This is a genomic window from Ensifer sp. BR816 (assembly GCF_000378985.1).
GTDB lineage: Bacteria > Pseudomonadota > Alphaproteobacteria > Rhizobiales > Rhizobiaceae > Sinorhizobium.
In genome coordinates, this window is sequence record NZ_KB905371.1 from 346,029 (window position 1) to 573,131 (window position 227,103).

Sequence of the window (227,103 nt, forward strand, 5' to 3'; positions counted from 1 at the left end):
CCTGGGAATAGGCGCGTAGCCGGGCTGCGGCCGCACTCATGCCCGGCTGGCTGAGATTGATGTTGCGCGCCGCGGCCCGTGACGTTACGCCCGGGCATCAGAGCATCGAGCGCAACGAGGAGATTTCGATCAAGACCGTTAAACCGCATGGCTGTTAGCATGGGGCGGATCTATGCCAGCCGAGCGCTTGATCGACGGCTTCATTGGAAGAATGTCATTGCCAGAACTCAAACGGAGGGCCGGCAGACCCGCCAACCGGGGCACGCGCCGTCGCTCCTGCCGGCCGCCGGCGTTGGACAACGGGCGAGACGGCATGAGCTTGCCAATGAGCGTCGGCGCTTCGGACAATGAGGCGAGGTGGCTCATAGCTCTGGTCCATTCCGGTCGATTATCGTACCGGCGGGCCAGTCGGAAATCGGCCGTCCAACAGGCAGAACGATGACAAGCGGATCCTCGACGCGCGTGGGCGGCAGGTCGACACGCGCGTGTGGCAGCGTGGATCGTACGCTAATCCCTGACATAACAGTCAACAGACCGTGTCGGCCGAACCTCTCAATGTGTTTCCGCAGCTCGTCCCGGACGGTACCGAAAGCGAAGGGAACTTGAAACTCCTGAAGTGTGGGAAGCATGACATGGATCGAATGAGCAATTCCGAGCCCCTCCAGATCCGGTCGTACCCCATACAAGCCGAGTTCAGCCACCAGCAGATCGACGCCGTCAACCTTGATGAATCGGCGCAGTAAGCCCATGTGGGCAGCTACACCGCCGGAATCGTAGGCGATGGCACGAAGCTCGGGTCTCGCCCCGGCCCAGCTTTGACTGCCTTCGAACGGCTTCGCATTGAAGGACCCGGTCGGTCCGTAGGTCCTTCGAAAGAATTCCGCGAGTTCGACATGGTCGGAGAGTTGCAACTCGTTTTCCCAACACAATTTCCACCGCACGTCAGAGCGCATTCAAAGACCTTTTTTGCTGTTGAATAGAATTCGGAGGTGTCGACCTTACGCCCAAGTTTATTGCTCGCTTCGTCAAGACGCAGTCGGATCACCGCGCAGGCGCCGCCCGTTTAGCCCGCCCTCGTGATCGCCGATAAAATGGCGAATCAGAACCTGCAATAAGCCGAAGCAATAGCTGGCGACTGATCTCACACAGCCGCAACTGGCGATGTTCAGGGAGCCATGGATGACGCTGGGCATGGAAGCAATCAGCGCGTTGCCAGCTATAGCAGCCGCCGAAGATGGATCCACAGCCGGCGCGGGCACCGGCGAGTTCATTGGACAGGAGGTCAACTGCCGCATCCCAATTCAGCGGAACACATCAAGTCCGTGCCGGTCGTCCGGGTCCGGGCCCTTCTCCAGCAACTCTTTGCGTACCATGGTGTGCGCGACGTGCGCGCTTTGACACAGAGCAGCGGAAAAACCTTGGATGGCATCGATCGGATCCGGATCATCGGCATGCGGCAGCTGTCCATCGTCCATTCGTGCCGAAAACGCGCCTCTATGCGAGGTATAGGGGCGTCTGGGCTTATTCGTTTCCGGCAGGCTGCGAAGTCCAGCATGAAAGGATCCTGTTCCGACGCTTAGGCCTGCCTGTGGCCCAGTGTGGCGACGACGGCAAGCGCATTAAGGTCACCACGCCCTTTTAGCGCATACTAAATTGGGCGTATTTCGATGAACCGCCAATCTATATAGAATATCCGCCATGTCGCTGTTCAGGCATGGCCAGGCACGTGACAGCGAATATTGGGTGCTGCGCCCCATCAAGCAGATGTCGGCAGACACGCGATCCGAGACCGGTGTGAACCCAATGACCGCTGGTCGGCCTTAACAATCCTCGTGGAGGTGGAAACCAGTACGCCTGTCTGCTGAAGGTGGTGGTTTGGTCCTGCGTTCCCGAAGCGATGACCGCGTCCCCACATGAGACCTTGAAAGCCATCGCCTCCCCGCGATTGATTTCTCCGGCACATGCCACCAAGCGAATGATCACCTGAATCTAAATGCGGGCGACAATGCCGAACATATGCGTCAGTGACCTCAACCGCACCGCATTCGAAGACTAAACCCCTGGCGTTACCAGGCCTCTTACCCCACGGACGACGTCGCCGCACCACGAGCTCCGCCGAGCCGAGATCAAGACCTGCACAGGCAGGGCTTCATATCCCATGTATCGAGGATTTGGATCGGTGCCATCTAAACAATCAATTTATCAAACCTCGTCAAATGCTATTAGAATAAAATGGAGTGAAGAACAAAGGCAGGAGGTTTGCGTGCTCCCATAGGTACGATGCCGTCCGCCTCCATCGGTTGTTGGTCCAGGATCACTATCTCAGCCACCTAGAAAAAGTCGCCTGAGGGGTGCGTCCGACTCTTGTCGTGATCAACTGCAGCGAGATGCTCGACCGGCGCGGTCCCCACTATTGTGACCATTGGGGTCGGGCAACTGTGCCGATAGCTCCCTGCAATTGTACCGCCGCTCTTTCAGAGCCTCGCCTGACAACTGCAGTTCGGCTCGAGGCCCTTATCAGGATAACTACATGCCGCAAGAAATCTCACTCTCCGATGTCAAGGATCTGATCGGCAAGGAGATCGGCGTCTCCGACTGGATCACCGTGACACAAGAGACCATTGATACCTTCGCGGAGGCGACGGGAGACTTCCAGTTCATTCACACCGACCCAGTACGCGCAGCAACTGAGACCCCGTTCGGCGGCACGATCGCGCATGGTTTCCTGTCTCTCTCGCTGCTCTCGGCGATGAATTACAATTGCCTGCCGAAGATCCGCGAGCTGACGATGGGGATAAATTACGGCTTCGACAAAGTTCGCTTCATGGCGCCGGTCAAGTGCGGCGCACGCGTGCGCGGCCGCTTCACACTGGCCGACGCCCGCTTCTGTGCCGCCAGCATGCTGATGATTATCTATGACGCAACAGTGGAGATTGAGGGGGAAAGAAAGCCCGCCCTGAATGCAATGTGGCAGACATTGATCCAATTCGACGCAAAGCTCATGTCTGAGCAGGCCCGGCGGGCGACTTTCGCCGCCACGCGCAGGCGCACTATTCCGGCCGCTGCACAATAGAGCTTCGGCTTTCCGTACCGGGCAGCGTTTCCGAGGAAGGGAGCGATCCCCGTCCGCATGCACTCGCGAGGATAGCCGAGACTCCTTCTCGGCCCGGACTGGCATTCTTGCATGATCGCTTTGCGCAAGATTGGTCGTGGGCGGGGTCGCAGCTCCTATTTCGGTCTATAGAGCCGGCTTCGCGCGTTCGACAAAGTAGGCGTCGCACAGTTCCCAAAGCGGTCATATCACCGGACGGCATGGATCATGCAATAACTGCCTTGCAATTGTCATACTTAAGGTAAATATGCTGCACTGCACCATAAGCGGTTTGTCCTGCCCCTGAAGCCGTCTCCCTATGGCGCATGATCGAAGGAGTTACCCATGCCAAATTCAGCGAACAATGCAGGTGCGCCTGTCACGAAGCGGGGCCACGTCGACATCGGTGACGCAGCGCGGCGATCTCGCGAAGCGGTTGGATACAGCATCGAGGATCTTGCATTGACCTGCGGACTGACTGGCGCAGAAATCACCGGGATTGAACTAGGTAATGATGTCGACCCGGACAAGCTCAGGCGCATCGCGGCGGCACTTCGAGTGCCAACCTCCACCTTCCTGCTGGACTAACGGAACGGGCGTTACGCTGCCAGCGATACCCGACATCCCCCGTTGCAAATACGCACTTTTGAATCGCGCCAATATCGGCGACTACCAAATGAAATTATAGCCATCGTCCACGGACGTTCTGGCTTTAGCGGCAGCAGGTCGCGTTCAGCCCGGCCTTTTTGTGTACGCTACGTGACCGAACCGGTCCCCTCTGTTGTACTCCTGCCAATAGGGCGTACACTGCTGTCATCAGCGGCCGGTTACACGGGCGCCGCTGGCTGAAAGATCTGCGCTTTCGCCCCAACTAAGCGAGTTGCGCAATGTATTCTGGCAACGATTCCTATAACCCTCCGCTTTCGCCTGACGATCTCGACTTGCTCCAGAGCATCCTCAATGAGGAAATCAGGGTCCGACGCATTCCGATCACAAGCGACCGAGCCGATGAGCTTGCCGGGAAGCTCATCAGGCTGTTTCAGTCGGGAGTGAGACAGCCTGATATCCTTCGTTTAATGATCGGGACCGGGTGAAAGCCTCGCCGCCGAGGATGGCCGTTGACGGCGGGTTGCCTTCGTCAGCAATCGAAGAAAAACTCGCTCGTCCAATCGTTCGGGTGATGACCAGGCCTCACCCTTCGCCGGCTTGACGAGGTCACCTGTACGCCCTGCGCCATCCAGCGGCGTGCGCTTCTGTTTCCGAGCAGAACCACCGTTCGCCATATCTCGTGTTGATGCGAGTTGAATCGTAGAAGCGCTGTCCCGGCACGTGGTAGATCTTCTCCCCAGTTTCGATGCTGATATTTCCCTTGATATCGCAAGACCATCCGGTGACTGAGAGCCCTTGCCAGGAGGAGATGAGGCCCGCAAGAGTGGAGCCACCAGATGCACCCACGGCGAGCGCAGCGATCACCAGTCCAGGCGCTCGAAACAGCAGCGATCGTTGTGCGCGCTTGTGGCGATAGTGCATGCCTTCTCCCCACCTGTCGTTGTGCGGAGAATCTTACTGCAGCGCGTCCGTCGGCAATAGCTGCACAAACGGGTTAGGGCATCCTTTGCCGTCAGCGGCATCAAGCCCGCCGCCGTCAGAGCGTGGAAGTCCGCCCGGATCGTCCCATTCTGATCTCCCGCTTTTGCCGAAGCCGCTTTCTAAAGAGATCTCGGCGAGTCGCGCGCCATGTGCCGTCCGCCGCCTCCCCTTCGCATTCAAATCGATCGGTACGAGATTGAGCTCCGACGCCGACCCAGCGACCCTGGCCGAGGCCGCCGCTGTCGCTGACAGCAATCATCAGGGTCCGCAGCTTCACGCCGAGGCGCAAAAGCAGAAGCTTCCACCGGCTGCACTAAAAGTCGACATTAAGACGCTGGGTTTCGTCGCGCCTACACTCCGTCGAGATCGGCCCGGCGTCAGTCAGATGTGCCGATCTCAATGACAAGGACTTTCAACAACGAGGAACCAAGCAAGCCGTTGGCACTACCAATGCACCTGCAGTATTTCAAAGAGGGCGGCGTTCTTTCGGCCGCCACGGATCAACGTTCATGAAAGGGAGACTGGCGTCATCGCGGGACAGAAACCCTCAGAAGCATGCTGCCGGAGACAAGGGCGATGCCGAGAACCTGCCGCGGGCCAAGTTCATCTCCAAAAAAAGCTGAAGCGAAAACGCTTCCTGCCACCGGCACGAGCAGCGTCAAGTAGGCGGCCCTGCCGACCCCGATGCCGGCGATTGCGTAGTACCAAAGCCAAAACGCGACGGCGCCGTTCAACACACCCGAATAGAGAATAGCTAGCACATCGTTCCAGCTTGGAAGTGGAATTGATCCGTTAGGCACCACCGTGAAGATGAAGAAGAAAGGAAGGTTCAGGACGAAAGACAATATGCATTGCAACGCTACTCTACTGATCCCGGAAATCGAGTGGGATGGCTTTCCTGCCAGGATTGTTGCAAAAGCCCAGGCGCTCGCGTTGATGAGAACCAGCATGGCACCCGCCCCGAAGCTACTGCCACCAATGTACAGCAATACGCCGAAGACCGCTACGACGGGTGCAAGCATTGCGAACGGATGGAGGCGCTTTCCTGACACAATCTCGATCAGGCTCGTAATGGCGGGCATTGTGTACATCAACGTCAGAACAGCCGACGCTGGAAAAAATGCAAGAGCTATCACGTTGACCGTCGACACGACGAACCCGTTGATGACTGCAACGATAAGCGTGTTGTGTCGTTCTGCGATTGACGCCGTTCGAAGCTCCCGCATGCTCTTAGGAAGGAATACAGCTATTGGAAGAAGGCCCGCCAGGAGACTGTAAAAGCGAAAGGGCCAAACACCCAGGTCTTTGATTGCCTCGCGGGAAAGGGAGAACGCTGTGCTCCAAATCAAGACCACGGCTCCCCCGGCCAGCAGGGCCAGCAAGGACCTCATATCAAAGACAGCCCTATTATTCCGCGTCATATCTGACGACTACTGCTATTCGTTTTGCCCTCGGCCGAGCAGTCACCATCGACACAAAATGCGGAATCAAGCGGGCGCTGGTGTCAAAGATCAGCGCCTGAAACTCGGTTGGGACCAAGCACGCTCTAATCGCTTTGCAATCGTCGGTCTGCACCATCGTGAGGCCGCCATGGTTCGGTTCCCACCCCTTCGACAGGTTAAGAACGAGGCCGAAACTCTGGCCCGGATCTGTATGCGTAAATAGAAACTCCCCTTCGTCAAACCGATTGAAGTAGAATCGCCGGATGGCCGTAGCTTGTCTTCCTGTGATCTGCCTCAAGACCTCAAACATGGATATTGACGACAAAAGTTTCTTAACACCCCAAAATATGGGGTTCCGGTTATTGGTTGGGGTGTCTTCCAACCGCTTGAAGGAATAAGAGAATTTCCCAGCATTGTAATCGGCGATCGCCAGTTCGTGAGCAGCAGCTGCCCGGCTATCCTGATAGTAATCCTCTTCGCCATCGCGATTTTTTATGATCGCGGACCAGAAGCGATCCTCGATCCTTTCGACGCCCTGGGCGATCCGAGGCAAGCCGGGCAGGAATTCGGATAGGTCGAAATAAACAAACCCTTCGACGTCAAACGTCTCGCGTAGCGATTCAATCTTGCTCAAAAAGCACCTCTTCACGCGTTGCGTATGTCCTTAGCGACATGTGGAATCGCTTCCCCACGAGGTTGCAGTTGTCGTACCTTGTAATAAGTTTCAGGATCTGGTCGGCAACAAGACCTGCCATTACCGCCAAGGATGGTGCGCTTTGCCACGCGTTGACGCTGCGATTGCCGTTGGCGAACTCATTTTTCAGCCGAGCTTCCTGGAAGCTTCTAACCAGCGCGTCGTCACTATAGAATCGCTCTTGCGAAATGCGCCGCACGTCTTCGAATGAGGGGTGGCTGCCGTCATTGAGATAAATTGGACCAACCGATATGTCGAGCGGGTCACCGCCAAGTTCGATCACCGGAATCTGCCGATCGCGAGCGATCTCGTGGACTATTCTCTCGACGCTGTCCTTGCGATAGTACCCCAAGCTCGCCCAAGCCAGAATTGTAACGGTAACTCCTTTCAGCAGCTCTCCCAAGCGAACACGATCCGGTAGGGCAAATTCGTAGAAAGGTTCGACGCGAACATGCGGATTATGCTTGCTAATGTTTGCCGCCGCGGCATCTACCTTTCGTGCCCCTAGATCAGTGGTGTTGTAGAGAACCTGGCGATTGAGATTGGAAAGTTCGACATCGTCCCCATCCACGATCCGCAATGTGCCGATTCCGGATCGTGCAAGGAGGAGAGAGCACCACGTTCCCCACCCCCCCATTCCCAGCACGAGCACACGGGCCTGCTTTAGTCGCTCTTGATAGGCTGTCGCATTATCCACCCGATCTTCGTCGATGAGTGAGAATTGCAGCATCTGCCTGTCGTAGCGCTCGATCTCCTCCGAGCTCAGCAAACTGGAAAATCGGGAACTGTCTTCAATAAGCCCGAAGCCAGCAAGAGCTGAGACAAAATCGTGCACGTCACCATCCGTGACGTCGTACTGTTCTGCCTTAAGCTGCTTCAGTATCCTCGGCATTGTATGATCGCCGTCTAGTTTCGAAAGCACAACTGCAACCCAAGGCGGAGGAGACTGGATGATCTTTGATTTTCCGGGTATCTCACCGATGCAGATGCTTCCGTCCTCCGCTACGAGAACATGGTGGGAGCGCTTCAATAAAGGTTTCACATACTCCACGAGATTGCCTCGCTCAAAAGGAAGGGCGAAGTCGCGTGTTGACTTCGCCCCCGGATCTACAGCCTAGGCGAGGATAATTTTGCCTTTGCTGTACGTTGCGTCTTCTTCGCTGATAGCAGAGATGCGCTTTTCAAGGTCAGAAAATACAAGTTTTCTCATACTCGTTCCTTTCTTTCTGAAGCGCGCCACAATCGGCGCAACCACCGTCGGTGACCTTGCGAGCACGTCAGGACGTGTTCGCGAGGCGCAGACAATTCTAGATGGAGCGATAGTCCATCGATTGCGCTCGACCATCTTCGGCAGAGCACTTGTGGTCACCAGGTTGCTAGCGCCTCGCTCGAAGGAGACTCAAAAATCGTGCCAGTCACGCCCGCGGGCGTGGCAGTTTTTTTGACCCCGTCGTTCAAAGGCTTGAGGGAAGGTGCTTCGAGGAGGCTCGCCGAAGGAGATTGTCGCGGAGCGGACAAATCCGACACGACGGGTCCTCCTGCTCCAGTCACTACGTTTCGATGTGTTATCGGGGAAAGCCACAGTACGCCAGGTGCCTTCATGAATGATGTCGACCCGGACAGGTCAAGCGTATCGGCGGCGGCAATTCGAGCACTAACCTTCAGATTCTGCGGAATGGCGTCACGCTGCTGGCGATCGTCAACCCGCATGTTGTCCTTGATCTGCGCCGCCTGAGTGGAATGAAGACGGCGTTCTTAAGGCTCATCGCCTGAATGCGGCGATGTCGTTGCCACTGGATTCCTTCGGCGTTGCCCGCGGCCCATGCAGCACATATTGGTCGATTCGCATCGATCGATCCGTATCGTTACGTCACCGTAATTACGTTCCCACGCGATGGACGCAATCATTGCTAGATCAGTGCACCTGAGGATCGGAAACCATATGCTGTGGCGCTGCGGCGTATTGAGAACAGCCTGTAAGTTAAGTCGATGTTGCGGCCCGGCCCCCACCTCACAATCACCGATCTGAGATCATTGGCAGCGACTATGCGCTCAAGCAGGTCATCACGGGCATTGATGCCGAATCCCAGAAGGATTTTGCCTCCTTCGGTAAGAAATGCTTGAGCCTCCGCCAAAAATCTCTCGAGCTGGCCGTAGCCGGGATCAAATGCCCCACGCTCGAGGTCATCGATAAATTCGAATTTTGCTGGAACGAAATTCCAGGGATAGTTCCAAAAAATAATGTCGAACGTCCTTCCAGGAGGAATATTACTGAAGATATCACTTTCGATGACGTCGACATTTTCAATACCGTTTCTTGCGGCATTCTCCAAAGTGTTCGCGACGGCCTGCGGATTGATATCGCAGGCTAGCAACGACAGCGCTCCAGTCTTTGCCAAAAGGAGACCCGGGAGACCGAAACCGCAGCCGATTTCCAAGATCCGCTTTCGAGCAAATGGTGGGAAGTTCTCGCTAAACCAACGCCAACTCTGGAAATCTTCGGGAGGAAAAACGCCTTCTCGAACGATCAGATCCAGCCCGAACTCCCGTATTCGCCGCGGAAAAGTTCTCTGTTGGCTAGTCCTGAGCGTTGCCCTGATATTATCGAGTTCGCTCAAATGTTCCCTCCGAGATGGGGACGCGCTAGCGCTGCTGGCCGCTCAACTGTATCGGGCCCACACGGCAGTTTTCCCAGGCCTTGAGGCATAATATGCGGGTCATGCAGGCCGACTGTTTACGGCACGTCGACGTCCACAGACACGCCGGCGTCGAATGCTGCCCCCGCGCGATAAGTGCAGCGGCTGCGTTCGGCCCCGTCGAGTGTCGCTGGAATACGACGACCTCTGCTTTCGGGGCCGAACGCACCTTATTTGAAGCTCTCGGCTAGCCGATGAAACGCGGCTTCAGGCGGGACTAGAAGTCCATTCCACCACCGGGTGGCATTGCCGGCGGAGCTTCCTTCTTGGGCTTCTCGGCGATCATCGCTTCGGTGGTGACCAGCAGGCCGGCAATTGAGGCCGCACCCTGCAGCGCGGTGCGGACCACCTTGGCGGGGTCGATTACGCCCATGGAGAAGAGATCGCCGAATTCGCCCGTCTGGGCGTTCCAGCCATAGGAGAATTCGGGCTTCTCGCGCAGCTTGCCGACGATGATCGAGCCTTCCGCACCGGCATTCTCGGCGATCTGGCGCGCCGGAGCTTCGATGGCGCGGCGAACGATCTCGATACCAACCCTCTGGTCGTCATTGGCGGTCTGCACGGCATCGAGCGCCTTGACTGCATGCAGCAGTGCCACGCCGCCGCCCGGCAGGATGCCTTCCTCGACTGCCGCGCGCGTTGCATGCAGCGCATCGTCGACGCGGTCCTTCCGTTCCTTGACTTCGACTTCCGTCGAGCCGCCGACGCGGATGACCGCGACGCCGCCGGCGAGCTTGGCAAGGCGCTCCTGCAGCTTCTCGCGATCATAGTCGGACGTCGTCTCTTCGATCTGCGCCTTGATCTGCGCGACGCGGCCATCAATGTCGGCTTTCGCGCCGGCGCCGTTGATGATCGTCGTGTTCTCCTTCTCGATCGAGACCTTCTTCGCACGGCCGAGCATGTCGAGCGTGACGTTCTCCAGCTTGATGCCAAGGTCTTCGGAGATCACGCTCCCGGCCGTCAGGATGGCGATGTCTTCGAGCATGGACTTGCGGCGGTCGCCGAAGCCCGGAGCCTTGACGGCAGCGATTTTCAGGCCGCCACGCAGCTTGTTGACGACGAGCGTAGCAAGCGCTTCGCCTTCGACGTCTTCGGCAATGATGAGAAGCGGCTTACCCGATTGCACGACGGTTTCCAGAACCGGCAGCATGGCCTGCAGGTTGGAGAGCTTCTTTTCGTGGATCAGGATATACGGATCCTCGAACTCCGCCCGCATCTTGTCCTGGTTCGTTACGAAATAGGGTGAGATGTAACCTCGGTCGAACTGCATTCCCTCGACCACCTCGAGCTCTGTCTCCGCGGTCTTGGCTTCCTCGACCGTGATCACACCGTCATTGCCGACCTTCTCCATTGCTTCGGCAAGGTAGCGGCCAATCTCCGCGTCGCCATTTGCCGAGATGGTGCCGACTTGGGCGATTTCCTCATTCTTGGAAACCCCGCGCGCATTGGCCTTCAGCTCGGCGACGAGCGTATCGACGGCAAGGTCGATGCCTCTTTTCAAGTCCATCGGGTTCATGCCGGAGGCAACGGCCTTGGCGCCTTCCCTGACGATCGCTTGCGCGAGCACCGTGGCGGTCGTAGTGCCGTCGCCGGCGATGTCACTCGTTTTCGACGCCACCTCGCGCAGCATTTGCGCGCCCATGTTCTCGAACTTGTCTTCGAGCTCGATCTCCTTCGCGACCGTGACGCCATCCTTGGTGATGCGCGGCGAACCGAAGGACTTGTCGATGACGACGTTGCGGCCCTTGGGACCCAGCGTCACCTTGACCGCATTCGCAAGCGTATCGACGCCGCGCAACATGCGATCACGTGCATCGGAATGGAATTTTACTTCTTTGATAGCCATGGTTCACTCCTTCACTGGCCTCTGATCGGTGGCACGCTCTCAGGCGACCTTTTTATCCGCACTCAAATTTTCGATGACCCCGAGCACGTCAGCCTCCTTCAGGATCAGCAAGTCCTCGTCTTCAATCTTGATTTCCGTGCCCGACCATTTGCCAAAGAGCACCCGATCACCGAGCTTTACGTCAAGCGCGACCAGTTGGCCCTGCTCATTGCGAGCGCCAGGGCCGACGGCGACCACTTCGCCTTCCTGCGGTTTCTCCTTGGCCGTATCGGGAATGATAATGCCGGCTTTGGTCTTCTCTTCGGACGAGACGCGGCGGATAAGAATGCGATCGTGAAGCGGTTGAAACTTCATGCCTACCTCCTGGATAAACGGGTCGATAATCCCCTTCGCCGGACCGATGCAGTCCGGACGGGCCAGGCCGTTTCGGCAACTGGCAGTGGTTGATCTGGTTCCGTTGAAGATTGAATTCAAGAGGAGGCGACCAAGTTTTTAGCACTCTTCGGTGGAGAGTGCTAAAAATGGTCAATCTGCGAGCGCGGCCTGAAGGATGGCGCAAGCTGACATCGACAAGCAAGACCCGCTCGACCGCATCTCAGTTTTATCGCGACAACAACTTGACCAAAGCGTACTGGCCGCGATTTGGGCAAGAGGCATCCTCCGGCATGCGCCGGGGAACCATGTCGAGAGATTTCAAAAACGTGAGGGCAACACCCTCATCATGGAAGCCTGCCGACAAGGAGAGACACTTATTACGAGCAGCCCCTCACCACACCGAGCTATTGAACGACGCAGTCAAAACCAGGGGCGGACAGACGTACGGGGGCACGCGGCGAGACCATAAGGGACGCCTCCTGTAGTAACAGCTCGCGCATCCACAGGCTTGCCGGATCACTATTGTGAAGCGCAGGCCATTGAACGGCCTCGGCGAGTGGGGGGATTGGTAGCGGAAGCTCGACGATCCGCAGAGGAATTGTTTTTGCGAAGTGCTGCGCCAGCCGCAAAGGCATGGTCCCTATACGCTCTGTCCCCGACAGCATGGGCGGAATCATGCTGAAGCCCTGGACGACGACCTCGATACGTCTCTTCAGACCGTGCTCAAGCAGGTACCACTCCTCGATGGTGGGTCTCCGAGTGTTCCCGAACTTGACCGCAACATGCCCCATCGACATGTATCTCTCGAATGTAAATGGCTCTGATAGCTGCTCGTTCGTTCGGCAGCCGACGCACACGAATTTATCCTCAAACAGTGCTGCGTGAGGATGCATCGACATGAACAATTCCGGCATAATCAGAAAATCGATGTCGCCGCGGCGCAGAAGTTCCTCGAAGTCATCGGCAAGAGGCAGACAATCGAAGCTGATGCCGGGAGCTTCCTGCGCCGCACGCGCGACGACCTTTTCAAAAAAGACGAGTGTGACGTAATCGGAAAGCACGATTCTGAAGCGGCGATCCGACTGGGCCGGGTTAAACGGTTCCCAGGAAACAATGGAGAGCTGAATCTGCAGCAGAGCGTCGCGCACCGCGGGGGCGAGCCCTTCCGCACGCGGTGTCGGGATAAATTCGCGGCCGGCCATCGCAAATAGATCATCGCGAAAATAGGTGCGTAACCGCGCGACGGCCGCGCTCATCGCGGGCTGGCTCAGATTGATGCTGCGTGCCGCCGCCGTGAGATTACGCTCGGTCATCAGAGCGTCGAGCACAACCAGAAGATTTAGATCAAGGCCCTTGAACCGCATGTCTTATCTATCCAACCGTGAAATGTATGGCATCCAAACCCATCAGTATTCTTAATTAGTAATACAATTAGTTCAAAATCAAGGCAGGCCCCCGCACACCATTTACGCAACGGTCAGCCGACCGCTCTCGGATGGCCGCTCCTATCGGTTCGCATGCCGTCCTCGCAGCAGGTCCCAACAAGCCGCCCAATGTCCAATGGGCATACTGCACGTCCAGAAGACGTCGCTTGAACTGCCGCTATCGCGCGCCTCGTTCGCTATCTCACGTTGGACGATGCCGCCATGGGGGCCTTCGACGGCATCACTTGAAAATTTTCGCGTACGCAGTGAAGGGTGATGTCGCCCTGAAACAGGGTAACGAGAAAGATCGCGATCCGCGGTTTCAGCCCCCGCACCATGCAGCAACCAAGCAAAAGGGATTTTCTGACTGTTAACACCGGTGATGAAAGGGTGCCTACCTCTGTTAAACTCGGAGGCGCTTTTGGGCGCTTCAGATCGAACCGACCGTCCGCAAAATCACAGAGGCCCCAAAATCGGTCTCGACGGGTATCTCGTCAGGGCGGCCGAAACTCACTGCCACCTGTTGCGGTCGTTTCGAACTGCGGCCCACCAAATGTGCCGGCTTTTTAAGCGCTCCGTCGTTCGAAACAAGCAGTCACTCTGCCATCCCGGCCGCGTGACCAAGCGATTTGTTGACTGCCGGAATGATCTTGTCGCCCCAGAGTTCAATTTGTCCAAGCATCGTCTTCTGGTGGAAATCGCCAAGCTGGGTCTGAATAGCGATCTGAGAAGGTTTCAGCACATTAATTTCCTCCAACAGGCGGTCGATCACCCGGTTCACACTGCCGATCGGCAGATTCTCGCGCATACTCTGAAACGATAGATCCTGTTGCGTCGGGGTTTCCTCAAGCAGATAGCCGTCCTCGCTTTGCTGACGGCGCTGGTGCAGTGCCTCGGATAGCCGGCGCTGGAAGCGGGCGTTGTCGAGATAGCTGTCGATCTCCGCCTCGTCGTCGCTGGCGTAGCAGCAGCGCAGCAGCGATATTTTGGCATCCTTGGCAATCTTCCCCTCGGCGGCCGCCGCTTTCTCGATGCTTTCGCGCAGCGTGCCCAAAGCATCCAAGCCGTTGTGAAATGCCGTGACGAACAAATTGTGTCCATCACGATAGGCCCGGCCCATACTGCGCGCCGACCCGGCCGCGATCCAGATCGGCGGGGTCGGCTTCTGGATGGTGCGCACCGAAATCGCCGTCGGAGGTATCTTCTCATACAGACCGTCGTGCTCGAAGATCTTCTGGTTGAGCCCCTTGAGAAGGATATCCAGGTATTCCGAAAAGACGGTAGGCGCCTCGTCGACATCGACGCCAAAGCGCTCGAACTCGAACTGCTGGTATCCGGAGCCGACGCCGAGCTCAAGACGCCCGTTCGAAACGATATCGGTGAAGCCGATCTCGGAAAGCAGGCGCTGCGGTTGGTAGAGCGGCAGTACGCAGACGGCGGTACCGAGGCGAATCGTGCGCGTCAGGCCGGCACAATGCGCCACCATCATCAATGGCGACGGAACCAGACTGTAATTGTTGAAATGGTGCTCCGCGAACCACGCGGTGTTGAAGCCAGCCTGCTCGGAAAGCGCTGCCTGTTCGATTGAGTTGCGGATTACGCTATCGGCCGATTGATGATAGCCGCGCTGAGCGGCAAGGATGAATGCCGCGAATTCCATGGCGGCTCCTTTCATGCAGTGAGATTGGTCCATTCAGGGATGCTCCACACGCGCGTGGATTTTTCCGTGGCCGCAGTGTCGCCCGCTTTTTAGGGCATCAGACCGTGTTGCGGCATTTCGCTCGCCATTCGCTCCCTTAAAGCTCGGAATTGTTTCAACGCGTTTCGCACCTCGACTTAGGGCATGAACGACAACCATTTGGCGTCCACCACCGGGTGTTCCTGATCAAGGTCGGTTGCGAATCCGGTATTGCCAAAAGAGGTGCAGCCACCGTTCACGCATAGGGTCGAGCCGCTGATGTATGAGGCGTCAGGCGAAGCCAGGAAGAACGCTGCGGCAGCCACGTCTTCGGGCTCTCCCATCCTGCCCGGGATACGCCGGCGGATCACTTTCGCGGCGATGTCGCCGACCTTTGCTGATCCCGCGACGCTGGAGGGGCGAGTGGAGCCAAGGGCGATGGTGGCTGTGCGAATGCCACCGGGCCCGAGTTCGGCCGCCATGCACCTGGTGAGAATCTCGATCCCGGCTTGAGACGCTTCATAGGCGTGACGCGGTGCAGACGGCAGAAAGGCGTCGATCGATCCAACGTTAAGGATCACGCCTCCGGGGCGCATCATCTTGATCGCCTCGCGCGCGCAAGTGAAAGCGCCCGTAAGATTGACATCCAGCACGCGCTCGAGCTGTGCTGTTATTTGCTGGTTCCCTGGGCCAAAAGTGTCGGCCACGCAAGCACCGTTGACGAGGACGTCGAGCCGGCCGAACCGCCCTCGCACCTCTTCGAACAGCCCCACCACCTCGCTCTCGACGGCCACGTCCACGGATTTCGCCATGTGCTCGCCGCCGAGGGAACCAGCGAGCTCCGCCGCTGCAACGCCATCTCTGTCGGCAATTACTACGGTATCGCCGTTTGCGGCAAAGCGGCGAGCGACGGCCGCGCCTATATCGTTCGCCCCGCCCGTGACGAGCACGAGCCGCGCACCGCGCTGCTCGGCGGGACGGGAGAGTTCCGCTGCTGGTATCTCACCCACCGGCGGGTGCGCGTCGCCCGGCTGGTTGAAGGACATCCAACCGCCATCAACGGTCAGGACCGAACCGTTGACGTAGCCCGTCTGCGGGCTAGCCAGAAACCGCACAACCCGGGCGATCTCGTCGGGACGCGCCATGCGCCCGATCGGCACGCGGCGGCGGACCGCCGCGAGGTTCATCTCGCCGGCGCGTTCCAGTCGGTCGACCATGGGCGTGCGCACATAGCCCGGCGCTACTGCCGTCACGCGGATGCCGCGCGGCGCCAACTCGCATGCCAGCGATTTTGTGATCGAGATCAGGCCCGCTTTCGAGGCTGCGTAGGCATTGCGTCTTGGATTGCCAAGCACGCCCGCCAGCGAGGCGACGTTGACGACAACGGCGCCCGGCTGCATACGCCGCGCGGCTTCGCGGGCCATGGCAAAGGGGCCGATCAGGTTTACCGCCAAGGTATGTCGGAAAACGTCGACACTGTTGTCGATGGTCGCAGCCATGATGGGCCCGATAGCCGCGTTATTGATAAGTACCCCGACCCGCGCGAACTGTGCTTCAATCCGGCCACAAAGCTCAACAATATCCTTCTCTCGCGAGACATCGAACTCAAGACCGAGATGCCGGTGGCCGAGACCGCGGGCAAATTCGAGAATACCCCTGCCCGGGAGGTCCACTGCGACGACAGTGTCTCCGTCCTCGGCAAAAGCATTGCCCAGGGCACGACCGATCCCGCCTGCCGCGCCTGTAATGATGACGACGCGTCCCGACTGCTTCATGGGCAGCTCTCCCTGGCCAACGCTAGCGATCTCAGGCCAAGGGACCCGCAGCGGTACAGCAGCATATGGTGGACGCAGTCTCCGCCCCGATAAACATGATGCGTTCCAGCAGCCATTCGCCTCACTTTCGTCCTCGTGATGGAACGCGACGCCGCCCAAGCGCGTAGATCGGGTCGTCTGGATGCGATGCTCCGATCGGCTGGCGGAGACCGAATCGCTTTATCTCTGAGGCCGTTTGCGGGGTCTGCTCCTCGAGCCAATCGTAGACCACCGTCCGCTCGGCGATTCGCCACTCCCCTTCCCTCTTGTCAAACAGGTCGCAGTATCGCCCGCAGAGGAGAACCTGCCGGATCGTCCTGCCGCCGTCCGGTCCGCGTTGGAGCGCCGTGAAGTAGCTCTCGACGGCGGCTTCTGTCGGGCTGATGAACTCGATCAGGACGTTCGTGATCTGATGGATATTGCGCGGTTCGGTCTTGAAGATACCGAGCGCGAACGCGATGAAGCCTTCCGCGGAGCCGGAATAGGCACCGTGATTGTCATGCGCATCGGGCCAGTAGGAGCTTCGCAGCGCCTCCTCGTCCGCCCGGTCTATCCCGCGGCAGTACCGGTAGAGACAGTCGCGGATCGCCTCGCGGTCGAGCAATTCGGCAATTTTTTTTTGGTCCATGGGCCTTGTCACAAATTTTGAGTTCAAAAGAGCGTTTCGACGCATCCAGTTAAGCAGTTACAATTTCGATCAGTTCGCGGTTCAGCCGCACTGGACGCAAAACCCTTGCCGCTTGCGCGTCGACGTCAACAGCTCAGGGCCGGAGAACTTTCGGGACAGCTGGACGAGAACGGCGCCTGGCCAGGCGCGCGCATACGTTGTCCTCCACGGCAACACTCTATTTGAACCCTCCACAGGCTTGATTGAACAATAGCCGAGCAAGCAATGCATCGGCTGTGCAATCGATTTCCAGCGCACGTTCGGGGCAGGAACGAGCGCCTCGTGACGCGAGGAGTTCGTCCCTCTCCGCGACCTCGACGTCACCGGGCAGGATGTAGCCTTCGTCATCGAGTTTGAAGACGTCCGGGGCTAGCGCCCAGCAGCGAGCGTGCCCCTGGCATTTGTCTTTGTGGACGATGATGCGCATGCGGTACCTCCATGGCTTTGGCCTCGGCTATCGTCAGGACCAATCCAGAATCAGATTCTCGATCCCGAACACATGACCGCCGAAGGTGATGGGTGCCGTACCTTCCTTGATACGGAAGTCAGGGATGCGGGACAGCCACTCCTCCAGCCCAATGACGATCTCCCGCCGAGCGAGGTGTGAGCCGAGACAACGATGGGGACCATACGCAAAGGCGGTGTGGCGGTTATCCTCTCGTGCCAAATCGATCGTGTTGGGACATTCGAATTCCGCCGGGTCGCGATTGGCAATCATCGTGGCGCAGGAAATGTAGTCCCCCTTACGGATCGGCGCGCCCTCGAAGTCAATATTTTTCCTAGCCACGCGTATGATCTGTACAGTCGAATAGGCGCGCAGCAATTCTTCAACTGCGGGCACGATCCGATCCGGTTCGCCTCGCAGCAGTGCCTGGTCGTTGGGATTGCGGGCGAGATGGGCCAGGTCAAAACCTATGGCCGTTGCGACCGTGTCGAGCCCAGCGACGAACACAAGCACGCCGATGCCCCGGACTTCCTCATCGGTCAGCCGGCGACCATCGACCTCAGTCTCCACGACGAAGGTCATGACATCGTCGGTCGGTTCTTTGCGACGCATGGCTGCAAGTTCGTCGATAAACGCCACGATTGCCAGGGCCGCCGCCGTTCGTTTGACACTGTCTCCGTGAAGCAGATCCTTTCCCCAGCCGACATACGTGTCAAGCCGCTCATCCGATAGACCCAGAAAGCGAAGGAAGATATTGACCGCAAAGGGAAAAGCGAAATCACTCATAACGTCGCAGCTTGTTCTCGACGCGCAGATCCTGTCGATCAGCGCCATTGCGCGCTGACGGATGGCGGGTTCCAGAGCCATGACCCGCTTGGGCGAAAACAGCGGGTTTAGCAGCGAGCGAAAGACTCCGTGCGCCGGTGGGTCGAGTTCCAGCGGTATCATCGGCCAGTTTTCGCCGAGCGCGGAGGCAAAGATGCTGCGATGGCTGGAAAAGGACTCGCTATCCTGGAGCACTCGGCGCTGGTCCTTGGCGCGCGTGATGACCCAGGTTCCCCGGCTGTCCCGAGTGTTATCGGGAGAGTAAAAGATCGGCGGCCCGCCATGGACGCGAGCGACAGCTGCGTGGGGATCCCCGTTAGGCATGCGTTGCATGCCAGGGGACGTGAACAGACTGAAGTCCCTCACCATTTCGGGCGGGACATGGTCTGGAACCGGTTTAAGGGCCACGTGGTTTCTCCTCAAGATCATGCGCTCATGCGGCTCGATTTATCGCCCCGCGATCATCGATGTTGATTACTGGCGCGGCCCCGTCTTATGCGCATTGAGATTCGGCTTCACGATGTGCCGACCCACGCACCAGCGCGGATGAGATCGGTCGCAAATTTAAGCAGCAGAGTATCTGCGTCCCTGGTCCATGAAGACTGAGCTTACGCGCGCTGAAGTTCAGATGTTGGTCAATCACCCGTGAGCTCCTTTGAGGCACTGCGGACATCCGCCCTCCCAAAGCATCGATGCAAGTTGCATGCCGTTGGCGCCGCGCGACTTGTCCACACCGGCTGCATGCCTTCGGCAACTATTTTGGTCCGGTTTCCGACATAGTTGTTCTGCTTCGGCCACAAGGAGCCTTGCGGGTACATACGCACCGGGAGAACGCATCCAAACGCCGCGATCCGATTATGAAATGCCCTGCCGTCAAACACTTAAACACGTCACCTCCATGCGGGAGGCTTGTTACCTGCTGAACCGCACGAGGTTTCTGGACCGTCGGAGGCTAGAGTTTTTCGGTGATTTTCCTGGAGAAAGGGAAACTCTAACCGAAATCGGTCCAGCTTGGGGCCATGTCAGTTCTAGTTTGAGGCGAAGCGCACGTGGTTACATCCGCTACGTCGATGTGTTCTATCCAAACAATCAATTACTCTAAATGTCCGATAAGGCATATGAACGAGTTTAGTGGTGTGGGGCTGTTTCATAAGGTGGATCGCAATGGAAAACACAATTCGGGGCGGCCAGGGTAGCAACAGTCTCTTTGGCAGCAATGGGGATGATATAATGCTCGATCCGACGGGAGATGACTGGATCGACGGTCGTGCCGGCAGCGACTCCATCTCGGCCGGCGAGGGCAATGACCGGGTCTTCGGTGGCGTGGGCAACGACCACGTCTTTGGCGACGAGGGCAACGACTATCTCTACGGCGACCTTGGCCGCGGCAACCCGCGCATCCCCGCACCGGCCATCCTTGGTGCGGACAACGACAAGCTCTACGGCGGCCCCGGCGACGACTCCCTCTTCGCGGGCGACGGTAGAGACTCTTTGACCGGAGGTGCCGGCCACGACACCTTTGTGTTCCAGTTCCACAACCCGTTCCCCGGGGTTGATCAAAACTACGGGCCAAACGCGGAGGACCACACCACCATTGTGGATTTTGACCCAGTGCAGGATACTTTCGCCTTCGATGCGGTAGGCCTTGGCAGCGATGGTCTTGAAGCGAATTTCGTTAATCACGCCGCGCGTGGCAATCAGGTGGACACCTTCTACAGCGGCCCCGCCGATGGAGCGAACGGCGAGCACGCCGTAGTGATCACTGATCACAGTTTCGCCGATGGCTCGGCCGCAGCCAGGGATATCTCCGGCGAGGCTGCAGGCGATATCATTGCCTATTTCAATAATAGGACCATGACGGCGGACCTGGGTTATGTTACCTCCGAAAACCACGTGGACGACTTCGCGCACCTTGGCAACGTGCAAAGTTTGCTCCACTTGGCTGGCCTGGGCCTGACCGCGTCGGATTTCATGTTCTTCTGATGCGGAAAACATGGATCGGTGATCTGCATAGTGGCAACTCGTCCTTCATTGGGAAAAGCACTTAAACAAAGTGCGCCGCTCCAGCCGCCGAGCCTGACAACACTGCCGTTCTCAGAAAGCGATATCAACGTCAGCGCGTCCACGACGCGCCCTTGCACTGTTTATGCGCGATTGCGAGACAGCTACTCATGGGCAAATGCTCGCCGCGTTGCTCCAACCAGCTGTGGCGCACATTGCGCCCCATCTTCAACGCAGGTGGCCTATAGTGCGCCACTATCGCGCACGAGGTTTGAAACGCTGCGCTTGAACCGCTAGTAGCGGTTTTGCTATAGGTTAGTAGCTAGGATTAAGAGGTCGGCAAAGTCGGAAGCTTTGTCGGCCTTTTCTTGATTACGGATATAGCGTCTGACGACCTGCTCATCGTAGCCAGCCGTTGAGACGAAGTACCCTCGCGCCCAAAAGTGATAGCCCTTGTAGCGCCGTTTGCGCGCATATTTGTTGGCGACGTAAATCGCCGTCTTGCCTTTCAAAAAGCCGACAATATGCGACACCGAATATTTCGGCGGGATCGATATCAGCATGTGCACATGGTCGGGCATCAAGTGCCCTTCCTCGATCCGGCAATCCTTTTGCAGAGCAAGCCTGTGCAAAAGGTCACCCAATTCCCGTCGCACGTCCCCGTAGAGCCTTTTCGTGCGGTATTTACTCGCGAACACCACATGGTATTTGCAGTCCCACATCGCATGCGATTGCCCACGTCCAGGCACGCCAAGTCGCAGCAGCCCACCTGCCCCAGCTCGAGCTGATCAACCCCACCGTATGGGGACCGTATCTCAAACGCATCGACAACGAGGAGCTGGGGGCATGAGCCCTTCCTGTCGGGCGATCCTGCAGGGGATTGCGTCGAGGTCATGCGGACCCCGCCTGCGGCGTCGGTCTACTTCTGTCAATGCCGGATGAAATTTCCCCAATTCAATGAAGCAGTCGGAGGTCAGCACCCCTGTATGGCATACGTGATCAAATGATTTTGCGGCGCGCTTGGCGTTGGCATGGTATGGTCCTTGCTCTTTGTTAGCTAAATCCGATCAAGCAAAGCTACGAACAAAACCATGCCTCCGGCTATTTCGCAGTTCGTTCGAGAAGATGCACGTCTAAGCCCTCATAAAGGACGCAAGGCGATGCTCCTCCGAAGGGAACCCCTTTTGTTTCGGATAGTTGAGAGATCCAGAAAGTGGCCGAGTCAGACCCGATAAACTTACAGGAATTGCGCTCAGCCATCCCCGGCGGCAGGGTCTTGGAGATTACGACTGCCACAGGCTGCATCGTTGGATGTTCTTATTGCCCGCAGGACAAGTTCGTCAGCAGGCAAAAAGCAGTATCTCAAGTGAAGCATCTTGGTCTTGAAGAGTTCAGGCGATGTCTGGGGCGCGTACCGACAGATGTCGACATTAGTTTTGCCGGCTACTCCGAGCCGTGGCTCAATCCTGATTGCACCGAAATGGTCGAGCACGCTTACATGTGCGGCCATGGCATTCGGGTTTTCACGACGCTTGTGGGAATGAACAGGCGCGATCTCCGACGCTTGCAAGCGCTGCGCTTCAGGGTATTTGTTGTTCATGTTTTCGACGACGGCATGTACATGAATGGCCGCCTTGTCAGGGCAAAATATCTCGACTTGATTCGTCAACTGGTCGACTCAGATATTCCCTCAATTCGGTTCCTAGTCCTGGGTGAGGTCCATCCCGACATTGTCGGGATAATTCCTGCCGGAGCGCTATATCGCACGCGGCCGCTGAGTAGCAGAGGTGGAAGCGTCGATCCTAAAATCGTTGAAACGCGACCCCCAGTCGTCGGAGCACTGACATGTGCTGAAGCACGACAGTACCGGAACGTTCTTCTCCCAAACGGCGACGTTACTCTCTGCTGCATGGATTTTGAGCGGCGCCATGTTCTGGGCAATCTCCTGCGCGACGAATACAAAGATCTTTTTGAAGGACCCGTTTTTAGGGAAGTCGTAGATTGCATGAATGGAATGGATGGTTTTTTACTCTGCAGGATATGTGAATTTGCCGAACCAAAAACGTCGGCATGCTCATTCAACGCCGGCGAAACGGCTGATCCGTCATTCCTCGAAAATAGCGGGCAATGACAAGTACAAACCCGACTATCATTCACGATTGGCTCTGATGCCGGCACAGAGGAACGGCCACGACGTTGCCTTCCTCCCGAACGCGCGGGCAAGCTTTTCGAGGCACCGCCATTTATGTGTTCATCGTCTGCGATGGCCGGCTGATCGCCTGCAAGCGGCACGAAAGATCGCCAAAAAGATATCTCAGACTTGAGGCGGTTGAGCGGGGCCTCAATCGAACCGGGCTCATTCTGGCCCGGTAGGCATTCTACTGTGCCACCCGGTGCAAAATTCAAACGGTGACGTCGGCCGATCGTACCGCTGCGGTTGCGGAGTGCCGGGCTCCGCCACTCGTAGGCCGCAGCATCTCTCTCGACCTCCTCACCGCGACAACGCAGATCACCCGAAATGGAAAACGGTATTGAGACCGATGGGATTAGCGTCAGACAAGACTAACTTTTGGACAAGACCACCGATCGCAGATCTTTAGCGAGGTTCGGGAAACTGGGACGATTACGCCCCCGTCACGCAGCACCGTTGGTCGGAAGTTGCAACACTTTTTGGTCACTTCTCCGACATTTTTGTCCTGCTTTGGACACACAAACGTTTGGCGGATAAACGAAATAAAACCAACGCCTCGATCAAAACTTGATTGTCAATTGCGACCAGGCCGGCGGGCAGTCTGCTGAACAACTAGAGCCGATCTATGGTCGGAGGTAGCGTGCGAGCGCTCCTCACCGACGCATGACGGGTCGGATACTTCTTCGATCTCTACAGGAGTTCTGGTCGGCCAAGGCAGTCGAAGGCGAGCGCCTCTTTTGACCAGCTGATTTGGAACTGCTCAGGTCTGACGAGGGTAAGGTCCCCCCTGCTCCACGCAAGACTCCAAGAGTGTGATTCCCAAAGATGGCACGGCCCTTGCGTGACCGACATGTCGGTTGAGGTCGATCAGCGTCACCCGCAGCAGCTATCCGTCAGTTTTTCTTCCAGAGGAGCAATATCGATGACCATTAGAAAGAAGGTTCCGTTCGTCACCTTTCGCACGCGTGTTCGCGACGAGTCTATTGGTGGCCCAAACCCGTACCGGTGGGAAATCAAGACATCCGACGACTATTTCAGCGGCAAGCGCGTCATCCTGTTTGCGCTGCCCGGCGCCTTCACCCCGACCTGCTCCACCTACCAGCTGCCCGATTTCGAGGACCTCTACACCGAATTCCAGAAGGAGCGCATTGACGAAATCTACTGTCTCTCCGTCAACGATGCGTTCGTGATGAACGCCTGGAGCAGAGCGCAGGGGCTGAAAAAGGTGAAGCTCATTCCCGACGGCTCGGGCGAATTCACTCGCAAAATTGGCATGCTGGTCGCAAAGGACAATCTCGGGTTCGGGATGCGCTCCTGGCGCTACGCTGCCATCATCAACAACGGCATAGTGGAGCAGTGGTTCGAGGAGGAAGGCTTCTCCGACAATTGTGAAGCCGATCCCTATGGCGTCTCTTCTCCGCAGAATGTTCTTGAAAGGCTAAAGGCCCTCGCCGCCGCATGACCTAGAAGAGCCCCGAGTCCTACAGCTACCATTACGCACTGCCCGGTGCGCCGCTCGACAGGAGTTTCGCTCTACATGGAGTCCTTTGTAAGCCTTCTTCAGCGTCAGCAGCAATCGCTGGTTATGACGCCGCAACTCATTGCCTCGATTCGCCTGCTGCAATTGGCGCATGCCGAACTGCATCAGTTCGTCGAGCAGGAAGTGGAGAAGAACCCATTCCTCGAGTTGGCGTCAAACAATAGTGCGACTTCAGACGAGCAATCGCCGATCTCGGGGGAAGATCCGAACATTGGCGCGCGCGCAAACGAGGTTGATGGGCCGATTAGGGCCGAGAGCTCGGAACTGCTCAGGCAATGGAAATCAATCCGCGACACAGGGAGTATCGCCGCGGGGGAACGGCCTGCCCTCGAAGAGTTTGCCGCCTCAGCGGAAACTTTGCACGACCATGTCGCTCGTCAGGTCGCCCTCACAGCATTCACCCCGCAGGAGCGGCTGATTGCTGGCGAGCTGACCGATCATCTGGAAGACACGGGGTATATTCATGTAAACCTTTTGGAGCTGGCCCGGAGGCTGGATGCCCGAGAAGTCGATGTGGAGCGGGTTCTCGAAGCCTTGCAGCTCTTTGATCCACCGGGAATATTCGCACGATCCCTCAGCGAATGCCTTGAGATACAGTTGCGCCAGCGAGATCGATTCGACCCGGCGATGGCGGCGTTGGTCGCCAATCTTGAGATGCTCGCGCAACGCGACTTTCAGGCATTGACGCGGCACTGCGGCGTCGATGAAGACGACCTTCTCGACATGTTGCATGAAATACGGACGCTCGATCCCAAGCCTGGAAACCGATACCAATCCGGAGGTCCGGACTATATCATACCCGATGTCTGGGTTATGCCCTCGCCCGCAGGCGGATGGCAAATCGAGCTTAATCCGGACATGCTGCCCAAAGTGCTGATCAATCAGACCTATTTTGCCGAAGTCTCTCGCCTTACCGCCCACAATTCGCAAGATCAGGCATTCCTCAACGAATGCTTCCAAAACGCAAGCTGGCTGGTTCGCAGCCTCGATCAGCGCGCCAAGACCATCCTCAAGGTAGCAACTGAAATCGTGCGCCAGCAGGATGTCTTTCTGGAACATGGCATTGCCCATCTTCGGCCGCTCAATCTCAAGACCGTGGCTGACGCGATTGACATGCACGAGTCGACTGTAAGTCGGGTGACATCGAACAAGTACATGCTCACTCCGCGCGGCGTGTTCGAACTGAAGTATTTTTTCACAGTCGCGATCGCCTCCACCCAAGGCGGCGATGCGCACTCCGCTGAAGCTGTCCGCCATCGCATCAAGGCGATCATCGCCGCAGAATCCACCGATGAAGTGCTTTCCGACGATGAAATCGTCGCCCGGCTCAAGGAAACCGGCATCAGCATAGCCCGCCGCACCGTCACAAAGTATCGTGAGGCACTGAACATCCCCTCCTCCGTTCAACGTCGCCGGGAAAATCGCGTACGGCTTAAATGGCAAAGGCCCGACGAAAGATCCAGTTCGTAATCCCTGGCGAGGCCATTTAGCCGTCCTCCGGACCGAAGCAACTGTTGAAATCGTCGCATTCCCGGCAACTGGACGCAGTACACAGCGAAAAGCCTTCAGCCTCGCAGAGCTTGTGGTAGAGATACTTCTTCCATTTCATGTTGTTTGTGTTGCCCGCCGCCAACGTGGGGAAATGCGTGGCAAGCAAACGGCTGAGTTCGGACCGATCGGAGAGATTGAGTTCCTGCCAGAGATGGCCATCGCGCAAGGCACGCCGGGCGATGATTTTGGCGAAACAGGCGCTCGTGGGGTCGCCCGGCCGGGCATGCGTCAGCAGCAGGCGAAGCAGAAGTTCTTCTTCCACGCCTGGTTCAGGATCGCTCACCTCTTCCAAGGAGAAGCCGTGGATGAGGCTTGTGGGGAAATTGCGGGTCAGGATGTCGAGCAACTCGGCGCGCGAAAGGCCAGTTGCCTCGGTCGCCGTCGCCTCCCCGTCCTCGATCTCCTCGAGTGCACGCGAAAGAACACAGGCAAGGACATGTTCGTCGAAATCCATCTCGAGGTCCATCCGCGGCCATCCGCCAGTGCTTTGCGATTTTGAGTGTCGTTGCCGACTGGGCCGATAGGATATTCGCACTCCACGGGTGATGCCCGTTCCCGAAAAAATGCGAATCTGAGGCAAATCAGACATGGTGATTGTCCTTCCGTTCCGATCGACGGATGTCATATCAGTCGGCTACCGCCGCCTTGTGACAAGGAGCTTCAAAAGTCATGCCAGCTGCGCAGCCAAAACTCTCTGAACTGCTTTGCTACGTTTTTTCAATCGCTTACGTTGGAGTGCAGCAGGAACGGATTGAACAAGGTGTCTCGGAAGCGACAAAACCCGACGGCGCCGCGTCCCCTTGCACCAAATGCAATCGTCTCCAAGGGGATTGTCGGGGCCGTCAGACAGGAGCTTGCCACGCTGTTAGTGTGGCGATCGTGACGATGCCCGAACATGGACGAAAAAGACCGTCGAACAATCCGACACCATCGCACAAACCTGGGCGCTGCTTGGTACAGTCCTTGCAAAATGACACTTGAGGCAGGCGCTCGGGCTCGGTCCGGCTGCTCGCCGCAACAAATCGACATCCAGAAAACCGGGCGCATAGCACATGAGGAGCAGCAGCGGATGACGTGCATTGTCGGTCTTGTCAACAAGGGGTCAGTTCACATCGGCGGCGATAGCGCGAGTGCGTCCGGCCACTCGCTCACCGTCCGGGCTGATCGCAAGGTCTTCCGCAAGCAGGACTTCATCTTCGGTTTTACCAGCTCCTTTCGGATGGGCCAGTTGTTGGCGCACGCCTTCGAGCCGCCAGAAAGGCATGCCAAAACAGATGTCTATGCTTTTATGGTAACCGAGTTTGTGAACGCGCTCCGCCGATGTCTGCAAGATGGCGGCTTCGCACAGCGGCACAACGAAACCGAGCGCGGTGGCACCTTCCTCGTCGGCTATGCCGGACGGCTCTTCAAAATCGACGCTGACTACCAGGTCGGCGAGACGGCCGATCGGTTTGACGCCTGTGGATGCGGCCAACAAATAGCACTCGGCGCGCTTTTCGCCTCGCCCCACTCTCCTCCTCTTGAAAGGCTGGCGATAGCGCTCAACGCGGCTGAGCGTTTTTCCACCGGCGTACGCGGCCCGTTTCACTTCGAGACGCTGGACTCGGCCGAGTGAGAGGTCGATGCCCGAGGCCGACCTTCGCAAGATCTGGCAAGGGTCCAGGAGCCACCGACCGCACCCTGGCTGGCTTCGCTCGCATCCCAGCGGCAAGCCCTGCAGGCCGACGTGTTCTTCGCCACGGGTCAACGAAAACTATTGACCGTGACGCCCCTATTGTCCCATGCGCGACAATGTCGGACGTGGGACATTAACGACTTCGTGCCACCGTGTTGTTTCCACATGATTTTCTCTTTGGCACGGCGGATGCTTTGTTACGCCCGAACGCATCCCGAGTGAAGAGAAGGCATCGCATGATCACGCTCACCGAGAATGCCGTCGCCATCATGAAAGCCGCGCTTTCCCGAGCCGCCGAGCCGATGGAAGGTTTTCGCATCATGGTCCAGACAGGCGGCTGCGCGGGCTTCAAATACCTGATGGGGCTGGAAAGCTTGCCGCGCGAGGGCGACGCGGTCATCGAGGCAGACGGGGTCAAGGTGTTCGTGGATATAGGTTCGCAACGGCAAGTCGATGGCATGACCGTCGACTTCGTCACGGGGGCCGAATCCTCCGGATTTGTCTTCGACAATCCGAACGCGCGGGAGAACTGCGCCTGCGGCAAGTCCTTCGGCTGATCACCTGCCACATTGAGACGAGCCATGTGGGACTATTGCAAAATGGTCGAGGAATATTTCTTCCACGCGATGAATGCCGGCGTTGTTGCCACTGAGGCCGGAACCATCTCCTTCGGCAATACGATCGAACTGATGACAAGAGTCGATCCAGTTGCGGAAGCGATTACTGGCGCGATATCTGAGCCTTTGCGTTGCAGCTCTGCGATCGCCTCCTCGTCGGTGATTGCCGAACGCATCATCGGAACGGCCGCCGACGAAGCGCATCACCTCGTCCATCGGGCGGCGAGATTCATCGACAGTCTATCGCAACAGAGGATGCACCGTTCGGCGATGCGCTTTATTGCGAGGGGCAAATTCCGCGGTGTGGGGCGCGTCCGCGATCGCGAGCGAGGCACCCTCATCTGCGGAGGCCCCAGTGTCCATGAAGGGGTGATCAGAAGAACATCCGTATCAACTGACTCACGGCCAACCAGCAAGACACTTGCGACCCGAAGCCAAGTGGCAGCTGGGTCACGCGCTCCAATGCCGTGGAAGAAAGGGTTTTCGGGGGCGGCCAAGCGCCAATGTACACCGAAAGCCTCACGACGTGAGAGCAGGTCTCTACGCAAAACAAGGGCTGCCGTCGATGCAGCAAATTCGGCTTATCGAAAGGCTGCCGTGGGTGTGCGGTCACCTGAGGGCTGCGGGGGTTGCAACCTTGTCGATGTCCGATGAGCAAGCTCCGTACCCGGCCGCGCGCATCGAGCCCATGTCTGCGCCTATCGAGCCCATGTCTGCGCGCCTCGATCAACATCAAACGCACGCGCGACCAAGCCGCTGTGGGATTGCTTGCGCCTCCGGCTCGCTGGAACCGAGCCATGTCTTGAGCGCGATCAACTTCCCTCATAGCGCAACACACGGGACAATCCGCTTCTGCTTCTCGCGCCACAACGGCGAGGAGGATGTGGACCGAGTGCTGGAAGTGATCCCTGGAATAGTCGAGAAGCTGCGCGATTTCTCCCGTTCCGGAGCTTGTGCCGAAGGCCCCCAGTCGGGTCTGCGCTGAGAGAAGGCGGCTACATGGAACGTCAAATCTTTCTCAACGATACGACCCTGCGCGATGGTGAGAAGGCGCCCGGCGTCGCCTTTACTACGGCAGAAAAGGTGGGGCTCGCCGAGGCCCTCGCTGCAGCTGGCGTCCCAGAGATCGAGATCGGCACGCCAGGCATGGGCGCCGACGAGATGGAGGGAATTTGCGCCGTAGTCGCACTGGGTCTCCCCGTTCGGCTCTTGACCTGGTGCCGGATGGCATCAGAGGATCTCGACATAGCAATTGAAAGCGGGGTGCCCGCCGTCAATCTGTCTCTGCCCGCATCGGACATCCAACTGACCGGCAAGCTCGGCCTCGATCGGGCAGGAGCGCTTGAAGTCGTCGAGACGATGGTTGGGCGCGCAACCGCCCGCGGGCTCTTCGTCGCAGTGGAATGCGAGGATGCTTCGCGGGCCGATCGGGCTCATCTCGCCCGTGTAATCGCCACGGCTGCGCGCGCGGGCGCAAGCCGCGTCAGGCTGGCCGACACGATCGGAGTCCTCGACCCCTTTTCGACATTCGATCTTGTGTCCGAGATGGCGTCACAGTGCCTGATGGATCTGGAATTTCATGGCCGCAACGACTTCGGCCTTGCTACCGCCAACACGCTGGCGGCGATCCGCGCGGGAGCCCGTCATGCCTCCGTGACCGTCGGCGGGCTTGGTGAGCGCGCCGGCAATGCCGCACTGGAAGAGGTTGCTGCTGCGCTGACAGTACTCGAGGGCGCGAACACCGGCGTTGACCCCACAGCATTGCCAGAGCTCGCCGCCCACGTGGCGCGCCTCGCCCGCCGGCCGATACCAGCCATCAAGCCGGTCGTCGGCGCCGCCGTCTTCACAAGCGAATCCGGCACGCATCTCGCAGGGCCGCTGAAGGACGACCCCCGCACCGATCAGGGCCTCGATCCGGCTTTTGTTGGCCGCCGCCACCAGATTGTCATCGGCAAGCATTCCGGCGCCACTGCTATTGCACATGTGCTGAAGGAAAACCGCCGCGAACTCAATCCGGATCTGACCGCCGCGATCATCGCCCGCGTCCGCGACCAGGCGTCCGCGACCAAATCCACCATCACTGAAATTCAACTGGTGAAACTTTACGACAAACTGTGCCGCGAGACGGCAGACCGATTTCCTGGAAACGAATGAGGCTGGCAATGTCGTTTGGTTCGACCCGTCTTCAACAAGTGCGGCGCTACGCGTCGATAAGGCCGTTGCGTGATAAGCGACGGCATGAGCCGAGAAAGCTGTGACCACCGCTTGCCGACCCGGGAGAATGCAATGAGCAAGTGTTCTGACAAGAGTCATCATATCGATGTCAACAATATCCTCGCGCGGCTGAAGAGCCTGTCGGCCGCAGAGGAGTTCTTCGCAGTGCTTCGCGTCTCCTATGACCCGAAAGTGCTCAACGTCTCACGTCTGCACATCATGAAGCGTATGGGCCAATACCTCGCCGAAGAGGACTTCTCCGATCAACCCGACCAGGTAATCGCGGCTCGCGCCCGCGCCATGCTGGAACGGGCCCACGAGGATTTCGCGACCGCCTCCCCGCTCACGCACCGGGTCTTCAAGGTGCTCAAGGACCACGATCCGGACAATCCCGCTACACCGGGCCGCGCCTTCGTCCCGTTATCCTCCGTTCTGAAGCCGTTCGAGACGGAATGAGCGCGTCGCACTTGCGACACGCCAATGTCAAAAAACCGACAATTTCGGTTAGCGCAGTTTCCGTTTGGCCGTCTTTTCAACGCGATAGGGGGAGCGTGGAACGTTGGCACAAATGATGCAAACAGGAAATGAGGTCCCAGCCCGCCATCCAGATAGGAGGGAGCAAGAAGCCGACATGCACATCGTAATTTGTATCAAGCAGGTGCCGGACTCCGCACAGATTCGAGTCCATCCGGTGACGAACACAATCATGCGTCAAGGGGTGCCAACCATCATCAACCCCTATGACCTGTTCGCGCTCGAGGAGGCTCTCAGATTACGCGACTCCCATGGCGGCGAGGTCACCGTGCTCACCATGGGGCCGCCCATGGCAGAGGACGCGTTGCGCAAGGCGCTAACTTACGGCGCCGATCGCGCGGTACTTTTGACCGACCGACATTTTGCCGGCTCCGACACCCTGGCGACCTCATTCGCTCTTTCTCAAGCCGTCGCGAAGATCGGAGAGACCTTCGGGGCGCCTGACATCGTCTTCACGGGCAAGCAGACGATCGACGGCGACACCGCCCAAGTCGGGCCCGGCATCGCCAAGCGCCTCGACCTCCTGCAACTCACCTACGTCGCGAAAATCGTCTCCATTGATCTCGATGCGAGCCAGATCACGGTTGAACGCCGCTCGGAAGGCGGCACGCAGACGCTGATGAGCAGGCTTCCCTGCCTCATCACAATGCTGGAAGGCACCAACGAGATCCGTCGCGGGTCGCTCGGCGACGCGCTTCGCGCCGCGCGCAGCCAGATCGTGACGTGGAGTGCGGCCGACGCCGGCATCGAGGACCTCACCAAATGTGGCCTGCGCGGTTCCCCAACCGTGGTCAAACGCGTCTTTGCCCCAACTGCGCGGGCCGAAAGGGCGGAGCAAATCGACACCAGCGAAAAGACGCCGCGCGATCTTGCCGATGAGTTGATCGCCGGGATCTTCTCGCGCCAGCCGGCGCTGGAAGACGAACTCGCCTTCGTTGGCGACGATTGAGGGCAAGGAGAGCCGATTTTGGACACGAAACGAGAAACCCCTCCTCCAGCCGCTGGCCGCGCCGGCATGAAGAAGGAGCTGCCCGAGCAGTTCAAGGACTACCGTCACGTTTGGGTCTTCATCGAGCTGGAGCGCGGCCAGGTCCATCCCGTCTCCTTTGAGTTGCTCGGCGAAGGCCGCAAGCTCGCTGACAAGCTGGGCGTCGAGCTTGCCGGCGTCGTTCTGGGTCCGCCCGGAGAGGCCACCTGGCATGCCATCGCCGAGGCCTTTGCTTATGGCGCCGATCTTGCCTACATCGTCGCGGCCCCGTTGCTCGAAGACTATCGGAACGAGCCTTTCACCAAAGCAATGACGGATCTGGTCGTTACCTACAAACCGGAGATACTGCTTTTAGGCGCGACGACGCTCGGCCGCGACCTTGCCGGTTCCGTGGCGACGACCTTGTTGACAGGGCTGACCGCCGACTCCACCGAACTCGATGTGGATACCGACGGCTCGCTTGCGGCCACCCGGCCGACTTTCGGCGGCTCCCTGCTCTGCACGATCTACACGCTCAACTGCCGCCCGCAGATGGCGACCGTGCGGCCGAGAGTCATGACCATGCCTCAGCGCATGGACAAGCCGATCGGGCGTGTCATTCACCACGAAGTGCCGATGATCGAGGAAGAGATCGTCACCAAGGCTCTCGGCTTCCTCTCCGACGGCCAGTCGTCAAACGCCAATCTCGCCTATGCCGACGTCGTGGTTGCCGGCGGCCTCGGTCTCGGCGCGGCGGAGAACCTGAAGCTTGTGAAAAATCTCGCGCGGGCGATTGGGGCCGAATATGGCTGTTCGCGCCCGCTTGTGCAGAAGGGCTGGATGCCGGCTGACCGGCAGATCGGCCAAACTGGCAAGACTATCCGGCCGAAGCTCTACATAGCGGCCGGGATCTCGGGCGCCATCCAGCACCGGGTTGGCGTCGGGGGAGCTGACCTTATCGTAGCGATCAACACCGACCCCAACGCGCCGATTTTCGATTTCGCTCACCTCGGCGTCGTGACCGATGCGATCCGGTTCCTGCCGTCATTGACGGAAGTCTTCACCCATCGGCTGTCGCCGCACAGTCGCGACAAGCTTGCGAACTGAGGAACACGGCCATGACCGAGGAAAAATTCGACGCCATCGTTATCGGAGCCGGTATGGCCGGCAACGCAGCCGCTTACACCATGGCAAGCCGCGGACTGAAGGTGCTGCAGCTCGAGCGCGGCGAGTATCCGGGCTCCAAGAATGTTCAGGGCGCCATCCTGTACTCAAATATGCTGGAGAAAATCATCCCGGACTTTCGAGATGATGCGCCTCTCGAGCGGCATCTGGTCGAGCAGCGGTTCTGGATGATGGACGACACCTCCCACGTCGGGATCGAATACCGGTCGGATGACTTCAACGAGTCGAGGCCCAACCGCTATACGGTCATTCGCGCCCAGTTCGACAAGTGGTTTTCCCGCAAAGTGCGCGAGGCGGGAGCGACGGTTCTATGCGAAACGACGGTGACGGAACTCGCCCGCGATACGAATGGACGGGTAATCGGCGTTCGCACCGACCGCACCGGCGACGTGATTCTTGGCGACGTGGTCGTCCTCGCGGAGGGCGTCAATGGGCTGCTCGGCACGCGGGCCGGCTTGCGCGAGACACCTAAACCCGAAACCGTGGCGCTCGCAGTCAAGGAAATGCATTTCCTGCCCGAAGAGGTGATCGACCAGCGGTTCGGCCTTAAAGCCAACGAAGGCTGCGTGATCGAGGCAGCCGGCACCATCTCCCGCAGCATGGCCGGGCTCGCCTTCCTCTATACCAACAAAGAGTCGATCTCGATCGGCATCGGCTGCCTGGTCTCGGATTTTGCCACGACAATGGAGAGTCCTTACGAGCTGCTCGAAAGCTTCAAGAACCATCCATCGGTCCAGCCGCTGATCGCAGGTTCGGAAGTCAAGGAATATGCCGCTCACCTCATTCCGGAAGGTGGCTACAAAGCCATCCCGCAGCTCTTCGGCAATGGCTGGGTGGTTGCCGGCGATGCGGCGCAGTTCAACAATGCCATGCATCGGGAGGGTTCCAATCTCGCCATGACGTCGGGACGACTCGCAGGTGAGGCGATCTCCCGGGTCAAGAAACGCGGGGCTCCAATGACGAAGGAAAACCTCGTCCTCTATAAGTCAATGCTGGACAAATCATTCGTCATCAAGGATCTGCGGAAATACAAGGACATGCCCGCCCTGCTCCACACCAATTCCCGCAATTTCTTCACGACTTATCCGCAGTTGCTGTCGCAGGCTGCACAGAACTTCATGCGGGTCGACAGCACGCCGAAGATCGACAAGGAACGCGCGACCACGGCCGCCTTCATCAAGGCGCGCTCGCGCTGGGGGCTCGTCAGTGACGCAGTCCGCCTGGCATTCGCCTGGCGCTGAAGGAGAAATAAGATGACGATCGCAGTCACAAACTTGCGCGTGGAGGACAAGCTCTACCAAAACCGGTATGTGGTCGATTCAGGACGCCCGCACATCAAAGTGCGACCGCACCAGCAGCCGAGCGCGAATCTGTATGCGCTCACGAGCGTCTGCCCGGCCAAATGTTATGAGTTGAATGACGAGGGCCAAGTGGAGATCACCGCCGACGGTTGCATGGAATGCGGGACGTGCAGAGTCCTTTGCGAGGCAAGTGGTGAGATCGAGTGGAATTACCCGCGGGGTGGCTTCGGTGTCCTCTTCAAGTTCGGATGACGCGCTCGCAGGCACTCTAAAGGCCCTACCGCAAGTATTGAAAAACGGCATTGGATTTTTCAGGTTGTCGAAAGTTTGCACAAAAGGACCTTGGAATACTATGCTTCCAGAGTTCATAAGAAATAGGGTGCTTGGGAGGAGCACCTGACAACCCCTGAGGAGTTCTCATATGCTGCACGGTCGGTTCGACGAAGGAGGGCGGTCTGAATCAGCCATCAAAACCAAGGCGGATGTCTCCGTCAGCGGAATTTACCAGATATCGAAAGTCCTGACCGCCTCCACCCGGCTGGAGATCACGCTTACCAATGTCGTGAACATTCTCTCGTCGATGCTGGAAATGCGGCACGGAGCAATCGTCGTCCTGGGAGATGAAAACGAGCCAGAAATCATAGCAACTGCCGGCATCACACCCTCATCTCAATCCGGCGGTGGCCGAGTTATACCGCAGGCCGTAATAGACGAAATCGTTGCTACCGGTGCACCGGTCGTCATACAGGATGCCAGCAAGTCGGAGCTCTTGCAGGCTGCACTTCGGACGTCTTCGAGCGGCGGCACCATCCCGGATCGCTTTATCGCTGTCCCGGTAAAGGCCGAGCGCAAAATTCTTGGAATACTATCGGTCGTCCGCCTTAGGGGCGACGCCACCAGCCTCCCCTATGACGAAGACGTGAGCTTTCTCACAATGGTCGCCAACCTTGTCGGCCAGACGATCTGGCTCCATCGCACTTTTAGCATGGATGGCCAGCAGCTCCCTGAGGAGCAACGCCGAGGGGAGAAATCTCCCGACGGAGAGAGGAACGACATCGCGGGGCGTCTGCCTGCCAAAATCGATTGGATCGTCGGGGAAAGTCCCGCAGTCAAGCAAGTGCTCGCAACCGTCTCGGCCGTGGCCCCGACCAATACCACCGTACTTCTGCGGGGCGAAAGCGGTACCGGCAAGGAATTCTTCGCGCAGGCCATCCATGAGCTTTCACCTCGCAGGAAGAAGTCATTCGTAAGATTGAACTGCGCCGCCCTGCCTGAAGGCGTTCTTGAATCTGAGCTGTTTGGGCATGAAAAGGGTGCCTTCACCGGAGCTATCTCGCAGCGCGCGGGCCGTTTCGAACTGGCGAATGGCGGAACCCTGTTGCTTGATGAGATTGGCGAGATCTCGCCTGCATTCCAGGCCAAGCTGTTGCGGGTCTTGCAGGAAGGTGAACTGGAGCGGGTTGGCGGCACGAGAACGCTGAGGGTCGACGTCCGGCTCATATGCGCCACCAACAAGGACCTCGAGACGGCCGTCGCCAACGGAGAGTTCAGGGCTGATCTCTATTACCGCATCAATGTGGTGCCAATTGTCTTGCCGCCGCTCAGAGAGCGACCTGGTGACATCGCGCGCCTTGCGAAGGTTTTCCTCAAACGATTCAACAAGGAGAATGGCCGGGAACTCGCCTTCGAGCCGTCGGCGCTTGACGTAGTCTCGCATTGCCGCTTCCCTGGGAACGTCCGTGAGCTTGAAAACTGCGTGCGAAGGACGGCAACACTCGCGCAGTCAAGGACGATCGTTCCATTCGATTTCGCCTGCAAGAACGGCCAGTGCCTCTCTTCGCTTCTTTGGAAAGGAGCCGACGGTTTAAACGGCGGCAATGCCATCGATGCGCTCGCTCGGGGTAACGCGATGCCGGCTGGACCCCCGCTCTCGGCCAGGCCGGCCGGCGCCGCGCAGCGAGAGGTAGCCTCCAAAGCCTGTGATCCGGACGATCCTGCTTGCCCGGCAATGGGTGCACGTCTGACAGAACGCGAACGGCTGATCGACGCGATGGAAAAGTCCGGGTGGGTTCAGGCCAAGGCGGCTCGTATTCTCGGCCTCACGCCCCGTCAGGTCGGTTATGCTATACGTCGGCATGGTATCGAGGTGAAGAAGTTCTAGCCGCTGGTAACGTCAACCGGCAGGCCGAAGGTCCCCTCTCCGCCACGGCTCATTGTTTTTATTGAATTTTTTCCCTCAAAATACCCTTCGTCCTAATATTCACCCTAACTGCGTTCGGGCGAGTGCCCATACGCGCGGCTTGCTACACCCGTATCGAAAAACTCTATTTCGTGTCGCCGGCTATTTCGACCGTAAGGGCGACGCGATCGGGACAAGGAGCCCCATGAAATGAGTCCGGAAGAACTGGCAAAGGCCGTGCGACATGTCCAGCGCCAGCTTCAATCTCCGGCCTCCGAGAACGACGACATTTTCGGGTAGCGGTGCGACAGTCAGTCTTTCTTTCGCCGGTCGCGCCGCAGCAGGACTGCTTGCATCGCCCACCGCCGCGCTTCCGCTGGTCGAGCTAAATGCCTTTGCGATGATTTCTGCATGGTCTCGGCCTTCGCCGCCTCGACCATAGCAAGGAGATCCGCTTCGTCGATGAGAACGGGTCGACCCGGCACATACGGAAGATTGCCGGAAAGTCGCAAGCATTTGATTTTCTCTCGGCTGCAGCGCATGAGCTGGGCCGCTTCTGCTTCCGTTAGCAGCTTCATTTTAATAGTCCAAAGTAGAAAAACAGAATTAACAGCATCATGTGCAATGCATAATATGTCAAATGCAATGTTGTTGGTCGAATGTTGGTCAATGTCAGTCGACTAATTCGCATTTGACATACGTATAGCTAGCGTATTTTTCTGCGATAAAGCTTTTACGTTGGGGCCTGTAATGAAGATTAATTCGTACCTTCTGGCTACGTTTCCTCTCGTCTGTCCAGCGACCCATTGTCAGCACCTGGCATGGCGTCGCGCTTCTGCGTATTCGAGCGCTACAAAGGATATCGCAATAAGACGAAGGTTGAGGTCCTGGCGCGCAAATCAAGCGCGCACAATGCGGCAAGGATAGCCAACGCATTGGGTGTCCAATGGCGCCTGATATTCGACCTCGAGGACGGCCCGTTCGTTATGTTCGAAATGGTGGCCGACCGCGATGTAGCCGGCGAGTTAGCATGTCAGCTGCGCAGAAAACGCTTCGAACGCGCAGAGCTCGCCGAAGAAACGATCGCGCTCGCTATAACCCCCAAGCCTTCAATGCTTCCTCAGCGCCGGCCTTGTCGGCTCTGATACGCAATACCGTTTGCCTGGTTAAGCCCGTGGCGCTCGCAATTTCCGACGCTCCGGCGCCGCCCTCTAGCAGTCTCAGGATCAAGCTTAGTTGCTGGCGCGTATAGGAGGGCTTGCGGCCTTTGTAGACGCGCGGCCGGTCTTTGCTTTTCGCATGTTCGATGCCGGCGCGCTGCGCCTCTTTCGTCGCTTCCGCCTGCGCCTGCGCCATGGCGGCCATGAACGCGATCAAGGCATCGCGAACAGCCATTTGCATTGGGTCTTTGGTCGCACCGTCGAACACCATCCCGTTTATGATGGTGCGGACGATAACGCCGCGGCGCATGAATTCTCGAATGTTGTCTGTCACGTCCTGGTAATGGCGCCCGAGGCGGTCGACCCATCGCACGACGAGCGTGTCGCCGGCGCGCAACATGTCAAAGAGACGCTTTCCTTGCGGTCGATCGGCGAGGGGCACCGTGACGCCCGACACGCCCTCATCTGCCAATGCTTGGTCGATTGTGAAGCCCGCTTGCCGCGCCTGCGTGATTTGATGTTCCACTGTCTGCTCGACCGTGGAAACGCGCGCATAAAGGATGGTTTTTGTCATAGCGCTAGCCTCCTTAATGTACGTATTCAGAAAGGGCGGCGGCGCAACGGGCGCGCAGCGCGCCCCACTCGGTGTGCTGCTGTATCCCGCGCAGCTCTTCGATTGCTAGCCAGGCGGTGCGGCGGTCGTGGGTGTTCATTGCGTGGCGCAGTTCGCTGTGGACTTCGGAGAAGATGCGAAATTCGTTGGCGCGCATTTGAGCAATCATTTGGAAGGTCTCCATATGTACGTTTGGGTTATGTACGTTGATCTATGTCAAGCCCGTACGTGCACCCCTACCCCGGACGATTTTCCTGCTCGCAAGGGCATACCCTTGCGTACGCTTGGCGCTGACCGCATCCCCGCCGCCGGGTGGGTACCCACCCCGTGGGGTACTCCGCGCGCCGATCCGGCGGCTGTGGCGGATGGCTACAGAAAATCTCGCTCCGCTGGAACTTTTGGGGCTACCGCACGGCTTAAGTGCCGTGGTGGCGCGTGGCCGCCAAACGAACCACCTGTGGAATTCCAGCCGATCTGCCCTACTGCCCTTCTCCGTCGTGCGAGATCATGCTGAGTTACGCGTGGGGTAAATTTCTACTTAGAGGGGCATTGCATGAAAATCCGTCTGATTGCGCTGGCGTCCGCGCTGGCCGTGGCTTCCTGCGCAAAGCGTCCGGACGCGATCGTGCCGGTCGACATTCCGATGGCAGCGTACAGCAACCAGAGCTGCGAACGACTGGCGCAAGAACTCCTTAAAGAACAGAACAACCTTGCCAGCCTTTCAAAGCAGCAGAACCAGGCTGCTACGGGCGACGCAATCGGCGTATTCTTGGTCGGCGTGCCCGCGTCCAGCACATTCGGAGGGGACAAAGAAGGCCAGGTCGCCGTGTCGAAGGGCAAGGTCAACGCGATCGAGTCGTCGATCAAGAGCAAGGGCTGCAAGTAGGCGCGTCCGCGCCTTCGGTGTGCGAGTTTCGCGAGGCGAGGAACCACGTTCTCTAGCCGCCGTTCTCCCTATCTGAAGGAGAAAGATCATGACGATCAAGGATACCAACGCGAAGCCCGAGCAGCGAAAGCCGAACGACGTCCACCAGCCCGCGGATCGAAAGAAACATCCGGACGAGCAGTCTATCGCACCGCCGACTGTCCAGCCGCCGGGCGCCAAGGACACGAGCGAGAAGCCAAAGGTAAATCCGGTTACTGGTGGAGCAATGTAGCGACCACGGCCCGCGCGGATCGCCTCCCCACCCAGCCGTTCGGCATGGCGACCTAAATTCCAAGCAGCAGGTATAACATTGTTAATATCGCAAGTCGCAGATAGGGCGTATGCTGCCTCCCATTAGCGGCAATTAACACGGGCGCCGCTGGCTGAGAGATCATCGCGCTTTCGCCCCGGTTGGAGGAGTTAGCGCCATGACGGCCGCTTCCCAGTACATCCCCCCAGATGATGTCGAAATGCTGAGCGTAGTATTCGGGGAATTGCTGCGCGACTGCCATTCACGCCGCGACAGCCCGGAAGCAGAGGATCTCGCCGCCAGGTTGGTCGCAATCTATCAGTCCGGAGTTCGCGATACGATGCTGCTGCGAAAGCTCACCATACCGTTCCTGCGGCAGGGCTAGTTCAGCGATGGCTGTCACGCAATCGACACGATCGACCGTTACACAGATCTCATCTCGCCAATGACCACGGATGTACTGGCAATGGCTGCAGGAAGGTCGGGTTCAGCCCGGCCTTTTTTGTTGCCGCAACGCTTGTACAGGTGGCGACCACTTTAAACGCAGGGCCTCTGCATTCGTTACCGACGGCAGTCGCACAGACGTTGCACAAGCGTTGTACAACCTCTGCGACGAGAGGAAAAGAGAGCGGTGTCCTCGATCCCCAAAGGATGCCGCTCTTTTCGTGCGCAGGTACAACAGCAGCCCGTCGGTACCCCATTTGAGCGACGCCTCTAATTCTTGACTGCAACCAGCGCTGTGCGAACTTTCAAGGCTCGTGGTTGCAGAGCGTAGGGAAAACAATGACCTTCGATGATGACGTTGAGTTGGCCCTTGCTGCCGCGTGCAAAGAACTTGAGATGACGCGAGACAAGCTGATCCGCCTCATCATGCGTGAGTGGTTGGACGGATATGGCTTCCTGCCCCTGCGTGATTTGGACGAGGGTAGCGAGACCGAGGGGAACGCGTAGGCGTCGCCGAGCCTATGGCGACCGCGCCGAGATCAAGCGCCGGCAGAAGTTCCTCGTCGAGGGCATCATGTTCGCTTGACCGCAGAGGGGCGCCGGCAAACGTTGCCCACTCCCTGCTCGCTGTAAGCAGCGCCGCGACAACTACGAAGGCTGGAAGTGGTTGGATATCATCGCGCCGGCGCGCCGATAGTGTCGGCTCAGGAGGGCAGCTGCGAAGAAGGAAGTTCGCGCCAAGGGGTGTTAGCGGAACCCTTGGTTACTTCAGGCACGCGGGGAGCAACGACTTCAAGTCGCTGTCGTCCAACGTTGCGGTTGAGCGAAACGCTCTCGCGCCGCCAATTTGGTTGAAAAGCACCGATTTTAGACTTCTCTCCGTCTCTGCGTCCACCGCGCCACGATGGTGCACCACATCGGCATGGGCGAGACGGTTCTCCAGCGGCGTATCGAGGACACAGCACAGCCGGTCGCCGTCGCTCTCTGCCCATCTCACCGTTTCGGCCTTGAAGTCGACAACTCCCACGATGCCTCCGTACCGAGGATCCTGCGCCACCTGATAGTCGTATAAAATCTTGGCAGAATTGAACAGCTCTTCCGCAGAAGCCCTGTCCAATCGAACAACCGACATACCCTTGAGAAAGGCTCGCCTAAACATGCTGGGCGTTATTGATCCCTTCGGCTTCCGCTTCATATCGATTTCCGAGCGGGAAGCGACAAAATAGCGCAACGGTTCATCATTTGACACATGTCCGTGCCCGGCCTCAGCAGCGGATGCCACTTCACATCCACACTCAGGGTACTGATCTGTCACCTCATTGACAGGTCCTTCACGAGCGGACCAATCGTCAAGAAAGGCTCTTGTCTCTTCAGGGGTAGTAACCACGGCGAGACGTTAGACGGTTGCCCGCATCAGGTCGAATGTCTGAATGACCTCAGTCTGATTCGATGCATTGAAGGAACCACTTTTCAATACTTTAGGTCCCTTCACAATGGAAAAGACAGCCCGATGATCGCCCCCGACTAAATCCACTCCGACAACCACAAAGCCATCGGCATCCAGAAGGTCGAGCGATATTGCTCCATCGGGGCCGACATCTACAACTGGCTCCCCTAGAACCTCAGGCCACACTTGCGCCACGGCAATGGCATCCGCAATTACTGCTTGCGTCGGAGCAACACTATCAGGACCATCCCAGCCAGCGTCTAAGGAAGACAGCCCCACGATGTCGGCAAGAACACCATCATGGAAATCGTGAATCGCCGGTTGTTGCGGCTCTATCGCAATTCCGCCGAACATCTCCCCCACGGGAGAGATCACAATAGTTTCTGCGAACATGACCCCAGCAGTATCGGTCAAGCCGATTTTATGAGCCCAATGAGGTTTCTGGTCGTATGATCTGACCTGGGCAGATCTCTCCCGAAATGCTGCCTGTTGCATTTCCATCGCAATACCGCCGAACATCTCCCCGACTGGAGAAATTACAACAGTTTCTGCGAAGGTGACCCCAGCAGTATCGATCAAGCCAATTTGGGCGCCGCCGTGAAATTTCTGGTCGTATGATCTGGTCTGGCCAGATCTCTCCCGAACCGAGTACTTGGTAGGAGATTCAGTGTCGGCATTCGGCAGAACCGTAGCGGACGCGAGAAGAGCGCCGCTCCACATCAGCCCGACCGTGCCGCCCATAGCTGCTGCTGTTGAACTCATTTGTTACTGCCCTCAATCTTGATGCCAACAGCGTCTCGCAAATCTGGCTTCAGAGCCTCACCGAATAATGCCACTGAACGATCATGCAGGAAATCCAGCTCGGTTCGAATTGCGTCGACACCTAACTCCGTCTCTGCAGGTACCCGCAACTCCACGAGAGTATATATGTTCATAGCCCGCACAACGCCATCGTCCTGCGGGCGGTCGACAGCATCGAAGTTACGATTAATCAACAGCGGCATATCATTTCGCGACTCAAACCAACCGAGATGAGAATGCCAAGAAGCACCGCCGCGAATATTATAGGCAGGCAGTGCTGCATCGAACTGATGAAACAGGTCGCTTGCATCAGCTTCACTGGGCTCCCCATCGAATATGAACTGATCCCAGTACTCAAGTCGCATGCTGCCGACAGACACGATACCCATCGCAGCATCCAGAGGCTTTTCAAAGAGATCCCAGAACCGAGATCTCGTATTCTCCCATCGGCTATATTCACCAGCTAGATATCCGAACACCATATCCCGATAACCAGCCTCCTCCGCGAGGCGTTGGCCATCGTGTCGCTTCAACACCCAACCATTTGCCCTTGGCGGTTCGGGGTAACTAGCCTGAATGTGCGGAGCGATCGTGATCTGCTGAACAGAACTTGCGGCCCTCTCGACCGCGTCGAACCCCAAGTCGAGTGCGATTGAGGTAATGGGCGTTGCAGCGCGCGCTAAAGCCTTGTCGGAGAGCTGGGCATCAAACTGCACTAGCACCCGAACACGATCAATTGCATGCGCTTCATGCAGCGGCTTCCAAGGCATTTGCAGACCCTATTCATCCCCTAGGCGGGGCTTTTCTCACTTTGACAGGCATTTGTCACTAGTTGGTTTAAAAACGCCCTTGTCAAGTAGCTACAACGGCGGAGCATTAGTGCGTCAATCACGAGATATGGCCCCCAAATTCAGCGATTTGGAAGATCTGCGCATCATCCGCCCGCTCCCTATCCCCTTGAATGACGGGTGCCGGAGCTTCCCGTCGTCCGTCCAGGCGAAATACTCGATCTCGGCTACGACCCGCGGCTCGCAAAACACCGCGCCCTTGCGCTTCAGATTGACCGCCGGCGCGTCGGTCGCAATCTCCTCGAGCAGCTTGCGCAATTTGCGTGCAAGCTCTTGGGTCCAGCCGGTTCCGACACCGCCGACATAGACGAGGGCGCCGCCTCTTCTCGCCGCCAGCAGTAGCCGGCCGATCCCGTCAGGCGCGGTCGACGGCTCGAAGCCGACGATCGCGAAGCTGTCGCGGCGCTTGCACTTGATCTTCAGCCACCAAGGATGGCGTCCGGAGCGATAGGGACGCGCGCGATGCTTGGCGATAATGCCTTCGAGACCGTGCGCGCAGGCGATCCGCAGCAGTTCGTCGCCATCCGCTTCGACTTCCTCCGAAAGCCGGATGGCACCTTCGCGGCCGGCGACGATCGTCTCAAGCAACTGCCGGCGTTCACGCTGCGGCAGGCGGCGCAGGTCGCAGCCGTCGAGATAGAGAAGGTCGAAGGCGAAGAGGACGATCTCGCCGGGCTCGTGCGCGGCCGGACGGCGGCCGAGTGCCCGCTGCAGCATGCCGAAGTCGGATCGGCCCTTGTCGTCGAGCACAACCGCCTCGCCGTCGAGAATGGCGGTCCTGAGCCCGAGCTGCGGCGCCTCGGCGGCTATCGACGGAAAGCGGTTCGTCCAGTCATAACCGCCGCGCGTGATGATGCGGATACTGCCCGGCTCGATATGCACAGCGATCCGGTATCCGTCCCATTTCACCTCAAAGGCCCATTCTAGCCCCTTCGGCGGCCGATCGACGAGCATCGCGACGCAAGGATCGACCCGCGCCGGCATAGGGTCTGGTGGAGGCGTATCGGGCGGTTTCTTCGAAGGTGCTTTTGCCATGCACCCATTAACGCACAGGTCAGTCAAGCGGTCGCATTGACTGTTCGGCTGATGGGAACATATTCAGAACGCGATCGGGCGAAACGGCGCGCCATCCACAACATGCGGGATATCAATAACCTCGAACGAGGAGGATCACGCATGCCGGAAAAATTAAAGACGCTTACCGAATTCACCCTGCCGCACATGATCCTGAACTGCTCGCATTGCGGACGCCGCGGCCGCTACAACGTGGCAGGGCTGATCGAGACGCATGGCCCCGATATGCCAATCCGAGATTTCATCGACACGCTCGGCCGCAGCTGCCATCGCTGGACGCACCCGGCGGAACATCAAAGGTGTGGCCTCGGCTGCGATGACCTGGTCTACATGTTCATGCCAAAGCCGGCCGCCGACGGCTATGCCGATCAGATGCAGCGCCAAGTCGTCCCGTGAGCGTTGCAGACGAGTTGCATAAACAAAAAAAGGGCCACCTTCAAAGTGGCCCTACTTTTTGCAAGTCAGCTAAGGAACGTGATAAGGCGAGAGAGCTGTCAAACACCTGTCAACCGCCTGAAAAATTACCCTGCAAACAGCTTCGGGACCCGCTGGACGGTTCGCCTTTTCCCCGCCGCGACAAGTGCCCCGGTCGCTTCCGAGCGACATCGCGGGGTTGGCTCCCCTCCACATTTCTATCGGAGTCGACCCTGATAGGCAGCGCTTCCGTCTCCTCCCCTGCAGGAGCGCTGCCTATCATGCGCTTCTTCACGCGCTTTATGTGTGCGACTGGCTCTTGATGGCCCGCCGCGATCACGACACATCCTACAGAGACCACTCAGTCGCCCCATTCTTATCGAGGGGGAACACCTTCCTGACGCCGGGATCACCTGCCTCGTCGAATTACGCAATGTACCCGATATCGCTCAAAACCGTCTCTGGGCCAACGATGTGCCAGCTTAAAAGTCGATGACCATATTCGGTGCAATTCAAAAATATAGGTGGATTATTCCAAGTAGTTGCCGTCGTCGTCGGATTCACTGCCACGATCTGGATCTTCGACGTACGCCTGGCAGCCCTCGTTGAACGACGAACTGTTTCCACTGCAGTCGCTCTCGTCAGTGACGCTATTTTCTTCGGCCCATTCGTAGCCAGCCTTATGACCGGAACAGTCCTCGGTGCATTCGTAGCCGCCAAACGTTTGCGCGACAGCGGGTAGCGAGGCTGAGGCAAACAGCACTCCGGAAATCACCAATACTCTCATCGTTGCTCCTCTTCGGCATCTCGCACGGTTGTTGGCTACGCGGCCTCTCTTTGAAGAAGATGGTCGCCGATCTGCGCGACGGACAGCATGGGGCGGAAACGAAGTTCCTCTTGGTCTGCCTGTCGCTCGAGTTCGCGAACACTCTCGAAGATCTTATCGACTTGGCGCTGGTTGAGCTGCGGGTCGTTAGCGGGAGGATGCTGCACTAACATCTCATGCTCCCGCCTCAACAGGCGGCCACGTTCATCGTCGCGAGCGACCTTCAGATCCCACATGCGACGCTTTATCCGATCGATCGAAGCAGTGTAGCCACTAGGCGAGAGAACAGCGAAATTCGCCACAAGTTGTGCACCGGCGAAGTCGATATGCACCCCGTGCGCGTTGCCACGGCGACGCCGAGCGTTGGTTAGAATATCGTGACTGAACGCAGCTTTCAGCTGAGGGTTTCGCTCCGCGACATAGCGAAGCAACAGTCCGCCGAGCCTGTCGCTCGCTTGATCAGACGCGAGTGCGTCGAGCTCCATTGGAGGGAGTTCAGTGTAGGCTACCGCCAACTGCGAGTTTTCCTGCTCTGGTGCATATAGTGAAGACATACCGGCCAGCCATGATCTGGCTATGGCCTCGAGCGACTGCCCCTCTGCCTCCTGCGGCGAGCCAAGCATGATGCCTGACGTTGGCATTTGGTATCTGTTTGGCAAGGTTGGGTTGGCAGCGAGATCGGCAGCCAGTTCATCTAAAGAGATCTCAATGGCCAATATCGCGCCCGCCGCCTGACTGCCGTAAAAGCACTCGAGCCTGTTCAGGCGATTAGCGCGTTCCATATGCGATGTGCTTCCGTCGAAAACGATGGCGGCTACGACAAATTGTTCCGGCGATCCGAGCAGCGGTTGGTAGATAACAGGAGTGCGCTTTGCACGCACTAAGCCCTGGTCGGGGTAGGGAAACATTGATTGGGTCAACTTGATCACGCTAGCCTCCCTAGGTGCTGTGCCGTGAGGCGTGGCGCGCTCGCCAAGCGCTCTTGCAAAAACACCAACAACGCTTCGAAGTCATCTGAGCCTAACAAGCGAGGTACATAGCTGTTTTCGCCGGTTGTGCGAAGGTCGACTTGCCTCGCCGCGTCACACACCCGCCCGATAGCGGCTGTCAGTTTATCGACTTCCTCCGAACTCAGAAGGGGTACAGTCAGGGCCGCCAGGCGGTTAATGAAGGCAGCCGATGGATCTAGGTCGGCCTTTCGCCAATTGGGTCCTGAAAAACACTGGCCATGATCGATCATCCAAAAATTACCGCTACCCGAGAGCAGGAGATTGCCGAGATGCCGGTCTACGTTTGCGCTCCATGTGTCGAACTCATAAAGACCTGTTAGGTCCCTCTCGATGAGGCAGTCGACAATTCTTCTTACCACGGCGGCAGTGAAGCTCCCCCGCTTCGCGATTGTCGCCACGGACGGCGCGTCTACATCGCAACTCGCAAACATCACGTTCCCGCCGTCGATTGACGGGGCGTGCACAACATTCATCTGACCCGAGGGCACGAAGGCGAGATAGGCGTCCGGAACCGGCAGTTTCAAAGCCGAGCCTACCGCAGCAATCATCACTTCATTAGCGAGTTCGCGAAGGGGCAAATCCTTGATAATCGCATTCCGGACGCTGTCTCCGCCTACGAACACCTGTCCTCGGTACGTACTATGGAGATTGGCAATACCACTGTCCTTAAACGAGGTAGCGCCAGCAAGCACACGCGCAAACCCGACCGTTCCAACTGACTTATCAATCGATGAACTGTGCGACAGCATCGACCCCCCCCCCTGCATTCATTGGCCTCAATAGATCATGTTTTGCCAAAAAGGCGAGAGGAATTCACGGAGATCGTTATGGTTGCGTCAATTTGCCTGGGAGGTCAGGCTAAACGCGGAGATTATTGCACGGACCTGACCGCTGGATGCCGATGATCTCCCAATCATCAGTACTGCTTCCGCCGCCGGCGTGGGCCGTGGCGACTAGAAGCCTGCAGGCGGACGAGCGCGTGACCGCCGGCATGACATGCGTCGCGAACAGCGTGACGTAAACCGGCGGGCCGTCCACCACGAACACCCTGCCGCTTCCGACTGGGTAGGCATTGACCGGTGTCATGCCGGTCTGCGCAATAAACTGCGTCATCGTGTAGCCATTGAGACGCGCCAGGCGGACATCAAGATCTTGTTCGACGGCCGCCTGATGCTCCGCGTTCGTTTGACAGCCCGCTAAAACGAACGCGACCGTAAGGACGATTGAGAGCGTGCCTGATACTCGCATTCATCACCCTTACGCGAAGGTATCCGGATCAGAGGGTTTGTTGGTCTTCGGCTTTTTCGGTTCACAGTAGTTCGCCCAGGCAAACATCAGTTTACGACGCTTCTCGAGCGCGTCGCTGCGGCGGTAGGCGCGCTCCGTCTCGTCGCCAACCACATGCGCCAAGGCTGCTTCGGCGAGCTCCCGGGGGAAGTTGGTGCATTCTTCGCACCAATCGCGGAAGGATGAGCGGAAACCGTGCACGGTGGCGTCGACCTTCATCCGTCGCAGGATCATGTCCATCGCCATACCCGAGAGGGGTTTATCTTCCTTGTTGCCCGGGAAAACGAACGCGTCTGGTGCAGTGCCGGCGGTAGCCATTTCCTCGAGGATCGCCAATGTGCGAGGCGTGAGCGGCGTTCGATGCTCCCGACTGGCCTTCATTCGCTCGCCTGGTACGGTCCACACCGCGGCTTTGCGATCGACCTCCTTCCATTTCATCCCGTAAGTCTCGCCCGAGCGAGCAGCGGTCTATATCGTGAATTCGCGAGCTCGCGCCGCTGTGGCCGACCGCGAGCGCAGATCCCCTACGAAAGCTGGAACCTCAGCATAGGGCATCGCGGCATGGTGCCCTCGCATCAGCTTTTTACGCTTCGGCAACAGGTTTGCCAGATGACCGCGCCACAGAGCCGGGTTCTCACCGGTGCGATGGCCTTTTGCCTTTGCGGCGTCGAGCACACGTTCAATCCGCCCACGGAGGCGAGAGGCAGTCTCTGATTTCGTCAGCCATATCGGCTTGAGCACCTCCAACACATCCGCGGTCGTGATTTCGTTGACCGGCTTCTTCCGAAGAGGTGCCGCATACTCGGTCAACGTCATGGTCCATTGTGCGATGTGCTTCGCGTTCCGGAACTGCGGCTTCATCGTCTCAACGAACTCGTCGGCCATGTCTCCGAAGGTGGGCACGGCAGTCGGCGCGGCTTTCTTCGCGGCGATCGGATCGATGTTCGCCTGGAGGTTTTTGCGTGCCTCGGCGGCAAGCTCTCGCGCCCGCGCGAGGGGAACTGAAGTGAGCCTGCCTACCCCATTTCTTTCAGAGTGCCGTCCCGGCGATAAAGGAACACCCATCGCTTCGAACCGGGTCTTTCGGTCCCGTTCTTGTCGACAGTGGGTCGATCGACGCCGAGGTACAACCCATCTCCATCACCGTGCCGGCCGGGCTTCGTGATCGATGTCACGGACCTCGCGGTGAGTTTGTTGATCTGCCGTGCCATTTTTGCCCCAACTTTTACCCCAACGATTGACAATCATTCTATGGGATAAGCTGAGACCAGGAAAGACGGCTGATTGGCTAAATAGCTGTCATATATGGATAAAACTGGACGTCGCTAGATGCCATGAGATGGTAGTTTGGCGGACCCCTTCTCCCCCTAAACGCTTGAGACGCGCCGCCTTTTAACCGCCTTGTTGTCCATTGTCGAAAGCCTGACAAAACGATGTCGGGGGGAGCAAATGGAGGGAATCGGACAAAAAACTAACCCATTGAAATAAATACATCTTCTCGTTGGCATGGCTCTTGCTGTTTGAACCGCGACGTTACGCAGCAACGGAGCCTTCAATGTCAGCACCGATGATTTCGCTTGAGAGCCTGACCAGCACGACAACCATGAACCAGCTGCTGGCGACTGCGAAATCCGGTGCTTGCACCTCCTCATCCTGCGGCTCGTCCGCAAAGCCGGACGACTTCGACCCGGCGATTTGGGAGAAGATCAAGGACCATCCCTGCTATTCAGAAGAAGCCCACCACTATTTCGCACGCATGCACGTCGCGGTCGCGCCAGCCTGCAATATCCAGTGCAACTACTGCAATCGAAAATATGATTGCGCCAACGAAAGCCGGCCCGGAGTCGTCTCGGAAAAGCTGACGCCGGACCAGGCGCTCAGAAAGATCGTTGCGGTCGCCAATGAAGTCCCGCAGCTTTCAGTGCTCGGCATCGCCGGACCGGGCGATGCCTGTTATGACTGGAAGAAGACAAAGGCGACATTCGAACGGGTGGCCAGGGAGATCCCCGACATCAAGCTGTGCCTTTCAACCAATGGCCTGGCGCTGCCGGACCATGTGGGCGAGCTTGCTGACATGAATGTCGATCACGTGACGATCACTATCAACATGGTCGATCCGGACGTCGGCGCGAAGATCTACCCTTGGATTTTTCATGACCACCGTCGTTACACCGGGCTTGAAGCTGCCAAGATCCTGCACGACCGGCAGATGTCAGGTCTGGAGATGCTGACGGCACGCGGCATTCTCACGAAGATCAATTCGGTGATGATCCCAGGCATCAACGACGAGCACCTGCTTGAGGTGAACAAATGGGTCAAGGAGCGCGGCGCCTTCCTGCACAACGTAATGCCGCTGATTTCCAACCCGGCGCACGGCACCCATTATGGCCTGACCGGCCAGCGCGGCCCCCAGGCGGACGAACTGAAGGCGCTTCAAGATCGTCTCGATGGGGGCGCCAAGCTGATGCGCCATTGCCGGCAGTGCCGGGCCGATGCAGTCGGCCTTTTGGGCGAGGATCGTGGTCGGGAGTTTACCCTCGACCAGATTCCCGGTGAGGTCAGCTACGACGCCAGCAAGCGCGAGGCCTATCGTGAGGTGGTCGCGCGCGAGCGAGGCGATCACGTGGCTGCCAAGAAGGAGGCGATCGGAATGATCAAAGCGGCGGGCTCCATCGGAACGCTTTCTTTCGCAGTGGCAACGAAGGGCGGCGGCAGAATCAACGAACACTTTGGACATGCCAAGGAATTCCAGGTCTATGAAGCGTCGGCGAGCGGTATCAGCTTCGTCGGGCATCGCAAGGTAGAGCAGTACTGCCGCGGCGGCTGGGGTGAGGAGCATGCGCTCGAAACCGTCATCGCCGCGCTCGAAGGCATAGATATCGTGCTCTGCGCCAAAATCGGAGATTGCCCGAAGGATCAGCTCAGGGAAGCCGGTACTCGAGCGATTGACGATTATGGCTATGACTACATCGAGACGGCCATCAGCGCGCTTTATGCCGAAGAGTCTGGGGCCGAACCACTGACGGCCACTGCTTGAGCCCCGTCAATCCAACAAACCAGGAGCTGAAAATGGCCTTCAGGATCATCGCATCCCAATGCACCCAGTGCGGTGCCTGCGAGTTCGAATGTCCCTCCGGCGCGATCAAGTTCAAGGGCGAGGCCTACGTGATCGATCCGAACAAGTGCACCGAATGCAAGGAGGCTTTCGAGTTGCAGCAATGTGCCTACGTATGCCCAGTGCCAAAGACCTGCGTTCCCGCTCCGGCTTAGTCAGGATATCCCCCGGGGCGCGTTGCGCTCCTTTATCGACATCATGCAGTCCAAAACGGAAAGAACGTTAATGGGCCTATCACGCGAACAGGAGGTCGAGATCCGCAAGCCGCCACTTTTCATGCCGGGTGAGCGGGTCCGTGCTACACGCCACGTAAAGAATGACGGCACCTATCCCGGCAAGACCATCGGCGAAAACCTGGTGCGCAAAGGCGACGAAGGTTATGTGCGCGACATCGGTACCTTTCTCCAGCAGTTCTACATCTATGCCGTCGAGTGGATCGATCGCGGCACCGTTGTCGGCATGCGCTCACGTGAACTGACGAGCATCGAGAAGGCCGCCAACGAAGGGATAGCCAGATGAAAGTAATGATTCGCAGAACCAGCGCCGGCTTGTCGGCCTATGTTCCCAAGAAAGATCTCGAAGAGCCAATCATCAAGGTCGAGAATGAAGATCTGTGGGGCGGGGCTGTAACGCTCAAGAACGGCTGGCGCATCGCTCTGCCTGACATGCCGCGCGATACGCGTCTGCCGATCACCGTCGAGGCCAAGAGGATTTTCGACGAGGACTGATGCTGCAGGTGGTAGGACAAGGGGCAGACAGCATGAATACGATCCTGAGCTCGGACCGTGTCCTGATTGTTCGCAACAGCGACGCCGAAAGGCGGCTTGAGCTGCTGAAGGACGCGCTGGCCGCCGATGGGATCGTTCCCTATCTTGGTCCGGGTCTCCTCCGGCTCAGTTGCGCGGAACCAACTGTTCCGCACACGCCTGAAGCCGTCGCCGCGGCACTTAACATGCGTGCGACAGCTCCTCGCAAGATACGAACCAACATGTGGTCTGTCGCGCAGTTCATAGAGCAACGCCGGCATCGCCGGACGCTTCAAACCTGGATGGCCGAGATATTCGCAGCGCCGGTTGTACCGACCGTGCTCCACGCGTGGCTCGCAACGCTGCCGCTCTCCCTCATCATAGATAGCTGGTACGACGCGACGATGCGCTCGGCCCTTGCGAAAACCGGCCGAACGGACGTGGTTGAGATACAAGGCGTCACGCGGGCGAACCAATTCGGCGACATTTGGACGAAAACCTACGATTTGTCTGGGAAGGAAATCGAACACGGATCAGAGGAAAAGACCGTTCTCTATACGCCTCACGGCAGCGTTCGGCCGGCCGCAAACTTCCTCGTCTCGGATTCCGACTATGTCGAAGTCCTGACCGAGATCGATATCCAGACGCCGATCCCTGAAGTGGTGAAGGACCGGCGCACCAACCGGGGCCTGTTCTTCGTCGGCTGCCGCTTCGACGACCAGATGCTGCGCACCTTCGCCCGCCAGATCATGAAGCGCTCCAACGGCCCACGTTCTGCGGTGATCGATGCGGCAACGCTGACCAAAAACGAACACCGTTTCCTTACAGAAAGCGCAATCACGCTTATCGACATGCCGACCGGCGAAGCCGCTGCTCGGCTTGTCGGATGAGGCAAAAGCAGCAGATGTGGGACAGGATCGTTCAGCCACGGTCGACCCGAACAACTGGTCTCAATCGGAAGATCCGTCGAGCTGTCCACACGTTGGGCAATGTCGCAGACACACTTTCGGCGAGAAACGATTTTATTCGACAGGCTGTTTGTGCGATGATCAGATGGCGACAGGCGAGTAGATTCAGGAACGCTCGAGGCGTCCCTTGGCCCGACGCGTAGAACCCATGCGGGACGCCTCCTGAAATAACACCTCCCGCATCCAGAGGCTTGCCTGATCACTATTATGAAGGGCGGGCCATTGGACGGCTTGGGTGAAGGTCGGAAGGGGCAGCGGAAGTTCGACGATCCGCAACGGTATTGTTTTTGCGAAATGCTTGACCAGCCGCAAGGGCATGGTCGCTATACGCTCGGTGCCTGACAGCATGGGCGGAATCATGCTGAAGCCCTGTACGACGACCTCGACTTGCCTCTTGAAGCCGTGCTCGAGCAGATACCATTCCTCGATAGAAGACGTCCGGCTATCCCCGAACTTGACCGCGACATGCCCCATCGAGATGTATTTCTCGAATGTAAGTCGCTCTGATAGCTGCTTGTTCGAGCGGCAGCCTACGCATACGAGGGTCTCGTCGAACAGTGTCGCTCTAGGATGCGCGCGCGACATGAACAACTCCGGAAAAATCAGGAAATCGGCGTCTCCGCGCCGGAGGCAGTCATCGTGGTTGTCGGCAAGAGGTATCAATTCGAAGCCGACGGAGGGCGCTTCCCGGGCAACACGCTCCACGACCTTTTCAAAAAAAACGAGTGTGGCGTAATCGGAAAGAATGATCCTGAAGCGGCGATCCGATTGGGCTGGGCAAAACGGGTCCCAGGAAATGATCGAGACTTGGATATGCAGCAGAGTTTCGCGGACCGCGGGGGCAAGCCGTTCCGCACGTGCTGTCGGGACCATTTCGCGTCCAACCATCGTAAAGAGGTCGTCGTGGAAATAGGTGCGTAGCCTGCCGACGGCCGCGCTCATGGCCGGCTGACTGAGGTTGATGCTGCGTGCCGCCGCCGTGAGGTTACGCTCGGTCATCAAAGCGTCCAGCGCGACGAGGAGATTGAGATCAAGGCCCTTGAACCGCATGTCTTCATCTATCCGTCGCGAGGTGGCGAGAAGGGTGACGCGGCTTGGCATCGTGCAGTTCGAACCCAGAGACATCAGGCAAAGGCTTGCCTTCATCCCAGCGTATCTGCCGCCGACCAGGAATTCGTTTTAAGCAAAGGAAATGGAGGGCCATGAGCACGACCGAGCTAACTGCATGGAAGAGATGGGCAGACGAGGTTAAAGCCGGCGGCAGGGCGGCTCTGATTTTCGTTGATAGACGCTGCCCATCTGCAAGACGCCGGGCGGAACCGCCGCTCTCATTAAACGGCTCCGCCTGTGGCGGCATATTGAACTAGACCATGCAGGCGACCTCGAAACCTGCGCCAGCGCACGCCGGCCGCGCGCAAACGCGGTTTCGGACGTCCGCGTCCAACGAGAGGGGGAGCAGAGTGGGCTGCGGGAGTCCACTAGTGCTTCAGCCTCCGCCGGCGCCTCCAAGTCCTGGATTGGGCAGGGGGGAAGATCAGCGACACGACAAGCCTGGTGCCGGCAGCGCCTGCAACGAGTCCGAGCGTCACAGCGATAGCGAGAAGAGCATTGTGATTCATTTGTGTGGCGCCTCGCCCGATGTTCTACGTTGAAATTGAACCAGAAGTGCACTTTCAAGACCTCGTCGTTCGGGGCGCCGAAGAACCAGGAATTCGAGCGACACGGCCTGGGCTCACAGGACATCACAGGAAAGTTCCCGCGCCTCAGCATGACGATATGCAACTCGGGGGCTCGACGACGACGACTTTCGAAGGACGTGTAACCTTCTCGCTCTCCTCGCGGTCCGCTACACCGAAGCGATAGGAGAAAGCGCCGCCGCCCGTTCCCGAGGCCAAAGAACAACCGGCGCCGAAGCGCGTCACGATTCGATCGGCTTTCATGGGACCACCCGGCGTGCAGACGTCGTCGGATTTGAGGACCTTCTGGTATTGCGCAATGACAACGGTGAGCTTCGCCATCTTACCCCTGCGGCTTCTCTAAATGAGAGCTGGTTCGCCTCCTCCTACCGGTCACGGCCGGCAGGACCTGATTGGGGACGGAGCGGATTACAATCCGCCGCCATCCAGTGTTGGAATCTTGCGCGACTATAAGGTCTGGTCGCGCAGAGGGGCCTGAGTGCCCGGGCTTCGTCAATGCAGCATTACGCGAGGTGGGTAAAATCGATTGTATGGATGGAATCCATTCGCGCTATGGATGATGAAGACATGCGTTTCCAAGAAAGAGCGGCGAGGACCATCCTTAGCCCGTCATGCCGAACTTCCTGGATTTCGTCAGGAAGCGCAGGCAGGCTCCAGTCCTTCGGACGACCGTCGTCGGGGACGGCTACCATATGGAAAACGCTGCGGGTGCAGAGGCTCGGCCCCGACGGTCGTCTCAGCCGTCATCCCGACCTCGACCGTCAACGATCGATGGCCGGCCCAGATCGGTCTTGCGGTGAACTCGACGATCTCGCCGATACGCCGGCTTCCTGAAATCGACCCTTTCGCAGGAGGCGGTCACGAACGGAACCCGGCCAAAACGGCTTGCAGCAATGAAGGTGACCCGATCCATCAGGGCAAGGCCAGCGCCGCCGAACAGCGTGCCATGATGGTTCGTATCGCCGGCAAAGACGATATTGATGAGCGTAGTGGGAGCCGGCCCGCCGCCCGGCTCTCCCTGGGATGGAAACTCCCGCTTCATGCCCCGGCGATCCTTTGGTCATCATGCGCCAGCGTGCTCCGTAGCTCCCTGGCGGCGGCGACCATGTTCACAAGCGCCGGACGAACCTCCTCCCATTTTCTGGTCTTCAGGCCGCAATCCGGATTGACCCAGAGCTGGTCGTCGGCCAGGCGCTGACGCGCCAGAGACAGGAGGTCCGTCATTTCCTTGACCTCAGGCACGCGCGGTGAGTGAATGTCGTAGACGCCGGGGCCTATCTCGTTCGGGTACTTGTAATTCCGGAAGGCATCCAATAGCTCCATCTTCGACCGTGACGTCTCGATGGAGATTACGTCGGCATCCATCGCGGCGATGGCTCCGATGATGTTGTTGAACTCGGAATAGCACATATGTGTGTGAATCTGGGTGCGGTCCGCGACGCCGCTCGCGCAAAGCCGGAAGCACTCGACCGCCCAGTCGAGGTAGGTCTTCCAGTCCTTGTGCCGGAGCGGCAATCCTTCACGCAACGCCGCTTCGTCGATCTGGATCATACTGGCACCCGCCTTCTCCAGGTCGACCACTTCGTCACGGATTGCCAGGGCGATCTGCCGGCACGTCTCGCTACGCGGGATGTCGTCACGGACGAAGGACCAGTTCAGTATGGTGACGGGACCGGTCAGCATCCCCTTGACGGGCTTGTCGGTGAGGGACTGGGAATATTGCCACCAGCGGACCGTCATCGGATTGGGCCTGGAGACGTCACCGAAGATGATCGGCGGGCGCACATAGCGCGAGCCATAGCTCTGCACCCAGGCGTGCTGGGTGAAGGCGAAGCCGGAAAGCTGCTCCCCGAAATACTGCACCATGTCGTTGCGCTCGAACTCGCCATGGACCAGCACGTCGAGGCCGATCTCCTCCTGCCAGCGAATGGCGGCCTCGGTCTCTTTGCGGAGGAAGGCCTCGTAATCCATGTAGCTCAGCGCGCCCTTGGCATGATCGGAACGGGCCTTGCGGACTTCCGGCGTCTGCGGGAAGGAACCGATGGTCGTCGTCGGAAATGGCGGCAGTCTGATCGCCTCCGACTGGATCGCCCGGCGCTCCGCAAACGCACTCTTGCGCCGCTTCATGGCATCGTTGACCCCAGCGATATGGCCCTGGACCAGCGGATCGTTAACCTTCGGCGAGGAGGCCCGTGCGGCAGTCGTCTTCGACGCAGCGCTAAGTTCCGCCCGAACGGCGTCTTTCCCCTGGGTAAGCCCGCGACCCAGTATTGAAAGCTCATCCAGCTTCTGCGTCGCAAAGGCCAGCCATGACTGTAGGTCAGCATCAAGCCCCGTTTCGAGTTCCAGATCGATCGGAACATGAAGGAGCGAGCAGGATGGGCCGACTTCGATATCGCGGGCGGCGGCAATCGGCTCCAGCCGATCGATGATCGCCGACAAGTCAACTCGCCAGATGTTGCGGCCGTCGATGACGCCGAGCGACAGGACCAGATCTTTGCGGGCGACCTTCAATGCCTCGTCGAGCTGGTCGGGCGCGCGCACCAGATCGACATGAAGACCAGCAACCGGCAGATCGGCAATGGCGGCCAGATTGTCGGCAAGACCACCGAAATAGGTTGCCAGCATTATCTTCAGGTTCGGCACGGTTTTCGCCAGTACCTTGTATGCGACAGAGAAAGCATGGCGCTCGCCCTCGGTCAGGTCGAGAACGGCGACCGGCTCGTCGATCTGCACCCAATCGGCTCTGGCCGCGGAAAGGCGGCGCAGCAATTCCTCATAGATCGGCAGCAACTTCGGTAGCAGGTCGAGCGGTTTGAACGTCGCCGGGCGGGCCTTGGCGAGCTTGAGGAAGGTGACGGGTCCGAGAATAACCGGCCGCGTCGCAATGCCAAGCGCCTTCGCCTCGAAGAAATGATCGACGGGCTTTTGAGACGTCAGGGTAAAGTCCTGACCATCCGAGACTTCCGGCACCATGTAGTGGTAGTTCGTGTCGAACCACTTGGTCATCTCCAGTGCCGGCACACCGTCACCATGACGGGAGTGGCCGCAATTCGCATGGCTGTCACCCTGACTGCCGCGCCCCATCGCGAAATAGGTGTCGAGATCGACCGGCCCGCTCTTCCAGCCATAGGCCCGGGGGATCGCGCCGACCATAACCGCCGTGTCGAGCACATGGTCATAGAATGAAAAATCGTTGGAGGGGATGACATCAGTCCCCTTCTGCTGCTGGAGCCGCCAGTTGTCAGCCCGCAGCCTGGTCGCGACATCGAGCAAAGCGGCCCGATCGGTCTTGCCGGACCAGTAGGATTCGAGCGCGAATTTGAGCTCTCGATGCCTTCCGATTCTGGGAAATCCGAGATTTGCAGTCTTGATGGTCATTTCCTTACCCCGAGGTTATGGGCAAGGCATTGGCTGACGCATCGACGAAGGGCACGGGTATGCCGATCGCAAAGCGGCACACCGGGACACCCCGCCCGTGGACGTTATCTATCGCGGCAGGTCTCCTGACTTGCGGGTCATCACCGCCATCCGTCTTCCCGAGGCGTCTTCCTCAGTGACATCCTGGATGAACGGCTCTCCGCCTACAGTTGCGGGGGCAGTTCCGGCATGGGTGCAGGACGCACCGTCACCGGATTCCCTCTTAGCTCCGGACCAGAGATCCAAAGAACCACGATGCCGCCACAATGGCAGCGCTAGCGAGCTTGGTCAATGACATAAAGGCATGGTTATGTCGTTATGCTATTGTTCTGTCCGTGTCTACGCGGCCGATCTCACGTCGAAGTCAATTCGCCGCGCGAGATCGAGATCAAAGGCGCCGTAGGGGTTGATGTGGGCGTAGATGAGCAGCGTCAGCCCCCGGGTAGTATTCGACGGCCATACGTGTCGCCCAGGTCGGGTCAGTCAGCACGTTCTGCATCATCAGGGTGTTGACGTTCTGCAGCAGGTGCAAAGCCAGGACCGATATTTTCTGGTCTTCGAGCCGGTTCGTCGCGACCTCGCCGCTCTTGCCGAAGAAAATGAAGCCGTTGGCTGTTCGGCCAAATAGGCGACCGGTTCCGCCGCGACATCACCCGCATGTTCGGCGAACCGGCCGGCAAGGCGGACGATCTTCAACTGCGCGGCAAAACCAAGCCGGGTCCGCGGTGGTTTCGATTCGATCAGCGCCAGTTCGTCAAAGTTCAGGCGGCAGACAGGAATCACTGCGGTCAGCATCGGCGTGTCTTCCACGCAGCTCAGTTATCTTCTGTCAGCTCTGCATGGGCCTCGGCGTGCCGGCGCCAGATCATGACTTTCTGACGCTCCTCAGGCGGAGTTGCATCGACGAATCCAGCCTCCTCAGCGGCACGGGCCGAGGCGATGTTCGCTTTCTGCATATGGGCGTAGATTACATCGTAGCGGCTAGCCTGGGCGGCCTTGGCATATGCGACCCGACCGATGTGTCTCCCCTGACTGGATTGATTGAGATAGATCTGGATGGAGGCATGCACCCCGAGCGGCGAAGCGTCGATGAGATTGATGAAAACTCTCCCGCAGCGCTTGCCATCCAGTTCAATCCGCCATGCTTCCCCATCGGAACCGCCCCCGCGGCCCTTGGTCCCACGCGTCCTGACAAGCGCAACCTGCTCGGCAGAAACCGGCTCACGACGGTTGGCTCCCCGGGCGGGTCGCGCAGTGGACCGCAGTCTTTTCGGTTTCGAGCGCGGTTCGCCAGGCCTAACCATCATTCAAGCCCAGCCCGTCCAGGAGACGCCGGTCGGCCTCCTCCCAGAATTCTGCCGGAAAGAAGCCCGGCGAAAACGCTATGACAACATCCTCAATGCGGGAAGCTATGTCGGGAGTGCTCAAGACCCCAGCCAACTCGTCAATGCGCGCCATGATGATGTCACGGGCCGGATCAAGCCGAGCCGCATGGAGCGACCAATCACTATCCCCATCGTACCGATTGTTGAAGTAGTCGAGGTCGATGTGGAGAAGCAAGCGGCGACCTTCGGTGCCTGCGAGCCATTCGTCAAAGCTTGAGGTAAGCAGGTATGTGGACGGTCCGGCGCGCTGCCCCGTCGGGTGTAGCGTGATGGTGGGACGGAAGGCGTGAGCGTCGAGCAGAGTGTCGACCAATAGACCCGGCTCGAACATGTAGGCCTCTGTGGACCGGACTTTGGGGGGCTGACACAAATGTCGAACTTCGCATCGGGGAAAGCGATGCACAAAGGGCGTCATAAAGCTCCCCATGCCGATGGCCCCGCTGGCGATCGCGTGTGCCACGGAAATGGGGTCCGTCAGCGCGAAGGGTTCACTGCTGATGAGGTCGTACCAGCCACCTCTGCCTGCGCGCAGGCGCGGGGAGCCCAGATCGCGGTGATCGTCGACGTGAAGAATGATCGGCGCCACGTCACGGTCGGTTTGACGCAGCATCCATTCGCTCCAGCTGGCGAGCGTCCAGCTGTCATAGAGGCAGCGCAAGAGTTTTCCGCTTCTGCGCCGCGCCTCGAACATGGTTTCATACCGGACGCCGTCACCCCACCATGCGAGCCCGGTGGCAAGCGCAGGATCAACGTGACGCCACGGATCAGCTGGCCAGGCCAGGGTCAGCTCCCATGCGTCGCCGCAATCTGCGGCAGTCGCATCTTTATCGCAAAAATAGTCGCGGAGGGCGGCGTGGCGCTCGGCCGGATCGGACGGGAGAAAGCCGCGTGCGACGCGCATGATCAGGCCGCGACCGGTGCCTGAAGGCTCGCGGCCTCGAGGACGTCAGTCAAGGCCACCCCAAGGGGCGTGAGCTCACACTGGCGCAGTGTAGCAATGCCGAGCTGAAGGTTTCGCTCGGTGTCGCGAAGCTGCTTTGCCGCACGGTCTTTCATTCGAGCAGGCCCATGGGCGAGAATGTGCTGCCATAGGCGTTGCAGCTCGACGAACACGAAAACGGCGTGGAGCAGTCCAGAGGGCGGTCGCAAGTCGGCCCGCCACGGAGACACCACCCGCGGCGCGAAGCGGCTAGCCATAGGGCCGAACCGTTCGAGCAGGTAGAGCTTCTGGTGGCGATGCTCGTGGACCAGTGAGTCCGCGAGGTCAAAGGGATCGATTGGCTCGTCGCCTTGCATAACCGACACGAACAAAGCGCCGGGCACGGAATCATCACTAAAGGAGACGATCTTTTCCGGGTCAGCCGTGGGATCGCGAATAAATTGGACCGCTCTACAGGCGGACAGCATTTCGTCGGCAAGGGCGGGACGCCAGCTCTGGACGATGGCGAAGGCTTCCTCAACGACCTGACGCGCAGCCGCTGCGACATTGTCACGCTCGAAAATAATCTGGTCTCCGAATGGAAGCCGTAGCCAAGCATCGTTTTGTGCAATGTCCCATGTGTTGTCCGTATTGGGGTCATCCCTGCCCACAACGTCTTTTAAATAGTCGATGTCCGCCAGTACCGGCCTGCCGTCAACGTCGTGGATGTGGCGGCCCTGCGTTTGTGCCATGAACGCATGGCTCCAGGCGACCACACCCGGCCGTCGGGCGAGGCGGGCAAAGGCGTCGTCATCAAGCTCAACCAGTTGTTGCGCAATCGCGATAGCGTCAGGACCAGCCTTGTCCAGTTCCGCCAACACCTGCCGCAAGCGTTCGATGTAGGCCTGATCGGCATCCTCTCGCAGTACCGCCATAGCCGCTCCGGCCGTTTCTGCCCGCTCGAACTCGCTCAGGTTAAATGTTGCCGAAAGCCGGTTTGAGAGGTCTTCTTCCTGGGCGGTCAGGTCTTGCACAAGGCGTGCCTGAACGTGAGAGATCAGGGCGAACAGCTCGCCGCAATAAACCGACGGATTGTTGAATCCAGCCACGCTGAAGCGGTGCGGAACCGACCCGCCTCCGCAAATATCGACGACCTGGCAACTGAGACAGCTTTCGCTGAGGCCGCCCTTGGTTAAGAGGGTCCGGTGTCGCTCAATCACAGGCGATGCGGCGGCTGCGGAAATCGCCGTATCTCTAACAGAGCCATGCAAATCCGAGATGCCATCGCCAACGATCTTCAAGACATCCAAATCATGATAGCCGCCGTCGGTTTCGATCGATAGAAGATTGACGTCACCAAAGCCGAAGGCATCGGTTGCCGACGGCAGGCCTGCTGCTACATCGAGGAGGGCTTCGAAAGTCCGAAGCGGGATATGTGGATAACGGTCGAACCAGCAATCGAAAGCTCGAAGGAGCCAGTCTTTGTAGATGTCGGGCTCTGCCTCCCGTCCCGGCGGAGGGCGCACATGATGTGCATCCGGAAGAAGCAAATCGAGTTTCGGCGGATTGATGTCATTGAAGAATGCGAGAAGGTCCTCGGGATCGGACCTGGCATCGATCACCGCGATCACACCGGCAAAAATCTTGGGATGGGCTTCCAGCCGACGATAAGCCTCCATCACCTTCTCGAAACTTGATCGTCCCTTCCGCGTAGTTCGATGCCGGTCGTTGTCTTCCTTGGAGCCGTCGAGGCTCAGAGACACCGAAATGTCGGCCGCCTCGAGAGCCAGCAGGATTTCCTCGGTAAGGAGCAGACCGTTCGTTTGCATCGCGAAGTCCAGTTTCACCTCGGGCCCCACCGCGATGCGGAGTTGTTTGGCAAAACCAGTGATCGTTTCGACACCGGCCAGCAATGGCTCGCCGCCATGAAAGATGACCACGGCCCTTCGCAGGCCTTCACCTCGGGCGTACTCGCCCAGCCGCTCGGCGAACGCCATTTTGGTATCAGGAGACATGGTTTTAGGCATGGATCTCCAGCTCTGATCGGCGTGGTGATACACGTAACAATAGTCGCAATCGAGATTGCAGCGGGAAGCTATTTTGACCAGAAACGACGTTATACGCGCCGTCACGGCACCATCGCTCCGTTACGAGCGATTGTGTCGATGATGCATGCGGTCGTAGCTGGTGATTACTTCGCTGGCCTCGGCATTGGCGAGCACGCGGCTACGAAGCCTTTGGACGGCCGGGTTAAGCGACTGGCTGCGCAGAACGGAGGTTTTCACAGTCTCATCCGCGACTTTTTCTTGCTTCTGAACGACAGGCATTCCCGGCTCCTCAATTAGCAATAGAATTACATTTATATCCTTCGCGGTAAGTTGCAATATCTTTCGAGCACGGTCGCGGTCTAAAATGATCGCCGGTAGAGTGGCAGCTCATATTTTTCTCGGAAGGGCGCAGGTAACCACCAATGCGTGCAATCTCGAAAAGCTCAGAGGGGCTGCAAAGGACTTGAGCCAAGTGACAGGGACGTCGTCTTGTCCGCGGGCGGCATCGCAAAAATCCGGAACCGGGGGCAGCGCTCATCGACGCCGCCGTTTCGACTTTCGGCAGTCCCGGCGTGTCGATCAACAACGCCCGGCCCCTTCAATCGGAAGCCGTTCATCCAACTGACGGAAGCGGGCTGCAACGGCAGGTCGCCGCCAATGATGAGGGACAAAAGGGGCTATCGCGACAGGCTCGATGTGAGCGATCCAGGCGATTGACGCGCCCTCGGCGGCCTTCTCGGCGGCGCACGCCATCAACCGTCTAACTGTCGTTGGAGCGCCATCAACATGCTCTTCCCCATTTGCGAGCACTTCAATATCAACGTCAGGCTCTGGAAAGAGCAAACCTCGCCATTTATTGGATTGGAAGACTTTGCAGGGATGCAAGTTCGTCCCAAAAGGCAAAGGCGATGCGACTATCGCGGACAGCGAAGGCGCCACATCCTCGCCGGCCCGAGGGATCGCGCCATTCGATTACTGCGCTAACACCTATTTCGTATATGATCTGTGGAATGCAGGTCATTCCCGCCACCGCGAAATCCTGCTCGAACATTTTTTGGATTGCAGAGCGACCTTCGACAGAGCGCTGATTTGCCGGAAGGTGCACGGCATCTTCACGATAGAGTTCTGCAACGGCGACCGCGTCACACCTGTTGAAACGTCTAACCCACTCTTCGACCACCTCACGCGGCTTCATCAGGATGTTCCTTTCCGTCGTGGTAGCATCATAGGAGCACGTCTGAAACACGGCGCCTTGACAGGGATAGGAGCACTCGACAACGCCATCGTCAGTCCTTCAAAAAACTCCGCGCGCCCTTGCAAATCACCATGTCGTGAGCATCATAGACATCGAGGATTGCCGCTCCCGCGTAGCGCTCGACGCGTTCCAAGAACTCGCAATGGGGCGTCATTTCTCCTCCATCCGCTGGTCGAGGAACTCCTCGATCTTCAGCGCCAGCGCGACCGGGTCCACTTCGACCGTCTTCAGATGCAGTTCCGGGCTCTCCGGCACCTCATAGGGCGAGGAGACGCCGGTGAAGTTTGCGATCTTGCCGGCCAGCGCCTTCTCATAGAGCCCCTTCGGGTCGCGGCGCGCGCACTCCTCGATCGGCGTGTCGACGAAGATCTCGATGAACTCGCCCTCGTCCATCAATTCGCGCGCCATGCGCCGCTCGTCACGGAACGGCGAGATGAACGAAACGAGCACGATGAGGCCGGCGTCGGCCATCAGCTTGGCGACCTCCGCCACGCGGCGAATGTTCTCGACACGATCCTCCTCGGTGAAGCCGAGATCGCGATTGAGCCCGTGGCGGACATTGTCGCCGTCGAGCAGGTAGGTGTGCTTGCCGCGCGCATGCAGGATGCGATCGAGCGCGTTCCCGATCGTCGATTTGCCGGAGCCCGATAGCCCGGTGAACCAGAGCACGGTAGCGCGCTGGCTCTTCATCGCGCTGCGTGCAGCCTTGTTCACTTCGAACGCTTGCCAGTGGACGTTGTCGGCGCGGCGAAGTGGGAAGTCTATCAGGCCGGCGCCGACGGTGGCGTTCGTCACCCGATCGACGATGATGAAGTTCCCGGTCGCCCGGTTGTCCTTGTAGGCGTCGAAGGCGATCGGCACCTGCGTCGAGATGTTGCAGACGCCCACCTCGTTCATCTGCAAGGATTTCGCCGCTTCACGGGCAAAGCTGTTGACGTTCACCTGATGCTTGAGCGTGGTGACTGTGGCGCTGACGCTGTCCGTCTCGGTCCTGAGGATGTAGCTCCGTCCAGGGAACATCGGGCTCGCATCGAACCAGATGACATGCGCCTGGAACTGGTCGGCCACGAACGGCCGTGCGGCCGGGGCCACCAGCATGTTGCCGCGCGAGGCATCGACCTCATCGGCAAGCACGAGCGTCACCGCCTCGCCCTCCCCCGCCCTTTCGAGGTTCCCGTCATAGGTGACGATCGCCTTGACGGTGGTTCGCTGGCCGGATTTCGCGACGACGACAGGATCGCCGACCGTAACATGGCCGGAAGCGGCCTGGCCGGCATAGCCGCGGAAGTCTGCGTTCGGCCGCAACACCAGTTGAACCGGGAAACGGAACGGTTTCTCCTGGGTGGGAGGATCGACTTGCACCGTCTCCAGATATTCGAGCAGTGCGGGCCCCTTGTACCACGAGGTGTTTGCCGACGCCGAGACGACATTGTCGCCATAGCGCGCCGAGATCGGGATCGGCCGGATGCTGGCAAAGCCAAGTTCCCTGGCGAAGGCGAGATAATCGGCGACGATCTCGTCGAAGACCTGCTGGCGGAAGTCGACAAGGTCGATCTTGTTGACTGCCAGCACCACATGGCGGATGCCGAGCAGCGACGCGATGCAGGAGTGGCGCCGGGTCTGCTGAAGGATGCCCTGGCGGCCGTCGATCAAGATGACGGCCAGGTCGGCCGTCGAAGCGCCCGTCACCATGTTGCGGGTATATTCCTCGTGGCCGGGCGTGTCGGCGACGATGAATTTGCGTTTCGACGTGGCGAAATAGCGGTAGGCGACGTCGATGGTGATGCCCTGTTCGCGCTCGGCTTCAAGACCGTCGAGAAGCAGCGAGAGGTCGATCTCCTCGCCATTGGCCACCCCGACGCGTCCCAGATTGGCCAACTGATCCTCGAAGATCAGCTTCGCGTCGTAGAGCAAACGCCCGATCAGCGTCGATTTGCCGTCGTCGACGGAGCCGCAGGTGATGAACCTGAGGATCGATTTGTTGTCGTGCTCGGCGAGACGTGCCTCGATGTCATGCGGCGGTATGGACAACATCAGAAGTACCCCTCGCGCTTCTTTTTCTCCATTGCTCCGACCTCGTCCGTATCGATCAGGCGGCTCTGCCGCTCCGATGTGCGGACCGTCAGCATTTCCCGCAATATCTCTGGAACCGTGGCAGCCTCGGACTCCACCGCGCCGGTGAGTGGATAGCAGCCGAGCGTGCGGAACCGCACGCGCTTTTCGATAACTTCCTCCTGGGGTTGGATCGGCATGCGGTCGTCGTCGACCATGATGAGCATGCCGTCGCGGTGCACGACCGGCCGCCTGGCCGCGAAATAGAGCGGCACGACCGGAATGCTTTCGCGCAGGATATACTGCCAGATATCGAACTCGGTCCAGTTGGACAGTGGAAAGACCCGCATCGTCTCACCCTGACCGACGCGCGTGTTGTAGGTCTTCCACATCTCGGGGCGCTGCCGCTTCGGGTCCCAGCCGTGCTGTGCGCTGCGGATGGAGAAGATGCGCTCCTTTGCGCGCGACTTCTCCTCGTCGCGCCGCGCTCCGGCGAGTGCCGCGTCGAAGCCGTGCTTCTCCAGCGCCTGCCTGAGCGCCATCGTCTTCATCACGTGCGTGTGCACGTTCGACCCATGCGTGAATGGGCCGATGGCCTGATCGACGCCGTCCTGGTTGATGTGCACGAGAAGATTGAAACCGTGCTTGCGCGCCATCCGGTCGCGGAACGCGATCATTTCCCGGAACTTCCATCTGGTATCCACGTGCAGGAAAGGAAAAGGCGGCTTTGCGGGAAAGAACGCCTTCATCGCCAGATGCAGCAAGACCGAGGAGTCCTTGCCTATCGAATAGAGGACGACCGGCTTCGAAAATGTCGCAGCGACTTCTCGAATGACATGAATGGCTTCAGCTTCAAGCCGCCGAAGATGGGGAAGAGACATATCACTTATCCCTCCCGGACCAATGCGTCATCAAGCTCGAAGAATTTCGCGTACGGTCCGCCTGCGAAGTGATCCCGCAACTCCTCGAAATTTTCTACCGTTTCGTCCAGCGGCCGCTTTTCCAGGCGCTGAAGGGTAGCGCAGCCAGAAAGTTGAAGCGGTGGAACGCCCAGAAAACGCCAAGCCGTTTCCAGGCATGCGGCGGGTTCACGAAGAAGCCGCTCGTACTCGATCTCAAGCAAGCTGGTCGAAGCATAGGCGTGCGCGACTCGAGTATGGAAATCATCAGCGGCCCTGAAGTAGTCCTCGCAGGTGCCGATCGACAATTTTACGCGTGGCGGCGGAGCCGTATCATCCGAACTGAATTTCAGCCATTGGCGGCTTTGCCTTGCCTGCATCAGCGAGCGTAGCGACTCCAAGGTGTTTCCCCGAGACAAAAGAATGACCTTGAGCCCCGGCCAGCGGGCCAGATCGTCGAAAAAGCCTGGACGTTCCTGAAACTGCGGTTCGTTGATCTTGCATCCAACATGCGTAGCCTTCTTGGCGCTCGCTGTAGGGAAACGCAAATAGGCGAGCTCGAGGAGCTCGCGATTGCTGCGCAGCAGGCGATCCTTATCGGGCCAATTCGCATCATACGTGTTGAGCAGCTCACCGTTGCTCCACACCTTCGGATGCTCGTTCAGCAACTCTTCAAGGTAGTGCGTTCCAGTCCTTGGCATTCCAAGAATAGCAAATGGCGCCGGTGCGGTATGGGTCATTGCATGTGTTCCCGACTAAAATAGTTCGTGAAAGTTTGGGTAGCGCCAGTGCAACGAACTCCCCGCCCCGATCGGCGTGTTCGCCGGCCTCAACCCGCGTGACTTGTCAGGCAGTCCTCAAGGACGGTCACCTGACCCAAATCGGAGGAGCGGCTTTTGCACTGGAAGCGAGCCCCGTTTACGGCGACGGCGTTCCATAGCGCTGATAGATCGATTGGATACCATCCAGGATTTCGCGTGACAGGTTGACTTCCAGGCTGGCGATATTGTGCTGCAATTGCTGTACGGAGGTAGCGCCTACCAGGATGGTTGCAACAAATGGCCGGCGTCTGACGAACGACAACGCGCCGTGCACCGGATCGACGCCATGTTCACGGAAGAGCGTCGTATATGCGAGTGCCGCATGCTGCGCCCTCTCGGTGCTGTAGCGGAAGAACCGCCCGAACAAGTCCAGCCGAGAGCCAGTTGGCCGCTCGCCATCAAAGTATTTCCCGGTCAGCATCCCCATCGCGAGCGGCGAGTAGGCAATGAGCCCCACCTGTTCGCGCAAAGCCATCTCGGCGAGACCATACTCGAAATCCAGGTTGAGCAGATTGTATGGATTCTGAGTGCTTATCACACGGGTTAACCCCTGCAATTCCGCATGATAGAGGAAGCGCGCCAGGCCCCAGGGTGTTTCGTTGCAGAGCCCGATGTGACGAACGCGACCGCTTTTGACGAGCGCATCCAACGCCTCCAGCGTCTCCAGGATTGGAACAGTATCCTCGTCGAGCTCGTACTGGTAGTCGAGTGACTGGAAGACGTTGGTGCTACGGTCGGGCCAATGCAGCTGGAAGAGATCGATATAGTCCGTCTTAAGCCTCTGAAGACTGGCGTCCACGGCCTCGAACAGATTGGCGCGAGTATAGCTGACCCGGCCGTCGCGCACATAGGGCAAGTTCGCTTTTCCTGCACGAGCAGACCCGACCGGTTTTGTTGCGAGCACGATGTCCTGCCTGCGGCCGGTCTTGCCTATCCAGCTGCCGATATAACGCTCCGCTAGCCCATGCGTTTCGACGCGGGGTGGCACGGGGTACATCTCTGCGGTATCGACAAAGTTGATCCCGGCATCCAGCGCTGCGTCCATCTGCGCGTGCGCCTCCGCTTCCGTGTTCTGCTCTCCCCAGCTCATGGTGCCCAGGCCGAGCACGCTTATCTTCAGACCGCTGGGGCCCAGTTCGCGAATCTGCATCGCGCTTCTCCTTGTCGTGTCGTGGTGGTGAGTAGCGTCAGGACATCAGACGCCGACGAAACAGTGCCGCCGACACGAAGAACGGTAAAACTGCGTAGATGCAAAGCGCACCGACATGCAGGCCCATGCTATCCGCCTGGCGGCCAAGCATTGCTGGACGTATGAGGTCGATTGCATGTGCCAGTGGCAAGAACTGCGCTACCTGCTGAAAGGCATGGGGCAGCTGGGTGATCGGGAACACCGCGCCGCACAGGAACAGCATTGGTGTGAGGACGAGCGTCTGGTAGAAGATGAAATAGTCGTAACTGGGCGCAAGCGCCGTGACGACCATCGCCAGGCTCGCGAAGGCGAACCCAGTGAGCACGATCACTGGCAGCGCATAAAGGACGGACGGCCACGCCGCATAGCCCAGCATGGTGGCAACGATCATAATTCCCGTACCGGCGAGAAATGCCTTGCTGGCGGCCCATGCCAATTCACCGAGAATAATGTCGCCGAGCGTAAGTTGTGTGTAGAGGATCCCTTCCCAGGTGCGCTGAGCGTTCATTCGCGCGAAAGCCGCGTAAATCGTCTCGAATGTCGCAGAGGTCATCGCGCTTGTCGCGACCATGCCGCCTGCCAGGAACGCAATGTAAGACGTGCCGTCAACGCGACCGACAACAAGTCCGAGGCCAAGACCGAGGCCGAACAGGTAGATCATGGGATCGGCGAGGTTCCCGAGAATTGACGCAAGTGCCACTTTCTTCCAGGCCAGATAATTGCGCTGCCATACCGCGATCCAGTTCCAAGCATTGGCGGGCAGAGCCGCGGCACTTCCGTCACCCATCGTTCACTTCTCCATCTCTCGCCCGGTTAGCCGCAAAAACACATCCTCGAGATTCGGCGGACGCTGCAGAACACGCAAACCCGCGCGCTCGCGCAGCCGCCCCCGCACTTGCTCCGGATCAGGCGCGTAGCAAAAGAGTGTCTCGCCACTCACTTCGATGCGATCGGCATATGGTTTAATCAGCGATTCCAGCTCATGCGGATTGCCGCCATAGATCTCGATGACCTCGCACCCGATCAGTTCATCGATCAGCACGTGAGGACGGCCTTCGGCAATGTTGCGGCCTCTTTCGAGCACGCAAAGCCGATCGCATAACCGCTCGGCCTCTTCCATGAAGTGGGTCGTCAAGATGATCGTCTTGCCGCGCGCCAGCAGGGAACGCAGGCGCTCCCAGATCAGGTGACGCGCGTGCGGATCGAGACCGGTGGTCGGCTCGTCCATGACAAGCAGCTGCGGGTCGTTGATCAACGCACGCGCCAGCGTCAGGCGCCGCTTCATGCCGCCCGAAAGTTCGGAGACGCGCGCATCCACCTTGCTCTCGAGGCGGGCGAACTCGAGAAGCGACGGCATGACCGCTTTGATCTGGCGCGTGCTCATGCCGAAGTAACGCCCGTAGACCAGCAGGTTTTCGCGGACAGTGAACTCAGGATCGAGGTTGTCGAATTGGGGGACCACGCCGATGCCCCTTCGCGCCAAGCGAGCCCGTGCCGGTACCGGCACGCCGAGCACGGTAATCTTCCCCGCATCGGGCGATGTCATACCGAGGACCATACGCGCAATCGTGCTTTTGCCCGCGCCGTTCGGTCCGAGCAGCCCGAAGCATTCTCCCGGCGCAACGCTGAACGACAGCCCGTCGACCACGACCTTGTCACCATATGTCTTGCTCACGCCGGAAAGATCGATTGTTTTCATGGACATGGTCTCATCTTCCCATGAAGGCGCTGTCGACTGGCGTTTGCTCAGTTGCCTGCGTTTTCGTGAACAGCAGGCCATCGCACCATATGTGTTCAACGCGGCCCCACTCGCAGGCTGCAGCTGCATCCGGGAAAAAGCCCCGTCCATGGCAATTGGCACTCGTGTTGCAAAGCAGCGGAATGCCCGTGAGTTTTTCATATTCGACGAGTAGCTCGGCGACCTCATGTTGAGAGTGTCTCGATATCGTCTGCAGTCGCGCAGATCCATCCAGATGGACAACAGCCGGAATTTTGTCCTGCCATTCCATCCGTGTCTGATGATCGAACAGCATGTAGGGATCCGGGGTTCCAGGGCTGAATATATCCGGTGCACGGTCCTCCAGGCATATCGGCGCTACTGGTCGGAAGTGTTCGCGAAATTTGACTTCGTTGAGAAAATCCTTCATTCCCGGCGAAGTCGCGGCTGCGAGAATGCTTCTACCTCCCAGCGATCGAGGTCCAAGCTCGGCGCGCCCGGAAAGGAAAACCACGGGCTTGTTGCCGGCGAGGATGGTGGCAAGTTCCGGCATGCTGCACAGCGTGGCCTTCCATCCCGGCGGCACATGGCCAATTTGCAATGACGGGCCGCTATAGACCGACCATTCCAGCGACACGAAGCCTTGCTGCGCCACCATTGCACAGCAAGCGGCACCGATTGCCGAGCCGCTGTCATTCGGAAAAGGCGGTACCCACACAGCATCGAACAGGCCCGTCTCACGCAGCGCACTGTTCCATTTGATATTGAGGCCGCAACCGCCGGCGATACACAAGTTCTGCGGTCCCGGAAATGAATGGCGCCGCAAGGCATTTGTCACTTCTTGGACAAGGAGACGCTCGAGGAAGAGATGAAACGATGCAAGCACATCTGCGGGTGCCTTGGCCTCCAATCGTAGCACGCTGGCTTCGAAGAAATCATGCACGGCCGCGAGCGAGGACTCGGCGTCATTGATGTTCGCGCGGTAATGACTGGCAAGCTCTGTATCAGCCGCAAAACGCTCCTCATAGAGCTCCTGAAACAGCGTGACGATGTCTTCATCAACCGACCCCAAGGCGATATAGGCCATCAGCTTGCCGGCGACGCCTAGGTCCCAACCTCCCCGGCTCGCCTTCTTATAGGGTCCGAAATAGTGGCCCGCTGCAGCGTAGGCTTGGCCTATCATCGGGAACAGGCATTCGAGGAAACGTGCGCCTTGGCCATCCACAAAATAAAGGCGCGGAAAGATGCAGCCGTCCCATACCAGGCAGAACGCGGGTTGCCCGGTCTTGGCAAAGGGGCTGGTGCAGTATGCGGACGCTACGTGGCCCGTAACATGAGGGTAGCTCTTATAAGGAAAAGCCCGGTCATCGAGAATCAGGCCGGAGCCGTCGCGGCACTCGAGAAGGCCGTCCGCGTGGCGTTCGACATAAGGCGCCCCTGTGAGCGTTAAGGGAGCCACGCCACTGAGGACCTGGAACTGCGAGAAGTCCTCGCCATCCCAGCCGTCGATAACGAATTGGTCGACATCGCTCGGCTTCAGACCGTGTTGCGCCAAAGCGGCGACAATTGCGTCGAGATTATCGATGGTTTGATATCGCGGATTGTTCGCCCGCTTCTCCTGCTCAATGCAGAAGACGAGCCGTCCATCCTCGACAAGCGCGATCGCTCCGTCATGGGTCAGCTTGATACCACAGATGCGCATAATGTCTCCATGTCTAACGTCGACAATTTGAATTCGTCAGGAACCAGAAACCGGATTGCGGAAACGGGCGAGCAGGCAGTCTTCGTTGACCGACTCACCCCGGCACTCAAGCCGCTCTACCTCGATCAAAGTTTCGTTCAGAATGGCGATGACCGTCTCAGCACCAGCGACGTGACCCCATCGCCGGCAATTGGCATCGCGCGCCGATCCGAAAATCAGATGCCCGCCTGGCGCAAGCATCCGCACCAAATTGCGCACAGCCGCCCGCATCTCGGCTATTTCTCCGACGTAGTAGAGCACTTCCGCCACAACGATCAGGTCGAACAGCTCATCAGGCGAGAACTGTTGAACATCGGAGACTATCCAGCTGATGTGCGGCGGGTCTTTCATCCGTCGGCGCGCCCTCGCAATAGCTTGAGGCACAACATCGATCACGGTGAGGCGTTGGCAATGGGGTGCCAGCTGCACCGTGAAGGCGCCGGCAGCGCACCCCACTTCGAGCGCATTTGTGATAGAGCCGTGGGCAAGTGATAGCCGCAGCATTTGCGCGTGACGCTCACGCTCGAACGGATTGGCATCAAGTCCCCATGGATCGTCTGCGGCCAGTTCCCGATCCAGCAATTGATAATTGTCGATCTGTGTCAACTCGTTCACCCTAAGTAGCTCTCACTCTTCGCTGCAAACGCAGTCAGACGTAACTAACCTCGAAGAATCGCGCGCAAGGTTGAGCCTTCGAAGCGGCGCCGCACCTCCCGAGGATTCTGTGGTGTTTATTTTAGTTGTAGGACGTTGAATGGGGGCCTGCTCCCCGTCCTTCTTCGACGGGCTCCCAGCAGAGCCGCGCGACAGCCAGTCGCTATTGCTCAAGGTGCACAAGGCGTAGGCCTTCAACGGCAGCAACAGAAAGATGTTGATGAACGTGTGCAGAGAAAAGCCCAGAAATCGAAGTTGGCGGGCCCGAAACGCGACAACGGTGCAGCGAATCATGGTCATGCCCACGATCATCAGGCCTGTCCACCAAGGCGCGGTGCCAGTCAGGGCGAGCTGTGCAAGCGCCGTTAGTACCGATAGCGCCAAAAGTAGCGGTCCGAGATTCTGACCGACTACGTCCAGCGTCAGAAAGCGATTTAAGCCGGGAAGTAGGCGCAGCCCAAGCAACGTATCCCGAAACGTGCTCCGTGCCCAGCGCAGTTGTTGGCGCAGATACGGCCCTAGTCTGTTCGGAACGACTGTAGCCGCGATGGCGCTTGGCACGTACTCGGTCCGAAAGCCAGCTTTCAGCATGAGAATCGTGAGATGGCGATCCTCACCGAAGTCGCTTGGCTTGCCCCGAAAATATTGTGACTCGTACTGGTCCAGCAACATGACGAGCGCAGAGCGGCGATACATGGCACATGGGCCGCAGCAACACATGACGGCGCCGAAGCGAGCCTGTGCCGCACGCTCCTCGTTGCAAGCCAGCCAGTACTCCATATCGATCAACCTGGTCAGCCAACTGTCGCTTCGATTGCTGGCCGTCAACTGCCCCATGGCGGCGCCGACCGCCGGATCTTGCATCTTCGGTACAAGCTTCGTGATGACGTCGGATGCGAGTATCGTGTCGGAGTCGACGTTCAGTACGAAATCTCCAGCAGAGCGGCGTATTGCGGCGATCTGTGCCTTGCGCTTCCCAACATTGTGGGGAAGCAGAATGATATTGAACCTGGGGTCGCGTGCGAAGGCCTCGTGCACAGGTCGCAAAGCGTCGCGATTACCAGAACCGTCATCGATCACATAGACGCGCATTTCTCCCGCGTATTCCTGATCTGCAATGGAAGCCAGGCACTCAGAAAGCGTGCCGGGATCCTCGTTGAAGCAGGGGACGATGACATCCACGCTCGGCAGCTGGTCGAAGCCGACCGGGCGCTCAGTCGCCGATGAATCGGATGCCGGCTGAGAGTAAACGGCCTGCATGCTTTTATAGGCAGTCGAGAGCAGCGCATAAAGCGAGATGGCGACGGTGCTGGTTGTATCAAGCAAGTTCATGGGATCTCTTTTTCAGTGATCTTGAGGAAGCGAGCGGATTTCAAAACCGCGGCCACGCAAGGCTGGAATGATGCTGGATAGCGCCAGGATGGTCTGCTCCCGCAGACCGCGGCCAGTGCCGGGTTGCAACTCGCTGGGAGGACATCCGTCGTGCAAGAGCACAATTGCACCTGGCCGGACAGAGTCGAGCACTGCTGAGACAATCGCGTCGGTCCCGGGACGGGACCAGTCTCGAGGGTCTACCGACCAGTGGACCCCTCTCAGCTCGGCATTCGCCGACGCCGTCAGCACTTCTTCAGTCCAGATGCCATACGGAGCGCGGATGTGCCGCACCGAGGCGCAAGGGGACGCAGTTTTGATAGCGGTGTTCGCCTCAAGGAGTTCACGCTGGACTTCGCCGGCTCCACATTTCGAAAGGTCCGGATGCGTCATCGTGTGGTTAGCGACTTCGTGCCCTTCTGCAATCATGCGTTGGACGAGGCTTGGCTGGTCGGCCGCGTACTGGCCAATGACGAAGAAGGTTGCCGGCACCCGATGTTCAGCCAGCACATCCAGTATCGCCGGCGTGCAATATGGATGAGGACCGTCGTCGAACGTCAAGTAAACGCTAGGCTGAGCGGTGCCGTCAGCGCACGCACTGTGCACCTCAGATAAGCAATCGAGATGCGTCATAGCTCTGGTCCGTTCCGATCGATTACCGTACCGGGGGGCCAGTCGGAAATCGGCCGTCCAACCGGCAAAACGATGACCAGTGCATCTTCGATGCGCGTGGGCGGCTTGTCGGTACGCGCCTCTGGCAGCGTGGATTGCACGCGAATGCCCGACAATACGGTCACCGGACCATGCTTGGCGAACCTCTCAACATGCCGCTGTAGCGCGTGCCTGACCGTGCCGAAAGCGAAAGGAACGCCAAGCTCCTGCAGTACTGGAAGCATGGCATGAATCGAATGGGCGATTCCCAGTCCCTCAAGGTCCGGCCGCACCCCATACAAGCCTAGTTCAGCCACCAGCTGGTCGACTCCGTCAACCTTGATGAAACGGCGCAGCAAGCCCATGTGGGCAGCAATCCCACCGGAATCGAAGGCGATTGCGCGGAGCTCAGGTCTGGCTCCGGCCCAACTTCGACTACCCTCGAATGGTTTCGCGTTGAACTCGCCGGTCGGCCCATAGGTCTTGTTAAAGAATTCGGCGAGTTCGACATGCTCGGAGAGTTGCAACCCATTTTCCCAGCGTAGACTCCACCGCACCTCAGAGCGCATGCAAAGCCCTCCTTGTTGTTTGCTGTTTTGCGAGAGGCGGCCGATCACGCGATCGAAGCTGCGGACGAATGGTGAATGTCACAGGCTGTCGTCAGCGATCGAAATGACATGTCATTTCAACGCTTGAACCCTTCCTGACACCACGCTCCCGAGCTGATGGGCTGCCTCACCGCTTCCGGTCCCTTCCTGCGCCACTCGTAAATGTGCCGTCGATGACCTTGATTTCTGTCAAATGTTGTTCTTCTAATGCAGTAGGGCGATGAATTCGTAAAATCGATTGTTTGGATGGCATGCATCCACGTTATGGATACATCGGAAAGCTCAAGCTCTAATCTTCTGCGTCGTGCTGAACCTCCGTGGGGGCGGCGCGCAGCAACCAACGAGGCGACCGGCGGTCGCCGCTTCCGTCGCGGCTATCAACGCAAGCAGTGGCGCCGTCGGCGGAAATGGAGCGTTGTTCTCTCTCCAGACATCGCCCCAATTTGCGGGGCCTCAAGCATCCTGCGGTGCATCCGCCATATGGATGCATACCATCCAAATAATCGATTTTACCAATGTTGCGGAAAGCTGCATGGATGAAGGCGCGAATTCTCGTGCAACAATACTCGAACCGCCGCCAATGTTAATTCGACTACTCCAGGACATGCGAGCGCTACACGAAAACAACACCGTAATTTGATGAGGCGAGGCTTTCATTTCGCACACCGGACCTTGACGCGAGATTCTTTGTGATCGTGTGCGTCTACCTGGCCTTGGCTGCCACTAAAGCGAAATGAAGTCTGACCACTAGCTCCTATTGAGCAAGGCAGGCTCGGCAGACGTAGCTAGTCGGCTCAGCGGAATTGAACGAGGAATTTGGGTGAGGGCAATGGCCGATCAGCTGGCAACCGAGATCATCGAAAAGATAAGAGTTCATGCGTACACCGACAAGCAAATTACTATCGGCTCCGAGCTCCGCGATCTTGAAATTCAGTCTCTCGAACTGACCGAGATCATGTTCGATATCGAGGAGTCCTATGGTATCCACATTGAGTTGGATACTTCCGAGGCTTGGAGCAATCTCAAGAACGTCGGTGACCTCGTCGAGGCGACACGCGCTTTGATTGCGGCTAAGAGTTAGTCTTAGTAATGGTCCGTTCCCGTATCGTTATAACCGGCCTCGGCGGCATCTGCGGGATGGGCGTCAACGTGCCCTCCATCTGGGAGGCCATGCGCGCAGGCCGATCGGCGATCCGCGAAATCATGACGGCCCCGCTCCGTCAGTCGAGAATCCGCACAGGGGCAGAGATCAAGCAGTTGCCCGAGGTCGAGTTCGACCGCAAGCGTCTTTCGACGATGGACCGCTACAGCCTATTGGCTGTTCTTGCCGCCGGTGAGGCGCTGCGGCAATCGGGGATCGTCGTGGACAAAACCAACACCGATCGCATCGGCGCGGTTGTCGGCACAGCCATCTTCGGTGCCGAGACGCTTGAGGAGAATTATCGCGGGCTCTTCATCAGCGGGAAATCACACACCAATGTCTTTGCGGTCCCGCGCGCCATGCCTGGCGCGCCGGCCAGTCAGGTCAGCATGGTCCATGGGCTGCGCGGGCCGGTGTTCGGCGTCACGTCGGCCTGCTCTTCGTCAAACCACGCGTTCATATCTGCGATCGATCAGCTGAGGCTCGGCAGGGCTGACGTGATGTTGGCCGGCGGCACCGACGCGCCGCTCGCCTACGGCGTGTTGAAGGCTTGGGAGGCGCTGCGCGCTGTCGCCCGCGAGACTTGCCGGCCGTTCTCGGCCGACCGGAACGGCCTGGTGCTCGGCGAAGGTGCGGCTATGGCGGTCCTCGAGACCTATGAGCACGCCGTCGCACGCGGCGCCCCGATCCTCGCCGAGCTTGCGGGAACGGGAATGTCCGCAGACGCATCCGATATTGTCGCTCCGACCGTCGAAGGCCCGGTCGCCGCATTAAAGGCCTGCCTTGCCGATGCCGGGCTCCTGCCTGAGGACATTGACTATGTCAACGCGCACGGCACAGGCACAAGATACAACGACCGGCTCGAGACCCAGGCAATTCGCCGCGTCTTCGGCAATCACGCCGATATCCTGTCGGTGTCCTCGACCAAGTCGATGCATGCCCACTGCATGGGCGCATCCGGCGCCCTCGAGCTGATTGCCTGTGTCATGGCGCTCCGCGAGGGGATCATCCCGCCGACCGCGAACTATCGGGAGAAGGATCCCGAGTGCGACCTCGACGTGACACCCAACACTGCGCGCGAGCGCAAAGTGCGGGCAGCGATCAGCAATTCTTTCGCCTTCGGCGGCACCAATGCCGTGCTGGCGATTACGCCAGCCTGACCGGTCCGGCGAATCAATTGAACTGAGCCAGAGAAGAAGCTATTTCCAAGCTCACGCAGGCCCAGTCTGACGGAGAGAAAGGCACAGCGGTCCCCGTGAACGCTATGATGGCATGGGCCCGCAAACAGACGCATTGCCCCGAGATCCCAAGACCTTAAGTCGCTGGAGCGGCGTCCTGATGGACCCGGATTGAATGACCGATTCCAAGTCTTTCGAGTTCCGGACGCACCCCATACAATCCTAGCTCCGCCACGAGCAGGTCGACCGCGCCAACTTTGATGAAGCGGCGCAATACGCCCATATGAGCCGCTACACCGTACGAATCATGGGCGATTGCACGAAGCTCAGGCCGAGCCCCAGCCCAACTTCGACTGCCTTCGAATGGCTTGGCGTTGAACTCGCCGGTCGGCCCATATGTCTTTCGAAAGAACTCGGCGAGTTCGACATGGTCGGCGACTTGCAGCTCGTTTTCCCAGCACAGCTTCCACCGAACCTCAGAGCACATGCAACGACCTTCTCCATCTTGTTATTTCTTGAGGCAGGCGACGTGTTTGGAAGCCACGCTCGATTGGTGCGAGTGGAACCGGGTCGCGCAATCCTTCATGGGACCATGTTCAAGAGCTGATAGGCATCCCAACCCCTTTTTGGTCCCTTCTGCCTACTCGCAATTTACCGTCGATGCCCTTGATTTCTTTCATTGATATCCTTCTAATGCAGTAAGCCGATAAATTAGCAAAATCGATTGTTTGGATGGTACGCATCCACACCCTGGATGGATGAAGACATGCGTTTCAAGGGCCTTGATCTCAATCTCCTCGTCGCGCTGGACGCCCTGATGACCGAGCGAAACCTCACGGCGGCGGCACGCCGCATCAACCTCAGCCAGCCGGCGATGAGCGCGGCGGTCGCGCGCTTGCGCACCTATTTCGACGACGAGCTTTTTACGATGAGTGGTCGCGAATTGATCCCGACACCGCGTGCGGAACGGCTCGCCCCCGCCGTGCGCGAGACCCTGCTGCACGTTCAGCTCTCGATCATTTCCTGGGACCCGTTTAACCCGGCCCATTCGGATCGTCGCTTCAAAATCATCCTTTCCGACTACGCCACACTCATCTTTTTCGACAAGATCGTGGAGCGTGCGTCGCGGGAAGCTCCCGCCGTCAGCTTCGAATTTCTGCCTCTTGCCGACGACTATGAGGAACTTCTCCGGCGCGGCGACATCGATCTTTTGATTCTGCCGGAAATGTTCATGTCAAACGCTCATCCTCGAGCGAAATTGTTCGACGAGGTACACGTATGCGTTGGTTGTCGCACGAACGAGCAACTGTCAGAGCCGCTTACATTCGAGAGGTACATGTCGATGGGGCATGTTGCGGTCAAGTTCGGGAATAGCCGAAAGCCCTCCATCGAGGAATGGTATTTGCTCGAACACGGTTTGAAGAGACGTGTCGACGTCGTCGTACAGGGCTTCAACATGATTGCGCCCATGGTATCGGGTACCCAGCGTATAGGGACCATGCCTCTGCGACTGGCGCAGCATTTCGCAAGAACAATTCCCCTTCGGATCGTCGAGATCCCGCTGCCACTTCCCCCATTCACCGAGGCCGTCCAATGGCCTGCCCTTCACAATAGTGATCCGGCCAGCCTCTGGATGCGCGAGATGTTAGTACAGGAGGCGTCTCGCATGCGTTTGCCGCGTGAGCTCACGTGACGTCCCGGCGTTCCTGGGTTCAAGCGTTTAAGCCGCAGCGCGGGTGCCGCCATTGGTAGAGTAAAGCTGGCTTGGCGCTTTTTGTGAAGTGCACCAGCGCAGACGCTCATCGCGGAGACCGAGATCATTCATCCGAGACGAACGTGGTCGAGTTTCGAAGCCAGCAGACCCCATCGTCACCCAACTCGGTCCATAATTTCGGATCGAATGGTTGTTGCGGTGTATAGCGAAGCCTCTAGTGGCAGATTTCCAAACGCGAGTTGACACAGAAGATAGTTGGCCCCTGCCGCTTCCAGCTGAGCGCGGAGAGTTTGTCGCACAGAAGCTGCCGTTCCCGCCACGCACAATTCACTTTCGATCGCCGCATCGAAGGTCAAAGGCAGATTTGGTGGTGTGGGGATCGCATTGAGTTCGTAGAGAAATTTAAAGCTTTCAAGCCATCGGTCGTAAGCGGGCACCGCGAGCGAAAACGCTTCTTTTTCAGAGCGTCCAATTACGACCATGCGGAGCAAACCAAGAAATGGTGCTTGATCGCCCACTTCAATGTCGCGCTCTCGACAGGCGCGGTAGGCGTCAGTTATCTTGCGAACCGAGGAGGAAGGTCCCAAGCACGCGATGTTTGCGCCATTCGCAGCCGCCCAGTTTGCGGACTCGGGCCGGTTTGTGGCGATCCATGTCGGCGGATGCGGGCGCTGATGAGGTCTTAGCGTCAACGGAACGCTGTTCAGCTCGAAATAGTGGCCCTGATAGGACAGCGTGCCGCCTCTCATCGCATTCATAAGTATCTTGCTGGCTTCCGCATAGCGTTCTGGTGCCGCGTCCGCACCGATCCCGAAATAACCCAATTCGGTCGAGAGAGAGCCGCGCCCTATGCCCAGCTCGAGCCTGCCACCGCTCAATTGGTCCAGCATGCAGATCTCTTCAAACGCGCGCAGCGGATGACAAAGACTAAGCAGCATTACCATTGGGCCGAGACGAATCTGCCGGGTGCGCTGTGCGACGCTCGATAGGAACAGATTTGGCGACGGACCTCTCCCATGAGGGGTAAAATGGTGCTCTGCGAGATGATACGCATAGAAACCGAGGCGATCACACGTCTCCGCTAACGTCAGGCGATCCGCGTATTGTCGGGCGATATCGCTGCCGTCCTCGTCCAGGTGATCAAAGATGCCGATGGCGAGGTTAGAAGAAGAGGCGTTTTTCATTCGATTGTCTCCAACTGTGACGCGGAAATTTCGGGCGCGCCAGCCCCAACCGACCGCTGGCATTGATGTGTTTGTGATCCGAGAAATGTCTCTGTTCCTCAATTCGATCTTGGTCCCCTCAGTGCGGCGTCGGAGACGCGCGGCTTTGCAGCGGTGGCGGTCAATGCGCACGGTTCATCCCTCAGAGAGCCTTGCTGAGCAGCACCAGCGAGAGGCGATGCCCATTCTCGGTTCGCGGCTCTACAAGGCGAGGATGTGGGCTTGCCTGGATTTGAAGATCTTGTGGAAGCGGGCCTGCGGCTTAGCAGTCGGAACTCAACGCCCCGGGTCGTGCCGAAGCCGGCCAGAAATGTCTCTGACGGCTGTGAGAAAAGCATCCATTTGGATTTTTGTACCGATGCTGACGCGAATGCAGTCTTCGAGACCATCTTTAGGGAAGACGGCAACGAGTATCTTTCGCTTCTTCAGAGATGCTTGCCACCAAGGTCCGTCTTGCCCTGAAGGCACTTGGGCCAGCAAGAAATTGGCATTGGAAGGTGTCACGGAGAAACCAAGCTGCGACAGCGCCACGCACACTCTCTGTCTTTCCCGCTTGATATGTATGTGGTTCTCTTCATACGCTTCGCGATGGGAAAGGATGCTGATACCAACGGCATGGCCGATCACGTTCATGTTGAAGACGTTCTGAAGATTGCGCAGCCTTCCAACAAGCTCAGGATGACCCAAACCGAAACCAATCCGAATGCCGGCGGCGGCATAGCTTTTCGAAAATGTTCTCAAGATCAGAAGGTTCGAATAGCGATCGAGAAGGCGCAGCGCATTGTCCGGCGCAAAGTCGACATAGGCCTCATCCAGCACGATCAATCGGTCCGATTGGGCCACGAGGCTCTCGATTTCGGCCACCGGAAGAAACATCCCGGTCGGGTTGTTCGGATTGGCTAACAGGATGAACTTGGCATCCTTGGCAGGGCCGAAAAGCAGTTGCTCTGTCGGCAGCAAATAAGCTTCACTCAATGGGATTTCGAGAAATTTAGCGCCCTGCAAAGTGGCGAGCTTGCGGTTGAACGAAAACCCCGGCGCAATCATCGCCACGGCGTCGCCCGGACTAAGGAAAGCCTTGTAGATAAGCCCTAGCAGTTCAGAGGATCCGTTGCCGGCGATCACCTGATCCCTGCAGAGGCCGTACGCTTTGGCGGCTGCTTCCCTCAAGCTGATGTTATCATCCTGCGGGTAGAGATACTGGCGTTCGAGCGCCGCAACGGCGCACTCCATCACGGCCGCCGGCAGCGCAAATGGATTCTCATTCGTGTCGAGTTTGACATAACTAGCATCAGGCACCGGCCAATTGGACGGCAGTGCATTTAACTCACTCGCCTGCTGCGAAAGAGATGAAAGCACGCTCTGCAATTTTGCGTCAGGCATATCTTTCTCCGTTTCAGTCTCCACGTCCGTGGGTTCGCCCTGTGGTTGAGTGTTGAGCGGAGTGGGGCTCAGTTTGGGCGTCCCTCTTTGGAGCGCGGCCAAATCTGCTGCGTCAGATCGCCGTGCCGTAGAAGCACGCTCACGAGATCAGACCGATGGAGGAGGGTCAACGAACTTTCTGAAGCAATGATAGGATTCTATCTTCCAATCTATCATTATGATAGAGTGTTCAAAGCTCGCGGATCTCAGTCGGATATGAAATATTTTCCGGCAAGTAGATGTCGAACGGCAGGGCGATTTGCCCTGAAGGATCTGCAGTTCCGGTTTCGATTACCCGCGCCATCAACGTCGTCAGCTCGCGGCAAAGCCGCCGTATCGGCGTGGCAATCGCCATCGTGATGACGCCATCTGCCAGCGCCGCCCGTGAGTCCGGTGTAATCTCATTGACGATCGCGACAAGATCCCGGCTTTCGCGCCCCTCGCGCAGAGCCGCGATGGCTCCCTCCATAGCGCCACCGGGCACATAAAATCCGACGAGCTCGGGTTCATGGTGAATGAGATCGAGAGTTGCTTCATAGGTGAGCTGCCGTGTCTCGGGGCTCACCAAAGTATCGAGCACCTCGAAGTTCCGCGCATTCTCACGGAAATACGAACGGAAACCGATCTCCCTAAGCTCCTCTCCCTGGGAACGGTGACTCGCAACGAAGACCGCCACTTTGCCCGACCGTTTTGCTGCCTTGGCTACCATCCAGGCAGCCGTCCGCCCGACTTGCCGGTTGTTAAGCCCCACATAGCCCGCGCGTGCGCCCACTGCGAAATCGGAAAGCAGAGAGAAGACCGGGACGCCTTTTACCTTCAAAACTTCGACTGCTTCCGTGATTATCGGTTGGTCCGGAGCGACCATGGCAATCGCATCGCAGCGTTCCCCCATATGTTTGAGTAGCACGACCAGGTCGCCGGGTGCATTCGACGTTGCGAACGCGATGGACGAAATGCCATGAAAAGATGATGCGGCATTCACTGCCGCCTCGACTTCGCGTGCAAGGGCGGCAAAGAAGGGGTGTGCGGGCTTCTTAAGAATGAACCCCAGCCGGTAGTGAGGCAGATTGCGCTGCCTCCGCTGCTCCATGAGACGAGCCGCAGGATAGCCGAGCGCGCGGGCCGCCTCGTACACGCGCCGCGCAGTCTCTTCCCGAACCGGATGGCGGGCGTTCAAAACCCGATCGACCGTCGCAACGCTTACTCCGGATTCGCGTGCGAGATCGCAAATTGTGGGACGCTTGGTCATGGCTCTATCGATAAATCGTCATCGGGAAAGATGCAAAGGCATGATGTATTTTGATGGATATCTATCAACCCATCCACGGCATCGATGGCGATTTCCGATTGCACCGCGGCAGAAAAACCGCCGAGGCAGAGACGCGAGAAATGAAGTAAATCTGTGCAGGCGTGTTTCAATCCCTCGTTGTGCGCTACCTTTCCCCTGAAACGCCATGGCCGGGTCGCGCAACTCCCTTGAGCAAGGCCGGGACGATCGCCTTGTGCAAGGGTATTGCGGCGGCGAGACAGAGTCGCCCGATCGGGTCATCCCGATGACCTGGCCGTCGGCAGGGCCTTCACGAACATCCATCACAACACGAAAATGCAAGTGCCGCGCATCATAGCCGACGACAGTTTCCCGATCGCCGCTGTGGATGATCGGAATGCTGCCAATCAGGTCGGAATGCGTGGGGTGCGGGGCTGCGTTCAGCCCAATGGCAGCTGCCACGCGGTTGCGCCATTCCCAAAAACTCCGCACCCAGCCCATTGCGTTGCGAAGTGCTCGTAGCGCCGCTTCGGGGGCAGTCATTGGCTCGGCGAAGAGGAGAAGCTCGTGACGATCGGCCCAGTCTGCTCCCGGAAGCCAAGGGTTCGGCAGACTGACGGCCACCCTTCGTGGTCTCATGAACGCTTCCTTTCGCCTTTGCTATCGCGTCGCCGGGCGCTTACCGCCTGGATGGTTCATGATCGCGCCGGAAGCAGGCACCAGCTAGGGCGCTGCTTGTCGCAGTCGCGCGCCAATCGTCGCACAGTGCGTCCGACCAAAAAGCCGCAGCGGCTTTAGGACAACGACAAGCATCAAAGCCCAAGGGTCAGGCATAAAGGCGTAACGCTTGAGCACGGCGATGGCGTCGGTAGACAGGCCGCGTGCTCAAATGCAAATCGGTTGGCAGCTCGCGTCCCGGCGTTACGGCAAGGCGAGTAGTCACGCAGGACTTCCCTTCATGGTCCGCTCAGCGGCGCTGCACGATTGTTGCGCCAAAAAGATGATTCGGGTTATCGTCCGCCCAAAATGCGCCGAAGGTCATTTCGGTTGATCAAAGTATTCCAAACTTACAACGGAGAAAAACCGACCGGACCAGAAAAGAAAAACCGCCCCGAAACAAATCCGGAAGCGGTTTGCTAAACATTCAATTTTGCCAAATCCTAAGTAGCAAACCTCACTTCCCCCGTCAACTTAAAAAACACCGTTTCGGTGAATGGGTTTGCTTTGTCTGGTCTCCAACACAGGAGACGAGAGTGCAAGAACCGATGCCACCAAAGCGGTCGATCGGCCGTAGACAGACGCCCACACGTGCCGAATTCCGCCGGCTGGCGCTATCGGCTGAAATCGGGACCGTGACACGCGGACAGCTCGCCGTGCTTGCGCAAAATCTGCCCTGCACGGGGATGGTCAATGCGACCGAAGCGTATCTTTTGACCACACTGATCAACACGGCACCGGCCGAAGCGTTCGACAAAGGCGGCCGACCAATCATCTTCAAGTCGAACCAGCAACTCGCTTTCGAAATCAATCGTTCGGCTGGACGCGTGAGCCGGCTGCTGTCGAGGCTTTTCGATGCCGGGCTGATCACCATGCAGGACAGCGGCAACTACAAGCGATATCCCACCCGAGACGTCGAAGGCGTCATTGTCGACGGTTGCGGGATCGACATGCGAATTCTCATCGTTCGTTACCGCGAGCTTGATGAACTCGTAAGGCAGGCCAGAGTCGAAAAGGCAGCCGCAAATGCCGCGCTGCGGCGGTATCGCGGGACACTGCGCAACCTGCGACGAGCGCTCGCATCCGCCTACTGTCTTGCCCAGCGCACGCGGGCGCGGCTTGAGGTGCGTCTTGAAAAAGTCGCCACGTTGGTCGGCATCGCGACGCGGGCACCAAGCGCCCTATTACTTCGCGCGACCGCGCTTCTTGAGTGGTTTGTCGAGCGGGCTATGCGTCTCCCTCGACGGCCTGAAGTCGCGGTCGCGCGACAAGATTCGGCATGCAGATGTGCCGGAAGCGGCATGCACAAACAGAGTACAAGCCCTGATTCACATGAAGAGAGTAACGATAACCAACGTTCGGCTACCGCTGGACCAATGACCTCAGCCAGGACGGGCGCCGCCCGCGAATGGACTTCTGAAGGAAGCCCAAGGCGACGCAGCCCCGCAGTCAAACAACCACGTCATCCCCGCCAGGAGATGGTTGCACTGCAGGACATATTGCGAGCCATACCAGCACTGAGCACTTACGGTTTAGCGCTGCCCCGAAGTTGGGCCGAACTCGCCCGGATCGCTCCACAAATGTGCCGAATTGCCGGTATTTCGGACGATACGCGGCGCCGCGCCGTCGATCAGATGGGCGAACAACGGGCCGCCGTTGCGATCGCGATTACCCTTCAGAAGTTGGATCGGCAGGAAGTCTCCTCGCCAGACGGCTATCTGCGAGCAATGACTGAGCGGGCGGGCTCCGGCGAACTACACCTTTCCCGTTCGATCTTCGGGCTCGCAGCCCGCTACACCATGGAGCCGCTGCCTTAAGTTCGAAAAGACGTCTTGGCACGGTGAACAGAAGAGCGTTCAAGTGCGCTCTTTCATTGTCGCATGCCCGACAATACCCGACAAACGTCACAACAGTCTTAAGGTATCACCGTACTTCTGAACGACTTTCTCCTTTGGCACGGTAGGTGCAAGGCTATTCCCAGCCGCATCACACGCAGGGAGAAGGGCTTTGTCGCAAATTGATAGGCAACGACACCAGTGCTCCGCGTTTTCACGCGCCGGCGCCATGAGCGCCCCCCTCGCGCAACACCGCCGCTCTTCCTTAAGCGCGACGTGGCGGGCAGGATCGAATACATGCACCGGCAAAGCGGCTCTTTCGTCTGGGTTCGGCAAGGGAGCCCAGGTCGGGCAGTGGCACGCGACAGGCGCCTGGCTCTCCCACCAGGGGAACGTGTTGCCGGAGCGCTGTCGCACGATCCGGACATTGTATGCATCTCTCTAGACGCGGCTGCAGGATCGAACAGGACCGGACCTATACCGATGCGTCTATCGCTGGGGCCTTGGCCGGAATCGACATGGTCGGTCTAAGTGCCGATTTCCACGTCTGCGGAGCAAAAAGCGGCCTGGACGACATCGCTTTCCTCAAGCTTAAGCGCAGCAAACCCCCTATGGCGGAATAGGCCCATTGGCCGAGCAGATGATCGGCTGCGGGCATCGACCACCCAACAGGGCGTCGGGAATACCCTTTCAGCAACGAACTCGGAAAACCGTGCGCAACGATGGAGCCTCAACCGGAGCAGTTCTATCCCGCTTCTTTGGGATGGCGTCCTGGCCCGGTTCCGGATCTTCCACGATCAACCCGCGAGGGGTCCGTGCGCCAAGCTGCGGCCGCTGCCGCTTCGCGTTGCGGTGATCGCGCCCGTAACCGGGCCTTTTGAGGAGCCATCGAGCGGGAATTGGCCCGCTCCGAAGGAGCCTCTCAAATGTCGCACGATCTCTCGCTCGCCCAGTCCTACGCATTCCAGCTCTCCCGCGACCTGATGGTCCCGGTGACCCTCTTCTCCATCGACGGCGAATACGGCGTCCTTCCTTCCGACGAAATCGACGCCGACGACGATCTTGAGATCGTTCTCGAGTACACGCCTTGGCATTGAGCCGGCCACAAAGTCTTCGGCGTGCCGCTTGCGAGCGGTACGCCGCAAGGGAGGCTTCGCCGCTGCCGACCTTGCATGATTCACCAAATTGTCAGCCGCGCCCTTGCGGCCTTTGCTCTTCGCGGCCGCTCAAGCGGCGGACGGATTGAGGTGACGAATTAGAGGCGATCGTTTTCGCGATCGGAAGAGAATGAAGAGACGAGAGATAGAGGCGCTGCGCGACGAGGTTAGCTGCGCAGCGGTGCTGGAACAGGCCGGTTTTGCCATCGACGCCAAGGAAAGCACCCGGCGGGCGGTGAAGTTTCGACGGGGCGGCGAGATCATTATCGTTACGCATGAGGGGCGCGGATGGTTCGACCCGCTCAGCGATGCGAAGGGTGATATCTTCGGGCTCGTCCAGCATCTCGATCACGTCAGTTTCCTCCAGGGCGTCGAAAAGATCGCGGATCTCGTCGGGTTCAAAATCTCCGCGCCCGAGTGGCAGCCTCGGATCCCCAACGACCAATTGGACCTTTCTCTTCGCGACCGTTGGCAGGCGCGACGCCGCCCTTGGCCAGGGTCATCCGCGTGGCGCTACCTGCATGACGAGCGCTGCCTGCCGACGGCTCTCATTCGCACGGCGATCAAACGCAACCTTCTTCGCGAAGGTCCACATGGCAGCATATGGGCCGCCCATACGAACCAGGCCGGCGTCGTGACCGGCTGGGAGGCGCGCGGTCCGCAATATCGGGGATTTGCCTCCGGAGGCGCGAAGATTCTTTACCGCCTGGGATCCCGGCCTGCGGTGCGCCTGGCCGTCACGGAAGCCGCGATCGACGCCATGAGTCTCGCGGCGATCGAGGGATTGCGTGACGGCACACTCTATCTCAGCACCGGTGGCGGCTGGTCGCCGACCACGGCAGCGGCGCTTGGCGAGCTGGCCTCCCGTCCCAACGTCCAACTCGTGGCCGCGACCGACGCCAATCCTCAAGGCGATATGTTCGCCGAGCGGTTGCGCGCGCTTGCCGACGAGACCGGCTGCGACTGGACGCGGCTCCGCCCCCCCGAGGAGGACTGGAACGAGACTTTGAAGGCCGCAACGGAGCAGAGCAAAGAGAGAAGGAAAGGAGAGAGCGGAAAGGAGGAGAATGAGCAGTGCCGCATGCGCGCCGCCCGCGTCAAGGGAGGCTTCGCCCGGCTTAAGCCGGCCCTGGACCCGGCCTGCCGCGACGTCGGCGGGTCGGAAGGGGTCATGAAGGACTGAAGAGGATGGCGAAGTCGAGAGGACTATGCCGCGCTTCGGCCCGAAAACCCGCGCAAGGAGCCGCAGATGACCTCTTCTCCCGCAATTCGCAAGGTGTTTCAGGGCGTCGCAAGCCGCCAGCAGATGTTTCGCATGTTCGATCGCCACGTCCAGCGGCCCGATCGATGGGACGGTGACGCAACGCCGCTCTACGCCGGCGATTGGTTCGAGATCGCCGAGGCCGAGCACGATCACATGTTCGAGATCCTGCCGCCGCTCTGGATCCGCGGCTCGATGTTCGCCATGCGCGAGTTCCTGACCGGCTCGGTGACGAGCGTATTCTTCGCGCTCCGGATCGATGAGGCGATGCGCTATTTCCACGGCTACTGCGATCTTTCAGACAGGGCATTTGTGGAGACCATGCGCATCGCGATCATCGAACGCGAGAGCCGTCCGGTTCGCGCCATGACTCGCGAGGAGCGCCTTGAGCATATCTGGAGCGCGACGACCGACGACTATCGCGCGTATGCCGACCAGCGTTGGCCAGAGGCGACGCAAGGCAAGCGTACGGTTCTCGTTCATGGCGGCGAAGAGGTTAGCTTCCTGAAGCTCTTGGAAGACCTCACCGACGACGAGATCGCCGCCAAGCTGCCGGTGCAGCTACGCCACCTCCCCTCTCCGATTGCCGCATGAGGAGATTGCCATGCTCACCTTCCCCCTTGCATCGGTGCGCGAGGTGATCGCGCGCGGCCGCGCCGATGCAGACACCAATGGCGGTTATCGCAATCCCTATTACGGCTTCAGGCCCGGCAAAGATGAACGGCCGGGTGTCTGGCTGGTCGGAGACAATGGGGTCTACCTTCTATCGAACGGCAAGCTTGCCGACGGTGCAAAAGCCCTCGTCGTCTATGCCGAAGAATGCGATCCCGCCAGCAATGACGACTGGTTCGAGGTCAAGCGCGGGACCTTCGGCGGCGACGACGGTGTCGACTTCATCGATGCCGCACAGCTCGAGGCGATGATGGCGGCGAGCCCCGGCGCCACGCACCTTCGCATCGTCTTCACGTCTGGCACCATGCAGCTGTTCATGGTCGAGCGCGACTAGCGCTCGGCTGTCCTGTTTCACCCCTCCACGTCCCGTCTGCCGTCCTCCACGACAGGACGACGACGCTTGCCCGCTCATAAGGAGTTTTCGATGAGCAATAATGATCCCTTCACCCTCGATATCTTTGCCGGCGGCGCGCTGTCCGCAGGTCTTGGGTTCGGCGTCACCGCGTTCGGCGGTTTTGCTGCCAATGACGACGATCCGGAACCGACGCCGCCTTCCCCCGCTCCGGCGCTTCCTTCGCCGGCGGCCATTCGGACGGCGCCACGCAAGCAGGGCCATCGCGCGAACTACTATCTCGACGATGGCGACCGTGGCCTGGCCGCGACCTGGAAGGAACGGGCGCGCAAGAATGTCGCGGCCATCCTGACCGCCGACGAGATCGAAAAGCAGGATCGGTCCGCAACGCGTGACGAGCAGGCGAGGCTGATCCGCTTCACCGGTTTCGGCAGTTCGGATCTGGCGAACGGCATGTTTCGCCGACCGGGCAAAAGCGACTTCCCAAACGGCTGGGAGGATCTCGCCGGTTCGCTGGAGGCGTCGGTCACGGAGACCGACTATGCGTCGCTTGCGCGCTGCACCCAATATGCCCACTTCACGCCCGAATTCATCGTCCGAGCGATCTGGGCAGGCCTGCAGCGGCTCGGCTGGCGCGGCGGCCGGGTGCTGGAACCGGGGATCGGGACGGGCTTGTTTCCGGCGCTGATGCCGGTCGGGTATCGCGATACCAGCTACGTCACCGGTGTCGAACTCGATCCGGTCACGGCCCGTATTGCCCGTCTGCTGCAGCCACGGGCACGCATCGTCAACGGCGACTTCGCGCGTACCGACCTTTCTGCGATCTACGATCTTGCCATTGGCAATCCGCCCTTCTCCGATCGCACGGTTCGCTCCGACCGGCAATACCGCTCGCTTGGTCTCAGGCTGCATGATTATTTCATCGCGCGGTCAATCGATCTTTTGAAACCCGGTGCGCTCGCCGCCTTCGTCACCAGTGCCGGCACGATGGACAAGGCTGACGGCAAGTGCCGGGAGCACATTGCCACAACTGCTGACCTGGTCGCCGCCATCCGCCTTCCCGAGGGCAGCTTCCGGCGGGAGGCCGGCAGCGACGTTGTCGTCGACATCCTGTTCTTTCGCAAGCGCAAGGCGGGCGAAGCCGAAGGCGATCTTGCCTGGCTTGATCTGGAAGAAGTCCGCCCAGGCACGGCGGAGGAAGGACCGATCCGCGTGAACCGTTGGTTCGCGGATCATCCGGATTTCTTGCTCGGCTCTCATGCTCTCACCACGGGGCCGTTCGGCGAGACCTATACCTGCCTGCCATGCGCCGGCGAAAGCGTGGAGACGGCGCTCGATGCTGCCGTTCAGCGTCTTCCCGAGGGCATCTACGATGGCGAGCCGACCGAAATCAATGTGGATCTTGAGGAGGAGCTGGCGGAAATCGTCGACCTCCAACCCGACAGCACGCGGATCCGTGAAGGCAGCTACTTCGTCGACAACAGGCACGGCCTCATGCAGATGATTGACGGCGCACCGGTCACGGTTCAGGTCCGCAAGGGCCGCGGCGCTGACGGCATTCCGGAAAAGCATGTCCGGATCATCAAAAAACTCGTCCCGATCCGAGACGCGGTGCGCGAGGTGCTGAAAGCCCAAGAAGCAAACCAGCCTTGGCGCCACTGCCAGGTGCGGCTGCGCATTGCCTGGTCGAGTTTCGTGCGCGACTTCGGACCAATCAATCATACGACGGTCTCGATCACCGAGGACGAGGATACCGGTGAGGTTCGCGAGACCCACCGTCGCCTGAACCTTGCTCCCTTCCTCGACGACCCGGATTGCTGGCTGGTGGCCTCGATCGAGGACTACGATCTCGAAACCGATACCGCCAGGCCCGGGCCGATCTTCTCCGAGCGCGTCATCGCGCGCCCTGCCCCGCCAGTGATCACCAGCGCCGCCGATGCGCTCGCCCTCGTGCTTAACGACCGTGGCCATGTCGACCTCGATCATATCGCCGAACTTCTGCATCGCGACACCGATGCGGTTTGCGACGAACTTGGCGACACGATCTTTCGCAATCCCGCCGATGGCTCCTGGCAGACCTCGGACGCTTATCTCTCCGGCGCAGTTCGCACGAAACTCGCCACCGCGGAAGCCGCGGCCGAGCTCGATCCCGCTTATGAGCGCAATGTCCAAGCGCTCCAGGCCGTGCAGCCCGCCGATTTAAGCCCGTCGGACATCACCGCACGGCTTGGCGCGCCATGGATTGCGGCGACCGATATCGTCGCCTTCGTGCACGAGACGATGGGTGCCGAGATCAGAATCCATCACATGCCGGAACTCGGCTCCTGGACCGTCGAGGCGCGACAACTCGGATGGACGGCCGCCGGCACATCCGAATGGGGCACCGACCGCCGGCATGCCGGCGAGCTGCTCGCTGATGCGCTGAACAGCCGCGTGCCCCAGATCTTCGACGTCTTCAAGGATGCAGACGGCGAGCGGCGCATTCTGAACGTCGTCGACACCGAGGCCGCCCGCGACAAGCTGCAGAAAATCAAGACGGCCTTCCAGAACTGGGTCTGGACCGACCCGCACCGCACCGACCGGCTGGCGCGGGTCTATAATGACCGCTTCAACAATATCGCGCCTCGAAAGTTCGATGGCTCTCATTTGAAGCTTCCCGGCGCCTCTGGCGCCTTTGTTCTTTATGGGCACCAGAAACGCGGCATCTGGCGGATCATCTCGTCCGGCTCCACCTATCTCGCTCACGCCGTCGGCGCCGGCAAGACGATGACGATGGCAGCGGCAATCATGGAGCAGCGCCGGCTCGGGCTGATCGCCAAGGCGATGCTGGTCGTTCCCGGTCATTGCCTGGCCCAGGCGGCCCGCGAATTCCTGGCGCTTTATCCGACCGCCCGCATTCTCGTCGCCGACGAGACGAACTTCACCAAGGACAAGCGGGCCCGCTTCCTGTCGCGCGCGGCGACGGCGAGCTGGGATGCGATCATCATCACGCACTCCGCTTTTCGGTTCATCGCCGTGCCATCGGCATTTGAGCAGCAAATGATCCAGGACGAACTCGAACTCTACGAGGATCTTCTCACCAAGGTCGACAGCGAGGATCGCGTCTCGCGCAAACGGCTCGAGCGGCTGAAGGAGGGTTTGAAGGAACGGCTGGAAGCGCTGTCGACCCGCAAGGACGATCTGCTGACGATCTCGGAGATCGGCATCGACCAGATTATCGTCGATGAGGCGCAGGAATTCCGCAAGCTTTCCTTCGCCACCAACATGTCGACCTTGAAAGGCATCGATCCGAACGGCTCGCAGCGTGCCTGGGACCTCTACGTCAAGTCCCGGTTCATCGAGACGAAGAACCCCGGCCGCGCTTTGGTTCTCGCATCCGGCACGCCGATCACCAACACGCTCGGCGAGATGTTTTCGGTGCAACGGCTGCTCGGCCACGCCGAACTGGCCGAGCGCGGCCTGCACGAATTCGACGCCTGGGCCTCGACCTTCGGCGACACCACCACGGAACTGGAGATCCAGCCGTCCGGCAAGTACAAGCCCGTCAGCCACTTTGCCTCCTTCGTCAACGTGCCGGAACTGATCGCGATGTTCCGCAGTTTCGCCGACGTGGTGATGCCCGAGGATCTCCGCGCATACGTCAAGGTGCCTGATATCTCGACCGGCCGCCGGCAGATCCTGACGGCCAAGCCGACGCAGGCCTTCAAGAACTACCAGACGATCCTCGATGCCCGCATCAAGGCGATCGAATTGCGCGAGGGGCCAGCGCAGCCCGGCGACGACATCTTGCTCTCGGTCATTACCGATGGGCGCCATGCGGCCATCGACTTGCGCCTCGTCGATCCGGCCAATGACAACGAGCCGGACAACAAACTCAACCTGCTCGTCCAGAACGCCTATCGCATCTGGCAGGAGACGTCACAAAGCAGGTTTGTGCGACCGGATGGCAAACCCTTCGATCTGCCCGGCGCCGCACAGATGATCTTCTGCGATCTCGGCACGATCAATGTGGAGAAGAAAAGAGGTTTTTCCGCCTACCGCTGGATCAGGGACGAGCTCGTCCGCCTGGGCGTTCCGGCATCCGAAATCGCCTTCATGCAGGACTACAAGAAGACCGAGGCGAAGCAGCGTCTGTTCGCCGACGTTCGCGCCGGCAAGATCCGCCTCCTGGTCGGCTCGTCGGACACGATGGGTACCGGCGTCAATGCCCAACTCCGTCTCAAGGCGCTGCATCACCTCGACGTCCCGTGGTTGCCCTCGCAGATCGAACAGCGCGAGGGCCGGATCGTGCGCCAGGGCAACCAGCATGACGAGGTCGATATCTTTGCCTATGCCACCCAAGGCTCGCTCGACGCCTCGATGTGGCAGAACAACGAACGCAAGGCGCGCTTCATTGCCGCGGCACTCTCTGGCGATACCTCGATCCGCCGGCTGCAAGATCTCGGCGAAGGGGCTGCAAACCAGTTCGCCATGGCAAAGGCGATTGCGAGCGGCGACGAACGGCTGATGCAGAAGGCCGGGCTCGAGGCCGATATTGCTCGTCTCGAAAGGCTGCGCGCTGCCCACGACGACGACCAGTATGCCGTTCGCCGCCAGATCCGCGACGCCGACCGCGACAAGGAGATTTCGATCCGGCGCATCTGCGAGATCGGCAAGGACATCGAGCGCTGTATTCCGACGGCTGGCGATGCTTTCGTGATGACGGTCAAGGGCGACGCTTACGACGAGCGCAAGCTTGCCGGCCGCGCGCTGATGAAGGAAATCCTCACGCTCGTGCAGTTGCAGCAGGAAGGTGAAGTGGCCATCGCGGCGATCGGTGGCTTCGAACTCGTCTATCACGGCGAGCGGTTCGGTAGGGGCGATGGCTATCACTACGCCACCCTGCTTCAGCGTACCGGCGCAACCCAGGAGCTCGATCTCGCCGTCACCGTGACGCCGCTCGGCGCGGTGTCCCGGCTCGAACATGCGCTCGACGGTTTTAACGAGGAACAGGAGCGCTATCGGCATCGCTTGCACGAGGCGGAGCGGCGTCTTGTCTCCTACCGCGCGCGCGAGGGCGGCGTGTTCGCATTCGCGGATGAACTTGCCGACAAGCGCCGGCAGCTTCGGGATGTCGACGAGGCCCTTGCAGCCGCGGTGCGCGAGGAAACGGCAGACGCGTCAGAGGCAGCCTGACGTTACGGCATGGGTCGCTCAGGTTCGCGGCATGGTTTTAGAAGCAGCGCAGCATGCGCATAGCTGCATTGCACAATAAATGTCTTCCGTCTGGTCAAAAAACGTCCATAATGCACACAGTTGATGCATATGGCGGCCTCTCCTCCCAGTGCCGCCGCAGCAGCTGTTCCCCTCTGGAGGTTTATTGACCTTCACACTTCATGGGCCGCGGTTTCCGCTGGCCCATTTCTTTGTTCCGGTCGGGCTCCGTTGCATTTCTCCGGACGCAGCCTCAAGCCTCCGGACGCCAGAAGGCCAACATCCGCTTTGTTTCCCCATTCGTGCGCCGGCGCTGCCACTTGGGATCGCGCGACAGATATTGAAAGGGATCTCTGTCTTCCCGCTCGGCTTCTTCCAGATAAGCCCGCCAGCGGTAATGGTTGTATGTCTGCACCGCATTGATCGCGTAGTGCATCGCAATCTCCCTGTGACCGCGGATCACGATGAAGTTCTCGTCGTTGTCGCGGCTCGCGGCCTTCGAAAAGTTGTGCGATCCCGTGACCACGATGGGATCGTCGCTGAACGGGTCGATCACCAGGACCTTGGAGTGCGTGATGGCATGGCCGATGCTGTTCCTGAACTCGTTCGCGGTTCCTTCGACCGCCCACCGGCCGACGGACATGTCCACGCCCGTGGCCTGGGCGGTATCGAGAAAGAACTGTTCGGGAACCTGCTTCAGCAATTTGAAGTCTTCGAGCCCGTTGCTTGTCAATTGCGTCGCCACCCCGCGAACATAGAGACCCTTCTCGCTCTGCATACGAAGGAGGGTGCGCACCGGTTCGTTGCCCGGCTGGAACATGACGAAGAAAATGCCTTGACGCGCGCCCTTCACGAGTTCGATCAGTTCCTTGATATCGATCTCTCTGCTGAGCTTGGAAAACCAGCTGTCGACCTTGGCTGCACCAAGCGCAATGTCGCGCTTCGGACTGTTATTGGAGTCCAACAGGTCGTCCGTGAAGCCGTTGCCGGCGCCTTTGAGGAGCTCGAACTGCGCCTCGAAACGCTGAGCGAGCTCAACATTCTCGATGAGGATGCCGTTGTTGAGCTGCGTGCAGAGGCCGGTGGGCGTCCAGTTGAAGCTGCCGGTCCATACCTTTGCGGCATGAAACAAGTCTCCCTCCCGCTCGCCGATAACGACGAACTTGTTATGCGCAAGACCGTCCGGCGCCAGCAACCTGTCATGTACGATGCAGCCCGCGCCGTTCAGGCGGGCGCGAGCGTCGGCGTTTTCGTCGTCGCCATCGTGCTTGACGCTCCCGTTCGCAAGAACGATATGCGCGCGATTGCCGATGGCGGCGAGGCCGTCGAGTAGTTCCTCATCGCTGAGTTCGTAGAGGGCTGCGTGAAGCTCGAGTTGAGGGGTATGCTCCACCTCGCTCATCATGGCGAGAACGGTTTCGCGAAGCGTCCCGCCGAGAAAATTGCGAACGCTGCGGTCCACTTCCTCGCTGATAATGACGGCTTTTTCCTTGAGCTCCTGAAGGGTGATCCCCTTCTCCTTCATGTAGCGCGCCATGAACTGGGAGAGGACAAAACCTCTATTGAAATGAACGCTGACGCCGTCGCCGCAATCGGCCGTCAGCCGCAGTGTCGGCGACCAGTCGCTCGCCGGTCCGTCCGTCAATTTTCCATCAGGTCCGACGACCCGCGCAATGACGCGGTAGGATATGACGTCTCCGAGATCGGCGGCATGATCGGTCCAGTCGTAGCGTTGAAACGGCCATATGTCGGACGGGCGCGACCTGTAGCGTTCCCCATGCCGATCGAGTTCGACATCGTCCTCGAACCCGACGCGGTTGGACAGGAATTTCGGCTCCGCATCGCCTCGCTTGCATTGGATTGCAAAGCCCAGGCAACCGGCGATGTCTTCTGGATGTGACCACACCAGGTGTACATCGTCGGCATTCGAAAACACTTTCAATGCGATCGCAGACATCAAACCCTCCCCTTGTTCGATCCAAGCGGATCGCAAGCACCATCGTCACTCAGAATATAGGCAAGGAATAGTTGTGCGCGTGTGACACTTTCGAAGCGGATTGAAAGCGGGAATAAGGAAAGAAGAAGCGGAGAAGGGAAGAACCCGTCGCAGACCGGTCAGCCCGGCGCCGCTGACGCTCAACCGCGCCGCTCGCAATCCCGGCCACTCGTCCTTCGCAGGGCAGTCAGCCCCGCTCGTCCTTCGCGGCAGGGATGCTCGACCGCAGTTGCGCCCGGCCGCCCGCTCCGCGGTTCGGGAGGTGTCTTCGGGAAAGAACGAAGGCAGGAAGGACCGGCAAAGGCCGGGTCCCATATCCCTGAAAGGAGCATCCCAATGCAACTCATGAAAGTCGACCCGCGTGCACTGAAGGATAATCCCGACAACACCCGCCAGTCGAAGTCGACGCCGCAGGCGGACGCCCTGCTGCTGGCAACGATCAAGGCCGTCGGCGTGATCCAGCCGCCCGTCATTTTCCCGGAAGCCGGCGGCAATGGTTACATCATCGAAGCCGGTCACCGCCGCACCCGCATGGCGATCGCCGCCGGCATCGAGGAAATCGACGTGATCGTCGTTGAGGCAGCCAACGACAATGGCGCCATGCGCTCCATGATCGAGAATATCGCCAGGGAACCGCTCAATCCTATCGACCAATGGCGCGGCATAGAACGCCTTGTGGCCCTGGGATGGACCGAAGAAGCGACTGCCGTAGCCCTTGCTCTGCCCGTTCGCCAGATCCGCAAGCTTCGCCTTCTCGCCAACGTGCTGCCAGCGATGCTCGACCACATGGCCAGGGGCGACATGCCGAACGAGAACCAGCTCCGCACCATCGCGGCGGCCCCGCTCGACGAGCAGAAGGAAGTCTGGAAGGCGAACAAGCCGAAGAAGGGCGAGGCAGCGTCCTGGTGGGCGATCGCCAACGGTCTCACCAAGACCCGGATGTACGCCCGGGACGCCAGATTCGGCGACGACCTCCGGCAGGCCTATGGCATCGCATGGGCCGAGGACCTCTTCGCGCCGGCGGATGAGGACAATCGCTACACGACTGATGTCGAAGCCTTCCTGGGCGCCCAGCAGGAATGGATGAGCAGCAACCTTCCGAAGAATGGTGCCATTGTCGAGGTCAACAATTGGGGTCAGCCGCATCTCCCGGCGAAGGCCGAACGCGTCTACGGCAAGCCAGGCAAAGGCGATTGCACGGCTATGTATCTCGACCGCGACGGCAAGATGCAGACCGCCCACTACCGGATGCCCGAGACCAGGAAGGCGAAGGGCAAGGGCGATACGGCCGCGCCTGGTTCTGACGATGCGAACGTCATCGACGTCGCACCGAAGTCACGGCCGGATGTCACGCGGGCAGGTTTCGACATGATCGGTGACTTCCGCACCGACGCCCTGCACGAAGCGCTTGCCCGGGCGCCGATCGACGACGATAGGCTGATGGCGATGCTGGTTCTCGCCTTCGCCGGCCAGAATGTCTCGGTCGACTCCGGCTCGGAAAGGTCGCAGCACCTCTACGGCTGCAGGCGCCTCGCACGTCACGCCGTCCGGCTGATCGGTGAGAGCGGCAAGCTCGTATTCGACATCGATACGCTTCGCGCGGTTGCAAGATTGACGCTGATCGATGCTCTTTCGGCGCGCACCAATCGGAGCGATAGCGGCATCGTCGCCCGCATCGCCGGCGATGCCGTCGGCGCCGACAACTATCTCCCGAACATGGGGACGGAAGAGTTCCTGTCATGCCTGTCGCGGGCGTCGCTGGAAGCGTCGGGCACGCGGGTGAGTGTTCTGCCCCGTACTCGGGTGAAGGACACGCGAGCCGCCCTTGTCGAGCATTTCCAAGAAAAGCGCTTCGTGCATCCAGCGGCGCTGTTTGCTCCCGACGATGCGAAACTGGCCGAGTGGCTCGCCAGGAATATGGAGGAGGTCGGCGACGACGACGAACCCGGTGAAGAGCCGGTCGGCATCACTGAGGATGGCGCGCCAGCTCCGTCGATCGAGGTCGACAGCGAGATCAGCCGTGAGACTAAGGATACGGCCGAGGCCGAAACGGTCGAGCCGGCCCTGCCCGAGGAGCAGGCCGACGCGGACGATGACGACCTCGACACCGCATACGGGATCGCGGCCGAATAGCCATCTTCCTTCCCTTTAGGACCCATTTTCGCCGCCGGCCACCATCGGCGGCGGTTTTGTTTCCAGCAATTGCCAAAATCAAGGAGAGCATGCATGCCCGCATCGCTGATCTATGATCTCGCCCCGATCGGTTCCATCGTCAGCTGGTCCGACGGCACCCCGCGCCCACCGGAACGCTTCAAAAAGAAACTCGCCGCCTGGCAGACCCGCAACAGCCGAGGGCGGCTGATCCGCAGGGAAGGTCCGCGTCAGATCGGCAACTATTCCTCGCCGGAATATTTCACGCTCCATGAGGCGGACTTCGGCGACAGGAATGTCGTCGTCATGCGCGTTCATCGCACTTTCGGACTCGACTCCGACCTGACGTTCAAGGTCATCGAACGTCCGCCGACGGGATCGGTCCGCATCTTCGACCGGGCTGGTCCGTCGCGCGAGCTTGTTCACCTCGCCGAAAACCATGAAGCTGCCGGAGTGTGGCTACAGCTGCACGGCTATCCCGGCGCAGTCCTTGAGCCTGTAACGGCCGACGAAATCGCCGCCCATCACGTCGAAGGGAGGACCGCATGATACGCAACCGTCTCGCATGGAAGCGGCGCGGCACCAGCTCGATCTGATCGACCGGCAGATCATGCGGCGGATGTCGGGCTGTTATTCCGCTGCTCGGCCGCCCTTAGCCGCAGAAGAGGAGCAGGCGCCCCAAGCTTATGCCGCCGAGCACGGCCGGCGATGGAAGAGCGTCCTGAACCATCTCTGGATGGGCGGTCCGCATATGACGATGGTGGATCGTTGCGCCGTCTGCGCAATTCGCACGGTCCGTCCCGGCTGCAGTCCCATCGAAGCCGCATCCCAGGGAACGACCGGATTCCGGGCATCGGCCGCACGTGCCGCGAACCGGAGTTGCCGGTCAGCGCCTGCGGACGAACTCGGTGCGCAAGACCAACCCCTTGATCGCGTCATGCCCGCATTCGATCTCCTCAGGATTGTCGGTAACCGGATCGACCTCAGCCATGCTCTCGGCGTCTGCCAAAACCGTGAGCCCTGTATCTAGCAAGTGCCATAAAATCAAATCGGGCCAGCATCGGCTGAACCCGGTCGGACTGTTGCGTCGGCTGCTGGAGGGCTTCCTATTCGGTGGTTCCTGTGTGTCGAACCAGTTCCTTGCCGGTCTGCCCTTCGGTTTTGCTGCGGTCTGAACCGGCGGCCGTGCGTTTCAAGGCCGCTATCGCGCCGCGGGGCGGCCGGACCGCGCCGTCCTCGGCAAAGCAGGTCCGCGCGCGGCGCGAGGTCGGGATGACCTGCTTTCGCGCATACCTGCTTTGCTCGTCCTGGCGGGCCCGGACCCTGATACGCCCGTCTTCCGCCGGCTCCTTCCGACCGCACCGAAGGGCAGTCCGGCAAGGGCCGGAACCGCTTCGGGGGAAACCATGAAAGGAAGAGCCCATGGCCAAGCCCGCAACCCAATCCCGCCATTCAGCCCGCGTTATGCAGCTTCGAAAGGGGGCCACGATCGATATGGTCCGGCTCACCTGCCCGGACGCCGCCCAGGCGATGGCGATCGCCGAAAGCTTCGGGACGGCGGTGATCGACGGCGCCGGGATCCGTGACCTGCACGAGCGCCTTATCGTCAACACGGCCGACAGTCTTTCCGACGGGCTCGGCGAACGGGCGATGCAGATCCATCTCCAACGTATCGTCGGCGCTTATGTCGGGTCCGCGCACGGGGCGGGCCAGTTCTACTCCCGCGCGGTATCCGAAGCCCGGGACGCCACGGCGAAGGCGGCCAATAATGCCCGCGACGAGGATCTCGACGGTCCGGTCGGTTACGACAGTGCCGCCCAGCGCAAACGCGAATTCGCCGCCGACATGGGCGTTCAGGCCCATGCGCTCTGCATGGCGGCCGAAGGCGCCGTCGCCGCTTACGAGCAAGTTGTCGGCGAGGTCTGGAAGCCGTTCGACCGCCCGGTCGACAACCCCAGCGCAACACTCGACCGCAAGGCGGCCGAAGAGCAGATGGCGGCGCTTGGCTGATCTGCTTCCGGCGGGGCCGCGGCCCCGCCTTTTTTCTACTCCGACCGATTGCTGGCTCCTCCTAGCCAGCCGTTTCGCGTGTCAAGGGAGAGGAAACAAGAAGCGAGCAGTTCAGGCGCCGCCGCGAGCCCTGTCCGGCTTCGGTCCTGCCGGGGCCGGGAATTAAGCCGCAAGGGCTTTGCCCTCCTCCACTCACGTTCCGGCGCTTGTCCAGCGTGCGGCTTCCTCGGTCCCCCGGCCTTCGGATCGCCGTGACGGGCCGCGATTGGCGCGACGTCTTTAAATGGAGGTTTGAAAAATGAGCAGGAAGCAGGAGAGCCAGCGTGCTGACATCTATAGCCGGATCACGGATCGGATCGTCGAGGATCTGGCATGCGGCGTGAAACCCTGGATGAAGCCCTGGCATGAGAGCAATATGCAGGGCCGGATTACCCGCCCGCTCCGGCACAACGGACAGCCCTATTCCGGAATGAACGTCCTTCTGCTTTGGTCGGAAGGCATCGCCCGAGGCTTTGCCTCACCGATGTGGATGACGTTCAAGCAGGCGTTGGAACTGGGCGCGGCGGTCCGCAAGGGCGAGACCGGCTCTATCGTCGTCTTCGCCAGCCGTTTTACCAAGACGGAAACCGACGGCAATGGAAGCGAGGTCGATCGCGAGATCCCGTTCCTGAAGGCGTACACGGTCTTCAATGTTGAGCAAATTGAAGGCCTGCCGGAGCATTATCATCACTGGCAGACACCGGTTTCCGATTCTGTCGCGCGGATCGAGATCGCCGATCGCTTCTTCCGAAACACCGGCGCCATGATTCGCCATGGCGGAAACCAGGCCTTCTTTGCGCCTGCCGCCGATCTCATTCAGATGCCGGTGTTCGAGACCTTCAAGGACGCGGCAAGCTACTATGCGACTTTGAGCCATGAGGCTTGCCATTGGACGGCGCCGGCGCATCGCATTGGTCGCGATCTCAGCCGCTATGCCAAGGACAAGACGGAGCGTGCGCGCGAGGAATTGATCGCCGAGCTCGGCAGTTGTTTCCTGTGTGCCGATCTCGGGATTGCGCCAGAGCTCGAGCCTCGGCCCGATCACGCGTCTTACCTCGCCTCGTGGTTGCGCGTACTTGCCGACGACAAGCGGGCCATCTTCCAGGCCGCGGCGCATGCGCAACGTGCTGTCAGCTTCCTGCACGGTCTTCAGCCCGGTCAAGCCGAGGAGACAGCGGCTGCCTAGCACCAATCAGGGTCGGTCGTTGTCCCCGCCAACGGCCGACAGCTCTTTCGGATCTCTTTCGGTGAGGGCGTCCTGATGAGGCATGAGATCAACCTTCCCCCAGATCGCCGGTCGGTGGGTTTGAGCTTTCGGGACTGCTTGGTTTCGACGATAAACGGCTTGTCTGCCGACGCATGAATCCTCCAGGGGACGAATCGCGAGCACGACGATATCGCGTCAGTTCAAAAGGCAACTGCACGGCGGGAGGGGTGGTCCCTCCGATGTCGACGCCGCGACATGGAGACCAGGCGACGGATTTGCCCCTGCGCTGTACCGGCACGGCGACTTGGCGGGGCTCGCCATCACCATGTTCCTTCGATCCGCTGTGTTAGGCCACTCCCCCGCGGGCTCGATGAGGCATGTCTGATCGGAGTGCGGCTTCGCCTCGATCGTCCTCCCGCAACGGCCATCCAAAACTTTCTTCCCCTGAGCGCTCGGGCGCTCATTCCTCGCGGGACAACAAAGTTTCTTCCGGCCGCCCTCCACTTTGTTTCGGCCCCCTGGGGGTGCGGTCCGATCGCCACCGATCCTTGCGACAGCCATCGAGGCCGCGATGGGCGCGGCCCGAAACAACGAAAGGAACTTGGACATGGCAACCATCGGCACCTTCACCTCCACCGAAAACGGCTTCAGTGGCTCGATCCGCACGCTCGCACTCAACGTCAAGGCCCGCATCGCCCGCATCGAGAACCCCTCCGACAAGGGCCCGCACTTCCGCATCTACGCGGGCAATGTCGAGCTAGGTGCGGCCTGGCAGAAGCGCTCGGCTGAGACCGACCGCGACTACCTCTCGGTCAAGCTGGACGACCCGAGCTTCCCCGCTCCGATCTACGCAACGCTCGCCGAGGTCGAAGGCGAGGAAGGCTACCAGCTGATCTGGTCCCGCCCCAACCGGGATTGATTGAGATGGACGAGGCCCCGCCGCAAGGCGGGGCCAAACAACCGTGTCGAAGCAGCCGAACGCGGGCATCGAACCCGCTTCCGTCGACGACTCACTCAGCCAATCCGGGCGCCGGCATGATCGGCCGCTTGGCGATGATGCCTCCCAGACCGTGCGTGCAGGCAACACGGTAGAACTCCGTCCCTTCAGCCTGCACCCCTTCCGCTAGGCGAATTGCGCCGTCGCGGCCGTCGACGATCGGCTCCAGCAGCCGCCGGCGTGCTCGCAACGGAAACCGGCGAAGGTCGCGGCCGTTAAGATAGAGCAGATCGAAAGCGAAAAAGACGATAGCGCCAGCCTCGTAGGCTGCCGACCGCTTCCCGCGCTGCAGCCGCATTGCCACAAAGGTACCACTTCGAGCTTGAAGCACACTGGGAGCTCTTGTCACTCTAATTGGAGTCAGATGTTCGAAGCGCAGTTCGGCAGTCGCCGAAGAGGCAGTGCCAATGAGCGACGAAACCGGCGCCGCAGTCTTGCCGCGTCGGGACGACCTCCTCTACGTCCTCTACTACAAGCATCCGGGGCGCCTGACATGGGGCTCATGCGGCTTCGCGATCGGCAAAGCTTCTCCGAATTCGCGTTGACGCCGAGTGGTTGCAAGCGATAGATCGGCCATGGGATGGTGGGCGCAACAATGACCGAAGAACAGCGCGAAGCTGCCGACAGCCTTTACGAGGCAATGCGGATTTTCAACGATGCCGTTCGCAATGCGGCTTATCGTGGCTTGCACGTCGAACTGCAGATAGTCGAGATGCGTATGAGCGAGGGTCCAACACCAGTTCCGCAGGTGAGTGCTGCTGCACGTCTCTAAGCCACGCCGCAGGCGAGACCTCTTCTTTTTCTGCCTGCTGTCTTAGCCATCGGCATCGCCCCACTCTCCCCTGTGTTTGCCAACGAGCCGGTGATTGGCCACGCAACCATCATCGACGGCGATAAAGGCGAGCGCATCCGTCTGCATGGCGTCGACGCACCGGAGAACTGGAACGCTGCGAGGATGGCGACGGCGGCATCTACCGCTACGGCAAAGAGGCGGCATTCGCACTCGAAAAATTCCTGGCAGCTTGCCGCCCTACCGTGCTGCGAGTTCCTCGAGCGCGGCCGCAACGACCGTTTCGTCGGCGTGTGCTTCCGCGCCGACGGCCGCGAGGTCAGCCGATGGTTCGTCGAGAACGCCAACGCGGTGGATTCGGAAAGGCACAGAAAGGGTGCCTATGTTGGCGCACAGGAAGGCGCGCGGTCGCAGCGTCAGTATCTGGCGCAGCAAGTTCCAGTTGCCTTGCCAAGCGCGAGCCGAGCATTCAACCGACGCGATGCCCGAACGTTTGCATCGCAACGCGCCATCGTCCCGCACGGGTGGATGCCGCGGAGAACCCCAGGGCGATCCTCAAGGAGAAGAAGCTGACGGAACTGCAGCAGCCCGCCGTGGGCGAGAGCTGCGGCGGATATTCGATATCGAGGTGGTAGGCGGCTGAACTCCTGGAAATACGGTCGCGACCCCTGGGTCGGGGCCGCGGGTTCACTTCTTTCTGCCGTCCCATTCTACGGCTACTCAGCCCGCGTCAAGGACGAGCGTGGGCCCCCGGTTTTATCTCCGCTCCGGGTCTCTGGGCTCCGACAAAACCGGCACCCCACTCGCCGGATCTGCCGGTCGCGTTCCGCGATCCCTGACACGCGCTTCGTGCGCACGTGGCCCCTTTGACGTCATCAAAAGGGGACGATCAACATGACCACTATCGATCAAATCAACGAATTACGCGCCGAGCTTCGGAGCTGCTATTTCACCAAGGAAGAACGGGCCGCGGCCGAAGCCGAAATGGCGGCCCTGATTGCACAGGCGCAAGCTGAGGCCGAGCAGTTCGTGCGTGACATCCAAGCTTTCGCCGCTGACCTCGAATGAGTCGGCGGCAAAGCGAGAGGGGTAAGCCCCTCTCGTTTTTTCCGCCATTGGATTCAACTTTTCATTTGACTGTCAAGGATAACCCGCCTCGAGCTGAAGAACGCATACGATCTCACCGATTGAAATACATCCGGCACGAACCCCTGCTTCGCCGACTGCACTCGCCGGGCAGCGCGGAAACCAACCTGGGCGAACGCACTGTGTTGCGGCTTCCTTCCCCTCGATGCCCCGTCATCGGAATCGGGGATGCTGCAGCCGCTGCGCCACGAAGCAACCCGCCGGCGCCAAAGTTTTCCCCGCCGCCCCTTCCTCAAGATTTAGCCGTCGGCTGGTACTCCCCTATTGCTGCGGCCGTGCCGGTGCAGCGGTCCTTCCGGGTTGAGGCTTTCCCGCAATGACAGCTCATCGCAAGGGGTTCATATATTCGTATCGCCAAGTCCTCACCGTCACCGGCCGGCGCCTCGGCACCCTCGGAAAGGTCGCCAGCCACGTCTTCCGAAAGGGCAAGCTCGGTCTGAAGCTCACGATCAAGATTCGCTACCTCGTCGAAATCGCGATCGCCTTCGTCGGCGCCGACTAGGCATGTGCGCCCCTGGAGATGGTCAGGAAATGCCCTATCGGCGTCTGGGCAGCACTGGCCTATAGCCACGCGACCGCTTCTTGCATAAGAGCGCGAGAAACAGCTCTACCGCATCTTCTTCCCGGTCGAAATAATGGATCATTTGGTGACCACCCGTGGAACCGATGCGCCCCCATCGCCGTATCAAACAGGCATCGCCGAACAAGGTCGGCTCAATCGACATGGCATAATAACGAGCCATGTTCTTCGAGGGTTCCGTTCGTTCGACGTAGAGATGGTAGGGTTGCGAAATCATACCGAGAGAGTCGGAGATTTGCACGCCAGCGTCCAACGAGACTTATGAATCGATGATGCCGGATCGATTCATGTTGGTGATAGGACGTTCGGGAAGACGCCTTCGGGGCATGGCCCATCGATGCGACCGGAGCCCGTAAGTGTCTCCGCCTTTTCTAATTGATCACACTGAGGGCACCGTTGACGCGTCCATCCCAGTGTTACCATCGCGAAGGCCAAGCACGCGGAGCGCCTCATCAAGAGAGGCCGCCTGATGGTGAGCGAGCCGTTCCCGGCTCGGCGCTATGTCCGGCACCTGGATGACTGTCGATATTCCAGCGGCGATTGCTGAACGTATACCAAGGTCACTGTCATCAAGCGCGACACATTGTTCGGGGGATAGACCCAGCCGGCGGGCGCCTTCGATGTAAACACAGGGCGCCGGCTTTCCTTGGCTGACCTGATCGACCCCAACCACAGCATTGACCCGATCGATAAGACCCGCTCGCTCGAGCTTCCACTCCGCCTTCGCCGTCACACTGTTCGTCGCGATCGATCGAGGAAGGCAATTGGCATCGAGGGCATCGAAGAACCTGTGAACGCCTGGTCGAAGCGGCATCTCGTCCTGCATACGACGATCGATGACCCCGTTCCATGCCTCCTCCAAGGCAACACTGTCGAGTTTCGCATCGAGCTCCAGGTTGATGCGGCGGGTGGCTTCATCATGGTCAAGCCCAANAAGCCGATGAAAGAAGCCCTGCTCAACTTCGTAGCCGAATTCTCGCAGTACTTCGGGACCGGTTTCCGCTTGCAGGCGCTCGGTGTCCAAGAGCAGCCCATCCAGGTCGAGAACAACGCCTGCAAATGTCAAAGCCATTTGGATGCTCTTCCGTTAGAGGCGTTCGGTATCAGTGATTACAGCATCTGACCCATGTCGCTCACAAGCTTCCCCGCCGGCTCAGCGATACAAGCCTGAGATGAGACCTTCCACCTAATGCTCTGGCCCAATAACAGCTACGACCGATGTCGGTCGCGCCTCGCATTAAGGAGGCGACCCGATCTGATTCGACCGAGCCGTCTCCGTCGCAGGCGCACATTACTTGTTCATCGCGTCCTTGAGCGCTTTCGCCGGCTGGAAGGTCAACTTCTTCGCGGCAGCCACCTTAATCGTCGCGCCGGTTGCGGGATTGCGCGCATCGCGCTCCGGCGTTTCCTTGACCTTGAACTTCCCAAATTGGGGGATTGACGTCTCGGCGCCCGACGTTGCTGCAGCGGCAACGGCGGCGAATACAGCCTCGACGATGGTCTTGCTCTGCGCCTTCGTCAGGCCGTGGTCAGCGGCGATCTTGTCAGCGATTTCATTGGTGGTCGTCATGATTGGGCCCCTCGTTGTGTTCGCGGAAAGATTTCCACCAGATTCATCCATTGTCACGGCACCGCGGGCGCGCAACCCCCATAATCGCACCCATTTTCCACAACTTGCTGACAGCAATGTAACTTTCCGGCAGCTATCGCCACTCCGCGCGCGTTTCGGGATGTATGAGGTAGTGGCACACGGGTGTATTCGGCGCTGCGGCAAAGGCTCACGCACTGGCGTTTGTCGCGACGGGAATGTATGGGACATGAAAAGACATTCGAAGGTCATCATGAAAGAGACGGTCCAAATCGGAAGCCGCGGCGACTTCGGTCTCTGGGCAATTGAAGTTGCTAAGCACATTGTCAGCGAGCAAGGATTCGAACTTGCGAAGGCCGCGCGTGACGGCACAGAGGATGAGGTCCGTGCGGCCGGTAATGCTTTGGGTCAGGCAATCACAAACGCACTGCTCGAAGTCTATGACGGGCTTCTGGAGGAAGCGGACGCGACTTGAGACAGAGACTTCACCGCTTCTCCGCGCTTTGCGGGAAATGCGCATTTGGTTTCACGCACGTCTTCATGTCTTCGCGCCGAAACCAGATCGCACGACCGCATCTTAGCGGCGCATGGCCGGCGGTAAAGACGATCTGCTCGTCGGCCCGCATGCGCAGCACCTCGTGAGGCTGGATCAGCGGTCTGGCCGCAAGCTGCTTCGAGCGCGTTCGCGACGAACCTCTCGACTGGAAACTGCGGCTGACCTGGTTGATCTCGACCGTAGTCGTGCCGCATCGGCGGGAAATGTAATCGGCAGTCTCCGGATCGTTGATCGCGGCGAAGGAAATCCAGCTGGCGCTCTCGAACCACTTGCTGGCGGCGTCTCGGCCGCCATAGGTCTCGCGCATCTGGCCGATCGACTGGTAGATCATGGTGAGGGTGATTCCATACTTGCGGCCCGCGTCCCGGGCCGTCTCCAGGATCCGCATGTAACCAAGGCGCGCCACCTCATCGAGGAGGAAGAGCGCCTTCTCCTCCATCTCGCCGTTGCGGTTGTAGATCGCGTTCAGAAACGAGCCGATGATGACACGCGCCAGACCTGAATGCGTCTCCAGCGTCTTGAGATCGACGTTGATGAAGACGTCCGTTTTTCCTCCGGCGAGATCACTCGTCGTAAAGGTCGTTCCTGAAACCAGCGCGGCGTAGTTCGGGTAGGATAGCCAGTGCGTTTCCTTGACGGCATTGGCGTAGACGCCCGAGAAGGTTTCCGGGGTCATGTTGACGAAGGCGGCGACGTTCTCCTTCACGAAATCCGAATTTGAATCGTCATAGATTTCCTGCAGCCGCTGTCGCAGCTTGGGTTCCGGCTCGGATAGGTTCTTGCGGACCTGCCGGAGTGTCTGGTCGTTTTCCGTCGTGTGGCCGGACAGGCAAACGTCGGCGATAAGCGCCGTCAGCAATTGCAAGGCCGAGGCGCGGAAGAAGTCATCGCGGACCCCACGCGCGCCACCGCTGTCGCTCATGATCCACGATGCGACGGAGGCGATATCCTCCTCTTTCGTCCCGCCGAAGCGGCCGATCCAGTCGAGCGCGTTGAAGCCGATCTCCGACTTCTTCGGATCAAGTACGAAGACGTCGCGGTTGGCATCGCCACGGTGTTTCGACACCATCGGCGCGACCTCGTTCGAAGGATCGAGGACGACGAGCGCGCCACCCCATTTGAGCGCCGTCGGGACCGTGACTGACGTCGTCTTGAACCCGCCGGAGCCGGCAAAGACAATGCCATGCGAGGAGCCGAATGAGCCATCGAAGCAAAGCAGCGGCGACTTCCCGCCCGCTCCCCACGTCTCGGCACTGTCGGCGCGAAACGATTGGGCCGCGACAATGTCCCTGTCGACCCGGTAACGCTCGCCGATGACGATGCCGCCGGTCTCGGCAAACAGCTTTTCGGCTTGCGACAATTTCATCCAGTCAGCCTCGCCGTGCAAAGCCCGTTTTCCAACGATGCGTTTCGGCTCGGCCTTGGCGAAGGCGGCGTTGCCGGCGATCGCCACGCGCATGCCGAACAGCGCCGACATCAGAACGGCGGCCGCCCCGATCGCCTTCGCGGGATCGAGATAGTTGAAGATGGATTTGCCGGCCGGAACCTGTTCGAGAAACGCGGAGAGCCGCATTGCCTCACGTAGGGCTGCAATAACGAGCGTCGCTGTCGCGCCAGTGACTACGCCCCATCCTGCTGTCCTGATCCTCACCGAGCCGGCGCTCGCAAACAGAAGGACGATGCCGACAAGCGAGGCGAAGACATAAGGCAAAGCGATGCCGGCGCGGCCGAGCATCTGCCGGGCGGCATCCGTCTTGCCGAAGGCGGAGAGCAAGTGTTCGATCCCGGTCATGCCGATGGCCGAAAGTATCATCAAAGCACAGGGTGCAACGAACAGCAGGATCCTAGTCATCGTTTTCTCCAAACGCCTCAACTCCGATTGCGGTGAGCCGTGAGCGCTCCTGTTCGTCTCCCTTCAGCCGCCGGGCGGCATCGATGAGAAGTCCGAGCAGCAGTGCCCGCATCTCGTAGCGCAGCCCCGCCTTAACGATCAGGCCGCCGAGTTCGATCTTTTCGCGCGTGTCCTTCTTGCGGGCGTCGGATGTCGTTGTTCTTCGCATCCGCTCAAGCCTCGCCAGCCCTGCCCTCAGCCGCGCCAGCCGGGTTATGCGCGCAGGGCGAGCTCTCGCCAGCGCCACCTGGCCCTTTCCCTCCTGTCGACCGGGCCTTCCCTCCGCGAAAACGTTTCGCCAGATCTTCGAACGCCGCCTGCAGCTCTCCCTCCTCAATCTCGATCTCGCCAAGTCCGGCCTTCAGTGCGATCCGGCCGATACGCTCGGCCTCGCGGGTCTCGGCGAGCTTGAGCTGCTCCTGGAGCTTGGCGATTTCGTCGCGAATTTTCGATGAGGGTTTTTTCATGCCGACTGTCTCCTCGGGTGCGAAAGCTGTCTTTCGGACCCAATCTTCCGGATGTCGGTGCGGAACGCACTACTGTGAATCATCCAATCGCCAGGGGCGATGCTTTCATGAATGATCCCGGCCGCTCGACAAGAGCGGCATCCGAAGGGCGCAATTATACGTCGCTGTCGCGACGTTCTTTTTGAGAGCGCCTGGCGGGGCCGGTCTCGCTGCCGAACACGTTGATTTTGCTCGCAATCGGGAGAGAACTCCGCCGTGGCCGTCCCTCATTTCTCCGTCAGCATCGTCGCCCGCGGCTCCGGTCGCAGCGCTGTGCTGTCGGCGGCCTACCGGCATTGCGCCAGAATGGACTACGAGCGGGAGGCCCGCACGATCGATTACACGCGGAAGCAGGGCTTGTTGCACGAGGAGTTCGTCATCCCTGCCGATGCGCCGCCATGGCTGCGGACGATGATCGCCGATCGCTCCGTTTCGGGCGCGTCGGAAGCGTTCTGGAACAGTGTCGAAGTTTTCGAGAAACGATCAGATGCCCAGCTTGCCAAGGACGTGACCATTGCCCTGCCGATGGAACTCTCGACCGGACAGAACATCGAACTGGTGCGGGATTTCATCGAGCGGCACATCACCTCGAAAGGGATGGTGGCCGACTGGGTCTATCACAACGCGCCGGGCAATCCTCATGTTCATCTGATGACGACGCTTCGGCCACTGACCGAAGATGGTTTCGGCGCCAAGAAGGTCGCGGTCACAGGGCCGGACGGCAAGCTGATCCGCAATGACGCAGGCAAGATCGTCTACGAGCTTTGGGCGGGAAGCCTCAACGACTTCAATACGTTTCGCGACGGCTGGTTTGCCTGCCAGAACCGGCATCTGGCGCGCGCCGGGCTCGACATCCGTGTCGACGGGCGATCCTTCGAAAAGCAGGGGATCGAGCTCACCCCGACCATTCACCTTGGTGTTGGCGCCAAGGCGATCGAGCGCAAGTCGGCGGAGACCGACGGGCAAGTTTCGCTCGAACGGCTGGAATTGCAGGAAGAGCGTCGCGCCGAGAACGCCCGCCGCATCCAGCGCCGTCCCGAGCTCGTGCTCGACCTGATCACGCGCGAGAAGAGCGTCTTCGACAAACGGGACGTCGCCAGGATCCTTCACCGCTATGTCGACGATGCCGGCCTCTTCCAAAGCCTGATCGCAAGGATCCTGCAGAGCCCGGAAACGCTCCGCCTCGAGCGTGAGCGGATCGAGTTTTCGAGCGGCGCCCGGCTGCCGGCCAAATACACGACGCGGGACCTCATCCGGCTCGAAGCGGAGATGGCCAACCGGGCAATCTGGCTGTCTCACCGGACCTCCCACGGCCTTGCCGACGCCGTGCGGAAAGCGACGTTTGCCCGCCACTTGCGCCTGTCGGACGAGCAGAAGACGGCGATCGCACATGTGACCGGCGGCGCGTGCATCGCTGCGGTGATCGGGCGTGCCGGCGCCGGCAAGACGACGATGATGAAGGCGGCGCGCGAAGCGTGGGAAGCCGCGGGATACCGCGTTGTCGGCGGCGCGCTTGCCGGCAAGGCTGCCGAAGGCCTGGAGAAGGAAGCTGGCATCGTCTCGCGCACGCTGTCATCCTGGGAACTGCGCTGGAACGACGGCCGCAATCGGCTCGACGACAAGACGGTGTTCGTCCTGGACGAAGCGGGCATGGTGTCGTCGCGGCAGATGGCGCTGTTTGTCGAAGCCACGACCAAGGCCGGCGCCAAACTCGTGCTTGTGGGAGATCCGGAACAGCTCCAGCCGATCGAAGCCGGTGCTGCTTTCCGGGCCATCGCCGATCGCATCGGCTACGCCGAACTCGAAACCATCTATCGCCAGCGCGAACAGTGGATGCGCGACGCTTCCCTCGATCTGGCTCGCGGCAAAATAAGCAAAGCAGTCGAAGCCTATCGCGCGCAGGGCAACGTCACCGGCGCCGATCTCAAGGAAGAAGCGGTGCAAACGCTGATCGCCGACTGGAACCGCGACTACGATCCCGCCAAGACATCGCTGATCCTTGCGCATCTGCGTCGCGACGTCCGCATGCTCAACGAGATGGCACGCGCAAGGCTCGTCGAGCGCGGTATCGTCGCCGAGGGATTTACTTTCAGGACCGAGGACGGCAATCGCAGATTTGCCGCTGGCGACCAGATCGTGTTCCTGAAGAACGACGGTTCGCTCGGTGTCAAAAACGGCATGCTGGCGAAGGTCGTTAGTGCAGCGCCCGGACGTATCGTTGCGGAAGTCGGAGAAGGCGAACACCGCCGCCAGGTCACGGTCGAGCAACGCTTTTACGCCAATGTCGATCTCGGCTATGCCACCACGATCCACAAGAGCCAGGGTGCCACCGTCGACCGTGTGAAGGTTCTGGCCTCCTTGTCGCTCGATCGCCATCTCACCTACGTTGCCATGACCCGTCATCGCGAAGATCTTGGCCTCTATTACGGCCGCCGATCCTTCGCGAAAGCAGGCGGCCTTATCGCGATCCTGTCGCGCAGACAAGCCAAGGAAACAACGCTCGATTATGCGAACGGCCGCTTCTACGGCCAAGCCCTTCGCTTCGCCGAGGCACGTGGCCTCCACCTCGTCAACGTCGCGCGCACGCTCGTTCGCGAACGGCTCGAATGGACCGTTCGCCAGAAGTCGAAGCTCGCCGAGCTTGGCGCACGTCTGGCGGCAATCGCCGGCAAGTTAGGTCTCTCCGCCGCGGCCGTCAGGCCCCCCCAATCGCACACCATCAAGGAGACGAAACCGATGGTATCGGGCATCACCACGTTCCCAAGATCGCTGGAACAGGCTGTCGAAGACCGGCTAGCTGCCGACCCCGGCTTGAAGAAGCAATGGGAGGAGGTCTCGTTGCGCTTCCATCTCGTCTACGCTCAGCCTGAAGACGCGTTCAAGGCCGTCAATGTCGATGCGATGCTGAAGGACGAAGCGACCGCGAAGTCCACCATTGCGAGGCTCGGCTCCGAACCGGAAAGCTTCGGTGCGCTGAAAGGCAAAAGCGGGATCCTCGCGAGCCGCGCCGACAAGCAGAGCCGAGAACGGGCCGTCACCAATTCAGCTGCGCTGGCACGCAACGTGGAGCGATATCTGCGTCAGCGGACGGACGCCGAACGCAAATATGACGCCGAGGAGCGCGCCCTTCGACTCAAGGTCTCCCTCGATATCCCGGCTCTGTCGCAGGCGGCAAAGCAGACGCTTGAACGGGTTCGTGACGCCATCGATCGCAACGATCTTCCGGCAGGCCTCGAATACGCGCTTTCCGACAAAATGGTGAAAGCGGAACTCGAAGGCTTTGCGAGAGCCGTATCGGAACGTTTCGGCCAACGCACCTTCCTGCCGCTTGCCGCCAAGGACACGAACGGCCAGACCTTTCAGTCGGTGACCTCAGGCATGTCGGCCGGGCAGAAGGCGCAAATGCAATCCGCCTGGAATTCAATGCGGACGGTGCAGCAACTTTCCGCACACGAGCGCACCACCGAGGCGTTGAAGCGGGCGGAAACGCTGCGGCAGATGAAGAGCCAGGCGCTCTCGCTCAAATGACCGCTATGACTCGAACAGACAAGCAAACACTGACGCGCCCCTGGCAAGCTGCAGTCACCTTATCGGTCTCCGCGGCTGCACTTGCATCAGTCGCTTTCGCCGGCTTCCTTGGCGGCTATCGAATCAACCTGACGCCGAGCGAGCCGCTTGGCCTCTGGAAGATTGCCCCGCTCGATCGCCCGCCCGATATCGGCGATCTGGTGTTCGTCTGCCCGCCGGATAGAGCCGACATGTGGGAGGCGAAAGCGCGAGGTTATCTCCGCCCCGGTCTTTGCCCAGGCCGCGTTGCGCCACTCATCAAGTCGATTGTCGCCGTTGCCGGCCAGCGCGTCGATATTGCCGAGGCCGTGACGGTCGACGGGCGCGTGGTTCCTGCTTCCGCTCTGGCGAGCAAGGACGGAAGAGGACGGTCCCTTGAACCGTTTTCCGGAGGTGTGGTGTCGCGTGGACAGGTCTTTCTCCATTCGTCCTTCGCAGGATCGTTCGACTCCCGTTATTTCGGGCCTGTGCCGACATCAGGCGTTCTCGGTCTGGCGCGTGAGGTGTTGACCTATGCGCCGTAACTGGATTCAACCAACGCTGCTCGTCATCGCCTCGGCCGGCGCCGGCACGGTCGCATGGAGCGGCCATGTGCTGCTGTTGCCGGTGGCGATCGGCTTTCCCATCCTCTGGTCGCTGTCGAAATCGAGGTCGGCGGCAACGCTCGTTTCCGCCGCATATTTCTTGTCGGCGTCGCGCGGCCTGCCGCAAGGCGTGGCAACTTTCTATGCGTCGGATATTTGGCCCGGCCTGCTGCTGTGGGTGGCCGCCTCCGCGGGTTTTGTCGCGGTGCATGCGCTGTTATGGACGAAGGACGTCAGCCGCCGGCCCGCCCATTACGTTTTGGCGGGCCTCCTGATGGCAGTTCCCCCCTTCGGCATTACGGGCTGGGCGCATCCCGTCACAGCTGCCGGCGTGCTGTTTCCGGGATGGGGATGGTGGGGACTGGCTGCCACGACAGGCGGCCTGGCGGGCTTCGCTTCCCGCCTTCGGCCAGCTGTCGCCATAGGCCTTGCAGGCTTCTGGCTCTGGGCCGCCGCGTCCTGGACCGATCCGAAGCTACCGGAAGCATGGCGGGGCGTCGATCTCGAATTGGGTGCCTCGCTTGGGCGGGACATCAGCATGCAGCGCCACCGTAATTTGATTGCAACGGTAAGCGAACAAGCGTTGGACGGTGCTCGAACCATTGTCCTTCCCGAAAGTGCTTTGGGCTTCTGGACGCCGACGGTCGAACGGCTTTGGGTCCGCGCGCTGGTAGGACGGGACATTACGGTCATCGCAGGTGCTGCAATTGTCGACGCTGACGGATACGACAACGTGGTCGTTGCAATCTCCGCAGAGCACAGTCGGATCCTCTACCGGGAGCGCATGCCGGTCCCTGGTTCTATGTGGCAGCCCTGGCGACCGCTTTTCGGCGGCAACGCCGGTGCGAGAGCGCATATCTTTGCAAATCCCGTTGTGGCTCTCGGCTCCGGCCGGGCGGCGGTGCTTATCTGCTACGAACAACTGATCATCTGGCCGGTCTTGCAATCGATGCGAGGCGAGCCGGATTTGATCGTTGCTGTCGGCAACGGCTGGTGGACCAAAGGTACATCCATCGTCGCCATCCAGCGCGCCAGTACCGCGGCCTGGGCGAGGCTTTTCGCAAAGCCGCTTGTTCTTTCGTTCAACACCTGATGCCCGAGGAAACCCCCATGCTCGACGCCGCCCTGATCAAAGACTGTGCCGACCCTTCTCTCAAGCCCGCGATCGTCGAGCAGTTCGTGACAGCGGCGGGCTCGTCCGATCCTCTCGCCGTGACCGTCCGATCGGGTGGCCGGTTGATCCTCGCACCGAAGGCCAAGTCTGCCGAGGAAGCGCTAGCGATCATGCGGCAATATGCCGGAAACGCTGTCGTCCGTGTCGGTCTGACGCAGTTGCCAGCCGGCGTGGGCATCAAGGACCTGGCCGAGCTGAAACCGGACTTGGTCGACGCATGCCAGAACCTGCGCAAGGGCACGGCGATGTTCGCCAAGGTCATCAGGATTGTCGCTAAATGGTATGGCAATCCAAAGAACGACGAGGTTTTCCCGCAGATCTTCGAGGATGCCGTCTACGCCTGGAAGTCCGGCGAATTCGAGGGCACGAACGTGTTTCAGGCTCCCTATCCGGGGGGGAACGTCACGACAGGAGATGTGTCGCCCTCGGGCGCGGACGAAGACGGCGGCGACAGCCATCCAGAAGATGCCACCGCTGAAACTCCGGACGCCGGCAATATTGGTTCGGCCGAGATGCGGGTAGACCTATCAAGGATCGACGGCAAATAACGGTGCCCGCGCTACAGCCGGGAATGTCCAGCGACTGAAAATGAGATCTGCTCGGCTCGCGCAAGTCAGTCGGATTTCGTCACGAGCCGTGGCTGGCTCAACACCAAAGCCTCGACGATTTGGCCAAGAACGGTGACGCTTGCTGAAACGTCGGCGCGCTCAATGCTGCGATGTAGCGTGTGCGCTCAGGCCCGAGACGTCTGCCAATTCTTCCTGCGCGAGGTGTTTGGCACGACGTATCCGCCCCAGATTGATCGCCATGACCTCCTTGAAACTCATGACGTGAGTGGACCGAAATAGAAAGAATCGTTCCAGAAACGATAATTTCGATTCCTTTCCCCGCGCATTAGTGGCCGTCTCGCCGCGCGTACTTTAAGTTGAAGGGGGCTGATGATTTAGACAGTGCCGTCAAGGCACAAACGATATATTGCGGACGTTAGTTCTTGTGAGTCGGCGACGACATCAAAGCTGAGACCAAACGGATGGGCGAGTGTAACGCATCCGGGAAGGCCGAGAAAACGACAGAGGAGGATCTCGTTACAGCTCACTCAAGAAAGAACTGGAGGCTTGGCGGTTTCCGCAACCCTGGACACTGACGTCTTCTCATTGCCGATGAAGCTGTCCACGAAGAATGGCTTCGCGCCTGCGCTCGATCCCTCCGTCTCGAGCGCAGTTCTTCAGAGCCTGCAGGACGAACATCTCGCCCGGCAGAAAAAGTCGCAAGCCCAGCAGGAAGAACGCTGCGGTATGTCCATGATGTTGCCGCGGAGGATGAGGACTGACACTCAGATCAGTCCGCGGTCCTTGGCAATCGCGACAAGTTGCGGAACGGTCTTGGCGTCGAACTTTCGCCGCGCGCTGTCCAGATAGTGCTGCACCGTTCTCTCTTTGATGCCCGTCAGCATCGCGGTGTCCGGCGCGCTCCTCCCCTTTATCGCCCACATGAGGCACATGGCCTCCCTCGGGGAAAGCATCCGCCTTGGCGCGACGAGCGTTGTGGCGCCGATGATCTTCAGGCGGTAATGAATGGTCATGACCGCCTGCAGCGCCTTCCGACCGTCCCGCAGTTTCGAAACATCAGCCTTCCGCTCCGATGACGCCAGGGTCAGCATCATCTTCGAGCCGAAACTACCCTCGGCCGGAATTGTCACCCCGCTATAAATGCCGTGTTCGACCGCCTGGTCGCGAAAACGCCTGAGGTCGGAAGATCCGCGATCCGGCCAGTCATCCGCCGTCCAGGAAAATACGTCCATACGGCGCTTGGCCTCCGTGACGACGGGGTCGATGCAAGCGTAGTGACTGGTGAGGTAAACATCCTGCCATGGCTCAGGATAGGAATTGAAGGTCCGGACTTCGGCACCTTCGGTTTGCAAATATGCAAAACGCTCGAATCCGCATGCTCGAGCGAAGCTTTTGACCGCCTTCTTGATCATCCGTTCATCGTGCGCGGCTTCCGCCATGTCGATGAGAGAGCGAAAGTCTTCGTCCACTGACTTTTCTCCTTCCTGTTGAGGCAAGGGGCTCAGATTCCGCCGCGACTGCCACAGCGTTCACACTAGGTCGCAACCATGCGGCTGGCCGAAGCTGCATCAATCGTCGGATCGCGACCGTACACTCATGCCACAGTCGCGGACCGATAGTGCCGAAACACTACCGGCGCCGCTATGCGATTGGAGACCGAGCAATTGGCCGCCGTCCATTAAGGTGGGGGCTTCCACTACTGGCGACAGCCCCCGTGAAAAAAGCCCTGAAGAACGGAACGCAGCCGGCACCAACCGCGCCGGCTTGGACGCCAAGCTGTGAGGCGGAAACGGGAGCGATCAGCAAGCCGCGAGATGGTCCTTCGATCGGCTCCGAGAGGATCGTTTCGACGAGCCGTTTGTTAATACCGCTAGGCAAACGACCGCCGACGACAATGCGTGCCGGATCGAAAAACGCCGTTGCTAAGCGCACAGCTTGCCGAAGCTGCGCGCCAGCCCGGCTGACCCATTCGCTTACGAGGGAACCAGCCGCCGCCGGCATTGCATTCATGTGCTCGACGTCTCGAAGATAAAAGCCAGCGGCCTTCAGCGTCGCGAGAAGGTCCTGCCCAGAGGGACGCGGCTGATCGTAGGGGTACAGTACGCCCGGCAAGCAGGCATTGCCATTGGCACCCCGATATGGCTTCCCGTAGATCACAGCTCCGCCGCCAACCCCATGCCCGATGTGAATGAAGAACAGCGGATCATCGCCGGCGTTTTTATTTGCAAACACGTATTCGCCGAGGGCCGCTGCCGTGCCGTCGTTCTCGACATGGCAGGCAATCTCAAAGGCACCACGGAACGCTTCAATGGCCCTGCCCTCTTCAAAGGCAGGAAAGAAAGGGTGCGCCTTCAAGAGGTTTGAGGCGGTGCCGAAATTTCCCGGGACGGAAACGCCAAGGCCAACGAGGTCGCTTTTCACGATGGACAACGCAGCGAGCATTTCATTTACGGCAGCCTCAGCCGCTTCCGCCACTTCCTCCGGCTTGCCAGTCGTTACTTCCACGGTTCTCGTTGCCAGGATCGACCCGCCAAGGTCGATGATGACCACTTCCATGCGCGCGATCGAGAAGGTGACGCCGGCTGCGAAGAAGCGATTGGCCTGCAGTCGCAATAGCCGGCGGGGTTGACCTTGCGCGCCGCTTCGATCGGGCTCATCCGAAAGCAGGCCAAGATCCAGCAACCCCCCGATGAGGCGCGTCACGGAGGCACCTGTCATCCCGGACAACTGCGCGAGGTCGACTCGCGCCACTCCCCTGTTCTTGAATATTAGTTCGACGAGTCGTCGTTCGTTGAGGGAAAGGTCCGGCAGTGCTGGCATGATGAAGGCAGTCCTAGCGAATCGATCCCCGGGTTCGGAAAAGTTATTGCAAAGAAAATTAACTTGCGCAATGTAATTAACGCGGGCGGCAGGGACGAACCGAAAGGCAAATACGGCATCGGCGCACGTGTTCGGCACCTGCCTGCAATCCTCGTGCGCCTTCCACGGAGGTCTCCAACCAAGGCTGGGATTTTCTGCGCAAGCTATGATCGCCAGCAATGACGCGGATTCGCATCCTCCATTCTCGATAAGAGAAAGCTGGATTTTCAAGTGACGGAAATGGCTATTAATCAAGCCGCAAAGAGACAGCACCGACATTGACCGCCGCATGCATCGAGTCCGGGAAACCCCGGAGATTCAAAGTGCCACCTGAAATCAGGAGATTTCGACTCTGTTCTCCGGGCCAAATTCCGCGACACCGCGGAATACACGGACTACACAAAATCTATGCGGACATTCCCGAGCATGAACTATTCGTCTTCACTTGTCGTCCGCACGATAAGTGCAGAGAGATACTTGCCTCACCCGGCCGTCGATACCGACCGGTCCCTCATTGCATTCTGTCACGGCCGGCTTCAATTCCATGCCATTGCCTGCGCGGCGGGGTTGGTGCAGGCGGTTTCGCTTGAGCACCCGCCAAGGTCGCGGCCGGGGGTGGTCTGCGATCGAGTATACCTGGCCTCGAATTCGGCCCTTCCAGGACAAGGTTGAGCTTGCGCCTTTCTCGCCATGTCGGGTCAGCACCATGACACATTACGTCAGCGGCGCATCTGCCAAGCGACGAAGAGGCCCCCAGGCTCGTCACCCGCTCGATTTATCCTTCGGCAGCTCGACCGGGATAGCGTTCCAGTTGGGCGGGTTTTGTCCGAGAATGTTGCGAACGAGGAAGTCCAGGAGTTTGCGGTTGGTGAACTTGCCGGGTGCACCATGATCCGCACCGGGCACATAGACCATTTCGAAGTCTTTTCCCGCCTTGATGAGCCGATCGGCAAGCTGGAAGGTGGAGGACGGATCGACATTGTGGTCCATTTCGCCGACGATGAGCATCAGCTTGCCCTGCAGCCGATAGGCATTGTCTATGTCGGAGGATTGCGAATATTCGATGCCGACCGGCCAACCCATCCATTGCTCGTTCCACCAGATCTTGTCCATGCGGTTGTCGTAGCAACCGCTGTTGGCAACCGCAACCTTGTAGAATTCGGGGTGGAAGAGCAGCGCGCCCACCGCATTCTGGCCACCGGCGGACCCGCCGAAAATGCCGACATTGGAGATGTCGTACCAGGGAAACTGAGCGGCTGCCGCCTTGTGCCAGAGAATGCGATCGGGGAAGCCCGCGTCCTTCAGGTTTTTCCAGGCGACATCATGAAAGGCGCGCGAGCGGTTGTTAGTGCCCATGCCGTCGATCTGCGCGACAATGAAACCTAATTGCGTGAGCAGCTCGGTCTCGGTCGAGAATGATTTCGGGACGAACGAGCCCTGCGGCCCGGCATAGATGTGCTCCACCACCGGGTATCTCTTCTTCGGATCGAAGTTGGCTGGCAGATGAATGATGCCCCAGATATCGGTCTTGCCGTCCCGTCCCTTGGCAGGAAAGCTGAGCGGCGGTCGCCAGCCCGCGGCGGTGAGCTCGGAAATTTCGGCGCTCTCGACATCCATCCGCTTGACGTTGTCTTTGGCACGGTAGAGCACCATGCGCGGCGGCAGATCGACGCGAGACCACAAATCGACATAGTAGCGGCCGCCGGGCGAAAACACGATCTGGTGGTTGGCCGGCTCGGGCGTGAGCTCGGTCAGCCCCGTTCCGTCGAAGCCGATGCGGTAGGCGTGGACGAAATACGGATCCTCCTCCGGGTTCATACCGCTTGCCTCGAACCAGATCTGACGCTGGATCGGATCGACGTAGTCGACCGCCCGCACCACCCAATCACCATGGGTGATTTGGTTTTCGAGCGCACCGCTCCGGCCATTGAACAGATACAGATGCTCGTGCCCGTCGCGTTCCGACGCCCAGATGATCTCCTTGCCGTCATCGACATCATAACGGTAGGTTTTCCCGGTCCACTTCTGGTCCCTAGTGAGCGATATGTAATCGACGAAGGTCCTACTAGCCTCATCGATCAGCGCGCGCGTGCGGCCGGTGGCGGCATCCACCTCCACCAGACGATAGAGCTGATGGCCGCGCTGGTTGTATTCGAAGGTGAAGCCGCGCGCGTCCTTCCACCACTTGATGGGCGATATCTGGAACGGGTTCGAAAACAGGGCGTTGTCAATCGCGATCTCGCGCCGGCCGGCAATGTCGAACAGCACCGGCTGGGAAAGTGGAAGCACGTCACCCGCCTTGAGATAGGCGATGGAAGGAAATTTAGGTTGAAGCTGGTCCGTTGGCGCCGATTCGAGGTAGTGCACCTCCCGCTTGTAGCCGGGCCGGATGCGGTAGGCCGCAAGGTGGCGAGAGTCGGGAGACCAGCGGAGCGTGGAGAAGGCATAGTAGTTGCCTTCCGAACCGTCCCAGCTCAGCGGGACATCCTGCGAGCCGTCCTTGTTGCGCAGGAAGACATTGTAGTTCTTGATATAGGCGCTCCATTTTCCGTCCGGCGACACGCTCCACTTGCGGGAATCATTCGTCACGGGCGGCGTGTAGTCGTGGCTTTCCTTCTGATAACGCGGGTCGTCCGGCTTAATTTCGGCGGCCGTGCAGGCATCGCTCGTTAGGCCGCAACTCCACAGCCTATTCCCGCTGCGGAAGTTAAGCCTGTCACCATTGTCGGTCAGTTCGAAGCGGTCGAATGGAAGGTTTTCAGGATTAAAACTCTGGTGGGTCTCCTTGTTCAGCGCCGCCGCGAGGCGGACCTGATCGAAGGCCGGTCGCTTCTCGCCCGTGGCGGCATTGACCAGCAAGAACTCGTGCTCGCCGTGACTGCTCCGTCGGTAGGCGAAGGTGTCCTCGCTAAGCCAAAAAGGCACTTCGGGCAGATCGACAGAGAGCCGGCGATAGCGGTCGTTGATCGTGAGCGCCCGCTCGAAGTCGGCGAGCGCCAGCGGCGAATCCCCAGGGGCCGGACCGTTCGGCAGCCCCTGCGCGCCCGCCGCTCCCGCCTCAACGAACAGCGCGAGCGTTAAAGCCCCGATCTTCAACATGGCCATTTGCCCCCTTCAGTTTTATTAGTCACCGCGTCCTTGGATCTGCACTGCTCAAAAGGCCGTGCAGCAGCGTTCAGGTCCTGAGGAGCCCGCAACTGCCTTGTTACGCAATCGCCGCGTCCGAACCTGATGACTTGACGAGTCTCCGGACACCCAGGAACCGACGAGGTTGAATCGATGGGAAAGTTGGAATGGACTTCCCGCCCAAGCAGCAGCTTGGCCCAGCATTGTCATCGACGAACCTCTGATCGGCCTCACAATGATCAATGGAGAAGATTGAGCTATCACTTTGAGCCGGCCTAATTAACACGGGGATTCTGGAGACCCCAGCATTAATCGTGCCAAAGAAGACACTGGTGGAAATACGCGCGGCTGGTCGAAACTGTTATGTCGCGTGTCTAACATCGTCAGACATCGGACATGCTCTACCTCAATACAACGCCGCGTCAGGTGGACTGCCATTCAGGAACGGATGAACGAACGAAACCCTTCCGACTGGCGCCAGCTCCGCAAGGTCGTCAAACAGGCTGTGAACCAGATGCCCCTGTGGGAGCCCACCATGCATTGAAGGGCGAAGCCTAGAAGGTTGGCTTTTCATCTGACCGGGCGCCTGCCCGGACGCATTAAGTGCAGGCTGATCGCCGGATGCACGCCGGCCACCGCTGCTGCGATCGCGGCTTCCCGCGTCGATTTCTTGTCGTTGGTTGGATCACCCATAGCGCGCCGACGCTCGAGCCTCGATTTCGCGTGAAAAAAAGGGGCCAGCGGAAGACCGCGGCCAAAATTAACCTCCAGAGGGGAACAGCCGATCCGGCGGCTGCCGCAAGAGCGGTCCCGAATGCCAGCTTTTTGAAGATTTGGAAGGTTCATTGCAATCCCCTTTTGTTGCAGGCGGATCATGCTCAAAAAGCGGCCAATCAATCAAAACGATAGTGCGCATGGCAATAATGCGTGACATTCATATCCTTCGCGCCGAATTTATGACCTTCGCCATGAGGGATGGCTTAGCCGATCGTCCGGCCCGGGCGACGTGTAAAATCGATAGTTCGGGCGAATTGAACGTCGCGACCTGACTGCTTCGCTCAGCACGCACCGGACACCGGAACCAGGCCATTGCCTCGCAGCAAGACGCCCAGCACGGCGTTAGGTCGGTACGCCGAGCCCCACCTTGATCCGGTCCATGGCGACGAAGGTGCGGAAGCGTTTGACATTGTTGTTGCCGAAGAACAGGCGGCGGGTGCTTCGTAGTCGGCCATCGACGGCACGACGACGACGAGGACGAAGTCGGCTTCGCCGGTCACATAATAGCATTGCTGAATTTCGGGGGCGGCGGCAAATTCGCGTTTGGCCTGCTCGATCTGTTCCGCCGTCTCGCTGATCACTTCGACCTCGACGAAGATGGTGATTGCCTGGCCGACGGCGGCGGGATCGACAACGGCGACGTTGGCGCGGATGACGCCATCCTCCGTCATGCGCTTGATGCGCCGCTGCACCGCAGGTGCCGAGAGACTGACAGCCGCGCCGATCGTCCTTTGCGGCGTCGTGTTGTCACGCTGCAGGATCTCCAGGATCTTGCGGTCGAAAACGTCGAGTTGGGGCGGTTTGGAGGGCGGCACGGACGACCCCACGAAACAAACTTGCAAAACAGAGGTCAAATATCGGCGCCATTTTTGCGAAGTTTGCAATATGTTTTCATCCAGACAACAAGCGAGGCCGTTCATGTTAATTCTCAACAGCAATCCCGACTATCGGTCGCCACTCGAACCTGACGATGCCGATATGCTCGGGCTCACTGCGGCCGAGGGCGTTGAACTTCACTTGCGCTTCCGCGACCATCATGCCGAGACACCGCTGATTTCGTTGCCCGCGCTCGCCGCCCAAACAGGTATTGCTGCAATACATTTGAAAGATGAGGGCAAGCGATTGGGACTCGGCAGCTTCAAGGCGCTGGGCGGCGCTTACGCCGTCGTCCGCCTTGTTCTCGAGGAAGCGCAAAGACGGCTCAGGCGGCCGGTCGACATGGCCGAGTTGCGTTCGCCTGACGTCCGCAGGGTCGCCGAGACAATGACCTTCGCCTGCGCGACCGACGGCAATCATGGTCGCTCCGTCGCCCAGGGCGCCAGTCTCGTCGGCGCGCGGGCGGCGATCTTTGTCCACGCCGGCGTCAGCGACGAGCGCGTCGCGGCGATCGCACGCTTTGGCGCCGAGATGATCCGCGTCGCCGGGAGCTATGACGACTCCGTCAAGGAGGCGGCCCGTGTGGCGCGCGCCCGCGACTGGACCATCGTGTCCGACACGTCCTGGCCGGGTTACGAGCGCATTCCCGGACTGGTGATGCAAGGCTACACGGCGCTGGTGCGCGAGGCGCTAAGGCAGATGCCGGCGCCGCCGACCCATGTGTTCATCCAGTCCGGCGTTGGCGGTATCGCCGCCGCAGTTGCCGGCCATCTGGCCATCGCATTCGGTGATCGGCGGCCGGTCTTCACCGTAGTCGACCCTGCCCGCGCCGCCTGCCTGTTCGAGACCGCGCGGGCCGGCCATCCCGTCGCCGTGCCGCATGGCGAACCGACCGTTATGGCCATGCTCGAATGTTACCAGCCATCGCTTGTCGCCTGGCGCATCCTGTCACGCGTTGCCGATGCCTTCATGACCGTCGACGAGGACGATGCGATGGCGGTGATGCGGCGACTTGCCAATCCGGTCGGCGGCGATCCGGCTGTCGTTGCCGGAGAAAGTGGTGGTGTCGGGCTTGCCGGGCTCCTAAAGGCTGTCGCCGATCCTGAAATGAGATCGGCTCTTTCCATCAATGAGGAGTCCCGCATCTTCCTGGTCAACACGGAGGGTGCGACTGATCCCTGCAAATATCAGGAAATCGTCGGGCGTTCGCCTGATGAGGTCACATCGCGAGGTGCAGAGTGAGCAACCATTCCATCGACTCCACCCGGCTGCTTGGCCGGCTTGGCGAACTTGGCGCCATCGGTCGTGACAGCGACAGCCGACTGATCCGTCTTGCCTCGTCCGATACCGACAAGCTCGGGCGGGACAAGTTCGTGTCCTGGATCGAAGCGGCCGGTCTCGAGGTCGCGGTCGACCGGATCGGACGCGTGGCGACGCGTAGACCGTGAAGCCGATCCCGCTTCCCATCGACCTTGCAATTTTGTGGAGGTCGACTGCGGCGGTTGTGCGTGGCTGGCCACGCCGTGCGACAGTTGGGCGTGGTTCGCGCTCGGCGTCACAAGAAGCAGGCCTTGGCGACGTCCTGCCTCAACCGCTTCCTCCCCGCCGGGTTTATGTCTGCACCGAACTATGTGGCCCGAGAAACGGGCCGTCTACCGTTAAGGCGGGCGCTTCCGCTATTGGCGACAGCACCCGTGAAAAGAGCCGCGAAAAACGGGACGCAGCCTGCGCCAACCGCACCAGCCTGGACGCCAAGATGCGAGGCGAAAACCGGAGCGATCGGCAGACCTCGCGATGGTCCTTCGACCGGCTCCGAGAGGATTGTCTCGACAAGACGTTTGTTGAGATCGCTGGGCAAGCGCCCGCCAATGACAATGCGAGCCGGGTCGAAAAACGCCGTCGCAACGCGCACAGCCTGGCGAAGCTGCTCGCCCGCGCGAGCGACCCACTGGCTGACGATGGCATCTGCTGCCGCTGGCAATGCGCTCATGTCGTCGAAGTCCCGAACCTGAAAGCCGGCCGCGTCCAGCGTTTCAATCAGGTCCTGTCCGGAGGGCCGCGGCTGATCGTAGGGGTAGAGGACACCCGGCAGGCAGGCATTGCCGTTCGCACCGCTATACGGCCTGCCGTCGATGACGGCGCCGCCGCCGACCCCATGCCCGATGTGAATGAAGAACAGAGGGTCATCAATGGGACTCTCATTTGCGAACACGTATTCCCCGAGGGCAGCGGCCGTCCCGTCGTTTTCGACATGGCAGGTAATGTCGAAGGCATCTCGAAACACTTCGATTGCACGGCCGTCTTCGAAGGCGGGAAAGAAAGGGTGCGCCTTCAACAGGCTCGAGGCCGTCCCGAAATTTCCAGGCAAGGAAACGCCAATGCCGACGAGGTCGGTTTTCCGGATGGACAGTTGAGCGAGCATGTCATTGACGGCAGCTTGAGCTGCCTCCGCCACTTCTTCCGGGCTGCCGGTCGTCACCCCAACGGTCCTTGTGGCCACGATCGAGCCGCCAAGATCGATGATGACGACCTCCATCCGCGCCACCGAGAACGTGACGCCGGCTGCGAAAAAGCGACTGGCCTGCAGCTGTAATAGCCGTCGCGGTTGACCCTGAGCCCCACTTCGATCCGGCTCCTCCGAAACCAGGCCGAAATCCAGCAGGCCCCCGATCAGGCGCGTCACGGAGGGGCCCGTCATGCCGGACAGCTGCGCCAGGTCGACACGGGCCACTCCCCTGTTCTTGAATATCAGTTCGACGAGCCGTCGTTCGTTCAGGGATAGTTCCGGTAGTGCAGGCATGTCACGGTTCCTGGCAAATCGTTTAGAAGCTATTGCAAATAAACTTAACTTGCGCAATGTAATTAAAGTGACACAGAGCCCACGTAAGAGGCATTCTCAAAATCGGGAGGGTTTCGATGAAACGGCCGCATGTTCTTGCGCGCACTGCTGCCGCGGCTTTTCGGCTCGGGCAGACGCGATGATCTGCAGTCAAGGCGGCGAACGCGCGGCCTGGATTGCCGGCCAGGGCAAGCAGCGGACGATGTTGCTGAACGCGGGTTGGCGCCAAGGTCTAGACTCCTGGCAGAGAAGTACAATTCCCCAAGCCGACGTCTTTCCCGGCATGGCGGACACCCGCAGGGCCCACTGCCAAACTCAGTCTGCGTCCTGGACGAGCTTCCTCCCCGCGCAAGGTCAGTCGTAGAGGATCCCTAATGAAAGGCGACACATGCGTCCCTACGCAACAAGGGCACAAGGGCGGTTTCCTTCCCATCGGGAACGTTTCGAAGCAGGGCAGGTGAGCGGGATGAAAGCGCTCGGGAATACCGTTGAAGGATGTGCGCATAGTTTTGAAGCATCGTCGCGGGGCGCAATCCTGCGCAATCTCGAAGCTTCTGAACCGAATTGGAGGTGGTCGGTTCCCTTCGACCCGGCCGACGAGTGTTCGCTTAAGTTCAGCAGGCAAGATCTTCACACAACCTCGATAACCAGCGCGGAGCACTCAGTCCGTCTCGATGCGCTGGTCAGACGCCACACGGCGCGCATCAGTATCTTCTTCGTGCTGGCAGGTGCGATTGAGATCGGGGGTCGGCAAGCCCGCAAAATCCTATCTATCCCCGCGGGGCACGTTGCAAGCGTCTGCCAGGTTTCAGCTAGACAAATGGCTATTGAAGCTGGCAGTTCCTGGTTGGCGTTTCACATTCCCGGATCCACGCTGCGGCGGCACTTTGAGGATATGACCGGTAAACCCTATCTACAGAAGTTTGCGTTGCCGCTTACCGGGTTTTTCGACGCCGACGCGGACGGCCTCTACCAGACGCTCCGGCAAGCGGGCAGGGACCTGAATGCTGCCTCTGCAGAGGAAAGACCGGTCCTGGCGAAGGCCTACCAACAATTGGCGCTGGCCAAGCTGTTTGCAAAAATGCCCCATAATCTTGCCGATGCATTTGCTCGAGGAACTCTGACGGCGGCGCCAAGGCAACTCATCAAGGCCGAGGCTTTCATGCGGGAGAACTTGTCTAACCCAATTACCATTGACGACCTCGCCAGCGCTGCAGGATGTAGCCCGCGAGCGCTGCAGAGAATGTTCCGCACCTATCGCGGACGCTCTCCCATCGGAACTCTCTGCAACTACAGGCTGGCCGCAGCGCATTGCGCGATAAAGGCCGGTCAAACGGCGAGCATAACCAATTTGGCTATCGCCTTTCAGTTTTCGAACCCGGGTCGTTTCTCAGCTCTTTACAAGAATGCCTACGGCCAAAGCCCCTCGTCCGCCCTGCGCTTTGCACGCGACGACGGCGAGGCGGAGCTGACTGACTCCAATGAACTCGGTTGATAAACAACAAACGTCGCCCTTAGAGCGGTGATGTAATCATCCCCCCGGCAGGGTCGCCACGACAAGAGAGAAGCTGGATGCGCCTTTGGCATTGAGGCGCAAAGTGGCAGTACCCGTTGATCGCGCCCACTGGCCGCGGTGCGCTCGGCAGCATTCTACAGGGCTTGATCAGCGAAAGATTGGCAAAGCGAAAATCGCGTCGCCGCCGGTATAGAAGGCGTAGCGCGGGGATTGCGTCGCCAGCCTGTTCGGTTTGCTGGCGACGCTGCACCGGAGGGCCCGCCTTCTCTCGGGCAATCTCGTCGTATTGCCTCTTTCAAGAAGAGTCAAGCGTAATAAAACAAAGATCAAATAATGTCGTAATATGTATAAAGACATTTCGGACATCTGTAATGTATATATGAAAAATGTTGTCCAGATATACAAAATACGACTCAATTTAAGCGGCGATTGAGCAACGACATATACATGATCGTTAGCCCTCTGTGTCCAAAATGCGGCAAATTTGGTTTCAACATTATTGTTGAATGATACCTCTCGCGCGCTGCCCATCGGCATCGATGGCCTGTTTCGTTGCAGCGCGACGGGGCGCGGTCGGATCTTGAATCCTTGGCCGGCCCTTGATCACCACTAGAAGAGAGACATCCTTCAAATGAACATCAAAAGTTTGCTTTTCGCCTCCGCCGCGGCCTTCACGGCTGTGTCTGGCGCACAGGCGGCTGACGCAATCGTCGCTGCCGAACCGGAGCCTGTTGAGTATGTCCGTGTGTGCGATGCCTTCGGCACCGGATACTTCTACATCCCTGGAACCGAGACTTGCCTGAAGATCAGCGGCTATGTTCGTTTCCAGGTCTCGTATGGCCCCGACGAAGTCAATAAGCGCCAGGGCTGGGGGGCCCAAGGGACCTCCGATTGGGACGCCTTCTCGCGCGCCTATCTCGCCTTCAGTTCAAAGAGTGATACGGAGCTTGGCACCCTCACGGGTTTCTTCGCCGGCGAGTTCAACGCTGACAATGATAGCGACGTCGGCGATAGCCTGATCAACGTCGACGAGGCCTATATCCAGCTCGGCGGCCTCAAGGCGGGCTTCTTCTATAGCTGGTGGGACAAGGGTATAAATGGCGAAACTGACTCGCTCGCTAACATTACCGAGTTCAACTCCATCGCATACCTTTACGATGGCGGCTCGATCCAGGCAGGCGTCGCTCTCAATGAGCTCGAGGGCACGACAACGAAGGCCAACGGCATCGGTATTCAGGGCATCGTATCAGTAACCGTCGGCGGCGTTTCGATCGACCTGCTTGGCGGTTACGACACCGAAGTCGAAGAAGGGGCTATCCGTGCCCTGCTTTCCGCCGAAGTCGGTCCGGGCGTCTTCCAGATGGCTGGTGTGTGGACATCTGACCCGAACACGTATTTTGCGGCCTCCGAGTGGACCCTTGCCGCGTCCTATCGCTATAACGCAACCGAGAAACTGGCGATTACCCCTGGTATTCAGTATTGGGGTGACCTCGGCTTCGTCAACGATGCTGATCAGTGGCGAGGTGGTCTGGCGGTGGATTATAAAATCACCGAGGGCTTGGCATCGCGCGTTTCGGTTCAGTACACCAGTCGCGATCTCGGCGCAGGTACCGATGATTTCGTAACCGGCTTCGTTCGCTTGCAGCGTGATTTCTGATCTGATTTGATTCTGAACCTCGCAGTCACAACCTGCGGGGTTTTTTTCTGCCGAGCATGATCTCCGTTTTGGAAAAGGTGACGTCGGCTCCCAAAAAACGACTGGCCTACAGCTGCAATGGTCGTCGCGGTTGACCTGAGCCGGCACCCGCGATCACCAGCCTGTTCGCCTGTTCGGCCGGGCAGCTCTGTCAGGTCGACATGCCACCCCTCCCCTGTTGTTGAATACAACTCGAACAGCCGTCGTTTGTTGAGGGAAAGCGCCGGCAGTGCCGGCGTGCGCAAACCTGGAAAATGATCCAAGGTTTCTGAAGAAAGCGGTTGCAAAGAAAATTAACTTGCGCAATGTAATTAAAGTGACACGGAACCCACGTAAGAGGGGCGTGTCCTCAAACCTGGGAGAAACTCATGAAACTGTCACTTGCTCTTGCATCCGCGGCAATTGCGCTGGCCTCGGCCTTTCCGGCATTCGCCGGCGCCCTGACCATCTACAGTCCGCAAGGCGGCGAACGCGCGGTCTGGATCGCCGAACAGGCCAAGGCCGCCGGCCACGACATTAAGCTCTTGAATGCAGGTGGCGGCGAGCTCTTCGATCGCCTGCTGGCAGAGAAGAACAATCCCCAGGCAGACGTCGTTCTTGGCATGGTGGACACATCGATGGCCCTGCTGAAGAAGGAAGGCCTCTTCCAACCCTATTCGCCGTCCTGGGCGACGGACCTGCCGGCGCGGTACAAAGACGCGGAGGGCATGGTCCACAAGTTCTGGCAGACACCGATCGTGCTCGCCTATTACCCGGATCGGTTGCCGGATGCAGAGGCGCCGAAGAGCTGGCTGGATCTGACCAAAGACGAATACCAAGGCAAATACGTGCTCGGTGCCACTGCCTGGCAAACGCCGCGCATGTATCTTGCCGGTATCCTCGTCCGCTTCCTCGACGCCAACGGTGAGGTGTCGGATGAAGGCTGGGAGTTCCTCAGCAAGCTCTACGCGCATGCGATCATCGCCAACGACGCGGATTCCTATACCGAGGCGTTCAAATCCGGTCGCGCCTCGCTTGATCTGAATTGGCTCGGCGGCAGCTTCAAGCTGGCCAAAGACCTTGGCGCAAAGGTCAAGGTGATCGACACTGAAGGCGGTACGCCGATCCTTTCCGAAGGCGTGGCAATCATGGCCGCGACCGACCAACTCGATGAGGCCAAAGCCTTCGTCAATTGGTGGGGATCGGCCGACGTGATGGCCGCTTATGCCGCCAAGTTCGGCCAGGTGCCCGTCTTGCCGGAAGCCTTGGCCAAGTCGCCGCCCGCCGTGCAGGAGAATGCCAGGCTCGTGAAGGCGCAACCGATCGACTGGGATGCAATCGCCCCCAAGCTCGACGGATGGCTGCAGAAGATCGAGCTTGAAATCCGCTAGTCGGCGGCAATTCCCGAAATGGATTGGAAGTCTGCCATGGCCGACAACGTTTTGTCTCTCAAAAATCTCGACGTCGGTTTCCCTGGCATGACCATCGTCCATGATCTGAACCTCGACGTTGCCGACGGCGCTTTTGTCTCGCTGCTCGGCCCGTCGGGGAGCGGCAAATCCACGGTGCTGCGCACCGTTGCCGGGTTACTCCCGGCCTTGGGGGGAAGGATCGTCCTTGAAGGGGGCGATATCACCACCCTTCCCCCTGAGCGTCGCAATGTCGGTATCGTCTTCCAGAACTACGCCCTGTTTCCAACGATGACGGCGTTCGAAAACATCGCCTTTGCGCTCCGCGTCGCAAAGAAACCGCAGGCGGAGATCGAAAGGCGCGTGCACGAGGTCGCCGCGATGGCCGGGATCACCGATCAGTTGGACAAGAAGCCGGCAAACATGTCGGGCGGACAGCAACAGCGCGTGGCAATCGCCCGCGCGCTGGTGACCGGATCGCGCGTGCTGCTCTTCGACGAGCCCTTGTCGAACCTCGACGCCAAGGTCCGCGCCTCGATGCGCCAGGAGATCAAGCGCCTGCAGACGGAGCTCGGCTTTACCGCCATCTTCGTCACGCATGACCAGGAGGACGCGCTGACCATGTCGGACGTCATTGTGGTGCTCAATCACGGCAGGATCGAGCAGATCGGCGACGGCCGCACCCTCTACCGCAAGCCGGCAACGCCATTCATCTGCGAGTTCATCGGCGTCTCCAATGAGCTGGCTCCCCCATTGGCGGCTCGCCTGCTTGGCCGCGATATCAAGGGCCGCAGCTTCGTGCGCCTTGAAGATGTGGTGCTCGGGGCCGCCGAAGGTATTCCGGCGCGGGTGAACCACGTCGAATTCCTCGGGGCATACAGCCGCATCGATCTCGATGTCGAGGGCCACGCCCTTTCGGCAATGCTGATCGGCGATCCACTCCCGGAGCCCGGAAGCTCCGTCTCGCTCGCTGTCCGCCCCGGTGCTGCGCATATATTCGCCGAGGCGACACCATGACCCGCACTGCTGGCTTCGACCGCCTTCTCTACTGGTTCGGCTTGATCGTCATTGCCTGGGCCGTGCTGACTTTCCTTCTCGTTCCAATCAGTGCTGCCCTGCACGCCGCGCTGTTCAGGCATGGCGGGCTGGAAATCGTCGATGCCGTTGCGGAACTGGTGAGCTCTCGCCGCGTCCGCGCCGCGCTCTGGAACACCGCGTGGATGACGGCGGCCACGATCGTCACCGTCACGATCGTCGGGATGTTTCAGGTGGCTGTGCTCGAATATTTCCGCGTCCGCGGGAGTGGCTTTCTAAAAGTTGCCTTTTCCACGCCACTGGTCTTTGGCGGCGTCGTTGCGGCCGCCGGCTACAACTTCACCTATGGCCCGGGCAGCGCCATCACCGCGGCGCTGACGGCGCTTTTCCCATCGATACCGCGCGACTGGTTCATTGGCTGGTTCGGCGTCCTCTTTGCCCACACCTTCCTGATGACCAGCTTCCACTTCCTGTTTTTGCGCGCCGCCATGCGCCGCGTCGACTATTCGACTATCGAGGCGGCGCGCAGCATGGGTGCATCGGAACTGACGATCCTGCGGCGCGTCGTCCTGCCGGTCATCATGCCGACCTTGCTTGCCGTCACCCTGCTGACGCTCCACACGGTCGTCGGCTCTTTCGCAGCGCCCCAGGTCTTGGGCGGGCGGGACTTCCACATGCTGAGCCAGATGGTCCTGACGCTGAACAGTCTGCGCAGGCCCGACATGGCAGCGCTTCTGGCGCTGCTGATGGGCATGGTTCTGATGGGGCTGATCCTGCTATCGCAGTATTTCGAGGCCAAAGGCGCCTATACCGCCGGCGCGAAAACCACGACCCGCATCCAGCTGCGGCAAATCCGAAATCCGCTTCTGCGGACTATGGTGCACGCGCTTGCCTATTTGCTGGCCGCAATCTACCTGGTGCCGGTCGCGCTCATCGTGCTGTTCTCCTTCGCTCCCGCTTCAAGCATCGGCATTGAGATGCTGCCCTCCACACTCACCCTGACCAACTATGCCCGCGTGCTCGGCGGCGGCACGGCTTTCGTCCCGTTCTTCAATTCGATGCTCATGGGCTCGGCCGCGGTCGTTGTCGGTCTCGCCATCACGCTCTTTGCCGTGCCGATCATGGTGCGCAAGCGAAACTGGCTGACGCAGGCGCTCAGCATCAGCTTCTTCCTGCCCTGGATCATTCCCTCCATCCTGCTGGCGGTGGGGCTGATTGTTGCTTTCGACGCGCCCAATCCGCTTGTCGGCAATGCTGTCCTGCTTGGCAGCTATTGGCTTTTGCCGATCGGCTACGTGATCTTCAGCCTGCCGCTCATGGTCCGCTTCATGCGTTCGGCCTTTATCGGCATCGATCCGGCCTTTGAAGAAGCGGCCCGCGCAATGGGCGCCTCCGGCCCCTATCGCTTCCGCCGGGTCGTCCTGCCGCTCGTGGCGCCGACCGCCATCCTGGTCGCCGGCATGAAGTTCAACACGCTGATGGCCGAATATCCGCTCTCGGCCTTTCTTTACAACGTCAACAACAGGCCGCTGCCGATCGCCATCGTCGAGGGCGCGGTATCGGCCGACCCCGACCAGGCCGCCATCAGCCTCGTCTACGTGACGCTGATCATGGCCTTCTCGCTCACCGTCATCCTCATCGCCGAGCGCCTCAGCCTCGGCCGCACCCCGGAAACAAGCAACCTCTGAATGGACACCTGAAATGGACACTTGCATCACCGTCTGGCACTGGCCCACGCATGAACGCTGGTACGACGAGGGCATCCGCCAGTCGCTCGAGCTGATCCGTGAAGCCGGCTTCACGCATATCAACTGGAACCCCGATTCCGGCAGCTCCTACTTGCTTGCAGACGCCGAAATCGAGTTCACCCGCCGCATCGTCGCCGAGGCCGGCCTCAAAACCCACTCGGTTCACGCCAGCAACGGCGTCAACCCGGTCAGCGAGCTCGCCCATGCTGGGCCTGCGCCGTTCGCCATGGAAACGCGCAAGAACATCCTTTCCCCGCACGAATGGCAGCGTCAGAGCGGCGTCGAGCTCTTGAAGAACCGCGTTGATCTGGCTGCCGCTTTGGGCGCCCCGAATGTCGTGCTGCACGTCGACATTACCGACGACACGTTCCGCACATCCGAGACCGAGCAGTCGTTCTTTGAGCCGCTTTACCGCTCGCTTGACGACGTTCAAGCCTATTGCCTCGAACGCAAGGTGCAGATCGCCGTCGAAACGTTGGTCAAGGCAAGTGCCTGGAACTATCATGCACTCTATGCCCGGCTGTTTGAGCGCTATGGCGCCGACTTCATCGGGCTCTGCTATGACAGCGGCCATTGGGAACTGATCGAGCCGGGCGAGGTATCCGTGCTGGAGCTTTATGGCAACCGGCTGCTGGCGACGCACATTCACGACAATTTCGGCGCGAAGGACGACCATCTGCTGCCGTTCGACGGCAGGCTCGACTGGAACGCCATCACCAAAGCCATCGCCGCGACTGATTATGTCACGCCGCTGAACTTCGAGACGCCGATGGACCGCTACGTCCTGGCGGAGGCTTCCTTCTATCAGCGGGCACACGAGATCGCTGTACGGCTTGAAGAGATGATCGCAGCAGGGCGCGACAAGGCAGCAAATTGAATCGCGATCTCACCACCCGACTGGATTTGCTTCAGAACGTCACTGCGAAGGTCGGGGCCTTCGCTCTACTGCGCTTTCGCAATCTTGCGCAGATCGCCATCGAGACCAAAGGCGAGGCTGATTACGTCAGCGCCGTCGATCGCGATGCCGAAAGCCTCGCCCGCAGGCTCATTCACGCCCAGTTCCCCGCCGACGCGATCGTCGGCGAGGAACAGCACGGCAAAGCCGAGGGCGACTACTGGTTGATTGATCCCATCGATGGAACCGCGAATTTCCTGTCGGGCATCCCGTTCTGGGCGGTCTCGATCGCCTATGTTCGCGACAATGAGCCGGTCTTCGGCGCCATTGCGCTACCGGCATTGGCCGCCTTGTTCTGGGCCTCGGTAGACGGCCCTTTACATGCGACGGGATCGGTTTCGCCGGTCGTCGGCACGCAGCCGATCGCCTTTGGCGTGGGCCGGAACCGGACATGGCCTATCGCCCACCGGCTCGAAGTCGAAGCGACGCTCGAAGCGCAGGATTTCCATATCGTCTGCTTGGGGAGCTGTGCCGCAGCGCTTGCGATGGTCGCGGCGCGCCGGCTCGCCGGCTATGTCGAGCACGGCACCAATCTTTGGGATTGCGCTGCCGGACACGTCTTATGCCGGGCGGCGAATATGCCGTCGACCATTCTCCAAGAGGCAAATGGGAAAGTGGCCGTCATTGCCGCTGCCCAGCATCTGCCAGAAATTGCCAATATCTTGCCGGCATGTACAGGGAACGCACTGCTTCGGCACTTGCTGAGCGCGCAGTTAGGTCGCGCAGAAGTGTGATCTTTCGGGTCCACAAATCGTCATAACCAAACTGTTCGGTGCCGTAGCCTTGCTGGCATTTTTATCTGCAGACAATCTCCTTAGGGGGCTTGCCCTGCTCGCTGCCGTAAGGACGAGCTTGGATGAATGTCGATTTGAACTCGGCCTCGAAATTTTTCTTTCGCCGTACCTTGAGGCGAGGCCAAAGACGCCCTAGCGATGGATATTGATGCTGATCCCCTGTTGAGCGACAGAGCTCACGTTCGCCGGCGGATTGCCAGGACTAGCCGTGCCGCAGGGGGTTTGAATCTCCCCGAAAAGATACTGGCCGCTGTTGCAGGGCAGCATGTTTACGTCGAGAAAATGACTCCCCCTCAAAGAGTTCTGGTAAGCTATAACTTCTTTCATCGACAGTGGCGCTGAGAATATCGTCACTCCCTCAAAGCCGGGCAATGCCTCTATCGGCTCGATGGTCGGCGGGGTTTGCCCGGGCACACCGGCTGCGCCAATAAGCCACGACCCAACCGATCCGAAAATGACGGACTTGGGCCGGTCGGTTGGCGTGCCAGCGTCGAAAGGAAAGTGCGGGAAACCACCATCAAGCACGGCCTCATCCCACTGGTAAGCGGTAAACGCCAGTAAATAGGTGTAGGGCGCGAAGCGGTCCATGCGAACCTTACCGTCTGGTGTGAAGGTAAAGTATATCCACTCGGTTCCGGAGAAGTCGCCTGTTGGTCCTAGGAGATTCATATCCCACGGCTTCTGCCAATAAGCGGTTTGCGCCGTATTGCCTTGAAGCGAGCTTTTGGCAACAGACCACTTTTGCCCCCTTAAACTGGGCTTCGCTCCCAAAGCGAATACCAAGTATGCGTCGTTGGAATTAGAACTCAACAGGGACAGCGTGCTACCCCCATTGGGAACGGTATTATCACGGGTCTTCTCGACCAAAAGGACTGTGAACCCCGTTGCCGGGCTGATCGACGCGATCTCCCTGGTCTCGATGGACGAGTTTGGCGGAAAGTTAAACGATGTCTTATTGGTATAGAAGTCAAATGCCTGCTTTGTATTATGAGGCACAGGATAATCTGCCCCGGTAGCAGAGTCGTGTATATACAGCTTTGGATAGTCGCCAAAAACAGGCACGACCTTCGGAGTGAGTGTTTGAGACACCTTTACCGACGCGCTTTTGAAGCAGTCAGCCTGGTCGGCGCATGAACCAGCCTGGCTTGCGCCAGCAAGAAGCAATGCCGTTATAAAGAATGGTAGAGAGATCGTCTTTCCAGTTTTCATCGGCAGATCCACTTTGAAGCGCAGGTCTTACTTCAGCGACTCAGTTCGCTGGTGTTGCGGCGCCCTAACTCGCGCAGCATGTCGCCAACCACGTCGGGCCAGTCAGTGGTGATCAGATTGGTACGATTGACGATTGCCATTTCCGGATCTCCGCGTAAGTCCGGCACGATGCCTCCTGAAACGGTCGAAGCGGGATCGGTGTTGTGCGCGAAGCAGCATTTTCCAGCGCTGTTGGCGACGCCCTCCGGATAGTAGTTACTTTCATGATAGGTGGCGAAGCCCTGCTTTTGATCGACGTAGTCGAAATACGCTTGAAGACCGTCACCTTTGTAAAATTGGTTCATTTCAAACTGAACGGGGAATGGAGCCACATTCCACTGATCGTAGATCGTGTCCTGATGAGGATCCCAGTTGGAATCCTTCACGTTCTTGTCGTCCGGGTTTTCAACTATGATCAGCCCGCCGATGACAGTGGGATCGTAGGTGGTCCGGTTAAGAAAAGTGCCAAGATCCGCCGCATCCTTGGCCTTCAGCTTGAATACGACAGCCTTGCCGAGCTGCGGATTTTTCTTGGCCGCGAGAATATCTAGGCAACGTTGCGTGAGTTCAATGGGATCAGTGGGATCCTGGTCGTCCACCGCCCCTTTCACATCGACGATCATCACATATCCATGCCCATCATTGGCGACATATTGGGCGAGCAGATCAAGCGCTGCTGAGAATGTCAGGAACTTCGCCACGCGCCCTTGCGAGTCCTTAAACACACGTCCATGGCGGTCGCGTAGATCGGCTTGCTGTATTTGCGAATAGTCCTGATCGTACAGCAGGCCGCTTCCGGTGGATTCCCGCTCGATCCTGTAGTCGTGAGATAGAATGACTTCCTTGTCCGCTGTAAAGCGGACATCGACCTCCACGGTCTCGATCTGTGAATTCCAGGCATCTTGCAAAGCGTAGGCTGAATTCTCGGGATAGACCTCCCAAGATCCACGATGCGCAGATAGCAGAACCAAGCCCGTGTCGGGTTTTGGCAATCTAAACATGTTTCTTGTGATGGCGCTCACGAGATATGGCGAAGGCTTCACCGGAAGCACCGCCTCTGCCCGGGCATGGGATAAGAAACACAGAGCAAAAATTGAGGTTGAGATAAGTGACGCACGCATGTCCAATTCCTAGTTAATATGTAACGCGCGAAGCGCAACGGGCAAGCAAATATCCTGCGATCAGAGCTTAAGGTATGTTTTGAACAGTATAGGATGGGGGGCAATCCCGCTGTTTTCATCCACTCCATTCGGACATCATTCAAAGAGACGCCACGATGGTCTCCACTTACGACGACCTTTCAAAACCTATCTCTCTGAACACGCGTCCCAGCCCGGATTTACTGCGCTCCCACACGATCATAACGCCTCCCCCATACGGCCTCACCTCACTCCCCCTATCCGGCGAACATGCCTGTCATGCCGCCGGACGAAGCGCTCTCATCACGAACGCCCCGCGAGCCGATTGGAAATCTGCCACTGGTGTCCGCCGCCAACGAAATCATCGAAGCAAGTTGCATGCCGTATTGGCGCACGTTTTGCGCTGCACCACTTGTCGGTGCCGCGGTCGGGCCTGGGGACCGTTGGTGTGGTGTCGGACTTCCAACATTCTTGTCCGCTTTCGGACAAGAGAGAGCTTGCGGCAGACACGCACTGGCAGAACCTTGAGCAGGAAACGCCGCGACCCGATCCGAACTCCATTCTGCGCTGCGCTTTGTCAGCCCAACGTCTGACCCTGAGACTGGCTTCTGTTGGCCTGCAGTTGCAAGAGGTGACGTGGGTTGACCTTGCGCGCGGCTTCGATCCGCCCTTCCGAAAGCAGTGCACGCATGGCGCAGTCCGCAATAAGCTATGATGGAATCCAAAAAGCCATTGCAGTCAAAATTAATTTGCGCAATGTAATTTAAGCTCCGTAATCGACGCCGAGGGTCCTCTAGTGCGACGTTGTCGGGCGCCGCGATCTAGGGAACTACGCAATGCTCTCACCCTTCGAAAAATCGTGCCTTCGGTGGGTGTCTGAAGGTAGATCTGTAGCCGATGTGGCCCTGCTTCAGGGAAAATGTGTCGCTGAAGTCGAACAATGCCTTGCCCGCGCGCTCGATGCACTTGGAGTAAAATCGATAGAGGAAGCGCTCAGGAAGGCCAATCTCTCAACGTCCAAATAAACTTGAGTTGGATTGGAGTTGGTTTCCCCGCCGTCGTCGGCGTTCGACCGCGAGCCGGTCGGGCAGAAGGCCGAGACCTGCTGCCTTTCGACCGTTCGTCGTTTACGCGCTGGCGGGGGCCGCATGGGGCGATGCAGGCGCAGGAGGTGATCGTCGATACCACCGAGCAGCCGAGGAACGTGATGTTCCCGCCGATGCCAAACTCACCCTCGGCGCGCGAACGATTGGTGCGAGTGTCGGCGTGAAGCTGCGCCAGATCTTCACCAGCGGCCAGAAGCGCGGCATCACCCCGGCGATCAAGTGCGGGATGCGGCGGCGCTCCGCCGTCCCGGTCATCGGCCGTCTCAAGGCCGAGCACCGCATGGGCCGCAACTATCTCGCCGGCAACAGGGGGATGCGATCAACGCTGTCCTGGTCGCCGCCGGCTACAACTTCTCGCTCCTTCTCAACTGGTTCAAGCAGCTTTTGTGGCTGCTGCCCTGGCTCCATAGCAGAACAAAGGCGCGCGCCACCGCTTAGCGACAGTCATCGTTCATGGTCGACTATATACTGTCGGCCAACCGGGAACGAGCTTCGAAGTCTTGCTCGGTCAGGCTCTGGTCCCGACGCAGACGAGCGGAATTTCTCCCCACGAGTTTGCGTATATTCATGTGCGGAGATCGCGGCTTTTTTTAAGTCTGTTAAATACTCTATTTGTCAAACTCGATGGTCCACTCGGCATGTTCGTCCGGCGACCGCTTCAGCAATTCTGACGCTTCGATGCCCAAGGCTGTCGCCAACCGGTCCACGACTTCGATGCTGGCATTGTACGTGCAGCGCTCAAGCGAGCTGATGTATGTGCGATCAATATCCGCGCGATGGGCAAGCTCCTCCTGTGACAGGCCTTTGGCCTGCCGGGCTGCTCGCAGGTTTCGTGCAAGTACCTCTCGAATCGTCATGTTCGAGAGAACAGCGACTTGATGAGTATTCGACCACGGAGTATCTTCTACAAGCGTTGTGGTAACAGAGTACCTATGAGTGAAGACAAGACGGTCCCGTGTAGGGTCGAGCTTTCCTCCTGGGCCAAACGGCAGCGTAGTGAATTGAACCGGTATATTGCGGGGGAGGCCGGGGGCCACCCTGCGAGGGAATGGATAGGAGAAGCGGATGAACGATATTGTCCCATCCGAGGCGAACGACGAGAGCAAGGAGAAAGCGGCCCTCCCAGGTTTGATGCAAAAGTCAGAGCTAGAGGCGTTGGCGGTCTCCGCGATTCTGGAACACCGCCGTCTTCTCGCCGCCGACGAAGTTGTCTATGAGGAGTGGACGCGCGCGACCGACGACGGGTCAGTCTCCACTGCCGTACTCAAGAGCCTGCAAGACCAGTACTTCGAGCGTCAGAAGAAATCCGAAGCTCAGCAAGAAGAGCTTTCGGAAATCATCGACGCGCTTGGCTATATCCCTGATGTTCCTTTGCGTGATGAGTGACGGTCAAACTAAATCGTGATCTTTAGCGATCGCGACAAGTTGCGGAACGGTTGCTGCATCGAGCTTTCGGCGCGCGCTGTCGAGGTAGTGCTGAACCGTTCTTGAACTGATTCCCATCACCTCTGCGGTTTCCAGGACATTTTTACCCTTTGTCGCCCACATGAGACACATCGCTTCTCTCGGCGAGAGGAGCCGTTTCGGGGCCACAATCGTCGCCGCAGCGATGATCTTCAGGCGGTAGTGGATCGCCATGACCGCCTGTATTGCTTTTTGCTGATCCTGAAATTTTGAGATGTCAGCCTTCTTCTCCGAGGATGCAAACGTCAGCATCATCACGGAGCCGTAACCTCCTTTTACGGGAATCGTAACGCCGCTTCGAATGCCGTGTGCGATCGCTTGCTCGCGAAAGCGCTTGAATTCGGAGGTTCCACGTGCTCGCCAGTTATCGGCCGTCCAGGAAATTGTTTCCATACGGCGCTTGGCTTCCGTGACGGCTGGGTCGATAAGGGAATACTGGCTGCCGAGGTAGGTATCCTGCCATTTCTCCGGATAGGAATTGAATGTTCGGAGTCTTAGGCCTTCAGTTTGCAGATAAGCGAAACGCTCAAAGCCAAAAGAAATCGCGAAGCTTTTTAGACCTCTTTTGATCATACGTTCATTGTGCGCGGCTTCTGCCATGTCGATAAGAGAGCAAAGATCTCCGTTCACTGAGTTTTCTCCTGTCTTTTTGCGCAGCTGCGAGCGCCCCATTCCTCGAAAGTTGACGCTCGTTCATGGCGCGTTCGCCCGACCGATGTCGACTCGACCATCGGCTTATACTCCGAAACACCGCGCATCCTTTGGCAGGTGAACCGCGGTTTCCCGGCTTCATGACCACGCCCGTTTCCGCGTAGCTGTACCCTCGGTCAACGAGTATTCAAGCCGCCTTGTTCTAAAAGAAGACTGTTGATGAAAGAATTTGCCCAAGGATTACTGCGTCGTTGGTTACAGATTGGATCAACACGCAGTGGGCAGTGCGGGAGTATGCGCGGGAGTTGCTCAGCGCCACGCATAAGATGCCGGAAAAATGATATCCTGATCGACGAGAACGTTGAATTTGTAGCCTGGTCGGATTCGGATCGTTGGCTGGACACTCAGGCCTTTCGAGAGGGTCTGTTCTGCCACACGGCCGAAACTCTCCGCGAAATTCCGCCGCGCGGCATCCGATGCCGTATCCTGCGCGGCAAGCGACGAACGCTCAGGCAAGGACATATCGATACCGGTACCGATGATCGCGACCAGCGCCGCCGAACCGAAGGTCCGCCAAAGATGGCGGTCCACCTTGTCTCTAAAACCGCCATAGCCTTCCGCGTCCGTCCCGGCCATACCGCCGATCTGCAGGGTCGACCCGTTCGGAAAAATGAGATCGGTCCAGACAACGAGAACTCTCTCCTGGCCAAAGGACACTCTGGAATCGTAACGGCCAAACAGCTTAGCTCCCTGTGGAATGAGAAGGCGATAACCAGTGGCGCTGTCGTAGACGTTCTGGCTGACCTGCGCGGTAATGCGGCCCGGCAGGTCGGAATTGAGGCCGTTGATCAGAGTTGCCGGAATGACCGAGCCGCGTTTTAGCTCATAGGGAGACACCTGCGGCACGACCCGGTTCGGTAAATACCCGATGTCCTTGTTATCCTGGTTCAAAAAATCCTCCTTCGATGTCTGGGCATTCGGATCGACGTTCTGCGCCATCAACCCTGATTTCATCGCTGCGGCATAAAGATCGGAGGCGCTGTGCGCCATCCTGTCCGTGTCCCGATGGCTGGTCGCGTTGGCATCTGCCGACCCTCTCTCGGCATCGGAGATATCCACCTTAAGCGGCGAGCCGAGCGCGGTTGCGCTCGCCTGAAGCCGAGCCATTCGCTGGCGCTGGGCTTCACGAATATATTGCTCGTCCTGCTCTCGTTTCAGACGCGCTCTCCATTCCTCCTCGGATTCCATCCGTGGGCGCTGGTCTTCTCGCTCGACCGGGCCGCGCGCTATGGTCGGCTCTTCCTTCTCGACCTTCTGCTCGACGGCAGGCGTCGGCTGAAACGTCTCCTGGTCAATCGGCTCGCCGATGATGCCGTCGGTCACTCCGCGTTTGAGCTGATCGCCGAAGTTGGTGGCAGGCGTGTTTGAGCCGCTGTCGATATCGTTGCCACGGTTGAAGGCGATCCCGCGCCAAGTCAGCCCGATTGCGACGACGCCACAGAACAGAATGGTGAGGACGATGGCGAGAACGACGGGAAAGCGATTGAGGCGACGCATGCCCTTCTGATCGTCAGCCTGGTTGGACGCGCCGAGCTGGAGCGATTGCACCATGGTCCCCTCCTCAGTTGCGCTGCATGATGGAAAGCGCACTCGCCGGCTTGGCACCGGCTGCAGTCGGCGTATAGGCGCGGCCGAACGCCAAGGAGGGTGTTGTCAGGCGAGCAAGGACTTGACCGTCGATGGCGTCAATCGCGTAGGCAAGCTCGATCGGCTTGACGTCCTTTCCAACCTTGCCGTCAGTGATTACCGCGTAGCCCCAGCCCTTAAGGGCAGCCTCTAATGCGGTTGCAAACTCGGACCTGTCATTGTCCATCTTAATCGTTGTCGAGCCGACCGGGCCGATCTGCTCGGCGAGCCGAGTCGCCATATCGCCGGCAATGGCAATTGCGGCCGATCCGGAAACAGCGGGCGGCGCGGTACCGGTGGTCAGTGCGTCATCGGCAGTCTGGCAACCGTAAAGAAGTGTGGCGGCGATGAAGGTGAAGTGCAGCTTGCGCATGGTCATTCTCCTCGCCGGATCGTGATTTTCTGCTGCCGCCAGCCGACGCCGGAAACGAGGATCGCCTTGTCGACTGCGTAGTCGATTATCATCATGTCGTTCTTCATGCGGTAATTGACGATGCGGTTCTGACCGCCGGAGACGACGAACAGGACCGGTGCGTCCTGACCGGAAATCGACTTCGGAAACTGGATGTAGGTCTTGACGCCATCCGAATAAACGCGTCTCGGCTTCCAGGGTGCGCCGCCGCTCACCGAATAGGAGAAGGTGAGCTTGTCGGGAGCCGTGCCGGCAATGCCGCCGGTCTCCAGTCGCGCGTTGATGTCGGCGATCTTGGTCGAGATGTCCCCGGGATATTCGAAACCAATCCGGGCCATGTACTGGCTCGGATGCGACTTTAGCTGAATGTGATAGGTGCGCCTCGACGTCGTGACGACCATGGAGGTGACGAGACCGGCCTCGGACGGCTTGACGATCAAATGGACTGCCTGTCCGCCGTTCGCGCCCGAGGTCGCCGGCTCCACCTTCCAACGGACGGTATCGCCGACGAGGACGTCGCGAACGATCTCGCCGCCCTGCAGTTCGATATCGCAGACCTGCAGCGGCGAGCAGACGACGGAGGGCTGGGTTTCGCCGAAGAGGAAGACGACTTTTCCATCCGGACCGGTGGTGACGAGGCCCGGCATGCCCCGCCACTTCCTCGAGATGTTCGTTCCCTTCACCTCATTCGTCGTCATGCTTTGCGCGTAGGTATCGCTCACGAGGGCGAATCCGGCAATGCAGCCGGCGGCTGCGATCATTCCTGTTCTGTGCATAGAAAAATCCCCTGCCCTTAAATCTGTGCCGTCCAATCAAAATCGCGGACGTAAAGACCGATCGGGTTGAGGCGGATGGTCGCCTCGTCCTGTGGCCCCGTCAGCGTGACCGTTGCGATGCCGCGGAACCGGCGCGTGCCGGTTTCCTTACCCTTGCGGTCGCGCTCGTATTCGGTCCAGTCGATCTGATAGGTCTGGTTGGATAGTGCCACGATGTTGTTGACCTCGATGGCGACCGTCGACGTCTTTGCCCTCTCGAACGGCGAGTTGCCGCGGAACCAGGCACTAATTTTCTCCGTAGACGGGTCTGAAGTTCTGAGAAGTGCGTAGGTCCGGTCGATATATTGCTTTTGCACTACGGCATCCGGTGTTATCGAGCGGAAGCTGCTTATGAAGTTGCCGAGCGTGGCGCGCACCACGCGAGCATCGGCATACTCGATCTGCTCCGGGAAGCCGGCGGTCACCGACGTGCCGAGTTTGTCGACCTCGACGATGTAGGGCACGAGTGTGACCTGCGTGCTCAGGTAAATCGAGTAGCTGAAGCCGATCACGGCCATGGACAGGCCAAGGATCCCGACAAGACGCCAGGCTGCCGCGGCTTTTACATAGGAGCCGTATCGTTCCGACCATTCCTGGCGAGCGGCGAGATACGGGTTCTCGGGGGCGCGGTTCGCTGCCATCGATTCATCCCTTTCTTTTCTGTTAGTCGTTGCGTTCGGGAAGTCGCTTTGGAGCACTGTGCCCGCTGCGGCTCTCGTCGAGCTTGGCGTTTGCTAGCCCGAGGAGTGTGCCGGCATAGGCGCCTGGAGAGCCGATGGCCTTCTCCTTCGCCGCGGATCCGGCAGCTTTGCCAGCCGAGCCGAGGCCGGCCCCAATGCCCCTGAAGGCGGAACCTATGACCGAGGAGCCTGCGGCTCGGGCGGCTTGACCTGCCGAAAACCCCGCCCCTGCCGCACCCACTGCGAGCAATCCGGCGCCGGCGGCGAAAGACGCCGCTTGTCCGCCGTGGCGGATTGCTTCCATACCCCCGGAGACGGATGCACCTTGGACGACGCCCTGAATGATGCTCGGAACGTATACGGCAATGATGAAGACCACGACCGAAATACCCGCAATCGCTAAGGTCGTCACGAACTGATCCGAGGACGCAGTGGGAGCCTGGGCGAGTCCAAGCAGGACATTCGATCCGATCTCTGCGATCATCACCAGCGCCATGAGCTTCATGCCGACGCCAAAGGCATAGACGAGGTAGCGAACGGCAAAGTCTTTCGTGAAGGACGAGCCGCCCAATCCGAGCATGATCATGCCCGCGAGTAGGCCAACATACATCTCGACCATCACCGAGACGAAGATCGCTGCGACAAGCGAGAAGCAGATGACGACAACGCCCATGGCCAGCACGGCCGCGATCGCCAGCGCGTTATCCTCGAACACGCCGAATTGCGCCTGTTGAGACATTTGCGAGGCAACCCTGAGGCCGGCATCGAACACTTCCGCGGGCGATGCTGAACCGCCACCGGCGCCGATCTGAAACAGGCTGTCGACAACGGCTCGAGTAAAGGTCGGACCCTGGTCGAGAACAAACGCGAAGAATCCGACGAACATGATCCGCCGCACAAGCTCCGCAAACCAGCTATCGAGCGACGCCGCCTGAATCGCGAGCCAGACGGCCGCGATGCCAATCTCGATCGCCGCGAGAATCCAGAAAAGCGATCTCCCCGCAGTCATAATAGTGGATTCCCACCCCTTCGCTGCCGACGAGACCTGGTTTTCGAGTTCAGTGAGAACCTGGCCCTCCTGCGCGAAAGCCGGAATCGCATACGCGACGCAAAAGAGGCCTGCGATCAGGATCGAACGTGTGACAGTTGCATTCACCATCTCGGACGCATCTCCTGACCGTCCTTGATTGGCGGCAACTCCCTGCCAAAGCCGAAGAACCTCTCCCGGGCAGCACGCTGCTCGTGGGTGAGTGCAGGCTTGCCGCCGTCTCTGGAATTGACGATCAGACCGGTCGCCACCGACGATAGAGGAACGGCAGCGAGCAAAAGGGTAATGAGGGTAATGCGGTTCACCAGCGAGGCTCCATCTTTTGACCCTCGGGAATGCTCTTGACCTCGGCGTTGAAGAACTTTTCGCGCCGGGCCTGTGCGAGATCCTTGTCGGTCTGTTCGGTCTGCAGCCAGGTACCCGTCATGGTCATCTGCTGGGAGACGAGCCCGCGGAGCTTCTGCATCTGCGCGACTTGCTGGGCGGCAATCTGATGTCCGACCTGCAAGGCCTTCATCTGACCATCCGCTGTCTCGGACATCGATCGCAGCGACAACATCGTGCTTTCCTCGCTGCCGAACTGATCGGCCGTGAGACTTGCCGCCTTCAGGGTGCTGGCGATCGTGTCGCGATTGGTGTCCGACCAGTTTTGGTACGTGGACGAGAAGCTCGCTGCATCCGGCAGATTGGTCTTGAGGTTGGCATAGCTCCGGAACCGCTGCTGAAGCACGTCGTCGGCATTGGCCATCGAAAACGAAATGCTTTGGCCCTGCTCGACGATGCTGCGCAGTTGCTCGAGATCGTTCTCGATCTCACCCCACATGTGAGATGGAAGGGTCGCCGTATTCTGGAGCAGGTTATGATAGATGTTCAGCTGGGTTTCGATCTGCTGCGCAATCTGGCTGATCTGCGTCAGCTGATTCTGAATTTGCTCGCCGGATTGACCGACGAGCGACACCAGTTCCCCATTGTTGAGGATCTGTGTCCATTCGGTTGCAGCGCCGGTTGCCGTGCCGGCTTGCATGGAATCGGGTGCGACGATGGTTGCCGCGGCGACGGCCAATAGACCGGCGAGCCAGTTAGTCAAAATTGAGCAGCGATGCGGCATCGTAAACTCCTCTCGTGTTTAGCCAGTGGATCGGCCAGTCCCGGCCATGTTCGGATTCAAGCGCCCGGATGCGCTTCAGGTCCTCCTTGCCGGAGGCGCCGACAAAGCTCAGCGCGAGGGGGCCGAGCGCCATGTCGAAGAGGCGCCTGCCCTCAGGTGTGGCAACGTAATATTCGCGCTTGGGGGTCGCGCCCGCGACGATGTCGATCTGACGCTCGTTGAAGCCGATGCGTTCATAAAACTCCCGTGTTCCCCGCTCGCGCGCGGCGCCGTTCGGGAGGCAGATCTTCGTGGTGCACGACTCCTTCAGCACATCAATGATCCCCGAGCGTTCTGCATCAGAGATGGATTGGGTCGCCAGAACGACAGCGCAGTTCGCCTTGCGCAGCACCTTCAGCCATTCGCGGATCTTGGCTCGAAACACGGGGTGACCGAGCATCAGCCAGGCTTCGTCCAGCACGATCAGGGTCGGCGAGCTGTCGAGGCGCTTTTCGATGCGGCGGAACAGGTAGGTGAGCACCGGCACAAGATTGCGCTCGCCCATGTTCATGAGATGCTCGATCTCGAAGGTCTGGAAGGTGCCGAGCGAGAGGCCATCCTGTTCGGCGTCGAGCAACTGGCCCATCGGGCCATCGACAGTATAGGAGTGCAGCGCATCCTTGATCTCGCGCATCTGAACGCCAGACACAAAATCCGAGAGCGACCGACCTGCGGCGCCGGCCATCAGTCCCACCTGCCGGGAAATGACGTTGCGATGATCGGGCGTGATGGCGACGCCTTGCAGTGCGACCAGTATCTCGATCCATTCCGTTGCCCAGGCCCGGTCTGCATCGCTTCCCAGATCGGACAACGGGCAGAAGGCGAGCGCCCTCCCCTCACCTTCGTTGTCGCCACCGATCTCATAGTGATCGCCGCCGGCGGCGAGGGTCAGGGGCAGAAGCGAGTTACCTTTGTCAAATGCAAAGATCTGGGCGCCGTCGTAACGCCGAAACTGCGCGGCGATCAGTGCCAGAAGCGTCGACTTGCCTGAGCCGGTCGGACCGAAGACGAGGGTATGACCAACGTCGTCGACATGAAGGTTGAGACGAAACGGCGTCGAGCCGCTTGCCACCTGCATGAGCGGCGGCGAATTCGGCGGATAGAATGGGCACGGAGCGACCGGATTCCCGGACCAAACGGCGTTGAGAGGAATCAGGTCGGCGAGATTGCTGGTGTTGATCAGTGGTTCGCGGATATTGCAATACCAGTTGCCGGGAAGGCTGCCAAGATAGGCGTCCGTGGCATTGAGCGTTTCGATCCGTGCTCCGAATCCTTCGGCCTGGATGAGCCGGCGGATCGCTTCCGCGTTTTCCTGGAGCGCCTCGCGATTCTCATCAAAAAGCACGATGACCGGAGTGTAGTAGCCGTAGGCGACCAACTGCGACGAAGCCTGTGCGATCGCGTCCTCGGTCTCGGCCACCATGGCCATGGCGTCTTGATCAACCGCCCGGCTCTGCGTCTGGAACAATTGATCGAAGAACGGCCGGACCTTCTGTTGCCACTTCTTGCGCGTGCGTTCGAGCTTCTGACGGGCTTCCTCGGCATCGAGGAAGATGAAGCGCGACGACCAGCGATAGGTAAGCGGCATCCGGTCGAGGCTATTGAGTATCCCGGGCCAACTCTCCGCTGGCATACCGTCGATGGCGACAACGCCGAGGAAACGATTCTCGATTTTCGGCGTCAGGCCATGTTCGAGCTCGGCTGTCGCGATCCAATCGAGATACATCGGTACGTCAGGAAGCCTGATCGGATGGTTTTCCCCGGTGATGCAGAAGCGAACGAACTGCAGCAGCTCATCGTACCGGGCAATCCGAGTTCCTTCCCTTTCGCTGACCTCGCGCGTCTCCATCCGCCCGATCGAAAGAGTGTTGCCTAGATACTGCTCGATCTCGCGGACGGCGTTCTTGAACATGAAAAGCACCGTGTCCGCGTAGGATTCCTTGCGGCTTTCCTCGTCCGAATAGATGTATTTGCTAAGCGCGGTCTTCTTGGACTCCAGTGGCCGATAGGTGAGAACGATCGCGTGCTTGCTTTCGAAGTGCCCGTGCTCGCGAACAAAATGCGCCCGGCGCTCGGCGTCGATCGCACGTGTGACTGGATCGGGGAAATGACCCCGATCCTGGGACGGGTAGTCGATCGTCGGAATGCGGATGGCCTCGACCTGGATCATCCAGCCACTCCCAAGCCTCGACAGGATCGCATTGATCTGCCGCGACAGCTCGTTGCGTTCGAGAGCGGTCGCACTTTCGGAATCCGGGCCGGCAAAGTACCAGCCCGCCATGAGACTGCCGTCCTTCAAGAGCAGCACCCCATTGTCGACGAGGCCGGCGTAAGGAACGAGATCGGCGAACGAAGGGCCTGTGGCCCGGAAGCGTTTCAAAGCTACCACGACCGCCTCCTCAATGCCGCCGCCACGGCGAACTGGTCGCCCTATAGTAGGGGTAGTAGGAAATGTGCCTCATGTAGACTTGCCGCATCAGTGGATCGAATTTCGCCATCATCCTGAGCAGCCAGAGGATCACGACCCAGACGGCGATACCGAAGAGCGCCGAATAGACCGTCAGAACGACGAAGATCAGGATGACGGCAGCGAGCCCGGTGAGCAGCACCAGCTCCCGATCGGCGCCCATCAGGAGGTTCGGGCGGGTCAGAGCGCGATGAATGCGACTACGCTGCAGGCCGGACAGGGACTCAGCCATTGCCCCCCTCCCCTTCTCCGTTGAAGCCGAACGACTGCCTCTGCTCGTCCGTCAGTCCGATCGACGCGCCGGTCGCGCCGAACAGGCCGACTATTTGGGTGGCGCCAAGCAGGATGCCGGCGACGAGGACGACATAGACGAGCCGCCGGGCAAAATCGTTGAGTTCGCCGCCGAAGATGAGCATGCCCCCGGCGATTGCCATTGCTGCAAGGGCAATGGCGCCCGCGACGGGACCGGTGATCGACTCCTGAATTTGCTCCAGCGGCGCTTCCCACGGCAGCCCGCCGCCACCAGAGCTGGCGAGCGCGGGAGCAAACGGCCCGAGAACCATGGGCGCGGCAAGGAGCGCGACGATGATGACTTTACGCGACATGACGCACCTCCTGCTCTTCGGTCAGCTGGTCTGATTCGATCGCGTATTCGCCGCCCGCAAACCGCTCGACCTGAATGAGGTCGCGTATACGCCGTCCGCGCGAAGTTCGTTCGATGGAGACGATAAGGTCGACCGCCTCGCCGATGACCTCTTGCATCGGCTGCTGGCTTGCCTCAGCGGTCAGCTGTTCTAGCCGTCGTAGCGCCGACGCGGCGGTATTCGAGTGGATTGTCGCCACGCCACCGGGATGACCGGTGTTCCACGCCTTGAGCAATGTGAGGGCAGCGCCGTCGCGGACCTCGCCGACGACGATCCTGTCCGGCCGAAGCCGCATCGTGCTCTTTAGGAGCCGCGCCATGTCGACAGTATCGCTCGTGTGCAGGAGCACGGCATTCTCCGCCGCGCATTGGATCTCAGCCGTATCCTCAAGGATGAGGAGGCGTTCTTCGGGAGCTGACTTGACGATTTCGTCGATGACCGCATTAGCCAGCGTTGTCTTGCCAGAGCCCGTTCCTCCGGAAATGATGATGTTGAGCCTGGCGGCAATCGCGCTGCGGATCGTCGACGCCTGATGGGCGGTCATCACGCCAGAACGCACAAAGTCGTCGAGCGGGATCAGCCGTGAGGCCCGACGGCGAATGGTAAAAGTCGGCTTTGCCACCACTGGAGGCAGCAGTCCTTCAAAACGGTGGCCGCCGATGGGCAGTTCGCCGGAGATGATCGGTTGCTCAGCATCCACCTCCGACCGAAGGGCATGAGCGACGGTTCCGATCACCATTTCCGCGGCGGCGGCGGATATTTCGCCGGCCGGCGCAACACCGTGACCGAGCCGTTCGACGAACAGCTTTCCATCAGGATTAAGCATTATCTCGACGACGGTCGGATCGTCCAGGGCTGCGCACAGGTGATCGCCGAGCGCGTCCTGAAGTTTGCGAACGAGTCGCGGATGGGAACGAAGCTGGTTCAAGGCGATCTCCTTTACGCTACCTGGCTGACGGTGAGTTCGGATCGGTAGTTCGGTGGCCGGAGCTTCTGGAATCTGTCCGCATCCGCGGGCAATGTGCCCGCTACGGCCATGGTTACGCCGATCTTCTCGGGAGCACCCAGGCGCTGCAGCGACCAGCCAACGCGAGCGAGGATTCGCTCGAACCGAAGATCAGTCACGGTGACGATCTCGGTGTAGTTATTCCCAATGCACCATTCGATGATGCCTGCGAACATGGTCAGCGTGGCCTCATGGACGGAGCCGTCTCCCTTCCCCTCTTCGAGCGTTGTGTCGACGCAGAATCGGGAGCTCTCGATCATCGACGGATGGGCGTTCAGGCGACCTTGCGGAAGTAGCGAGGGAAACACATCTGCCAGCATGGTCGGGCCCGTAGCAGGCAGAAGGCGTGCACATCCCGCCAGTCGGCCGGCCGTAGAGATGGCCAGGATGTAGGTCGGTTCCAGATCGTCGAACGCATCTGCCTCACGGCCAGCCGCAACGTCGACGTCCCACTTCAGACGGTCCGAAAAGACCTTGGCGCGCAGCTCGTGGTGGCTGTGCAGCAGCTGAACTTCTCGGACATTTCTCGGTTCTGAGATCGCGAGAATCTGCATGAATCTCTCCGTAGTTGTTGGACGACGGGGAAATCAGCACGAATCGGAATTGGGTGTCAGTTGTAGAATCCTACAAGGTTTTTGAGCCCCGATTCGCTTGGCAGCGCGGTTTGGCTACGCGCCGGACAGGTTTCGCGCATTTTTCGAAGAGGCAAACCTATGTAGGATTCACAGTAAAACAGACAGGGAACGTGGAAGGCCTGATTATTTGCTAAGCCACTGATTGAACGCGGAAATCGAACGTTTCCGCCCGCTGCCTCTATGGGGACCGTTAACCGTTCGTTAACCAAGCAGCGTTTGACGCAACTCGGGAATCGGTTAACTGTAGCCGCGACGGAATTTGGGCGACGATCATGAAAAAAGCGTCGCGAGTGATGACAACCATGAATATGCGGCCAGAAAACATGATCGAATCGTCCGCCGAGAAGATTAGCAGACAGGCTCAATTGCTGTCCGCACAGCTTCAATCGCTGCGGGAGCGGATTTACGAGCCGAATGCGATCAAAACATTGAAAACCTACACCTCACGTGAGGTGGCTGGACTGCTCGGAATAGCTGAATCGACTTTGCGGCAAATGTCGTTGGATGGTGAGGGCGTCATCCCTGACCGCCACGACAACGGCCGTCGCGCCTACACGCTTGAGCAGATCAACGAGACGCGTGAACACCTGGCGCGAAAGCGACCTCACGACGCGCTTGAATTTCTGCCCCGCCGAAGACGCTCGGACAAGCTGCAAGTAATTGCGGTCGCTAACTTCAAAGGGGGCTCGGCCAAGACGACAACGACCGTTCATCTCGCTCACTATCTGGCTATCGCTGGGTTACGTGTTCTGGCCCTCGACCTCGATCCACAGGCCTCGCTGTCGGCCATGTTCGGCTATCAACCAGAATTCGATGTCGATGAGAATGAGACGGTCTATGCGGCAATTAGATACGATGACCGGCGGCGCCCGATACGAGATGTCATCCGGAAAACTTACTTTTCTGGTATCGATCTGATCCCCGCTAACCTTGAACTCATGGAGTATGAGCACGAGACTCCACAGGCAATTGCCGATGGTCACGGTCGTGGAGACGAGATTTTTTTCCGGCGTCTGTCTTCTGTCATTCGCGAAGTGGAAGCTGACTACGATGTGGTTTTGATCGACGCGCCACCGCAGCTCGGCTATCTGACGCTCGGGGCATTGTGCGCCGCGACCGGACTGCTGATTACCATTCATCCGGCGATGATAGACGTCGCGAGTATGAACCAGTTTTTGGCGATGATGAGCGACCTCATGCACGTCATCGAAGAGCGCGGTGGCGTGCTCAAGCACGACTTCATTCGGTATGTCATAACCCGCCACAATCCAAACGACGGTCCACAGGTCAATGTCGTAACTTTGCTACGCTCTCTGTTCAAAGAGGATGTTCTAGCGCCAGCAGTCGTCGAGACTACGGCGATCGCGAGCGCCGGCCTTGAGAAGAAAAGCCTCTATGAGATGAGTCGGGGAAGCGTCGGCCGCGATACTCTCAATCGCGCTTTGGAGTCAGTCGATTCTGTCAATAAAGAGATTCTTCGGCACATCAAAGAGGTGTGGGGCAGGTCATGACCAATCCGCGCGACCGCAATCAGCGAATGAAAAGCTTGTTTGCCAACGTAAATCCTGACGAGTTGGTCAGACCGTCGGCTGCCATATCAGCTGACGCGGAGAAGCGGCGCGTGGGCTCGGCCGCTGTCAAATCAATGGACAGGGCATTTGTCTCCATCGAGGAGGAAAACAAGCGGCTCCATGAGCAGCTGCTGTCGGCTGAGTCGATAATCGAGATTAATCCTGACAACGTAGTTCCCTCGTTCGTCAGCGATCGGCTCGACATTGAGGGAGACCGGACGTTTGAAGCCTTTGTCGAAGGAATAAGGGAGGCTGGACAAAAGCTTCCCATCCTTGTCCGTCCCCTCCCCGGCCGATCGGGCCACTATCAGGCGGCGTATGGGCATCGTCGACTTCGGGCGTGCCGGATTCTGAAACGCCCGGTCAAAGCGATTGTACGAGATCTTTCCGATGAGGAACTGATCATCTCTCAGGGGGTCGAGAACTCTGAGCGCCTCAACCTGTCCTTCATCGAGCAGGCCCTTTTCGCCCTGACTCTCAAGGAGAAGGGTTACAGCCGCGAGACGATCTCCGAAGCGCTTGGCCGAAAGGAACAGAAGAACGTCGCCTATATTTCCTTCCTGACAAACGCCGCGGCGGCGTTCCCCGAAGATCTCATCCGGCTGATAGGCTCGGCGCCTTCGATCGGCAGACCGAAGTGGGAAAAACTCGGCTCTCTCATTCAGAACCGGTCGCTCAATGCGACGCAGCGCCATGCCGTCGAATCCCTCACCTCGAGCGATGGGTGGGCGTCGGCCGACAGCGATCAGCGCTTCTCGTTGGTTTTGGGAGCGTTGGACAATGGAGGAAAGTCGGAGAGTGCCGTCACCGAGTTAGCGATCGGAGATGGCAGCGTAGTCGTCGCCAAACGATCTGGAAATGCAATGACTTTCTCGATCCCTGAGAAGCGTATCCCAGGTCTATCGGCATGGCTTCTGGAACGCCTTCCAGATCTCGTGCAGGAATATCGCGCCACCCAGAAAGAGGGCTCTTAGATGAAATTACAACCGAATTGAAAAAGGGCCTACCGACGCCAATCGGTAGACCCTTGATCCATTAGCCACCAGACCGAAACCGATCCGCGACATCACTTTAGCAATCTGATTCTAGGACGGCCGGGCCAAACAATCAAGTCTCTGTAACTCCAGAGGCCGATTTTTTGCGCCCTCCTGCTGGCTTCCCAAATAACCGAAGATGGGAGCGGTGGCTCACGCCGCTGTGGGAATCCTATGTCCGAAATTTCATCCGTCGCGTCTTTTAGACGTGTCACACCAGCCATCGTCGCAAGCAGTCGTTTGGCGATGGCGAACAATGTGCCAGATGCCGCGAAGGGAGACGTTGCCGTGCTGCTGAAGCAAGCGGCTCCAATCCTCGGGATAGACGGCACGACGTATCACGTTATGGATATTCTCTTGGGCCTATCACGCCCAGAGGATTGGAAAGGGAGCGGGCGGCCCATTGTCGCGGTCTCGAATGCGAAGCTGGCTGAGTACACGATGCGCTCGGAGCGCACGGTCATTCGCTGCATCCGCCGGCTCGTCGAGGCTGGCATCGCTGCTTACCGGGACAGTTCGACTGGCCGACGGTTTGTCTATCGTGACACGAGGGGCGGCATCATCGCGGGATACGGAATTGACTTCACTCCGGCGCGTGTGCGGTTCGCAGAGATCAAAGAGAAGGTAGAAGCCTATCGCGCAAGGCTCGCGGCAGAAACCGAAGCGCGACGAGATGTATCGCGTTTGGCCCGGGCAATCGAAGACCTTTGCAATGCCTTTCCCGACGATGCCGAAGATTGGAGAAACCAGCTACAGGAAGCTGAGTTGACGGCGAAGAATGTCTTCGATCGCGCTGAATCGTACCGCGCACTTTATGCCGACGCCCTCGAGAGGAGCGATGCGCGTCAGGAAGGGAATGAAGTGTCAGCCGAGGGTGACATCGACGTCATGGCTACATATAGAACCCTTGAATCTTTAACTGAAAGTAAGAATGAACCGCCGAGCTCTAAGGAGCCGAGATATTTTCCAGAGCGCAGCAGGGCTGCGCAGTTGGCTTTCAAGAAAAAGCCTGAGCCGAACGCTTCAGGACTTCGTGAAAAATCCACTCGCCCTTTGAGTGAAAATATTCAGACGCAAGTGCTAGGTTCAGTTTCGATAGGACTTGTGCAGAGCGCCTGCCCTGAAGCACAATCGATGATCGGCGCACGGTTCGACACTTGGTCCGCGCTGGGTCGGAGCGGTGAAATGTTGCGGCGAATGATTGGGCTTTCTGAAGGCGGATGGATGGATGGGCAGCGGCGTGTGGGTGCCTACGCCGCTGCGGCAATACTGGCGACTGTTCTTGAAAAATCGTTGCGCGATCCGGAGCAGATTTCGAAGCCGGGGGGCTACTTCAGAGCAATGGTTGATCGTGCCACCGAAGGAAAACTCAACCTCGAACGCAGCCTCTTTGGATTGGTGGAGGGCAAGTACCAGGGTCTAGGCGTGAGCCCTAAACCTGCCTCGCTTTCCGACGCTCGAGTTACAGCTGTAACTTGAGCCTCGAGGCCGCGCTGAAGAAGAGAGAAAGCCGCAGGAGTTACAGCTGTAACTCTGAAGCCATGGTCTCCTCTCACCAAAAGGGTCAAAGTACCCCCTGCCCCTTCCCTGGAAACGTGCGTGTTTAAAGGAGGTCTCCGAACGTGAGAGATGCCACGTCAATGGCATACCCAGCCATTACGGGCTTGCTCGCGTCTCCTATCAGCGCAACCAGCGTCGCTGAACGCGGACAGGAACCAGCAGGGGTCCGACAACATTGTCAAACGGGGGCCAATCGTGCGGAACTCAACTACACGCGTTTTCCGTCAAGATGCCTCTTAGACTAGCCGCACGATGCCGTTTTCTAGTCCTTGCGATACCGACGGCAAACAGTCCACCCGAGCTGTCGAAAGAACCGACTTCTGACGCCGTGACTCGCGCATCACCCGGTTCCAGAACATGGGCGAGGCTTTACGGTAACGACGGGCTGCGTTTCAGTCGCGGCCATATGATCGCCTACAAACCATTTCAGCTAAAGCTCTTGCCGGGACTCAAGAGCTCACGTTTCGTGTTTTCCGACGTGGCGGCTACGTGACCGTCGACGACACCCAGGTCAGCGTGGCCTCGATTGCCGAGAGTACAAATCTCGGTCTGGATGCGTTCATTACCTACGATGTCATGCAGGCGCCCGACCCGTCGCCCAAGGTTCGCCTTCAATCGGTGTCGGACCCTGTTTTTGCGATAGATCGACGACGAACATGCGTCGAAACCCAGCGAAGGTCTGACGCCAAAGCTGCCAAAGTCTTTCCTTGCGTACTATGTCGGAGGATCGCTAGCTTTGAGCATTGGATCCATCGCTCCAATGGCGAACGGCAGTAGATCTGCCGGACGCCCGCTTCGACGCGTAGCGCTGTTAACGAAACGATGACGTGATTGCCTCATGGACTCAGGAAGAGGAATGCCGCGATCGGCGGCTTCCTGGGATATCCCGAGCGAAGCCCCTGTGCGGATCACTCCCTCGCCTGCATCCGAGGGCCTCAGCCACAGGCCGGCGACCTCGCTGCGGCGCCGGCTGCCGGAGGCGAGGGCGACCATCAGAATGGTCGCAGTCTACCAGCCAGAGCCTACTTTGATGCCAGGAAAGGCGAACGTCGAGACTGCGCCATTTCGTCAGCGTCGACCAGTTGGCGAGGTGGCGACGCACAGTGTCCGCTTCCCACCGGCGCGGACCCCAAAGCTGATGGGCGACGAAGTGAGCAGCAGCGCCTTCGGCGCCGGCCAGGGGAGGGCACGCACTGCCAATCGCCAGTTGGCACCAGGCCTCGCGATCGCCGAGGTCCGATGCGAGCGCCCGCAGCGTGTCTTCGCCCATGCCGCCCCCTGGGTGCTTGAGTGTCGCGACGTCATCGTCGGTCAGCAGCGCGGCCAGTTGGTGGCGCCGGTCGAACGGCAGGATGGCGTCGAGCGCGTCGAGCTCTTCGGTGCGAAGATGCACCGCTTGGCTCTTCGGATCCACCACTCTATGGTTATTGATCATCTCGTCCAGCTTCCGGTGTTCTTGCGGAAACTACGGAAAATCCGCATATTCCGGACAAAAGGAGTGTTGATATGACGTCGACCGTGACCGCTGCGGCGGTTTCCAAGAATTTCGGGGTCTATCAGGACGCCGCCGCGCGCGAGCCGGTGATCATCACCAAGAACGGCCGACCACGGACCATGCTGCTTGCCTATGAGGACTATCTGCGGCCGCGGCGCGACCGTCGCGTCGAGGAGACGGCGGAGCTGAGCGACGACGATCTCGCCGCGGTCCAACGGGCCGAAATGGAGCCGGGTCTCGATCGTCTCAATGCCGAACTGTTGACGGGCAAGCATGCTGCCGACTGAATCAAGGTAGGCCACGTCTTCCGTTATTCCTATCTTTGGCACGGGCAACATCTCGAAGGCCGCAAGGAAGGAGACAAAGATCGGCCCTGCCTGGTGCTGGCGCTGGTCGCGACTCTCGAGGACGGCACGCCGGTCGTGCGCGTGCTGCCGACCACCCATTCGCCACCCGGGCCGAACCGACGAGGCGATCAGATTCCGCCGGCGACTAGGCGCCGCCTCGGCTTCGATGACGAGCGCTCCTGGATTGTGCTTTCCGAAAGCAATCGCTTGGCCTGGCCCGGACCGGATATCCGGCCGGCGGTTCGCAGCGATTGAGGCCGGGCAGCGCGCGGGTCGGCGACAAAGAGATATTCGGTTACCTTCGGTGTTTCCCGCAAATACGCTAATGTCCTGGGCGAACTCGTAGGATCCTTGGACTTTGGAGTGAAGTGTGCGCGACGAAGAAAGTTACGCCTGAAATGGTCGAGGCGGCCCTTAGGGCAACGGACTTTGCGGTCAACGCCAGTTCGCGGCGCTGGATGAAGGCAGCAGTTGTCGCTGCATTGAGCGCCTCGAAAGTCGAGCCGTTTGCTCGAAGCTCGAAGCACGCGGACGACGACGAACAGCCCCTACCGGTTTCTTGAATGGTGAGTGCACCTAGGCCGTCTTTGCAACTACCATCAACAGAAATTCTTGATGGCGATTGCGGTCGAGACCGCCAGGAGGGTCGAGAGGGCAGCTGAGCGCTGGAATGAGATAACGGCTGCGGTCAAAGTCTTGTAGACCCCGTCGCATGCAAATGTAAAGCCGTTCATCGCGTGGCTTGATCCTTTGGACGCCGTGCGGTTTCCGCCGTTCGCTGCGACGACCCTCTCGCCAGCCTGTGCTCTCCGTGGCGCATCGGTACCTCGACGGCTGCCCCGCAACTGCGGATCTGACTAAGGCGAAATAGTGGTTCGGCTCGTCACCTTACTTTCATCGATCGCGAGCTTGCCGCGTTCAGAACGGTTCATCTCCGCTACGTGCCCTCCCGTCGAGTTCCGGAGGAGGCGAGCTGCCCGCTCCAAGCGCAGGGCTCCTGTCGGACGTCGAGGACCACCGTTTGCCCGAACGCAGGGACGCTCGCCGGAAGCCCGGTCGCCTCATGAACCAGGCGCTCAGGACCGAACCAGGCCGAATCGGCGCGCCTCGTCCAATAACGCCCTGACGGAAGACGGCTGCCATTTCCTCCCGCCGCGTGGCGGCCGCTCCTGCATCTGGTCCAATTGGGCAGCAATATCGCGCAGCGACAGATCGGGGTCGGCGATCGCGATGCCAGCAACCAGCCGCATCAGATGATGTTCAGGGGGCCGACGCGGGGATCGGCTGAGCAGTTCCGGGTCTGCGAGCTTCTCGCGCACCATCCGATGAACCGCCCGGCGCAAGCGCTCGACCGTCCAGTCGTGACCTCGACGATTGAGAATGCGCACGACATCGTCCCAGCTGTGCCGCGGCCGCAGCTGGCGCACCGTCGGCAGCCATGCCTGCGCCGATGCAATCAGTTCATCGAGGTAGGCGCGCTCGCGCGCTGCGGATACCGCGCGGATTGCCTCCGGTCGCCGTTCCCGAAGCCCCGGATTGCCGGCAAGCCTGCCGCGCGCCTTGGCGGCCAGCATGCCCGACTTGGTTCGCTCGGCGATCAGCGCGCGCTCGAGCTGTGCGACAGCGCCAAGCACCTGCAGCGAAAACATCCCCTGCGGTGTCGAGGTATCGATCGGATCGCGCAGCGAGCGGAAATGCACGCCGCGCGTCTCGAGGTCTTCGATGACGTCGAGCAAGTGGCTGACCGAACGGGCGAGGCGATCCAGGCGAACGACGACGAGCACGTCGCCTGCGGCAAGATCCTTCAGCAGCTTCGCAAGAACCGGCCTTGCCCGCGAAGCGCCTGATCCGTGCTCCTGATGAATCCGATCGCAGCCGGCGGCGCGCAGCTCGTCGACCTGGGCGTCGTTGAGCTGATCGTCCGTCGAAACGCGGGCGTAACCGATGAGCCTTTTCGGCGGGGGAGGGGGATTGAGATGCGAAGCTTTCGCCATCGGGTTCTGTCGGCGTTTCGAGGTTGTACAAATAAGACACGTTTGAGAAAACGTTCCTTTGACGGCGTGTTTTAGGAGCAAAATGGAAGCCCGTACAGCACTAAATCCGGTCTCAAGTGGGCATCCGGCTATCGGAGGCTGAAGAATCGCGCCAGCGGCCGTCTGTGGCCGAAATGCAGCGAAATCAGCTCCTTTGAGGGCTGTCGCTTTTACTTCCCGATTTCCCTTGAAGCGCTAAGCGAAAAATCCGGTCCCCCAATTTTTACGGACGGCTTCAGGCCGAGCAGGGGAGGGTCTTTAAAGCCCGGATGCCTTGGTGAGATTGACGCGAAATCGATCGCGCCGCCGCTGGTATTTGCGGGTCATTTCCGCACTGGCATGGCCGAGGTGCTTCTGGACATAGCGCTCGTCGACCTCGACCGACGAGGCGAGGCCGGCGCGCAACGAATGGCCGGAAAATTTTTCGGCTCGCTCACCTTCACTGAGGTCGCTGCGAATACCGGCGGCCAAGGCCGCCTTCTTGACGAGACGCGCCACTTCCCGGTCGTTCAATCGGTCCGGTCCAACATCCTTGCCTTGGGCGCGGACGCGGCGGAACAGGGGACCCTTTGCAATCCGGGCGAACTTGATCCAGGTCTCCACGGCAACGACCGGGCAGGTCGCATCCGACGAACCGCGGCCGATCTCGACTTCGCGCCAGCCGGTCTTGCCGCGCAGGGTCAGGAGCAGACCCTTGTCGAAGGTCTCGATCCAGCCGCGGCCGTCCTCGGTCTGGTCACGGCCGCAATCCAGCCCGACGATTTCGGATCGGCGCAGCCCGCCGGCGAAGCCGACGAGCAGCATGGCGCGGTCGCGCAAGCCCCGAAGCGTCCCGCGATCGAGCGTTTCGAGCATGGCGATCAGATGCTCGGGCAGCACTGCTTCCTTCTGGCGGGGAGGGGCGGCGTGAGTGTTGCGAATCCCGGCCAGAACGGTGGCGATGTGGCGGTCCTTGCGGGCGAGCGGGAGGCCGCGCTGGGCATAGTTCCAGGTGATTGCGGAGAGACGCCGTTCGATCGTCATGACCGAATGGGGCTTGCGGTCGGCCGTTGCGGCTCCTGACGCGCAGGCGGTAATGTAGAGACCGACGGTGGGCGGATCGGGCGGCAGGTGCGTGAGACCCTGGCGCCGACACCAGCCGGTGAAATGCTTCCAATCGGAGGCATAGGCCTTGCGGGTGTTGGCGGAGCTGGCGGCCTCGACATACCCGCGGGCGCGATCGGCAAGGCGCTCGAGATGCGCCGGCAGCGCGGTGGTCGCCGCCGCGACAGGGGAGGGGAGTGAGGCGCTCGTCTCGACCGACGGCTGCGCCGCGGAAACATCGTTGTCGCCGGCCGTGCTGTCAGACGGAGCAGAACTCTCCTCGACGTGATTTTCGCCGTTTTGCTCGATGATTTGGCCCATTTCTTATATAAGGAGCAAAACGTCCGATAAGGCAAGTTTATTGGACATCGTTTGCAATCGACAGGTGGTGCGGTTTCAAGCCAAAACGCTAGCGCAAACTGCGCGTCTTGTTTATGCTCCGTGGCATGGATTCGCGCCTCCGCTCCCCGCTTGCCACCCCGATCGCGTCGGCGGCCGTGCCGCCCCTGCCGGCCTGGGCGGATGCTCGCGGCCGCGATCTGAGCGAGGCGGCCTTCGCCGCCGGTATCGCCCTGAAATCCTTGGACGATCTGGTGCGCACCGAACCCGCCTGGGCCGGCTGCTGGCGCCAGCGGCTGGCGCTGAAATGCGCGCAATCGGCGGTGCAGCTAACCGGCCGCAGCGAGGGCGAGGCGGGCTTGCGCGATGCAGTGCTGCTGACCGTACCCGGCGACGAGCCCGGCCCGGCGGGCGCGATGGTTTTGGCCTTCCAAAGACTGGCGGCGAAGAAGCGAACGATCGGCAGCAAGGTTTTGCAGCACCTGGCGGAACTGATCGGCTTGCGCCGCGACGGCCTGAGCGAGGTTGCCGATCTTTTCGACGCCGCACTGCAGTCGCCGCGCGCCCTGCCGTTCGCCGCCGCCGAGCTGGTCGCCAACATCTGCGCCGCCCGCCCCGATGCCGAAATCCTCGCCTGGTGGCTGGCCGATCGGCTGCTGGCGGAAAAACTCGGCTGGGCATGTGGCGTGCCGCTTTTGATGGGCGAACGCTACGGCGCTTCGTTCAAGACGATCGGCGGCCGGGGACGGGTGCGGCCGGGCGAGCCCGGCTTTGCCCGGGCGGTGTGCCTGGCGCTCGTGTCGGGCACGGTCGAGGCCCTGCGACAGGCCAACGACATTGGCCGGCGCGCCGAGACATTGTTGGCGGTGGCGCCAAAAGTGCGGACCAAGGGCGCCGGCCCCGTCATCCAAACACTGCTCGACGAGGATGCCGTGCCGGCCTCGGCGCCCGGCAGCCAACTCTCCCGCTGGGCGGCAACGCGGCTGTTCGAACGGCTCGAAAATCTTGGCGCGGTGCGTGAACTCTCCGGCCGCACCTCGTTCCGGATTTTTGGGTTATGACGATGGCGGGGGCGAGCGCAGCAAAAACCCGGCGTCGACGGGACAAGGATCGACAACACGATGTGTTGTTTGATCGCGAGCTTGAGGATCTGCCGGCGGAACTGCGCTGGCGCGAATGGATGCTCAGGGTGGAAGCGGTGATTTTTGCCGCCAGCGAGCCGGTCAGCCGCGATATTTTGGCGCGCGTCGTCGGCCGAAACTGCAGCATCGAGCTTTTGATCGACGACTTGCGCGAGGAACTGCGGTCGCGTCCCTATGACATCATCGCGGTGGCCGGTGGCTGGCAGCATCGAAGCCGTTCGGCTTACGCGCCCGCCATCCGCGCCTCGCAGGCGCCGACGCGCTCGTCCTCGGCCGCAGCTGCGCTATTGGAGCATGAGGCCGCGGTGCTGGCGGCGATCGCCTATCTGCAGCCGGTGACCCGCGGCGAGCTGTCCACCATGTTCGGCAAGGAGGTGAGCCGCGACACGATCGCCAGTCTACGCGACGCCGGCTTCCTCGGCTCCGGCCCGCGTAGCCCGACACCCGGCGCGCCTTACACCTATGTGACCACCAGACATTTCCTCTCGGTGTTCGGCCTCGAGACGCTGCGCGACCTTCCCGATCTTGAGCGCCTCGAGGACGACGGGTTGCTCAGCCGGCAGGCGCTGGACGAGACTTCGACCGCTGAGCCTGAAGGCGAAGCCTTCTCGAAGAAATGAACCGCCAGGCCTCGCAAAACGCATTTTCACCAGCAATATTCACCCAGATATTTCGCTCGATGATTGGGCCGATCAGGTGAGGCGCCTAGCCGAGATTTGCGCTCTTTCGAAGGACCGAGCGCTTGGCCCGGTTGTTTCCGGTATTCGCTGGACCAACCCCGATCCGGGCTCGAAACGATCTCCTAGGGGACAGCGCGATACAAAAGAGGATTTGCCACATGAGGGAGTTGGGTACATTCACCATGGGAACGTGGCGCAACGTCGACCGGCAATAAAACCGGCAAAGTGATTGCCATAGGGTACGCCTATCACTATGTTCGCAAAGAGAAATCCAACGGCATAAAAAGCGGCAAAATATGGTCACTTTGGCGAGCATGGAACCACTGCTTCCCGAAAGCAACAAAGAGCTTGAAGACGTCGCTATCGAATTGACTTCGACAGCTAGCCGTTTCGCTGCACGCCTGCACCCCATTATGCGAGCGTCGGTCGGCGACCTCGTGCGCTCGATGAACTGCTATTACTCGAATCTCATCGAGGGACACAACACACTTCCCGTCGACATCGACCGCGCAATGGCAGGTGACTATGCGCGAGAGCCAGAGAAGCGGAACCTTCAGCTTGAAGCGCGCGCCCATATCGAGGTGCAGCAGCTGATTGACAGAAGCCAGATGCCCTTTCCTGTTTTATCGCTGGAAGGCATCTGCTGGATGCACGGAGAGTTTTGCCGGCGGCTTCCGAATGACCTGTTGATCGTCCGAAACCCAGATACCGGCGAAGAAATCAAAATGGTTCCCGGACAGCTCAGAACGCGGCATGTGAAAGTCGGTGAACATATAGCCCCCGAGCCTGAAATGATCGAACCGCTCATCGCAAGGTTCGTCGAAGCCTACTCATTCAAGATGCTCTCCAAGCTTCAGAAAATCATCGGCGTCGGCGCGTCTCACCACCGCCTCGCATGGATCCACCCGTTCTTTGACGGCAATGGGCGTGTGTCGCGGTTATTCTCGCATGCCCTTTTGCGAGATCTTGGAATTGGCTCAGAACTGTGGTCGGTGTCACGCGGACTTGCCAGAAACGTCTCCGACTACAAACGATTGCTCGCCCAAGCGGATCAGCCCCGCCGTGGTGATCTCGACGGTCGCGGCAATCTCACACATGCGGGCTTGACCGAGTTCACCGCCTTCTTCCTGTCTTGCTGCCTGGACCAAGTCACATTCATGGAGGAGCTCCTGACCCCTGAGGAACTGCTTAACCGCGTGGAAATCTGGTGCAATGAGGAGGTTCAGATGCAACGCCTTCCAAAAGGCAGCTGGCCTCTCTTGCGCGAAGCCATCCTCACGGGCGAATTCGTACGCGCACAAGTGCAGGTTCTGACAGGCTATCAAGAGCGCCAGGCGCGGACAGTTCTATCCAGCCTCCTCGACAGTGGTGTGCTGACATCGCCCAGTCCGAAGGGTAAAGTCCGCCTCGGTTTCCCGCTCGACGTAATCGAGCGATGGCTCCCCCGACTTTATCCCGCCGTGCGTTAGTTGCCTTAGAAGAGGCTTCTCCCGGTCGATAACTTTCCTCCGCAATGGTTCATTGCCCGACTATTAGACAGAACTGCCACATTCATTCCCAGCCGCTGACCCGCGGCGAGCTGTCCAGCATGTTCGGCAAGGAGGTGAGCCGCGACACGATCGCCAGTTTGCGCGACGCCGGCTTCCTCGGCTCCGGCCCGCGCAGCCCGACACCCGGAGCGCCTTACACCTATGTGACGACCAGACATTTCTTATCGGTATTCAGCCTGGAAACTCTACGCGAGCTGCCCGATCTCGAGCGGTTTGAGGACGCCGGGCTGCTCAACCGGCAGCGCTTTGGGGGGATGCACTTGCTGAAGATGAGGGATCGGAAGGGACCTGAGTGCAGGATTTACCTAGGAGCTCAGGTTTTCGACCTGCCTCATAGGTTGGGTCGACGACGTCGACCACCCTCCATCACACGCGCAGGCGCTCGTCGCCATCGATGCCTGGAACGAACTGCAGGTGCTGCATTACAACACCCACCGCCAGCGCCAATCCGCTGACTTCGTCTCGATCTGCTTCGTACTCGCCCTGTTCTCCATCGGCCTTGTATACCTGTATCTCAAGTTCGCCCGCTAGCGATCGCTATCCTGCAGACCATCGCTTTGGGATCATCGCAATGCGCGTTGGGGGAGCGACTCGGGCCGCCGGCAACCTGCTTTGGCTCTCTTTGCCGTTGTGTGTGACCGGATTCAACATCTGGGTCGCAGACCTGGCCTGACACAATCATGGCGCTCTGGATTCGTTTTACCTGCGTGGAGGGCTAGCGGACCTTCCTCGCCTTTTGGAGCAGCCGATTTTCATTTGGGCATTTTTCCAGGCTGTTGGTTTGATCGCTGTAGGCCTCACACTCGTTGTCGCCGGAATGTTCGCCGGCCACTATCTTGTAAGGGGCGTGAATCTCCGCACCGCGCACCGGCGTCCTTGGCAGATGAGGTGGTTAAACGCGACGCGGAACTACTGCGGTGTGTTTGGCGCGCTTTTGCTTGCGATCGCTTGCGCTATCGCATGGATCGCGATTTCAGGACTGGGCTATCAGTACGTACACTGGCGTCCAGCCTGACAAAGTCGAAGTGGGCGGTGTGTTTGATCAAACCGACTGCACCACCCTCAACCCGATTGGTTAGTGGTTTGTTCGCAAATGAATTCATATGAACTGCTGAACGAAATCGATAAATTCATCCGTCTCGCTTGATTTTATCGAGTTCATCGGAATGGAAAGCAACTCTGCATGCTCTCTCGCAAGGCCAACGCATAGATCCTGATAAGCCTAACGCTTCAGTCGTGCGCTTTGGTCCGTCTCGCATGGGGTCAGCTGCGCGCCGCTCGATGATAGCCGCCGGAGAGTCAACGATGATTGCGATTGCTGCAGGCTTTAGACCGGCGATAACTTCGAAAGGGATATGGACGAGCCCGTCATCGGTGTCGACCACATTGTGGCCATCGAATAGGATCGACCTGCTGTCTTGCGCCTTGTAGGAGCGAAACCCGTCGAGAAGCAGCTTTTGATTGTCCACCACTCGGTCCGATCTCAACGAATCGGCGGAAACGATTTGCGAGGTTAGACGTTCTTTCTCGGCACGGATCAATTCGCTGCCGCTGACGTGGCGTACGCCTAAGGATGTGACCACCTGCCGGCAAAGCCAGGATTTGCCGACGCCCGAAACGCCGAATACGAGTATTGTGTTCATCGCCCCACCTATGATGGTTGACCGTAACAGCTTTCTGGGGACGGCTACAAGCAAGGCTTGGGTACTATCAACGGGTCAGCTATACCCGGAGGCAAAGGTGAATTCCGAAAGGAGAGACAGCATTGAAGGTGGCATTCCATAGTGCGAAGCCGATCGATCAAGGAAGTCTTGCTCCCTCGGAGCTCAAAGCCCATCTCTGCAACAAGTTTCCCGATCTCGATGCCGTCGAGCGCCATCGATTCGTCATGGTAGCGGACCTTGCAGAGCTGATCTTCTCCTCGAGAAAATCGTCGACGATTCGGTATTCAAAGGGTGCCGTCGAATATCCTTCAGCCCAAGAGCTACCGCTATTCGTCGTCAGCGATCATCGCGAAAAGGCCGTACCGACCTGCATTGGTGCGCTACATATTGGTGCCGTCTGCTACAAGACACTCGCCGAGCTCAGCGACAGCGATGCCCGCAAGGATGGGTTTGCGTCGAAGGCCGATCTGGTCCACGCATTGCACACATTCTACGGCGACATCCAGGCAAGCGACGTGCTTTCTGTATTCGAGTTCACGCTTAGCGCAGCCCAGGGTGCTGGGAAAACCCACCGGAGGCACAAACAAGTCGGTGACCGGCTGGCCAGAGCGGCCGGCTAAAATTCAAATCCGAGGTTGAGAAGTGGCTTCAGCCTTTGATAGCGGCCTTCGGGAATCTCGCTGATTGACTGGGAATGACTTCTCACAACACCTTCTGACATCAAAAGCTTCAATGGAAGCGTGGGCACGATGTGGCCGATCAGAAGGAAGTCGATGACCTTCAAAGGGCTGGTGCCGCCCACCCAATTCCGGAGGCCTTCATCAGAAAAAACGGATCGCTTGGCGGTCCAGCGTCTCACCTCGTTTAAGTCATCCGTATGGCGAACATTCTCGACGATCCCAATCGACGTGATCGACTGAACACGCGGCGACTTGCTGTCGCGCTTGGTCATATAGAAGAAGACGATGTCGCCGGGACGGACCTTCCTGGTCGTCGAGTGGCAGATGTACACTTTGCGGATCGTGTTACCCGGGATAGCCACCTGGGTCGTCGACACGTTTTCCGGAAGCATCTCGACTTCGGGAAAGAGCTTCGCATGGTATGACGGCCAGATCGGAACGATGAACTTGCGTATCGCCGTCCCGTCGTGGAAACGAGGGTAATTCCTGCGAGCAACGGTAAGTGCATCCTCGCCAGTTCGAAGGTCCAGCTTCCCGCGTCCGATGGCCCTTTCGAAAACTCCGTCGCCGTCACTTTGCTCGTTGGTCTTTTCGAAGCCGTAGTCTTCAAGAAGTCGGATCAGCGACTCCTGCTTCGCTTTGGCAGTGAGGTATACGACATCGTAGCGGTTTCGCTGGGCATGCCAGAAGATCTGTTTGAGCAGCTGTTCGCCGAGCTTCTGCCCACGATGATCTTCCGATACCTTGAACGTACAGATCTTCAGGATTTTTTTGCCGGGTTTCTTGATGTTGGCTTCAGAGCGCTTCTCGTTTTTTCGGATTACGATGGCCGCAAGCGCTTCGCCATTCTTCACGATCCAGCAATCGCGATGCTCGTTGACACATTTCGCCGTCCAGCCATCGAAATCGTTATAATCAGCGCGCAGTCCATCAAAAATCGGATCACTGAATTCGATCGCGTGGGCCTTTACCTCTTCCACGGCTGGCAAGAAGACCGTGTCAGGTTCAAAGCTTTGTTTGAGCCAGGCCAGCGCATCTGCGACGGTCATCACACGCTCGGCAAGGCCAGCTCGCTTCGCACGGCGATGAAGACCGTCGTCTTCCGTGATAAGGAAGTCCGCTACGGATCGATAAACAGCGTGAAGCAGCTTTGCATCGACGACATCGTTTGGCTTTTTTAGTTCGCCATAGCGATCCTTTAGCTCATCCACGCTTGGTGAAGCGACCCCCTTCAACTGCTGGAACTTCTGGACCTTGCTGAGGGTGGCTTTCTTGCGAGGCTCGTTGGTATCGCGATTTATGTCTTCGATCGACACCTCGTGGACGAAAACCTGAACGCCGTGCTCTTGCGCCATGCGCAGCAAGTTCGCAAACTTAGCTTGGATTTCTCCGTCATTCTCGAGCTGGATGACGATATTGGTATCAATCAAAAACTTCATCTTATTGGCCGTAAACGATCTTGCGGAAAGCGTCGTCTGCATAGGTGAACGACTGCGGCGGGGTGAACTTCAGTTTAGCCTTTAGTTCTTCGAGCGGGACGGGGACCGTGAGTTTGACCGGATCGCGAAGAACGAGAACGTACCCCTCGCCCAAATCGCCGTAATACTCGTCAAACGCCGGCTTCTCGATATAGGCGACGTCATGATACTGCCGCCAAATTTCATCGACCGGTAATCTCTTGACTTCTTGGATCGTGGCATACCCCAAGACCGCCTGAAGCGGCACGGTTGCATAGATAAACAGCTTCGCATCTGTTGCTGTGCCATACGGGAATCGCCGTCGCAGCTCGACCTTCTTCAGTCCATCTACGATCCGTGTCGCATATTCAGGCTTAATGCTGAGGACAAAGTCCTGCTTGAAGAGATCCAAATTTGTCATGATTAATCGTACTTGAATGACGCTGAAACGCGCCGCTTGCATTTGCTCATACTACCTTGACTTGCCTAGGTCTAGCCTAACCCGGAACAGGTTTTGGTGCCCGGGCGTCTTTTTCGTTCGCTCGATAAGCGCCAAGCAGGTGGTCGGTCCTGCTTAGTGAACCGGGGTGGCGTCGGGAACATCATATACGTTTTCGGAGAATGGCGACGTTAGGCGGTGGTCCAGGAACGCCCGGATTATATCCGCACATGACTCCTCAGTAGGATCAATTCTGCCGTGTGCATCGAAAATTAAGAGCAAGCCGAATTGATGGTGTTGTTGTCTCAACTTATCCATGAAGGCCGCATTCCTGTAGTGCCCTTTTTGTCTGATGGCGCACACCCGTCGCAGATGCAGCTTATTCGTCCCAACGAACGTGACTAAAGGAGCGATGTCCGAGAACAATGAGGAAAAGTCTTGTTCCGCTTGGAGGGCGGCAAAGTCATCCGCATGAGCCTGCTTATAACTCAACACCGACTCAAAGGCCGCTTTGTTCGTCATCAGCACGTCGTCATCAATAATAAAGAAATCGACGTAGCGTGAAACGCTAAAGCTTGGCGCCTGCTGTAAGGTTAGCTCGTCGTCAGCAAAGAGCACAGTTAAATAGCTGACTGCTTTTTGGGACTTCCATGACGCATCCGTTTTCCGGACAGCGTAGAGGATTGAATCGCCGCTCACGAGCTTGATGACATAGAAGTCGCTGTTACGCACATCTTTCAAGTTGCGCACCTTCTTTGCGTCAAGCTCTGCAGCGGTCTGTTCTATCAGCAACCCTGCGTGGGTAAGTAGGCCATCGATACGAAGCGCACTATCCTCATTGTTCTGAGCGAGCAGGCCATATTCATTGACCTCGAGAATTCGTGCACGCTCTTGAATTACCGCTTGCTTTAATGCGGTGTCGAGGGCGTCGTCTGTTTGCACCCAGCGCCCCGTGAACACCGGTGCCGCTCCTGGTCGAAATGATTTCTTGAATACCCAAAGAGCGACGGTCGCTGCGTCGATATCAAAATTTGTAAATGCTTGCAGTGCAGCCATGTTCAATCATCCTTGGTGCGGCTGGGCTTAACTATGAGAATATCTTGGATGGCAACTTGCCGATGGCGCTCGCCGCTTGCGACGGCGCCGTTGACGAGCGCATTGCTGGAATGCTCCGTAGCATCACCTACAAACCTGTAGGAGAGGTCATAGAGGCGCCATCCAAAGGCGATCAGGATCGGATTGAGCACAATCTGCCCTGATCGGTATGTGATCCAGAACATCCAACCTAAAAAGATTAGAAAACCTACAAATTTCCCCGTCTCTTGGTAGTCGAGGCTCATAAAAGACACCACGTAGGGCAGGGTGTAGTTCATCAGATCGGCCGGTACATGCTTCACTCCAGTCAGTTCGATTTCGTGTTTTGGCTGGACGAGCGCCAGGGCAACTAGTGTAACTACGAAACACAGACTGCATGCCACGAATATTCCAAGTGCAAAACGTGGATTGTTCAGCGGCAGCGAACAGTCCTGCTCCCAGATTTTCCAACATACATTCTGGCTCAAGCGCGAGTAATCGACGTTTTGCGCAAGCAGGATGAGGCTCAGGGGCAGGTAGGAGCCGACGAAGATGACCATCGCAGTTATCATCCGAAGTTGCATGCGCCGCTCTCCCGGAATCTTTTTCGATAAAAGCGCGAGTTGCGGTCCTTTCCTGTGGCGCGAGTGGAGTTTTCGCGCCAATATTGCATTAACTTGAACTGATTCATCCTATCCGCTTGCCAAGCAAGGGCGCTTTCTGTGTCGCCAGTGGTGATCAGGATGTCGGGATAATGTTGTATTGCTGAATAGAGCATCGGGGGATTTCCAAGGACTGCATGCAGGGGGCACGCGATATTGAGGGCAGTTTTGAAAATGCTGATGATCTGCTTTGGCAGGCTGTCTCTGGCCGGCTTGCCCAAGCAGGGGGTATCCGCGTTCGAAAATCGGGAAGAATTGGTCCTCTGATTGAACTGGCCATGGCCCGACGCCTCTTGCCAGACGCTTATCGCGCCGTAACGTTCGAAGCGCGTTTCATAGGCATGGTGGATCAAGCGCTCAATCAGGGTACCATTACCGGCTGCGGTATCAACGAAGTCGCGGGGGTTTTCCCACTGCTCCGCCACGATCCTCAATCCAGCGATCAGTCGCTCTGGGATCAATGGGCCAAACACGCGGAGAACGCAGCGGCGCACAATATGCCGCGAAGACTTGTCGAAGGACTTCTTGGGGCACTGGGAGAATTGCAAGACAATGTCTATAACCACAGCGGCCGGATCGACACCGGTCTTGTCGCGTACGCTGTAAGTGGCGACGCGTTTGAGTTTGTCGTTGCCGACGCAGGGATGGGCGTACTGGCAAGCCTCAGACAAAACCCCGAGTTCACAAAACTTGAGCATTCTGGCCAAGCGCTCCGCGAAGCCATAGCCGACGGGGCCTCCAGGTTCGGGCGCCAGTCGGGACATGGCTATGGGATCAGTCAGCTTTTTCGGGCGCTGGCGCATGAGAATGGCGACCTACGCTTTCGCAGCGGGGATCACGTTCTCACGCTTAGCGGTGACAATTTGAGTCCGAATGGCAAACTGAGCATTGTCAAAAAAGCTGATTTGCCCGGTTTCATTGTCACGGTTCGGTGTAACGTCTCGCGTGCGTCGAACAAATCGGATCGGCTTTGACGTTTTTTGCATCGCCATCTCCATTGCCACGCGCACGACCTTGACGTTATGAGCCAGAAGCTCGTCAAGGGATGCCCCTATTTCCGTCGGTGAAGGCGCCCAATGCAAGCGTCCTGCTTCATCAAAATATGCGCGGCGTCGACGCTGCGTCCGTGAAAATGAGTGTGTTTCAAGTAGCGTTACCCGACGGAACGCCTGCGTCAGCTGCGGCAGTACGTGAAGCCCGCCACGGACGACGATATCGAGCGGCCGGCCAACCCGGCGGGCAAGCGACATCAGCTGCGATGTATGAAAGGCGATACGTTCACCGCGACCGCAGCCGGTTGCGAATTCAAAGGCAACCACGCCAATCTCAGGGCGTTCCCGGATAAGCGCGGCCCAGCGACTGTAGTCATGCTCGGTACGGGCATTCACATGAAGCGCCGCGGGTAAACCCGCCGCGGTAAACTCGCTCCAGACCATAAAAATCCGCTTCATAGCGTGCAAATTGTCTGTTCTTGGAACATCAGTGAGTACGCTGTAGTTCGGCGCCGTCACCATCGTTAGCCCAAGTTCGCGAAGTTGTGCGATCAAGGCAGGCCGGTTATCCAGTTCCCACCACCGCTCGATAATGCGGTCCTTGTCAACGCCGCTCACGACTATCGAAGCCTCGGCCGGCACCAGAAACCGCGCCGATAGTTCGCCCCGCGTGCGAACATGCAATTGTCCGCTCCCCAAATCGACAAGTTCGCAGAGGGGGATGGCGACGACGGGTTCATTGAGCGGCATGGCTCGGCTGTATTTGTGATGGATGAATGGCACGACGGGCGGCAGACTGGGCACCGGCAACTCCTCAAAACGCGGCAGTTTGCTCAGCTCAAAGCCGTCGATCTCACGCATCCGCGCAACGAAATGTGCCGGGTTGAAGCGGCAAACCATGTCGCACTTCGACTTGTCGGAGCAGGTGCACAAGTCGTGGCAATCTAGAAAAATCCCGGCCTCCGTGTGAAGGCCGCCGCAGACGCCGAAATCTCTACAGCCGCGGCAGCCCAGCGCTGGCGCATGCACGGCGGGGTCATCCCAAAGCTGTTGCGGCTGCCGGAATACGCGTGACGGTTCATGGGCAGGACGTACGCTCATTTGAAATTCACCTCCGCTGTATCGCCAAAAAGCCCAACGTGCGTCACATGAGCTTCGATGAAGCCTTTGCCCGCTACGATGGCAGCCGAAACTTCACTGCTCGGGTTGCGGATGCGCCCGACCCGGTGCAGTCCCCTTGTCACCGCAAGCTCATTGCTGCCCCGCTCGACGATGCAAGTGTCACCAAGGTCGATACGCGTTCCCGGCGCCAATTCGACCGTTACGCTGTGGCTCGTCTCTGTGATCGAAAGGTCGAACAGCGTTGGTCCCTTTAGGCGATCAAGGCCACCATTCCAGCGCTTTTTCCACGATTTACCGGTATTTCTGCGTATGTAATCGAGACCCATTAGCCAACCTCCAACAGCGGCATAAAGCTCTTCGTTTTGCCAACACGGCGTTCAACAACAAGGCCCTTTGCCGCTAGCGACGCGAGGCGATTGTTCCAGGCAGTAGGCTTAATTGCCTCATCTTTACCAAGCGCCGCGAGCTGCGGGGCGGTCGCTTCTCCCAGACCCTTTATAAGTTCAAATGTCGCACGAAGAACGGGCTCAAGCTCACCCACCAACTTGATATCGGCGAGAGCGCCATCGTCATCGCGAGTGCATGACCAAAATACGTCGCCTCGTTGCCGAGCAAAGAAATCTAACTCTTCGACCACTGACAGTCCCGCGTTCGCTATTACGGGATAAAAGTTCGCCTGACCGCTCCGGGCGAAGTCGCGAAAGCCGACGACGCATTCTCGAAGAAATGAGGACGTGGCCACTTCGACACCAGCGAAATCGAGGAAGACCATCTTGCCGCTCGCTTCCGGCTGAACCGTTGCGATGAGATCGGCCAGCACCTTCCGCCCGAGCAAACTGCCAGTCAGTATGCTTTTGCCGTCAGACAAGTCGAGTATCGAAATTTGCACGCTCACTTCCTTCACTTTTCAAAATGAATATAATGAGGCGGAAGCTTAACATCAAGAGCCATGATGAAAGAAATTGTGAAGCTTTCATAAAGGCGCGCCGTCGCTGAGCTAGGGTCTACGCAGGTTGAACGGTTGAACTGCTGCGCGCACTGGTGGCTATAGGAGCTGGTGAGTAATTGTGAGTCCTAAGACTGCAGCCTGATATAGGATTGCATATAGTTCACCATAATGATACGGTTTTATATATCAACATTGCGTCGTTCTGTAGGATTCGCTATATATTATCATGTATGGTTCGCCTCGTACGATACAGGATAATGATATGGCATATAAAACGGAGCATATAACGCAGCAGCTGCGCGCTGCGCGCGAAGCGCAGAAAATGAGCCAGCGCGAGCTGAGCGCACGATCAGGCCTCACGCAAAGCCATATTTCTCAGATAGAACGGGGCACCATGGAGCCCGGGCTTGGCAGCCTAGTGGATGCGGCGCGCGCGCTCGACCTTGAGGTTATTCTTGCCCCGAAAAAACTGATGCCGGCGATCCGCAACATCCTCGATAGTACATCCGTATCGACTGATGTCCTGACATCGGACCAGCGCAAACTGGTGGGGCGCCTTGATCGGTGGTTTGCGCAGCACAGAGGCGCCTTCGCTAGTGCTTCCGAGGCAGATACATTCAAAGACAGTCTCGCGCTCTTAAGGCATCTTCCTCTGCCGGCCGAGGAGATGGACACATTCAAAGAGGCGACTGCACGCCTCGACCGGTGGCAGGACGATCCTCCGTCCCGTCAGGAACTGAGCAGGATCGCACATGCCGTAAGACAGATACGCAACGCCGCTGTGCACCGCGACCGTGACGCGGTGGTCCCTCGCTCGGCCTATGCGCTGGATGAGGAAGACGATAATGCCTAAGGTCACGGTCCTCGATGTCAGACTGTATGGTCAACCGGTTGCGACCCTTACAAACCTGCAGGACGGGCGCACCATCCTCGCGTTCAACGATGCTTATATCGAGGACGAAAAGCGGCCGACGCTTAGCCTGTCCCTGAAAGACCCGTTCGGTGCGCTCATCACGAAGTTCAGGCCGTACAACATGGTGGTCCCGCCCTTCTTCTCCAACCTACTGCCGGAAGGACCGCTGCGCAAATACCTCGCTGGTCGTGCGGGTGTGAAGCCATCGCGGGAATTCTTCCTGCTCTGGATGCTCGGCCGCGACCTGCCTGGGGCTGTGACGGTGCATCCCTCCGAAGGGGATGACGCGCCTCCGGATGACGAGCGGGCTATCGTTGAAGCTCGGCCGAACGCGCTACGCTTTTCGTTGGCGGGTGTGCAGCTGAAATTCTCGGCCTTTAAGAACGACAAAAAGGGCGGCGGCTTGACCATTCCGGCCGAGGGCACGGGTGGCTCGTGGATCGTCAAGCTGCCCTCTCAGCAATATAGCGGCGTGCCCGAGAACGAGTTCGCGATGATGACCATCGCCCGCATGATGGGCACGGACGTGCCCGAGATCCAGCTGGTTGATCTCGATGCCGTGAGCGGTCTGCCGCAAGGCGTGGGCGAGCTGCACGGGCAGGCGCTGGCGATCAAGCGTTTTGACCGCACGCCGGAGGGACCGGTGCATATCGAGGATTTTGCTCAGGTCTTCGGCGTCTTTCCCGACCATAAATACGATAAGGGCAATTACCGGATGATCGGCCGCGTGCTGGGGATCGAAACCAGCACGGCCGACGTGGCGGAATTCATCCGGCGGCTAGTCTTCAGCACGCTAATCGGCAATGGCGACATGCACCTGAAGAACTGGTCGCTCATCTATCCTGATCGCCGCACCCCTGCGCTCTCACCAGCGTATGACCTGTTGTCGACTATCCCTTACATCGAGGGGGAAGATACGGCGGCGCTCAATTTCTCCCGCACAAAAAAGATGGCGGCGCTGTCGAAGGACGAGCTCGCGCATCTGGCTGCGAAAGCGGAGCTTTCCGAGAAGCTGGTGATCGACACCGCGCGCGAGACGGTTGAACGTTTTAGGGCGGTATGGGACGCGGAAAAGAAGAACCTGCCGATAACAGCCAAGGTCGCCGACACGATCGATACGCACGCACCGACGGTCGAGCTGTATCGCGAGTTCGCGAAGTAGTGCCTCGCGGCTCGGCCTTCAACTTATCGAGACTTGCTGCATATTCAAGGCGTTAGCCCATCCAAACAGACCGGCCATTGGTTCGATTCCCTTCAAGACCAGCAACCAGACCTGACGGGTCGATCGGCTAGCGCTGGCCCGGCAGGTAATGGCTGCGGCTTGTCGGTAGGCCGACTCTCCAATGCCCGAGTTGCCGATCCGGTGAGCCTGCGGCGCTGATATGTGCCGGCACGATCGCTAAGTTTATCGCGGCGTCGCTCGCGGGCGGCCGGACGCTAAGGAGCTTAATCTGCGTGGCATGCAGGGTGAGGTTTTAGGGCAATCGTAGAGCAGGCAGAGCCTACCTACAAACATGCCGAATACCTAGCGCGCTTCAATCGCCTCGGTGAGAAAACGAAATCCGGCGCCAGCCGACGTCATCTGCCCCTGAGGTGACGGACGTCCTTGTGGGGTCGTGACAGAGGCTCCAGACAACGACGATGAGCAAGTAGTTTTTGGAGCTGACATGCCGGCGCGAATGTCCATGACCGGGAAGCAAGGGAGGCTCTGCCGAGGTTACAGGAACGGAAGATAAGGTCTTGCGACACCATGCACTCCAGCACCGTTAGATCACTAAGCGCCCAAAGGAATGCCAATAATAAGCGCCAGACCTTGGAGCACCGCGGGGGTGATTTGAAATTGCCGCTACGTGCCCCCCCCATCGCGTTCTTGCCCGTTACCTCGATGAGAAGCCCGCGCTTCACGAGCGGGTCGATGGTCTGAACAATCCGCCCCTGGTCAGCCCGGTACTGTCCACGAGCCGGGTCAGGGTAATTGGCGAACTTTCCAGATGTCATTGCCCGACACATCGGATTTCCATGAAACTCGATATCGCGGGGGGGCACTGAATCCGCTGCGATAGGGTCAATTTGCGGTCCCAACCAATGGGTCGGACGTTCGAAGACGCTAAATCCGGCGAGAACGAAATAATCCGACCTTGGATCGTGTGAGTGACCTCACTGATCCAAATAGAGCAGGTACAACAGATCCCCCTCAACGAGAAAGCGGACCGCATGCGGTCCGCTCGAATTCGGTAAGCCGAGTGAAACAATCGTTCAACGCACCGACGGATCAGCGCTCTCGACTATGGTGCCAGATAAATCGATTGCCGCTGCCTTTTCAAGAGGGCAACGAGCCGCGGGAGGTCGATCGGACTACGCACATCATTCAGGCCGCCCTCATTGTTTCCGATTGGTTGCCGTTGTTCTCACCAAGATCGAACCGGTCGACGAGTTCCTTGAGGTAGTCCGCCTCGCCCGACAGGGTCCAGCTCGCGGCTTCGGTTTCCTCGGCCATGGCCGCATTGCTCTGCGTCAACTGGTCGAGCCGGGTGATCGCGCCATTGACCTCGGCGATCGAGGCGGCCTGCTCCCGGCTCGACAGCGCAATCGCCTCGATCTCAGTCGAGATGCCGAGGATGTGGTTGGAGATATCCATGAGCGCTGCTCCGGTTTCGGCGACCAGGCCGGCGCCTGTGCCGACTTCGGCGGTGGCATTTCCGATCAGCGTGGCAATCTCCCTGGCGGCCCCGGCGGAGCGCTGCGCAAGCTCCCGCACCTCCTGTGCGACGACGGCAAACCCCTTGCCGGCTTCGCCAGCGCGCGCCGCCTCGATCCCCGCATTGAGCGCCAACAGGTTGATCTGGAAGGCGATGTCGTCGATGACCTCGATGATGCTGCCGATCCGGCTGGAGGCAGCCTCGATGCGCCCCATCGCCTCAGTCGCATTGCCGACGACAACGGTAGACCGGTCGGCTCCCTGCTTTGCCTTCGAAACGGTGCGGTCGGCATTCGCCGCCTGGTCCGCCGCCTTGCGGATCGTGGCAGCGATCTGGTCGACGGCTGCGGCCGTTTCTTCGAGCGACGCGGCTTGCTCTTCGGTGCGGCCCGAGAGCGCTTTGGCCCCCTCGGCCATCTGACGGCCGCTTCCCTGAATTACTGATGAAGTCGTGCGGATGTCGACAAGGGTTTGCCGCAAGCCGGCGACGGCGGCGTTGAAATCGGTGCGCAGCTTGTCGAGCGTCGGGGCAAAGGGTGCTTCGATCGTAAAGGTCAGCCGGCCCTTCGCCATGGCGTCGAGCCCGTCCGCCAAGGCATCGACGGCGAAGGCGACTTCGGCATCGCGGCGGGATTTGTCCGCCTCGTTGCGGCCACGTTCGGCGTCGGCTGCGGCGCGTTCCTGCTCGGACCGCTGTTCGAGAACGACCTTCGCCTTCGCATTGGTCTTGAAGACGGCAAGCGCACGCGCCATCTCGCCGATCTCGTCGGCACGGTTCTGATTGCCGACAGCCGTGTCGAGCATGCCGCCGGCGAGGTTGCGCATCGCCTGGGTGATCTGGCCGATTGGTCCCTTCAACGTAAGCACCAGCGCCGCTCCGCAAACCAGCGCGATGATCACGCCCAGCGCCATCGCACCGACGGACAGCATGTTGGCATCCTGGCTCTGGCGGCCGGCCGCGCTCTGCTGCAGATCGGCGAACAGCGAAAGCTCATTGCCGATCTGGTCGATCTCGGCGGCGGCGCCCTCAAATTGCTCGGCTCGCTTGCCGGTGGCGTCGACGAGTTCAGTCGTGGACTGCTCAATCCTGTCGAAAGACGGCGCGAGCTTTGCCGACTGCTCCCCGGCGAAAGCGAGCTCGCCCGCCGATCCGGTCAGCGCAAAGAGTGCTTTCCGGCATTCCGCGAGATGCGTCGCGAGCGTCGACTGCTTTTCCACTGAGCGGTCGAGCATGAACTCGGCAAGCGCGATGCGGGTCAGGTAGATGGCATCAGTGAGATGCCGCGTGTCCTGGATCACGAGCCCGGCCTTGGCGAGCGAGGTCCCGAGCTCATCGAACGTGGCGGACACGTCCTGCATCTTCAGGGTCGCCGCCGCTTCGAGCGGCTCCTTCAGCGTTTTGAACTCAGCGAAGACATCGACGATTTTCTGGATGTTTTCCGGCTGGCGCGCCGTGTCGTCCACGAGCGCCTTTAATGCCTTCGCGCTGCCCGAGAATGCCTTGCCCAGCGATTTGGAATTTTTCGGTAATGCCACCGAAAGCAGCTTCTGGTGGACCTTCAGGTCGCCCATTGCCGCGGCGAGCCGCTGATACCCTGCGCTGTCATCCTTGCGTGCGGCAAATGCGTCTCCCAGCGCAGCAACAAAGCTTGTCGCCGAGAGGATCTTCTGCACGTCGCGCAATTTCTGCTTGGCGTCGTCTTCCTGGGACCTGAATGACGTGTCATACGCGGCGGCGGCGGCGAGCAGATCCGTCTGCGACGTGTTGATGACGTCCAGCGCGTCCTTGATGCCGGCCTCGAGCCGCGCTTCATCGGCATGCAGCGCCCAGAGGTCGTCCATCCGGCCGCTGATCGCGGCGAGTGCTGTCGAGGCGCTGTCGAGCTCCGCCCAGCCTTCGGATTGAGGCGTCAGGCGTGCACGGGCGGCGTCGAGCGCGCTGCGCTGCTCCTCGAGCCGCGTAAAGACGAGCCCCCGGTTCTCGTCGGTCGTCTGATCGAGGAAGCTGATCATCGCGACATAGACATCCTTGAAGCCACGCAGCGATGCCGCAACGTCATTGGATATCGCCATGCGGTTCTGCAGCAGCCCCGATGCCAATATCCCGGTCACACCGACCGCCGTAATGCTCATGATGAAGGGCAATACCAGCAGCATCACCTTCGTACGGATTTTGAAGCGCGAGAGGAGACGATCGACCCAGCCCATGAGACATCCCTGAATTATAATGAAGTAGCAGTCGCGATTGTGCGTCGCAGCATCGCCCCATCGATAGGTGGGCATCGGATAACAATTCGATAACGGCGGGGCGAATAAACCCACATGTCACGCAATATTCACACAAGGTAATTTATATTACTTTTCAAACACCTCGCGCCCACATGGCCGCCGCAGCTAACAGCGTCAGAGGTGAGCCGGCGGACGTCTGCTGAGCCAATTGCCGAAGAACCGGCCTCTGGAAATTTATCACTGAGGTAACGCCGGCATGTGTGCGAGCGCCTTCCCGCATTCGATGCTTAAACCTGACGCGCTGTCCTTCAATACCAGGAGGGATCGTCACGCCATTGTTGTTTGCGCGCTGTAGCCTCTCGCCAGAGTTGGAAAGGGGCTGGCAATGGAAATTTCAAAATTCGCTGACGAACAACTGGTCGATGAAATCGCCGCGGGCCGCGAGGCGACGCCCGAGGTGGACCCCATGCGGTTGATCGAGCAAGTCGTCCACCGGGCGAGGGCCGGTGCCGGCGTGAATTTCGACGTTTTCGAGTCCCTCATCGGCGCAAACGATCTCGTCGAAATCAACTATCTCGAGCGTGGTCTGATGGCAGCCCGCGCCGTCTGCAGGATCAATGTCGCCGCGCCTGTGGGCGATGGCAGCGACTGGGGGACAGGGTTTCTGATCGGCCCGCGACTGCTGTTGACCAACAACCACGTCATCGACTCGCCTGAAGACGCTCTCAAGGCAACGGTCGAGTTCGGTTACGAACTCGACGCCGAAGGCCGTCTGAAGCGCACGACCCGCTTCCGCCTTTCCCCGCAAGACGGTTTCGTGACCAGCCCAAAGGATGCCCTCGACTATACGATCGTCGCGATCGCCGAAAGCAGTGAGGATGGCGCCACGCCGATCTCGGATCTTGGTTTTCTGCGCCTCGACGCACGCACGGGCAAGACGGAGGTCGGCCAGTACGCGACGATCATTCAGCATCCCGATGCCAAGACAAAGCGCATCTCGCTCCGGGAAAACAAGTTCGTCAAATATGGCGACGACGCGGATCCGGAACGCGACAACTTCCTCTGGTACTCGTCCGACACCGCCAACGGATCTTCGGGCGCGGCCGTGTTCACCGATGCATGGCAGGTGGTTTGCTTGCATCACGCAGGTGTTCCTGACCGCAGCATGATCGATGGTGAGGAACACTGGGCGCTGACCGACAAGACCACCGCGCCGGCCCGCATCGCCATCAACCTGCCCGTTGAGAAAGTGAAGTGGCTCGCCAACGAAGGCGTTCGCATTTCCAAGCTGATCGCTGACGTTCAACAGCGGACTGCAGTTCCCGGCTTCGCGCGCTCGACTCTGGTCGATGACCTTATCGCTGATGCGACCGGGGTGAAGCCGTTTGCCGGCACAGCGCCAGCAGAGAGCATCATCGGTCCACCGCTCATCGCCGCCGCACCGGCCTTGCGGCTTGTAGCTGCCGAGGCCAGACGCCGGCCGACGCGGCATACCCATCCGGCCAATTACTTCGATGGACGCGTAGGCTATCAGCCAAAATTCCTGCCCGTCGAAATCGCGCTTCCGACGCTTGGGGCCAATGCGCTGCGGCATGGAACGCCTGCGAAGGTCGCCGGCGCTATCGATGACGTTCTGCGCTACCAGCATTTTTCTGTCGTCTTGAACGCCGATCCCAAACGCAAGATGGCCTATTACACGGCCGTGAATATCGACGGTGCCCGCTGGACGAACCTGGAACGGGGAAATGACGTGTGGTTTTACGATCCGCGCGTGCCCGAGGAACTGCAAAACGGCGACGAGCTCTATGGCAACGAGCCTGTTCCCTCGAAGAACTATTTCGACCGCGGTCACCTGGTGCGCCGCCTCGATCCGGTTTGGGGAGAGATCCGCGTCGCCAAACAGGCAAATGACGACACGTTTCAGTGGACCAATTGCTCGCCGCAATATTGGGGCTTCAATCAGGGCGCCGATCTGTGGCAGGGGCTGGAGAATTTCCTGCTCTACAACACCGACGACGAGGATGTGCAGGCGTCCGTCTTCTCCGGCCCGCTCTTCCGCTCGGACGATGAAGAGCAAAGGGGAATTCTGATCCCGCAGTTTTTCTGGAAGGTGATTGCCGTCACCGACAAGAACGAGAGACTCTTTACCAGCGGCTACATGGTCAGCCAGCAGGATTATGCGCTCAACATTCCGTTCGAACGCCTGCCGATCGGTCCGAACAGCACAAAACCGGGTCAGAATTTCCAGGTGCCGGTGGCAAAAATCGTCGAAGACACGGGTATCGTTTTTGCGGACGACGTTCTCACCGCCGACGTCTATTCCGGGCCGTCAACCGGTCGAGCATTGCGGACCGTCGCGGATATCGAGCATCCACGGCGGTGATCGTGCAAAGCCGCACTTCATCCAAGGTTGTTTCAAGGGTTCGCGGTCGCCTCGTTCAGTCAAGGGTCGCCAGTTGCGCGGCCGGCCCTCTGATCGCCCGCGAGGATCTGACTCCCTGGACGTCCCGCGGAGTGTCTACCAATCGGGCCTGTTCGGGAGGGACATTCGGCTTCTCGACGGATGTTCTCTGTTCACGCTCGCGATCGCATGGCGTGGAACGGTCATAGCATTGCGAAAGGCCGCTTCTGACCGCCGCCGGAGCCGGCCTGACGGGCGGCGCCTCAATCGTCGTGACCTAAACTCGAAGGGGCATGGTGATGGCAGAGGCGCACCGATGCACCGGCTTCAAGCAGCCGAACCGTTAGCCTGATCTCTCATCCCTTAATTAGCGATTTTTCATACTTGACTATGACATTCACCTTTAAATAGAAGAAGCCGAGCGCTGGCGGAATCACTTCGATGGCGTTCCGCTTTGAGTTTCAATGAGAAATGAGTCGGTGCTGCGCAATTGGCATGCCCTCGCTCCGAGGTGCGTGTGTGTTCGCGCGCGCCTTTCGGGAGGACAAGAAATTGAACGGTCTTGAGTCTTTGTTGTCTTTCACGCCGGCGCTGCAGCCGCAAAGCCTATCCTATGTCCGGACGTTCCTGAGGCTCGTCCATTTCGCCGGCCTGGTCATCGGATTTGGCGGGGCCGTGTTTCTCGATCTGTTCATCGCGCGCTATCGCCGCATGACCATGACGGCAGAGCTTATCAGCAACATCGAGTGGGTCAGCCGGTTTGTCGCCCTGGGTCTCCTGTTGCTGTGGATTTCCGGCGCCGGATTCCTCCTACTCTATCAGATGAGTGAGCCGGAAAAGCTGATGAACCCAAAAATCTGGGCCAAGGTCACCATCGTCGCCATTCTGTCAATCAACGGCTTTGCCATTCACCGGCTTGTCCTGCCGTTCCTTCGCCGGCGGATTGGAAGTCAACTGCTGGCGGGACTGAAACCGAGGACGAAAGTCGCGCTGATCTGGTGCGGTGTTGTCTCTGCGGTATCCTGGAGCGTGCCCGTGGTGCTCGGCGCTGCACCGCAGCTCAATTTTGCCGTACCGTGCACCGCCATCCTGGGCGCCTACGCTCTGGCGTTGGCTCAGGCTTTCCTGATCGCTGTCTTTGTGCTGCGAGACAGAGGCGAAGTCGCGAAGGTATCTGGACCATGCTAAAAAATTGGCCTGCAAGACCTCTCCGCTGAACAGGAAACATTCGTCGCCAAACGCGCCGAACCTCAAGACAGCCCTGCGACAATTGTTAAGCCGAAATCATCACGAATCCCGGCCTGATAGGCAGCAATCAGCTTTGCAGCGAGCGCTTCGGCCTCTTCTGACTTACGCGACAATGCCCGCCTTTGCAGTTCGAGGTGGAGTGCGCTTTCGATCATTTCCAATTCCTCGGATCCAAGTGGATCGAAACTCAAGGGTCGCGTGAAATCCATCGTATCCCCTCTGACGATGCCGATGCGGCGCCGATTGAATATCTAGGCTGGTTGATCGAGATCGCCAGCCCTCTGACGATTCGCTGTGACGGCGTCACGACACGAAAGTACCGAATCTGTCCGGACTTTTGAGAACGTATCCAGGACTCAAGTTGCAAATAGAAGGCAAGAGGAGATCGGCTGCTCGGCAGGTTTTGCGAAGCAGTTGGATCGGCTGAAGCTGGACAGGGCTGGAGGTGGAACTCAGAGACGACGGTTGATCAGACTCTCATTCCCTCCCGCAAAAGCCCTTGCTTAGACGGCGTTTCCTATCGGTGTACTGCGCAGGCGCAAGTGCATTACTTTCAGTTTGCTCGGGCGTTGCGTGCTTCACTAATCCGCGGTTTTTGGCTTATCCTCAGCGCACTCGACGAGAACATTGACTGTATCCTGCAATATAGGTCCAAGATGCCGACCCTTTTGCCAGAACACGACATAGTGATACAGGGCGCTCGGCTCGAAGGGGCGGATCTCGACGGGAAAAGACGCAAACTGCCGGGCCGCAAAAGTGTTGCTGCTCGAAATGCCGAGCCCAGCGGCGACGAAGCTGACCTCCTGGCCGATAATGTCCACCTGGATAGCCAAATGCGGCTCTACGCCCATGTATCTCAGGGCGTTTTCGTTCATGAGATGCGATTGCATCTGCGGTTCGATATCCGCAAGCGGTTCGCCGACCAAGTCTTCCGGTCTGATGATGTCCTTTTGCGACAACCGGTGGGCCGGGTGGAAAATGCAGACATTCGTCGCCGTCGTCGCCGGGCGCCAGTCGAAGACGTTTTCATCCAGTGGCAGCCGGGCAAGCCCGAGGTCCGCACGTCCTTGGAGCACGTGGTCCGCCACCTCCCGATAGGTGCCGGATTTTAGGTGGACCGCCGCGATCGGCTGGCGTGAACGCAGCTTACGGATGGCCTCAGGAAGAAGTTGGAGCGAGAAGACATGTGGCGCCGCGATGCTGATCGTGTCGCTGTCGATGCCCTTCAGGGAGGAGACAGTCCTAGCGATCCTTTCCATCTGCACGAAGGTCGCATCGGCATCGCGAAAGAGGGTCATCGTTTGTCCCGCACGAACAGTTGCACGCCAAGCAGGGCCTCCAACTGCTTGATCTGCTGGCTGACGGCAGGCTGGGTGATGTCGAGGGCCTTCGCGGCCGCCCGCTCCGAGCCTGTTCTGACGACCTCGCGCAGAATCTGAAGCTGGCGGAGCGTGACGCCTGTCCCTGCGATTACCACCATGGTGTTTTCTCCCGCGCGCGCGCCGATTGTAGCTCTGCATGTGCAAAGATCGACTTATACCTGTTTAGAGCGGAGCTCTTCATATCTGGCCGGATGACAGTCTCAATATATAAGTCACGCTTATCGACTAATAATCTTGCTTATAAATTGACGCGGTTAAAACTAAAGGCAATTCTGACTTCAGAACGCCGCGCCAACTGACATCGGGCGTCCCCGGAACGCAAAGTGTTCCGATATATCGAAATTCGTAACCGAAAGGGTGGTGCCGCTCCATGCGTGCAGCAAGGGCGTTGTCGTGTCCAGCATTCGGCGCAGCTGGCGCAGGCGGCAGGACGTCTTCTGCGAGGACATGGGACGATGCATGAACCGACGGTGAAAGAGCTGCCGGCACACGGCGTTCGCGCCGAGCGCATCGAAAAGCGGCTCGGCGGCAACGACGTCCTGCGCGGTGTTGACCTCATCGTTAGGACCGGCGAGATCCTCTCGATCCTCGGCAGCAGCGGTTCGGGCAAGAGCACACTTCTCCGGTGCCTCAATCTTCTGACCGTTCCCGATAGCGGCGACATCTGGGTGCATGGCGAGAAGCTGGCGATCCGATCCGAATCCCAGCATGGCGGGCAGGCCGAAATCCTCGACCATCGGCAGGTTCGAAGGGTGCGAGCTTCCATGGGCATGGTATTCCAGAGCTTCAATCTCTGGCCTCACATGACGGCACTTGAGAACGTCACGGAAGGCCCCGTCCTCGTAAAGGGAATACGGCGCAATGCAGCTGCCGATCTCGGGCGGCACTACCTTGCCAAGGTCGGGCTATCGGACAAGGCGGGCGCGTATCCGCGCCATCTATCCGGCGGCCAGCAGCAGCGCGTGGCGATTGCCCGGGCGCTTGCGATGGAGCCGCGCGTCTTGCTCTTCGACGAGCCGACTTCGGCGCTCGATCCGGAGCTGGTGGGCGAGGTGCTACGCGTCATGGCGACGCTTGCGGACGAGGGGCGCACCATGGTGATCGTCACCCACGAATTGGCCTTCGCACGCGAGGTGTCGACACGCGCGGCCTTCATGCACCGCGGGCTCATCGAAGAGGAGAGCCCGTCGCAGAAATTCTTCTCCTCTCCCGTCTCCGGCCGCCTTCGCAGCTTTCTCGCCTCACATCGATAGAAGGATTTCGCACATGGACGGTTTCATGCTGCAGTTTGTGAACGGGCTGAAGACGACGGTACTGCTGGCACTTGTCAGCGGCGCGCTCGGCATGGCGCTCGGATTGCTTGCCGCCGCAGGACGGCTGTCGCGGTGGAGGGCGGTAAGCGTGATGGTTGGTTTCTACACGACGATTATTCGCGGCGTTCCTGAACTCATCATCATTCTGCTGATCTATTTCGGTGGAACGGTCGCCATCAGCGCCTTCTTCGGCCGCTATGTCGAGGTCAACGCGTTCCTCGCTGGGGTCGTCTCCCTCACCGTTGTCTTCGGCGCCTATACGGCAGAAATTTTTCGAGGCGCCGTGCTCAGCATACCAACAGGACAGATCGAGGCGGCCCGTTCGCTCGGGTTGCACCCATGGCAGGCCTGGCTGCTGGTCATCCTTCCGCAAATGCTGCGCATTGCTCTGCCGGCCCTTGCAAATCAATGGATCTCCCTCGTCAAGGAAACGTCACTGATCTCGATCGTCGGACTGACCGATATCATGCGCGTCGCCGCCATCGGCGCGGGCTCGTTGCGGGCGCCGCTGACATTCTATCTCGCGGCATCGGCTCTCTATCTCGCGCTGACCAGTTTGGCGCTGGTCATCTTCAATCTCCTCGAACGGCGTTTCGCCGTTCCCGGACGGTGAGGCGCCACGTCATGGATATTACACTCCTCCTCACCAGCACGGTCACGCTCGCCAGCGGCATTCCGCTGACGCTCCTCCTGACCGCCGCATCGCTCCTGGCAGGACTCGTCCTCGCCGTGCCCCTAGCCTTCATGCGAGCGTCGTCCCGGAAGTGGCTCTCTCTGCCTGTGCTCGCCTATACCTATGGTTTTCGCGGCACGCCGCTGCTTGTCCAGCTCTTCATCATCTATTACGGCTTGGGCCAGATCGGCATCATTCGCTCAAGCGTCCTTTGGGTCCTACTGCGCGATCCTTTCTGGTGCTGCCTGCTGGCCTTTTCCCTCAACAGTGCCGCCTACACGACGGAGATTTTTCGCGGCGGCATCCAGGCCGTGGCCACCGGCCTGGTCGAGGCGGCACAGGCGGTCGGAATGTCGCCATTGCAGATCAAGCGCCGGATCATCTTCCCGATCGCCTTTAGAAGCGTTCTTCCATCCTATGCAAACGAGGTTATCAGCCTCGTCAAAGCGACGTCGCTCGCCAGCACTGTGACCCTGCTGGAGATAACCGGACTTTCGCGCAAATTGGTTTCAGAAACTTTTGCGCCCTACGAGATCTTCATTGCCGCCGGCGTACTCTATCTCGGTCTGACATTCCTTCTGACCGGCTTTTTCCACGCCTTAGAGGGTCGGTTGAATGCCGCTCCGCGGGCAAAAACCCCCCTGGGCCGGGTCGCCTTGCAGCAGGTGGCTCATGAACAATAGTCCCTTCGAAAACCCATCGCAGCTCTGTGAGACCGCCTGGCGTGAAATCGACCTGTCTGCCGTAGCGTCCAACTACCGCGCCATTCGAGAGGCTATCAGCCCTAACACAAAAATCTTCGCCTGCCTGAAGCAGGACGCCTACGGATGCGGGGCGGGGAAGGTTGCTTCCATCTTGTCCGCGGCGGGCGTCGACGCCTTCGGCGTGGTGTCCATTGCCGAAGCCATCGCCGTCCGAAAGGCTGCGCCAGGAAAACCGATCCTCATGTATCCGGGTATTGGCCCGAACGCTGCCGATCTTGTCCGCGACCTCGATCTGACGATTTCAATTTCCGGCGAAGAGGATCTGGCCGGCTGGCTATCGACTGGCGCTCCGCTCAAGATCTTCGTGAAGGTCGATCTGGGTTTTTGGCGCGCCGGTGTAGCTCCTTCCGATCTTCGACGCTTGACGGATCTATGCACCTCGCAAAGCACTGTCACCGTTGACGGTCTCTATGCCCATCTCAGCGAGTTCGGCGACGCCGGTTCCTCGGCACTGGCGCAGGTCGCGCGACTGACGCCGCTCCTACAAGGGCTGAAGGCGGAGGGGCAGCTTCCCGCAACCGTCATGGTCTCAAGCAGCGAAACCCTGCTTAGTCATCCGGAATTCGACATGGACGCGGTCGATCCTGGTGCGCTTATCTTTGGACTGACACGTTCCCGCACCGGGCGCAGAGTCCTGTCCAGCCGCCCGGCTCTGTCGGCGATCAAGGCGAGGATCGTTGCGCTCAAGACGTGCGACGACAGTATGGGGGTGCCTCCGAACCTGCCAGGGTACCACCCGGCCATGCGCCTGGCGGTGCTGGGGATCGGCTGGGGGCATGGCGTGCCGCGCAACCTAGGCTCCTCGGCGTCGGTGCTCGTCAGAGGACGGCGCGCGCAGATCGTCCCGCCGATCCACCTCGAGCATCTCCGCATCGATGTCACGAATATTCCCGAAGCGACGCTCGGGGATGTAGCGGTCCTGCTCGGCTCGTCGGGCGCAGACCGCATCACGCTGCCGGAACTCGCAGAAGCCTGGAACACGGACGAAACGGGTGTTGGCTGTGGCCTCCGGGAAAGCTTACAGCGAATAGACATCGCATCAATCGAAACCGAACCAAGAAAAGGGGAATAACATGAGACGACATCTGACTTGTGCCGTCACGGCCTTCCTGTTCGTCGCCGGTCTTGCCCATGCCGAGGAGCGAACGGCGATCACGATTGCCTCGGAAGGAGCCTCGCCGCCGTGGGACTATATCGACGAAAATGGCGCGCTCGTCGGCTTCGACATCGACGTCGGCAATGAGCTCTGCGCCCGGATGAAATTGCAATGCACCTTCGTCGCCCAGGATTGGGACGGCATCATCCCCAGCCTTCTGGTGAAGAAATACGATGCAATCATCGCCGGCATGTCGATCACGGAAAAGCGCAAGAAATCGATTTCCTTCTCCGTTCCCTATGCAGTTGCGCCGAACCAGATCGTCATGCGGCGGGCTCTGGACCTGCCGCCGAGCGACATCGAAGCGAAGCTGAACCTGACGGACATCGACGCGACGAAGAAGGAGACCATCGAAAAACTGCGCCAAAGCCTGACGGGCAAGACTCTCGGGGTCCTTCGCTCGTCCAATTCGGAGGCTGTCGTCCAGGAACTCTTCGGCGACATTGCGGAGGTGCGCAGCTATGACAGTCAGGAGAATCTGAAGCTCGACCTCACCTCCGAGCGCATTGACGGCGGCTTGGGGGACTACCTGCAATGGAAGCAGTTTCTCGGCACACCAGAGGGCAAGGCGGTCAAATTTTTCGGCCCGCAGCTTTCAGGCGGCACATGGGGCCCCGGCGTTGGTGTCGGCCTTCGCAAGGAGGATGCCGATCTCGTCGGAAACTTCGACAAGGCGATCGAAGCGGCTGTCAAGGACGGCGCGCTGGCAAAAATCAGCCAAAAATGGTTCGGTCAGGATATTTCCCCGCAGCTAGCGAAGTGACCGCTCCCCAGCTATTTCCGGCGGCCTACCGGCCGCCGCCTCTGAATTCATCTCCAAGGTTGTTACCATGTCTTCACCGTTCACGCTTGTCCTGACCGGGCAATCTCTCATTCATCATGATGTTCGGCAGGTTTCGGACGAAGGTTTCTCGGCGATCAAGGCGTTGATCCGGCAGGCCGACATCGCCTTCACGAATTTCGAGACCACGATTTTGGGACGGCATGGTGGATGGCCGATGAAGGGCTCCTACTTCGGCTGTTCGGCACCCGTGGTGCTGGATGCGCTAGAACATATCGGCTTTAACGCCCTGGCGCTCTCCAACAACCACGCCTTCGATCTCGGCCCTTCTGGCGTTCTGTCGACGCTCGACGAGGTGGCGGAGAGAGGATTTCTTCACGCCGGCATCGGTGTCGATGCCGCGGATGCTCGCCGGCCGGGATTGAAGACCTTCGGCACAAGGCAGGTGGCACTCGTTGCCATGGACGCCGGACCAGGCCCGGCGACGATGTACGCCGCCGACGCGACGGACCGACGTCCTGCCCGGCCGGGTGTCAACGGGCTCGACGTTTCAAGGTTGTTCGAGGTTGATAGCGGTGGTTTTGCAGCCCTGACCGGCATTCAGGAGACTTTCCAGAGCAACTATATGGAACGAGCCAACTATGCCCAGCCGCACGATCCGGTCGACCTGAGATCCGATGACGAGATCGATTTCTATGGCACGGTCTTTCGCCGGGCTTCTGAGAACAGGCGCAGGATTCTCGTAGACGAGGCGAGCCTGCAAGGCCACCTGTCCGCGATCAGCCGGGCCGCGTCGGAGGGGGCATTCGTTATCGCCTATCTCCACCATCACCATTGGGAACCGAACTGGCGGGAAGTTCCCGGCTGGGTTCAATCCCTTGCGCGTGCTTGCGTTGATGCGGGGGCTGGCGCCTTCGTCAGCCATGGCGCACCGGTCATGCAGCCGATTGAAATCTACCGTGGTGCGCCGATCTTTTTCGGGCTCGGCAACTTCCTGTTCCACTTGCATGAAGGCGAGGTCGAGTGGAGCGCGCCGGAGGTTTGGAAAAGTGTTGTGGCAACCTGCCGTTTCGATCCTAACGCTCGGTTGCAGTCGGTCGATCTCCATCCCGTCGTCATTGGAGGCGAGCCGTTAGACGCCCAAAATTATCATGAGCGCATCGTGCCGGTTCCAGCGCCGAAGACTCTAGCAGCTGAGATGATCGATGATCTGGCAGCCCGCTCAAGATCGCATGGCGTGTCAATCACTCTAGAAAAAGGTTATGGCATGATAGGAGGCTGCTAGCGATGACCTTCGAGGCACGCCTCCGATTGTCATCACAATATCAGAGTGGTGAATCTGTCCGACTTTTGAGAAGTATCTGGAACTCAGGTTGGTTTAACCGTGGATGTCGTTGATTTTTCGGCCCTGAGAGCTTCGTAGAGGGCGGTTTTCCCGATTTTGACGCGGGCCGCGGCTTCCCGGACGTTCAAACCGGCCGCCAGATGCTGACGGGCTTTGGCAAGCTTCTCCGGGGTTACGACGACTTGTCGGCCACCGCGTCGGCCGCGCTCCTCTGCGGCTTGCAGACCGGCACGTGTTCGTTCCCGGATCAGATCACGCTCAAACTGCGCCAGTGCCCCAAACAGATGGAAGACCAGACGGCCGCCGGACGTCGTGGTGTCGATATTTTCAGTGATGGACCGGAAGCCGACGCCTTGGCCTCGAGTTCGATCTCGATGAGGTGTTTCATCGATCGGCCGAGGCGGTCGAGCTTCCAGACTGTGAGCGTGTCGCCATCTCGAGAATAGCGAATGGCTTCCGCCAGTCCTGGCCGGTCGGTCTTCACGCCTGACGCTTTGTCTTCGAACAGCTTCTCGCAGCCAGCTTTCTGCAAGGCGTCGAGTTGCAGAGCCGTATCCTGATCCCCAGTGGAGACCCTCGCATAGCATATCGCGGTCATGTGCTGTGATTTGTCCGCTTTCTCATTGAATTCGGACAATGTCCGATTTGCCGTCCAATGGCAATGTTGACGGACAAAAACTGGGGAAGCCGAGAAACGGTCGTTTGTCGGACATGGATTTTCGAATTCGCTACGGTGTCCGCATCGAAACTGAAAGCAGAGACAATGGCACGAAGAGCACTGCTGAGAGAGAGATATGGTGGCAACAGGCGACAACCATCCCAGAGGACGAAAGGGAGATCGCCAAACATTGCACGCTGGACCGGCCGGATCTCGATCTGATCATGCGGCAGAACAAGGCTTCGAACAGGCTAGGCCTTGTCTGTGTCATGGCCCTGCTGCGATATCCCGGCCGACCGCTTGCGGATGGGGAGATCTTGCCAGCCGGCGTTTTGCGGTTTCTGGCACGGAAGATCGGTGTCGATCACCACGAGATCGAACGTTATTTCGAGCGCCCGCAGACCCGACGCGAGCATCTCGCCCTGCTTTTCGACAGGATGAAGTTGCGTCCTTTTGCGCCCGCGGACGTGAAAGCGCTCACAGGCTGGCTGACGCCTGCCACGCAAACGTTGCGCCAGGCCGATGCATTGGCAGACATGGTGGTCGAAGAATTGCGCCGTCGCCGCATTCTCCTGCCAGCGCGCCCCGCGCTTGAAGCTATCCTTCATTTGGCAATCCGGCGCGGGGTTCGCATCGCTCACCGGGCGCTGGCGGGCGGGTTGTCGGAGGGCCACAAGCTCGATCTGGACAGACTTCTTGACCCGCGTGAGGGGACAAGCGTCACCGTTCTCGCCTGGGCGGTACGCATCCGAGGTGGGCCGCCTTGTAGGAATTGTCGGATTTGGCACTGACTGTCCTTATTGACGTCAATACGGACAGTGCGGAATGGAACGACTTGAGATTATCGATTGCGGCCGGCGTCGTCGTTTTAGCAAAGAGATGAAGCTCCAGATTGTCGCGGAGAGCTATTCGGAACCTGGCTTGTGTGCGACGACGGCGCGGCGACATGGAATATCGCGTTCGCAGTTATATGAATGGCGCCGGCTCGCTCGAGCGTGGCAACTGGATGTTGCGTCGCCTGTGGGCGGCTTTGTGCCGGCGCTGCTTGTCCCAGAGGTAGAGCCGGTAGCAGGGTCGTTGCCGAACGCCGGCCGGATGGAGGTTGTCAGCGCCAACGGTCGTCGCGTGATCGTGGACCGCGATGTCGACGTTGAAGCGCTGCTTCGGGTCTTGCGTGGGTTGGAGGCGCAGCGATGAATCCGTTTCCGCTGGGAACAGGGGTCAAGGTCTGGCTTTCGACGGGCTATACGGACATGCGCTGTGGCTTTCCCTCCCTGGCGCTTCGGGTGCAGGAGGTTCTGCAGCATGATCCGTTGTCCGGGCATCTCTTCGTCTTCAGGGGGCGCAGATCGGATATTTTGAAGATCATCTGGCATGATGGTCTGGGTGCCTGCCTTTTTACCCGGCGGCTGGAGAAGGGCCGGTTTATCTGGCCGAATATGGAGGGCGGGGCGGTCGCGATCTCACCGGCGCAATTGTCCTATTTGTTGTCCGGGATCGACTGGCGCAATCCGCAGGAAACCTGGCGTCCGACACGGGTCGGATAACATTATTCCATTGAAAATATTGAATGAATCTGATCGAATGGCTTCATGACTTCGAAGCCTGTGGATCTTCCTGCGGACCTTGCGAGCGCCTATCTGGCGCTGCTTTCCGAGCGTGAGATGTTACAGGCTGAACGTGATGTCGTTGTTGCCGAGCGCGACACCGTCGTGGCGGAGCGGGACATTGCGGTGGCGCAAGCCGCCAACGCCCAGGCGATGCTGTCCGACAGCGAGGCGTTGATCGCCAAACTGGAGCTGGCGATCGAAAAGCTGAGGCGGGAGCTTCGCGGAAAGCGTTCCGAGCGCACGGCGCGCCTGATCGACCAGATGGAATTGCAGCTCGAAGAGCTGGTGATGGCCGCGACAGAGGACGAGGTTGCAGCCCAGGCGGCTGCCGCCAAGACCGCGAGCGTACGTTCGTTCACACGCAAGCGTCCGGTCCGAAAGCCGTGGCCGGAGGATATCGAGCGCGAGCGCGTGGTGATCGATCCGCCAGCCACCTGTGCCTGCTGCGGCGGGTCGCGCCTGTCGAAACTGGGCGAGGACGTCACCGAGACGCTCGAGGAGGTTCCGCGCCGGTTCAAGGTGATCGAAACCGTACGCGAGAAATTTAGCTGCCGGGACTGCGAGAAGATCAGCCAGGCGCCGGCGCCGTTCCATGCGACGCCGCGCGGCTTCATCGGTCCTCATCTGCTGGCGACGATCCTCTTTGACAAGTTCGGCATGCATAGCCCGCTCAACCGCCAGAGCACCCGGTTCAAATGCGAGGGCATCGAGCTTTCGACCTCGACGTTGGCCGACCAGGTCGGGTATGGAACGGCCGCGCTCCTGCCGATCTTTGATCTGATCGAAACGCATGTCTTCGCGGCCGAGCGGCTTTTTGGCGACGACACCACCATTCCCATCCAGGCCAAAGACAAATGCACGACCGGGCGAATATGGACCTACGTGTGCGATGACCGGCCCTACGGCGGCGCGGCAGCGCCGGCGGCCATATACTATGCGTCGAGCGACCGCCGCGGCGAGCACCCGCAGAAGCACCTGGCCGAATATGGCGGCATTCTGCAGAGTGATTGCTACAATGGCTTCGAGCCGCTCAGTGTCGCCGAAAAGAAAGCGGTACCGATCACCTTCGCCTTTTGTCATGCGCACTCGCGGCGCAAATTCTTTGAGCTGGCCGACATCCAGAAAAATGCCCGCGACCGCAAACGCAAGGGCAAGCCAATCTCGCCGATCGCATTGGAGGCCGTCCAACGGTACGACGCGCTGTTTGAGATCGAGCGCGAGATCAATGGATTGAGCGCCGCAGAACGACTGGCCGCGCGGCAGGAAAAGAGCAAGCCGCTGTTCGATAACATGCACGCGTGGCTGAAACGGGAGCGCGCCTCGCTCAGCAAATCGTCCGAGGTGATCGAGCCGATCGATTACATGCTGAAGCGCTGGGATGGCTTTGCCCGTTTCCTCGACGATGGCCGGATTTGTCTCACGAACAATGCGGCCGAGCGCGCGCTGAGAGGAATTGCCCTCGGGCGTCGAAACTGGACCTTCGCCGGCTCCCAGCGTGGGGCCGATCGTGCCGCCATCATGCTCTCCGTCATCACGACTTGCCGTCTCAACGACGTCGACCCAAAGGCGTGGCTCGCCGATGTGTTTAGCCGCATCGCCGATCTTCCCGTCTCCCGCCTGCACGAACTGCTGCCGTGGCAATGGAAGACACACAAAGGGACGGCTATTGCGACGGCCGCGTAAACAGCTCCCGGAACAATGCTTCCGAACGCGCCAAGCCTTCATCGGTCAGGATCAATGACTTCGACTTGTTGACTGGGTCGCCGATCAAGCCCTTCTTGTGAAGCCGATCCGTCGTTGCCCAGTCGAAGCCCTTCCAGGCACAGCGTTCGTTATGCAGCGTCAGCCATAGCAGCGCCAAAACCGCATCGTCGACCTTGTCCTCATCGATCTCCATGAACCCACGTTACCACGCGCGGCGCTCAAAATCCTGCGGCTCTGCTCGGATGGATACCCTGGGCGAGAACACCAGCATTATCGCCGGCCGCGACCAATCTCGATAGAATCGCCGAGCGCCTTCGCTTTCTTCGATCACTAAACCTGCCGACGACGTTGATGGAGCGCATTCCGGACAAAGTCTTTGATGAATTCGCCGCAGAGGGAGTGCGAATGAGCGCACCTGCGCGATCTCAACCCCGAACGCCGGCATGCGCTGGCGGCGACGGTACTGTATCTTTCCCGCCATCTGACTGACAGCGCCATCGACATGTTCAAGAAACTCATCATGGGGATGTTGACGCGCCGTGCCGACAATCAGGCCGCCGCCCGCGTCACCCGCTCTGTGCGGGAGGTGCAGAAGCCACTGAAGGACGTTTCGAAAGTTTGCCACGCGATCATCGAGGCCAAGGAGAAAGGCGAGGATATCGCCAAGGCGCTCGAACAGGTCGTTCAATGGCCAGCCTTTGTCGCCAATGTCCAGGCGGTCGACACTCTGATCGCGCCGGATGTCATCGACGGCAAAATCGAAATGCTCCAGCGCTATCCGACGATCCGGAAACTGGCACCGCAATTTCTGTCGACACTCGTGTTCCGCGGTCACGCCGTGGCCGCGAATCTTTTGCGGGCGCTCTCCATGATTGCCGATCTCTACCGCACTGGGAAACGCGCGATCCCGGACAGGGCTCCGATCTCCTTCGTCCCCAAAGGCTGGATGTCTCTCATTCTGCAGGATGGCAAGATCGATCGCAGAGCCTACGAACTCTGCCTGTTCAGCGAGCTGAAGCGCCGGCTTGATGCTGGCGATGTCTGGGTGGAGGGGGCGAAGCGCTTCCAGTCCTTCGAAAGCTTTCTCATTCCCAGGCCGACATTCGAGCTGATGCGCGAGGAAGGCCCGCTTCCAGTCGCCGTCGATACCGACGTGGAAACCTATCTCAACCAGCAGCGCCAGATTCTGAATGACGGATTGGCTGACCTCTCTCGTCTTGCGACTGCCGGCGAGCTCGACGATGTCGAATTGACCGAGGCTGGCTTCAGCGTCACGCCACACAAGGCGATGTTTCCGGACATCGCCAAGTCGCTGAAGCCGAAGGTGGAAAGCCGTCTGCCCGCGATCCGCATCACCGATCTTTTGCTCGAGGTGGATGCCCGCACGGGATTTTCCAACGCTTTCACACATCTGCGCACCAGTCGGGGCGCCGACGACAAGCTCGCTTTGCTCACCGCAATCCTAGCGGACGGTATCAATCTTGGCCTGACGAGAATGGCCGATGTGTCGCCCGGGTTGACGATGCGTCAGCTCGCCTGGGCGCATGACTGGCACATTCGCGAGGAAGGCTACACCGCCGCTCATGCCATCCTCGTCAACGCCCAGAGGCAATTGCCTCTTGCGAAGCTGTGGGGCGATGGAACCACGTCATCTTCTGACGGCCAGTATTTTCCGGCGGGAGGGCACGCCGAGGCGATTGGTGATCTCAACGCGCGATACGGCCCCAACCCGGGCGCCAAATTCTACCGCTTCACCTCCGACCAGTACGGGGCTTTCCACATCATCGCCATGAACGCCAATGCGAGCAAGGCCATCTATGTTCTCGATGGTCTGCTCTACCATGGGAGCGATCTTGCTATCGAAACCCACTATGTCGATACCGGCGGCGTGAGCGACATGAGTTTTGCGCTTTGCTATCTCGTTGGTTTCCAGCTTGTGCCTCGGCTGCGCGGCCTCAAGGATCGCAAGCTATATCTCTTCCCTGGTGACACGCCTCGTCCAAATCTCGAGTCCCTCATCGGCGAGCCCATCAATGTCGAGCGGATCAAGGCAAACTGGAATGATATCCTGCGTCTCGTCACGACAATCCGTTCCGGCCAAGTGCGACCTTCGACCTTGCTGGCGAAGCTGTCCGCATTTCCGCGTCAAAACGGACTGGCGCTCGCACTTCGCGATCTCGGTCGCATCAACAGGACAATCTTCTTGCCGCAATGGTGGCAGAACCCCGAAATGCGCAGGAACGCAACCGCCGGCCTTCAACAAGAGCGAAGCCCAGAACACCTTGGCGCGCGCGCTGTTCTTCAATCGTCTCGGAGAGCTGCGGGACAGGACCTTCGAGAGCCAGTTCTACCGGGCATCCGGGCTGAACCTGCTCATCAATGCCATTGTCTACTGGAATACGCTCTATCTCGAACCGGCTTTCGCCGAGCTCAATCGTGAAGGCATCGCCACGCCCCCGGATGTGATCAAACATATCACCCCGCTCGGCTGGCAGCATATCAGCCTGACCGGAGATTACATCTGGACCCCGACGAACAGCCCCGACCTCAGGCCGCTGCGGCGAGAAACATCGATCCTCGCCGCGTGATCACCCTATGTTCTCAAATGTCGGACAGATTCACCACTTTCGTGTCGTGACGCCGTGACGAAGTTGCGGGCGGAGGATATCCAACGCGACTGCCTGTCTCTTCACCGGCTGCTAGCCAGCCATGAGGCCAGTTTTCTGTTGCAGCGCGGCTCGGGTTTACTATTGTCGAGTGGCCCCTTGAATTCGAACGCTCGGGTGCGAAGCCTCCCTGTTGCCGTAGCAGCAGTGGAGGCTTTTCTAGCTGCCAATAGGAACATGGTCGAACAGGGAGCCGCCCTCGGCAGACGGGTCGGGAATGGCTACGGTGAAGTTTTGTCCAGCCATGACTGCATAAGCTCCGGTAACTGTGGAGCGGGCAGGGGACGTGCGAAGAGGTAACCTTGCGCCTCATCGAAGCCTTCGGCCTTGATAATCTCGAGCTGGTCTGCAGTCTCCACGCCTTCGACGGTTGTTGTGATTCCCAGCGTGCGTCCAATTCCGGCAACCGCCCTGAGGATCGCCAGCGATTCCTTGCCGGCCGGTAGGGCGGCAAGCGAATGCAGACGATCCGATTTGACCCTCTTGCCATTTTCTTCAGGCCCGGATCTCGGCAAGACGCACAGCGCTGACGCCAACGCGGTGGAAGTCTCGCCCGAAATAGATGAGCCCATCAGAACCGGGCTGATATCGAACGGCCGTCACTGCGCAATAGAAAACGGTGTGGGTGCCCACTTCCGAAGCAGAATCGATCTGACAATCGATAGCACAGACAGCCCCATCGAGCACCGGAGCGCCCGTTTCAAGGACACTCCATTTAGCACAGGCGAGGCGTTCGCTGACCGACAGCCCCTTCGTAGCAAACTGCATCGCAACGTCACGCTGATCGGCTGATAGAACGTTGACACAGAGATTTCCATTCTTGCGAATGATTTCGTTGTTGGCGCTCGAGCGATTGATGCAGACGAGGAGCGTCGGCGGCTCGTCCGTCACCGAGCAGGCTGCGGAGACTGTACATCCTGCAAGGCCCGCGGCCCCGTTCGACGTGACGATATTAACTGCCGCAGCAAGACCTGCCATTGCGTCTCGGTACTGGGACCTATCAACCATGTGAATCCTGCATCTCACAAGTGAAATCACTTGGCAGCCGCATCGCCGCGACACTTCGCGTCCGAATGCGTTTCTTTGCTGCGCGATCCATACCAGATGATGGTAATCTACCTACTTGATTCGGAGGCGAATATCAGAACACGTCGTGGTCACACTTGCCGGTAGCATCTTCGCCAGAAATCTTTGACTCGAACATCCTGTGCCCGCTTCAAGTCTCGGGCCGGATATGATGCACATTCTTGATGGTTTTGGGATCTCGACAGTCAGATTCGAAGCGTAGATCTCCATTCAATCCCCAGCCCCTACATCACTTCCGACTTTAGCTCTACGCCAGCGACGTCGATCGAATGGGAACATAATGTAATCGCGCACGGTGAGCGGCTCGGGCTGGTCTCGGAGGCCAACTTCTGGCCACTCATTCTTTTTTGGCCAGTATGCCGTTAGAAAAATCGTGTCCCAGACGGTTGTAAAGAATCCATAGTTTCGGTGCCGATGATGCGGTTCCATCGAGTGGTGAATGCGGTGGAACTTATTATCGCCAATGATGTACCGAAGCGGCCCAAGATTGATGCGGGTGCTAGAGTGTGAAAGATGGGCCTGAAAGGTAATAAGGGTCATGGCAACAACGGGCACCACGCCAGACTCGAAGTGGATCAGCGCGAGTGGTAGTGCTACTAACGCTGCGTAAATGATGGGCTCGGTAACGTGATGATTGCAATTCCATGCCGTCAATTCGCGGATCGAGTGGTGAGTAGCGTGCAGGCGCCAGAGGAATGGAACAGCATGCTGAGCGCGGTGCATCCAGTAGTAAAAGAAGTCGCCGGCAATCGCGACCAAGACCCCTGAAAGGACGGCCAATCCATTGTTAATGATTGCGTTGTCAGAGTGAAGCAACGTACCGAAGTCGATTGTTACGAGCGGCTTTACCCCTAACCAGTCCAAGCTTACCGCGTAGAGGTGCCAGATCAACGCACCCCATCCCAGGCGAATAATCCAATTCCGCACGCCGCGAACATATGAGGCAAAACTGTAGCGATAAGCCGGAAAGGTTAGCTCCAGCGCGGCGCAAACGGTAGCGAAAATCACAACCAACTCAAGCGATTTCACGAAGGACTGGATCATCTGACTAACATCGAGAACGTGCATTTGATTGCTCCGGCGAATCGTTCAAATACGCCAACCTCAGGTCGGAGTGACTCTCATCAACGCGGTCGTCTTCGTCACGAGGGCGGGTCCAATAGTTATGAATCTCCAGCGGGCTCGACAAACTCGGGTCGGCATCCGGATCGATATCCGCGCAGAAAGAACGAACTGCATCTAGCCACGTCTTGCAAATTTCCTTTCCACTGCGCATCCAAACGGTGATCATTCCGCCGGCACCGCGGGGACGTGCTATGGGGCATTCTCGCAGATTGGTAAAATCAATTGTTTGGATAAAACCCATCCATGGCCCAAATGGTTGAGGAGTCCAGTAGACGACGTGGCCTGCGCGAGGCGACCAACTATGCCTCAGTGTGCTGAGGCGGCGACCTCCCATGGCAGCAGAGCCTTGTAATAGCCAGCAGTGTAGCGAGCGGCTGTGCCCTGAGTGCGCGCTTCGCAAAAGCTGGACATTAATTCCGCTAAATCCCGGACAGCAATTTCACTAAAGTCGGGACAGTTTGACGAGGTTGGTCCTCGGCAGCCTGGTTTCGCCGTTTTCAGCACCAGTCAAGAGGGGTGTGCTTTTTTGCTTTCGCATGCTCTCGCCGCGGAGAGTGATGCGGTGAGCATTGTGCACGATACGGTCGAGTATGCGTCGGCGACCGTGCTGTCGGCAATAAGATCGTGCCAGCTTGCCACGGGAACCTGGGCTGTGATCAGGGTGGATTTTCTCTGATAGCTCTCCTCGACGATTTCGAACAGGTGGAAGCGCTGCTGATCGGAGAGCGTATGTGTTCCAAAGTCATCGAGGATGAGGAACTGGACGCGAGTGAGCTTGTCGATGAGGCGGGGGAAGGAGCCGTCGAGGCGGGCAAGGGCAAGATCCTCGAACATGCGCGGCACGCGCGCATAGAGCACGGAGTGACCGAGCCTGGCCGCTTGCCTGCCGGAAGCACAGGCCAGCCATGACTTGCCGGTGCCGGTATGGCCGGTGAAACGCCGAATGGCTCTCCTGCTTACCCGGCGACACCGCGTTGATGATGGGGATTGTCCACACGCTCGTCGTCGAGGGCAAGCATGATCGTGCCTTTCTGGAACGCTATACCTCGGGCTGGCCGATCTTCGAGCGCTACCTACTCGACGAGACGGACGGCCAGCCCGAAAATGCAGAGTGGGTGGCGGGCCTCACGGGGAGTGGCCGCTGACGAGATCGTCACGCTCGCCAGGCGCCTGCATGGCAAAGCGCGCGCTAATCGTCGTCTCGCATTCCCTGCAGCGCGCCGAGCATGGCGAGCAACTCGTCTGGATGGGCATGGTGCTTGCCGCTGCTCTTGGGCAGATCGGCTTGCCTGGCGGTGGCTATGGCTAAGCGCTTGGCGCGATCGCCTATTACGGACGCCGTTACAATGCAGTGCCGATCCCGACGCTGTCGCAGGGGCGCGGCGCAACGGCGTGAGCGACTTCATCCCTGTCGCGCGCATCGCGGATATGCTGCTTCATCCCGGCGAGGCCTATCGCTTCAATGGTGAAACCCGGACCTATCCCGAGATTAAGCTGGTCTATTGGGCCGGCGGCAATCCCTTCCATCATCACCAGGATCTCAACCGCCTGCGCAAGGCCTTTGCTCGCCTGGACACGCTGGTCGTACACGAGCTCGCCTGGACGGCGACCGCGCGCCATGCTGACTTTGTCCTGCCGTGCACGATGACTCTGGAGCGCGAGGACATCGGCGCCAACTCCAACGATCCGCTTCTTGTGCCGATGCATCCTATCGCTCCCCCTTATGGCGAAGCACGCGACGACTACGCCATCTTCGCCGATCTTGCCGAGCGGCTCGACGCGCGCGAGGCCTTCACGGAGGGGCGCAGGGATTGCCGGCGCCGAGCTTTGACGAATTCCGGAAAGGCGAGGGCTGCGTCCTCCCGCAGCAACCCGACGATGGCGGATACCTGCGGGCCTTCCGAAACGATCCGGCGGCAAATCCACTGCCGACACCAAGCGGCAAGCTGCAAATCTACTCCGAAACGATTGCGAGCTTTGAGGAAGCGGATTGTCCGGGCCATCCCACCTGGCTCGGAGCCGTCTATGTCCCCACTGAGACCGCACCCCTATGTGCTGATCTCCAACCAGCCGCGTACGCGTCTGCACAGCCAGCTCGATTTCGGCGGGCACAGCGTCGCGTCAAAGCACCGGGGCCGGGAGGTGGCGACGATGCATCCCGGGGATGCGGCGTCGCGCGGCATCTCCGAGGGCGACATCATCCGGCTGTCCGACGAGCGCGGCGCATGCCTCGCAGCCGTCACCCTTTCGGACGGCGTCCGGCGCGGCGTCATCCAGCTTGCGACGGGAGCGTGGTATGATCCCGCCGATCCGAACGAGGAGAAGTCGCTCTGCGTTCACGGCAATCCGAATGTCTTGACCCGCGACATCGGCACCTCGGCGCTGGCCCAGGGCTGCACCGGGCAACTGACGACCGTGCAGGTGGAGCGTTTCGACGGAAACTTGCCCGAGATCCGGGCCTTTGATCCACCGGTGTGATCGCTGTTCCGGGCAGCCCGGCCGCGCACCCTGCTGCATTCCTCAGCCCGCCATATTCTGACCGGCAAACTCCGTCGTCGATCCTGCACTCTCCCTTACATGCCTGCGCATGTAAGCCTGGGGACTGCTGCCCATTTCCGTGCGGAATGCATAAACGAATGCGGATGTCGAACCGTAACCAAGCTCCATGGCGACCTGTGTCACACCCAAACCACCGCCGAGAAGCTCTATCGAACGGAAGAGCCGCAGCCGCCGTCGCCACGAGCGGAGACTCATGCCCAGTTCCGTGTTGAAGCGGCGAGCCAACGTCCGAGGGGAGATGTTGAGCGACTTGCCCCATTCCTCCGGGCCCCGGTCATCCGTCGGGTCCAGATAAAGCGCCTCGCACAGTGTGGTCAGCGGCGCCCTTCGCGGCCACGGCAAAGCCGACGGCAGCGGCTGGACTCGTACAAGCTGATCGAGGATGAGGGCAGTCACCCGGCCTGAATATTCATCCCTATCTTCCTGCTCCTCAAGCTCCGTTGCCTCGACGATCAAGGCTTGGAGCAATGGCGACATCATGAAGATCGTCGGGACTTTCGGCAGGTTCGCGCCGGCTTCGTCGGCGATCCAGAGACTGCGGAACACGGCGCCGAGAAGCGAACCGACCCGATGGACGACGCCGGTCGGCAACCACACGGCCTGATCCGGGGTGATCACGAAGGACTCCGCTTCCGTGTAAACCGTCAGCACGCCGGAGATGGCATAGACCAACTGGTGCCAGGTATGTGAATGCTCCGGAAAGTAATGGCGCGCGGGAATCGATTGCGCCCGTACCGTTATCGGCTGGGGAGGGCGAAGCCCGGACGGTGTGTTGATCGGATGCCAGATCATGCTTGAGCTCCATTTTGGCAGTTATTCTATATAGATTGTCGGCCCATTGAAATACAGCCAAATCAAAACGCGCTAATTTCCAATCACATCAAATGCCAAGCGCCTTTTCCGCCCGACGCGACCACAGCTCGCGCCGGATCAGTCCTCTCATGCCTTGTGAAGCCGGATGTCAGAAATTACCGCAAGCAACGTGCTCGAACCCGATGCCTCGTCCTATTATGCCGCCGCACGCGGCAACCTTGCGAGGCTGACGATTGCACAGGCTTTGGGCGGTGCGAATTCGGCAGTCGTGTACTCCACCGGGGCGATCGTCGGAAACACGCTCGCTCCTACCCCGGCACTCGCAACGATGCCGATTTCGATGTTCGTCGTGGGAATGGCGCTCTCGACATTGCCGGCGGGCGCTATCGCCCAACGATATGGTCGCCGCACAGCCTTTCTGGTTGGAACGGGGTGCGGCGTGCTCGTCGGCCTTCTGGCGGCGTTCGCGGTGGTGATTGGCTCCTTTTGGCTCTACTGCGCAGCGACGCTCTTCGGGGGCGCCTATGCCGCCGTGGTGCTTTCCTTCCGTTTCGCTGCTGCAGACTGCGTGCCGGCTGAACGACGTCCGCGCGCTCTGTCCTTCGTCATGGCCGGCGGGGTCTTCGCCGGCGTGATCGGGCCGCAGCTTGTCAACAATACGATGTATCTGTCGATGCCCTACATGTTCGCCGCCAGCTATCTTGCCCAGGCGGCGGTGGCTGCTGTCTCGGCGCTGCTGTTGATTGGTGTTCGGCTTCCGACACCCACCAGAGTGGAGGCAGCGGGCGGCCGCCCCCTTGGTGTCATCGCCCGCCAACCACGCTTCATAACGGCCGTGATCTGCGGGGTCGTCTCATACCTGCTCATGAACTTCCTCATGACCGCGGCACCTTTGGCCATGCAGCTCTGCGGCCTGTCGCAGGAATCGTCCAACCTCGCCATTCAATGGCATGTGATCGCGATGTACGCGCCGAGCTTCTTCACGGGGCGCCTGATTACGCGCTTCGGCGCGCCCAGTCTGGTCATGACCGGTCTTGTTCTGACGGGCATTTCGGCGGCCGTCGGATTGACGGGGGTCGATGTGGCGCATTTCTGGATCACCCTCATCGTGCTCGGTGTCGGCTGGAACTTCGGGTTCCTTGGTGCGTCCGCTCTGGTGCTCGAATGCCACCGTCCCGAGGAGAAGGCGCGCGTGCAGTCGCTCAACGACTTCGCCGTATTCGGAACGATGACCCTCGGCTCGTTCCTCTCGGGGGGACTGCTGACAGCCTACGGCTGGAACGTCATCCTCGCGCTCTCCTTCATTCCCCTCGTACTGGCCCTTCTCGCGCTCGGCGGGACCTCTGTGCGCGGCGCGGCGGGGTCGCGATGACTGCAATCCTCGCAACTTCAACAACCGGATGAAACGCTCGCTGGAGTCGTCGCAATGAAGATAACCAAAGTCGAGACGCTGGAAATCGACCTCTCCGGACAGAACGGCATCGCGCTCTGGCGTCCCATCTTCGCACGGATCCACACCGAAGCGGGCATTACCGGGCTCGGCGAGGCTTCATTGGCGTTCGGCACGGGATCCGAGGCCGTGGGGCCAATGATCCGCAAGCTCGCCGAGCGTTTCGTGTTGGGTCATGACCCGAGCGACACCGAAACCATCTGGGAGCAAATGCTGGGCCAATCGTTCTGGGCGCAAGGCGGCGGACCGGTGATCTTCGGCGCCATGAGCGCGCTCGATGCGGCCCTCTGGGACATCAAGGGCAAGGCTGCTGGACTGCCCGTTCATCGCCTGCTTGGCGCGAAGACGCCGGAGCCGCTGCGTTGCTATGCAAGCCAGCTGCATTTCGGTTGGGAGGCGGAGCACAGGATGCACGACGACCCCGCCGAATACCGCGAAACCGCGCAGATAGTGCGGGAGGAAGGCTATGACTGCGTCAAGCTCTGTCCGGTCTATGTCGCTCCGGGCGGCGGACGCGCGCGCCATCGTAGCCTCCTGACACCGCAAACCCGCAAGCTGGCTCATGACAGGATGGAGGCCATTCGCGAGGGGCTCGGTCCCGATGTCGATATCATCCTCGAATTGAATGGGCTCACCTCGACCGCGTCCGCACTGCAGATTGCTGAGATGTTCGCCGAATTCGGTGTGCTCTTCATCGAGGAACCGACTCACTACAACAACCCCGAAGCCCATCTGAAAGTGGCGGCGCGCTCGCCGATCCCAATGGCGACCGGAGAGCGGCTCTACACACGCTGGGGCTTCTTGCCCTATCTGCAGGCGGGTGCCATCGACATGATCCAGCCTGATATCGGCCTGGTTGGCGGAATCTCCGAGGGTATGAAGATCGCGCATCTCGCGCACGCCTTCGATGTCGGGGTTCAAGCGCATGTCTGCGGCACGCCGCTTTCGACGGCGATGGCGCTTCAGTTCGAAGCGGCGATCCCGAATTTCGAAATCCACGAGCACCACACCTTCTCACTGAAAGCCTGCAATCGCGACCTGTTTGAGGAAGACCTCCAGCCGGTCGACGGCCGGTTGGCGGTACCGACCGAGCCGGGTTTCGGGATGACGCTGAGAAAGGATGCCGAACAGCGCATGGAAATCGGAACGGTCAGTCTGAGGTAGTCACCAGACGCGGCCTGAAGAAGGGCAAAACGACGGGAGGAACGAAGAGAACTCGACAACAGAAATTCGAAGTCAGTTTCGGTAACAAAACCAATGGGGAACGAAAATGAAGAAATCTCTATTCCTGGTAACGCTCGGCGCAGCCGCTCTTCTGTCCAGTACAGCAATGGCGGGAACGCTCGACGAGGTAAAGGCGCGCGGCAAGCTCAACTGCGGCGTCAGCTCGGGTACGGCGGGCTTTTCAGCTCCTGATGCGAAGGGCGTCTGGCAGGGCTTTGATGTGGCATTCTGCCGGGCCGTCGCTGCAGCCGTGCTCGGCGATCCGATGAAGGTCGAGTTTGTCCCGACCACCGGTCAGACCCGCTTTACCGCCCTTGCCTCCGGCGAGATCGATGTGCTGTCGCGTGCGACCACCTGGACCTTTTCGCGCGACACCGACCTGAAGCTTACCTTCGCGGGCACCAACTTCTACGATGGCCAAGCCTTCCTGGTGAAGAAGGAACTGGGCGTGTCCTCGGCCAAGGATCTCAACGGCGCCACCGTCTGCATCCAGTCAGGCACCACCACGGAGCTCAACCTCGCGGAATATTTCCGCATCAACAAAATGAGCTATGAACCGGTACCGGTCGATTCAAGCGCCGAAGGAGAGCGGCAATACCAGGCAGGAGCTTGCGACGTTTATACCAGCGACGGCTCCAATCTCGCCTCCGTCCGCGCCAGCTTCAAGAACCCGCCGGACCACGTCATCCTGCCGGAGATCGTCTCGAAGGAGCCGCTTGGACCGATCGTGCGCCAGGGGGACGAGCAGTGGGCGGACATCGTGCACTGGACGCAGAACGCGCTGTTTGCCGCCGAGGAGCTGGGCGTGACCCAGGCCAATGTGGACCAGCTTGCAGATGGCTCGGACAATCCGGAAATCAACCGCCTTCTCGGCAAGGAAGGCGATCTCGGCAAGATGCTGGGGCTTGATGCCGAATGGGCCAGGCGTGCCGTCGCCGCCGGTGGAAACTATGGCGAGATCTTTGCTGCTAACCTCGGAGACGACACGCCGATCCGCCTGGCGCGGGGGCTTAACGCGCCGTGGACCAAGGGAGGCTTGCTGTACTCCCAGCCGTTCCGGTGAGAACACTTTGAGGCGCGTGGCTCAAGCCACGCGCCCATCGTGACGGAACGCATGACAGTGCTGCATCCGCCGCTCATCCTTGCAGGCGAAGAATGTTGCGGCCACTTGCAGGGATTCGCCAATGGCAAACGCAATCACCATCGACAGCCGCGGTCTGAACCGGCCGTTCCGGTTGAACATGCTTCTCAATGATAGCCGGTACCGGTCCTGCACGATCCAGATCTTCGTGCTGATGTGCCTCATGCTGGGGATCGCCTGGCTGGTGGACAACACAGTCCGCAATCTCGCGCTTCTGGGGAAGGATTTCTCCTTTTCCTTTCTGTGGAGCACAGCCGGCTACGACATCAACCAACGGCTCATCGATTACGACACCCAGATGACCCACGCCCGCGCGGCTCTTGTGGGGCTTTTGAACACGGTGGTCCTCGCCGTTCTCTCCTGTGTTCTGGCCACGGTCATTGGCGTGCTTGCGGGTGTGCTGCGACTGTCCGGAAACTCGATCGTGGCGCGGCTGATGACCGTCTATGTCGAGGTCTTCCGCAATATTCCGCTGCTGCTCTGGATCCTCGTCTTCGGTGCGATCATGAGTGAAGCGGTACCGGCGCCGAACGCGTTCAAGGGCGAGAATGCCACCGCCAGCATGATCCTCGGCGCGGCGGCCATTACCAATCGCGGCGTGTTCATCCCCGAGCCGCTGTTTGCCCTGGACCTCGGGACGCTCAATCTCGGCGTCTTTGAGCCTAGCCTGAACGCAATCGCTGCCATTGGAGTCGTGATCGCCTGTTTGCTCGTCAATCGAGCGCTGGTGCGTCATGCCGACCGTGTTCAGAGCAAAACCGGTATCAGGCCGGTGACCTGGTGGAAGACGATCGCTGTCCTCCTATGCCCACCGCTCCTCCTGCTTTGGGTGCTCGGCTTTCATCTCGGTTATCCCGAACTGCGCGGCTTCAATTTCCAGGGCGGGCTACAGCTGCGCAATGCGCTGATCGCAATGTGGCTCGGGCTCGGCATCTACACCGGCGCCTTCATCGCCGAGAATGTCCGGGCAGGTATTCTAGCAATCTCAAGAGGGCAGACCGAGGCGGCCTCTGCACTCGGTCTGCGGCCAGGGAAGACGATGCGGTTGGTGATCCTGCCGCAGGCGCTCCGGGTGATCGTGCCGCCGCTGATCTCGCAGTATCTCAACATCACCAAGAATACGTCGCTTGGGTTGGCAGTCGGCTATATGGACCTGCGCTCGACGCTCGGCGGGATCACCATCAACCAGACCGGACGCGAACTCGAAGGCATGCTGCTGCTCATGCTGATCTATCTGGCGCTGAGCCTCATCATCTCCGGGTCGATGAACGCCTACAATGCCCGCGTCGGGCTGAAGGAGCGTTGATATGAATGAACGCAACCCTGCCTTTGTCCGTGGGGAGATGCTGCCAGCGCGCGAGCCGCCAGCCGGTGAAATGGGTCTCCTGAAACTCCTGCGCAAGAGCCTCTTCAACAACTGGCTGAGTTCAATTCTCACGGTGATTTCACTCATCGTATTGGTCTGGATCGTGCGGTCGACGTCTCCCTGGCTTTTCGACTCCGTCTGGAATGCTCATTCGCTCAGTGAATGCCGCCAGATGCTCGGCGTCGCGGAGGGGGCTTGCTGGGCGGTGATCCGCGATCGATGGACTCAGCTTCTGTTCGGCTTCTATCCGCCCGAGCAATATTGGCGGCCGGTGCTCGCCTTCGCGCTGATGCTCCTCGCACTGTCGCCGGTCCTCTTCCCGCCTGTGCCGCGCAGGCTGCTCTGGTTCAGCGCCGTCTTTCCGGGGCTCGCCTATTGGCTGATCTGGGGAGGAACCCTCTGGCTTCCCGTCACGGCCTATGCGGGCATTGCCGTCGGCGCCGTCTCGTTGCGGCTGACGGCGCGGCTCGGCGCAGGTGTCGGCGCCGGGCTGGCTTTCATTGGTGCGCTCACCTGGTGGTTCTTCGCGTCGGAGCCGGTCACGACGATGCTCGGCCAGCTTCTGCCGCTGTCGCTTGCCCCCGTCACCTCGCGCGAGGTGGGTGGCTTCCTGCTGTCGATCGTCATCGGGGTCACCGGCATCTCGTTTTCGCTGCCGCTTGGCATCGTGCTGGCGCTGGGGCGACGCTCGAAGATGCCGCTCGTGAAAACCCTCAGCGTCGTGTTCATCGAGTTCATTCGCGGCGTGCCGCTGATCACGCTGCTGTTCACCGCCTCGCTGCTGCTCAACTACTTCCTGCCGCCGGGGACGAACTTCGACCTCATCCTGCGGGTCATCATCATGGTGACCCTCTTTGCCACCGCCTATATGGCCGAGGTGATCCGGGGCGGTCTGGCGGCCCTGCCGCGGGGCCAGTATGAGGCGGCCGAGGCCCTCGGCCTGGACTACTGGAAGGCGCAGCGGCTCGTCATCATGCCGCAGGCGCTCAAGATCTCGATCCCAGGCATCGTCAATTCGTTCATCGGCCTCTTCAAGGACACGACCCTGGTCGTATTCATCGGCCTGCTGGACCCGATCGCGCTCTCCAATTCGATCCGGGCGACGACCAACTGGCAGGGTATCTATTGGGAGCTCTTCGTCTTCATCGGCGCCCTGTTCTTCATCTTCTGCTTCGGCATGTCGCGGTACTCGATGCATCTCGAGCGCCGCCTGAGAACCGACCACCGCTAAGGAGGCCACCATGATGGAACCGCATTACGAAACCGAGATCGACCGTAGCCGCATGAGGGTGTCGGACGAGGTCGCAATCCGGATCGAGGACATGAACAAGTGGTACGGGAATTACCACGCGCTTCGCGACATCAACCTGACTGTGAGGCGCGGCGAGCGCATTGTCATCGCGGGTCCCTCGGGATCGGGGAAATCGACGATGATCCGTTGCGTCAATCGCCTTGAGGAGCATCAGGCGGGCAGAATCGTCGTGGACGGGATCGAGCTGTCATCGGACCTGAAAAACATCGATAAGGTGCGCTCGGAAGTGGGCATGGTGTTCCAGCACTTCAACCTCTTTCCGCATCTGACAATCCTCGAGAATTGCACGCTCGCTCCGATTTGGGTGCGAGAAATCCCCAGGAAGGAAGCGATCGACGCGGCGATGCACTTTCTGGAAAAGGTCAAGATCCCCGAGCAGGCCCATAAATATCCCGGCCAGCTTTCCGGCGGCCAGCAGCAGCGGGTGGCGATTGCCCGTTCGCTCTGCATGAAGCCGAAGATCATGCTCTTCGACGAGCCGACCTCTGCGCTCGACCCCGAGATGATCAAGGAGGTGCTGGACACGATGATTGACCTCGCCGAAGAGGGCATGACCATGCTCTGCGTCACGCACGAGATGGGTTTCGCGCAAGCGGTCGCCAATCGCGTGATCTTCATGGATCAGGGGCAGATCGTCGAAGAAAACAATCCGCACGACTTCTTCAATAACCCGCAGTCAGAGCGCACCAGGCTCTTCCTAAGCCAGATCCTCAGGCACTGACGTCTTCTGTGCCGGACCGTGGGCCAATGGATCCCTCCGAGCTTGGCCGCCGGTGCCGTTATTCCTTCTTTTGTTTTCCACCATGAGGACCTCATGAACATCTCCGTCCAAACAAGCTGCCTTAATGAGGTGACCGACCGTCGTGGTTCGAACTCTTTGAAATGGGATTGTGCGAAGACGATGCTGCCGCCGGAAGCGGCCGCCTTCGATCCGCTGCCGATGTGGGTCGCCGACATGGACTTCCGGACGCCCCAACCGGTGATCGATGCGCTCATCGAAGCGGCGCAATTTGGCGTCTTCGGCTATCCCGCCGGAGCGCGCGACGGCTATGTCGCTGCCGTGACGGGCTGGCAGCAACGCCGTTTCGGCTGGGAGGTTGCGCCGAATTGGGTGGTTCCGGTCTCGGGCGTGATCACCTCGCTCAAGACCATCGTGCAAGCCTTTTCGGCTCCCGGCGACAGCGTTCTGATCCAGCCGCCAGTCTATGCGCATTTCCGCGACGACGTGCTCATGAATGGGCGCTTTCCGGTGAGCGCGCCGCTCACCCGCACGGAAACGGGCTATCGCTACGACGCGGGAGTGTTCGAGGCCGCGATCCGTCCGAATACGAGGATCTTCATTCTCTCGAACCCGCACAACCCGACCGGCAATGTCTGGACCGAGGATGAGTTGCGCAGCATGGGTGAGATCTGCGGCCGGCACGGTGTTCTTGTCGTCTCCGATGAGATCCACCAGGACCTGATCATGAATCCGACGCGCCGGCATGTGCCGTTCGCCAGCCTCTCCAAGGCGTTCGCTGAAAATTCGATCACCTGCACCGCACCCTCCAAGACCTTCAACCTGCCGGGTTTGCAATGTGCGAATGCCTTCATCCCGAACCCGCGCCTGCGGGCGGAATTCCAGCGTCAGCTGGAGCGCAACCTGTATCCGCGCGTGAACGTGATGGGCATGGTTGCGGCCGAAGCCGCCTATACCCACGGCGAGCCGTGGCTCGCGACACTTCTTACATATGTTCGCGCCAACCACATCCATTTCGCGGCTGCGATCAACGGACTGAAGGCGGGGCTCGAGGTGCTTCCAGCGGACGCGCTTTATCTGGCTTGGATGGACTGCCGGGCCTTGGGTCTCGACGCCGAAGCGCTCGAGAAATTCATGCTGACCAAGGCGCGGATCTGGCTCGATAAGGGACAGAAGTTCGGCGTGGAGGGGCATGGCTATATGCGTGTGAACCTCGGCTGCCCCCGTGCCACGGTCGACGAGGCGATTGCCCGGCTCACGGCTGCTGTCGCGGAGGTATGATCCGTGCCGCGACGGCAGACCAAGTTATAGCGTTGGCTCAGGCCCGCATCTGCAGCACGTCGGGATGCTGAAGTGGTGCATCCTTAATCCAGATCTCAGCGCCTTCAGGTCCGGCGATCGCTTCAAGCGGCTCGCCTGCTGGCAGCCGGCCCCAACTTTGCGGATTCAGTTGCTCCGCGCGAGCTGTGAGGCCGCCCGAAAGCACGAGGAACTCGAGACCCCGGCGATTTTCAACTGTTATGGTCGAACCTCGCCGCCAGTGCTCGATCGATACGCGTTCCTTCCCGTCGTCGAACAACACGCGCTCTGCCTCGGCTCCATCGCGTGAACGGGCTGTCTCACCCTCGCCAGGCTGGCGAACGATCTGCGTGTTGTCGCCCTCACGATACTGCCAGAGGCGCACGAAGATCGTGCAGCCGTCCTTCGACGCCGGCACATGCGAAGTGCCGGGCGGGTTGCGAAAGTAGCACCCCGCCGGATAGTCGCCGTGCTCGTCCTGGAACGTGCCCTCAAGCACGAGAATTTCCTCGCCGCCGTTATGGACATGGCGTGGAAACATACTTCCCGGCGCGTAGCGCACGATCGTGGTGGCGCGCGCAACTTCACCGCCGACGCGATAGAGCATGCAGCGATCGACGCCTGCGGAAGGGCTCGGGACCCAGTCGAGCTTCGCCGAATGGACGATCACCGGCTTTGTCAGATCTTCATTGATCCGCATTGGTCTGATCTCCGATCGTGAGTACGATCCGGAATTTCGCGTCACCGGACCTCATTCGTTGAACAGCTTCGGGGGCGCGCTCCAGCGGCATGGTTTCGATCATCGGACGCACACCCGTCAGAACGCTGAAATCCAGCGTCTTCTCGTTCTCGAACGGCGAACCGGTGATCGAGCCGATCACGCCGCGTTCGGCCCCCACCAGATACCCGGTCGATACGGGCAGCGGATCCTTACCGATGCCGAGCACGATGAGGCGGCCTTCCGGCGCAAGGGCAGGCAGCAACGCGGTAACGGCCGTTGGATTGCCGGTCGTGGTCAAAATCGCCTTCGCGCCGCCCATCGCATTGATTACGTCGGCGGCACTTTCCCTGTCGTTGTCGATGTAGCGATGAGCGCCCAGTTTCATCGCATCCTCGACGATGTCCTCGCCACGGCCCACAGCCACCACCCGGAATCCCATCTTACGGGCATACTGAAGCGCCATGTGGCCGAGACCGCCGATTCCAAGAATGGCAACGGTGTCCCCGGCCTCGGCGCCTGATTTCTTCAGCGCGTTGAAGGTGGCAATGCCGGCGCAGAGGATGGGCGCGGCCTCCCCAGACGACAGTTCGTCCGGGATGGAAATGAGGCCAGTCGCTCGAGCAATCATCATCTCCGCATAGCCGCCGTCGCAGGAGGATCCGACCGTCGGTTGATTGCGGCAGAGGTTGAAGCGGCCCCGGCGACACTCGTTGCATTCGTTGCAATGTCCGCCGAGACGGCCGACGCCCACACGCTGCCCGATCCTCCAGATCGACGGCGTGCTTGGACCTACGGCAACAATGCGGCCGACCACTTCGTGACCGGGCACCCGAGGGGGCTGCAGTGTCGGATCGGCTTTGTCAATGTCGCTCGCATCCGCGCCACAGATGCCGCAGGCTTCGACCACGATCAGCACTTCACCCGCGTTTGGCACAGGCGTTTGCCGCTCAACCAGCTCAAGGCTGCCCGGCGTCGTCACCTGCATGGCTCGATAAGTGGTCTTCATGGTTCTTTGTCCTATGCGCGGGATTCTTCGGACGTAGCGGCGAACGTGTATCCCTCGGACCTGTTCACCCTGCTGATGATTTCCGTTGCGGTTCGGGTGGCAGCTTCAACTGCCCCGGCCAAGTAGCCGGGCTCACTGATGCTGGTTTCGCTGCCTGCCAGCGAGATGTAATCGCGCCATTTTCCATTGACCCATGGCCGTCGGTCGGGACTGGGATGGCCGCTTGCCTGCCTGTCGTCGGCCGTCGCCGTCAAGGGGTCGTCCGTCCAGTCCTTGAACAAAGTCGCGCGGGGGCTGGCGGCCTCAGGCCCGAACATCTGAGCGAGTTGTTGAACCGATGCCGCGACGATCGCATCGCGTCCGACGGCTGCGCGCTCACCGGCAGGAACGCCGACGAAACCAAACAGTGCGGCTCGGCCCGAAGCGGTTGTCGCATCGTGGATCTCGACCAAGGGCCCCACCATGCTTTGCGCCGTGCCCGAAAGACCGGCGTCGCGCCAGAATGGGCGGTCGTAGAGCGCGAAGAACTTTGCATGCGGCGCCATCCAGGTCGGGGTTCGCCGCCATCGCTCGGATGTCGCGAAGTCGAGAGCGGGCGAGAACAGAACCTTTGCCTCAAGCAGACGCGGCGGCAGTGCGAACAGAACATGCGACGCCCGCTTCTTATGGGACAATCCGCTTGCATCGACGTACTGCATAACGACGTCTTGTCCATCCAGCGAGACGTGGGTCACACGGGCATTCACCTGAATGCTTTGCGCAGGCAGGCTTTCGGCAAGCGCCGATATGATCGCACCCGTGCCTCCTACGAGCCGCATAGACAGCGGTTCCTGTCGCATTCCGCGATAGCGCTGAGGAGCTTCGCGGGACATCCGCTGAAAAACCACGTCGCCGTCGCTGTTCTGCTCAAAGTAGTTGAGCCCCAGACGATGGACGAAGTCGCCCAGCGATGGCTGCATGTCGGGCCAGAACCACGACGGGCCAAGATCGAAGCCGTCACCCGATGGTTCACCGGTGGCGTCGACCGATAGAATTCGGCCGCCCAGGCGGTCTCTGGCCTCAAGGAGCGTGAAGCTGATACCGGCACGATGGAGGAGGCGGGCTGCGGTGAGGCCTGCAAGCCCTCCGCCGACGATCAGAACGGTTTGTGACACGGATGAGCTCCTCGTCAATATCGAGGGCTGGAGGACCGGCCCTTTCCTTATGGTTCAGGCCACGGCGTAGATGCGGATTTCCGGCGCGGCTGCCAGAAGCGGCTTCAGCCCGGCCACGACATCATCGGTGAACAGTTCGCTTTCGAGGTAGGCCTTCGCATCCTCGACGCTGTTGAAGCCGTGGAGGACCTGAACGTCGTCGTCGCGGACGAGAAGCTCCTTGGAGGTAGCGCCCGCAATCTGCGAGAGGAACGGCTCCTTGTACTTGTGATAGACGCCGGCGGCGGCGCGACGGTTCTCGGCAGCGATCTGCAGTGTAATTTCGAGATAAGCCATGATCATCCCTCTAACGTTGTCTTCAGCGATCGTTGGTTCTTCGAAAGCAGGGCCACTCCGCGGGAGATTTCTAGTGCCGGGATGTGCGCCTCGGACATTTGATTGCCGCTTGAAAGCCGCCCTGACAAATGAGAGTTTCTTGCCTTCGACAAAGAAAATCTTTGCCGGGTTCGCGGGATCGGCGTCTAAACTATGGAATTGGCTTATGTTAGTTGCGAGCGGATCGTGGCTGCTTCCTCGATCAGCCAACTGCGAAACGCCTGCAGTTTTGGCAGCGAAGCGTATTCCGAACGATAGACCACATAGTAGGCCAGCTTCGAAGCCACTTTGACCCCAGGAAACAGGCGCTGGAGCCGCCCAGCGGCCAGATCGTCGCGCGCCAGAATACTGCGCGCCAGAGCCACGCCTCTCCCTTCGATCGCCGCCTGGAGCACAGCCGCTGAGTTGTCGATTCTCATGCCCCTTTGTGGCTGGCTCTCGGGCACATCGGCTGCCCGCAGCCACATGTCCCAGGTGACGAAACCGATCGCTGGATCGACAGAGAGATCGTGGATGAGTGTGGTTCGAGTGAGATCAGCTGGTTCGGTCAAATTCCCAATGTCGCCGAAACTGGGCGAGCAAACCGGAAAGACGTCCTCGTCCATCAGTTTCTCCGCAGCCAGTTCCGGCCAGTTGCCGTCGCCGTATCGGACCCCGATGTCGATGCCATGGGCCTTGTAGTCGACCAGCTTCAAGCTTGTCTCAAGCCGAATATCGGTGCCCGGGCATCTGGCTTGGAAACGGTCGATGCGCGGAAGCAGCCACTTGGCGGCGAAGGCCGGACTGACGGTAACGTTGAGGACACTGCTCGTCGTCGACTCCCGAAGTCGTTCCAGTCCAATCCCGAGGCGATCGAGTCCGGCTCGGATGTCCGGAAGTGCGCGCTCGGCGCTGTCAGTCAAAGTGAGTCTCGTCTTCCCCGTGGCGCTGCGCTGAAACAGCGGTATGCCCAACCAGTCCTCGAGCCCGCGCACCATTTGTCCGACTGCAGCCGCCGTAACATTGAGCTCATCGGCCGCACCGGCAAAGCTGCCGTGACGTGCACTGGCTTCAAACGCACGCAGCGCATTGAGATAGACGGGCGCTTTCCTGTTCATGATGATCACTCGCTTGGAATGGCCGTCGGGCCGATTGCCGAGGCGGTCATAGATGACATCTTCGCCAAAGTCTTGCTGGGGCGAGCGTGTTGCGAGAATGGTACCGGATGCGTACATCACCGCCGAATTTGCATCGGCGAGGCGCCTGCCCGACCACGAGCCTCAGAAGATCGGCATCCCCCGGACCAGCTCGCGGAGTTAGCATGTGGCGCGGGGGTCTTCAGGCTGCGAGCAGGCCGTGCCAGCGCGTGTCGCGCGGCGACGGGCGGTGGTGCAGGCGGCGGTCGAGCAACCCGCGGGCCTTCACGGCCTCGCCGCTTCGCATGAGGGCGAGGAGAAGCATGTCCTCGATCATCTCGCGCTGCGCGCCACTGCCGCCGATGCGCACGACCTCGGCCGCAACCGGCTCCAGGAGACGGGCGCAGCCTGCGTAGTCCTCTTCCGCGAAGGACAAGGCGGCGCGGCAGATCGCCGGCACGACTGGCCCGGCGGGCAGGGCTCCGGCCTCGACCATGCCCGTCAACGCCTGCGCGCGCTGCTCGACCGCGCCCCTGTCGCCGACCGCCGCCGCGATAAGCGCCATATGGACATCGGCGAAGGCGAAGCCGGCCCTCTGGAAATATTCCCCGCAATAAGTTGCCGCCTCCGCCCACAGGCCCGCCGGAACCGTGTGGCCATAGGCCTGGAGCCGCCACAGGAAAGAAGCCGTGTCGCTGACCACGTTGACCGGCATTCCGGCCGTAACCGACGGCTGGATGTAATCCGCGTAGATCGAAAGCGCTCGCTCCGCATCACCGCGCTCGAGGGCGCCCAGCGCCGAGTGCCAGGCGATGTGGCTGTGCAGGATGCCAGTGCGGTCGTAGCGAGGCAGCCAGTCCGCGACCAGCCTCTCGGCGTCCTCGCCCGCGCCGCTCTCGTACATGGCGTGCGACAGCGCGTGCGCTGCGTTCGCGTTGTTGGTCCTGAGGTCGTAGCCGCGCTGCGTCAGCGCGCGTCCGAGCGTCACGTTGCCGTTCTCGGCATGGGCCCAGCCCCGGTAGGTGACGAACCACCAATCATCGGCGCCGTAGTGCTGGGCGAGGCGCTCACAGAGATCCACGCGCGCCTGGTCGTGGTCCGCCATCCCCGAGAAGGCGAAGAGCCCGAAGGCGCCGAGAGGCAGCGAGAGGATCAGGATGTCCCGCGGCCAGGTGTCGACGTGCGCGAGTGCCCGCTCCAGCGCCTTGGCCGACTGGCCGTTGATGGCAAGCGACAGCACCTCCACATGGCTCCGCTCCCGCTCGCTCCCGTGCCGGACTACGATCTCTTCCGCCGTTGCGATCCGCTCCTTGGCCTTGGCCAGTTCAGTGCGGATGGCGTGCAGGCGCGCACGCGCCGCATGGGCGAGTGCGAAATCCGGATCGGCTGCGATCGCCCCCTCCAAGGTTTCCGCGGCGCCGGGCCAGGTGGAGAGGAGCAGATCGATCCCCTCCCGGTAGCGTTCGGCCGCGAGGTCGGACGACGTCGAGAGTGGCAGGCCGCGGCTGTCGAGGTGGGTCATGGCAGGTTCCTCATTCCGGGATCGGGCAAACACCAGCGCCCATTGCGGGATGATTATACGGAATCGTCTCGTGGCTGTATTTTGACAATCTGCCAAATTATGTAGGATAACAGCCAAGTTGGAGGGCGGACGTGAGGCGCTCGTGGGCGCCCCAGAAGTTCGATTTTAGCCAAGACGCTTAGCAAGGGTTTCGGCGAGCGGTACGGCAGAAGCCGGGCTCTGACCCGTCATCAGGACGCCGTCGACGACGACGTTCGGTTCCCAGATCGCCTTGCTCTGGTAGTTGGCACCGCGGTTCTTGAGCTCGTCTTCGAGCGAGAACAGCAGGTGGTGGAGCAGTTCAATCTCGGTGTCTTCGGCATTCTTGAAGCCGGTGAGGTTGACTCCGTTCACGAGGTACTGGCCATCGTCCTTCTTGACGTCGCGCAGGATCGCCGGCGCATGGCACACCATGGCGATCGGACGACCCGCCTTGTGGAACTCACGGATCAGCTTGATGGCGAAGGAGTCGGAAGCCAGGTCCCAGAGCAGGCCGTAACCACCGGGGAAGAAGACAGCGTCGAACGTGCTGTAGTCGATGCTGCGCAGCTTGCGGGTATTGCGGGCTGCAAACATCGCCACCGGATCGGCCAGGAAGCGGTCAGTGTATTCGGTGGTGAATGGCGCCTTCATGCTGAGCAGGTCGATCGGGGCTTCGCCCATCGCACGTGGTAGTTAGTTGGGCCGCGCAAGCAAGTCAGGTGCCCGAATCTGGATCAAGGAATTTTGTCCGCCTTCGCCGCATGCATGGGTGTGCGCAGTGCAAAGGCGGCGCTTTTCCAGTGGGTGCAAGTCCCACCCGGCAACCGCTCCAGCCGGAACCAATCGGAGCAGGCATGGAGGAGACAACATCTCACAAGCCTCGAAAAGGTCGCCAGGCCTGATATGGATGGGCGAGCGCGTAATGTCAGTAATTGCGCAAAGTTCGTTATTGTGGGCATCCTATGAGGCAATAGGAGATGTTAACATGAACGTATCCATTGGTGACCGCTGGGAAGCGTTTGTATCCAGCATCGTCAAGGACGGCCGTTACGGGTCTGCCAGCGAAGTTGTGCGTGAAGGTCTGCGTCTGGTCGAAGAACGCGAACAGAAGGCTCTGACCACCCTGCTCAATAAATCGATTGCCAATGGCGGTGAAGCGTCGGATGCCGACATTGACGCTGCGCTGGAGGCCAAGGCCGCCCAACTGACCAAGGAAGGCTTCTAAGCGTGCCGCAGCTTCGTATGCTGCCTTCGGCACTCTCTGATCTGGTCAATATTTTCGAATACATAACCCGGCGGCAGCTTGGTCGTGGGACGCCGCTTTGTCGGGGAACTTCGGCAAAAATGCCGACACTGGCCGACCTTCCCGGTACCCTCGGCCGATCGCGGCCGGAGTTGCGTAAAGATGTCCGCAGCTCGGCGTTCAAGGGATAGGTCATCTTCTTCCGCGCTACGTCAACGAACGTTTCGAGGTAGTCAACATCATCGAGGGACACCGCGATATCGACGAACTGTTTTCGCCGGGCAATACGGACAAGTAACACCCGAGATCCACCTAACCTAACTGCCTGTGCCTTTACTGCTATCGCGGGTTCCGATGTGGCTTTTACTTACCGATTGCAATTGCAGCGCTAAGCTGAAATTTCGCCGCTCGCTTTTTACCTTGCGGTTTCAGCGCGGGGCGGGGAGGGAGCTGTAGTTTTGGCCGCGCTGGCACGCTCTAGAACGAACGCTTATCGACGATCGCTGCTCGCAAGTGCCTAAGTTGCTGTTGATGTTCGATATTGCAATGGCCTGGCAAAAAGTGACGCGCTGAAATCGTTAGCGGTAAATCGTCCGGCCTTTGTCGTCTAAACTCGACGGTGATATGAGAATTTTCGGTTTGAAACGGTAAAGTAGAACCCACAGAAAGGCTTACGTCGACATACTGCGTTTTGCGCTTTCCGAAAACAAGATGGTCGAACTCTCGGAGCGGATATTCGAGTTTCCTGTCGCCTTGGAATTGGGCATCGCGACACGTTCTGGATGGTCTTTCATGGAGTTGGGACTTTCGCGAATATCTGCCGCAGCGCTGCAAGCGCAGTTTCCCGACACAAATCTCAACGTCGAGAATGCCCGAAAGTGGCTTGCCGCGGCGCCATTGGAGCAATTTAACTTGAACCCTATCATCCTTGATGAAGTGAAACGATTGGGGCTGACGGCCGCGGCATGACCTGATCCGCGCTCCGCCACTCGTAGCCTCCGACCTGCACAGGCGGCCCACGAGGCTTGAAATTGGTGGCGCACAATTGTCGTGTTTTCAAAGCCTTTTCAGATTATGAGTTGTGCATGATTTTCGTCGATCGTTCCGTCCTGCCGATACCCCGCGTCCTGGTGTCAGAGCGAGCGGAGGACGCGCGCGCTAAGATCCGCAGTCTGCTTCAGTCCAGTTCGGCCGAACATCTTTCCCAGCTGCGCATCAGCTTCGACCCGCAGATCTATGTCGCGGCCCGACCGGACCTGATGCGGCTGTTCAATGGAAAGTGCGCCTATTGCGAATCGAAGATCGACGCGAGTGGGCCCGGAGAGATCGAGCATTTCCGTCCAAAGCAGGGCGCGCGGTCTGAAAGCCTGAAGCGCGACCATCTGCATTACGCCTGGCTTGCCTACGAGTGGGAGAATCTGCTGGTCACCTGCATCGACTGCAATCGGGTGCGATCCTACGCCAATGGCAGGGCTGGAAAAGGCGACAACTTTCCACTGCAGGGGCCGCGGGCGCCGCTCCTGGCCGATATCGGCATGTGTCGTGCGATCGAAGAACCTTTCCTGATTGATCCATGCTTCGACCGACCGGAAGAGCATCTGTCGTTTCAGTCAGATGGACTTTGCCGGCCATTCACCCCGCGAGGTCAGGCCACCGTCGACATCCTCGGGCTCAACATTCGGGAAGCTCTGGTCGTTGAGCGCCGTGCGGCGTGGGTAAACGCCACCGAGATGTCTCGCATGCTGATGTTGGAAATCTCGTCGGGTGGACCGGCCGATCGGACGATCGCGCGCATGCAGGTGAAGATCGACGGCAGCGAGGCCTACACGGCCGTCTACCGGGCTGCCTTCCAGGAGACCTGGGACAGGCTGCGCAAGCACGGCATAGATGTCGTGACTGGTCCCGACGGTATACCGATCATCAGCGACGGGGCAGCGGTCGAAACCGCCATCCATCAAGGAATTCTTGAAGAGGAGCCGCAATCGCTACCAGCGCCTCCCGTCGTTCAGACACGAGCGCCCCTGCCACGCTTTCCGGGAAAGGAGTTATTGCCGATCCACGCACGCGAACGCATCCGTCGAATCGAGATCCGCAATTTCAAGTCATTGGACAGTCTCGACATCGACATGCCGGCCGAGACCGTCGCCGAAGATCGCCGCACGGGCGCGCTGGTAGTACTCGGCGAAAACGCGACGGGCAAGAGCACCATACTCCAGGCGATCGCCTTGACGCTGCTCGGAACGACTGAAATCGGCAAGCTCGGGCTCGATGGACGCAGCTTCCTTCGCCGCGACAACGACTGGCAGCTGCCGTCGTCCAATGCACCTGCCGAGGTTCGCATCGTCTTCGAAAAGCCCGGACTTGTCCAGGAACTGACGATCGATCCGGAAACCGGCAAGTTTGAAGGGTCGAGCGAGCCTGCAACCGTCCTGCTCGGCTACGGGCCTCGGCGCTTCTTTGCCGAAGGCACGGGTGCAAGGCGGGCGCGTTCGCCGTCTTCGCGGGTCAAGACCCTGTTCGATCCGATGGCAGTGATCACCAATCCGTCGCCTTGGCTGAAATTTTGCAAGCGCCCGAGCTATGACGAAAGTATTGGGGCGTTGCGCAAGCTGCTCGCCCTGCCGGACGAAGCTTTCGTCGCGCGGCCGGAACCCGGTCAAGAGCGGGACGGCGAGATCATGTTCGAGCTCGACGGCAATGCCTCGCCGCTTGATCGCTTGAGCGACGGCTACAAGACGACCGTTGCGATGGGTGTCGACGTCATGCGGGAGATGTTGCGCTATTGGCGCTACCTGGAGACCGCACGAGGCATCGTCCTGATCGACGAGGTCGAAACCCATCTCCATCCGCGCTGGAAGATGCGCATCATGCAGCGTTTGCGAAGTGCTCTGCCGCAGACCCAATTCATTGTCACGACACATGATCCGCTCGTCCTTCGTGGCATGTACGACGGCGAGGTCAGAGTTCTTCGCCGCGAGCCCGTTGGAGGGTCCGACGCGACACGCGTCGAGCTCGTCGACGATCTTCCTAATGTCCAGGGATTGTCGATCGAACAGCTTCTGACCTCGGATCTTTTTGGACTGTTCACCACTGAGGATCCAGCAGTCGAAGCGGAGTTGATCCGCTACACCGCCCTTGCCGCCAAGGCTGACCGGTCGGCTGAAGAAGACATCGAGCTCGATCGACAACGGGGAAATGTCGCTCGGCAGTTGCGCCTGGGCGACACCCCGGCACAAAGGCTCGTCCAGGATGCCGTCGGCCAATTCCTGGAAAGCAGCCGAAATACACGTCGCGACGACCGCCGGCAAGCCTCGCAGGCGGCAATCGACTATGTGATGGGGCTCTGGTCGTCAGGCGAGAACGAGGACCGATGATCGCGGTGGAAAAGCCCGAAGCGTTGCAGGCCGTCGACGCTGCGCTCGATGCAATTTTCGCGACCGACCAGCAAACTGAGCTGCAGCGTGCGCGGGACTACTACGGGTCGATCCCGCCGCCGACCAAGGCCTATCCGTTTTCGCGCTACAGGGCGTGGGAGGTTTGCAGTGCATTGGACACGCTTTTTCGTGAGAAATGCGCCTATTGCGAGAGCAGTTATCGTGCCGTTGATTCTCGCGATGTCGAGCACTTTCGTCCGAAAGGCGGGGTGTCGGAATCGCCGCTTCATCCCGGTTACTGGTGGCTGGCTGCCAAGTGGTCGAACCTGCTGCCAAGCTGCCCGCCGTGCAATCAGAGACGTCGGCAGTTGACCTACGATCCGGGCATGGCGCTTGAGGAGTTCGAGCGTTTGCGGCTGATCGAGCCCGATGCCCTATCTGGAAAGGCGAATTCGTTCCCTGTCCGTAGCAGCAATTGGATCGCCCAAGAAAATGGCGACATCTCGTTGGAAGACCCTTTGCTGATCAACCCGTGTGAACGGGACCCCCGCAATCACCTCGTTTGGGTCTTCGATTGGGATCGTGAAGAGGTTCTCTGGGAGGCGGAGGACGTAATCGCCTCGGTCAAACCCCGTCTCGTCGCGGGCAATGACGATCCTTACGCGAAGGCATCCATCGCCATCTATGGCCTCAACCGCGGCGGCTTGATCCGAGAGCGAATGGCATGCGTCAAGCTTATGCAACTTGCTCTCGCCGGTGTCGCGGACATTATGATGGATCTTGTCGAAAGCCCGCCCGGTCCCCAGCACGACAGGCTGATCGCGCGGCTTCAGCGGTACCGTGACAGGTTTCAAGCCGCGTTCACCGCGGGCGACAGACCTTATGCCGGCATGGCACGGGCATTCGAAGTTGAATTCGAAGCTGACCTCAGGCGCAGTCTTGGAGCGTAAACTATTCTGTCGCCACAGTCCGCAGTCGGCCCTATATCGGTTATCCGATGTAGGCGAAGCCGACATCTCACAGCGAGGAATTTCAGAGGCTTATCTTCTTCAATAAGAGGGTCGTAGGTTCCAATCCTTTCAAGAGCAAAGGGCGGATCTGGTCGCGGCAGCACACCGATCGGCCGGACGAGCAGCGCATTGATCGCGCCCGCCTTTCGTTCCAGCTCAGAGTTTGATCGCATTCGCCGACGCTGTGCAGTCATCACGAGCAACCGCTTATTTTCAAGAAGAATGCATGACAATCCAGGTTGTTGATCATATCGTTAAGCATCCTGAGGTTTTAGTCTTGTAATTCTAATCGATCGGGAAAACCGTCGCATGTAGGGGTGGTTTGAAAGGCTCTGGTCTTTCTCAACCCGTTTGGCGTCACGGGTCCCAACCCTTCTGAGGCTCGTGGATGACGCAATCATGTTTTGAAGCGATGTCGGAAGCGATGTCGATCCGTCTTGAACATCGCGACGAGACGGGGAAGGTCAGCCACGCCGGTCTGAGGAAGACGCAGTTGGCGGCGGCATATGCGGGGGCCGCGCACGCCCTTCATTCTCAAGAGGCTGCGACGATCGCCATGCCGACCGGCACGGGCAAGTCAGCGGTTATGATTCTGGTTTCGGCGCTCGTCAAGGCGCGACGTGTCCTCGTAATCGTTGCGTCCGCACGCCTTCGCGAAGAGCTCGCGGAAAAATTCAGCGAAGTCGATCCGTTTCGCAGGCTGGAGATGCTGAAGAGCAAGATCGCGCCCAGGGTGAGAAGGGTCTATAATCGCATCACAGACGAGGCCGGCTGGCGGGCGCTCGAGGAGGCCGATGTCGTTGTCGGGCTGCCACAAACCTTGAGCCCCGCCTACAAGGGCGTTTGCCCGCCACCGAGCGGCTTCTTCGATCTGGCTTTGATCGACGAGGGACACCATGCGCCGGCGGAAACCTGGCGCAAATTGATCGAGGATCTCGGGCCGATACCGAAGCTCCTGTTTTCCGCAACCCCCTACCGGCTTGATCGGCGCAGGATGCCAGGCTCGATCATTCATACCTATTCGGCGCGGGCGGCCTACAAGGACGGTGTCTTTGGAAAAATCGTCTATCACGCCGTCGCTCCGGGAGGCGGCGAGACGCCGGACCAGGCCATCTGTCGCGCCACCTTGGCCCGGTTCAAGGAAGACAGGGAGAAAGGTCTCGATCACCGATACATGGTGAAGGCGTCGACCAGGCGGCGCGCGCAACAATTAAAGAAACTTTACGAGGCAGAAGGCGCGCGTATTGCGGTCGTCACTAGTTCCTACGCAAAGAAGACGAATGACCGGGCCGTCGAAAGGCTAAGAGCTGGGGAGCTTGATGGTCTGATCTGCGTGCGAATGCTGGGTGAAGGTTTTGACGAGCCGAGACTTAAGATTGCTGCCCTGCATGATCCTGACAAATCCTTGCCGATCACCTTGCAGTTCATCGGTCGGTTCGCGCGAACGACTGAGAAGAACATAGGTCAGGCGAGCTTTCTTTCGGTCCCGGAAGTTACTCATGTGGTTGATGACCTGAGAGCGCTTTATCGGCGCGATTCGATCTGGAATGAGATTGTCGCCTCCCAGGCAGATGGTGCAATCATCGGTGAACAGGCGCACGAAGACTATGCGAACCGGATCCGATCGACCGGAAGGGTCGCAGCCAGAGAACCGTTAAGCGAGGCCTTTTGGGAGCAGCTTCGACCACGGCAGAAAGCCGACGTATTCGATTGCAGGGGTGTGCAGATCGACATGTCGAAGATGAAAACCGCATTCGACCGTCTCTACTTGCACTATGCACTCGAAAACGAAGACACGGCGATCCTCGTGACCGAGAAGCCCGGCACGCCCAGCTGGCTGGTCGGCGATGCCATCGCGACAGAAAGCATCCATCTTCACTTGGCATATTACAGCAAGAGCTGTGATCTGCTTTTTTTCCATGCATCCGCCGACGATGTTACCTTGCGCGATAACTGCATCCGCGCGTTGGCAGGTAAATCATTGCGAGGCGTTCTGTTTCGCGATCTCGCTCGCGTGTTTGCGGGCACGAAGCTCCTCGCCCCCTTCAATGTCGGCTTGCGCACTAGGCAATATGGCGACGGCGCCGAGAGTTATCGCTCCTCCGCAGGCAGAGCTGCGGGAGATGCATTTGGCGCAATGGAAGCGGTTCGCTATGTGCGTGGCCATCTCGCAGCGAAAATCGACGACGATGAAATATTGGGGATGAGTGAATCGTCAAAACTGTGGGGCGGGCAAAATGTCTCGGTGCAAGAATTCGCGCAATGGTGTGAACGGCTCGGAGCAGCGATCCGGTCCGACAGCGATCCGAGGGGCAGGCGAGGCTATTTCGGCGTGCCCTTTGTCGTTCCGCTCAGCGAAATTCCGGCGAGGGTCGTGGCGGCCGACTGGCCTCTCGATGTCTATTCGAAACCACTCACGCTCGTTCGTGTTTCCGAAGTTCCGTTCCCCTCGACCAGGTTGCAGGATCCGGCAGATGAGGTTTCGCCGGTCCCTTCTCCGCTGTCGCTGCTGCTTGATTGTGCAATCGAAATTGCGTCACGCCCGCAGCCGAGCGATCAGATGAGTCTGCGGATCCGCTGGGCCAGCGGCTATACCACGGTCAGCTACCAGCCGGGTGCGCGCCCGGTTTTTCGGCCCACAGAGCGAAAGAGCGGAACAGGATTTGTCCCAACGGATCAGCTCCTGGTGAGGCGTGGTGGCAATTACGAAAAATTCCTGGACTTCATCAACGCACGACCGCCAACACTCTATTCCATTGATGGGGCGATCATCGTGGGAGCCGAAGGGACAGAGCCGCTGGCGGAGCTGCCACTCGTCCCTTCTGAGGAAACGTTCGTCGAGAAGATCTGGCCCGCAACGGTCGATATCAGAAAGGAACGTTTGTCCGACGAGTTCCCGCGCAGAATCGAAAGCATACAAGACGAGATCGCGCGCGAGCTCATCGCTGAAGGGTTCGATGTCGTCTTTCATGACGATGGAAGCGGTGAATTGGCCGACCTGATTACAATCCGCCAGATTGCATCGGAGGCATTGCTGCAGGATGTCGAGATCACCCTTTGGCACGCTAAATATTCCGGTTCTGACGATCCGGGACGGCGACTGCAGGATCAGTATGAGGTGCTCGGTCAAGCCATCAAAAGTGGACGTCGCCTGACCTATTCCGCGGTTCGGGCGCATATCGATCGGCGCCATCAGAAGGGTGGCGACCATAAGTTTCTGGCGGGCGACATCGACATGATGCGTCTGCTCCTCTCTGGCGATGCGATGCAGAAATATCTCTATCGCATCAAGGTCGTGCAGCCGGGAACGTCGATTTCAAAGGTGTCGGCCGACATCAAGCAGATCGTTGCAGCGGCCGCACACTTGATCGAATACGGTGGATTGAACAGGTTCGAGTATATAGCCAGTCCCTGACGCGATCTTAGGGAGCAAACCGGGCGCCTATCGTGTTCCAGGCTGTCCGCAACCAGTCATGCACCGTGACAAGGACCGGATCGATGTTTGCTGCGGTCCAGACGGGTACGGCGACCAGGAGCAGGTAGTAGATCGCGAAAGCATACATGACGATCACGATCGGCAAGGCGAGCCGATAAACCCATCGGGCCTTTGCAATCGGATGTTCGACAAGACGTTTCCAGTCGTCATCCGACAGGAAGGCGTAAAGCTTTGTACGCCATTCGCGCCGACTGCGATCCGCAAGCCAGTTGAACCGCCAGTTCGAGACAGTCGTGATCAGAATGCTAGCCGACAACACAACTGCAGCAGCGACGGTCACCCAGCGGAGCACTTCGGCGGACGATATTTGCGAGCCGGTCGGGCTCTTGAGCGCGAGCACGACGCCTGCAAGCGCAAAGTCCCGCCAGAGCGCGCCTAGAAGATCACGTGTCGCAGCCTGGGCCTTCGCAACTTCCTCCTGCAGCGACTTGCGCAAATCGCCCAGCGCCTTAAGCGCATCCTTGCTTTGGTCCTGAAGATGAAAGTTGAACGCCTCGCGAGCGCTCGCGAGGCTTCCTTTCAGGACCGTCGGCAGACCGTCGGGCCACTCCGTCCCATCCCGCCAGTCCAGCGAAAGATGATTGTTCAGAAACTGGAATTTCGTCTCGGTCTCGCGCGGTGTGCCATAGATCCACCGGGCCGCGTCCATGAGGACTTGGAAAGCATCGCGGGGCCATCCGGCGCGGGGATCTGCGATTGGGATGGGGGCCGACCGCGGCCCTTTCAGAACCACCTGTTTTTTATCGTTGTCGCTGTCGCGAATTTCCGACGGCAGAGACAGGGTAAGCCTGTCGATTGCAGCCTCGCGCCACGCGGCAAAGACCCCGGAATCGTCGGGGACGGGCTCGCGCAGCAACCACGGTTCGATACGCTCGGGAACCGCACCGGACGTCAGATCCCGCACGAGTTTTCGGGGCTTGTCCGGAAGGAAAGTTGCGTCCTGATGCAAGCGCGGACCGTTCCATGGCGATACGCTCAAGCCTTCCGATTGAAAACCGGCAAATTCGACGGCGATCCAGACCGCGCGCGCAGCAGATAACCATTGTGGATCCCTCAGCGCCTCGGCAAAGCCCCGTTCGGTCAGAAAATAGGAAAAGCCAGGCTCGACGTCCTTTGTGATGACGAGCGCGACTCTCTCCTCGCCGATGCTGGCCACCGTGGCGCGGGTTAGATCAATCTCATCTTGAATTTCTCCGAAGAGGCGAACCCGACCGAGGAGTTCGCTGTTGCAGAGACTGGCCAGGGCCACAATCGCGTTCAGGCGGTGAGCGCTGTTGCAGGATGTGTGATCAATGCGGCATTCGTTCGCCGTTTCAGAAATCTCGCTACCCGGCGTTCTTGCCAGTTCGTCCAGTAATGAACGTGCTTGAGGACCGAACGTGCTCGTCATTGTTCGGTAAC

General features: G+C 59.4%; 202 protein-coding genes, 20 pseudogenes and 1 riboswitch (2 of these 223 running past the window's edge). Of the genes and pseudogenes, 100 read left to right on the forward strand and 122 right to left on the reverse strand.

Going from position 1 to position 227,103, the window contains the following annotated elements:
* From RHIBR816_RS37780 to RHIBR816_RS37785, 3 genes and pseudogenes are all read right to left on the reverse strand, one after another.
* A pseudogene (locus RHIBR816_RS37780) lies at window positions 1-149 on the reverse strand (LysR family transcriptional regulator) (its annotated part extends 8 nt beyond the left edge of the window); the annotation flags it as partial.
* A gap of 213 nt (window positions 150-362) precedes the next feature.
* On the reverse strand, window positions 363-953 hold the full coding sequence (locus RHIBR816_RS0131235) for a NodA family N-acyltransferase (protein WP_026187645.1): 591 nt from the start codon (window positions 951-953) through the stop codon (window positions 363-365).
* 348 nt (window positions 954-1,301) lie between these two features.
* Window positions 1,302-1,475 (reverse strand): hypothetical protein, encoded by a 174-nt coding sequence (locus tag RHIBR816_RS37785; protein ID WP_018240522.1) that lies wholly within the window; start codon window positions 1,473-1,475, stop codon window positions 1,302-1,304.
* 1,055 nt (window positions 1,476-2,530) lie between these two features.
* On the opposite strand from RHIBR816_RS37785, the gene RHIBR816_RS0131245 reads away from it, so the two are divergent.
* Both RHIBR816_RS0131245 and RHIBR816_RS0131250 read left to right on the forward strand, forming a co-directional pair.
* Entirely contained in the window at window positions 2,531-3,073 is a 543-nt protein-coding gene (locus RHIBR816_RS0131245; RefSeq protein WP_018240523.1) for a MaoC family dehydratase, read from the forward strand.
* Between the two features lie 363 nt (window positions 3,074-3,436).
* Window positions 3,437-3,679, forward strand: coding sequence for a helix-turn-helix domain-containing protein (locus tag RHIBR816_RS0131250; RefSeq protein WP_018240524.1), 243 nt, complete (start codon window positions 3,437-3,439; stop codon window positions 3,677-3,679).
* 627 nt (window positions 3,680-4,306) lie between these two features.
* Here the strand turns inward: RHIBR816_RS0131250 and RHIBR816_RS36785 are convergent.
* From RHIBR816_RS36785 to RHIBR816_RS0131325, 15 genes and pseudogenes are all read right to left on the reverse strand, one after another.
* On the reverse strand, window positions 4,307-4,621 hold the full coding sequence (locus RHIBR816_RS36785) for a hypothetical protein (RefSeq protein ID WP_026187646.1): 315 nt from the start codon (window positions 4,619-4,621) through the stop codon (window positions 4,307-4,309).
* A gap of 587 nt (window positions 4,622-5,208) precedes the next feature.
* Window positions 5,209-6,102, reverse strand: a complete 894-nt coding sequence (locus tag RHIBR816_RS0131265; RefSeq protein ID WP_018240526.1) for a DMT family transporter — start codon at window positions 6,100-6,102, stop codon at window positions 5,209-5,211.
* Window positions 6,089-6,757: a hypothetical protein gene (locus tag RHIBR816_RS0131270; RefSeq protein ID WP_018240527.1), complete on the reverse strand. Its 669-nt coding sequence runs from the start codon at window positions 6,755-6,757 to the stop codon at window positions 6,089-6,091. The genes RHIBR816_RS0131265 and RHIBR816_RS0131270 overlap by 14 nt, the downstream gene beginning before the upstream one ends.
* Window positions 6,744-7,709 (reverse strand): ThiF family adenylyltransferase, encoded by a 966-nt coding sequence (locus tag RHIBR816_RS0131275; RefSeq protein WP_018240528.1) that lies wholly within the window; start codon window positions 7,707-7,709, stop codon window positions 6,744-6,746. Before RHIBR816_RS0131275 ends, RHIBR816_RS0131270 begins: the two co-directional genes overlap by 14 nt.
* A gap of 12 nt (window positions 7,710-7,721) precedes the next feature.
* Window positions 7,722-7,868 (reverse strand): annotated as a pseudogene (locus tag RHIBR816_RS39120) (hypothetical protein); the annotation flags it as partial.
* 63 nt (window positions 7,869-7,931) lie between these two features.
* On the reverse strand, window positions 7,932-8,162 hold the full coding sequence (locus tag RHIBR816_RS39125; RefSeq protein WP_371259081.1) for a pantocin A family RiPP: 231 nt from the start codon (window positions 8,160-8,162) through the stop codon (window positions 7,932-7,934).
* Between the two features lie 565 nt (window positions 8,163-8,727).
* Entirely contained in the window at window positions 8,728-9,435 is a 708-nt protein-coding gene (locus tag RHIBR816_RS0131280) for a class I SAM-dependent methyltransferase (protein WP_018240529.1), read from the reverse strand.
* A gap of 295 nt (window positions 9,436-9,730) precedes the next feature.
* Window positions 9,731-11,359 (reverse strand): chaperonin GroEL, encoded by a 1,629-nt coding sequence (groL, locus tag RHIBR816_RS0131285; RefSeq protein ID WP_018240530.1) that lies wholly within the window; start codon window positions 11,357-11,359, stop codon window positions 9,731-9,733.
* Window positions 11,360-11,398: 39 nt separating this feature from the next.
* Window positions 11,399-11,713: a co-chaperone GroES gene (locus tag RHIBR816_RS0131290; protein WP_018240531.1), complete on the reverse strand. Its 315-nt coding sequence runs from the start codon at window positions 11,711-11,713 to the stop codon at window positions 11,399-11,401.
* 425 nt (window positions 11,714-12,138) lie between these two features.
* Window positions 12,139-13,098, reverse strand: coding sequence for a transcriptional regulator NodD2 (nodD2, locus tag RHIBR816_RS0131295; protein ID WP_018240532.1), 960 nt, complete (start codon window positions 13,096-13,098; stop codon window positions 12,139-12,141).
* A 655-nt stretch (window positions 13,099-13,753) separates the two neighbouring features.
* Window positions 13,754-14,818, reverse strand: coding sequence for an LLM class flavin-dependent oxidoreductase (locus tag RHIBR816_RS0131305; RefSeq protein ID WP_018240533.1), 1,065 nt, complete (start codon window positions 14,816-14,818; stop codon window positions 13,754-13,756).
* Window positions 14,819-14,994: 176 nt separating this feature from the next.
* The gene (locus RHIBR816_RS0131310) at window positions 14,995-16,611 is read right to left on the reverse strand and encodes an SDR family oxidoreductase (protein WP_018240534.1); all 1,617 of its coding nucleotides are present in this window, start codon (window positions 16,609-16,611) and stop codon (window positions 14,995-14,997) included.
* Window positions 16,612-16,732: 121 nt separating this feature from the next.
* Complete coding sequence (locus tag RHIBR816_RS0131315; protein WP_018240535.1) at window positions 16,733-17,278, reverse strand: nuclear transport factor 2 family protein; 546 nt, start codon at window positions 17,276-17,278, stop codon at window positions 16,733-16,735.
* A 217-nt stretch (window positions 17,279-17,495) separates the two neighbouring features.
* Window positions 17,496-17,744, reverse strand: a complete 249-nt coding sequence (locus RHIBR816_RS0131320) for a ferredoxin (RefSeq protein WP_018240536.1) — start codon at window positions 17,742-17,744, stop codon at window positions 17,496-17,498.
* A gap of 33 nt (window positions 17,745-17,777) precedes the next feature.
* A complete protein-coding gene (locus RHIBR816_RS0131325) occupies window positions 17,778-18,956 on the reverse strand; it encodes a cytochrome P450 (RefSeq protein WP_084811391.1) in 1,179 nt (392 codons plus the stop codon).
* Between the two features lie 795 nt (window positions 18,957-19,751).
* Here RHIBR816_RS0131325 and RHIBR816_RS0131330 point away from each other — a divergent pair.
* Window positions 19,752-20,570, forward strand: coding sequence for a calcium-binding protein (locus RHIBR816_RS0131330; RefSeq protein WP_026187649.1), 819 nt, complete (start codon window positions 19,752-19,754; stop codon window positions 20,568-20,570).
* A 326-nt stretch (window positions 20,571-20,896) separates the two neighbouring features.
* Here the strand turns inward: RHIBR816_RS0131330 and tnpA are convergent, their stop codons facing one another.
* Window positions 20,897-21,310, reverse strand: a complete 414-nt coding sequence (gene tnpA / locus RHIBR816_RS0131335; protein ID WP_018240539.1) for an IS200/IS605 family transposase — start codon at window positions 21,308-21,310, stop codon at window positions 20,897-20,899.
* A 491-nt stretch (window positions 21,311-21,801) separates the two neighbouring features.
* Between tnpA and RHIBR816_RS0131340 the strand changes: the two genes are divergently transcribed.
* The 3 genes from RHIBR816_RS0131340 to rpoN all read left to right on the forward strand — a co-directional run bounded on the left by RHIBR816_RS0131340 (window position 21,802) and on the right by rpoN (window position 25,789).
* A complete protein-coding gene (locus RHIBR816_RS0131340; RefSeq protein ID WP_018240540.1) occupies window positions 21,802-22,719 on the forward strand; it encodes a radical SAM/SPASM domain-containing protein in 918 nt (305 codons plus the stop codon).
* 982 nt (window positions 22,720-23,701) lie between these two features.
* On the forward strand, window positions 23,702-24,241 hold the full coding sequence (locus RHIBR816_RS0131345; RefSeq protein WP_018240541.1) for a peroxiredoxin: 540 nt from the start codon (window positions 23,702-23,704) through the stop codon (window positions 24,239-24,241).
* Window positions 24,242-24,316: 75 nt separating this feature from the next.
* Window positions 24,317-25,789: an RNA polymerase factor sigma-54 gene (gene rpoN, locus RHIBR816_RS0131350; protein ID WP_026187650.1), complete on the forward strand. Its 1,473-nt coding sequence runs from the start codon at window positions 24,317-24,319 to the stop codon at window positions 25,787-25,789.
* A 16-nt stretch (window positions 25,790-25,805) separates the two neighbouring features.
* Here rpoN and RHIBR816_RS0131355 read toward each other — a convergent pair whose 3' ends face one another.
* Entirely contained in the window at window positions 25,806-26,336 is a 531-nt protein-coding gene (locus RHIBR816_RS0131355) for a nitrogen fixation protein NifQ (RefSeq protein ID WP_018240544.1), read from the reverse strand.
* Window positions 26,337-26,939: 603 nt separating this feature from the next.
* Here RHIBR816_RS0131355 and RHIBR816_RS0131360 point away from each other — a divergent pair.
* The 11 genes and pseudogenes from RHIBR816_RS0131360 to nifA all read left to right on the forward strand — a co-directional run bounded on the left by RHIBR816_RS0131360 (window position 26,940) and on the right by nifA (window position 36,524).
* Window positions 26,940-27,485, forward strand: coding sequence for a hypothetical protein (locus RHIBR816_RS0131360; RefSeq protein ID WP_018240545.1), 546 nt, complete (start codon window positions 26,940-26,942; stop codon window positions 27,483-27,485).
* A 296-nt stretch (window positions 27,486-27,781) separates the two neighbouring features.
* A complete protein-coding gene (locus RHIBR816_RS0131365; protein ID WP_018240546.1) occupies window positions 27,782-28,102 on the forward strand; it encodes an iron-sulfur cluster assembly accessory protein in 321 nt (106 codons plus the stop codon).
* 69 nt (window positions 28,103-28,171) lie between these two features.
* Complete coding sequence (locus RHIBR816_RS39130) at window positions 28,172-28,816, forward strand: iron-sulfur cluster assembly scaffold protein (RefSeq protein WP_371259082.1); 645 nt, start codon at window positions 28,172-28,174, stop codon at window positions 28,814-28,816.
* A 106-nt stretch (window positions 28,817-28,922) separates the two neighbouring features.
* Window positions 28,923-29,147 (forward strand): annotated as a pseudogene (locus RHIBR816_RS38740) (cysteine desulfurase NifS); the annotation flags it as partial.
* Window positions 29,148-29,161: 14 nt separating this feature from the next.
* Window positions 29,162-30,316 (forward strand): hypothetical protein, encoded by a 1,155-nt coding sequence (locus RHIBR816_RS0131380; protein ID WP_018240549.1) that lies wholly within the window; start codon window positions 29,162-29,164, stop codon window positions 30,314-30,316.
* 132 nt (window positions 30,317-30,448) lie between these two features.
* Window positions 30,449-30,832 carry a nitrogenase stabilizing/protective protein NifW gene (gene nifW / locus RHIBR816_RS0131385; protein WP_018240550.1) on the forward strand — a complete coding sequence of 128 codons (384 nt, stop codon included), beginning with the start codon at window positions 30,449-30,451 and terminating at the stop codon, window positions 30,830-30,832.
* 175 nt (window positions 30,833-31,007) lie between these two features.
* Window positions 31,008-31,859 (forward strand): electron transfer flavoprotein subunit beta/FixA family protein, encoded by an 852-nt coding sequence (locus tag RHIBR816_RS0131390; protein ID WP_018240551.1) that lies wholly within the window; start codon window positions 31,008-31,010, stop codon window positions 31,857-31,859.
* 66 nt (window positions 31,860-31,925) lie between these two features.
* Entirely contained in the window at window positions 31,926-32,984 is a 1,059-nt protein-coding gene (locus tag RHIBR816_RS0131395) for an electron transfer flavoprotein subunit alpha/FixB family protein (protein WP_018240552.1), read from the forward strand.
* 11 nt (window positions 32,985-32,995) lie between these two features.
* Window positions 32,996-34,303 carry an FAD-binding protein gene (locus RHIBR816_RS0131400; protein WP_018240553.1) on the forward strand — a complete coding sequence of 436 codons (1,308 nt, stop codon included), beginning with the start codon at window positions 32,996-32,998 and terminating at the stop codon, window positions 34,301-34,303.
* A 12-nt stretch (window positions 34,304-34,315) separates the two neighbouring features.
* Entirely contained in the window at window positions 34,316-34,615 is a 300-nt protein-coding gene (locus RHIBR816_RS0131405; RefSeq protein WP_018240554.1) for a ferredoxin family protein, read from the forward strand.
* Between the two features lie 169 nt (window positions 34,616-34,784).
* Entirely contained in the window at window positions 34,785-36,524 is a 1,740-nt protein-coding gene (gene nifA, locus RHIBR816_RS0131410) for a nif-specific transcriptional activator NifA (RefSeq protein ID WP_018240555.1), read from the forward strand.
* Between the two features lie 329 nt (window positions 36,525-36,853).
* Here nifA and RHIBR816_RS0131420 read toward each other — a convergent pair whose 3' ends face one another.
* The 3 genes from RHIBR816_RS0131420 to RHIBR816_RS0131430 all read right to left on the reverse strand — a co-directional run bounded on the left by RHIBR816_RS0131420 (window position 36,854) and on the right by RHIBR816_RS0131430 (window position 38,484).
* Window positions 36,854-37,120: a helix-turn-helix domain-containing protein gene (locus tag RHIBR816_RS0131420; protein WP_018240557.1), complete on the reverse strand. Its 267-nt coding sequence runs from the start codon at window positions 37,118-37,120 to the stop codon at window positions 36,854-36,856.
* Between the two features lie 514 nt (window positions 37,121-37,634).
* Window positions 37,635-38,276: a recombinase family protein gene (locus RHIBR816_RS0131425; RefSeq protein ID WP_018240558.1), complete on the reverse strand. Its 642-nt coding sequence runs from the start codon at window positions 38,274-38,276 to the stop codon at window positions 37,635-37,637.
* Window positions 38,277-38,289: 13 nt separating this feature from the next.
* Complete coding sequence (locus tag RHIBR816_RS0131430; RefSeq protein WP_018240559.1) at window positions 38,290-38,484, reverse strand: hypothetical protein; 195 nt, start codon at window positions 38,482-38,484, stop codon at window positions 38,290-38,292.
* A gap of 384 nt (window positions 38,485-38,868) precedes the next feature.
* Between RHIBR816_RS0131430 and RHIBR816_RS0131435 the strand changes: the two genes are divergently transcribed.
* The 4 genes from RHIBR816_RS0131435 to RHIBR816_RS36795 all read left to right on the forward strand — a co-directional run bounded on the left by RHIBR816_RS0131435 (window position 38,869) and on the right by RHIBR816_RS36795 (window position 40,441).
* Entirely contained in the window at window positions 38,869-39,201 is a 333-nt protein-coding gene (locus tag RHIBR816_RS0131435) for a hypothetical protein (RefSeq protein ID WP_018240560.1), read from the forward strand.
* Between the two features lie 88 nt (window positions 39,202-39,289).
* The gene (locus RHIBR816_RS0131440) at window positions 39,290-39,472 is read left to right on the forward strand and encodes a hypothetical protein (protein WP_018240561.1); all 183 of its coding nucleotides are present in this window, start codon (window positions 39,290-39,292) and stop codon (window positions 39,470-39,472) included.
* A 196-nt stretch (window positions 39,473-39,668) separates the two neighbouring features.
* On the forward strand, window positions 39,669-39,875 hold the full coding sequence (locus RHIBR816_RS0131445; RefSeq protein ID WP_018240562.1) for a hypothetical protein: 207 nt from the start codon (window positions 39,669-39,671) through the stop codon (window positions 39,873-39,875).
* Between the two features lie 398 nt (window positions 39,876-40,273).
* The gene (locus RHIBR816_RS36795) at window positions 40,274-40,441 is read left to right on the forward strand and encodes a hypothetical protein (protein ID WP_018240563.1); all 168 of its coding nucleotides are present in this window, start codon (window positions 40,274-40,276) and stop codon (window positions 40,439-40,441) included.
* 256 nt (window positions 40,442-40,697) lie between these two features.
* On the opposite strand, the gene RHIBR816_RS0131455 is transcribed toward RHIBR816_RS36795, so the two are convergent.
* The 4 genes and pseudogenes from RHIBR816_RS0131455 to ligD form a co-directional block, all read right to left on the reverse strand.
* On the reverse strand, window positions 40,698-41,165 hold the full coding sequence (locus tag RHIBR816_RS0131455) for a hypothetical protein (RefSeq protein ID WP_157628285.1): 468 nt from the start codon (window positions 41,163-41,165) through the stop codon (window positions 40,698-40,700).
* A gap of 165 nt (window positions 41,166-41,330) precedes the next feature.
* Window positions 41,331-42,143, reverse strand: coding sequence for a hypothetical protein (locus RHIBR816_RS0131460; protein WP_157628286.1), 813 nt, complete (start codon window positions 42,141-42,143; stop codon window positions 41,331-41,333).
* Complete coding sequence (locus RHIBR816_RS0131465; protein ID WP_018240566.1) at window positions 42,140-42,952, reverse strand: hypothetical protein; 813 nt, start codon at window positions 42,950-42,952, stop codon at window positions 42,140-42,142. The genes RHIBR816_RS0131460 and RHIBR816_RS0131465 overlap by 4 nt, the downstream gene beginning before the upstream one ends.
* Before the next feature lie 118 nt (window positions 42,953-43,070).
* Window positions 43,071-44,065, reverse strand: a pseudogene (gene ligD, locus RHIBR816_RS34920) (non-homologous end-joining DNA ligase).
* A 141-nt stretch (window positions 44,066-44,206) separates the two neighbouring features.
* Between ligD and RHIBR816_RS0131475 the strand changes: the two are divergent.
* Entirely contained in the window at window positions 44,207-44,500 is a 294-nt protein-coding gene (locus RHIBR816_RS0131475) for a hypothetical protein (protein WP_018240567.1), read from the forward strand.
* Between the two features lie 547 nt (window positions 44,501-45,047).
* On the opposite strand, the gene RHIBR816_RS0131480 is transcribed toward RHIBR816_RS0131475, so the two are convergent.
* From RHIBR816_RS0131480 to RHIBR816_RS34925, 5 genes and pseudogenes are all read right to left on the reverse strand, one after another.
* Window positions 45,048-45,305, reverse strand: coding sequence for a hypothetical protein (locus tag RHIBR816_RS0131480; protein ID WP_018240568.1), 258 nt, complete (start codon window positions 45,303-45,305; stop codon window positions 45,048-45,050).
* Between the two features lie 35 nt (window positions 45,306-45,340).
* Window positions 45,341-46,273 (reverse strand): hypothetical protein, encoded by a 933-nt coding sequence (locus tag RHIBR816_RS0131485; protein WP_018240569.1) that lies wholly within the window; start codon window positions 46,271-46,273, stop codon window positions 45,341-45,343.
* Window positions 46,270-47,103, reverse strand: a complete 834-nt coding sequence (locus tag RHIBR816_RS0131490; RefSeq protein WP_157628287.1) for a hypothetical protein — start codon at window positions 47,101-47,103, stop codon at window positions 46,270-46,272. The genes RHIBR816_RS0131485 and RHIBR816_RS0131490 overlap by 4 nt, the downstream gene beginning before the upstream one ends.
* Before the next feature lie 109 nt (window positions 47,104-47,212).
* A complete protein-coding gene (locus RHIBR816_RS0131495) occupies window positions 47,213-47,602 on the reverse strand; it encodes a hypothetical protein (RefSeq protein ID WP_018240571.1) in 390 nt (129 codons plus the stop codon).
* Window positions 47,603-47,611: 9 nt separating this feature from the next.
* Window positions 47,612-48,852, reverse strand: a pseudogene (locus RHIBR816_RS34925) (tyrosine-type recombinase/integrase).
* A gap of 344 nt (window positions 48,853-49,196) precedes the next feature.
* On the opposite strand from RHIBR816_RS34925, the gene nifB reads away from it, so the two are divergent.
* The 5 genes from nifB (at window position 49,197) to RHIBR816_RS0131525 (ending at window position 52,392) form a co-directional block, all read left to right on the forward strand.
* Entirely contained in the window at window positions 49,197-50,678 is a 1,482-nt protein-coding gene (gene nifB / locus RHIBR816_RS0131505) for a nitrogenase cofactor biosynthesis protein NifB (RefSeq protein WP_026187654.1), read from the forward strand.
* A gap of 32 nt (window positions 50,679-50,710) precedes the next feature.
* Window positions 50,711-50,911, forward strand: a complete 201-nt coding sequence (locus tag RHIBR816_RS0131510) for a 4Fe-4S binding protein (RefSeq protein ID WP_018240573.1) — start codon at window positions 50,711-50,713, stop codon at window positions 50,909-50,911.
* A gap of 70 nt (window positions 50,912-50,981) precedes the next feature.
* Window positions 50,982-51,275 (forward strand): nitrogen fixation protein NifZ, encoded by a 294-nt coding sequence (locus tag RHIBR816_RS0131515; protein ID WP_018240574.1) that lies wholly within the window; start codon window positions 50,982-50,984, stop codon window positions 51,273-51,275.
* Window positions 51,272-51,484, forward strand: coding sequence for a putative nitrogen fixation protein NifT (nifT, locus tag RHIBR816_RS0131520; RefSeq protein WP_026187655.1), 213 nt, complete (start codon window positions 51,272-51,274; stop codon window positions 51,482-51,484). The genes RHIBR816_RS0131515 and nifT overlap by 4 nt, the downstream gene beginning before the upstream one ends.
* A 32-nt stretch (window positions 51,485-51,516) precedes the next feature.
* The gene (locus tag RHIBR816_RS0131525) at window positions 51,517-52,392 is read left to right on the forward strand and encodes an SIR2 family protein (protein ID WP_026187656.1); all 876 of its coding nucleotides are present in this window, start codon (window positions 51,517-51,519) and stop codon (window positions 52,390-52,392) included.
* A 183-nt stretch (window positions 52,393-52,575) separates the two neighbouring features.
* Here RHIBR816_RS0131525 and nodD1 read toward each other — a convergent pair whose 3' ends face one another.
* The 21 genes from nodD1 to RHIBR816_RS0131635 form a co-directional block, all read right to left on the reverse strand.
* On the reverse strand, window positions 52,576-53,520 hold the full coding sequence (gene nodD1, locus RHIBR816_RS0131530) for a transcriptional regulator NodD1 (protein WP_026187657.1): 945 nt from the start codon (window positions 53,518-53,520) through the stop codon (window positions 52,576-52,578).
* A gap of 713 nt (window positions 53,521-54,233) precedes the next feature.
* Complete coding sequence (locus RHIBR816_RS0131535; protein ID WP_018240578.1) at window positions 54,234-54,488, reverse strand: hypothetical protein; 255 nt, start codon at window positions 54,486-54,488, stop codon at window positions 54,234-54,236.
* 415 nt (window positions 54,489-54,903) lie between these two features.
* Window positions 54,904-55,209: a hotdog domain-containing protein gene (locus tag RHIBR816_RS38745; RefSeq protein ID WP_026187658.1), complete on the reverse strand. Its 306-nt coding sequence runs from the start codon at window positions 55,207-55,209 to the stop codon at window positions 54,904-54,906.
* Complete coding sequence (gene metE, locus RHIBR816_RS0131545) at window positions 55,206-57,548, reverse strand: 5-methyltetrahydropteroyltriglutamate--homocysteine S-methyltransferase (protein WP_018240579.1); 2,343 nt, start codon at window positions 57,546-57,548, stop codon at window positions 55,206-55,208. The genes RHIBR816_RS38745 and metE overlap by 4 nt, the downstream gene beginning before the upstream one ends.
* Window positions 57,549-57,645: 97 nt before the next feature.
* Window positions 57,646-57,857, reverse strand: a riboswitch (cobalamin riboswitch).
* A 118-nt stretch (window positions 57,858-57,975) separates the two neighbouring features.
* Window positions 57,976-58,188, reverse strand: coding sequence for a Tn3 family transposase (locus tag RHIBR816_RS37795; RefSeq protein ID WP_157628304.1), 213 nt, complete (start codon window positions 58,186-58,188; stop codon window positions 57,976-57,978).
* The gene (locus RHIBR816_RS0131550) at window positions 58,089-58,382 is read right to left on the reverse strand and encodes a DUF4158 domain-containing protein (RefSeq protein WP_018240580.1); all 294 of its coding nucleotides are present in this window, start codon (window positions 58,380-58,382) and stop codon (window positions 58,089-58,091) included. Before RHIBR816_RS0131550 ends, RHIBR816_RS37795 begins: the two co-directional genes overlap by 100 nt.
* A 501-nt stretch (window positions 58,383-58,883) precedes the next feature.
* A complete protein-coding gene (locus tag RHIBR816_RS0131560; protein ID WP_018240582.1) occupies window positions 58,884-59,873 on the reverse strand; it encodes a hypothetical protein in 990 nt (329 codons plus the stop codon).
* A gap of 2 nt (window positions 59,874-59,875) precedes the next feature.
* Window positions 59,876-62,023, reverse strand: a complete 2,148-nt coding sequence (gene yhhB, locus RHIBR816_RS0131565; RefSeq protein WP_052522774.1) for a cyclophane-forming radical SAM/SPASM peptide maturase YhhB — start codon at window positions 62,021-62,023, stop codon at window positions 59,876-59,878.
* Between the two features lie 15 nt (window positions 62,024-62,038).
* Complete coding sequence (gene yhhA, locus RHIBR816_RS0131570) at window positions 62,039-62,218, reverse strand: YhhA family cyclophane-containing RiPP (RefSeq protein WP_026187659.1); 180 nt, start codon at window positions 62,216-62,218, stop codon at window positions 62,039-62,041.
* 574 nt (window positions 62,219-62,792) lie between these two features.
* On the reverse strand, window positions 62,793-63,134 hold the full coding sequence (locus RHIBR816_RS0131575; protein WP_018240585.1) for a nuclear transport factor 2 family protein: 342 nt from the start codon (window positions 63,132-63,134) through the stop codon (window positions 62,793-62,795).
* A gap of 210 nt (window positions 63,135-63,344) precedes the next feature.
* Window positions 63,345-65,228 (reverse strand): sulfate adenylyltransferase subunit CysN, encoded by a 1,884-nt coding sequence (gene cysN / locus RHIBR816_RS0131585; RefSeq protein ID WP_018240587.1) that lies wholly within the window; start codon window positions 65,226-65,228, stop codon window positions 63,345-63,347.
* Window positions 65,228-66,127 (reverse strand): sulfate adenylyltransferase subunit CysD, encoded by a 900-nt coding sequence (cysD, locus tag RHIBR816_RS0131590; RefSeq protein ID WP_018240588.1) that lies wholly within the window; start codon window positions 66,125-66,127, stop codon window positions 65,228-65,230. Before cysD ends, cysN begins: the two co-directional genes overlap by 1 nt.
* Window positions 66,128-66,132: 5 nt before the next feature.
* Window positions 66,133-66,885 carry a sulfotransferase gene (locus RHIBR816_RS0131595; RefSeq protein ID WP_026187660.1) on the reverse strand — a complete coding sequence of 251 codons (753 nt, stop codon included), beginning with the start codon at window positions 66,883-66,885 and terminating at the stop codon, window positions 66,133-66,135.
* Between the two features lie 178 nt (window positions 66,886-67,063).
* The gene (locus tag RHIBR816_RS0131600) at window positions 67,064-68,116 is read right to left on the reverse strand and encodes an NADP(H)-dependent aldo-keto reductase (protein WP_018240590.1); all 1,053 of its coding nucleotides are present in this window, start codon (window positions 68,114-68,116) and stop codon (window positions 67,064-67,066) included.
* Between the two features lie 37 nt (window positions 68,117-68,153).
* Complete coding sequence (locus RHIBR816_RS0131605) at window positions 68,154-68,942, reverse strand: ABC transporter permease (RefSeq protein WP_018240591.1); 789 nt, start codon at window positions 68,940-68,942, stop codon at window positions 68,154-68,156.
* 3 nt (window positions 68,943-68,945) lie between these two features.
* On the reverse strand, window positions 68,946-69,860 hold the full coding sequence (gene nodI / locus RHIBR816_RS0131610; protein ID WP_026187661.1) for a nodulation factor ABC transporter ATP-binding protein NodI: 915 nt from the start codon (window positions 69,858-69,860) through the stop codon (window positions 68,946-68,948).
* Between the two features lie 4 nt (window positions 69,861-69,864).
* Window positions 69,865-71,574 (reverse strand): nodulation protein NodU, encoded by a 1,710-nt coding sequence (nodU, locus tag RHIBR816_RS0131615; protein WP_018240593.1) that lies wholly within the window; start codon window positions 71,572-71,574, stop codon window positions 69,865-69,867.
* 36 nt (window positions 71,575-71,610) lie between these two features.
* Window positions 71,611-72,228: a nodulation methyltransferase NodS gene (gene nodS, locus RHIBR816_RS0131620; protein ID WP_018240594.1), complete on the reverse strand. Its 618-nt coding sequence runs from the start codon at window positions 72,226-72,228 to the stop codon at window positions 71,611-71,613.
* A 12-nt stretch (window positions 72,229-72,240) separates the two neighbouring features.
* Entirely contained in the window at window positions 72,241-73,599 is a 1,359-nt protein-coding gene (nodC, locus tag RHIBR816_RS0131625; RefSeq protein WP_018240595.1) for a chitooligosaccharide synthase NodC, read from the reverse strand.
* Between the two features lie 12 nt (window positions 73,600-73,611).
* Window positions 73,612-74,271: a chitooligosaccharide deacetylase NodB gene (gene nodB / locus RHIBR816_RS0131630; RefSeq protein WP_018240596.1), complete on the reverse strand. Its 660-nt coding sequence runs from the start codon at window positions 74,269-74,271 to the stop codon at window positions 73,612-73,614.
* Entirely contained in the window at window positions 74,268-74,858 is a 591-nt protein-coding gene (locus RHIBR816_RS0131635; RefSeq protein ID WP_018240597.1) for a NodA family N-acyltransferase, read from the reverse strand. Before RHIBR816_RS0131635 ends, nodB begins: the two co-directional genes overlap by 4 nt.
* An 868-nt stretch (window positions 74,859-75,726) precedes the next feature.
* Between RHIBR816_RS0131635 and RHIBR816_RS0131640 the strand changes: the two genes are divergently transcribed.
* Entirely contained in the window at window positions 75,727-75,978 is a 252-nt protein-coding gene (locus RHIBR816_RS0131640) for an acyl carrier protein (protein WP_018240598.1), read from the forward strand.
* Between the two features lie 8 nt (window positions 75,979-75,986).
* Window positions 75,987-77,198 carry a beta-ketoacyl synthase gene (locus tag RHIBR816_RS0131645; RefSeq protein ID WP_018240599.1) on the forward strand — a complete coding sequence of 404 codons (1,212 nt, stop codon included), beginning with the start codon at window positions 75,987-75,989 and terminating at the stop codon, window positions 77,196-77,198.
* A gap of 181 nt (window positions 77,199-77,379) precedes the next feature.
* On the opposite strand, the pseudogene RHIBR816_RS34940 reads toward RHIBR816_RS0131645, so the two are convergent.
* A pseudogene (locus RHIBR816_RS34940) lies at window positions 77,380-77,703 on the reverse strand (NodA family N-acyltransferase); the annotation flags it as partial.
* Between the two features lie 279 nt (window positions 77,704-77,982).
* On the opposite strand from RHIBR816_RS34940, the gene nodD2 (RHIBR816_RS0131655) reads away from it, so the two are divergent.
* Complete coding sequence (gene nodD2 / locus RHIBR816_RS0131655) at window positions 77,983-78,909, forward strand: transcriptional regulator NodD2 (RefSeq protein WP_018240601.1); 927 nt, start codon at window positions 77,983-77,985, stop codon at window positions 78,907-78,909.
* Between the two features lie 176 nt (window positions 78,910-79,085).
* Here the strand turns inward: nodD2 (RHIBR816_RS0131655) and RHIBR816_RS0131660 are convergent, their stop codons facing one another.
* The 4 genes from RHIBR816_RS0131660 to RHIBR816_RS36800 all read right to left on the reverse strand — a co-directional run bounded on the left by RHIBR816_RS0131660 (window position 79,086) and on the right by RHIBR816_RS36800 (window position 83,481).
* The gene (locus tag RHIBR816_RS0131660; protein ID WP_018240602.1) at window positions 79,086-80,114 is read right to left on the reverse strand and encodes an LLM class flavin-dependent oxidoreductase; all 1,029 of its coding nucleotides are present in this window, start codon (window positions 80,112-80,114) and stop codon (window positions 79,086-79,088) included.
* 315 nt (window positions 80,115-80,429) lie between these two features.
* Window positions 80,430-81,536, reverse strand: a complete 1,107-nt coding sequence (hisC, locus tag RHIBR816_RS0131665; protein ID WP_018240603.1) for a histidinol-phosphate transaminase — start codon at window positions 81,534-81,536, stop codon at window positions 80,430-80,432.
* 229 nt (window positions 81,537-81,765) lie between these two features.
* Window positions 81,766-82,824 carry a LacI family DNA-binding transcriptional regulator gene (locus RHIBR816_RS0131670; protein ID WP_018240604.1) on the reverse strand — a complete coding sequence of 353 codons (1,059 nt, stop codon included), beginning with the start codon at window positions 82,822-82,824 and terminating at the stop codon, window positions 81,766-81,768.
* An 18-nt stretch (window positions 82,825-82,842) separates the two neighbouring features.
* On the reverse strand, window positions 82,843-83,481 hold the full coding sequence (locus RHIBR816_RS36800) for a DUF2867 domain-containing protein (RefSeq protein WP_371259077.1): 639 nt from the start codon (window positions 83,479-83,481) through the stop codon (window positions 82,843-82,845).
* A gap of 626 nt (window positions 83,482-84,107) precedes the next feature.
* Here RHIBR816_RS36800 and repC (RHIBR816_RS0131680) point away from each other — a divergent pair.
* The 6 genes from repC (RHIBR816_RS0131680) (at window position 84,108) to RHIBR816_RS37800 (ending at window position 94,011) form a co-directional block, all read left to right on the forward strand.
* A complete protein-coding gene (repC, locus tag RHIBR816_RS0131680; protein WP_018240606.1) occupies window positions 84,108-85,376 on the forward strand; it encodes a plasmid replication protein RepC in 1,269 nt (422 codons plus the stop codon).
* Window positions 85,377-86,320: 944 nt separating this feature from the next.
* Window positions 86,321-86,491, forward strand: a complete 171-nt coding sequence (locus RHIBR816_RS38150; protein ID WP_018240608.1) for a hypothetical protein — start codon at window positions 86,321-86,323, stop codon at window positions 86,489-86,491.
* 190 nt (window positions 86,492-86,681) lie between these two features.
* A complete protein-coding gene (locus RHIBR816_RS0131695) occupies window positions 86,682-87,734 on the forward strand; it encodes a DUF3991 and toprim domain-containing protein (RefSeq protein ID WP_026187663.1) in 1,053 nt (350 codons plus the stop codon).
* Window positions 87,735-87,800: 66 nt separating this feature from the next.
* The gene (locus tag RHIBR816_RS0131700; protein ID WP_018240609.1) at window positions 87,801-88,406 is read left to right on the forward strand and encodes a DUF1419 domain-containing protein; all 606 of its coding nucleotides are present in this window, start codon (window positions 87,801-87,803) and stop codon (window positions 88,404-88,406) included.
* Window positions 88,407-88,416: 10 nt separating this feature from the next.
* Window positions 88,417-88,818, forward strand: coding sequence for a DUF3085 domain-containing protein (locus RHIBR816_RS0131705; protein WP_018240610.1), 402 nt, complete (start codon window positions 88,417-88,419; stop codon window positions 88,816-88,818).
* 90 nt (window positions 88,819-88,908) lie between these two features.
* Window positions 88,909-94,011, forward strand: a complete 5,103-nt coding sequence (locus RHIBR816_RS37800; RefSeq protein ID WP_018240611.1) for a helicase-related protein — start codon at window positions 88,909-88,911, stop codon at window positions 94,009-94,011.
* Window positions 94,012-94,282: 271 nt separating this feature from the next.
* Here RHIBR816_RS37800 and RHIBR816_RS34945 read toward each other — a convergent pair whose 3' ends face one another.
* Window positions 94,283-95,986: a phospholipase D-like domain-containing protein gene (locus RHIBR816_RS34945; protein WP_018240612.1), complete on the reverse strand. Its 1,704-nt coding sequence runs from the start codon at window positions 95,984-95,986 to the stop codon at window positions 94,283-94,285.
* 375 nt (window positions 95,987-96,361) lie between these two features.
* Between RHIBR816_RS34945 and RHIBR816_RS0131720 the strand changes: the two genes are divergently transcribed.
* Window positions 96,362-98,158: a ParB N-terminal domain-containing protein gene (locus RHIBR816_RS0131720; RefSeq protein WP_018240613.1), complete on the forward strand. Its 1,797-nt coding sequence runs from the start codon at window positions 96,362-96,364 to the stop codon at window positions 98,156-98,158.
* Window positions 98,159-98,251: 93 nt separating this feature from the next.
* Complete coding sequence (locus RHIBR816_RS0131725) at window positions 98,252-98,725, forward strand: hypothetical protein (protein ID WP_018240614.1); 474 nt, start codon at window positions 98,252-98,254, stop codon at window positions 98,723-98,725.
* Window positions 98,726-99,062: 337 nt separating this feature from the next.
* On the opposite strand, the pseudogene RHIBR816_RS36820 reads toward RHIBR816_RS0131725, so the two are convergent.
* A pseudogene (locus RHIBR816_RS36820) lies at window positions 99,063-99,149 on the reverse strand (PhnA protein); the annotation flags it as partial.
* Window positions 99,150-99,598: 449 nt separating this feature from the next.
* Between RHIBR816_RS36820 and RHIBR816_RS0131735 the strand changes: the two are divergent.
* From RHIBR816_RS0131735 to RHIBR816_RS0131745, 3 genes are all read left to right on the forward strand, one after another.
* The gene (locus tag RHIBR816_RS0131735) at window positions 99,599-100,186 is read left to right on the forward strand and encodes a hypothetical protein (protein ID WP_018240616.1); all 588 of its coding nucleotides are present in this window, start codon (window positions 99,599-99,601) and stop codon (window positions 100,184-100,186) included.
* A 298-nt stretch (window positions 100,187-100,484) separates the two neighbouring features.
* Complete coding sequence (locus tag RHIBR816_RS0131740; RefSeq protein WP_018240617.1) at window positions 100,485-101,411, forward strand: ArdC family protein; 927 nt, start codon at window positions 100,485-100,487, stop codon at window positions 101,409-101,411.
* 628 nt (window positions 101,412-102,039) lie between these two features.
* Window positions 102,040-102,351: a DUF736 domain-containing protein gene (locus RHIBR816_RS0131745; protein ID WP_026187664.1), complete on the forward strand. Its 312-nt coding sequence runs from the start codon at window positions 102,040-102,042 to the stop codon at window positions 102,349-102,351.
* A 127-nt stretch (window positions 102,352-102,478) separates the two neighbouring features.
* On the opposite strand, the pseudogene RHIBR816_RS0131750 reads toward RHIBR816_RS0131745, so the two are convergent.
* A pseudogene (locus RHIBR816_RS0131750) lies at window positions 102,479-102,721 on the reverse strand (ATP-dependent DNA ligase); the annotation flags it as partial.
* A 115-nt stretch (window positions 102,722-102,836) separates the two neighbouring features.
* On the opposite strand from RHIBR816_RS0131750, the gene RHIBR816_RS38155 reads away from it, so the two are divergent.
* The 5 genes from RHIBR816_RS38155 (at window position 102,837) to RHIBR816_RS34955 (ending at window position 104,867) form a co-directional block, all read left to right on the forward strand.
* A complete protein-coding gene (locus RHIBR816_RS38155) occupies window positions 102,837-102,974 on the forward strand; it encodes a hypothetical protein (protein WP_018240620.1) in 138 nt (45 codons plus the stop codon).
* A 50-nt stretch (window positions 102,975-103,024) separates the two neighbouring features.
* Window positions 103,025-103,201 carry a hypothetical protein gene (locus RHIBR816_RS38160; RefSeq protein WP_198294199.1) on the forward strand — a complete coding sequence of 59 codons (177 nt, stop codon included), beginning with the start codon at window positions 103,025-103,027 and terminating at the stop codon, window positions 103,199-103,201.
* Between the two features lie 72 nt (window positions 103,202-103,273).
* The gene (locus tag RHIBR816_RS38165; RefSeq protein WP_198294200.1) at window positions 103,274-103,792 is read left to right on the forward strand and encodes a thermonuclease family protein; all 519 of its coding nucleotides are present in this window, start codon (window positions 103,274-103,276) and stop codon (window positions 103,790-103,792) included.
* A gap of 321 nt (window positions 103,793-104,113) precedes the next feature.
* Window positions 104,114-104,287 (forward strand): hypothetical protein, encoded by a 174-nt coding sequence (locus RHIBR816_RS38170; protein ID WP_198294201.1) that lies wholly within the window; start codon window positions 104,114-104,116, stop codon window positions 104,285-104,287.
* Window positions 104,288-104,681: 394 nt separating this feature from the next.
* Entirely contained in the window at window positions 104,682-104,867 is a 186-nt protein-coding gene (locus tag RHIBR816_RS34955) for a hypothetical protein (protein ID WP_018240625.1), read from the forward strand.
* A gap of 34 nt (window positions 104,868-104,901) precedes the next feature.
* On the opposite strand, the gene RHIBR816_RS0131780 is transcribed toward RHIBR816_RS34955, so the two are convergent.
* The 3 genes from RHIBR816_RS0131780 to RHIBR816_RS0131790 form a co-directional block, all read right to left on the reverse strand.
* Entirely contained in the window at window positions 104,902-105,198 is a 297-nt protein-coding gene (locus RHIBR816_RS0131780) for a WGR domain-containing protein (protein WP_018240626.1), read from the reverse strand.
* Between the two features lie 126 nt (window positions 105,199-105,324).
* Window positions 105,325-106,017: an HAD family phosphatase gene (locus tag RHIBR816_RS34960; RefSeq protein ID WP_018240627.1), complete on the reverse strand. Its 693-nt coding sequence runs from the start codon at window positions 106,015-106,017 to the stop codon at window positions 105,325-105,327.
* Between the two features lie 219 nt (window positions 106,018-106,236).
* Window positions 106,237-106,515, reverse strand: a complete 279-nt coding sequence (locus RHIBR816_RS0131790) for an HU family DNA-binding protein (protein WP_018240628.1) — start codon at window positions 106,513-106,515, stop codon at window positions 106,237-106,239.
* 271 nt (window positions 106,516-106,786) lie between these two features.
* Between RHIBR816_RS0131790 and RHIBR816_RS0131795 the strand changes: the two genes are divergently transcribed.
* On the forward strand, window positions 106,787-107,008 hold the full coding sequence (locus tag RHIBR816_RS0131795; RefSeq protein WP_026187666.1) for a hypothetical protein: 222 nt from the start codon (window positions 106,787-106,789) through the stop codon (window positions 107,006-107,008).
* A 10-nt stretch (window positions 107,009-107,018) separates the two neighbouring features.
* Here the strand turns inward: RHIBR816_RS0131795 and traG are convergent, their stop codons facing one another.
* The 3 genes from traG to traC are packed head-to-tail and all read right to left on the reverse strand — an operon-like array spanning window position 107,019 to window position 109,447.
* On the reverse strand, window positions 107,019-108,941 hold the full coding sequence (traG, locus tag RHIBR816_RS0131800) for a Ti-type conjugative transfer system protein TraG (RefSeq protein WP_018240630.1): 1,923 nt from the start codon (window positions 108,939-108,941) through the stop codon (window positions 107,019-107,021).
* Window positions 108,934-109,149 (reverse strand): type IV conjugative transfer system coupling protein TraD, encoded by a 216-nt coding sequence (gene traD / locus RHIBR816_RS0131805; protein ID WP_018240631.1) that lies wholly within the window; start codon window positions 109,147-109,149, stop codon window positions 108,934-108,936. The genes traG and traD overlap by 8 nt, the downstream gene beginning before the upstream one ends.
* Before the next feature lie 4 nt (window positions 109,150-109,153).
* Complete coding sequence (gene traC, locus RHIBR816_RS0131810; RefSeq protein ID WP_018240632.1) at window positions 109,154-109,447, reverse strand: conjugal transfer protein TraC; 294 nt, start codon at window positions 109,445-109,447, stop codon at window positions 109,154-109,156.
* A gap of 255 nt (window positions 109,448-109,702) precedes the next feature.
* Here traC and traA point away from each other — a divergent pair, with 255 nt between their 5' ends.
* The 4 genes from traA to RHIBR816_RS0131830 are packed head-to-tail and all read left to right on the forward strand — an operon-like array spanning window position 109,703 to window position 115,359.
* Window positions 109,703-113,014, forward strand: coding sequence for a Ti-type conjugative transfer relaxase TraA (traA, locus tag RHIBR816_RS0131815; RefSeq protein WP_018240633.1), 3,312 nt, complete (start codon window positions 109,703-109,705; stop codon window positions 113,012-113,014).
* On the forward strand, window positions 113,011-113,577 hold the full coding sequence (gene traF, locus RHIBR816_RS0131820; protein WP_026187667.1) for a conjugative transfer signal peptidase TraF: 567 nt from the start codon (window positions 113,011-113,013) through the stop codon (window positions 113,575-113,577). The genes traA and traF overlap by 4 nt, the downstream gene beginning before the upstream one ends.
* Complete coding sequence (locus tag RHIBR816_RS0131825; RefSeq protein ID WP_018240635.1) at window positions 113,567-114,730, forward strand: conjugal transfer protein TraB; 1,164 nt, start codon at window positions 113,567-113,569, stop codon at window positions 114,728-114,730. The genes traF and RHIBR816_RS0131825 overlap by 11 nt, the downstream gene beginning before the upstream one ends.
* Window positions 114,731-114,747: 17 nt before the next feature.
* Window positions 114,748-115,359: a TraH family protein gene (locus RHIBR816_RS0131830; protein ID WP_018240636.1), complete on the forward strand. Its 612-nt coding sequence runs from the start codon at window positions 114,748-114,750 to the stop codon at window positions 115,357-115,359.
* A gap of 65 nt (window positions 115,360-115,424) precedes the next feature.
* Here the strand turns inward: RHIBR816_RS0131830 and RHIBR816_RS38750 are convergent.
* The 6 genes and pseudogenes from RHIBR816_RS38750 to RHIBR816_RS34965 all read right to left on the reverse strand — a co-directional run bounded on the left by RHIBR816_RS38750 (window position 115,425) and on the right by RHIBR816_RS34965 (window position 122,957).
* A pseudogene (locus tag RHIBR816_RS38750) lies at window positions 115,425-115,638 on the reverse strand (helix-turn-helix domain-containing protein).
* 506 nt (window positions 115,639-116,144) lie between these two features.
* Window positions 116,145-116,849 carry an autoinducer binding domain-containing protein gene (locus RHIBR816_RS0131835; protein ID WP_018240638.1) on the reverse strand — a complete coding sequence of 235 codons (705 nt, stop codon included), beginning with the start codon at window positions 116,847-116,849 and terminating at the stop codon, window positions 116,145-116,147.
* Window positions 116,850-117,021: 172 nt separating this feature from the next.
* A complete protein-coding gene (locus tag RHIBR816_RS0131840; protein ID WP_018240639.1) occupies window positions 117,022-118,518 on the reverse strand; it encodes an ROK family protein in 1,497 nt (498 codons plus the stop codon).
* A 483-nt stretch (window positions 118,519-119,001) separates the two neighbouring features.
* Window positions 119,002-121,338, reverse strand: a complete 2,337-nt coding sequence (locus RHIBR816_RS0131845) for a S9 family peptidase (RefSeq protein WP_026187669.1) — start codon at window positions 121,336-121,338, stop codon at window positions 119,002-119,004.
* 597 nt (window positions 121,339-121,935) lie between these two features.
* Window positions 121,936-122,211 carry a hypothetical protein gene (locus RHIBR816_RS37810; RefSeq protein ID WP_157628288.1) on the reverse strand — a complete coding sequence of 92 codons (276 nt, stop codon included), beginning with the start codon at window positions 122,209-122,211 and terminating at the stop codon, window positions 121,936-121,938.
* 273 nt (window positions 122,212-122,484) lie between these two features.
* Window positions 122,485-122,957, reverse strand: a pseudogene (locus RHIBR816_RS34965) (Lrp/AsnC family transcriptional regulator).
* 103 nt (window positions 122,958-123,060) lie between these two features.
* Here RHIBR816_RS34965 and RHIBR816_RS0131860 point away from each other — a divergent pair.
* Both RHIBR816_RS0131860 and RHIBR816_RS0131865 read left to right on the forward strand, forming a co-directional pair.
* Entirely contained in the window at window positions 123,061-124,260 is a 1,200-nt protein-coding gene (locus tag RHIBR816_RS0131860) for a diaminopropionate ammonia-lyase (RefSeq protein WP_018240643.1), read from the forward strand.
* Window positions 124,257-124,448 (forward strand): annotated as a pseudogene (locus RHIBR816_RS0131865) (Zn-dependent hydrolase); the annotation flags it as partial. The gene RHIBR816_RS0131860 and the pseudogene RHIBR816_RS0131865, both read left to right, overlap by 4 nt.
* Window positions 124,449-124,645: 197 nt before the next feature.
* Here RHIBR816_RS0131865 and RHIBR816_RS0131870 read toward each other — a convergent pair.
* Window positions 124,646-125,818 (reverse strand): ROK family transcriptional regulator, encoded by a 1,173-nt coding sequence (locus RHIBR816_RS0131870; protein ID WP_018240645.1) that lies wholly within the window; start codon window positions 125,816-125,818, stop codon window positions 124,646-124,648.
* A 505-nt stretch (window positions 125,819-126,323) separates the two neighbouring features.
* On the opposite strand from RHIBR816_RS0131870, the gene RHIBR816_RS0131880 reads away from it, so the two are divergent.
* The 7 genes from RHIBR816_RS0131880 (at window position 126,324) to RHIBR816_RS0131910 (ending at window position 134,929) form a co-directional block, all read left to right on the forward strand.
* Window positions 126,324-127,352, forward strand: a complete 1,029-nt coding sequence (locus tag RHIBR816_RS0131880) for an AraC family transcriptional regulator (protein ID WP_026187670.1) — start codon at window positions 126,324-126,326, stop codon at window positions 127,350-127,352.
* A 652-nt stretch (window positions 127,353-128,004) separates the two neighbouring features.
* The gene (locus RHIBR816_RS0131885) at window positions 128,005-129,030 is read left to right on the forward strand and encodes a porin (RefSeq protein ID WP_018240648.1); all 1,026 of its coding nucleotides are present in this window, start codon (window positions 128,005-128,007) and stop codon (window positions 129,028-129,030) included.
* Between the two features lie 407 nt (window positions 129,031-129,437).
* The gene (locus tag RHIBR816_RS0131890) at window positions 129,438-130,439 is read left to right on the forward strand and encodes an extracellular solute-binding protein (RefSeq protein ID WP_018240649.1); all 1,002 of its coding nucleotides are present in this window, start codon (window positions 129,438-129,440) and stop codon (window positions 130,437-130,439) included.
* 36 nt (window positions 130,440-130,475) lie between these two features.
* A complete protein-coding gene (locus RHIBR816_RS0131895; RefSeq protein ID WP_018240650.1) occupies window positions 130,476-131,474 on the forward strand; it encodes an ABC transporter ATP-binding protein in 999 nt (332 codons plus the stop codon).
* On the forward strand, window positions 131,471-133,180 hold the full coding sequence (locus tag RHIBR816_RS0131900; protein WP_018240651.1) for an iron ABC transporter permease: 1,710 nt from the start codon (window positions 131,471-131,473) through the stop codon (window positions 133,178-133,180). The genes RHIBR816_RS0131895 and RHIBR816_RS0131900 overlap by 4 nt, the downstream gene beginning before the upstream one ends.
* Before the next feature lie 13 nt (window positions 133,181-133,193).
* Window positions 133,194-134,117 carry a sugar phosphate isomerase/epimerase gene (locus RHIBR816_RS0131905; protein WP_018240652.1) on the forward strand — a complete coding sequence of 308 codons (924 nt, stop codon included), beginning with the start codon at window positions 133,194-133,196 and terminating at the stop codon, window positions 134,115-134,117.
* Window positions 134,114-134,929: an inositol monophosphatase family protein gene (locus RHIBR816_RS0131910; RefSeq protein ID WP_018240653.1), complete on the forward strand. Its 816-nt coding sequence runs from the start codon at window positions 134,114-134,116 to the stop codon at window positions 134,927-134,929. Before RHIBR816_RS0131905 ends, RHIBR816_RS0131910 begins: the two co-directional genes overlap by 4 nt.
* 192 nt (window positions 134,930-135,121) lie before the next feature.
* Here the strand turns inward: RHIBR816_RS0131910 and RHIBR816_RS0131915 are convergent, their stop codons facing one another.
* Window positions 135,122-136,198: a hypothetical protein gene (locus RHIBR816_RS0131915; RefSeq protein WP_018240654.1), complete on the reverse strand. Its 1,077-nt coding sequence runs from the start codon at window positions 136,196-136,198 to the stop codon at window positions 135,122-135,124.
* Between the two features lie 32 nt (window positions 136,199-136,230).
* Window positions 136,231-137,358, reverse strand: coding sequence for a glycerophosphodiester phosphodiesterase family protein (locus RHIBR816_RS0131920; RefSeq protein ID WP_084811376.1), 1,128 nt, complete (start codon window positions 137,356-137,358; stop codon window positions 136,231-136,233).
* A gap of 1,296 nt (window positions 137,359-138,654) precedes the next feature.
* On the opposite strand from RHIBR816_RS0131920, the pseudogene RHIBR816_RS36845 reads away from it, so the two are divergent.
* Window positions 138,655-138,920, forward strand: a pseudogene (locus RHIBR816_RS36845) (IS5/IS1182 family transposase); the annotation flags it as partial.
* 170 nt (window positions 138,921-139,090) lie between these two features.
* Here the strand turns inward: RHIBR816_RS36845 and RHIBR816_RS0131925 are convergent.
* Complete coding sequence (locus RHIBR816_RS0131925; RefSeq protein ID WP_018240656.1) at window positions 139,091-139,339, reverse strand: helix-turn-helix domain-containing protein; 249 nt, start codon at window positions 139,337-139,339, stop codon at window positions 139,091-139,093.
* Window positions 139,340-139,547: 208 nt separating this feature from the next.
* Here RHIBR816_RS0131925 and RHIBR816_RS0131930 point away from each other — a divergent pair, with 208 nt between their 5' ends.
* Complete coding sequence (locus RHIBR816_RS0131930) at window positions 139,548-139,868, forward strand: transcriptional repressor TraM (RefSeq protein ID WP_018240657.1); 321 nt, start codon at window positions 139,548-139,550, stop codon at window positions 139,866-139,868.
* Between the two features lie 3 nt (window positions 139,869-139,871).
* Here RHIBR816_RS0131930 and RHIBR816_RS0131935 read toward each other — a convergent pair whose 3' ends face one another.
* The 13 genes from RHIBR816_RS0131935 to RHIBR816_RS0131995 form a co-directional block, all read right to left on the reverse strand.
* Window positions 139,872-140,576 carry an autoinducer binding domain-containing protein gene (locus RHIBR816_RS0131935; protein WP_018240658.1) on the reverse strand — a complete coding sequence of 235 codons (705 nt, stop codon included), beginning with the start codon at window positions 140,574-140,576 and terminating at the stop codon, window positions 139,872-139,874.
* Between the two features lie 330 nt (window positions 140,577-140,906).
* Window positions 140,907-142,208, reverse strand: coding sequence for an IncP-type conjugal transfer protein TrbI (gene trbI, locus RHIBR816_RS0131940; RefSeq protein WP_018240659.1), 1,302 nt, complete (start codon window positions 142,206-142,208; stop codon window positions 140,907-140,909).
* A 10-nt stretch (window positions 142,209-142,218) separates the two neighbouring features.
* Window positions 142,219-142,656 (reverse strand): conjugal transfer protein TrbH, encoded by a 438-nt coding sequence (gene trbH / locus RHIBR816_RS0131945; RefSeq protein WP_026187673.1) that lies wholly within the window; start codon window positions 142,654-142,656, stop codon window positions 142,219-142,221.
* A gap of 2 nt (window positions 142,657-142,658) precedes the next feature.
* On the reverse strand, window positions 142,659-143,471 hold the full coding sequence (gene trbG, locus RHIBR816_RS0131950) for a P-type conjugative transfer protein TrbG (protein ID WP_026187674.1): 813 nt from the start codon (window positions 143,469-143,471) through the stop codon (window positions 142,659-142,661).
* A 17-nt stretch (window positions 143,472-143,488) separates the two neighbouring features.
* On the reverse strand, window positions 143,489-144,151 hold the full coding sequence (locus RHIBR816_RS0131955; RefSeq protein ID WP_018240662.1) for a conjugal transfer protein TrbF: 663 nt from the start codon (window positions 144,149-144,151) through the stop codon (window positions 143,489-143,491).
* A 22-nt stretch (window positions 144,152-144,173) separates the two neighbouring features.
* On the reverse strand, window positions 144,174-145,349 hold the full coding sequence (gene trbL, locus RHIBR816_RS0131960) for a P-type conjugative transfer protein TrbL (RefSeq protein ID WP_018240663.1): 1,176 nt from the start codon (window positions 145,347-145,349) through the stop codon (window positions 144,174-144,176).
* Window positions 145,343-145,543, reverse strand: coding sequence for an entry exclusion protein TrbK (gene trbK, locus RHIBR816_RS0131965; protein ID WP_018240664.1), 201 nt, complete (start codon window positions 145,541-145,543; stop codon window positions 145,343-145,345). Before trbK ends, trbL begins: the two co-directional genes overlap by 7 nt.
* Window positions 145,540-146,346, reverse strand: coding sequence for a P-type conjugative transfer protein TrbJ (trbJ, locus tag RHIBR816_RS0131970; protein ID WP_026187675.1), 807 nt, complete (start codon window positions 146,344-146,346; stop codon window positions 145,540-145,542). Before trbJ ends, trbK begins: the two co-directional genes overlap by 4 nt.
* On the reverse strand, window positions 146,318-148,774 hold the full coding sequence (locus RHIBR816_RS0131975; RefSeq protein WP_026187676.1) for a conjugal transfer protein TrbE: 2,457 nt from the start codon (window positions 148,772-148,774) through the stop codon (window positions 146,318-146,320). Before RHIBR816_RS0131975 ends, trbJ begins: the two co-directional genes overlap by 29 nt.
* A gap of 10 nt (window positions 148,775-148,784) precedes the next feature.
* Window positions 148,785-149,084 (reverse strand): conjugal transfer protein TrbD, encoded by a 300-nt coding sequence (locus tag RHIBR816_RS0131980; RefSeq protein WP_018240667.1) that lies wholly within the window; start codon window positions 149,082-149,084, stop codon window positions 148,785-148,787.
* Window positions 149,077-149,457: a TrbC/VirB2 family protein gene (locus tag RHIBR816_RS0131985; protein ID WP_018240668.1), complete on the reverse strand. Its 381-nt coding sequence runs from the start codon at window positions 149,455-149,457 to the stop codon at window positions 149,077-149,079. The genes RHIBR816_RS0131980 and RHIBR816_RS0131985 overlap by 8 nt, the downstream gene beginning before the upstream one ends.
* On the reverse strand, window positions 149,447-150,424 hold the full coding sequence (gene trbB, locus RHIBR816_RS0131990) for a P-type conjugative transfer ATPase TrbB (RefSeq protein WP_018240669.1): 978 nt from the start codon (window positions 150,422-150,424) through the stop codon (window positions 149,447-149,449). The genes RHIBR816_RS0131985 and trbB overlap by 11 nt, the downstream gene beginning before the upstream one ends.
* Window positions 150,425-150,435: 11 nt before the next feature.
* The gene (locus RHIBR816_RS0131995) at window positions 150,436-151,056 is read right to left on the reverse strand and encodes an acyl-homoserine-lactone synthase (protein ID WP_018240670.1); all 621 of its coding nucleotides are present in this window, start codon (window positions 151,054-151,056) and stop codon (window positions 150,436-150,438) included.
* A gap of 374 nt (window positions 151,057-151,430) precedes the next feature.
* Between RHIBR816_RS0131995 and repA the strand changes: the two genes are divergently transcribed.
* The 3 genes from repA to repC (RHIBR816_RS34970) all read left to right on the forward strand — a co-directional run bounded on the left by repA (window position 151,431) and on the right by repC (RHIBR816_RS34970) (window position 155,221).
* Window positions 151,431-152,648 (forward strand): plasmid partitioning protein RepA, encoded by a 1,218-nt coding sequence (repA, locus tag RHIBR816_RS0132000; protein ID WP_018240671.1) that lies wholly within the window; start codon window positions 151,431-151,433, stop codon window positions 152,646-152,648.
* Window positions 152,645-153,682 carry a plasmid partitioning protein RepB gene (repB, locus tag RHIBR816_RS0132005; RefSeq protein ID WP_371259078.1) on the forward strand — a complete coding sequence of 346 codons (1,038 nt, stop codon included), beginning with the start codon at window positions 152,645-152,647 and terminating at the stop codon, window positions 153,680-153,682. Before repA ends, repB begins: the two co-directional genes overlap by 4 nt.
* Before the next feature lie 234 nt (window positions 153,683-153,916).
* Window positions 153,917-155,221, forward strand: coding sequence for a plasmid replication protein RepC (gene repC / locus RHIBR816_RS34970; RefSeq protein ID WP_084811378.1), 1,305 nt, complete (start codon window positions 153,917-153,919; stop codon window positions 155,219-155,221).
* Between the two features lie 1,051 nt (window positions 155,222-156,272).
* On the opposite strand, the pseudogene RHIBR816_RS38765 reads toward repC (RHIBR816_RS34970), so the two are convergent.
* Window positions 156,273-156,737: pseudogene (locus RHIBR816_RS38765) on the reverse strand (integrase); the annotation flags it as partial.
* Between the two features lie 71 nt (window positions 156,738-156,808).
* Between RHIBR816_RS38765 and RHIBR816_RS0132020 the strand changes: the two are divergent.
* Window positions 156,809-157,084, forward strand: coding sequence for a type II toxin-antitoxin system Phd/YefM family antitoxin (locus RHIBR816_RS0132020; protein WP_018240675.1), 276 nt, complete (start codon window positions 156,809-156,811; stop codon window positions 157,082-157,084).
* Window positions 157,071-157,399: pseudogene (locus RHIBR816_RS38770) on the forward strand (plasmid maintenance toxin (PemK-like)). The gene RHIBR816_RS0132020 and the pseudogene RHIBR816_RS38770 overlap by 14 nt, the downstream one beginning before the upstream one ends.
* Window positions 157,400-158,220: 821 nt before the next feature.
* Here RHIBR816_RS38770 and RHIBR816_RS0132040 read toward each other — a convergent pair.
* On the reverse strand, window positions 158,221-159,138 hold the full coding sequence (locus tag RHIBR816_RS0132040) for a recombinase family protein (RefSeq protein ID WP_018240679.1): 918 nt from the start codon (window positions 159,136-159,138) through the stop codon (window positions 158,221-158,223).
* 297 nt (window positions 159,139-159,435) lie between these two features.
* Complete coding sequence (locus RHIBR816_RS38180; protein ID WP_018240680.1) at window positions 159,436-160,581, reverse strand: site-specific integrase; 1,146 nt, start codon at window positions 160,579-160,581, stop codon at window positions 159,436-159,438.
* A 125-nt stretch (window positions 160,582-160,706) separates the two neighbouring features.
* Here RHIBR816_RS38180 and RHIBR816_RS0132050 point away from each other — a divergent pair, with 125 nt between their 5' ends.
* The 4 genes and pseudogenes from RHIBR816_RS0132050 to RHIBR816_RS36860 form a co-directional block, all read left to right on the forward strand.
* Window positions 160,707-161,660 carry a DUF1403 family protein gene (locus RHIBR816_RS0132050; RefSeq protein ID WP_018240681.1) on the forward strand — a complete coding sequence of 318 codons (954 nt, stop codon included), beginning with the start codon at window positions 160,707-160,709 and terminating at the stop codon, window positions 161,658-161,660.
* Window positions 161,661-161,662: 2 nt separating this feature from the next.
* Window positions 161,663-162,361 carry an SMC-Scp complex subunit ScpB gene (locus RHIBR816_RS0132055; protein WP_052522783.1) on the forward strand — a complete coding sequence of 233 codons (699 nt, stop codon included), beginning with the start codon at window positions 161,663-161,665 and terminating at the stop codon, window positions 162,359-162,361.
* A gap of 374 nt (window positions 162,362-162,735) precedes the next feature.
* A complete protein-coding gene (locus tag RHIBR816_RS0132060) occupies window positions 162,736-163,890 on the forward strand; it encodes a Fic family protein (RefSeq protein ID WP_157628289.1) in 1,155 nt (384 codons plus the stop codon).
* 89 nt (window positions 163,891-163,979) lie between these two features.
* Window positions 163,980-164,213, forward strand: a pseudogene (locus RHIBR816_RS36860) (SMC-Scp complex subunit ScpB); the annotation flags it as partial.
* Between the two features lie 888 nt (window positions 164,214-165,101).
* Here RHIBR816_RS36860 and RHIBR816_RS35435 read toward each other — a convergent pair.
* Entirely contained in the window at window positions 165,102-165,614 is a 513-nt protein-coding gene (locus RHIBR816_RS35435) for an AAA family ATPase (protein ID WP_018240686.1), read from the reverse strand.
* Window positions 165,615-165,742: 128 nt separating this feature from the next.
* Between RHIBR816_RS35435 and RHIBR816_RS34985 the strand changes: the two genes are divergently transcribed.
* Window positions 165,743-166,255: an ASCH domain-containing protein gene (locus tag RHIBR816_RS34985; protein WP_245262800.1), complete on the forward strand. Its 513-nt coding sequence runs from the start codon at window positions 165,743-165,745 to the stop codon at window positions 166,253-166,255.
* Here RHIBR816_RS34985 and RHIBR816_RS0132085 read toward each other — a convergent pair.
* From RHIBR816_RS0132085 to RHIBR816_RS0132120, 8 genes are all read right to left on the reverse strand, one after another.
* Window positions 166,252-167,754, reverse strand: a complete 1,503-nt coding sequence (locus RHIBR816_RS0132085) for a GNAT family N-acetyltransferase (protein WP_018240688.1) — start codon at window positions 167,752-167,754, stop codon at window positions 166,252-166,254. The genes RHIBR816_RS34985 and RHIBR816_RS0132085 overlap by 4 nt on opposite strands.
* Before the next feature lies 1 nt (window position 167,755).
* On the reverse strand, window positions 167,756-168,235 hold the full coding sequence (locus tag RHIBR816_RS34990) for a hypothetical protein (RefSeq protein WP_018240689.1): 480 nt from the start codon (window positions 168,233-168,235) through the stop codon (window positions 167,756-167,758).
* A gap of 111 nt (window positions 168,236-168,346) precedes the next feature.
* Window positions 168,347-169,267, reverse strand: coding sequence for a Kiwa anti-phage protein KwaB-like domain-containing protein (locus RHIBR816_RS0132095; RefSeq protein ID WP_018240690.1), 921 nt, complete (start codon window positions 169,265-169,267; stop codon window positions 168,347-168,349).
* Window positions 169,268-169,269: 2 nt separating this feature from the next.
* Window positions 169,270-169,869 carry a hypothetical protein gene (locus RHIBR816_RS34995; RefSeq protein WP_157628290.1) on the reverse strand — a complete coding sequence of 200 codons (600 nt, stop codon included), beginning with the start codon at window positions 169,867-169,869 and terminating at the stop codon, window positions 169,270-169,272.
* The gene (locus tag RHIBR816_RS0132105; RefSeq protein WP_018240692.1) at window positions 169,854-170,750 is read right to left on the reverse strand and encodes a hypothetical protein; all 897 of its coding nucleotides are present in this window, start codon (window positions 170,748-170,750) and stop codon (window positions 169,854-169,856) included. The genes RHIBR816_RS34995 and RHIBR816_RS0132105 overlap by 16 nt, the downstream gene beginning before the upstream one ends.
* A 12-nt stretch (window positions 170,751-170,762) precedes the next feature.
* A complete protein-coding gene (locus tag RHIBR816_RS0132110) occupies window positions 170,763-172,040 on the reverse strand; it encodes a DUF4417 domain-containing protein (protein ID WP_157628291.1) in 1,278 nt (425 codons plus the stop codon).
* Window positions 172,037-172,387: a hypothetical protein gene (locus tag RHIBR816_RS0132115; RefSeq protein WP_018240694.1), complete on the reverse strand. Its 351-nt coding sequence runs from the start codon at window positions 172,385-172,387 to the stop codon at window positions 172,037-172,039. The genes RHIBR816_RS0132110 and RHIBR816_RS0132115 overlap by 4 nt, the downstream gene beginning before the upstream one ends.
* A complete protein-coding gene (locus RHIBR816_RS0132120) occupies window positions 172,387-172,950 on the reverse strand; it encodes an STAS-like domain-containing protein (protein ID WP_245262785.1) in 564 nt (187 codons plus the stop codon). Before RHIBR816_RS0132120 ends, RHIBR816_RS0132115 begins: the two co-directional genes overlap by 1 nt.
* 322 nt (window positions 172,951-173,272) lie before the next feature.
* On the opposite strand from RHIBR816_RS0132120, the gene RHIBR816_RS0132125 reads away from it, so the two are divergent.
* Complete coding sequence (locus tag RHIBR816_RS0132125; protein WP_018240696.1) at window positions 173,273-173,863, forward strand: helix-turn-helix domain-containing protein; 591 nt, start codon at window positions 173,273-173,275, stop codon at window positions 173,861-173,863.
* On the forward strand, window positions 173,856-175,085 hold the full coding sequence (locus RHIBR816_RS0132130) for a type II toxin-antitoxin system HipA family toxin (protein ID WP_018240697.1): 1,230 nt from the start codon (window positions 173,856-173,858) through the stop codon (window positions 175,083-175,085). The genes RHIBR816_RS0132125 and RHIBR816_RS0132130 overlap by 8 nt, the downstream gene beginning before the upstream one ends.
* Before the next feature lie 1,206 nt (window positions 175,086-176,291).
* On the opposite strand, the gene RHIBR816_RS0132135 is transcribed toward RHIBR816_RS0132130, so the two are convergent.
* Window positions 176,292-178,829 (reverse strand): methyl-accepting chemotaxis protein, encoded by a 2,538-nt coding sequence (locus RHIBR816_RS0132135; RefSeq protein WP_018240698.1) that lies wholly within the window; start codon window positions 178,827-178,829, stop codon window positions 176,292-176,294.
* 406 nt (window positions 178,830-179,235) lie between these two features.
* Here RHIBR816_RS0132135 and RHIBR816_RS0132140 point away from each other — a divergent pair, with 406 nt between their 5' ends.
* Window positions 179,236-181,233 (forward strand): DNA/RNA non-specific endonuclease, encoded by a 1,998-nt coding sequence (locus tag RHIBR816_RS0132140; protein ID WP_018240699.1) that lies wholly within the window; start codon window positions 179,236-179,238, stop codon window positions 181,231-181,233.
* Between the two features lie 537 nt (window positions 181,234-181,770).
* On the forward strand, window positions 181,771-182,439 hold the full coding sequence (locus RHIBR816_RS35000) for a hypothetical protein (protein ID WP_018240700.1): 669 nt from the start codon (window positions 181,771-181,773) through the stop codon (window positions 182,437-182,439).
* A 62-nt stretch (window positions 182,440-182,501) separates the two neighbouring features.
* Here the strand turns inward: RHIBR816_RS35000 and RHIBR816_RS0132150 are convergent, their stop codons facing one another.
* The 3 genes from RHIBR816_RS0132150 to RHIBR816_RS37815 all read right to left on the reverse strand — a co-directional run bounded on the left by RHIBR816_RS0132150 (window position 182,502) and on the right by RHIBR816_RS37815 (window position 183,979).
* The gene (locus RHIBR816_RS0132150) at window positions 182,502-182,708 is read right to left on the reverse strand and encodes a hypothetical protein (RefSeq protein WP_026187679.1); all 207 of its coding nucleotides are present in this window, start codon (window positions 182,706-182,708) and stop codon (window positions 182,502-182,504) included.
* Window positions 182,709-183,080: 372 nt separating this feature from the next.
* Window positions 183,081-183,797, reverse strand: a complete 717-nt coding sequence (locus RHIBR816_RS35005; protein ID WP_157628292.1) for a LysR substrate-binding domain-containing protein — start codon at window positions 183,795-183,797, stop codon at window positions 183,081-183,083.
* Complete coding sequence (locus RHIBR816_RS37815) at window positions 183,794-183,979, reverse strand: LysR family transcriptional regulator (RefSeq protein ID WP_157628293.1); 186 nt, start codon at window positions 183,977-183,979, stop codon at window positions 183,794-183,796. The genes RHIBR816_RS35005 and RHIBR816_RS37815 overlap by 4 nt, the downstream gene beginning before the upstream one ends.
* 357 nt (window positions 183,980-184,336) lie before the next feature.
* On the opposite strand from RHIBR816_RS37815, the gene RHIBR816_RS0132160 reads away from it, so the two are divergent.
* The 6 genes from RHIBR816_RS0132160 (at window position 184,337) to RHIBR816_RS0132185 (ending at window position 189,853) form a co-directional block, all read left to right on the forward strand.
* Window positions 184,337-185,134, forward strand: a complete 798-nt coding sequence (locus RHIBR816_RS0132160; RefSeq protein WP_018240702.1) for an amino acid ABC transporter ATP-binding protein — start codon at window positions 184,337-184,339, stop codon at window positions 185,132-185,134.
* A gap of 13 nt (window positions 185,135-185,147) precedes the next feature.
* Window positions 185,148-185,807, forward strand: coding sequence for an ABC transporter permease (locus RHIBR816_RS0132165; protein ID WP_018240703.1), 660 nt, complete (start codon window positions 185,148-185,150; stop codon window positions 185,805-185,807).
* Between the two features lie 11 nt (window positions 185,808-185,818).
* Window positions 185,819-186,550 (forward strand): ABC transporter permease, encoded by a 732-nt coding sequence (locus RHIBR816_RS0132170; protein WP_018240704.1) that lies wholly within the window; start codon window positions 185,819-185,821, stop codon window positions 186,548-186,550.
* The gene (gene alr / locus RHIBR816_RS35010) at window positions 186,483-187,703 is read left to right on the forward strand and encodes an alanine racemase (RefSeq protein WP_084811380.1); all 1,221 of its coding nucleotides are present in this window, start codon (window positions 186,483-186,485) and stop codon (window positions 187,701-187,703) included. The genes RHIBR816_RS0132170 and alr overlap by 68 nt, the downstream gene beginning before the upstream one ends.
* Window position 187,704: 1 nt before the next feature.
* Window positions 187,705-188,550, forward strand: a complete 846-nt coding sequence (locus RHIBR816_RS0132180; protein WP_018240706.1) for a transporter substrate-binding domain-containing protein — start codon at window positions 187,705-187,707, stop codon at window positions 188,548-188,550.
* Window positions 188,551-188,617: 67 nt separating this feature from the next.
* Complete coding sequence (locus RHIBR816_RS0132185) at window positions 188,618-189,853, forward strand: CapA family protein (protein WP_018240707.1); 1,236 nt, start codon at window positions 188,618-188,620, stop codon at window positions 189,851-189,853.
* Between the two features lie 83 nt (window positions 189,854-189,936).
* Here RHIBR816_RS0132185 and RHIBR816_RS35015 read toward each other — a convergent pair.
* Window positions 189,937-190,511 (reverse strand): annotated as a pseudogene (locus RHIBR816_RS35015) (recombinase family protein).
* Between the two features lie 38 nt (window positions 190,512-190,549).
* On the opposite strand from RHIBR816_RS35015, the gene RHIBR816_RS0132195 reads away from it, so the two are divergent.
* Genes RHIBR816_RS0132195 through RHIBR816_RS0132210 form a run of 4 tightly spaced genes read left to right on the forward strand, consistent with a single transcriptional unit; the run spans window position 190,550 to window position 193,864 of the window.
* Window positions 190,550-191,362 carry a DUF4158 domain-containing protein gene (locus tag RHIBR816_RS0132195; RefSeq protein WP_084811381.1) on the forward strand — a complete coding sequence of 271 codons (813 nt, stop codon included), beginning with the start codon at window positions 190,550-190,552 and terminating at the stop codon, window positions 191,360-191,362.
* Window positions 191,363-191,396: 34 nt separating this feature from the next.
* The gene (locus RHIBR816_RS0132200; RefSeq protein WP_018240708.1) at window positions 191,397-191,768 is read left to right on the forward strand and encodes a transposase; all 372 of its coding nucleotides are present in this window, start codon (window positions 191,397-191,399) and stop codon (window positions 191,766-191,768) included.
* A complete protein-coding gene (tnpB, locus tag RHIBR816_RS0132205) occupies window positions 191,765-192,118 on the forward strand; it encodes an IS66 family insertion sequence element accessory protein TnpB (protein WP_018240709.1) in 354 nt (117 codons plus the stop codon). The genes RHIBR816_RS0132200 and tnpB overlap by 4 nt, the downstream gene beginning before the upstream one ends.
* A 45-nt stretch (window positions 192,119-192,163) precedes the next feature.
* Window positions 192,164-193,864: an IS66 family transposase gene (locus RHIBR816_RS0132210; protein ID WP_018240710.1), complete on the forward strand. Its 1,701-nt coding sequence runs from the start codon at window positions 192,164-192,166 to the stop codon at window positions 193,862-193,864.
* Here the strand turns inward: RHIBR816_RS0132210 and RHIBR816_RS0132215 are convergent.
* Window positions 193,845-194,078, reverse strand: a complete 234-nt coding sequence (locus tag RHIBR816_RS0132215; RefSeq protein WP_018240711.1) for a DUF6429 family protein — start codon at window positions 194,076-194,078, stop codon at window positions 193,845-193,847. The genes RHIBR816_RS0132210 and RHIBR816_RS0132215 overlap by 20 nt on opposite strands.
* Window positions 194,079-194,131: 53 nt before the next feature.
* On the opposite strand from RHIBR816_RS0132215, the pseudogene RHIBR816_RS36865 reads away from it, so the two are divergent.
* Window positions 194,132-196,473: pseudogene (locus RHIBR816_RS36865) on the forward strand (Tn3 family transposase); the annotation flags it as partial.
* Between the two features lie 299 nt (window positions 196,474-196,772).
* On the opposite strand, the pseudogene RHIBR816_RS39135 reads toward RHIBR816_RS36865, so the two are convergent.
* The 4 genes and pseudogenes from RHIBR816_RS39135 to RHIBR816_RS35025 all read right to left on the reverse strand — a co-directional run.
* Window positions 196,773-196,997, reverse strand: a pseudogene (locus tag RHIBR816_RS39135) (EAL domain-containing protein); the annotation flags it as partial.
* Between the two features lie 49 nt (window positions 196,998-197,046).
* Complete coding sequence (locus tag RHIBR816_RS0132235) at window positions 197,047-197,529, reverse strand: flavin reductase (protein ID WP_245262786.1); 483 nt, start codon at window positions 197,527-197,529, stop codon at window positions 197,047-197,049.
* Window positions 197,530-197,847: 318 nt separating this feature from the next.
* Window positions 197,848-198,705: a sterol desaturase family protein gene (locus tag RHIBR816_RS0132240; protein ID WP_018240714.1), complete on the reverse strand. Its 858-nt coding sequence runs from the start codon at window positions 198,703-198,705 to the stop codon at window positions 197,848-197,850.
* 499 nt (window positions 198,706-199,204) lie between these two features.
* A pseudogene (locus tag RHIBR816_RS35025) lies at window positions 199,205-199,695 on the reverse strand (ATP-binding protein); the annotation flags it as partial.
* A gap of 5 nt (window positions 199,696-199,700) precedes the next feature.
* Between RHIBR816_RS35025 and RHIBR816_RS35030 the strand changes: the two are divergent.
* Window positions 199,701-201,240 (forward strand): annotated as a pseudogene (locus RHIBR816_RS35030) (molybdopterin-dependent oxidoreductase); the annotation flags it as partial.
* A 42-nt stretch (window positions 201,241-201,282) separates the two neighbouring features.
* On the opposite strand, the gene RHIBR816_RS0132255 reads toward RHIBR816_RS35030, so the two are convergent.
* On the reverse strand, window positions 201,283-202,113 hold the full coding sequence (locus RHIBR816_RS0132255; protein WP_018240715.1) for a helix-turn-helix domain-containing protein: 831 nt from the start codon (window positions 202,111-202,113) through the stop codon (window positions 201,283-201,285).
* Between the two features lie 166 nt (window positions 202,114-202,279).
* On the opposite strand from RHIBR816_RS0132255, the gene RHIBR816_RS0132260 reads away from it, so the two are divergent.
* The 7 genes from RHIBR816_RS0132260 (at window position 202,280) to RHIBR816_RS0132290 (ending at window position 210,647) form a co-directional block, all read left to right on the forward strand.
* A complete protein-coding gene (locus RHIBR816_RS0132260) occupies window positions 202,280-203,506 on the forward strand; it encodes an MFS transporter (protein ID WP_018240716.1) in 1,227 nt (408 codons plus the stop codon).
* Between the two features lie 54 nt (window positions 203,507-203,560).
* Window positions 203,561-204,748 carry a mandelate racemase/muconate lactonizing enzyme family protein gene (locus RHIBR816_RS0132265; protein ID WP_018240717.1) on the forward strand — a complete coding sequence of 396 codons (1,188 nt, stop codon included), beginning with the start codon at window positions 203,561-203,563 and terminating at the stop codon, window positions 204,746-204,748.
* 106 nt (window positions 204,749-204,854) lie between these two features.
* Window positions 204,855-205,871 carry an amino acid ABC transporter substrate-binding protein gene (locus RHIBR816_RS0132270; protein WP_018240718.1) on the forward strand — a complete coding sequence of 339 codons (1,017 nt, stop codon included), beginning with the start codon at window positions 204,855-204,857 and terminating at the stop codon, window positions 205,869-205,871.
* 121 nt (window positions 205,872-205,992) lie between these two features.
* Window positions 205,993-207,255: an amino acid ABC transporter permease gene (locus RHIBR816_RS0132275; protein WP_018240719.1), complete on the forward strand. Its 1,263-nt coding sequence runs from the start codon at window positions 205,993-205,995 to the stop codon at window positions 207,253-207,255.
* Between the two features lies 1 nt (window position 207,256).
* A complete protein-coding gene (locus RHIBR816_RS0132280) occupies window positions 207,257-208,546 on the forward strand; it encodes an amino acid ABC transporter permease (RefSeq protein WP_018240720.1) in 1,290 nt (429 codons plus the stop codon).
* A gap of 10 nt (window positions 208,547-208,556) precedes the next feature.
* Window positions 208,557-209,348, forward strand: coding sequence for an amino acid ABC transporter ATP-binding protein (locus tag RHIBR816_RS0132285; RefSeq protein ID WP_018240721.1), 792 nt, complete (start codon window positions 208,557-208,559; stop codon window positions 209,346-209,348).
* A 93-nt stretch (window positions 209,349-209,441) separates the two neighbouring features.
* Complete coding sequence (locus tag RHIBR816_RS0132290; protein ID WP_026187683.1) at window positions 209,442-210,647, forward strand: MalY/PatB family protein; 1,206 nt, start codon at window positions 209,442-209,444, stop codon at window positions 210,645-210,647.
* A gap of 37 nt (window positions 210,648-210,684) precedes the next feature.
* Here RHIBR816_RS0132290 and RHIBR816_RS0132295 read toward each other — a convergent pair whose 3' ends face one another.
* From RHIBR816_RS0132295 to RHIBR816_RS35035, 7 genes are all read right to left on the reverse strand, one after another.
* A complete protein-coding gene (locus RHIBR816_RS0132295; protein WP_018240723.1) occupies window positions 210,685-211,365 on the reverse strand; it encodes a cupin domain-containing protein in 681 nt (226 codons plus the stop codon).
* Window positions 211,352-212,392, reverse strand: a complete 1,041-nt coding sequence (locus tag RHIBR816_RS0132300) for an alcohol dehydrogenase (protein WP_026187684.1) — start codon at window positions 212,390-212,392, stop codon at window positions 211,352-211,354. Before RHIBR816_RS0132300 ends, RHIBR816_RS0132295 begins: the two co-directional genes overlap by 14 nt.
* An 11-nt stretch (window positions 212,393-212,403) precedes the next feature.
* Window positions 212,404-213,546, reverse strand: a complete 1,143-nt coding sequence (locus RHIBR816_RS0132305) for an FAD-dependent oxidoreductase (protein WP_018240725.1) — start codon at window positions 213,544-213,546, stop codon at window positions 212,404-212,406.
* A gap of 54 nt (window positions 213,547-213,600) precedes the next feature.
* The gene (locus tag RHIBR816_RS0132310) at window positions 213,601-213,882 is read right to left on the reverse strand and encodes a hypothetical protein (RefSeq protein WP_026187685.1); all 282 of its coding nucleotides are present in this window, start codon (window positions 213,880-213,882) and stop codon (window positions 213,601-213,603) included.
* A gap of 203 nt (window positions 213,883-214,085) precedes the next feature.
* Window positions 214,086-215,135: a transcriptional regulator GcvA gene (gcvA, locus tag RHIBR816_RS0132315; protein ID WP_018240727.1), complete on the reverse strand. Its 1,050-nt coding sequence runs from the start codon at window positions 215,133-215,135 to the stop codon at window positions 214,086-214,088.
* Between the two features lie 103 nt (window positions 215,136-215,238).
* Window positions 215,239-216,558 carry a tetratricopeptide repeat protein gene (locus RHIBR816_RS0132320; protein ID WP_018240728.1) on the reverse strand — a complete coding sequence of 440 codons (1,320 nt, stop codon included), beginning with the start codon at window positions 216,556-216,558 and terminating at the stop codon, window positions 215,239-215,241.
* Between the two features lie 165 nt (window positions 216,559-216,723).
* Window positions 216,724-217,260, reverse strand: coding sequence for a type 1 glutamine amidotransferase domain-containing protein (locus tag RHIBR816_RS35035; protein ID WP_018240729.1), 537 nt, complete (start codon window positions 217,258-217,260; stop codon window positions 216,724-216,726).
* Between the two features lie 304 nt (window positions 217,261-217,564).
* Here RHIBR816_RS35035 and RHIBR816_RS0132330 point away from each other — a divergent pair, with 304 nt between their 5' ends.
* The 5 genes from RHIBR816_RS0132330 (at window position 217,565) to RHIBR816_RS0132350 (ending at window position 225,621) form a co-directional block, all read left to right on the forward strand.
* Window positions 217,565-217,804: a type II toxin-antitoxin system ParD family antitoxin gene (locus RHIBR816_RS0132330; RefSeq protein WP_018240730.1), complete on the forward strand. Its 240-nt coding sequence runs from the start codon at window positions 217,565-217,567 to the stop codon at window positions 217,802-217,804.
* A 729-nt stretch (window positions 217,805-218,533) separates the two neighbouring features.
* The gene (locus tag RHIBR816_RS0132335) at window positions 218,534-218,791 is read left to right on the forward strand and encodes a hypothetical protein (RefSeq protein WP_018240731.1); all 258 of its coding nucleotides are present in this window, start codon (window positions 218,534-218,536) and stop codon (window positions 218,789-218,791) included.
* 116 nt (window positions 218,792-218,907) lie between these two features.
* Entirely contained in the window at window positions 218,908-221,196 is a 2,289-nt protein-coding gene (locus RHIBR816_RS35455) for an AAA family ATPase (RefSeq protein WP_018240732.1), read from the forward strand.
* Window positions 221,193-222,146, forward strand: coding sequence for an HNH endonuclease (locus tag RHIBR816_RS0132345; RefSeq protein ID WP_018240733.1), 954 nt, complete (start codon window positions 221,193-221,195; stop codon window positions 222,144-222,146). The genes RHIBR816_RS35455 and RHIBR816_RS0132345 overlap by 4 nt, the downstream gene beginning before the upstream one ends.
* A 448-nt stretch (window positions 222,147-222,594) precedes the next feature.
* Window positions 222,595-225,621: a DEAD/DEAH box helicase gene (locus RHIBR816_RS0132350; RefSeq protein ID WP_084811384.1), complete on the forward strand. Its 3,027-nt coding sequence runs from the start codon at window positions 222,595-222,597 to the stop codon at window positions 225,619-225,621.
* A gap of 7 nt (window positions 225,622-225,628) precedes the next feature.
* Here the strand turns inward: RHIBR816_RS0132350 and RHIBR816_RS35045 are convergent, their stop codons facing one another.
* Complete coding sequence (locus tag RHIBR816_RS35045; protein WP_157628294.1) at window positions 225,629-227,092, reverse strand: hypothetical protein; 1,464 nt, start codon at window positions 227,090-227,092, stop codon at window positions 225,629-225,631.
* Window positions 227,089-227,103 carry the 3' portion of a nucleoid-associated protein gene (locus RHIBR816_RS0132360; RefSeq protein WP_026187687.1) on the reverse strand. Its footprint extends 969 nt past the window's final position, so 15 of the gene's 984 nt are visible here — the last part of the coding sequence; the start codon falls outside the window, past its right edge; the stop codon is at window positions 227,089-227,091. The genes RHIBR816_RS35045 and RHIBR816_RS0132360 overlap by 4 nt, the downstream gene beginning before the upstream one ends.

What these genes read in the sequence shown, in the direction of transcription:
- RHIBR816_RS0132310 (WP_026187685.1), bottom strand. Translation starts at nt 213,882, where the DNA reads ATGGCTTATCTCGAAATTACACTGCAGATCGCTGCCGAGAACCGTCGC.
- RHIBR816_RS0132105 (WP_018240692.1), bottom strand. Translation starts at nt 170,750, where the DNA reads ATGCGCCAGCGCCCGAAAAAGCTGACTGATCCCATAGCCATGTCCCGA.
- RHIBR816_RS0131435 (WP_018240560.1), top strand. Translation starts at nt 38,869, where the DNA reads ATGAAAATCCGTCTGATTGCGCTGGCGTCCGCGCTGGCCGTGGCTTCC.
- RHIBR816_RS0132235 (WP_245262786.1), bottom strand. Translation starts at nt 197,529, where the DNA reads ATGGCAGGTCTTGCTGCGGCAGTTAATATCGTCACGTCGAACGGGGCC.
- RHIBR816_RS39125 (WP_371259081.1), bottom strand. Translation starts at nt 8,162, where the DNA reads ATGGTCGAGCGCAATCGATGGACTATCGCTCCATCTAGAATTGTCTGC.
- RHIBR816_RS0131515 (WP_018240574.1), top strand. Translation starts at nt 50,982, where the DNA reads ATGGGCCTATCACGCGAACAGGAGGTCGAGATCCGCAAGCCGCCACTT.
- RHIBR816_RS0132040 (WP_018240679.1), bottom strand. Translation starts at nt 159,138, where the DNA reads ATGGCGAAAGCTTCGCATCTCAATCCCCCTCCCCCGCCGAAAAGGCTC.
- traF (WP_026187667.1), top strand. Translation starts at nt 113,011, where the DNA reads ATGACCGCTATGACTCGAACAGACAAGCAAACACTGACGCGCCCCTGG.
- traG (WP_018240630.1), bottom strand. Translation starts at nt 108,941, where the DNA reads ATGACTAGGATCCTGCTGTTCGTTGCACCCTGTGCTTTGATGATACTT.
- alr (WP_084811380.1), top strand. Translation starts at nt 186,483, where the DNA reads ATGCCGCTCCGCGGGCAAAAACCCCCCTGGGCCGGGTCGCCTTGCAGC.
- RHIBR816_RS0131480 (WP_018240568.1), bottom strand. Translation starts at nt 45,305, where the DNA reads ATGAGAGTATTGGTGATTTCCGGAGTGCTGTTTGCCTCAGCCTCGCTA.
- RHIBR816_RS0131235 (WP_026187645.1), bottom strand. Translation starts at nt 953, where the DNA reads ATGCGCTCTGACGTGCGGTGGAAATTGTGTTGGGAAAACGAGTTGCAA.
- RHIBR816_RS0132320 (WP_018240728.1), bottom strand. Translation starts at nt 216,558, where the DNA reads ATGACCCACCTCGACAGCCGCGGCCTGCCACTCTCGACGTCGTCCGAC.
- RHIBR816_RS0131395 (WP_018240552.1), top strand. Translation starts at nt 31,926, where the DNA reads ATGAAGAAGGAGCTGCCCGAGCAGTTCAAGGACTACCGTCACGTTTGG.
- RHIBR816_RS0131860 (WP_018240643.1), top strand. Translation starts at nt 123,061, where the DNA reads ATGTTAATTCTCAACAGCAATCCCGACTATCGGTCGCCACTCGAACCT.
- RHIBR816_RS34995 (WP_157628290.1), bottom strand. Translation starts at nt 169,869, where the DNA reads ATGCAACTTCGGATGATAACTGCGATGGTCATCTTCGTCGGCTCCTAC.
- RHIBR816_RS0132330 (WP_018240730.1), top strand. Translation starts at nt 217,565, where the DNA reads ATGAACGTATCCATTGGTGACCGCTGGGAAGCGTTTGTATCCAGCATC.
- RHIBR816_RS34945 (WP_018240612.1), bottom strand. Translation starts at nt 95,986, where the DNA reads ATGTCTGCGATCGCATTGAAAGTGTTTTCGAATGCCGACGATGTACAC.
- RHIBR816_RS0131905 (WP_018240652.1), top strand. Translation starts at nt 133,194, where the DNA reads ATGGACACTTGCATCACCGTCTGGCACTGGCCCACGCATGAACGCTGG.
- RHIBR816_RS0131445 (WP_018240562.1), top strand. Translation starts at nt 39,669, where the DNA reads ATGACGGCCGCTTCCCAGTACATCCCCCCAGATGATGTCGAAATGCTG.
- RHIBR816_RS0132115 (WP_018240694.1), bottom strand. Translation starts at nt 172,387, where the DNA reads ATGGGTCTCGATTACATACGCAGAAATACCGGTAAATCGTGGAAAAAG.
- RHIBR816_RS38160 (WP_198294199.1), top strand. Translation starts at nt 103,025, where the DNA reads ATGACCGAAGAACAGCGCGAAGCTGCCGACAGCCTTTACGAGGCAATG.
- cysD (WP_018240588.1), bottom strand. Translation starts at nt 66,127, where the DNA reads ATGTCTCTTCCCCATCTTCGGCGGCTTGAAGCTGAAGCCATTCATGTC.
- RHIBR816_RS0131420 (WP_018240557.1), bottom strand. Translation starts at nt 37,120, where the DNA reads ATGAAGCTGCTAACGGAAGCAGAAGCGGCCCAGCTCATGCGCTGCAGC.
- traD (WP_018240631.1), bottom strand. Translation starts at nt 109,149, where the DNA reads ATGCGAAGAACAACGACATCCGACGCCCGCAAGAAGGACACGCGCGAA.
- nifB (WP_026187654.1), top strand. Translation starts at nt 49,197, where the DNA reads ATGTCAGCACCGATGATTTCGCTTGAGAGCCTGACCAGCACGACAACC.
- nifW (WP_018240550.1), top strand. Translation starts at nt 30,449, where the DNA reads ATGAGCAAGTGTTCTGACAAGAGTCATCATATCGATGTCAACAATATC.
- trbG (WP_026187674.1), bottom strand. Translation starts at nt 143,471, where the DNA reads ATGCACAGAACAGGAATGATCGCAGCCGCCGGCTGCATTGCCGGATTC.
- RHIBR816_RS37815 (WP_157628293.1), bottom strand. Translation starts at nt 183,979, where the DNA reads ATGGTGGTAATCGCAGGGACAGGCGTCACGCTCCGCCAGCTTCAGATT.
- RHIBR816_RS0132290 (WP_026187683.1), top strand. Translation starts at nt 209,442, where the DNA reads ATGAACATCTCCGTCCAAACAAGCTGCCTTAATGAGGTGACCGACCGT.
- RHIBR816_RS0131925 (WP_018240656.1), bottom strand. Translation starts at nt 139,339, where the DNA reads ATGACGATTCGAGAGGTACTTGCACGAAACCTGCGAGCAGCCCGGCAG.
- RHIBR816_RS0132095 (WP_018240690.1), bottom strand. Translation starts at nt 169,267, where the DNA reads ATGGCTGCACTGCAAGCATTTACAAATTTTGATATCGACGCAGCGACC.
- RHIBR816_RS0131725 (WP_018240614.1), top strand. Translation starts at nt 98,252, where the DNA reads ATGCCCGCATCGCTGATCTATGATCTCGCCCCGATCGGTTCCATCGTC.
- RHIBR816_RS0131405 (WP_018240554.1), top strand. Translation starts at nt 34,316, where the DNA reads ATGACGATCGCAGTCACAAACTTGCGCGTGGAGGACAAGCTCTACCAA.
- rpoN (WP_026187650.1), top strand. Translation starts at nt 24,317, where the DNA reads ATGGAGTCCTTTGTAAGCCTTCTTCAGCGTCAGCAGCAATCGCTGGTT.
- RHIBR816_RS0131245 (WP_018240523.1), top strand. Translation starts at nt 2,531, where the DNA reads ATGCCGCAAGAAATCTCACTCTCCGATGTCAAGGATCTGATCGGCAAG.
- RHIBR816_RS37800 (WP_018240611.1), top strand. Translation starts at nt 88,909, where the DNA reads ATGAGCAATAATGATCCCTTCACCCTCGATATCTTTGCCGGCGGCGCG.
- repA (WP_018240671.1), top strand. Translation starts at nt 151,431, where the DNA reads ATGACAACCATGAATATGCGGCCAGAAAACATGATCGAATCGTCCGCC.
- RHIBR816_RS35435 (WP_018240686.1), bottom strand. Translation starts at nt 165,614, where the DNA reads ATGAACACAATACTCGTATTCGGCGTTTCGGGCGTCGGCAAATCCTGG.
- RHIBR816_RS0131535 (WP_018240578.1), bottom strand. Translation starts at nt 54,488, where the DNA reads ATGGCGAAGCTCACCGTTGTCATTGCGCAATACCAGAAGGTCCTCAAA.
- RHIBR816_RS0131360 (WP_018240545.1), top strand. Translation starts at nt 26,940, where the DNA reads ATGACGTGCATTGTCGGTCTTGTCAACAAGGGGTCAGTTCACATCGGC.
- RHIBR816_RS38170 (WP_198294201.1), top strand. Translation starts at nt 104,114, where the DNA reads ATGACCACTATCGATCAAATCAACGAATTACGCGCCGAGCTTCGGAGC.
- RHIBR816_RS0132170 (WP_018240704.1), top strand. Translation starts at nt 185,819, where the DNA reads ATGGATATTACACTCCTCCTCACCAGCACGGTCACGCTCGCCAGCGGC.
- RHIBR816_RS37810 (WP_157628288.1), bottom strand. Translation starts at nt 122,211, where the DNA reads ATGAACCTTCCAAATCTTCAAAAAGCTGGCATTCGGGACCGCTCTTGC.
- RHIBR816_RS0131880 (WP_026187670.1), top strand. Translation starts at nt 126,324, where the DNA reads ATGAAAGCGCTCGGGAATACCGTTGAAGGATGTGCGCATAGTTTTGAA.
- RHIBR816_RS0132285 (WP_018240721.1), top strand. Translation starts at nt 208,557, where the DNA reads ATGATGGAACCGCATTACGAAACCGAGATCGACCGTAGCCGCATGAGG.
- RHIBR816_RS0132260 (WP_018240716.1), top strand. Translation starts at nt 202,280, where the DNA reads ATGTCAGAAATTACCGCAAGCAACGTGCTCGAACCCGATGCCTCGTCC.
- RHIBR816_RS0132240 (WP_018240714.1), bottom strand. Translation starts at nt 198,705, where the DNA reads ATGCACGTTCTCGATGTTAGTCAGATGATCCAGTCCTTCGTGAAATCG.
- RHIBR816_RS0131305 (WP_018240533.1), bottom strand. Translation starts at nt 14,818, where the DNA reads ATGGAATTCGCGGCATTCATCCTTGCCGCTCAGCGCGGCTATCATCAA.
- RHIBR816_RS39130 (WP_371259082.1), top strand. Translation starts at nt 28,172, where the DNA reads ATGAATGCCGGCGTTGTTGCCACTGAGGCCGGAACCATCTCCTTCGGC.
- repB (WP_371259078.1), top strand. Translation starts at nt 152,645, where the DNA reads ATGACCAATCCGCGCGACCGCAATCAGCGAATGAAAAGCTTGTTTGCC.
- RHIBR816_RS0131790 (WP_018240628.1), bottom strand. Translation starts at nt 106,515, where the DNA reads ATGACGACCACCAATGAAATCGCTGACAAGATCGCCGCTGACCACGGC.
- RHIBR816_RS36795 (WP_018240563.1), top strand. Translation starts at nt 40,274, where the DNA reads ATGACCTTCGATGATGACGTTGAGTTGGCCCTTGCTGCCGCGTGCAAA.
- RHIBR816_RS0131425 (WP_018240558.1), bottom strand. Translation starts at nt 38,276, where the DNA reads ATGACAAAAACCATCCTTTATGCGCGCGTTTCCACGGTCGAGCAGACA.
- RHIBR816_RS37785 (WP_018240522.1), bottom strand. Translation starts at nt 1,475, where the DNA reads ATGGACGATGGACAGCTGCCGCATGCCGATGATCCGGATCCGATCGAT.
- RHIBR816_RS0131345 (WP_018240541.1), top strand. Translation starts at nt 23,702, where the DNA reads ATGACCATTAGAAAGAAGGTTCCGTTCGTCACCTTTCGCACGCGTGTT.
- nodU (WP_018240593.1), bottom strand. Translation starts at nt 71,574, where the DNA reads ATGCGCATCTGTGGTATCAAGCTGACCCATGACGGAGCGATCGCGCTT.
- metE (WP_018240579.1), bottom strand. Translation starts at nt 57,548, where the DNA reads ATGACCATCAAGACTGCAAATCTCGGATTTCCCAGAATCGGAAGGCAT.
- RHIBR816_RS0131465 (WP_018240566.1), bottom strand. Translation starts at nt 42,952, where the DNA reads ATGCCTTGGAAGCCGCTGCATGAAGCGCATGCAATTGATCGTGTTCGG.
- RHIBR816_RS0131795 (WP_026187666.1), top strand. Translation starts at nt 106,787, where the DNA reads ATGAAAGAGACGGTCCAAATCGGAAGCCGCGGCGACTTCGGTCTCTGG.
- RHIBR816_RS38150 (WP_018240608.1), top strand. Translation starts at nt 86,321, where the DNA reads ATGTCGCACGATCTCTCGCTCGCCCAGTCCTACGCATTCCAGCTCTCC.
- RHIBR816_RS0132215 (WP_018240711.1), bottom strand. Translation starts at nt 194,078, where the DNA reads ATGGAGATCGATGAGGACAAGGTCGACGATGCGGTTTTGGCGCTGCTA.
- RHIBR816_RS0131870 (WP_018240645.1), bottom strand. Translation starts at nt 125,818, where the DNA reads ATGCCTGCACTACCGGAACTATCCCTGAACGAACGACGGCTCGTCGAA.
- nodD2 (WP_018240601.1), top strand. Translation starts at nt 77,983, where the DNA reads ATGCGTTTCAAGGGCCTTGATCTCAATCTCCTCGTCGCGCTGGACGCC.
- RHIBR816_RS0131915 (WP_018240654.1), bottom strand. Translation starts at nt 136,198, where the DNA reads ATGAAAACTGGAAAGACGATCTCTCTACCATTCTTTATAACGGCATTG.
- nodD1 (WP_026187657.1), bottom strand. Translation starts at nt 53,520, where the DNA reads ATGCGGTTCAAGGGCCTTGATCTCAATCTCCTCGTCGCGCTGGACGCT.
- hisC (WP_018240603.1), bottom strand. Translation starts at nt 81,536, where the DNA reads ATGCCTGACGCAAAATTGCAGAGCGTGCTTTCATCTCTTTCGCAGCAG.
- RHIBR816_RS0131440 (WP_018240561.1), top strand. Translation starts at nt 39,290, where the DNA reads ATGACGATCAAGGATACCAACGCGAAGCCCGAGCAGCGAAAGCCGAAC.
- repC (WP_018240606.1), top strand. Translation starts at nt 84,108, where the DNA reads ATGCCACCAAAGCGGTCGATCGGCCGTAGACAGACGCCCACACGTGCC.
- RHIBR816_RS0132180 (WP_018240706.1), top strand. Translation starts at nt 187,705, where the DNA reads ATGAGACGACATCTGACTTGTGCCGTCACGGCCTTCCTGTTCGTCGCC.
- RHIBR816_RS0131740 (WP_018240617.1), top strand. Translation starts at nt 100,485, where the DNA reads ATGAGCAGGAAGCAGGAGAGCCAGCGTGCTGACATCTATAGCCGGATC.
- nifT (WP_026187655.1), top strand. Translation starts at nt 51,272, where the DNA reads ATGAAAGTAATGATTCGCAGAACCAGCGCCGGCTTGTCGGCCTATGTT.
- RHIBR816_RS0131365 (WP_018240546.1), top strand. Translation starts at nt 27,782, where the DNA reads ATGATCACGCTCACCGAGAATGCCGTCGCCATCATGAAAGCCGCGCTT.
- RHIBR816_RS0132185 (WP_018240707.1), top strand. Translation starts at nt 188,618, where the DNA reads ATGTCTTCACCGTTCACGCTTGTCCTGACCGGGCAATCTCTCATTCAT.
- RHIBR816_RS0131695 (WP_026187663.1), top strand. Translation starts at nt 86,682, where the DNA reads ATGAAGAGACGAGAGATAGAGGCGCTGCGCGACGAGGTTAGCTGCGCA.
- RHIBR816_RS0131720 (WP_018240613.1), top strand. Translation starts at nt 96,362, where the DNA reads ATGCAACTCATGAAAGTCGACCCGCGTGCACTGAAGGATAATCCCGAC.
- RHIBR816_RS0131490 (WP_157628287.1), bottom strand. Translation starts at nt 47,103, where the DNA reads ATGCTGTCGCACAGTTCATCGATTGATAAGTCAGTTGGAACGGTCGGG.
- nodC (WP_018240595.1), bottom strand. Translation starts at nt 73,599, where the DNA reads ATGAACTTGCTTGATACAACCAGCACCGTCGCCATCTCGCTTTATGCG.
- RHIBR816_RS0131745 (WP_026187664.1), top strand. Translation starts at nt 102,040, where the DNA reads ATGGCAACCATCGGCACCTTCACCTCCACCGAAAACGGCTTCAGTGGC.
- nodB (WP_018240596.1), bottom strand. Translation starts at nt 74,271, where the DNA reads ATGACGCATCTCGATTGCTTATCTGAGGTGCACAGTGCGTGCGCTGAC.
- RHIBR816_RS0132265 (WP_018240717.1), top strand. Translation starts at nt 203,561, where the DNA reads ATGAAGATAACCAAAGTCGAGACGCTGGAAATCGACCTCTCCGGACAG.
- RHIBR816_RS0132165 (WP_018240703.1), top strand. Translation starts at nt 185,148, where the DNA reads ATGGACGGTTTCATGCTGCAGTTTGTGAACGGGCTGAAGACGACGGTA.
- RHIBR816_RS0132160 (WP_018240702.1), top strand. Translation starts at nt 184,337, where the DNA reads ATGCATGAACCGACGGTGAAAGAGCTGCCGGCACACGGCGTTCGCGCC.
- RHIBR816_RS0131605 (WP_018240591.1), bottom strand. Translation starts at nt 68,942, where the DNA reads ATGGGTGACGGAAGTGCCGCGGCTCTGCCCGCCAATGCTTGGAACTGG.
- RHIBR816_RS0132295 (WP_018240723.1), bottom strand. Translation starts at nt 211,365, where the DNA reads ATGCGGATCAATGAAGATCTGACAAAGCCGGTGATCGTCCATTCGGCG.
- cysN (WP_018240587.1), bottom strand. Translation starts at nt 65,228, where the DNA reads ATGTTGTCCATACCGCCGCATGACATCGAGGCACGTCTCGCCGAGCAC.
- RHIBR816_RS0132275 (WP_018240719.1), top strand. Translation starts at nt 205,993, where the DNA reads ATGGCAAACGCAATCACCATCGACAGCCGCGGTCTGAACCGGCCGTTC.
- RHIBR816_RS0131525 (WP_026187656.1), top strand. Translation starts at nt 51,517, where the DNA reads ATGAATACGATCCTGAGCTCGGACCGTGTCCTGATTGTTCGCAACAGC.
- RHIBR816_RS0132255 (WP_018240715.1), bottom strand. Translation starts at nt 202,113, where the DNA reads ATGATCTGGCATCCGATCAACACACCGTCCGGGCTTCGCCCTCCCCAG.
- RHIBR816_RS0131430 (WP_018240559.1), bottom strand. Translation starts at nt 38,484, where the DNA reads ATGATTGCTCAAATGCGCGCCAACGAATTTCGCATCTTCTCCGAAGTC.
- RHIBR816_RS0131980 (WP_018240667.1), bottom strand. Translation starts at nt 149,084, where the DNA reads ATGGCTGAGTCCCTGTCCGGCCTGCAGCGTAGTCGCATTCATCGCGCT.
- RHIBR816_RS0131325 (WP_084811391.1), bottom strand. Translation starts at nt 18,956, where the DNA reads ATGGTGAGGGACTTCAGTCTGTTCACGTCCCCTGGCATGCAACGCATG.
- trbH (WP_026187673.1), bottom strand. Translation starts at nt 142,656, where the DNA reads ATGCGCAAGCTGCACTTCACCTTCATCGCCGCCACACTTCTTTACGGT.
- RHIBR816_RS0131830 (WP_018240636.1), top strand. Translation starts at nt 114,748, where the DNA reads ATGCTCGACGCCGCCCTGATCAAAGACTGTGCCGACCCTTCTCTCAAG.
- RHIBR816_RS0131250 (WP_018240524.1), top strand. Translation starts at nt 3,437, where the DNA reads ATGCCAAATTCAGCGAACAATGCAGGTGCGCCTGTCACGAAGCGGGGC.
- RHIBR816_RS0131315 (WP_018240535.1), bottom strand. Translation starts at nt 17,278, where the DNA reads ATGGACCAAAAAAAAATTGCCGAATTGCTCGACCGCGAGGCGATCCGC.
- RHIBR816_RS0132110 (WP_157628291.1), bottom strand. Translation starts at nt 172,040, where the DNA reads ATGAGCGTACGTCCTGCCCATGAACCGTCACGCGTATTCCGGCAGCCG.
- RHIBR816_RS0131460 (WP_157628286.1), bottom strand. Translation starts at nt 42,143, where the DNA reads ATGAGTTCAACAGCAGCAGCTATGGGCGGCACGGTCGGGCTGATGTGG.
- RHIBR816_RS0131890 (WP_018240649.1), top strand. Translation starts at nt 129,438, where the DNA reads ATGAAACTGTCACTTGCTCTTGCATCCGCGGCAATTGCGCTGGCCTCG.
- RHIBR816_RS0131380 (WP_018240549.1), top strand. Translation starts at nt 29,162, where the DNA reads ATGGAACGTCAAATCTTTCTCAACGATACGACCCTGCGCGATGGTGAG.
- groL (WP_018240530.1), bottom strand. Translation starts at nt 11,359, where the DNA reads ATGGCTATCAAAGAAGTAAAATTCCATTCCGATGCACGTGATCGCATG.
- RHIBR816_RS0131645 (WP_018240599.1), top strand. Translation starts at nt 75,987, where the DNA reads ATGGTCCGTTCCCGTATCGTTATAACCGGCCTCGGCGGCATCTGCGGG.
- RHIBR816_RS0132345 (WP_018240733.1), top strand. Translation starts at nt 221,193, where the DNA reads ATGATCGCGGTGGAAAAGCCCGAAGCGTTGCAGGCCGTCGACGCTGCG.
- RHIBR816_RS0131495 (WP_018240571.1), bottom strand. Translation starts at nt 47,602, where the DNA reads ATGCGAGTATCAGGCACGCTCTCAATCGTCCTTACGGTCGCGTTCGTT.
- RHIBR816_RS0131705 (WP_018240610.1), top strand. Translation starts at nt 88,417, where the DNA reads ATGCTCACCTTCCCCCTTGCATCGGTGCGCGAGGTGATCGCGCGCGGC.
- RHIBR816_RS0131560 (WP_018240582.1), bottom strand. Translation starts at nt 59,873, where the DNA reads ATGCGCGTCGCACGCGGCTTTCTCCCGTCCGATCCGGCCGAGCGCCAC.
- RHIBR816_RS0131310 (WP_018240534.1), bottom strand. Translation starts at nt 16,611, where the DNA reads ATGAAGCAGTCGGGACGCGTCGTCATCATTACAGGCGCGGCAGGCGGG.
- RHIBR816_RS0132195 (WP_084811381.1), top strand. Translation starts at nt 190,550, where the DNA reads ATGTCCGATTTGCCGTCCAATGGCAATGTTGACGGACAAAAACTGGGG.
- RHIBR816_RS0131275 (WP_018240528.1), bottom strand. Translation starts at nt 7,709, where the DNA reads ATGCCGAGGATACTGAAGCAGCTTAAGGCAGAACAGTACGACGTCACG.
- RHIBR816_RS0131575 (WP_018240585.1), bottom strand. Translation starts at nt 63,134, where the DNA reads ATGAAGCCGCGTGAGGTGGTCGAAGAGTGGGTTAGACGTTTCAACAGG.
- RHIBR816_RS38155 (WP_018240620.1), top strand. Translation starts at nt 102,837, where the DNA reads ATGAGCGACGAAACCGGCGCCGCAGTCTTGCCGCGTCGGGACGACCTC.
- RHIBR816_RS0132335 (WP_018240731.1), top strand. Translation starts at nt 218,534, where the DNA reads ATGGTCGAACTCTCGGAGCGGATATTCGAGTTTCCTGTCGCCTTGGAA.
- RHIBR816_RS36785 (WP_026187646.1), bottom strand. Translation starts at nt 4,621, where the DNA reads ATGCACTATCGCCACAAGCGCGCACAACGATCGCTGCTGTTTCGAGCG.
- RHIBR816_RS0132350 (WP_084811384.1), top strand. Translation starts at nt 222,595, where the DNA reads ATGACGCAATCATGTTTTGAAGCGATGTCGGAAGCGATGTCGATCCGT.
- yhhA (WP_026187659.1), bottom strand. Translation starts at nt 62,218, where the DNA reads ATGCCTGTCGTTCAGAAGCAAGAAAAAGTCGCGGATGAGACTGTGAAA.
- RHIBR816_RS0131735 (WP_018240616.1), top strand. Translation starts at nt 99,599, where the DNA reads ATGGCCAAGCCCGCAACCCAATCCCGCCATTCAGCCCGCGTTATGCAG.
- RHIBR816_RS0131355 (WP_018240544.1), bottom strand. Translation starts at nt 26,336, where the DNA reads ATGGACCTCGAGATGGATTTCGACGAACATGTCCTTGCCTGTGTTCTT.
- RHIBR816_RS0131985 (WP_018240668.1), bottom strand. Translation starts at nt 149,457, where the DNA reads ATGTCGCGTAAAGTCATCATCGTCGCGCTCCTTGCCGCGCCCATGGTT.
- RHIBR816_RS0131930 (WP_018240657.1), top strand. Translation starts at nt 139,548, where the DNA reads ATGAACGATATTGTCCCATCCGAGGCGAACGACGAGAGCAAGGAGAAA.
- RHIBR816_RS34990 (WP_018240689.1), bottom strand. Translation starts at nt 168,235, where the DNA reads ATGCAAGCGGCGCGTTTCAGCGTCATTCAAGTACGATTAATCATGACA.
- RHIBR816_RS0132140 (WP_018240699.1), top strand. Translation starts at nt 179,236, where the DNA reads ATGGAAATTTCAAAATTCGCTGACGAACAACTGGTCGATGAAATCGCC.
- RHIBR816_RS0132050 (WP_018240681.1), top strand. Translation starts at nt 160,707, where the DNA reads ATGGATTCGCGCCTCCGCTCCCCGCTTGCCACCCCGATCGCGTCGGCG.
- RHIBR816_RS0132130 (WP_018240697.1), top strand. Translation starts at nt 173,856, where the DNA reads ATGCCTAAGGTCACGGTCCTCGATGTCAGACTGTATGGTCAACCGGTT.
- RHIBR816_RS0132280 (WP_018240720.1), top strand. Translation starts at nt 207,257, where the DNA reads ATGAATGAACGCAACCCTGCCTTTGTCCGTGGGGAGATGCTGCCAGCG.
- RHIBR816_RS0131900 (WP_018240651.1), top strand. Translation starts at nt 131,471, where the DNA reads ATGACCCGCACTGCTGGCTTCGACCGCCTTCTCTACTGGTTCGGCTTG.
- RHIBR816_RS0131840 (WP_018240639.1), bottom strand. Translation starts at nt 118,518, where the DNA reads ATGTCGGTGCTGTCTCTTTGCGGCTTGATTAATAGCCATTTCCGTCAC.
- RHIBR816_RS0131600 (WP_018240590.1), bottom strand. Translation starts at nt 68,116, where the DNA reads ATGCAGATTCGCGAACTGGGCCCCAGCGGTCTGAAGATAAGCGTGCTC.
- RHIBR816_RS0131845 (WP_026187669.1), bottom strand. Translation starts at nt 121,338, where the DNA reads ATGTTGAAGATCGGGGCTTTAACGCTCGCGCTGTTCGTTGAGGCGGGA.
- RHIBR816_RS0131640 (WP_018240598.1), top strand. Translation starts at nt 75,727, where the DNA reads ATGGCCGATCAGCTGGCAACCGAGATCATCGAAAAGATAAGAGTTCAT.
- gcvA (WP_018240727.1), bottom strand. Translation starts at nt 215,135, where the DNA reads ATGTACGCATCCGGTACCATTCTCGCAACACGCTCGCCCCAGCAAGAC.
- RHIBR816_RS0131400 (WP_018240553.1), top strand. Translation starts at nt 32,996, where the DNA reads ATGACCGAGGAAAAATTCGACGCCATCGTTATCGGAGCCGGTATGGCC.
- RHIBR816_RS0131550 (WP_018240580.1), bottom strand. Translation starts at nt 58,382, where the DNA reads ATGCTGACCGCAGTGATTCCTGTCTGCCGCCTGAACTTTGACGAACTG.
- RHIBR816_RS36800 (WP_371259077.1), bottom strand. Translation starts at nt 83,481, where the DNA reads ATGAGACCACGAAGGGTGGCCGTCAGTCTGCCGAACCCTTGGCTTCCG.
- RHIBR816_RS38745 (WP_026187658.1), bottom strand. Translation starts at nt 55,209, where the DNA reads ATGAAGCGGGAGTTTCCATCCCAGGGAGAGCCGGGCGGCGGGCCGGCT.
- tnpA (WP_018240539.1), bottom strand. Translation starts at nt 21,310, where the DNA reads ATGTGGGACTGCAAATACCATGTGGTGTTCGCGAGTAAATACCGCACG.
- RHIBR816_RS0132055 (WP_052522783.1), top strand. Translation starts at nt 161,663, where the DNA reads ATGGCGGGGGCGAGCGCAGCAAAAACCCGGCGTCGACGGGACAAGGAT.
- RHIBR816_RS0131595 (WP_026187660.1), bottom strand. Translation starts at nt 66,885, where the DNA reads ATGACCCATACCGCACCGGCGCCATTTGCTATTCTTGGAATGCCAAGG.
- RHIBR816_RS0131670 (WP_018240604.1), bottom strand. Translation starts at nt 82,824, where the DNA reads ATGACCAAGCGTCCCACAATTTGCGATCTCGCACGCGAATCCGGAGTA.
- RHIBR816_RS0131885 (WP_018240648.1), top strand. Translation starts at nt 128,005, where the DNA reads ATGAACATCAAAAGTTTGCTTTTCGCCTCCGCCGCGGCCTTCACGGCT.
- RHIBR816_RS0131700 (WP_018240609.1), top strand. Translation starts at nt 87,801, where the DNA reads ATGACCTCTTCTCCCGCAATTCGCAAGGTGTTTCAGGGCGTCGCAAGC.
- RHIBR816_RS0132300 (WP_026187684.1), bottom strand. Translation starts at nt 212,392, where the DNA reads ATGAAGACCACTTATCGAGCCATGCAGGTGACGACGCCGGGCAGCCTT.
- RHIBR816_RS35035 (WP_018240729.1), bottom strand. Translation starts at nt 217,260, where the DNA reads ATGGGCGAAGCCCCGATCGACCTGCTCAGCATGAAGGCGCCATTCACC.
- RHIBR816_RS38180 (WP_018240680.1), bottom strand. Translation starts at nt 160,581, where the DNA reads ATGGGCCAAATCATCGAGCAAAACGGCGAAAATCACGTCGAGGAGAGT.
- nodI (WP_026187661.1), bottom strand. Translation starts at nt 69,860, where the DNA reads ATGTCCATGAAAACAATCGATCTTTCCGGCGTGAGCAAGACATATGGT.
- RHIBR816_RS0132200 (WP_018240708.1), top strand. Translation starts at nt 191,397, where the DNA reads ATGGAACGACTTGAGATTATCGATTGCGGCCGGCGTCGTCGTTTTAGC.
- nifA (WP_018240555.1), top strand. Translation starts at nt 34,785, where the DNA reads ATGCTGCACGGTCGGTTCGACGAAGGAGGGCGGTCTGAATCAGCCATC.
- RHIBR816_RS35045 (WP_157628294.1), bottom strand. Translation starts at nt 227,092, where the DNA reads ATGACGAGCACGTTCGGTCCTCAAGCACGTTCATTACTGGACGAACTG.
- RHIBR816_RS0131635 (WP_018240597.1), bottom strand. Translation starts at nt 74,858, where the DNA reads ATGCGCTCTGAGGTGCGGTGGAGTCTACGCTGGGAAAATGGGTTGCAA.
- trbL (WP_018240663.1), bottom strand. Translation starts at nt 145,349, where the DNA reads ATGGTGAATGCAACTGTCACACGTTCGATCCTGATCGCAGGCCTCTTT.
- RHIBR816_RS0131955 (WP_018240662.1), bottom strand. Translation starts at nt 144,151, where the DNA reads ATGGCAGCGAACCGCGCCCCCGAGAACCCGTATCTCGCCGCTCGCCAG.
- RHIBR816_RS0132020 (WP_018240675.1), top strand. Translation starts at nt 156,809, where the DNA reads ATGACGTCGACCGTGACCGCTGCGGCGGTTTCCAAGAATTTCGGGGTC.
- RHIBR816_RS0131265 (WP_018240526.1), bottom strand. Translation starts at nt 6,102, where the DNA reads ATGACGCGGAATAATAGGGCTGTCTTTGATATGAGGTCCTTGCTGGCC.
- RHIBR816_RS0132135 (WP_018240698.1), bottom strand. Translation starts at nt 178,829, where the DNA reads ATGGGCTGGGTCGATCGTCTCCTCTCGCGCTTCAAAATCCGTACGAAG.
- repC (WP_084811378.1), top strand. Translation starts at nt 153,917, where the DNA reads ATGTCCGAAATTTCATCCGTCGCGTCTTTTAGACGTGTCACACCAGCC.
- trbI (WP_018240659.1), bottom strand. Translation starts at nt 142,208, where the DNA reads ATGGTGCAATCGCTCCAGCTCGGCGCGTCCAACCAGGCTGACGATCAG.
- RHIBR816_RS0131390 (WP_018240551.1), top strand. Translation starts at nt 31,008, where the DNA reads ATGCACATCGTAATTTGTATCAAGCAGGTGCCGGACTCCGCACAGATT.
- RHIBR816_RS0131510 (WP_018240573.1), top strand. Translation starts at nt 50,711, where the DNA reads ATGGCCTTCAGGATCATCGCATCCCAATGCACCCAGTGCGGTGCCTGC.
- trbJ (WP_026187675.1), bottom strand. Translation starts at nt 146,346, where the DNA reads ATGCCGCATCGCTGCTCAATTTTGACTAACTGGCTCGCCGGTCTATTG.
- RHIBR816_RS0131330 (WP_026187649.1), top strand. Translation starts at nt 19,752, where the DNA reads ATGGAAAACACAATTCGGGGCGGCCAGGGTAGCAACAGTCTCTTTGGC.
- RHIBR816_RS0131660 (WP_018240602.1), bottom strand. Translation starts at nt 80,114, where the DNA reads ATGAAAAACGCCTCTTCTTCTAACCTCGCCATCGGCATCTTTGATCAC.
- RHIBR816_RS0131995 (WP_018240670.1), bottom strand. Translation starts at nt 151,056, where the DNA reads ATGCAGATTCTCGCGATCTCAGAACCGAGAAATGTCCGAGAAGTTCAG.
- traC (WP_018240632.1), bottom strand. Translation starts at nt 109,447, where the DNA reads ATGAAAAAACCCTCATCGAAAATTCGCGACGAAATCGCCAAGCTCCAG.
- RHIBR816_RS0131290 (WP_018240531.1), bottom strand. Translation starts at nt 11,713, where the DNA reads ATGAAGTTTCAACCGCTTCACGATCGCATTCTTATCCGCCGCGTCTCG.
- RHIBR816_RS34955 (WP_018240625.1), top strand. Translation starts at nt 104,682, where the DNA reads ATGACAGCTCATCGCAAGGGGTTCATATATTCGTATCGCCAAGTCCTC.
- tnpB (WP_018240709.1), top strand. Translation starts at nt 191,765, where the DNA reads ATGAATCCGTTTCCGCTGGGAACAGGGGTCAAGGTCTGGCTTTCGACG.
- RHIBR816_RS0132085 (WP_018240688.1), bottom strand. Translation starts at nt 167,754, where the DNA reads ATGAAGTTTTTGATTGATACCAATATCGTCATCCAGCTCGAGAATGAC.
- RHIBR816_RS0132210 (WP_018240710.1), top strand. Translation starts at nt 192,164, where the DNA reads ATGACTTCGAAGCCTGTGGATCTTCCTGCGGACCTTGCGAGCGCCTAT.
- RHIBR816_RS0131825 (WP_018240635.1), top strand. Translation starts at nt 113,567, where the DNA reads ATGCGCCGTAACTGGATTCAACCAACGCTGCTCGTCATCGCCTCGGCC.
- RHIBR816_RS0131920 (WP_084811376.1), bottom strand. Translation starts at nt 137,358, where the DNA reads ATGCGTGCGTCACTTATCTCAACCTCAATTTTTGCTCTGTGTTTCTTA.
- RHIBR816_RS0131475 (WP_018240567.1), top strand. Translation starts at nt 44,207, where the DNA reads ATGCCGGAAAAATTAAAGACGCTTACCGAATTCACCCTGCCGCACATG.
- RHIBR816_RS0131320 (WP_018240536.1), bottom strand. Translation starts at nt 17,744, where the DNA reads ATGCGCATCATCGTCCACAAAGACAAATGCCAGGGGCACGCTCGCTGC.
- RHIBR816_RS35455 (WP_018240732.1), top strand. Translation starts at nt 218,908, where the DNA reads ATGATTTTCGTCGATCGTTCCGTCCTGCCGATACCCCGCGTCCTGGTG.
- RHIBR816_RS0132270 (WP_018240718.1), top strand. Translation starts at nt 204,855, where the DNA reads ATGAAGAAATCTCTATTCCTGGTAACGCTCGGCGCAGCCGCTCTTCTG.
- RHIBR816_RS0132150 (WP_026187679.1), bottom strand. Translation starts at nt 182,708, where the DNA reads ATGGATTTCACGCGACCCTTGAGTTTCGATCCACTTGGATCCGAGGAA.
- RHIBR816_RS35005 (WP_157628292.1), bottom strand. Translation starts at nt 183,797, where the DNA reads ATGACCCTCTTTCGCGATGCCGATGCGACCTTCGTGCAGATGGAAAGG.
- RHIBR816_RS0132125 (WP_018240696.1), top strand. Translation starts at nt 173,273, where the DNA reads ATGGCATATAAAACGGAGCATATAACGCAGCAGCTGCGCGCTGCGCGC.
- RHIBR816_RS0131895 (WP_018240650.1), top strand. Translation starts at nt 130,476, where the DNA reads ATGGCCGACAACGTTTTGTCTCTCAAAAATCTCGACGTCGGTTTCCCT.
- nodD2 (WP_018240532.1), bottom strand. Translation starts at nt 13,098, where the DNA reads ATGCGGTTCAAGGGCCTTGATCTAAATCTTCTGGTTGTGCTCGACGCT.
- RHIBR816_RS0132060 (WP_157628289.1), top strand. Translation starts at nt 162,736, where the DNA reads ATGGAACCACTGCTTCCCGAAAGCAACAAAGAGCTTGAAGACGTCGCT.